This is a genomic window from Dechloromonas agitata is5 (genome assembly GCF_000519045.1).
Lineage (GTDB): Bacteria > Pseudomonadota > Gammaproteobacteria > Burkholderiales > Rhodocyclaceae > Azonexus > Azonexus agitatus.
Genome location: NZ_KI912532.1, coordinates 677,578 through 902,576, shown reverse-complemented (window position 1 = coordinate 902,576; position 224,999 = coordinate 677,578). Strand labels below are relative to the sequence as shown.

At 62.7% G+C, this 224,999-nt stretch carries 223 protein-coding genes, 1 tRNA gene and 3 riboswitches (2 of these 227 only partly in view); of the genes, 126 read left to right on the top strand and 98 right to left on the bottom strand.

The annotated features are described in order from the left end of the window. From phnF to K420_RS0104420, 14 genes are all read left to right on the top strand, one after another. A protein-coding gene (gene phnF, locus K420_RS0104485; RefSeq protein ID WP_027456997.1) for a phosphonate metabolism transcriptional regulator PhnF crosses the window boundary here: on the top strand, positions 1-7 show its final stretch. The gene continues 722 nt to the left of window position 1, outside the view; 7 of the gene's 729 nt are visible here — the last part of the coding sequence; the start codon falls outside the window, past its left edge; it ends in the stop codon at positions 5-7. 50 nt (positions 8-57) lie between these two features. After that, on the top strand, positions 58-1,005 hold the full coding sequence (locus K420_RS0104480; RefSeq protein WP_027456996.1) for a phosphate/phosphite/phosphonate ABC transporter substrate-binding protein: 948 nt from the start codon (positions 58-60) through the stop codon (positions 1,003-1,005). A 68-nt stretch (positions 1,006-1,073) separates the two neighbouring features. Beyond that, positions 1,074-1,868 carry a phosphonate ABC transporter ATP-binding protein gene (gene phnC, locus K420_RS0104475; RefSeq protein WP_027456995.1) on the top strand — a complete coding sequence of 265 codons (795 nt, stop codon included), beginning with the start codon at positions 1,074-1,076 and terminating at the stop codon, positions 1,866-1,868. Beyond that, positions 1,861-2,898: a phosphonate ABC transporter, permease protein PhnE gene (gene phnE, locus K420_RS18150; protein WP_198293794.1), complete on the top strand. Its 1,038-nt coding sequence runs from the start codon at positions 1,861-1,863 to the stop codon at positions 2,896-2,898. The genes phnC and phnE overlap by 8 nt, the downstream gene beginning before the upstream one ends. An 81-nt stretch (positions 2,899-2,979) precedes the next feature. Beyond that, the gene (gene phnG / locus K420_RS0104465) at positions 2,980-3,459 is read left to right on the top strand and encodes a phosphonate C-P lyase system protein PhnG (RefSeq protein ID WP_027456993.1); all 480 of its coding nucleotides are present in this window, start codon (positions 2,980-2,982) and stop codon (positions 3,457-3,459) included. Beyond that, positions 3,452-4,018, top strand: coding sequence for a phosphonate C-P lyase system protein PhnH (phnH, locus tag K420_RS0104460; RefSeq protein WP_198293793.1), 567 nt, complete (start codon positions 3,452-3,454; stop codon positions 4,016-4,018). Before phnG ends, phnH begins: the two co-directional genes overlap by 8 nt. Further along, positions 4,018-5,154: a carbon-phosphorus lyase complex subunit PhnI gene (locus K420_RS0104455; protein ID WP_027456991.1), complete on the top strand. Its 1,137-nt coding sequence runs from the start codon at positions 4,018-4,020 to the stop codon at positions 5,152-5,154. Before phnH ends, K420_RS0104455 begins: the two co-directional genes overlap by 1 nt. Continuing rightward, entirely contained in the window at positions 5,151-6,047 is an 897-nt protein-coding gene (locus K420_RS0104450; protein ID WP_027456990.1) for an alpha-D-ribose 1-methylphosphonate 5-phosphate C-P-lyase PhnJ, read from the top strand. The genes K420_RS0104455 and K420_RS0104450 overlap by 4 nt, the downstream gene beginning before the upstream one ends. Further along, positions 6,044-6,874, top strand: a complete 831-nt coding sequence (locus K420_RS0104445; protein WP_027456989.1) for an ATP-binding cassette domain-containing protein — start codon at positions 6,044-6,046, stop codon at positions 6,872-6,874. Before K420_RS0104450 ends, K420_RS0104445 begins: the two co-directional genes overlap by 4 nt. Positions 6,875-6,884: 10 nt before the next feature. Next, positions 6,885-7,607: a phosphonate C-P lyase system protein PhnL gene (gene phnL, locus K420_RS0104440; protein WP_027456988.1), complete on the top strand. Its 723-nt coding sequence runs from the start codon at positions 6,885-6,887 to the stop codon at positions 7,605-7,607. Further along, on the top strand, positions 7,604-8,758 hold the full coding sequence (locus K420_RS0104435; protein ID WP_027456987.1) for an alpha-D-ribose 1-methylphosphonate 5-triphosphate diphosphatase: 1,155 nt from the start codon (positions 7,604-7,606) through the stop codon (positions 8,756-8,758). Before phnL ends, K420_RS0104435 begins: the two co-directional genes overlap by 4 nt. A gap of 11 nt (positions 8,759-8,769) precedes the next feature. Continuing rightward, on the top strand, positions 8,770-9,336 hold the full coding sequence (gene phnN / locus K420_RS0104430; protein WP_027456986.1) for a phosphonate metabolism protein/1,5-bisphosphokinase (PRPP-forming) PhnN: 567 nt from the start codon (positions 8,770-8,772) through the stop codon (positions 9,334-9,336). Further along, positions 9,327-10,097 (top strand): phosphonate metabolism protein PhnP, encoded by a 771-nt coding sequence (gene phnP / locus K420_RS0104425; protein ID WP_027456985.1) that lies wholly within the window; start codon positions 9,327-9,329, stop codon positions 10,095-10,097. Before phnN ends, phnP begins: the two co-directional genes overlap by 10 nt. After that, a complete protein-coding gene (locus K420_RS0104420) occupies positions 10,090-10,947 on the top strand; it encodes an EamA family transporter (RefSeq protein WP_027456984.1) in 858 nt (285 codons plus the stop codon). The genes phnP and K420_RS0104420 overlap by 8 nt, the downstream gene beginning before the upstream one ends. Positions 10,948-11,244: 297 nt before the next feature. Here K420_RS0104420 and K420_RS0104415 read toward each other — a convergent pair whose 3' ends face one another. After that, positions 11,245-12,345: a helix-turn-helix domain-containing protein gene (locus tag K420_RS0104415; RefSeq protein ID WP_027456983.1), complete on the bottom strand. Its 1,101-nt coding sequence runs from the start codon at positions 12,343-12,345 to the stop codon at positions 11,245-11,247. A 305-nt stretch (positions 12,346-12,650) separates the two neighbouring features. Between K420_RS0104415 and K420_RS18145 the strand changes: the two genes are divergently transcribed. The 10 genes from K420_RS18145 to dtd all read left to right on the top strand — a co-directional run bounded on the left by K420_RS18145 (position 12,651) and on the right by dtd (position 22,923). Further along, positions 12,651-13,055, top strand: coding sequence for a helix-turn-helix domain-containing protein (locus tag K420_RS18145; protein WP_051452952.1), 405 nt, complete (start codon positions 12,651-12,653; stop codon positions 13,053-13,055). Positions 13,056-13,292: 237 nt separating this feature from the next. After that, on the top strand, positions 13,293-13,928 hold the full coding sequence (locus K420_RS19600) for a TnsA endonuclease N-terminal domain-containing protein (RefSeq protein WP_157275003.1): 636 nt from the start codon (positions 13,293-13,295) through the stop codon (positions 13,926-13,928). Continuing rightward, positions 13,909-15,885, top strand: coding sequence for a Mu transposase C-terminal domain-containing protein (locus K420_RS0104400; protein WP_027456982.1), 1,977 nt, complete (start codon positions 13,909-13,911; stop codon positions 15,883-15,885). The genes K420_RS19600 and K420_RS0104400 overlap by 20 nt, the downstream gene beginning before the upstream one ends. Then, positions 15,882-16,925, top strand: coding sequence for a TniB family NTP-binding protein (locus K420_RS0104395; protein ID WP_027456981.1), 1,044 nt, complete (start codon positions 15,882-15,884; stop codon positions 16,923-16,925). Before K420_RS0104400 ends, K420_RS0104395 begins: the two co-directional genes overlap by 4 nt. After that, positions 16,918-18,852, top strand: a complete 1,935-nt coding sequence (locus tag K420_RS0104385; RefSeq protein WP_084019560.1) for a TniQ family protein — start codon at positions 16,918-16,920, stop codon at positions 18,850-18,852. Before K420_RS0104395 ends, K420_RS0104385 begins: the two co-directional genes overlap by 8 nt. Positions 18,853-18,868: 16 nt before the next feature. After that, positions 18,869-19,345 carry an HIT family protein gene (locus tag K420_RS18135; RefSeq protein ID WP_051453260.1) on the top strand — a complete coding sequence of 159 codons (477 nt, stop codon included), beginning with the start codon at positions 18,869-18,871 and terminating at the stop codon, positions 19,343-19,345. 483 nt (positions 19,346-19,828) lie between these two features. Continuing rightward, complete coding sequence (locus K420_RS0104375) at positions 19,829-20,848, top strand: universal stress protein (protein WP_027456979.1); 1,020 nt, start codon at positions 19,829-19,831, stop codon at positions 20,846-20,848. A gap of 2 nt (positions 20,849-20,850) precedes the next feature. After that, complete coding sequence (locus K420_RS0104370; protein ID WP_027456978.1) at positions 20,851-21,723, top strand: hypothetical protein; 873 nt, start codon at positions 20,851-20,853, stop codon at positions 21,721-21,723. Between the two features lie 51 nt (positions 21,724-21,774). Then, positions 21,775-22,392 carry a hypothetical protein gene (locus K420_RS18130; RefSeq protein WP_051453259.1) on the top strand — a complete coding sequence of 206 codons (618 nt, stop codon included), beginning with the start codon at positions 21,775-21,777 and terminating at the stop codon, positions 22,390-22,392. A 78-nt stretch (positions 22,393-22,470) separates the two neighbouring features. Then, entirely contained in the window at positions 22,471-22,923 is a 453-nt protein-coding gene (gene dtd, locus K420_RS0104360) for a D-aminoacyl-tRNA deacylase (RefSeq protein WP_027456977.1), read from the top strand. Positions 22,924-22,929: 6 nt separating this feature from the next. On the opposite strand, the gene K420_RS0104355 is transcribed toward dtd, so the two are convergent. From K420_RS0104355 to gshA, 6 genes are all read right to left on the bottom strand, one after another. Then, positions 22,930-23,760 carry an SIR2 family NAD-dependent protein deacylase gene (locus K420_RS0104355; protein ID WP_027456976.1) on the bottom strand — a complete coding sequence of 277 codons (831 nt, stop codon included), beginning with the start codon at positions 23,758-23,760 and terminating at the stop codon, positions 22,930-22,932. Between the two features lie 14 nt (positions 23,761-23,774). After that, a complete protein-coding gene (locus K420_RS18125) occupies positions 23,775-24,911 on the bottom strand; it encodes an HD-GYP domain-containing protein (RefSeq protein ID WP_035854518.1) in 1,137 nt (378 codons plus the stop codon). Positions 24,912-24,933: 22 nt separating this feature from the next. After that, complete coding sequence (locus tag K420_RS19595) at positions 24,934-29,238, bottom strand: response regulator (protein ID WP_051452950.1); 4,305 nt, start codon at positions 29,236-29,238, stop codon at positions 24,934-24,936. Positions 29,239-29,359: 121 nt separating this feature from the next. After that, on the bottom strand, positions 29,360-30,397 hold the full coding sequence (locus tag K420_RS0104340) for an FAD:protein FMN transferase (protein WP_035854514.1): 1,038 nt from the start codon (positions 30,395-30,397) through the stop codon (positions 29,360-29,362). Further along, entirely contained in the window at positions 30,382-31,398 is a 1,017-nt protein-coding gene (gshB, locus tag K420_RS0104335; RefSeq protein WP_084019559.1) for a glutathione synthase, read from the bottom strand. Before gshB ends, K420_RS0104340 begins: the two co-directional genes overlap by 16 nt. Before the next feature lie 3 nt (positions 31,399-31,401). Next, positions 31,402-32,694 carry a glutamate--cysteine ligase gene (gene gshA, locus K420_RS0104330; protein ID WP_027456973.1) on the bottom strand — a complete coding sequence of 431 codons (1,293 nt, stop codon included), beginning with the start codon at positions 32,692-32,694 and terminating at the stop codon, positions 31,402-31,404. Between the two features lie 233 nt (positions 32,695-32,927). On the opposite strand from gshA, the gene K420_RS0104320 reads away from it, so the two are divergent. Then, positions 32,928-34,550, top strand: a complete 1,623-nt coding sequence (locus K420_RS0104320; RefSeq protein WP_027456972.1) for an ABC-F family ATPase — start codon at positions 32,928-32,930, stop codon at positions 34,548-34,550. Between the two features lie 65 nt (positions 34,551-34,615). Here the strand turns inward: K420_RS0104320 and K420_RS0104315 are convergent, their stop codons facing one another. Both K420_RS0104315 and K420_RS0104310 read right to left on the bottom strand, forming a co-directional pair. Continuing rightward, a complete protein-coding gene (locus tag K420_RS0104315; protein WP_027456971.1) occupies positions 34,616-35,293 on the bottom strand; it encodes a hypothetical protein in 678 nt (225 codons plus the stop codon). 14 nt (positions 35,294-35,307) lie between these two features. Then, positions 35,308-35,778, bottom strand: coding sequence for an SRPBCC family protein (locus K420_RS0104310; protein WP_027456970.1), 471 nt, complete (start codon positions 35,776-35,778; stop codon positions 35,308-35,310). Positions 35,779-35,801: 23 nt separating this feature from the next. Here K420_RS0104310 and K420_RS0104305 point away from each other — a divergent pair, with 23 nt between their 5' ends. Together K420_RS0104305 and K420_RS0104300 are read left to right on the top strand one after the other, a co-directional pair. After that, positions 35,802-36,509: a pseudouridine synthase gene (locus tag K420_RS0104305; protein WP_027456969.1), complete on the top strand. Its 708-nt coding sequence runs from the start codon at positions 35,802-35,804 to the stop codon at positions 36,507-36,509. Beyond that, positions 36,506-37,420, top strand: a complete 915-nt coding sequence (locus K420_RS0104300; protein ID WP_027456968.1) for a hydrogen peroxide-inducible genes activator — start codon at positions 36,506-36,508, stop codon at positions 37,418-37,420. Before K420_RS0104305 ends, K420_RS0104300 begins: the two co-directional genes overlap by 4 nt. A gap of 99 nt (positions 37,421-37,519) precedes the next feature. Here K420_RS0104300 and K420_RS18115 read toward each other — a convergent pair whose 3' ends face one another. The 3 genes from K420_RS18115 to K420_RS0104285 all read right to left on the bottom strand — a co-directional run bounded on the left by K420_RS18115 (position 37,520) and on the right by K420_RS0104285 (position 42,229). Further along, positions 37,520-40,042: a DNA topoisomerase III gene (locus K420_RS18115; protein WP_035854511.1), complete on the bottom strand. Its 2,523-nt coding sequence runs from the start codon at positions 40,040-40,042 to the stop codon at positions 37,520-37,522. A 79-nt stretch (positions 40,043-40,121) separates the two neighbouring features. After that, positions 40,122-41,198, bottom strand: a complete 1,077-nt coding sequence (gene dprA, locus K420_RS0104290; RefSeq protein ID WP_027456967.1) for a DNA-processing protein DprA — start codon at positions 41,196-41,198, stop codon at positions 40,122-40,124. After that, positions 41,195-42,229 carry a LysM peptidoglycan-binding domain-containing protein gene (locus tag K420_RS0104285; RefSeq protein WP_027456966.1) on the bottom strand — a complete coding sequence of 345 codons (1,035 nt, stop codon included), beginning with the start codon at positions 42,227-42,229 and terminating at the stop codon, positions 41,195-41,197. The genes dprA and K420_RS0104285 overlap by 4 nt, the downstream gene beginning before the upstream one ends. A gap of 144 nt (positions 42,230-42,373) precedes the next feature. Here K420_RS0104285 and def point away from each other — a divergent pair, with 144 nt between their 5' ends. The 3 genes from def to htpX are packed head-to-tail and all read left to right on the top strand — an operon-like array spanning position 42,374 to position 44,708. After that, on the top strand, positions 42,374-42,877 hold the full coding sequence (gene def / locus K420_RS0104280; RefSeq protein ID WP_027456965.1) for a peptide deformylase: 504 nt from the start codon (positions 42,374-42,376) through the stop codon (positions 42,875-42,877). After that, positions 42,874-43,797, top strand: a complete 924-nt coding sequence (fmt, locus tag K420_RS0104275; RefSeq protein ID WP_027456964.1) for a methionyl-tRNA formyltransferase — start codon at positions 42,874-42,876, stop codon at positions 43,795-43,797. The genes def and fmt overlap by 4 nt, the downstream gene beginning before the upstream one ends. A 59-nt stretch (positions 43,798-43,856) precedes the next feature. Continuing rightward, positions 43,857-44,708 carry a zinc metalloprotease HtpX gene (gene htpX, locus K420_RS0104270; protein ID WP_027456963.1) on the top strand — a complete coding sequence of 284 codons (852 nt, stop codon included), beginning with the start codon at positions 43,857-43,859 and terminating at the stop codon, positions 44,706-44,708. Here htpX and K420_RS0104265 read toward each other — a convergent pair whose 3' ends face one another. Then, positions 44,709-45,101, bottom strand: a complete 393-nt coding sequence (locus K420_RS0104265; RefSeq protein WP_027456962.1) for an S-adenosylmethionine decarboxylase family protein — start codon at positions 45,099-45,101, stop codon at positions 44,709-44,711. 9 nt (positions 45,102-45,110) lie between these two features. Then, complete coding sequence (locus K420_RS0104260) at positions 45,111-45,998, bottom strand: S1/P1 nuclease (RefSeq protein ID WP_027456961.1); 888 nt, start codon at positions 45,996-45,998, stop codon at positions 45,111-45,113. A gap of 34 nt (positions 45,999-46,032) precedes the next feature. Here K420_RS0104260 and rsmB point away from each other — a divergent pair, with 34 nt between their 5' ends. The 8 genes from rsmB to K420_RS0104220 all read left to right on the top strand — a co-directional run bounded on the left by rsmB (position 46,033) and on the right by K420_RS0104220 (position 57,676). Beyond that, positions 46,033-47,292, top strand: a complete 1,260-nt coding sequence (gene rsmB, locus K420_RS0104255) for a 16S rRNA (cytosine(967)-C(5))-methyltransferase RsmB (RefSeq protein ID WP_035854509.1) — start codon at positions 46,033-46,035, stop codon at positions 47,290-47,292. Beyond that, positions 47,255-47,878 carry a DUF4390 domain-containing protein gene (locus K420_RS0104250; protein ID WP_027456959.1) on the top strand — a complete coding sequence of 208 codons (624 nt, stop codon included), beginning with the start codon at positions 47,255-47,257 and terminating at the stop codon, positions 47,876-47,878. The genes rsmB and K420_RS0104250 overlap by 38 nt, the downstream gene beginning before the upstream one ends. Next, entirely contained in the window at positions 47,875-50,031 is a 2,157-nt protein-coding gene (locus tag K420_RS0104245) for a sensor histidine kinase (protein ID WP_027456958.1), read from the top strand. The genes K420_RS0104250 and K420_RS0104245 overlap by 4 nt, the downstream gene beginning before the upstream one ends. Then, positions 50,009-51,274 carry a sigma-54-dependent transcriptional regulator gene (locus K420_RS0104240; protein WP_027456957.1) on the top strand — a complete coding sequence of 422 codons (1,266 nt, stop codon included), beginning with the start codon at positions 50,009-50,011 and terminating at the stop codon, positions 51,272-51,274. Before K420_RS0104245 ends, K420_RS0104240 begins: the two co-directional genes overlap by 23 nt. Positions 51,275-51,333: 59 nt before the next feature. Next, positions 51,334-52,767 (top strand): Trk system potassium transporter TrkA, encoded by a 1,434-nt coding sequence (gene trkA / locus K420_RS0104235; RefSeq protein ID WP_027456956.1) that lies wholly within the window; start codon positions 51,334-51,336, stop codon positions 52,765-52,767. 9 nt (positions 52,768-52,776) lie between these two features. Then, positions 52,777-54,231 carry a TrkH family potassium uptake protein gene (locus K420_RS0104230; protein ID WP_027456955.1) on the top strand — a complete coding sequence of 485 codons (1,455 nt, stop codon included), beginning with the start codon at positions 52,777-52,779 and terminating at the stop codon, positions 54,229-54,231. 93 nt (positions 54,232-54,324) lie between these two features. After that, entirely contained in the window at positions 54,325-55,392 is a 1,068-nt protein-coding gene (gene hemE / locus K420_RS0104225) for a uroporphyrinogen decarboxylase (RefSeq protein WP_027456954.1), read from the top strand. 301 nt (positions 55,393-55,693) lie between these two features. Beyond that, entirely contained in the window at positions 55,694-57,676 is a 1,983-nt protein-coding gene (locus K420_RS0104220) for a primosomal protein N' (RefSeq protein WP_027456953.1), read from the top strand. 19 nt (positions 57,677-57,695) lie between these two features. On the opposite strand, the gene K420_RS0104215 is transcribed toward K420_RS0104220, so the two are convergent. After that, entirely contained in the window at positions 57,696-59,012 is a 1,317-nt protein-coding gene (locus K420_RS0104215; RefSeq protein WP_027456952.1) for a hemolysin family protein, read from the bottom strand. Between the two features lie 160 nt (positions 59,013-59,172). Here K420_RS0104215 and K420_RS19590 point away from each other — a divergent pair, with 160 nt between their 5' ends. Then, positions 59,173-60,156, top strand: a complete 984-nt coding sequence (locus tag K420_RS19590) for a hypothetical protein (protein WP_157275001.1) — start codon at positions 59,173-59,175, stop codon at positions 60,154-60,156. Here K420_RS19590 and K420_RS0104205 read toward each other — a convergent pair. The 4 genes from K420_RS0104205 to K420_RS20015 form a co-directional block, all read right to left on the bottom strand. Beyond that, positions 60,100-61,317 carry an MFS transporter gene (locus K420_RS0104205; protein ID WP_232422732.1) on the bottom strand — a complete coding sequence of 406 codons (1,218 nt, stop codon included), beginning with the start codon at positions 61,315-61,317 and terminating at the stop codon, positions 60,100-60,102. The two genes, K420_RS19590 and K420_RS0104205, sit on opposite strands and share 57 nt — an antisense overlap. Beyond that, entirely contained in the window at positions 61,314-62,018 is a 705-nt protein-coding gene (locus K420_RS0104200) for an MOSC domain-containing protein (protein WP_027456950.1), read from the bottom strand. The genes K420_RS0104205 and K420_RS0104200 overlap by 4 nt, the downstream gene beginning before the upstream one ends. A 64-nt stretch (positions 62,019-62,082) precedes the next feature. After that, complete coding sequence (locus tag K420_RS0104195) at positions 62,083-62,976, bottom strand: ROK family protein (RefSeq protein ID WP_084019558.1); 894 nt, start codon at positions 62,974-62,976, stop codon at positions 62,083-62,085. Then, on the bottom strand, positions 62,976-63,626 hold the full coding sequence (locus K420_RS20015; protein WP_157274999.1) for a hypothetical protein: 651 nt from the start codon (positions 63,624-63,626) through the stop codon (positions 62,976-62,978). Before K420_RS20015 ends, K420_RS0104195 begins: the two co-directional genes overlap by 1 nt. Positions 63,627-63,712: 86 nt before the next feature. On the opposite strand from K420_RS20015, the gene K420_RS0104185 reads away from it, so the two are divergent. After that, positions 63,713-64,048, top strand: a complete 336-nt coding sequence (locus K420_RS0104185) for a DUF1840 domain-containing protein (protein WP_027456947.1) — start codon at positions 63,713-63,715, stop codon at positions 64,046-64,048. A 17-nt stretch (positions 64,049-64,065) separates the two neighbouring features. On the opposite strand, the gene K420_RS0104180 is transcribed toward K420_RS0104185, so the two are convergent. Genes K420_RS0104180 through K420_RS19585 form a run of 4 tightly spaced genes read right to left on the bottom strand, consistent with a single transcriptional unit; the run spans position 64,066 to position 65,796 of the window. After that, positions 64,066-64,431, bottom strand: coding sequence for an Hpt domain-containing protein (locus K420_RS0104180; RefSeq protein ID WP_084019556.1), 366 nt, complete (start codon positions 64,429-64,431; stop codon positions 64,066-64,068). Positions 64,432-64,452: 21 nt separating this feature from the next. After that, on the bottom strand, positions 64,453-65,022 hold the full coding sequence (locus tag K420_RS0104175; RefSeq protein ID WP_051452948.1) for a hypothetical protein: 570 nt from the start codon (positions 65,020-65,022) through the stop codon (positions 64,453-64,455). 38 nt (positions 65,023-65,060) lie between these two features. Then, complete coding sequence (locus K420_RS0104170) at positions 65,061-65,423, bottom strand: cupin domain-containing protein (protein ID WP_027456944.1); 363 nt, start codon at positions 65,421-65,423, stop codon at positions 65,061-65,063. A 1-nt stretch (position 65,424) separates the two neighbouring features. Continuing rightward, positions 65,425-65,796 carry a c-type cytochrome gene (locus K420_RS19585; RefSeq protein ID WP_198293792.1) on the bottom strand — a complete coding sequence of 124 codons (372 nt, stop codon included), beginning with the start codon at positions 65,794-65,796 and terminating at the stop codon, positions 65,425-65,427. 77 nt (positions 65,797-65,873) lie between these two features. On the opposite strand from K420_RS19585, the gene K420_RS18100 reads away from it, so the two are divergent. The 3 genes from K420_RS18100 to K420_RS20010 are packed head-to-tail and all read left to right on the top strand — an operon-like array spanning position 65,874 to position 67,378. Then, a complete protein-coding gene (locus K420_RS18100; protein WP_051452946.1) occupies positions 65,874-66,587 on the top strand; it encodes an N-acetylmuramoyl-L-alanine amidase family protein in 714 nt (237 codons plus the stop codon). A 4-nt stretch (positions 66,588-66,591) separates the two neighbouring features. Beyond that, positions 66,592-66,840, top strand: a complete 249-nt coding sequence (locus tag K420_RS20400; RefSeq protein WP_157274997.1) for a hypothetical protein — start codon at positions 66,592-66,594, stop codon at positions 66,838-66,840. 25 nt (positions 66,841-66,865) lie between these two features. Continuing rightward, the gene (locus K420_RS20010; RefSeq protein ID WP_084019554.1) at positions 66,866-67,378 is read left to right on the top strand and encodes a PEP-CTERM sorting domain-containing protein; all 513 of its coding nucleotides are present in this window, start codon (positions 66,866-66,868) and stop codon (positions 67,376-67,378) included. A gap of 164 nt (positions 67,379-67,542) precedes the next feature. Here the strand turns inward: K420_RS20010 and murB are convergent, their stop codons facing one another. The 4 genes from murB to bamE all read right to left on the bottom strand — a co-directional run bounded on the left by murB (position 67,543) and on the right by bamE (position 73,146). Beyond that, a complete protein-coding gene (gene murB / locus K420_RS0104155; protein WP_027456943.1) occupies positions 67,543-68,562 on the bottom strand; it encodes a UDP-N-acetylmuramate dehydrogenase in 1,020 nt (339 codons plus the stop codon). Beyond that, a complete protein-coding gene (locus tag K420_RS20810) occupies positions 68,559-68,780 on the bottom strand; it encodes a DUF3079 domain-containing protein (RefSeq protein ID WP_027456942.1) in 222 nt (73 codons plus the stop codon). Before K420_RS20810 ends, murB begins: the two co-directional genes overlap by 4 nt. A 26-nt stretch (positions 68,781-68,806) precedes the next feature. Next, on the bottom strand, positions 68,807-72,466 hold the full coding sequence (gene metH, locus K420_RS0104145; protein ID WP_027456941.1) for a methionine synthase: 3,660 nt from the start codon (positions 72,464-72,466) through the stop codon (positions 68,807-68,809). Positions 72,467-72,534: 68 nt separating this feature from the next. Continuing rightward, positions 72,535-72,602: riboswitch (S-adenosyl-L-homocysteine riboswitch) on the bottom strand. Positions 72,603-72,651: 49 nt separating this feature from the next. Next, entirely contained in the window at positions 72,652-73,146 is a 495-nt protein-coding gene (bamE, locus tag K420_RS0104140) for an outer membrane protein assembly factor BamE domain-containing protein (RefSeq protein ID WP_027456940.1), read from the bottom strand. A gap of 89 nt (positions 73,147-73,235) precedes the next feature. On the opposite strand from bamE, the gene K420_RS0104135 reads away from it, so the two are divergent. Continuing rightward, a complete protein-coding gene (locus K420_RS0104135; RefSeq protein WP_027456939.1) occupies positions 73,236-73,628 on the top strand; it encodes a rhodanese-like domain-containing protein in 393 nt (130 codons plus the stop codon). Here K420_RS0104135 and K420_RS0104130 read toward each other — a convergent pair. The 3 genes from K420_RS0104130 to K420_RS0104120 are packed head-to-tail and all read right to left on the bottom strand — an operon-like array spanning position 73,608 to position 76,548. Further along, on the bottom strand, positions 73,608-74,810 hold the full coding sequence (locus K420_RS0104130; RefSeq protein ID WP_027456938.1) for a multidrug effflux MFS transporter: 1,203 nt from the start codon (positions 74,808-74,810) through the stop codon (positions 73,608-73,610). The genes K420_RS0104135 and K420_RS0104130 overlap by 21 nt on opposite strands. Further along, positions 74,803-76,296: a YifB family Mg chelatase-like AAA ATPase gene (locus K420_RS0104125; RefSeq protein ID WP_027456937.1), complete on the bottom strand. Its 1,494-nt coding sequence runs from the start codon at positions 76,294-76,296 to the stop codon at positions 74,803-74,805. Before K420_RS0104125 ends, K420_RS0104130 begins: the two co-directional genes overlap by 8 nt. Before the next feature lie 9 nt (positions 76,297-76,305). Further along, positions 76,306-76,548, bottom strand: a complete 243-nt coding sequence (locus K420_RS0104120) for an accessory factor UbiK family protein (RefSeq protein ID WP_027456936.1) — start codon at positions 76,546-76,548, stop codon at positions 76,306-76,308. 262 nt (positions 76,549-76,810) lie between these two features. On the opposite strand from K420_RS0104120, the gene K420_RS0104115 reads away from it, so the two are divergent. The 4 genes from K420_RS0104115 to K420_RS0104100 all read left to right on the top strand — a co-directional run bounded on the left by K420_RS0104115 (position 76,811) and on the right by K420_RS0104100 (position 80,429). Further along, positions 76,811-77,662 carry a TorF family putative porin gene (locus tag K420_RS0104115; RefSeq protein WP_027456935.1) on the top strand — a complete coding sequence of 284 codons (852 nt, stop codon included), beginning with the start codon at positions 76,811-76,813 and terminating at the stop codon, positions 77,660-77,662. A gap of 84 nt (positions 77,663-77,746) precedes the next feature. Then, complete coding sequence (gene glnK, locus K420_RS0104110; RefSeq protein WP_027456934.1) at positions 77,747-78,085, top strand: P-II family nitrogen regulator; 339 nt, start codon at positions 77,747-77,749, stop codon at positions 78,083-78,085. 10 nt (positions 78,086-78,095) lie between these two features. Further along, positions 78,096-79,595: an ammonium transporter gene (locus K420_RS0104105; protein WP_027456933.1), complete on the top strand. Its 1,500-nt coding sequence runs from the start codon at positions 78,096-78,098 to the stop codon at positions 79,593-79,595. A 63-nt stretch (positions 79,596-79,658) separates the two neighbouring features. Beyond that, positions 79,659-80,429 (top strand): metallophosphoesterase, encoded by a 771-nt coding sequence (locus tag K420_RS0104100; protein ID WP_027456932.1) that lies wholly within the window; start codon positions 79,659-79,661, stop codon positions 80,427-80,429. A gap of 86 nt (positions 80,430-80,515) precedes the next feature. Here the strand turns inward: K420_RS0104100 and K420_RS0104095 are convergent, their stop codons facing one another. The 4 genes from K420_RS0104095 to K420_RS0104080 form a co-directional block, all read right to left on the bottom strand. Beyond that, a complete protein-coding gene (locus K420_RS0104095; RefSeq protein ID WP_035854504.1) occupies positions 80,516-81,061 on the bottom strand; it encodes a hydrolase in 546 nt (181 codons plus the stop codon). After that, complete coding sequence (gene purU, locus K420_RS0104090) at positions 81,058-81,921, bottom strand: formyltetrahydrofolate deformylase (protein ID WP_027456930.1); 864 nt, start codon at positions 81,919-81,921, stop codon at positions 81,058-81,060. The genes K420_RS0104095 and purU overlap by 4 nt, the downstream gene beginning before the upstream one ends. A gap of 54 nt (positions 81,922-81,975) precedes the next feature. Then, positions 81,976-82,590 (bottom strand): bifunctional phosphoserine phosphatase/homoserine phosphotransferase ThrH, encoded by a 615-nt coding sequence (gene thrH, locus K420_RS0104085; protein ID WP_027456929.1) that lies wholly within the window; start codon positions 82,588-82,590, stop codon positions 81,976-81,978. Positions 82,591-82,695: 105 nt separating this feature from the next. Then, positions 82,696-83,862, bottom strand: a complete 1,167-nt coding sequence (locus K420_RS0104080; protein WP_035854503.1) for an MFS transporter — start codon at positions 83,860-83,862, stop codon at positions 82,696-82,698. Positions 83,863-84,261: 399 nt separating this feature from the next. Here K420_RS0104080 and K420_RS19580 point away from each other — a divergent pair, with 399 nt between their 5' ends. From K420_RS19580 to K420_RS0104065, 3 genes are read left to right on the top strand one after another with little or no spacing between them, the layout of a single operon-like run. Continuing rightward, complete coding sequence (locus K420_RS19580) at positions 84,262-86,052, top strand: CHASE2 domain-containing protein (protein ID WP_084019551.1); 1,791 nt, start codon at positions 84,262-84,264, stop codon at positions 86,050-86,052. Continuing rightward, on the top strand, positions 86,052-86,423 hold the full coding sequence (locus K420_RS0104070; protein ID WP_027456926.1) for a hypothetical protein: 372 nt from the start codon (positions 86,052-86,054) through the stop codon (positions 86,421-86,423). The genes K420_RS19580 and K420_RS0104070 overlap by 1 nt, the downstream gene beginning before the upstream one ends. Continuing rightward, on the top strand, positions 86,420-87,904 hold the full coding sequence (locus tag K420_RS0104065; protein ID WP_027456925.1) for a M48 family metallopeptidase: 1,485 nt from the start codon (positions 86,420-86,422) through the stop codon (positions 87,902-87,904). The genes K420_RS0104070 and K420_RS0104065 overlap by 4 nt, the downstream gene beginning before the upstream one ends. Before the next feature lie 126 nt (positions 87,905-88,030). Here the strand turns inward: K420_RS0104065 and K420_RS0104060 are convergent, their stop codons facing one another. Beyond that, positions 88,031-89,938, bottom strand: coding sequence for an ATP-binding cassette domain-containing protein (locus K420_RS0104060; protein ID WP_027456924.1), 1,908 nt, complete (start codon positions 89,936-89,938; stop codon positions 88,031-88,033). Between the two features lie 154 nt (positions 89,939-90,092). Between K420_RS0104060 and K420_RS0104055 the strand changes: the two genes are divergently transcribed. Genes K420_RS0104055 through K420_RS0104045 form a run of 3 tightly spaced genes read left to right on the top strand, consistent with a single transcriptional unit; the run spans position 90,093 to position 93,119 of the window. After that, positions 90,093-91,298 (top strand): HD-GYP domain-containing protein, encoded by a 1,206-nt coding sequence (locus tag K420_RS0104055; RefSeq protein WP_027456923.1) that lies wholly within the window; start codon positions 90,093-90,095, stop codon positions 91,296-91,298. Further along, on the top strand, positions 91,283-91,891 hold the full coding sequence (locus K420_RS20395; protein ID WP_027456922.1) for a hypothetical protein: 609 nt from the start codon (positions 91,283-91,285) through the stop codon (positions 91,889-91,891). The genes K420_RS0104055 and K420_RS20395 overlap by 16 nt, the downstream gene beginning before the upstream one ends. Positions 91,892-91,904: 13 nt before the next feature. Continuing rightward, positions 91,905-93,119, top strand: a complete 1,215-nt coding sequence (locus K420_RS0104045) for an HD-GYP domain-containing protein (RefSeq protein WP_027456921.1) — start codon at positions 91,905-91,907, stop codon at positions 93,117-93,119. Here K420_RS0104045 and mutY read toward each other — a convergent pair. Next, positions 93,091-94,128: an A/G-specific adenine glycosylase gene (mutY, locus tag K420_RS0104040; RefSeq protein WP_027456920.1), complete on the bottom strand. Its 1,038-nt coding sequence runs from the start codon at positions 94,126-94,128 to the stop codon at positions 93,091-93,093. The genes K420_RS0104045 and mutY overlap by 29 nt on opposite strands. A 70-nt stretch (positions 94,129-94,198) precedes the next feature. On the opposite strand from mutY, the gene K420_RS0104035 reads away from it, so the two are divergent. After that, positions 94,199-94,696, top strand: a complete 498-nt coding sequence (locus K420_RS0104035) for a flavin reductase family protein (protein ID WP_027456919.1) — start codon at positions 94,199-94,201, stop codon at positions 94,694-94,696. A 47-nt stretch (positions 94,697-94,743) separates the two neighbouring features. Then, positions 94,744-94,817: transfer RNA gene (locus tag K420_RS0104030), tRNA-Gly, on the top strand. A 94-nt stretch (positions 94,818-94,911) separates the two neighbouring features. On the opposite strand, the gene K420_RS18085 is transcribed toward K420_RS0104030, so the two are convergent. After that, positions 94,912-95,148 carry a cold shock domain-containing protein gene (locus K420_RS18085; protein ID WP_084019737.1) on the bottom strand — a complete coding sequence of 79 codons (237 nt, stop codon included), beginning with the start codon at positions 95,146-95,148 and terminating at the stop codon, positions 94,912-94,914. A 242-nt stretch (positions 95,149-95,390) separates the two neighbouring features. Between K420_RS18085 and K420_RS19575 the strand changes: the two genes are divergently transcribed. Further along, positions 95,391-98,900, top strand: a complete 3,510-nt coding sequence (locus tag K420_RS19575) for a PAS domain S-box protein (protein WP_051452945.1) — start codon at positions 95,391-95,393, stop codon at positions 98,898-98,900. An 18-nt stretch (positions 98,901-98,918) separates the two neighbouring features. Continuing rightward, on the top strand, positions 98,919-100,238 hold the full coding sequence (locus K420_RS18075; protein WP_027456918.1) for a diguanylate cyclase domain-containing protein: 1,320 nt from the start codon (positions 98,919-98,921) through the stop codon (positions 100,236-100,238). A 10-nt stretch (positions 100,239-100,248) separates the two neighbouring features. Here the strand turns inward: K420_RS18075 and K420_RS0104010 are convergent, their stop codons facing one another. The 5 genes from K420_RS0104010 to rapZ form a co-directional block, all read right to left on the bottom strand. Then, on the bottom strand, positions 100,249-100,881 hold the full coding sequence (locus tag K420_RS0104010) for an LON peptidase substrate-binding domain-containing protein (RefSeq protein ID WP_084019549.1): 633 nt from the start codon (positions 100,879-100,881) through the stop codon (positions 100,249-100,251). Then, positions 100,881-101,492 (bottom strand): flavin prenyltransferase UbiX, encoded by a 612-nt coding sequence (locus K420_RS0104005; RefSeq protein WP_027456916.1) that lies wholly within the window; start codon positions 101,490-101,492, stop codon positions 100,881-100,883. The genes K420_RS0104010 and K420_RS0104005 overlap by 1 nt, the downstream gene beginning before the upstream one ends. Next, positions 101,485-102,000 carry a Gx transporter family protein gene (locus tag K420_RS0104000; protein WP_232422818.1) on the bottom strand — a complete coding sequence of 172 codons (516 nt, stop codon included), beginning with the start codon at positions 101,998-102,000 and terminating at the stop codon, positions 101,485-101,487. The genes K420_RS0104005 and K420_RS0104000 overlap by 8 nt, the downstream gene beginning before the upstream one ends. Before the next feature lie 103 nt (positions 102,001-102,103). Beyond that, positions 102,104-102,481 (bottom strand): NusG domain II-containing protein, encoded by a 378-nt coding sequence (locus tag K420_RS0103995; RefSeq protein WP_035854491.1) that lies wholly within the window; start codon positions 102,479-102,481, stop codon positions 102,104-102,106. Further along, positions 102,478-103,323, bottom strand: coding sequence for an RNase adapter RapZ (gene rapZ / locus K420_RS0103990; RefSeq protein WP_027456913.1), 846 nt, complete (start codon positions 103,321-103,323; stop codon positions 102,478-102,480). The genes K420_RS0103995 and rapZ overlap by 4 nt, the downstream gene beginning before the upstream one ends. 71 nt (positions 103,324-103,394) lie before the next feature. On the opposite strand from rapZ, the gene K420_RS0103985 reads away from it, so the two are divergent. Then, on the top strand, positions 103,395-104,573 hold the full coding sequence (locus tag K420_RS0103985; RefSeq protein WP_027456912.1) for a M20 aminoacylase family protein: 1,179 nt from the start codon (positions 103,395-103,397) through the stop codon (positions 104,571-104,573). 56 nt (positions 104,574-104,629) lie between these two features. Here the strand turns inward: K420_RS0103985 and K420_RS0103980 are convergent, their stop codons facing one another. The 7 genes from K420_RS0103980 to K420_RS0103950 all read right to left on the bottom strand — a co-directional run bounded on the left by K420_RS0103980 (position 104,630) and on the right by K420_RS0103950 (position 108,801). Next, positions 104,630-104,938: a ribbon-helix-helix domain-containing protein gene (locus K420_RS0103980; RefSeq protein ID WP_027456911.1), complete on the bottom strand. Its 309-nt coding sequence runs from the start codon at positions 104,936-104,938 to the stop codon at positions 104,630-104,632. A 22-nt stretch (positions 104,939-104,960) separates the two neighbouring features. Next, a complete protein-coding gene (locus K420_RS0103975) occupies positions 104,961-105,542 on the bottom strand; it encodes a DJ-1/PfpI family protein (protein ID WP_027456910.1) in 582 nt (193 codons plus the stop codon). Positions 105,543-105,625: 83 nt separating this feature from the next. Beyond that, entirely contained in the window at positions 105,626-106,540 is a 915-nt protein-coding gene (locus K420_RS0103970; RefSeq protein ID WP_027456909.1) for an MBL fold metallo-hydrolase, read from the bottom strand. Then, entirely contained in the window at positions 106,537-106,716 is a 180-nt protein-coding gene (locus K420_RS0103965) for a DUF1289 domain-containing protein (RefSeq protein WP_035854488.1), read from the bottom strand. The genes K420_RS0103970 and K420_RS0103965 overlap by 4 nt, the downstream gene beginning before the upstream one ends. Then, positions 106,709-106,909: a DUF1289 domain-containing protein gene (locus tag K420_RS18070; protein WP_035854482.1), complete on the bottom strand. Its 201-nt coding sequence runs from the start codon at positions 106,907-106,909 to the stop codon at positions 106,709-106,711. Before K420_RS18070 ends, K420_RS0103965 begins: the two co-directional genes overlap by 8 nt. After that, on the bottom strand, positions 106,910-107,899 hold the full coding sequence (locus K420_RS0103955; RefSeq protein WP_157274995.1) for a hypothetical protein: 990 nt from the start codon (positions 107,897-107,899) through the stop codon (positions 106,910-106,912). Further along, on the bottom strand, positions 107,896-108,801 hold the full coding sequence (locus K420_RS0103950) for a hydroxymethylglutaryl-CoA lyase (protein ID WP_027456906.1): 906 nt from the start codon (positions 108,799-108,801) through the stop codon (positions 107,896-107,898). Before K420_RS0103950 ends, K420_RS0103955 begins: the two co-directional genes overlap by 4 nt. Before the next feature lie 107 nt (positions 108,802-108,908). On the opposite strand from K420_RS0103950, the gene K420_RS0103945 reads away from it, so the two are divergent. Further along, positions 108,909-109,112 (top strand): hypothetical protein, encoded by a 204-nt coding sequence (locus K420_RS0103945; RefSeq protein WP_027456905.1) that lies wholly within the window; start codon positions 108,909-108,911, stop codon positions 109,110-109,112. A gap of 15 nt (positions 109,113-109,127) precedes the next feature. Here K420_RS0103945 and K420_RS0103940 read toward each other — a convergent pair whose 3' ends face one another. The 12 genes from K420_RS0103940 to K420_RS0103885 all read right to left on the bottom strand — a co-directional run bounded on the left by K420_RS0103940 (position 109,128) and on the right by K420_RS0103885 (position 121,529). Beyond that, complete coding sequence (locus tag K420_RS0103940) at positions 109,128-111,128, bottom strand: acetyl/propionyl/methylcrotonyl-CoA carboxylase subunit alpha (protein ID WP_027456904.1); 2,001 nt, start codon at positions 111,126-111,128, stop codon at positions 109,128-109,130. Between the two features lie 4 nt (positions 111,129-111,132). Continuing rightward, positions 111,133-111,918, bottom strand: coding sequence for an enoyl-CoA hydratase/isomerase family protein (locus K420_RS0103935; RefSeq protein WP_027456903.1), 786 nt, complete (start codon positions 111,916-111,918; stop codon positions 111,133-111,135). A 10-nt stretch (positions 111,919-111,928) separates the two neighbouring features. Further along, positions 111,929-113,536: a carboxyl transferase domain-containing protein gene (locus K420_RS0103930; RefSeq protein WP_027456902.1), complete on the bottom strand. Its 1,608-nt coding sequence runs from the start codon at positions 113,534-113,536 to the stop codon at positions 111,929-111,931. A 56-nt stretch (positions 113,537-113,592) separates the two neighbouring features. Continuing rightward, a complete protein-coding gene (locus K420_RS0103925) occupies positions 113,593-114,192 on the bottom strand; it encodes an LOG family protein (protein WP_027456901.1) in 600 nt (199 codons plus the stop codon). Positions 114,193-114,211: 19 nt separating this feature from the next. Beyond that, on the bottom strand, positions 114,212-114,829 hold the full coding sequence (locus K420_RS0103920) for a 2-hydroxychromene-2-carboxylate isomerase (protein WP_027456900.1): 618 nt from the start codon (positions 114,827-114,829) through the stop codon (positions 114,212-114,214). Between the two features lie 76 nt (positions 114,830-114,905). Then, positions 114,906-116,042, bottom strand: coding sequence for an acyl-CoA dehydrogenase (locus K420_RS0103915; RefSeq protein ID WP_027456899.1), 1,137 nt, complete (start codon positions 116,040-116,042; stop codon positions 114,906-114,908). After that, a complete protein-coding gene (locus K420_RS0103910) occupies positions 116,039-116,944 on the bottom strand; it encodes a DMT family transporter (protein WP_027456898.1) in 906 nt (301 codons plus the stop codon). Before K420_RS0103910 ends, K420_RS0103915 begins: the two co-directional genes overlap by 4 nt. After that, on the bottom strand, positions 116,945-118,135 hold the full coding sequence (locus tag K420_RS0103905; protein WP_027456897.1) for an acetyl-CoA C-acyltransferase: 1,191 nt from the start codon (positions 118,133-118,135) through the stop codon (positions 116,945-116,947). Between the two features lie 28 nt (positions 118,136-118,163). After that, positions 118,164-119,321 carry a carbonate dehydratase gene (gene can / locus K420_RS0103900; protein ID WP_027456896.1) on the bottom strand — a complete coding sequence of 386 codons (1,158 nt, stop codon included), beginning with the start codon at positions 119,319-119,321 and terminating at the stop codon, positions 118,164-118,166. 49 nt (positions 119,322-119,370) lie between these two features. Then, positions 119,371-120,543, bottom strand: a complete 1,173-nt coding sequence (locus K420_RS0103895; protein WP_027456895.1) for an isovaleryl-CoA dehydrogenase — start codon at positions 120,541-120,543, stop codon at positions 119,371-119,373. A gap of 76 nt (positions 120,544-120,619) precedes the next feature. Next, positions 120,620-121,069, bottom strand: a complete 450-nt coding sequence (locus K420_RS0103890) for a PaaI family thioesterase (RefSeq protein ID WP_027456894.1) — start codon at positions 121,067-121,069, stop codon at positions 120,620-120,622. A gap of 67 nt (positions 121,070-121,136) precedes the next feature. Further along, positions 121,137-121,529, bottom strand: a complete 393-nt coding sequence (locus K420_RS0103885; RefSeq protein ID WP_027456893.1) for a MerR family transcriptional regulator — start codon at positions 121,527-121,529, stop codon at positions 121,137-121,139. Between the two features lie 99 nt (positions 121,530-121,628). On the opposite strand from K420_RS0103885, the gene K420_RS0103880 reads away from it, so the two are divergent. The 3 genes from K420_RS0103880 to K420_RS19570 all read left to right on the top strand — a co-directional run bounded on the left by K420_RS0103880 (position 121,629) and on the right by K420_RS19570 (position 125,876). Beyond that, the gene (locus tag K420_RS0103880; RefSeq protein WP_027456892.1) at positions 121,629-122,654 is read left to right on the top strand and encodes an MBL fold metallo-hydrolase; all 1,026 of its coding nucleotides are present in this window, start codon (positions 121,629-121,631) and stop codon (positions 122,652-122,654) included. Between the two features lie 33 nt (positions 122,655-122,687). After that, a complete protein-coding gene (locus tag K420_RS0103875) occupies positions 122,688-124,520 on the top strand; it encodes a PHA/PHB synthase family protein (RefSeq protein ID WP_027456891.1) in 1,833 nt (610 codons plus the stop codon). Positions 124,521-124,640: 120 nt separating this feature from the next. Continuing rightward, positions 124,641-125,876, top strand: coding sequence for a SpoIIE family protein phosphatase (locus K420_RS19570; RefSeq protein ID WP_198293791.1), 1,236 nt, complete (start codon positions 124,641-124,643; stop codon positions 125,874-125,876). 31 nt (positions 125,877-125,907) lie between these two features. Here K420_RS19570 and ubiT read toward each other — a convergent pair whose 3' ends face one another. The 3 genes from ubiT to ubiU are packed head-to-tail and all read right to left on the bottom strand — an operon-like array spanning position 125,908 to position 128,286. Beyond that, positions 125,908-126,363 carry a ubiquinone anaerobic biosynthesis accessory factor UbiT gene (gene ubiT / locus K420_RS0103865; RefSeq protein WP_027456890.1) on the bottom strand — a complete coding sequence of 152 codons (456 nt, stop codon included), beginning with the start codon at positions 126,361-126,363 and terminating at the stop codon, positions 125,908-125,910. Positions 126,364-126,365: 2 nt separating this feature from the next. Beyond that, positions 126,366-127,268 carry a U32 family peptidase gene (locus tag K420_RS0103860; RefSeq protein WP_027456889.1) on the bottom strand — a complete coding sequence of 301 codons (903 nt, stop codon included), beginning with the start codon at positions 127,266-127,268 and terminating at the stop codon, positions 126,366-126,368. A gap of 10 nt (positions 127,269-127,278) precedes the next feature. Next, entirely contained in the window at positions 127,279-128,286 is a 1,008-nt protein-coding gene (gene ubiU, locus K420_RS0103855) for a ubiquinone anaerobic biosynthesis protein UbiU (protein ID WP_027456888.1), read from the bottom strand. Between the two features lie 234 nt (positions 128,287-128,520). Between ubiU and K420_RS0103850 the strand changes: the two genes are divergently transcribed. Next, entirely contained in the window at positions 128,521-129,411 is an 891-nt protein-coding gene (locus K420_RS0103850; protein WP_027456887.1) for a response regulator, read from the top strand. A gap of 10 nt (positions 129,412-129,421) precedes the next feature. Here the strand turns inward: K420_RS0103850 and K420_RS0103845 are convergent, their stop codons facing one another. From K420_RS0103845 to K420_RS0103820, 6 genes are read right to left on the bottom strand one after another with little or no spacing between them, the layout of a single operon-like run. Then, entirely contained in the window at positions 129,422-130,420 is a 999-nt protein-coding gene (locus tag K420_RS0103845; protein ID WP_027456886.1) for a septal ring lytic transglycosylase RlpA family protein, read from the bottom strand. Next, a complete protein-coding gene (rodA, locus tag K420_RS0103840; protein WP_027456885.1) occupies positions 130,417-131,529 on the bottom strand; it encodes a rod shape-determining protein RodA in 1,113 nt (370 codons plus the stop codon). The genes K420_RS0103845 and rodA overlap by 4 nt, the downstream gene beginning before the upstream one ends. Beyond that, entirely contained in the window at positions 131,526-133,436 is a 1,911-nt protein-coding gene (mrdA, locus tag K420_RS0103835) for a penicillin-binding protein 2 (protein WP_027456884.1), read from the bottom strand. Before mrdA ends, rodA begins: the two co-directional genes overlap by 4 nt. 12 nt (positions 133,437-133,448) lie before the next feature. After that, positions 133,449-133,970 (bottom strand): rod shape-determining protein MreD, encoded by a 522-nt coding sequence (gene mreD, locus K420_RS0103830; protein ID WP_027456883.1) that lies wholly within the window; start codon positions 133,968-133,970, stop codon positions 133,449-133,451. After that, a complete protein-coding gene (mreC, locus tag K420_RS0103825) occupies positions 133,970-134,896 on the bottom strand; it encodes a rod shape-determining protein MreC (protein WP_027456882.1) in 927 nt (308 codons plus the stop codon). Before mreC ends, mreD begins: the two co-directional genes overlap by 1 nt. A gap of 34 nt (positions 134,897-134,930) precedes the next feature. Beyond that, positions 134,931-135,974, bottom strand: coding sequence for a rod shape-determining protein (locus K420_RS0103820; RefSeq protein WP_027456881.1), 1,044 nt, complete (start codon positions 135,972-135,974; stop codon positions 134,931-134,933). Between the two features lie 104 nt (positions 135,975-136,078). Between K420_RS0103820 and gatC the strand changes: the two genes are divergently transcribed. The 4 genes from gatC to gatB are packed head-to-tail and all read left to right on the top strand — an operon-like array spanning position 136,079 to position 139,826. Continuing rightward, positions 136,079-136,366 carry an Asp-tRNA(Asn)/Glu-tRNA(Gln) amidotransferase subunit GatC gene (gene gatC, locus K420_RS0103815; RefSeq protein ID WP_027456880.1) on the top strand — a complete coding sequence of 96 codons (288 nt, stop codon included), beginning with the start codon at positions 136,079-136,081 and terminating at the stop codon, positions 136,364-136,366. Continuing rightward, the gene (gene gatA / locus K420_RS0103810; protein ID WP_027456879.1) at positions 136,363-137,820 is read left to right on the top strand and encodes an Asp-tRNA(Asn)/Glu-tRNA(Gln) amidotransferase subunit GatA; all 1,458 of its coding nucleotides are present in this window, start codon (positions 136,363-136,365) and stop codon (positions 137,818-137,820) included. The genes gatC and gatA overlap by 4 nt, the downstream gene beginning before the upstream one ends. Next, positions 137,820-138,362, top strand: a complete 543-nt coding sequence (locus K420_RS18055) for a hypothetical protein (RefSeq protein WP_051452943.1) — start codon at positions 137,820-137,822, stop codon at positions 138,360-138,362. The genes gatA and K420_RS18055 overlap by 1 nt, the downstream gene beginning before the upstream one ends. A 12-nt stretch (positions 138,363-138,374) precedes the next feature. Further along, positions 138,375-139,826 carry an Asp-tRNA(Asn)/Glu-tRNA(Gln) amidotransferase subunit GatB gene (gene gatB, locus K420_RS0103800; RefSeq protein ID WP_027456878.1) on the top strand — a complete coding sequence of 484 codons (1,452 nt, stop codon included), beginning with the start codon at positions 138,375-138,377 and terminating at the stop codon, positions 139,824-139,826. Here the strand turns inward: gatB and K420_RS18050 are convergent, their stop codons facing one another. Further along, on the bottom strand, positions 139,827-140,465 hold the full coding sequence (locus tag K420_RS18050; RefSeq protein ID WP_051452942.1) for a hypothetical protein: 639 nt from the start codon (positions 140,463-140,465) through the stop codon (positions 139,827-139,829). Continuing rightward, entirely contained in the window at positions 140,458-141,099 is a 642-nt protein-coding gene (pyrE, locus tag K420_RS0103790) for an orotate phosphoribosyltransferase (RefSeq protein ID WP_027456877.1), read from the bottom strand. The genes K420_RS18050 and pyrE overlap by 8 nt, the downstream gene beginning before the upstream one ends. Before the next feature lie 48 nt (positions 141,100-141,147). On the opposite strand from pyrE, the gene K420_RS18045 reads away from it, so the two are divergent. Both K420_RS18045 and K420_RS20005 read left to right on the top strand, forming a co-directional pair. Further along, positions 141,148-141,819, top strand: a complete 672-nt coding sequence (locus K420_RS18045) for an exodeoxyribonuclease III (RefSeq protein ID WP_035855239.1) — start codon at positions 141,148-141,150, stop codon at positions 141,817-141,819. A gap of 34 nt (positions 141,820-141,853) precedes the next feature. Further along, a complete protein-coding gene (locus tag K420_RS20005; RefSeq protein ID WP_198293790.1) occupies positions 141,854-143,419 on the top strand; it encodes a recombinase family protein in 1,566 nt (521 codons plus the stop codon). Here K420_RS20005 and K420_RS0103775 read toward each other — a convergent pair. Next, positions 143,410-144,114: a hypothetical protein gene (locus K420_RS0103775; protein WP_027456875.1), complete on the bottom strand. Its 705-nt coding sequence runs from the start codon at positions 144,112-144,114 to the stop codon at positions 143,410-143,412. The genes K420_RS20005 and K420_RS0103775 overlap by 10 nt on opposite strands. Before the next feature lie 841 nt (positions 144,115-144,955). Between K420_RS0103775 and K420_RS0103770 the strand changes: the two genes are divergently transcribed. The 5 genes from K420_RS0103770 to K420_RS0103750 all read left to right on the top strand — a co-directional run bounded on the left by K420_RS0103770 (position 144,956) and on the right by K420_RS0103750 (position 149,852). Then, complete coding sequence (locus tag K420_RS0103770; RefSeq protein WP_027456874.1) at positions 144,956-145,645, top strand: hypothetical protein; 690 nt, start codon at positions 144,956-144,958, stop codon at positions 145,643-145,645. 44 nt (positions 145,646-145,689) lie between these two features. After that, positions 145,690-146,661, top strand: coding sequence for a hypothetical protein (locus K420_RS0103765; protein ID WP_157274992.1), 972 nt, complete (start codon positions 145,690-145,692; stop codon positions 146,659-146,661). Positions 146,662-146,717: 56 nt separating this feature from the next. Continuing rightward, a complete protein-coding gene (locus K420_RS0103760) occupies positions 146,718-146,930 on the top strand; it encodes a hypothetical protein (protein ID WP_157274990.1) in 213 nt (70 codons plus the stop codon). 226 nt (positions 146,931-147,156) lie between these two features. Next, positions 147,157-148,737, top strand: a complete 1,581-nt coding sequence (locus K420_RS0103755) for a hypothetical protein (RefSeq protein ID WP_027456871.1) — start codon at positions 147,157-147,159, stop codon at positions 148,735-148,737. Between the two features lie 323 nt (positions 148,738-149,060). Then, positions 149,061-149,852 (top strand): hypothetical protein, encoded by a 792-nt coding sequence (locus K420_RS0103750; protein WP_198293789.1) that lies wholly within the window; start codon positions 149,061-149,063, stop codon positions 149,850-149,852. 137 nt (positions 149,853-149,989) lie between these two features. On the opposite strand, the gene K420_RS0103745 is transcribed toward K420_RS0103750, so the two are convergent. Further along, positions 149,990-150,727, bottom strand: a complete 738-nt coding sequence (locus K420_RS0103745) for a hypothetical protein (protein ID WP_157274987.1) — start codon at positions 150,725-150,727, stop codon at positions 149,990-149,992. Between the two features lie 402 nt (positions 150,728-151,129). Between K420_RS0103745 and dcm the strand changes: the two genes are divergently transcribed. Further along, positions 151,130-153,289, top strand: coding sequence for a DNA (cytosine-5-)-methyltransferase (dcm, locus tag K420_RS20000; protein ID WP_198293788.1), 2,160 nt, complete (start codon positions 151,130-151,132; stop codon positions 153,287-153,289). Between the two features lie 1,044 nt (positions 153,290-154,333). Here dcm and K420_RS18035 read toward each other — a convergent pair. Both K420_RS18035 and K420_RS0103725 read right to left on the bottom strand, forming a co-directional pair. Beyond that, entirely contained in the window at positions 154,334-154,717 is a 384-nt protein-coding gene (locus K420_RS18035) for a response regulator (RefSeq protein ID WP_035854476.1), read from the bottom strand. An 8-nt stretch (positions 154,718-154,725) separates the two neighbouring features. Further along, the gene (locus K420_RS0103725) at positions 154,726-156,210 is read right to left on the bottom strand and encodes an excisionase family DNA-binding protein (protein ID WP_027456868.1); all 1,485 of its coding nucleotides are present in this window, start codon (positions 156,208-156,210) and stop codon (positions 154,726-154,728) included. 368 nt (positions 156,211-156,578) lie between these two features. On the opposite strand from K420_RS0103725, the gene K420_RS0103720 reads away from it, so the two are divergent. The 21 genes from K420_RS0103720 to K420_RS0103620 all read left to right on the top strand — a co-directional run bounded on the left by K420_RS0103720 (position 156,579) and on the right by K420_RS0103620 (position 175,869). Continuing rightward, positions 156,579-156,944 carry a response regulator gene (locus tag K420_RS0103720; RefSeq protein WP_027456867.1) on the top strand — a complete coding sequence of 122 codons (366 nt, stop codon included), beginning with the start codon at positions 156,579-156,581 and terminating at the stop codon, positions 156,942-156,944. Between the two features lie 38 nt (positions 156,945-156,982). Continuing rightward, complete coding sequence (locus K420_RS0103715) at positions 156,983-158,260, top strand: methyl-accepting chemotaxis protein (protein ID WP_027456866.1); 1,278 nt, start codon at positions 156,983-156,985, stop codon at positions 158,258-158,260. 17 nt (positions 158,261-158,277) lie between these two features. Continuing rightward, on the top strand, positions 158,278-158,652 hold the full coding sequence (locus tag K420_RS18030; protein WP_051452941.1) for an STAS domain-containing protein: 375 nt from the start codon (positions 158,278-158,280) through the stop codon (positions 158,650-158,652). Continuing rightward, positions 158,645-160,867 (top strand): chemotaxis protein CheA, encoded by a 2,223-nt coding sequence (locus K420_RS18025; RefSeq protein WP_051452940.1) that lies wholly within the window; start codon positions 158,645-158,647, stop codon positions 160,865-160,867. Before K420_RS18030 ends, K420_RS18025 begins: the two co-directional genes overlap by 8 nt. Continuing rightward, the gene (locus K420_RS0103700) at positions 160,797-162,557 is read left to right on the top strand and encodes a methyl-accepting chemotaxis protein (protein ID WP_232422816.1); all 1,761 of its coding nucleotides are present in this window, start codon (positions 160,797-160,799) and stop codon (positions 162,555-162,557) included. The genes K420_RS18025 and K420_RS0103700 overlap by 71 nt, the downstream gene beginning before the upstream one ends. A gap of 11 nt (positions 162,558-162,568) precedes the next feature. Then, positions 162,569-163,117, top strand: a complete 549-nt coding sequence (locus K420_RS18020; RefSeq protein WP_035854473.1) for a chemotaxis protein CheW — start codon at positions 162,569-162,571, stop codon at positions 163,115-163,117. Positions 163,118-163,127: 10 nt separating this feature from the next. Then, entirely contained in the window at positions 163,128-163,949 is an 822-nt protein-coding gene (locus K420_RS0103690; RefSeq protein ID WP_027456864.1) for a CheR family methyltransferase, read from the top strand. 5 nt (positions 163,950-163,954) lie between these two features. Next, entirely contained in the window at positions 163,955-165,031 is a 1,077-nt protein-coding gene (locus K420_RS18015) for a protein-glutamate methylesterase/protein-glutamine glutaminase (protein ID WP_035854472.1), read from the top strand. 44 nt (positions 165,032-165,075) lie between these two features. Beyond that, on the top strand, positions 165,076-166,695 hold the full coding sequence (locus K420_RS18010; RefSeq protein WP_084019546.1) for a methyl-accepting chemotaxis protein: 1,620 nt from the start codon (positions 165,076-165,078) through the stop codon (positions 166,693-166,695). A 2-nt stretch (positions 166,696-166,697) separates the two neighbouring features. Beyond that, positions 166,698-167,270, top strand: a complete 573-nt coding sequence (locus K420_RS0103675) for a chemotaxis protein CheD (protein ID WP_035854471.1) — start codon at positions 166,698-166,700, stop codon at positions 167,268-167,270. Between the two features lie 39 nt (positions 167,271-167,309). Next, complete coding sequence (locus K420_RS0103670) at positions 167,310-168,794, top strand: methyl-accepting chemotaxis protein (protein ID WP_027456862.1); 1,485 nt, start codon at positions 167,310-167,312, stop codon at positions 168,792-168,794. 21 nt (positions 168,795-168,815) lie between these two features. Then, a complete protein-coding gene (locus tag K420_RS0103665) occupies positions 168,816-169,175 on the top strand; it encodes a hypothetical protein (RefSeq protein ID WP_027456861.1) in 360 nt (119 codons plus the stop codon). A 12-nt stretch (positions 169,176-169,187) separates the two neighbouring features. Then, the gene (locus tag K420_RS0103660; RefSeq protein ID WP_027456860.1) at positions 169,188-170,168 is read left to right on the top strand and encodes a chemotaxis protein; all 981 of its coding nucleotides are present in this window, start codon (positions 169,188-169,190) and stop codon (positions 170,166-170,168) included. A gap of 38 nt (positions 170,169-170,206) precedes the next feature. Further along, positions 170,207-170,608: a chemotaxis response regulator CheY gene (gene cheY / locus K420_RS0103655; RefSeq protein ID WP_027456859.1), complete on the top strand. Its 402-nt coding sequence runs from the start codon at positions 170,207-170,209 to the stop codon at positions 170,606-170,608. Next, entirely contained in the window at positions 170,608-171,363 is a 756-nt protein-coding gene (cheZ, locus tag K420_RS0103650; protein ID WP_027456858.1) for a protein phosphatase CheZ, read from the top strand. Before cheY ends, cheZ begins: the two co-directional genes overlap by 1 nt. Before the next feature lie 10 nt (positions 171,364-171,373). Continuing rightward, positions 171,374-172,591, top strand: coding sequence for an HD-GYP domain-containing protein (locus tag K420_RS0103645; RefSeq protein WP_035854470.1), 1,218 nt, complete (start codon positions 171,374-171,376; stop codon positions 172,589-172,591). Positions 172,592-172,707: 116 nt separating this feature from the next. Further along, positions 172,708-173,085 carry a hypothetical protein gene (locus tag K420_RS0103640; RefSeq protein ID WP_157274985.1) on the top strand — a complete coding sequence of 126 codons (378 nt, stop codon included), beginning with the start codon at positions 172,708-172,710 and terminating at the stop codon, positions 173,083-173,085. Continuing rightward, the gene (locus K420_RS0103635) at positions 173,082-173,951 is read left to right on the top strand and encodes an HDOD domain-containing protein (RefSeq protein ID WP_157274983.1); all 870 of its coding nucleotides are present in this window, start codon (positions 173,082-173,084) and stop codon (positions 173,949-173,951) included. Before K420_RS0103640 ends, K420_RS0103635 begins: the two co-directional genes overlap by 4 nt. Before the next feature lie 77 nt (positions 173,952-174,028). After that, on the top strand, positions 174,029-174,433 hold the full coding sequence (locus K420_RS0103630; protein ID WP_027456854.1) for a hypothetical protein: 405 nt from the start codon (positions 174,029-174,031) through the stop codon (positions 174,431-174,433). A gap of 71 nt (positions 174,434-174,504) precedes the next feature. After that, the gene (locus K420_RS19565) at positions 174,505-175,161 is read left to right on the top strand and encodes a hypothetical protein (protein ID WP_051452937.1); all 657 of its coding nucleotides are present in this window, start codon (positions 174,505-174,507) and stop codon (positions 175,159-175,161) included. 144 nt (positions 175,162-175,305) lie between these two features. Further along, positions 175,306-175,869, top strand: coding sequence for a hypothetical protein (locus K420_RS0103620; RefSeq protein ID WP_027456853.1), 564 nt, complete (start codon positions 175,306-175,308; stop codon positions 175,867-175,869). A gap of 304 nt (positions 175,870-176,173) precedes the next feature. On the opposite strand, the gene K420_RS18000 is transcribed toward K420_RS0103620, so the two are convergent. The 5 genes from K420_RS18000 to K420_RS0103595 form a co-directional block, all read right to left on the bottom strand. Next, positions 176,174-177,505 (bottom strand): DNA primase family protein, encoded by a 1,332-nt coding sequence (locus K420_RS18000; RefSeq protein WP_051452936.1) that lies wholly within the window; start codon positions 177,503-177,505, stop codon positions 176,174-176,176. 821 nt (positions 177,506-178,326) lie between these two features. Next, positions 178,327-178,557, bottom strand: a complete 231-nt coding sequence (locus tag K420_RS0103610; protein WP_027456852.1) for a hypothetical protein — start codon at positions 178,555-178,557, stop codon at positions 178,327-178,329. Positions 178,558-178,667: 110 nt separating this feature from the next. After that, positions 178,668-179,051 carry a hypothetical protein gene (locus K420_RS0103605; RefSeq protein ID WP_027456851.1) on the bottom strand — a complete coding sequence of 128 codons (384 nt, stop codon included), beginning with the start codon at positions 179,049-179,051 and terminating at the stop codon, positions 178,668-178,670. Positions 179,052-179,103: 52 nt separating this feature from the next. Continuing rightward, complete coding sequence (locus tag K420_RS0103600) at positions 179,104-179,481, bottom strand: hypothetical protein (RefSeq protein WP_027456850.1); 378 nt, start codon at positions 179,479-179,481, stop codon at positions 179,104-179,106. A gap of 192 nt (positions 179,482-179,673) precedes the next feature. Then, positions 179,674-180,357, bottom strand: coding sequence for a hypothetical protein (locus tag K420_RS0103595; protein ID WP_027456849.1), 684 nt, complete (start codon positions 180,355-180,357; stop codon positions 179,674-179,676). 150 nt (positions 180,358-180,507) lie between these two features. On the opposite strand from K420_RS0103595, the gene K420_RS0103590 reads away from it, so the two are divergent. The 6 genes from K420_RS0103590 to K420_RS0103560 all read left to right on the top strand — a co-directional run bounded on the left by K420_RS0103590 (position 180,508) and on the right by K420_RS0103560 (position 183,313). After that, positions 180,508-180,924: a ribbon-helix-helix protein, CopG family gene (locus tag K420_RS0103590; RefSeq protein WP_157274979.1), complete on the top strand. Its 417-nt coding sequence runs from the start codon at positions 180,508-180,510 to the stop codon at positions 180,922-180,924. 77 nt (positions 180,925-181,001) lie between these two features. After that, positions 181,002-181,787 (top strand): exodeoxyribonuclease III, encoded by a 786-nt coding sequence (locus K420_RS0103585; RefSeq protein ID WP_027456847.1) that lies wholly within the window; start codon positions 181,002-181,004, stop codon positions 181,785-181,787. Between the two features lie 198 nt (positions 181,788-181,985). Next, positions 181,986-182,300 carry a DUF883 family protein gene (locus K420_RS0103575; protein WP_027456846.1) on the top strand — a complete coding sequence of 105 codons (315 nt, stop codon included), beginning with the start codon at positions 181,986-181,988 and terminating at the stop codon, positions 182,298-182,300. Between the two features lie 4 nt (positions 182,301-182,304). Beyond that, positions 182,305-182,712, top strand: a complete 408-nt coding sequence (locus K420_RS0103570; RefSeq protein WP_027456845.1) for a phage holin family protein — start codon at positions 182,305-182,307, stop codon at positions 182,710-182,712. Next, a complete protein-coding gene (locus K420_RS17995; RefSeq protein ID WP_035854466.1) occupies positions 182,709-183,002 on the top strand; it encodes a YqjK-like family protein in 294 nt (97 codons plus the stop codon). The genes K420_RS0103570 and K420_RS17995 overlap by 4 nt, the downstream gene beginning before the upstream one ends. 53 nt (positions 183,003-183,055) lie before the next feature. Beyond that, positions 183,056-183,313, top strand: a complete 258-nt coding sequence (locus tag K420_RS0103560) for a hypothetical protein (RefSeq protein WP_232422731.1) — start codon at positions 183,056-183,058, stop codon at positions 183,311-183,313. Here K420_RS0103560 and K420_RS0103555 read toward each other — a convergent pair. Genes K420_RS0103555 through metX form a run of 3 tightly spaced genes read right to left on the bottom strand, consistent with a single transcriptional unit; the run spans position 183,297 to position 186,303 of the window. Then, on the bottom strand, positions 183,297-184,565 hold the full coding sequence (locus K420_RS0103555; protein WP_027456843.1) for an AmpG family muropeptide MFS transporter: 1,269 nt from the start codon (positions 184,563-184,565) through the stop codon (positions 183,297-183,299). The two genes, K420_RS0103560 and K420_RS0103555, sit on opposite strands and share 17 nt — an antisense overlap. Then, positions 184,565-185,176 (bottom strand): methionine biosynthesis protein MetW, encoded by a 612-nt coding sequence (gene metW / locus K420_RS0103550; protein WP_027456842.1) that lies wholly within the window; start codon positions 185,174-185,176, stop codon positions 184,565-184,567. Before metW ends, K420_RS0103555 begins: the two co-directional genes overlap by 1 nt. Beyond that, positions 185,173-186,303: a homoserine O-succinyltransferase MetX gene (gene metX / locus K420_RS0103545; RefSeq protein WP_027456841.1), complete on the bottom strand. Its 1,131-nt coding sequence runs from the start codon at positions 186,301-186,303 to the stop codon at positions 185,173-185,175. Before metX ends, metW begins: the two co-directional genes overlap by 4 nt. Positions 186,304-186,549: 246 nt before the next feature. Here metX and K420_RS0103540 point away from each other — a divergent pair, with 246 nt between their 5' ends. Then, a complete protein-coding gene (locus K420_RS0103540; RefSeq protein ID WP_084019544.1) occupies positions 186,550-187,155 on the top strand; it encodes a PilZ domain-containing protein in 606 nt (201 codons plus the stop codon). A gap of 41 nt (positions 187,156-187,196) precedes the next feature. After that, entirely contained in the window at positions 187,197-189,215 is a 2,019-nt protein-coding gene (locus K420_RS0103535) for a TonB-dependent receptor plug domain-containing protein (RefSeq protein ID WP_232422730.1), read from the top strand. A gap of 20 nt (positions 189,216-189,235) precedes the next feature. Here the strand turns inward: K420_RS0103535 and K420_RS19560 are convergent, their stop codons facing one another. From K420_RS19560 to bluB, 9 genes are all read right to left on the bottom strand, one after another. Then, positions 189,236-191,326 (bottom strand): diguanylate cyclase, encoded by a 2,091-nt coding sequence (locus tag K420_RS19560; protein WP_051452935.1) that lies wholly within the window; start codon positions 191,324-191,326, stop codon positions 189,236-189,238. Next, on the bottom strand, positions 191,323-192,063 hold the full coding sequence (locus tag K420_RS0103525) for an ABC transporter substrate-binding protein (RefSeq protein ID WP_027456838.1): 741 nt from the start codon (positions 192,061-192,063) through the stop codon (positions 191,323-191,325). The genes K420_RS19560 and K420_RS0103525 overlap by 4 nt, the downstream gene beginning before the upstream one ends. Before the next feature lie 210 nt (positions 192,064-192,273). Beyond that, positions 192,274-192,876, bottom strand: a complete 603-nt coding sequence (locus K420_RS17985) for an SCO family protein (protein ID WP_035854462.1) — start codon at positions 192,874-192,876, stop codon at positions 192,274-192,276. Continuing rightward, entirely contained in the window at positions 192,873-193,211 is a 339-nt protein-coding gene (locus K420_RS0103515) for a hypothetical protein (protein WP_027456837.1), read from the bottom strand. Before K420_RS0103515 ends, K420_RS17985 begins: the two co-directional genes overlap by 4 nt. Before the next feature lie 57 nt (positions 193,212-193,268). Beyond that, positions 193,269-194,060 carry a cobalamin-binding protein gene (locus tag K420_RS0103510; protein ID WP_027456836.1) on the bottom strand — a complete coding sequence of 264 codons (792 nt, stop codon included), beginning with the start codon at positions 194,058-194,060 and terminating at the stop codon, positions 193,269-193,271. 4 nt (positions 194,061-194,064) lie between these two features. Beyond that, the gene (locus K420_RS0103505) at positions 194,065-194,955 is read right to left on the bottom strand and encodes a cobalamin-binding protein (RefSeq protein WP_232422729.1); all 891 of its coding nucleotides are present in this window, start codon (positions 194,953-194,955) and stop codon (positions 194,065-194,067) included. Continuing rightward, complete coding sequence (gene cobD, locus K420_RS0103500) at positions 194,952-195,944, bottom strand: threonine-phosphate decarboxylase CobD (protein WP_027456834.1); 993 nt, start codon at positions 195,942-195,944, stop codon at positions 194,952-194,954. The genes K420_RS0103505 and cobD overlap by 4 nt, the downstream gene beginning before the upstream one ends. Next, a complete protein-coding gene (gene cbiB / locus K420_RS0103495; protein ID WP_027456833.1) occupies positions 195,937-196,845 on the bottom strand; it encodes an adenosylcobinamide-phosphate synthase CbiB in 909 nt (302 codons plus the stop codon). Before cbiB ends, cobD begins: the two co-directional genes overlap by 8 nt. Then, a complete protein-coding gene (bluB, locus tag K420_RS0103490) occupies positions 196,845-197,591 on the bottom strand; it encodes a 5,6-dimethylbenzimidazole synthase (protein ID WP_027456832.1) in 747 nt (248 codons plus the stop codon). The genes cbiB and bluB overlap by 1 nt, the downstream gene beginning before the upstream one ends. Before the next feature lie 41 nt (positions 197,592-197,632). Next, a riboswitch (cobalamin riboswitch) is annotated at positions 197,633-197,818 on the bottom strand. 59 nt (positions 197,819-197,877) lie between these two features. On the opposite strand from bluB, the gene K420_RS0103485 reads away from it, so the two are divergent. Then, the gene (locus K420_RS0103485; protein ID WP_027456831.1) at positions 197,878-199,341 is read left to right on the top strand and encodes a cobyric acid synthase; all 1,464 of its coding nucleotides are present in this window, start codon (positions 197,878-197,880) and stop codon (positions 199,339-199,341) included. 3 nt (positions 199,342-199,344) lie between these two features. On the opposite strand, the gene K420_RS0103480 is transcribed toward K420_RS0103485, so the two are convergent. The 3 genes from K420_RS0103480 to cobU are packed head-to-tail and all read right to left on the bottom strand — an operon-like array spanning position 199,345 to position 201,929. After that, positions 199,345-200,691, bottom strand: coding sequence for a response regulator (locus K420_RS0103480; RefSeq protein WP_027456830.1), 1,347 nt, complete (start codon positions 200,689-200,691; stop codon positions 199,345-199,347). Next, positions 200,691-201,299 (bottom strand): ATP-binding protein, encoded by a 609-nt coding sequence (locus K420_RS19555; protein WP_051452934.1) that lies wholly within the window; start codon positions 201,297-201,299, stop codon positions 200,691-200,693. Before K420_RS19555 ends, K420_RS0103480 begins: the two co-directional genes overlap by 1 nt. 57 nt (positions 201,300-201,356) lie before the next feature. Next, positions 201,357-201,929 (bottom strand): bifunctional adenosylcobinamide kinase/adenosylcobinamide-phosphate guanylyltransferase, encoded by a 573-nt coding sequence (cobU, locus tag K420_RS0103470; RefSeq protein WP_198293787.1) that lies wholly within the window; start codon positions 201,927-201,929, stop codon positions 201,357-201,359. Positions 201,930-201,952: 23 nt separating this feature from the next. After that, positions 201,953-202,146, top strand: a riboswitch (cobalamin riboswitch). A gap of 75 nt (positions 202,147-202,221) precedes the next feature. Here cobU and cobT point away from each other — a divergent pair. Continuing rightward, complete coding sequence (gene cobT, locus K420_RS0103465) at positions 202,222-203,271, top strand: nicotinate-nucleotide--dimethylbenzimidazole phosphoribosyltransferase (RefSeq protein ID WP_027456828.1); 1,050 nt, start codon at positions 202,222-202,224, stop codon at positions 203,269-203,271. Further along, complete coding sequence (locus K420_RS0103460) at positions 203,268-204,038, top strand: adenosylcobinamide-GDP ribazoletransferase (protein ID WP_035854460.1); 771 nt, start codon at positions 203,268-203,270, stop codon at positions 204,036-204,038. Before cobT ends, K420_RS0103460 begins: the two co-directional genes overlap by 4 nt. Before the next feature lie 32 nt (positions 204,039-204,070). On the opposite strand, the gene K420_RS17975 is transcribed toward K420_RS0103460, so the two are convergent. Further along, positions 204,071-205,234: a hypothetical protein gene (locus tag K420_RS17975; protein WP_157274977.1), complete on the bottom strand. Its 1,164-nt coding sequence runs from the start codon at positions 205,232-205,234 to the stop codon at positions 204,071-204,073. Positions 205,235-205,283: 49 nt separating this feature from the next. Here K420_RS17975 and cobC point away from each other — a divergent pair, with 49 nt between their 5' ends. Genes cobC through K420_RS17960 form a run of 12 tightly spaced genes read left to right on the top strand, consistent with a single transcriptional unit; the run spans position 205,284 to position 218,665 of the window. Continuing rightward, positions 205,284-205,796, top strand: a complete 513-nt coding sequence (gene cobC, locus K420_RS0103450; RefSeq protein WP_027456826.1) for an alpha-ribazole phosphatase family protein — start codon at positions 205,284-205,286, stop codon at positions 205,794-205,796. Next, positions 205,783-206,901 (top strand): putative lipopolysaccharide heptosyltransferase III, encoded by a 1,119-nt coding sequence (gene rfaQ / locus K420_RS0103445; protein ID WP_232422728.1) that lies wholly within the window; start codon positions 205,783-205,785, stop codon positions 206,899-206,901. Before cobC ends, rfaQ begins: the two co-directional genes overlap by 14 nt. Beyond that, positions 206,898-208,040, top strand: a complete 1,143-nt coding sequence (locus tag K420_RS0103440; RefSeq protein ID WP_027456824.1) for a glycosyltransferase family 4 protein — start codon at positions 206,898-206,900, stop codon at positions 208,038-208,040. Before rfaQ ends, K420_RS0103440 begins: the two co-directional genes overlap by 4 nt. Positions 208,041-208,089: 49 nt before the next feature. Beyond that, complete coding sequence (gene msbA / locus K420_RS0103435) at positions 208,090-209,847, top strand: lipid A export permease/ATP-binding protein MsbA (RefSeq protein ID WP_027456823.1); 1,758 nt, start codon at positions 208,090-208,092, stop codon at positions 209,845-209,847. Beyond that, a complete protein-coding gene (locus tag K420_RS0103430) occupies positions 209,847-210,932 on the top strand; it encodes a glycosyltransferase (protein WP_027456822.1) in 1,086 nt (361 codons plus the stop codon). The genes msbA and K420_RS0103430 overlap by 1 nt, the downstream gene beginning before the upstream one ends. After that, complete coding sequence (locus K420_RS0103425) at positions 210,929-211,759, top strand: polysaccharide deacetylase family protein (RefSeq protein WP_027456821.1); 831 nt, start codon at positions 210,929-210,931, stop codon at positions 211,757-211,759. Before K420_RS0103430 ends, K420_RS0103425 begins: the two co-directional genes overlap by 4 nt. After that, the gene (locus K420_RS17970; RefSeq protein ID WP_051452932.1) at positions 211,759-212,907 is read left to right on the top strand and encodes a glycosyltransferase family 9 protein; all 1,149 of its coding nucleotides are present in this window, start codon (positions 211,759-211,761) and stop codon (positions 212,905-212,907) included. Before K420_RS0103425 ends, K420_RS17970 begins: the two co-directional genes overlap by 1 nt. After that, positions 212,904-214,112 carry a glycosyltransferase family 4 protein gene (locus K420_RS0103415; protein ID WP_027456820.1) on the top strand — a complete coding sequence of 403 codons (1,209 nt, stop codon included), beginning with the start codon at positions 212,904-212,906 and terminating at the stop codon, positions 214,110-214,112. Before K420_RS17970 ends, K420_RS0103415 begins: the two co-directional genes overlap by 4 nt. After that, entirely contained in the window at positions 214,109-215,254 is a 1,146-nt protein-coding gene (locus tag K420_RS0103410) for a glycosyltransferase family 9 protein (RefSeq protein WP_027456819.1), read from the top strand. Before K420_RS0103415 ends, K420_RS0103410 begins: the two co-directional genes overlap by 4 nt. Continuing rightward, the gene (locus tag K420_RS19550) at positions 215,251-216,390 is read left to right on the top strand and encodes a glycosyltransferase family 4 protein (RefSeq protein ID WP_027456818.1); all 1,140 of its coding nucleotides are present in this window, start codon (positions 215,251-215,253) and stop codon (positions 216,388-216,390) included. The genes K420_RS0103410 and K420_RS19550 overlap by 4 nt, the downstream gene beginning before the upstream one ends. Then, positions 216,387-217,709 carry an O-antigen ligase family protein gene (locus tag K420_RS0103400; RefSeq protein ID WP_084019540.1) on the top strand — a complete coding sequence of 441 codons (1,323 nt, stop codon included), beginning with the start codon at positions 216,387-216,389 and terminating at the stop codon, positions 217,707-217,709. The genes K420_RS19550 and K420_RS0103400 overlap by 4 nt, the downstream gene beginning before the upstream one ends. Beyond that, positions 217,706-218,665, top strand: coding sequence for a glycosyltransferase family 9 protein (locus K420_RS17960; RefSeq protein WP_051452931.1), 960 nt, complete (start codon positions 217,706-217,708; stop codon positions 218,663-218,665). The genes K420_RS0103400 and K420_RS17960 overlap by 4 nt, the downstream gene beginning before the upstream one ends. Here K420_RS17960 and polA read toward each other — a convergent pair. Then, positions 218,662-221,382 carry a DNA polymerase I gene (gene polA, locus K420_RS0103390; protein ID WP_027456816.1) on the bottom strand — a complete coding sequence of 907 codons (2,721 nt, stop codon included), beginning with the start codon at positions 221,380-221,382 and terminating at the stop codon, positions 218,662-218,664. The two genes, K420_RS17960 and polA, sit on opposite strands and share 4 nt — an antisense overlap. A 27-nt stretch (positions 221,383-221,409) precedes the next feature. Between polA and K420_RS0103385 the strand changes: the two genes are divergently transcribed. The 6 genes in view from K420_RS0103385 to nadD are tightly spaced (at most 30 nt apart) and all read left to right on the top strand, a layout consistent with a single transcriptional unit that may run on beyond the window. Further along, positions 221,410-222,114, top strand: a complete 705-nt coding sequence (locus K420_RS0103385; protein ID WP_051453255.1) for an LOG family protein — start codon at positions 221,410-221,412, stop codon at positions 222,112-222,114. A 30-nt stretch (positions 222,115-222,144) separates the two neighbouring features. After that, the gene (locus K420_RS0103380; protein ID WP_027456814.1) at positions 222,145-222,477 is read left to right on the top strand and encodes a DUF2782 domain-containing protein; all 333 of its coding nucleotides are present in this window, start codon (positions 222,145-222,147) and stop codon (positions 222,475-222,477) included. Continuing rightward, positions 222,478-223,404, top strand: coding sequence for a homoserine kinase (locus tag K420_RS0103375; RefSeq protein WP_027456813.1), 927 nt, complete (start codon positions 222,478-222,480; stop codon positions 223,402-223,404). Positions 223,405-223,413: 9 nt separating this feature from the next. Beyond that, the gene (locus tag K420_RS0103370) at positions 223,414-224,160 is read left to right on the top strand and encodes a BPSS1780 family membrane protein (protein ID WP_027456812.1); all 747 of its coding nucleotides are present in this window, start codon (positions 223,414-223,416) and stop codon (positions 224,158-224,160) included. 2 nt (positions 224,161-224,162) lie between these two features. Further along, entirely contained in the window at positions 224,163-224,936 is a 774-nt protein-coding gene (locus K420_RS0103365) for a BPSS1780 family membrane protein (protein WP_027456811.1), read from the top strand. Further along, a protein-coding gene (nadD, locus tag K420_RS0103360) for a nicotinate-nucleotide adenylyltransferase (protein ID WP_198293786.1) crosses the window boundary here: on the top strand, positions 224,929-224,999 show its 5' portion. It continues 595 nt past the right edge of the window; only the first 71 of its 666 coding nucleotides appear in the window; its start codon is at positions 224,929-224,931; the stop codon falls past the right edge of the window. Before K420_RS0103365 ends, nadD begins: the two co-directional genes overlap by 8 nt.

The window sequence follows — 224,999 nt, the reverse complement described above, 5'->3', positions numbered from 1 at the left end:
TCCCTGAAGGTCGCTCAAACCTCACCTTTTGTCACCCCACTTGCAGGAGCCTGAATAATGTATCTGAAATCCACCCTTCGCCGCCAGTTGCTGGCGCTTGGCATGGCCGCCGCTGCGGCACTGCCGATCACCGGCTTTGCCCAAGTCCAGCACGATGGCAGCGCCGCCAAGCCGCTGCGCGTCATCCTCATTCCAGCCGACGGTGGTACGGAAGACGGCACCAAGAAGGATTTTCAGCCGATTTTCTCGGCCATCGAGCAGGCCACCGGCCTGAAGTTCGATCTCAAGGTTGGTCAGAGCTATTCGGCTGTCGTTGAAGCCATGTGCAATGGCGCTGCCGATATTGCCTGGTATGGCCCGGCCTCTTATCTTCAGGCCAAGGGGCGAGGTTGCGCCGAGTTGTTGGCTTTGGCGGTTCGTCATGGCGACTCGGTTTACTACTCCGGCATTTTTGCCCGTACCGATAGCGGCATCAACAAGCTGTCCGACCTCAAGGGCAAGAAAGTCGCCCTGGGTGACGTGAACTCGACATCCAGCTTCAACGTACCGGTCGCGATGATGATCGAGAGTGGCCTGCAACCCGCCCGCGACCTTGGCGGCATCAACATGGCCGGCAGCCACGCCAACGTTCTCAAGGCAATGGCCGAAGGGTTGGTCGACGCTGGCGGCGCTTCTTTTGACTCCTTTGAGAAAGCGGTCAACAGCAAGGCAATCGATCCGAGCAAGGTCAAAGTCATCGTCAAGAGCTCGCCGATTCCCTATCCGCCGCTGGCTATTCACCCGAAGGTCGATGCCGGCATCAAGGGCAAGTTGAAGGACGCTTTCAACCAAGTCGACAAGCTGCCTGGCATCACCAAAGATCAGATCCGTGGCTATGGTGGTGGCAAGGTTGACGGCTATACCGCAAATGTCAGCGAAGGCGACATGGCAAAGGCCGGCAAGATGTTTGAACTGGTCACCGACCAAGTCAAGCAAGACATCATGAAGAAGGCCAGCACCCGCTGATCCGCCTTGCCTATAACAAAACTGGCACGACTCCGGTCGTGCCGGACAGGATTCTGAAAGGCGAAGCCATGATCCACTTCGACAATCTCGGCAAAGCGTGGCCAGACGGCACCAAAGCGCTGAGCGACATTTCACTGCATATTCCGCGCGGTCAGTTCTGCGTCATCCTCGGCCCCTCGGGTGCCGGCAAATCGACCCTGCTGCGTGCGGTGAATGGTCTGATGCACCCAACGCAAGGCCAGGTGCGCATCGACGGCACGGCACTGACACACGCCACCCAAAAGCAGTTACGCCGCCGCATTGCCATGATTCACCAGCATTTCAACCTAACCTCGCGATTGAGTGTTGCCGCCAATGTTCTGTCGGGCTTGCTGCCGGTAGTTTCCACACCCCGCGCCCTGACAGGCTGGTTCCGGTCGGAGCACCGCCGCAAGGCTTGCGGATTGCTGCAACGGGTCGGGCTGGCACCGACCCACCTGAAACGCCGTGCTGGCGATCTCTCTGGCGGCCAGCAACAACGGGTCGGTATTGCCCGAGCCTTCATGCTCGATCCGGAGGTCGTTCTTGCTGATGAACCGGTGGCCAGTCTCGACCCCAAGATTTCACGCGACATCCTGACGCTGATTCGCGATGCAGCACGTGAGCACAACACGACGGTGCTGTGCAGCTTGCACCAGATCGATCTGGCGCGGGAGTTCGGTGACCGCATCGTTGGCATGCGTGACGGCAAGATCGTTTTCGACGGCACGCCCGCTGAGTTCACCGATGAACGCGTATCCGCCCTGTATCACGGCGCACATTGGGAAGATCCGCCCAAAAAGGCAGAACCGGAAGCCGCCGGTTTTGAACTCGCACATGTCTAAGGTTGCCATGCAAAAACCCATTCCCGTTCCCGCGCCGGGCAGCCAGGTGCATTGGCATCTTGATGCGCCTTATTCGTTGAGACATCTCCTGATCATTGCCGCCATCTTGATCGTACTAATCCTCACGGGGCAGAGAACCGAGATGGACAAGATGGTCATGATGACGACCGAGGCCGCTGGCAAGTTGCTTGGCGTTGCCGACGATTCCCAGGTGGTAAGAGGTCTCTCCCGGGTTGCCACCTCAATGTGGCCGCCTGTGCTCGGTGAAACGGAGGAAATCTCCCGCCTGCCAGAGTTCAAACGCGATCAGCTTCCGATTCTCTCGCGCATCGAAGTTCAAGAGCGCGTTGAGCAACGCATGAACACTGAAACGCTTCAACTGGAACCACACTCAGAATCGGTCGAGGTGCTGGTCAAACCCGTCGGCTATGTAGTGTCGGTGTTCATCAAGATGATCGAAACGCTGGAAATCGCTCTCTGGGGAACGATCATCGCAGTCATCCTTTCCGCGCCGCTCGCTTACTTCGCGGCCCGCAACTATAGCCCGAACCAGGCGAGCTACACCGCAGCAAGAGGCTTCATCAGTCTGCTGCGTTCCGCTCCGGAACTGATCGTCGCACTCTTCTTGGTGCTGGCTTACGGTTTCGGGCCGATTGCCGGTGTGCTGGCCCTGGGGCTGCATGCGGCGGGTTTTCTCGGCAAGTTCTACGCCGAAGACATCGAGAACGCTGACAAGAAGCCGCAGGAGGCGCTCGAAGCGATTGGTGCCGGCAAGCTGAAAACGCTTTGGTATGGCGTCGTACCGCAAGTGCTGCCGCAGTACATAGCCTACACCGCCTACATTCTGGATCGCAATCTGCGTATGGCAACCGTCATTGGTCTGGTGGGTGCGGGTGGCATCGGGCAGGAACTAAAGGGGCGTTTCGACATGTTCCAGTACGGCCACGTCATGACCATCCTGATCGCCATCTTCATCTTCGTTTTCATCCTTGATCAACTGTCGGCGCGCATCCGCAACAAGCTGATCTAAGCATTGGCTTCATTTTTGCCAAGCACAAACAAACACGTCTAGACATCCAGATAAATCGAAGTCTATAGGAGTTCCATGGTCATGCTGACCCACACTGATTTACCGCGTAGCCAGTGGCTGCGTTTATGGACGGCTCTTCCGGCCGACCGAGTTCGAACTGCGGCCGACGAGCTGAGCAAGCGCTACGTTGTCGAAGATATCGAACTGCCGCAGTCGGGCCTCGGCTTGTTACCGCTCAACGACGGGGCGCTCGGCGAGGCGTATTACCTCGGAGAAATCCCACTGGCCCGCGCCCATGTCCGTATTGCCGACGGTGCCGGCAAGGCTGTTGAAGGTGGCGCGATCATCATGGACGACCGCGCCCGCTTGGCCCGTTCGCTGGCCATTCTCGACGGTGTTCTGGCCGCCGGTCTGCCTGGGTTCGAAACGGCCCGCACCCTGCTTAACGAGGGTGCTGAAAAAATCCGCGAAATCACCGTCGACCGCCAGAAGCTGATGGCGGCGACCCGCGTTGATTTCTCCCTGCTCGGAACAACTGATGAGGAGGATGACGATGCCTGATCACATCCGTTCCGCGGGTACCGACTGGCAACCTGTGGCGCAACAGGGCGCATTTCGCCAGATCATGAACTGCTTCGCCTATCCTGGCCGGCTGGGCCAACTAGCGACTGAAGCGAAGCATGGCCTGCCACTTCTGCTGGCAACCTTGGTCGACCGCAGCAACCGCCTGGCTGACCCGCATCGCTTACTGGACGACGACGAGCATCGCCGCCTGGGCGCCAACTCAGGGACACCGGAAATGGCGCAATTCGTCGTCCAGCCTGGCGTTCTCCCCCCTGATTTCCAGCCCATCCTGGGTAGCCTAGAAAACCCCGAACAAGGTGCCACCCTGATCGTCGTTGCTGAACGTCTCGGCACCGGTGCCAGCCTTCACCTGAGCGGGCCGGGTATCGACGGCACTGCGACGGTTGCCGTCCAGGGCGTCGATCCTGTCTGGTGGCAGAAGCGCGAGCAATGGAATGCCGGCTTTCCGCTGGGTGTGGACATGATCGTCGTGGCTGAACGCCAGGTGCTGGCGCTACCCCGAACCACACGCATCGACCTGAAAGGAGCGAACTGATGGGTTACGTTGCCATCAAGGGCGGCGGCCGTGCGATCCGTGGCGCCGAAGCAGCCCTGGAAGCCCTGCGCACCGCCGAGGGGGATACCGGCACACCGCTGTCGCTATCGACCATCGAAAACCAGTTGCGACTGCTTACCTCACGCATCGTCTCCGAGGGTGGGCTGTATCACCCACGTCTGGCGGCGCTGGCTGTCAAGCAAATGCAGGGCGACACGCTGGAGGCGGCCTTCGCATTACGCGCCTATCGTTCGACCAAACCCCGACTGCTCGAAGCCCCCATCCAGGACAGCGGGAAAATGCGCCTGATCCGGCGCATATCAAGTGCCTTCAAGGACATTCCCGGTGGCCAGATGCTTGGACCGACCAACGATTACGCCTTGCGCCTGATGCGTCTCGACCTGGCGAACGAGTCGCCGGAATCCTTCCGCGATGTGGCCCGTCACTTCATGGCGAACACCCCGGAAACCGATCTGCCCGACTGCTTTCCGAAGGTCGTCGACGCCCTGCGCGCCGAAGGGTTGCTGCCCGCCCTCAACGGTCCGGCCGGAACGCCTTTCGACATTACCCGCGATCCGCTGGTCTTTCCGGTCGCACGCTCAGCCGCGCTGGCCACGATGGCACGCGCCGAAACAGGTTCCCTGCTGGCCATCGCCTATTCCAACATGCGCGGTTATGGTGATGTGCATCCGACCATCGCCGAGTTGCGCGTCGGTTATCTGCCGATCATGTTGCCGCATCCGGTAACGGGAGAACCCATCGAAGCGGGTGAAGTCCTGATGACCGAGTGCGAGGTGGTGGCCATGTATGAAGGTACCGACACCGACGGGCCTCCTGTCTTCACGCTGGGCTACGGTGCCTGCTTCGGTCACAACGAGGTGAAGGCGATTGCCATGGCCATCCTTGATCGTGCCCTGCAAAAGGGAATGCGCGATGGGCCACGCAACCCCTCAGAAGATCCTGAGTTTGTCCTGCTGCACGTCGATGGCGTCGATTCCATGGGTTTCGCCAGCCATTACAAGATGCCGCACTACGTCACCTTCCAATCCGACATGGATCGCCTGCGGACAACCCAGGCCAAGGCTGCTCAGTGCGCGCAAGAAAGCCAGCCCCGGCGTCAAGGAGAAAACGCGTGAATCCGAACTATGAACTACCGCTCGACGAGGCCGACTACAGCTTCGGTTTTCTCGACGAGTTCGCCAAGCGCGAAGTCCGGCGCACCATCCTGAAAGCCATTGCCATTCCCGGCTACCAGACGCCTTACGCCTCGCGCGAAATGCCGATGGGGCGCGGATTTGGTACCGGCGGCCTGCAACTGACCCTATCGCTGATCGGCCAGGACGATACGCTGAAGGTGATCGACCAAGGCTCGGACGACTCGGTCAATGCGGTCAACCTGCGCCATTTCGTCGAACTGACCTGCCCGGGCGTCGATACCACGGAACGGACGTCGGAGGCGACGCTGATTCAGTCGCGTCACCGCATTCCGGAAGTTGAACTGTCCGAATCGCAAGTGCTGATCCTGCAGGTGCCTTATCCCGACCCGCTAGTTGTGATTGAACCCTCCGAAGCCAAGCGCAAGGTAATGCACGGTGAAGGCGACTATTCACGGCTGCTGACCAAACTGTACGAGGACATCGTGCAGTTTGACGAAATCACCATCTCGCACCGCTATCCGACGCGGATCAACGGCCATTACGTCATCGACCCCAGCCCGATCCCACGCTACGACATTCCACGCCTGCATCGTTCGAAGGCGCTGGTTCTGCTGGGTGCCGGCCGGGAAAAGAAGATCTATGCCGTGCCACCTTACACCGTGGCCGCGCCACTGGCCTTCGACGACGTGCCGTTCCGCACCGAGGACTTTAGTGACGAACACGGGGCTCGACGTACCTGCGGGCGCTGCGGTGCCGACGATAGTTTCCTCGACGAACTAATCGCCGACGATGGTAGCAAGGTCTGGCAGTGCTCCGATTCCGATTACTGCAACCAGCGTCTAGCTGAGCCTTCCCACGAGGTGAGCGCATGAAGAAAATACTGGAAGTCCGCAACCTGACCAAGATTCACGGCCGTGGCTGCCCGCAGTGCATTGACAGCACCGGCCCCGAGGCAGATACCAATATCTGCCCGCACTGTGGCTCCGTGGTCGCTGCCCATGGCGTGAGCTTCGACCTTCATGCGGGGGAGATTCTCGGCATCATGGGTGAATCCGGCAGCGGCAAATCGACGGTCGTCAAAACCCTGTATTTCGATGATGCGCCCAGCGCAGGCGAGGCTATCGTCTTCGACGAGGCGCGGCAGTGGAATCTGTTCTCCCTGAATGCCGCCGAACAGCGATGGTTGCGTAATCACCGGCTAGGCATGGTCTATCAGAACCCGCATCTGGGACTCAACTTCAATGTCTCCGCCGGCGGCAACATCGCCGAGCGCCTGCTGATGAGCGATCTCTCCCATTACGGGGAAATCCGTGAACGCGCCCGTCGCCTGCTGGAACGCACGGAAGTCCTGCCTGAGCGGATGGACGAATCGCCCAAGAAGTTTTCCGGCGGGATGCAGCAGCGGGTACAGATTGCCAAAGCGCTGGCGACACAACCGCCTCTGCTCTACCTGGACGAGGTGACAACCGGCCTGGATCTCTCGGTACAAGCCCGCATTCTCGACCTGATCCTCGAAATCCAGCAGGAACTGAACACGGCCATGATCGTCGTGACCCACGACCTGGGTGTTATTCGCCTACTCGCCGGACGAACCATCGTTATGAAATACGGCCGCATCATCGAGTCCGGCCTCACCGACCAGATTCTCGAAGACCCCCAGCACGCCTATACCCAGCGGCTGGTGGCTTCGGCCTTGTAAGGAGATGGCCATGGAATCCATTCTGAAAATCGAAGGGCTGAGCAAGCATTTCCTGTTGTATGACCAGAACAAGCTCATTCCCTCCTGTGCCAATGTCGACCTATCCGTTCATGCCGGCCAGCTGACCGCGTTGGTCGGCCCGACCGGCGCCGGCAAGTCCTCCGTGCTTAAATGTGTCTATCGCACCTATTTGCCCAGCGGCGGACGCATTCTCTACCGCGATGCCGGCGGCCATAGGATCGACCTGGCCCAGGCCTCTGAACACCACATGCTTCAGTTGCGCCATGCCGAGATAGGCTTCGTAACGCAGTTCCTGCATTGCCTGCCGCGTAAGTCGGCTCTCGACGTGGTGGCAGAGCCCTTGATCACCCGCGGCGAACATCGGGAAGCCGCGCAGGCCAAGGCGCGCGAACTGCTGGCCTTGCTCAACGTGCCCGAGCGCCTGTGGGCCGTGCCGCCGGCGACCTTTTCCGGTGGCGAGAAGCAGCGCGTCAATCTGGCACGCGGCCTGATCGCCCGGCCACGCCTGCTGCTGCTCGACGAACCGACGGCTAGCCTTGATCCTGCCACGACGGATCGAGTCGTGGATCTGCTGCAGTCCATCAAGCACGAAGGCGTCGCCATGCTCGCCATTTTTCACCATCCCGACCTGGTTCGCCGCTTGGGCGACCGTGTCATCGAACTGGCCCCTCCTGTGGCCGTATCCGACATTCTGGAGACCTGTGCCTCATGAAACGTATTTTGCTCACACACGCCAGCGTCGTGCTGGCCGATGAAGTCCGCGACGATCTTGCAGTGTTGATCGAAGGCGAACGGATCGTAGCCATCGACCCCGAAACAACGACCGGGGCGCTTGAAATGAACCTTGCCGGTCGCCTCCTGATGCCCGGCCTGATCGACCTGCATTGCGATGCCCTGGAAAAGGAGGTCGAACCCCGTCCTGGGGTGCATTTCCCGCTGGATTTCGCCTGCGCCCAGGCCGACAAGCGTAATGCCGCTGCCGGCATCACCACCGTGTTTCATGCGCTGTCCTTTGCCAATCACGAACTGGGGGTCAGGAATAATGCCTTTGCCGCCGAAATCGCCCGGGGGATTCACGACTGGCAACCGCACGCCCTGATCGACAACCGGGTGCACGCCCGTTACGAGATCACCGACGAGACCGCACCTCCGTATCTCTCGGGACTTTTGCGCGACGGGCTGGCCCACCTGATTTCATTCATGGATCACAGCCCGGGCCAGGGCCAGTTTCGCGATGTCGAGGCTTATCGCCAGTACCTCGCGAAGACCTATAAAACAGACGAAGCTGCCCTCGACGAGATTCTGCAGCGCAAGGCCGAGGCAGCCCAGGGCGCCCTAGCTCGCATGCAGGTGCTGGCCGACGAAGCGCGGATGCATGGCGTGGCCATTGCCAGCCACGACGATGATTCGCCGACTAAAGTCGCAGCGGTCAAGGCGCTCGGCGCCGTCGTTTCCGAGTTCCCGATCAATCTGGAAACGGCACAAGCGGCACGATCTGCCGGACTGGCGACCCTGTTCGGTGCGCCCAACATCCTGCGCGGCAAGTCGCAGTCAGGCAATATGCGCGCCCTCGACGCTGTTCTGGCCGGGGTGGCCGATTGTCTCTGTGGCGATTATTCGCCGGCGGCCCTGTTGCCGTCTGTGATGCGCCTGCCCGAGCTGGCCGGCATTACGCTGCCCCAGGCCGTCACCCTGGTCACGTGCAACCCGGCACGCGCCGCTGGCTTGCTGGATCGCGGAGAAATCGCCGTCGGAAAGCGGGCTGACCTGATCGCCGTCAAGCAGATGGGCGGTTTGCCACAGGCCGAGCGGGTGTGGTCCGGCGGCAAGCCGGCCTTGACCGCCCATTTCGACCACGCTTGAGGAGATGCCCGATGCCAGCCCCCCTGATCTATGTCGTCGGTGCCTCCGGCAGCGGTAAGGACAGCCTGATGCAATACGCCCGCGAAAGACTGGCGAAGCATCCGGGCATCTGCTTCGCACATCGCTACATCACCCGACCGGCCGATGCCGGCGGGGAAAATCACATCGCCCTGTCGACAGACGAGTTTGCCGCCAGGACTCAGGCGAACCTGTTTGCCCTGTACTGGCAAAGCCATGGACTTTCCTACGGTATCGGCATCGAGATCAATCAATGGCTGGCTAAGGGGGTAACTGTCGTGGTCAACGGTTCGCGCGAATACCTGCCCATGGCGCGTCAGCGCTATCCCGAACTGCTGCCTGTGCTGGTCGAGGTTTCCGAAACGACGTTGCGCGACCGCCTGAGCGCCCGCTCCCGCGAGACGGCTGAACAAATCGAACAACGCCTGCAACGCAATCGTGATTTGCGATTGAGTGGGAGCTTTTCTCAAATCATCCGCAACGAAGACACCCTTGAAACGGGAGGGGAAGCACTGATCAGTCTGATCCAGGCTCATAGCAAGGCATTGGCATGCGCGTGACCTTCCTCGGCACCGGTGCTGCCGGTGGCGTTCCGCTTTACGGGTGTAGATGCCCTGCGTGTGAGCGAGCTAGAACGCAGCCAGAGGCCATTCGGCGGCCCTGCTGCGCCCTGATCGAAACTGCCACGACCCGCATTCTGCTCGATGCCGGATTGATGGATCTGGATCACCGTTTTCCTTCGGGAAGCCTGGATGCAATCGCGCTGACCCATTTCCATCCGGATCATGTGCAGGGATTGTTTCACCTCCGATGGGGTGTCGGTGCGTCTATCCAAGTCTGGGGGCCTCCTGATACCGAAGGCTGCGCAGACCTCTATCGGAATCCTGGACTACTGAACTTCAAAACCGTTGAGAAGTTCACAGGGTTTCAAGTAGGCGATTGCTTCGTCACCCCTTTGCCTCTGATCCATTCCAAGCCAACCGTCGGCTATGCCATTGAAGGTTCAGACGGCTGCCGCTTCGCCTATCTCACCGACACCCTCGGCCTTCCCCCCAAAACGGAGGCATGGCTGCGTCGCTGGGGAAAATACGATCTGGCCATCGACTGCTCCTTTCCGCCGGGCGGCATACCGAAAAACCACAACGACTGGACGGCGGCACTGGAAATCATCGAACGCGTGCAGCCGGCACATGCTTGGCTGACGCATATTGGCCACACTTTCGACGCTTGGAGACTTTCTGACGAAAGCCAAGTGCCACCGATGGGAGTTTCTATCGCCTCAGATGGTGAAACCGTAGAACTGGGCACGGGAAATGAATGAGGCAATACTGGCCGTAGCAGCCTCGGTGGCGATGCATGTCGCCTGGAATCTCATCGCCCGACGGCAACCTGGCGATGCATTCCCCTTATGGTGGGTGTTGCTGACACATCTGATCCTGCTAGGCCCAATCGGATTCCCCGCCTTGATCACGAGCGTAACCTGGACCTTCAGTTTTACGCTCCTGCTCATCACGTCGGCAACGGCCAACGTCATTTATTTCTGGGGGCTTCGCAAGGCCTACGAGCATGCACCCGTTGCATTGGTTTACCCGCTGGTTCGCAGTTCCCCTCTGCTCATTGCCTTGTGGAGCGTTTTGCTAACAGGGGAATCTTTGAGCGCCAACGCCTGGCTGGGAATCGGCATCAGTGCCTTCGGGCTTTGGCTGCTTTCCTGGAGCGCGCTGCGTAACGCACATGACCGGAAAGCGCTGCCCTGGGCTGTCGTGGCGATGCTGGCAACCAGTGTTTACTCCTTGAGCGACAAGTCTGCAACCGGGAGCATTCCTGGCTTTGCTGGATTGATCGGCTTCATCTCCGTCGGCTACCTCGCCGCATGGCTCAGCATTTCGTGGGAGCTTAAACGCAAAACGGGCCGCTGGTTGCCAGAAAAACGAATCGACGTGAGAGCCATGTTCGTCGGCGGGCTTTGCATAGGCACTGCCTATGCCTTGGTGATTCAAGCAATGCGAACGCTCCCAGCCGCAGAGGTCGTCACCTACACCAATGCCGGCATCGTCATTGCCAGCATTCTCTCCGTAACCTGGTTCAAGGAGCAGCAGGACTGGAAGCGTCGGTTGATTGGAGCATCCGTCGTTGCCTTTGGTTTGGTTGTGACGGGATGCAAGTGGTAACGAAAAAATACTGGTACTCGGATCACAAAGTGCTCATTCGCTCACATTCAGCATCATCTGCTATTGGCTTCATTGGGGACTTTCTCAAATAGGCAGGAGAGGGGCCGGATTAGCCGACCCATTGCCTGTTGCTACTGGCATGAGGTCGGAGCTCGGCCAGAGCCGACCTTGTACATTGGTCCAGAATTAGGCGGCTAGCTGCCGGTCGCCGTGATGCGTGCCTCAACGGCAGCTTACTGCCAGACTGCTGACCAACATTGACCGATCAGCCAACGGCGGCAAAGGCCGAATACCAGCCTATTGATTCATTACGGTCCGCTTGCGATTCCGAAAATCCCGTCCGCTATTCAAGAGCGAAAGCGCTTCAGAAATGCTGCGCACGAGAGGTCGAGTATGGACAGAAAGCAGATCAATAGATTTTCGTCCAAAAGTCGGATACATCGGATATCCGGATTCCTTGTTATGCTCATCAAGCCAAGAGGCCAAGAGGGTTTCGCCGGCTTGAAGTGAGCTCGCTTCCTTGAGCTTCGGCAGAAGCGTTTCTTTGATTTTTTGCCTGATCACCGACAGCGCACCTTCCGACCTGCCCAAGCAGGTGCTCATCAGATATTTGTTGCTTTCCTGGTAGATCGAGATTTCACACTGATAGGCCTCCGTGAGGATCGATTCCGAGATGCTGCCGAATATGAATAGCCCTTCGGGCGACCCGCGTGGTCTGGCAAACAGTGACTGTGATTGTTTGACGAGTCTCTTCACTGACAAATAGTCCCTGGCCTTTGCCAGTATTCCGAGAACATAGAGGCTGTCGAAATCCACGGTGATAACGAGGTAGTGACCCCGTAGCGCCCGGTTTTTCTGGCCCAAGGAGACGGCTTCAATACCTATCGGATAACGAGGTCGTTCTCCCATCCGATACCAGTCAGCCAGACAGGGATTGATGTTGAACACCGATTCCAGCTCTTCGGAGTTAGGCGAAATCTCGCCTTTGATAATGGCCTGCTCAACAACCGCAACACGAGATTCGACAGTCAGTAGTCCGTGATTGGCCAGGACTCTTTCGAAAGCATAGCGACTGGTTTTTACCCCACGTTTCTGTATTTCCTTGTGCAATCTCGTACAGGACCACTGCGGATGTTCTTTGGTCAGGGCCAGAATCCCCTGGATCACCTCCGGGCTGCTTATCGCAGCGCTGTAGGGGGTACGAATGACTGGTTTTAATCCCTCCAGTCCGTCAGCCTTGTACGCCTTTTCCCACTCGTAATAGGTTTTGGGTGTGATGCCAACCCGCTTGCAGAGTGCCGTGATCGGCATCTCGGGATACAGCAACGGCTGCATGTGCAGGATGGCCAGCTTCTGCTCGGCAGAGAAAACGGGGCGGGATTTTTTTCGTTCGGCCATGGGTGGGGGTATCACTTTGTATTCGAAAAGTGCGCCAAATCAACCCTCGGTATCGTACACGGAAAATACGAAACCATTCACGATTCAAGTAAATCGACTAATCGACAGAAAGCTGGTTATTGCAAGAGAAAAATAAGAATGCTCATTACTTCAAAATCAGCAAACGTAGTTTTTCCGACCTGCCTATCGTCCCCGCTTTCAGCCAAAGCCCGTTGATTTTGTATTCACATATATATCAATAGGTTACGTTTGTTTCTTGTATCTCCGCCGATTATTATCCGGGTAGTGATTCACCGGATATCACCATGAGCCCCTTCGCGAGCTATTTGCGCGAACTTCGACAACGGCGCGGCCTGAAGCAAAAGGAGGTCGCAGAACTGCTCGGATACGAGCAGAGCTATCTGTCGTCCTTGGAAAAGGGCTTGAAGGGACTCCCCCGGCGGGCGTTCATTGATCGGCTGATCAGCCGGCTGGCCCTGAATAGCGAAGAAGTGGCTGAGCTTGATCGGGCATTGAAATGCTCTGATCGGCGTGTGCTGCTGCCCACCAATGCCTCCCCTGACGAATATGCCCTCTGGCACGAGCTCCGTGATCTAAGCGGACGCCTGGATACCCGTCAGATTCAGTCAATCCTCGGTTTACTCCAGGCCTTTGCGCCGACGCATTGCTGTTCAAGCGATGGCGATCATGAAAGGAGAGCCACCATGTAAAAAGGGCAAACCTCGCGGCTTGCCCCCATGGGTATTGCTGATACGGCTCTGGACAAGCCAAGTATCAGCATCTCTCCTCCGGGCGTCAAGCCAACTCCCCATCCTTTTCCCGACGCATCAGGCCATTTTTACGGCCTGAGAGAGAAGTTTTTTCCTCATTTCGGGTGAAGGGCACCTCAAAAAACATGAATGCCGGGCTAGCAGGGACTTCTGTTGCCTGGATTTCTGGAGATGCAGATGCTTTCGCGCAAAGTCGTGACCCGCAGCGGTCGCAAGATCAGGGGCCATTTTCCGTCCCTGAAAATGGGGCACATGGTGCCCTGGGAGTCCCTTCTGGAAAGGGATGCCATCCTTCTGTTCGAGTTTTCACCCGGGGTGAGGACATTCCGGGCGCAGCCCGAGGAGATCGGCTACGTGGATCAGGAGACCACGCGACGCTACTACCCCGATTTCGAGATCACCGGAAATAGCGGTCGAGTTATCCATCTGGAAGTTAAACCGGAAGCCATGCTGGCGAGGCCCGATGTTGCCCGGAAACTGCGCGCAGTCGCTGATCACTACCGGCGGCTGGGCTGGGATTATCGGATCTTGACTGAGTGCAGCATCCGCCGGGAACCCCTGCATCAGAATCTTGCCATTCTCGCCCGTTACCAGCGGCGTGATGACTCGGTCGAGCAGGTGCTATCCGACGTCGGGCAGTGGCTGGCCAGTGGCGGGCAGCCTCTGAGTGCGCTTTGCGAGCGGGTCGGATCTCCAGTTGCCTACCGCCTGATCGCCTGGGGTCATGTGCATTGCGACCTGACCTCGCCCCTGACACAGGAGTCTCAAATCAGCATTCCGGAGGAGGGGCATCATGATCAGGTTCTGTTTTAAAAAAGGACTACGTTTTCTGGAGAACCAGACCGTGCGCGAACTTGCACGGCGCCTGGCGACCGGGAAGTTGCAGTTCGAGCGTGATACCGGGGAAATCGAAAACTTCGATGACAGGGAAGTGCTCGCCAAATGGCAGTCAGGTCAGTGGGTGATCGACGAGGGAAGCCTCAGTTCTGCAGCGGACGTCCTCTATCTGGCAACGCCACGTGATCTCGCCACCTATCCTGCACATTGGCAGGCTGTGGCCAGGCGTCGTGAGCGCTATATCCGCTATGTTGACCCGGATAACACGCCTTTCCAGCGGCCAGTGTGGGCAGAAAGGATCCGTGAAGCGGCGACTATCATGAATGATCCGAAGCCTCCCTGCCCATCCAGCGTTCATGCCTGGTGGAAGCGCTACCGCAATACCCGGTCGATCATGACCCTGATCCCGCAGGTGTTCGGTGGAAAGCCGAAGAACATCGATCCACGCTTCCAGATCTTTGAGGAGACGATTGCCGAGTCGTATCTGACGGCCCAGCGGCTCCCAAAAACCGTGATTCACGACACTGTCCGGAAGAGGATTCTGGCGATGAATGCGAATCGCGGGCCGGATGAGCAGATCAAACCGCCTGCTAGAACGACGATTTTCAAGTGGATCGACAATCTCAGGCAGGATGTCGTGGATTCCTCCCGGCTGGGGGCCGAGGCTGCCCGGGTGAAATACCGGATGGTGACCGGAACCTTAAAGGTCGGCGCCATCCTCGAGCGCATCGAAATCGACCATACGCCGCTCGACATCATCGTGATCGACAAAAACACGACGATTCCGCTCGGGCGCCCCTGGATGACGCTGGCGATTGACCGGTATAGCCGGATGATCGTCGGTTTCTATCTGTCGTTCCATGCGCCGTCCAGCTATTCGGTGCTGCAATGCCTGCGCCAGGCGATCCTGCCCAAGGCTGAATGGCTGGCCCGTTTCCCCGACATTCAGGGGGAATGGCCGGCCTGCGGGATCATGGATCTCATCGCTCTCGACAACGGGATGGATCTGCATTCGGAGGCGCTGGAGCGCTCCTGTCAGGAACTCGGCATTCAGCAGCTGTTCTGCCCGGCGGCCCGTCCCCAGTTCAAGGGGGCTGTCGAGCGCTGTTTCCGAACGCTGGCCAAGGGACTGATCCATCGTCTGCCGGGAACGGTGTTCTCCTCCGTCGATGAGCGAGGGGATTATCCGGCTGAAGAGATAGCGGCCATTGATTTTGAAACCCTGACCCATGTCATTACCCGGTGGATCGTTGATATCTACAGCGTGACCTACCATCGCGGTCTGGGGACCACGCCGCTCCTCAAATGGCGGGAGTCAGCCATGCAGCGCGTGATTGAGTTGCCGGCCTACCCGGAACAACTGGCCGTGATCACCGGCATCCCGGCAACCCGAACCCTGTTTCACTACGGCATTGAACTTGAGGGGCTTCACTACAACTCCCGGCAGTTGCAGGAAATGCGGCGGCGGACCGGGGATAACCGCAAGGTTGCCCTGAAGTTCTACGAGGACAGTGTCGAGTATGTGCATGTCTATGATGACCATGCCAGGGAGTACATCCGTGTGCCGGCCATCAACAGCGATTACGCCTCCGGCCTGCCACGAGGGGTGCATAGGCTCGTTCGGGAGCATGCCCGGCGCACGTTTGGTGAGCAGTATTCGATTGCCCAGATAGAAGAGGCCCGGGCAGCCATCGAGGAGAAGATCCGGGCGAGCCTTGATTACAAGAAAATGGCCAGCCGCAAACTCGGGGCCTCTTTGCTCCATACTGATAGCGAGTCCGTACTTCGTAATGAGGATCCGCTGGCTGTTGCCCGCCAGCCGGTGGACTCCATGGTTTGCGAGACCCTTGAGGATCTGCCGGAAGGACTCGATGATGACCTGCCGATGCTGGAGTCCATCGAACTGGGTGCGAGCAGGAGGGGGGCATCATGAATACGCCGCTCGATGTGCTCAGGCAGTATCGCGCGGGAGGGCAGGCGCATGCCTTCGAGGGATTCTCCTTGAGAAAGCACCTGTTTCCGCATCGCCGGTTTGTATCGGCCATCAGCCGGATGGCTGAACAGCATCACTACAGCCGGACCAATGGTGTGAGTACCGGCCTTGTGGTGGTAGGCCCGAGCGGGGTCGGTAAATCAACGCTGCTCGAACATTATCAGGATCGTTTTCCGCGCCTTAGCGAGGCTGGCAGGACACGCATTCCCGTGTTGAGCGTGGGCACGCCAGCCGGCCCCACTGTCAAGAATCTGGCCCAGGCGATCCTGGTGGCGCTGGGGGATCCTGCAGCCCATCGGGGTTCGGCCGAGGAGAAAACCCAGCGGATCCACCTGTTTCTCGGTGGCTGCCAGGTGGAGGTCCTGGTTCTCGATGACTTCCAGCATTTCTTCTATGCCCAGACCCTCAAGGATTTCCGGCACATTTCCGATTGGCTGAAGGGCCTGATGGATGCGACCCGGGTAGCACTCGTTCTTGCCGGCCTGCCGGAGTGTGAGAATGTGGTGCGGGCCAATCCCCAGTTATGGCGCCGGTTCAGTTCCCGGATCACGTATTCGGCGTTCGAGTTGAACGACGCCGAGGATTTTGCGGAGTTCCGGTCGGTTCTTCGCGGATTCCAGGAGCGTCTGCCATTGCCAGTCGTGACTCCCCTTTATGAGGCGAATCTGGCCCGTCGTTTCTGGTTTGGGAGCGATGGCCGGCTGGATTTCGTGAGAAAAGTTCTGGAAGGGGCGGTTTCCGTTGCCGGCGCGACCGGCTTTGATACGCTGGATTTGCCTCTGTATGCCCGGGCATTCCGGGAAACCGTATGGGCCGATGTCACCGAGCGCCTGAATCCGTTTTCGCCGAATGCCGTTCAGCGCTCCCTGGTCAAGGCCAGGGAGCCGTTTGAAGAGGGTGGTAATTCCACGCTGATCGGTTCTCCGGTCGCCAAGCGGCTGGGCCTCATCCATGAAATGAGGAGGATTGCTCATGTCTAACCTGCCATCCCTCCTGTTTCATCCTCATCCCGGATCAATGGAAGGCCCGCAGGGCTATCTCCTGCGTCTTGCTGCCGAGAATCATCTGCTTTTGTACGATATTGGCCGACTGAACATCCATTTCGAAGCAGAAAACCTGCAAAGACATGGTTTGATGCCTGATCCGAGGGTCGAGCCGGAGCTATCTGCGCGTATTCGCCGGACTTCTGCCCTCTGGAATACGGAAAAGGGCTTATGGAACCACCGATTTTCCAGATTCTGTCCGGAATGTCTGGCTGCCGAGCCCGTTTGGCACGCAGACTGGGAGCTTTATTTTCAGGATGCCTGTCCGGAACATCGGGTTTGGCTGGTGGATCACTGTTCGTCCTGCCAGCAACCGGTTTCATGGCACCGGAAATCGATTATCCGTTGTGACTGTGGCGCCGATCTGCGCCGGGAGGTTGCGGCAGCCTGCCCGGAGGATGTTGTCAGGATGGCCGAGATTCTGAGGGCGAAGTTGTTTGGCCAGCCTGCCGAGAATGTCCCGTTGCCTTTGAAGGTCTTGAGTCTTGGCCAGATGCAGCAGTTGATCCGGTTTTTCGGGGCCGGCACGGTCAATACGGAAGGCAGGCATCCACTCAAGATTCCCGATTCGGGCGCCATGAAGATCTCCTGGGCAGTCACCTCGGCCGCCGCAGCAATCCTGATGGACTGGCCTGCGGCATTCCACCAGATCCTTGACCAGTTGCAGTCGAAGGTCGTGGATGCAGAGGGCCATGCCCTGAAAACAACCTTCGGCTGGGTTTATCAGTATCTGTTCCGGGGGCTCAAGGGCAACGGGTTCGACGTCATTCGGGATGAGTTTGGGGAGTGGGTCAGTACGCGCTGGAAAGGTGGGGTGGCAAAACGCAACCGCAGGCTGGCCACCATGATGATGAACCGGGCTGTCTGGATTCCGGCCAAGATTGCCCGCGATGAACTGGGTATCTCGCAGCCACGGCTGGAACGCCTGATCCGTGAAGGTGTGCTCGACAGCGAGTCTTTCGTCAGTGATAGCGGCCGGAAGTTCTGCATGGTGCGTCGCGATCAACTGGTCCAGGCAAAGGAAAAGCTGTCCGGTGGAATGGATATGCTTTCGGCCGCAGAACTACTTGGGTTTTCTAGGCGGCGCATGCGCAGCATGTTGAAGCTGCTGTTTCCGAATGCGTCGAAATCGTCGGATTTGCCAGGTAGTGTCTGGTTTGTGCCGCGTTCCGACGTCGAAGCGGTGCTGGCGCTTACCGAAGACCTCCCGGTTGTGAGTATTCCGGATGAGGGATGCGTATCGGTCAGTCACATCCTGCGGTACTGGACCTGGCGGAGTCTCGATATCGTGGCGGCAATAGAGTCCGCCATGGCGAAAGAACTGCGGCCGGTAGCCCGGATCGATACGGCCAGAGGTGTAGCCAGCCTGGTATTTGAGGAAGCGGCACTCAAACACTGGTTTGAGTCGAACGCCAGAGGTGTCGGGCAATGGCTGACTTGCCCCCAGTTTGCCATCGAGTATTCGCTGTCCCAGCAGGTGGCCTATGAACTCGTGACCTTTGATTTCATCAAGGCAGAGCGCTTGCCGAATATGCGCCATGGCGGCTGGTGGCTTAGCCGGAAAGCGATAGAAGCGTTTTTTCGAGACTATGTCTTTGCGAGTGAGATTGGCGCTCGCATAGGCGTGATGTCCATCGTGGCCAGGAAGCGACTGGAGGAGCAGTCGATCATGCCGGTTTCTGGTCCCGGCGTGGATGGTGCGAAAAAGCTGCTTTACCGTCGAACGCCGGAGCTCGAATCGTTCATATTAGAATCAGGCCAGTCCCAAGATTTTGTACTGACGCCGACAGGCAGTGCTGTGCGAAAAGTAGGGAAATCCGAAAAAAGACTCCTGGCTGATGACCGAGGTCCATTTCACAGCTAGATAGTCATTGATTTTGTTGAGTTCGGGTTTTCAGCGGAAACCGGAACCTACAGGTTTCGTCGATACCTCCCCGGCCGGCCAGTGCATCTTCTGTCGCCTCGTGGCCGGCGAAATTCCGGCTTCCCGGGTTTATGAAGACGAGCAGACGCTGGCCTTCATGGACCTCGGGCAAGTCAATCCGGGACACACGCTGGTCGCCGTCAAGCGCCATGCGACCGACCTGCTCGATTTGACTGCTGACGAGGCGGCGGCGGCGATGCGCACGGCGCATCGCGTTGCGCAAGCGGTCAAGAAGGCTTTCGATCCACCGGGCCTGACCCTGCTGCAGTGCAATGGCCAAGCTGGCGACCAGACGGTCTTTCATTTTCACATTCATGTCGTGCCGCGCCATGTCGACGATGGCGTCGGCCTCTCGTGGCCGCGCAAGGACCCGGCGCGCGACCAGCTGGAAGCCTACGCGGCGCAATTGCGGCAGGCGCTGGCCGCCGGCTGACTGGCGGTCCTGCCGATCCCGCCCATTGGAGGGCAGGTTTGACAGCCCTCCAACTGGCGGACTATAGTCGCCGGATGACTCAATTCCCGGTTTCCACCCTGTTTGCCTTCGCAACCTGCGCTGCTGTGCGGATGGGTGGTGCCGCGTCGCTCAGACCGGACCGAGAAGGAATCGGCGCGCTCGCCGCAGATTCCTAAGCCCGGCGATACGCTTTTCCCCTTTTAGCGCTACACAAACGATCGCCGGGCTCAACTGAAGCGCGATTGCGGCTCTCACACCGGGATGCCGCGCCTTGAGGACTTTTCCTGTTTTTCCTGCCTCGCATCGAGTTCGCGCTCGTGCGGCATTTCGGCTTTCCGTCGCCCGGTTCATCCCGCCGGCTGGAGCCGGTGCCCGCACGCCGTGCAGATCGGGCGGATTTTCTTGTTTTCCCTTTGTCTCGCGCCGGACGGTGCGGGATGACACGTGCCATCGAGGAGTTTTATGAACGTCAATTACCACAGCATCTGGCCGCCTCCGGAGCAGCCGGTTTCCACGCTTTCCCCGAATCCAGCCCGGCCGGTTGATGCGCGGCTGGCACCGGCGGCAGCAGCGAGGGAGGTCGTCAATCTCCCTTCCCCGGCGTCGTCGGCCCTCCGTTCCATCCTGGCCATCACCGATCTGCAGCAGGATGCCGACGCCGTTCTTGAAAAGGCCGCACAGTTGGCCAAGGCAAATGGCATTGCGCTGACTATCGCCTACTACAACCAGAAGGGTGGCCCGAGTGGCACCCAGGCCATCGTCCGGCTGATCAGACGGGCGCGCCATTTGCGCAATGCGTTCGAGATACCGGTCGAAGTACCGGCCTACCACCAGCTGAGCGATCGGGATCTGGCCCGATTCGCTGCCAGGCACGATCTGGTGTGCGTGCATCGCGATCAATTGCTGTACCGCAACCCGATCTGGCGCGCCAATCTGGTTCGCCTGCTGTTGGACAAGGCTCGGGCACAGGTTCTGGCCCTGACCGGCGATGGCAGTCTTCCCGCCGACCGGACCTTGCTCGCGGCCAAGACCCGCTGTGCACTCAAGACGCAATTTGCTGCCCTGTCCCGTCTCGGGCCGCAGGAGGCAGTGGAATTGCTCCATATCACACGCCACCCGGAAACCCCGCTGCCCCGGCTGGGCGATGTGCCCCCCGGTGTGATGGCCGACTACCTCAAGGAAAAATGGCAGGCCGTGCACGCCGGCTTCGAGTCGGCAGGGAGTGCTGTGCGGCCGCTGCCCGATGTCGAGGTGCGCCTGACGATGGTCCATGGCGATGTACGCAGCCGGATCCGGCAGCATCTGGCGGATAGCGGTGCATCGCTGCTGGTACTCGGCTGGCATCGGCGGTCGGGCCTGTCGGCCTGGTTGCGCGAGCGCATGGTGGTGAATCTGTTGCGGGAGTCGCTATGCGCGGCGCTGATTGTGCCGGTCGAGCGGGTGGTGGATGAAACCTTGCTGCAGCCGGAAAAGGGGCGGTGACGATGGATATCTCGCGTCAGTTCGTTCGGCAAAAGCAGCCTTGTGCCGAAGGTTTTCGCTGGTTCCTGCGGCATTTCGAAAGGGGATCGGATTACCAGCCGCTGCTCGATGCCTTGGTCGATGCCGGACGGGTATCGGATGCCTGCTGGCTGATGGATCAGTTCGGCCCGACCAAGAGCGTTCTCGAGGTCGATGCGCTGGACGTCGATGCCATGGTGTTTGCCGGCAGCCTGCATGTGCGCGGACCGATCGATATCGGCACCGTACTGCGTGTCGGTGGCAGTTTGCGGGCCGATTCCGGCTTGCGCGTCGGCCGTCGCGTCGAAATCGGCGAAAACCTCTGGGCAGCTGGCAACATCCTCGCCATGGGTAAGCTGAAGGTGGATGGCGATGTGCGCGCCGACTGGAGCCTGCTCGTCGAGGAGAGCCTGGATTGCGGCGGTGATCTGCGCGTCGGCCGGGATATCGAGGTCGGCGCCGGCTGCCGGGTTGGTGGCCAGACCGCTGTTGGCGGCGATGTTTCGGTGGGTGGCAACATGGAGTGCCTGAGCCATCTTCGTATCCGGGGCGGGCTGAAGGTTCGCGGCAATGCCTGGGCCGGGCAGGGCATCGAAGTCCGCGAAGGCATCGCTGTCCGGGATCACCTGGAAGCTTGCTGGGGAATCGTCGCGGGCGAGTCGATCACAGCAGGCGGTGCGATCAAGGCGGGCGAGAGCCTGGAGGCCGGGGAGTTCATCACGGCGGGGGAGGGCTATGGCATTTATGCCGGGCTGAACGTGCCGGTCGATGTCTGGGAGGCCAGTGCCTGGGTGCGTGCCCGGGCACTGCCCAGCCGCTTGCTCAGCGGCCACTGGCGCGGTTCGTCGGCATCCTGAGCCGCGTGCGCCTGATTACCTTTTCCCTTGCCGGAGTTTGCCATGTTGGCCATGAATATCTCTCCGTTCCCGCCATGGATCGTCGGCTGGTTGTCGGAATTGCGCATCGATGTCGCGTTGCCTGAAGACGATATCGCCCTGGAGTTGAAGAAACTGTATCGCCGCATGCAGCGGCCGGTCGATCCGATGCATGCGATGGCGGTGATCGATATCGAACATCCCCGCCTGCGTTTTCGCTACCGGGAGGCGGACGGCGAGCATTACGTCTATGCCGAGGACCCGGCCGGCGCCTGCCTGGCCGGCTATACCGTGTTCAACCGCCTGATCGAGGTGAACAAGCGAACCGATCCGCATTTGCGCGCGCCGCATTCCAAGTACGCTCCGCCTTACCGGCGGCAGGGCATCGCCTCGCTGGTCTATCGCTGGTGGCTGGATGGTGGTCGCAATCTGATCACCGGTGTGCGCCAGTCGCCGGCATCGCATGCACTGTGGCATTCGCTGGCAGCGGATTACCCGCTTTACTACGTGCAGTTGCATGACAAACGGCTGCGCGTCCTGGGCCGGCAGGTGTCACCGACGATGCGGGAGGCGTTCCATACCCGCATGCTGCTGCTTGGCAAGAACGGGTGTCTGGAGCATTTCGTGCATCAAACCGGTTGTCAGCATTAGCCGGCAGCACTAGCGTTTTTGATCTTCTGGCCAGTTCCATGCTTGAATTCGCCCTTCTCTGAGCGAAGGGGCGAATCCATGCGGGTTGTTGTGCAGCGGGCGGCGAGTGCGTCGGTGACGGTCGGGGGGAGCGTCGTCTCCAGCATCGGGCCCGGCCTGCTCGTCCTCGCCGGTTTCGAGGCGGACGATGGCGAGGCCGATCTCGACTGGATGGCCGGCAAGATCGTCCGTCTGCGCCTGATGGCCGATGAAAACGGCGTGATGAATCGCAGCGTGCAGGAAGTCGGCGGCGACATTCTTGCCGTCTCGCAGTTCACCCTCTACGCCTCGGTGAAGAAGGGCAACCGGCCGTCGTGGAGCCGGGCGGCGCGGGGCGAGGTATCGGGGCCGCTGTTCGCGCGCTTTGTCGCCAAACTGTCGGCCGAACTGGGCAAACCGGTGCCGACCGGCGTATTTGGCGCGGACATGCAGGTGGCGCTGATCAACGACGGGCCGGTGACGCTGAGCATCGATTCCCGCCAGCCGGAATAGCCCGGTTCAGCCGGCGGCGAGCGCCTGGCCGAGTTGTTCGAGCCCGGCCAGGCTGCCGAGTGGCAGGCCGATGCCGGTTTGTGGATCGGGCACCTGCGCCTCGTGGGGGTTGATGCGGATCAGCCGCCAGCCGTAGTGTTCCGAAAAGCGGCGGACGGTCGGGATGGCGCTGCCGGCGCCGATCTCGATGCACAACAGGCGCTCGGTCCCGGCCAGCCATTCGGTCAGCCGCCGGTATTGCAGGGCGGTGCGCCGCTCCTCCCAGTCGCTGTCGCCGAACATCAGGATGTTGGGCCGCGCCAGGCCGCCGCAATGCGGGCAGCGCGGTGCGTCGTTCAGCAAGCGGCAGTGCTCGGCATCGACCAGCGGTTGAAAGTCGTCGGCTGGCCAGATCCCGCCCCGGCAGTTGTCGATACATTGCAGATGATGGATGGAGCCGTGGATTTCGCACATGGTGTTGCTGGCGAACCCGGCTTTCTGGAATTGCCCGTCGACATTGCTGGTGAATACCCGGGCGCCGTGTGGCTTGTCGGCGGCCAGGCCGAGCAATTGCCGGAAGCCGGCGTGCGGCACGGTGTGCCGGTAGAGGTTCAGGCGATGCCCGTAGAAACCCCAGGCGAGTTGCGGATCGCGGGCGAAGGCAGCGGGGTTGGCGATCGACTCGAAGGCGATGCCGGCCCGGCCGAGGGCCGGATAGACCCCCCAGAAACCCGCTGGGCCACGGAAGTCGGGCAGGCCGGAATCAATGCCCAGGCCGGCTCCGGCCGTGATGAGCAGGGCGTCGGCCGCGCGCAGCCAGTCGGCGGCGCGCCGTAGCGGCAAGGCGGGGTCGGACATGCCGTTGACCTCGATCAGAGGCCGCTGTCGGTGCTGGCGATGATCTGTGGGTAGCCCAGCGGATCGTCCTTGTGGTCGTATATTTCCTTGATATGGAATTCAAGGTCGGTCAGTGCGCCGTTTTCGTCGGCGTAGATTTCCTTGATGCGCAGGATTTCCGGCAGTGCCTGGCGGAATGCCTCGACCAGCGCCGGGTCGAAATGGCGGCCGCACTGGTCGTCGAAATACTGCAGGGCCGTTTCCAGCGGCAAGGCCGGTTTGTAGGGACGAACCGAGAGCAGCGCATCGAAGACGTCGGCCACGGCGACGATGCGGCCTTCGAGCGGGATGGCTTCGCCCTTGAGGCCCTGCGGGTAGCCGGTGCCATCCCACTTTTCATGATGGGTCAGCGCGATGATGCGGGCGGTTTCGAGCAGTTCGTTGTCGTGCTTGCCGATGATCTCAGCCCCCATGATCGGGTGCTGGTACATGACCTCCCGCTCGGCCGCGTCGAGCTTGCCGGGCTTGAGCAGGATGGCGTCGGGAATGCCGATCTTGCCGATGTCGTGCATCGGCGCCGTGTTGAAGATGATGTCGGCGGCCTCCTCGCCGAGGCCGTGGGCGAGGGCGATGAGCCGGGCGTAGTGGCTCATGCGCAGCACGTGGTTGCCGGTTTCGTTGTCCTTGAACTCGGCGGCCCGGCCGAGGCGGCGGATGATCTGCTGGCGGGTGGTGAGCAGTTCCTGGGTGCGCTGCTGCACCATGCGGGCCAATTCGCGCGCCTGGTCGTAGAGGGCGAGGTGGGTGCGGACCCGGGCCTTGACGATGGGCGGACTGATCGGCTTGGTGATGTAGTCGACGGCGCCGGTTTCCAGGCCGCGCCGCTCGTCCTCCGGGCTGGTCATGGCGGTGACGAAGATGACCGGAATACGCCGGCGGTCGGGGTTGGCCTTCAGACGGCGGCAGATTTCCAGGCCGCTGATGCCGGGCATCATGATGTCGAGCAGGATGAGATCCGGCGGTTCGTCGGAATAGACGATCTTCAGTGCCTTCTCGCCCGAGGTGGCGATGCGGATGCGGTATTCGTCGCGCAGGATTTCGCTGAGCAGGTCGATGTTGTCGGGGCTGTCATCGACGACCAGGACGCATTGCTTGGGCAAGAGGGTGGACATGGCTATCGGTTCATTCGGGTGATCAGGTGGGCTGCCGTTGCGCAATCATCTGCTCGAGCAGTTCCTTGGCTTCGTCGAAATCGTACTGGCCGATGTGGCGGGCCAGTTGATCGACCGGATGCGGGCCGAAAACCTGCGTGAGCTGGCCGGACATTTCCTCGAAGCGACGGACGGCCGATGCATCGGCATTATCCAGCAGCCGATGCAGATCGGATAGCGCCTCGTTCGACATGGTGCCGGGCACGGTGGGCGGTGGTGTACTCATCTCGGCGGCCAGGTTTTCGGCCTGGGCGACGATATCCGGCAGGCAGCCCTGCAACTCGGCAAGATGACGGGCGATGGTTGTCTCCTGGGCGGCCGGTTCCTGCTTGAGCAATGCCTCCAGCTCGCCGGCCAGGCGGGCCAGGGCGGCGGCACCGATATTGCCGGCCAGGCCGCGCAGGGTGTGGGCGCGCAGGATCATGGCTGCCCTGTCCTGGCGCCGGTGGTCGGCCCGTAGCTGCTCGGCGGCATCGGCCTGATTGGTGCAGAAACGACTGAGCAGGCGGCCGTACATCGCCCGGTTGCCGGCGAATCGGGCGAGCGCTTCGCCGGCGTCGATGGCCGCTGTTCCGGCTAGCGTGGTGCGCTCCTCCGCCGGGCGCGGGGCGGGTATGTCGGGCGGCGTGCCCAACCAGCGCGCCAGGGTGGCATGCAGGACGGAGACGTCGATCGGTTTCGGGATGTGGTCGTTCATGCCGGCATCCAGGCAGCGCTGGCGGTCGGGGGCCAGCGCGTTGGCCGTCATCGCGACGATGGGTAGACCGGCCAGGGCCGGGTCGGCGCGGATCAGGCCGGTCGCGGCATAGCCGTCCATGACCGGCATCTGGCAATCCATCAGCACCAGGTCGTAGGCTGCCTGGCGGACCCTGGCGACCGCCTGCTCGCCATCCGCGGCGCAGTCCACGGTGAGGCCGATGCTGGTCAGCATCTCTTCCGCCAGTTCGCGATTGACCTCGTTGTCCTCGACGAGCAGTACCCGCTGGCCGGTGAAGCGGGCAGCCGGCCGGTTGCCGGCCGGGGATGGCGTCAGGCGTCTGCCCTGCTCGCGATGGAGAGCGAGCATGATGCTGTCGAACAGCGAGGAGGGGGTTGCCGGCTTGGCGAGGATGGCGCCGACCGGGAGATTGCCCAGCGCACTGTGCAGTTCGTCGGGATCGTTGGCCGTGGCCATGACGACGGCTGCCGCATGGCCGGGATGTTCCTGCCGGATGCGACGCAGCAGGCTGACGCCGTCCATGCCGGGCATCTTCCAGTCGATGATCAACAGGCCGTAGCGCGCGTTGTCGGCCAGTTCGCGCAGCGCTGCCTCGCCGCTGCCGACCGCCTTGGCGTCGATGCCGAGCAGGGTCAGCATGTGCAGGAAAACTTCGGCGGCGCCGGGACTGTCGTCGACCACCAGGGCGTGCAACGGCTCGGGCAGGCCGATGTGCTGCGGGGTGAGTGCCTGCTCGGACGGCAGGCCGAAGGGCAGGCGGAAGGTGAAGCGGCTGCCGACGCCGGGCTGGCTGGTGACGCCGATTTCGCCGCCCTGCAGGTCGACGATGCGCTTGCAGATCGACAGGCCCAGCCCGGTACCACCGTATTTGCGCGTCGTCGAGGTGTCGGCCTGGGTGAAGGCGGAGAAGAGCTTGTCGATTTGCTCGGCATCCATGCCGATGCCGCTGTCGATGACCTCGAAGCCGAGTTCGACCTGGCTCTCGCTGCGCGTCAGGCATTTCACCGCGACCCGGATTTCGCCCGCCTCGGTGAACTTGATGGCATTGCCGACCAGGTTGAGCAGGACCTGGCCGAGGCGCAGCGAGTCGCCGAGCAACTGGTCCGGCACCTCCGGTGCGATGTCGTAGATCAGCTCCAGGCCGCGTTCGCGGGCCTTGATGCCGCACAGGTCGCTGAGGTGGCGGAAGGCCGTGTCGAGACTGAACGGTGCCTGCTCGAAGCGCATCATGCCGGCCTCGATCTTGGACAGGTCGAGAATGTCGTTGATGATGCCGAGCAGGCTCTTGGCGGCGTTGTCGACCTTGGCCAGGTAGTTGCGCTGGCGCGGCGTCAGTTCGGTCTGCAGGGCGAGATGGGTCATGCCGACGATGGCGTTCATCGGCGTGCGGATTTCGTGGCTCATGTTGGCCAGGAAATCGGCCTTGGCGGCGGCGGCCGACTCGGCGGCCCGGCGGGCGCGTTCGGCTTCCCGCTCGGCTTCCTTGAGGGCGGAGATGTCGACGATGACGCCGATCAGGCCGCCCGGTGTGTCGTCAGGTGCCCGGAAGCCGGTGACGGAATACAGGGTGTCGTGCCAGTGGCCGTCGGCATCGGGCATCGGCATGTCGCGCGATGCCCGGCCGCACTCGGCGATGATCCGTTCATCCTCGGCCTGGTAGGCCAGCCGGGCCGCCATCGGCAGGTAGTCGAGATCAAGGACACGCTTGCCGGCCAGATCATGGCGCCGGATGCCGAAGAAGCGTTCGTAGGCGGCATTGCAGCCGAGGAAGCGGCTGTCGGCACCCTTGTAGAAGATCGGATTCGGGATGGTATCGAGCAACTCCTGCAGGAAGGCGAACTGGCGGATCAGCTCGGCTTCGATGTGGCGGCGCTCGGAAACGTCGAGCACGGTGATCAGGATCGAGTCGAGGCTGCCATCGGGACCGAATACCGGGGCGATCTGCACGTCGCCCCAGCGGCCCGCCTCGGGCGCTTCGCCGAACTGGATTTCCTGGCGCAGGCTGTGCGTCGGCACTGACCCCGATCCCTCGCCGGGCAGCAGGTCGTCGATGCGGGTGAGTAACTCGGTGGGCAGCGCGATGCGTTCCGGATGGGCCAGCAGGCGGTCGATCGGCTGGTCGATGAAGCGGGCGAAGGCCGGGTTGATCAGCACCGCCCGGCGCTGCGGATCGAGGCTGACGATGCCCACCGCCGCATTGTCGAAAATGGCACGGAAGAAGGCTTCCCGCTTTTGCAGGATGTCCTGGCTCTCGCGCAGGGCCTGGGTGCGCCGGGCGACAGTCAGTTCCAGGTTGGCGTTGGCTTGCTGGATGTCGTTGCGCGCCTGACGCAGGTGCTGCCGCATGCCGTCGAGGGCGCTGGCCAGGCGGCTCACTTCCTGCCACGTGGCGTCGCAGGAGACCGGAGTGTCGAGATCCTGGGCGCCGATCCGGGCGCTCTCCTCGGCCAGCGCCATCAGCGGCTCGCCGAAACGCCGGGCGATGCGGATGGCGACGATCAGACCGAGGGCAAGGGCTGACAGGCTGATCAGGCCGAGCAGCAACAGGTCGTTGCTGCTGATCGGGACGAAATCACGCTCCGGCGCGACGATGCCAAGCCAGATGCCGCTCGTGTTGCCCTTGATCGGCTTGAACAGGCTGAGCCAGCGCCCGTCGTCCAGGGTGTGATCGTGCAGGCCGTGTTCGGGTGCCGGGTTGTCCTGCCAGGCCTGGAAGGCGCGTGCCAGCTCGGGCAGGCCGAGGTCCTCCGGGGTCTTGAGCAAGGCGTCGTTGATCGCCTGGCGGTGGGTGAAGCGCGGATCGCGCGGCGGCGCGATCAGTCGGCCCTCCTTGAGGAAGAATGCCGCCTTGCCCTGCGGGCTGAATTCGAGGTGGCTGGTGAATTCGGCCATGTCAATCAGGCGCACGTCGTGGCCGATGACATAGTGCGAACCGTCGCTGCCCTGCCAGCGCATGGCTGCGGTGATGCCGGGTTCCTTGGTGGTGAAGAAGATGTAGGGCTCGGTCCAGAACACCGAACGGTCGTCGGGCAGGGCCATGGCACCCTTGAACCAGGGGCGTTCCCGGGCATCGTAATCGCGCTCGCGCATCTCGACGCTTTCGATCTGCCGCCGGGCATTCCAGGTGATCCAGTAGGTCTGCCGGCCCCTGTCGGCCGGATCGGATATCCGGTTGATCCAGCGGCCGTCATCGGTCATCAGCAGCAGGATTTCCCGGCCTGATTCATGGGCGAAGATGACCGAGGTGATTTCGCCGTGATTGGCGATGATGGGAAAGAAGAATTCGTTGAAGCGCAGCAGCTGGTCATGGTCGAGATCGCCAGCCTTGCCCCAGCCCTGGCTGGTGCGCAGCGTGATTTCGACGGTCTTGAGCAGGCGGCTGAAGCGCACCTCGAGTTGCTCGGCGGCGCGTTCCATCTGCGAGCGGGCCAGGCGGTCCACGGTGGGCTGGCCGATCAACAGGTAGAGCGCGGCAGCGAAGGCGGCGAGTGCGAACAGGATGAGCAGGCCGATACGCAGTATCAGACTGTTGGCAAAGCCCGGTTGTCTGAAGGAAACGCCGTGCAGCATTCCTCCTCCCTCGCTTGGTGACGGTACGCTGCCGGTTCGGTGAGATTTTTCTTATTGGGGCGCAGCGGTGTTCAGGATATACGGCTGGCGCCGGGGCGTGTCAAGCCAATATGCCGAGAAGCTATTGATGGATGGTGATTTCCGGCGTCTTGCCGAGGAATTCCAGACGCTTGTGCAGGGCTTCGCTGACCTGGATGCGTCCCTCGCCATCGATGCGCAGGACGAGGCCGACACCCATGCGGCGGGCCATGTCGCGCCAGGCCTCGGGGCCGGCGATGAAGATCGGCTTGGAGGCAGCGTCCGACAGGGTGCCGGCCTGTGCGCCGGCCGGGATGAGCACTGTCACCGCCTGCGTGTGGCTGGCCGGATAGCCGCTGCGCGGATCGAGCAGGTGCGGGTAGCGCTTGCCGTCCACCTCGAAGAAGCGCTGGTAGTCGCCGGAGGTACCGATCGCTTCGCCGTCGTCGAGCAGCACCGTGGCGAGCGGCCCGGGTTGGCGCGGATGCTGGATGCCGACCCGCCATTTCCGGCCTTCCTTGCTGCCCAGCGCCATTACGTTGCCGCCGATGTTGATCAGCGCGTTGTGGATACCCATGCCGCGCAGGATGCTGGCCGCCCGGTCGAGCGCGACGCCCTTCAGATAGCCGCCGAAATCGAGGGCAACCCGCGGGTTGCGGCTACGGACTGTGGTGTTGTCGATCGTGATGTCGGCGATGGACGGCTGGCTTGCCCGCCAGGCCTGGATGTCGGCAGCGGCCGGTAGTTCGGCCTTGAATTCGTCGGCCTGGAAGCCCCACAGCGCGATCAGCCGGCCGATGCCGGGGTCGAACAGGTTATCGCCCTGCCGGGCCAGGGCCTGCGCCTGAGCAATGAAGCCGGCCAGCTCAGGGCTGACCGGATGCGACCGGCCGGCGGCGATGGCCTCGTTCAGGGTGCTCAGTTCGGAGGGCTGCCAGGCGTGGTAGCTACGGTGCAGGCGGTCGAATTCGCGCAGCACGGCGGCGATGGCCTGCCGCCCCTGTTCCGGTTGCTCGCTGACGACGATGACCTCGACCCGGGTGCCGAAGACGTAGGCCTGCTGCTCCTGGAGCGGCGTCCGGCCGCAACCGGCGACGAGCACGAACAGGATGGCGAGGCACAGGCTCAGGCAAGTCCGCATGCGTGCTCGATCGCGGTGATGAAGGCGCCGGCCGCATCGAAACCCGATTGCTGGCGGATTTCGACCATGCAGGTCGGGCTGGTCACATTGATTTCGGTGAGATGGTCGCCGATCACGTCGAGGCCGACCAGCATCAGCCCGCGCTGGTAGAGCACGGGGCCGAGCGCCTCGGCGATCTGCCGGTCGCGGGCCGACAGCTCCTGGGCAACGCCGGTGCCACCGGCCACCAGGTTGCCGCGCGTCTCGCCGGCCTTGGGGATGCGCGCCAGGCACCAGGGCACCGGCTTGCCGGCGATGAGCAGGATGCGTTTGTCGCCGGCCGAGATTTCGGGCAGGTAACGCTGCGCCATGATGGTGCGGGCGCCGTTGTGGGTCAGCGTCTCGACGATGACGTTGCGGTTGGGGTCGTTGCGATGGACGCGGAAAATCTGGCTGCCGCCCATGCCGTCGAGCGGCTTGAGGATCACGTCGCGCTGCTCGTCGATGAAATGCTGGACTTGCGGCATGTTGCGGCTGACCTGGGTGGGCGGCACCCATTCGGCAAATTCCATCAGCGCCAGTTTTTCGGAATGCTCGCGCAGGGCACGCGGCCGGTTGAAGACGCGCACGCCATCCGCTTCGGCGCGTTCGAGCAGCCAGGTGGCGGTGAGGTATTCGAAATCGAAGGGCGGATCCCGGCGCATGATCACCGCATCGAAAGCCTTGAGCGGCATCCACTCGCGGCCGGTTTCGCGATACCAGTCATGGTCGTCCGGCCGCAGGTGGAGGTGCAGTGCCTCGCCGAAGACGCCACCGCGTGCGGCTTCCGGCTTGCGCCAGCCGAGGCTGGCGGCATCGATGGCATAGACTTCGTGGCCGTGTTTTTCGGCGGCGCGCATCATGGCCACCGACGAATCCTTCCAGGCTTTCAGGTGGTCGAGCGGATCGACGATGAAGGCAAGCTTCAGCGACTGGCTGCTGCCGCCGAGCAGGTGCTTTTCGAAATGCAGCTGTTGGGCCAAGCCCTATGCCTCGTTCGTTTCCGGCGCTGTCCGCTCCAGTTCGATGGCGGCGGCCAGGCAGGCCAGGCGGCCGACCACGCCGTAGGCGTAGAAGCGGTTGGGGGCCGAATCGGGATTGCCGCAACGGTAGTCGGGCAGGTTGCAGCCGGTTTGGAAGGCGAGCGGCTCGAAGTGCATGCCCGGCGCGTTGAGGTTCTCGTCCTTGCCGCGCCCGGTATGCACGCGGTAGAAGCCGCCGACCACGTAGCGGTCGATCATGTAGATCACCGGCTCGGCCACCGCGTCCTTCACCGTCTCGAAGGAATGGACGCCTTCCTGGATCAGTACCTCGCTGACCTCGAGGCCTTCCTTGACCACGCTCATCTTGTTGCGCTGCTTGCGGTTCAGCGCGATGACTTCATCGACGTTGCGCACGGTCATGACGCCCATGCCGTAGGTGCCGGCATCGGCTTTGACGACGACGTAAGGCGTCTCGTCGATGTCGTATTCCCGGTATTTTTCCTTGACGATGTCGAGTACGGCGGCGACGTTGGCGGCCAGGCATTCCTCGCCTTGCCGCTCGTGGAAATTGATGCTGCGGCAGACTGAGAAAGCCGGGTTGATGCGCCAGGGGTCGATGCCGATCGCCTTGGCGAAGTCGTTGGCGACCTGGTCGTAGGCGGCGAAGTGGTTGGACTTGCGGCGCACGGCCCAGCCGGCGTGCAGCGGCGGCAGCACGACCTGGTTGCGCAGGCCCTGCAGGATGGCCGGGATGCCAGCCGACAGGTCGTTGTTGAGCAGGATGGCACAGGGGTCGAAGCCGTCCAGGCCGAGCCGGTCGGCGGTGCGGACGAGCGGTTCGAGGAGCAGGCTCTGGCCGTTGGGCAGGTCGATGTTTGTCGGCTGGTTGATTTCCGGCAGCAGGGAGCCGATCCGGACAGTCAGGCCGGTTTGCTTGAGGATGGCGGCAATCTGCGCGACGTTCTGCAGGTAGAACTGGTTGCGCGTGTGGTTTTCCGGGATGAGCAGCAGGCTGCAGGCTTCCGGACAGAACTTCTCGATGGCGCTCATCGCTGCCTGCACGCAGAGCGGCAGGAAGGCCGGGTTCAGGTTATTGAAGCCGCCGGGAAACAGGTTGGTATCGACTGGTGCCAGCTTGAAGCCGGAATTGCGCAGGTCGCACGATGCGTAGAAGGGTGGCGTGTGTTCCTGCCACTGGCCGCGCAGCCAGTGTTCGATCTGCGGACTGGCCGCGAGGAAGCGGCGTTCCAGTTCGAGGAGCGGCCCGGTCAGGGCGGTGGTGAGGTGCGGAACCATGGGCTGTTTCTCAGTCGGCGGTCAGTGGGGTGGCCGCAAATCTTACACCGCAGCGCCATGGACCGGGTCACGGATGGTCGTTGGTACGGCTCGCGCCCAGCATGCGGGCGACCACCTCGGTGCCGGTTGGCGCAGCACAATCCGTCGCGCAGGCGGCTGGCATGGCGGCAAGTGCTTGAAAAAAGGTAAAATTCACCCCTTTGTTTCATCGCTAGCCAGCAGAACGGATTTTCATGCTCGTCGCCGCCAATATCACCATGCAGTTCGGGGCCAAGCCCCTGTTTGAAAACGTCAACGTCAAGTTCGGCGAAGGCTATCGCTACGGCCTGATCGGTGCCAACGGCGCCGGCAAGTCGACCTTCATGAAGATTCTGTCCGGCGTGCTGGAACCCTCGGCCGGCAACGTCTCGAAAGACGTCACCGAGCGCATGGCCTACCTGCGCCAGGATCAGTTCGCCTACGAAGACATGCGCGTCCTCGACGTGGTGATGATGGGTCACGAGGAACTGTGGGCCGCCATCCAGGAACGCGATGCCATCTATGCCAACCCGGAAGCGACCGAAGACGACTACATGCGTGCCGCCGAGCTGGAAGGCAAGGTCGGTGAATACGACGGCTACACCGCCGAGGCGCGAGCCGGCGAACTGCTGCTCGGTGTCGGCATCCCGACCGAACAGCACAATGGCCCGATGAGCCAGGTGGCGCCCGGCTGGAAGCTGCGTGTCCTGCTCTGCCAGGCGCTGTTCGCCAATCCGGACATCCTGCTCCTCGACGAACCGACCAACAACCTCGACATCAACACCATCCGCTGGCTGGAAGACGTGCTGAACAACCGTGATTCGACGATGATCATCATCTCGCACGACCGCCACTTCCTGAACCAGGTCTGCACCCACATGGCCGACCTGGACTACGGCAAGATCCAGATCTACCCGGGCAACTACGACGACTTCATGGAAGCCTCGGCGCAGGCGCGCGCCCGCCAGCAGGCCGCCAACAGCAAGGCCAAGGAGCGCATCTCCGAGCTGCAGGAATTCGTCCGCCGCTTCTCGGCCAACAAGTCCAAGGCCAAGCAGGCGACCAGCCGTTTGAAGCTGATCGACAAGCTGAAGCCGGAAGACGTCAAGCCGTCTTCCCGCCAGTACCCGTGGATCCGCTTCGACTACGACGAGAAGCAGAAGCTGCACCGCCAGGCCGTCGAGATCGAGAACCTGACCTTCGTCTACGAAGGCAGCGACCGCAAGATCTTCGACAACCTGACCATCACCATCAACGCCGGCGAGCGCATCGCCGTGATCGGCGAGAACGGCGTCGGCAAGACGACCTTCCTCAAGCTGCTGATGGGCGAGCTGCAACCGTCCTACGGCACGCTGAAGTGGGCCGAGAAGGCCAATCCGGGCTATTACGCGCAGGATCACAGTGCCGAATTCGCCGGCACCCAGAGCCTGACCGAATGGATCGTCGGTTACGCCCGCGCCTCGGTGGAAGACGGCGGCGACCTGGAAACCCTGGTTCGCGGCACCCTCGGCCGCCTGCTGTTCTCCGGCGATGAAGTCAAGAAGCCGGTCAACGTCATCTCCGGCGGCGAGCAGGGCCGCATGCTGTTCGGCAAGCTGATGCTGTCCAAGCCGAACGTGCTGGTCATGGACGAACCGACTAACCACCTCGACATGGAATCGATCGAAGCCCTGAACAGTGGCCTGGAAAAATTCCCCGGTACGCTGATCTTCGTGTCGCACGACCGCGAATTCGTTTCCTCGCTGGCGACCCGCGTCTTCGAAGTGAAGGGGGACGGCAAGATCGTCGATTACCTGGGCGGTTACGAGGATTACCTGGCTTCGCAGGGCGTCGAGTAAGACGACCGGCTTCTGCCGGTTACCGAAAAAGCCGAAGGCCAGGCCTTCGGCTTTTTTGTGCCCGCTTACCGGGCTTTCTCGAAATACGGCAGCAAGGCCTTGGCGGCTTCGATGCGCGCCAGGCTGCCGGCCTGTGGGTCGTTCATCACGGCGAGCAGAAAATCCCGGGGATGGGTGAACGGTCCGCTCAGGGAGAGTGTCTCAAGGGCCACCGGAGCGGCTGCCGGGCTGGTTTGCGCCAGCATGCGGTCGAGGGCGTAGGACAGTTCCGCCGGGCGGATGCTGCGCAGGGCTGCCAGCAGATCGGCCTGCTGGTTGCGGTTGGGGGCCATGTCGAGCCAGGGTTCGGCGGCGAACATGCTGCCGAGCCCGGGGTCGATGAAGGCCGCCCAGCGCTCGTCCGGGATCAGTTCGGCAGGTGGGGGCGAGGCGGCGAAATCGATGTGCAGTCGTGCGTCGGGCAGTTCGGCCAGATAACGCCGGATCAGGCCATCGATGAAACGTCTGGCCGTTTCATCGGCGACGCGTTCAGCCAGCGAAAACCACAGGCGATAGCCTTCACCGTCGATGGACATGGCGGGCGCCGGCAAATCGAGTTCTGCCTGTGCGGCGTGCCACAGCGCCGCGACCGATTCCCAGTCGGCGGCTCGCCGGAAGCCGAGGCACAAGGCCTGACCGCCGCTTGCGGGGGGCTCGGCCGGGGAGAGATGGAGTCGACGCAGTTCGGCGTCCAGTTTGTCCATGGAGAGCCCTGGTGTTATTGCAGGGAGCCGCCGGCAGCCAGTGTGCGGATGATGCGAACGCAATCGATGTCGGACTGGTGATAGGCGGACTTGATGTAGTCGATATACGCCCGCTCTTCCGAATTCGGGTCGCTGGCGAAAGTGGTGGCGTAGGCGAAACGCAGGAAGAGGGCGGCCGGTTCCGGCTCCTCGATGGTGATGGTCAGGCTGCCGCCGGCATGTTGCTCGCTGGGCAGGATGTCGAAGCGGACCCAGTGGTTTGCGTGCAGCGTGACGCGATCGTGGATGACGGCAGCGCCGAAATCGAGCTTGCGCAGCAGGTGGTCGGCATGGCGCTCAACAACGGTGCAGCTTTCCAGGCCGGGCAGGAAAGGGGTGGCGTCCTCGACGCGATGCAGCAGGCCTTGCCAGACCTGGTCGCGGCTGAGGGTTTCGACCAGCGGGTTCTGCAGGTCGTTGATCTGGATGAGATGTTCGAAATTCATGGCCCGATGTTAGCATCCTGCCCATGCAACTTGAACGACTCCTCCAGAAACACGGTTTCGGCACGCGCAAGGGCTGCCGGGCCTTGATCCGCAACGAACGGGTCGCGGTGAATGGCGCCATTTGCGACGATCCTTTCGCCGATATTCCGACCGACAACCTGGTCTTTTCGGTCGATGGCGTGGATTGGCCCTACCGCGAATTCGCCACGATCATCCTCAACAAGCCGGCCGGCTACGAATGTTCGCGCAAGCCACAGCATCATCCGTCCGTGCTCGAATTGCTGCCCCTGCCGCTGCGCGAGCGCGGCGTGCAGCCGATCGGTCGCCTCGATGAGGACACCACCGGCCTGCTCTTGATCACCGACGATGGCCAGCTCAATCATCAGTTGTCCTCGGCCAAACGCAAGGTGCCCAAGGTCTATCTGGCGACGACCAAGCATCCGCTCGACCAGGGACAGATCGCGCAGTTGCTCGCCGGCGTGTTGCTCAACGATGAGCCGGAACCGATTGCGGCGGCCGGCGCCGAAATCGTTGGCGATAATCTGCTGCGCCTGACGGTGACCGAGGGCAAGTATCACCAGGTCAAGCGCATGGTGGCGGCGGCCGGTAACCGAGTTGAAGCGCTGCACCGCGAGGCGGTGGGGGAACTGACCCTGCCCGGCAACCTGCAACCGGGCGAATGGTGCTGGCTGACGCCGGCCGATCTGGACCAACTGGTGAAAGCGAAATGACCCTGACGGAAATGCGGTATGTCGTGGCCCTGGCGCGCGAGCGCCATTTCGGCAAGGCGGCCGAGGCCTGCCATGTCAGCCAGCCGACCTTGTCGGTTGCCCTGAAGAAGGTCGAGGGGCAGATCGGGGCGCCGTTGTTCGAGCGCGGCACGAACGAAATCCGCATCACGCCGCTCGGCGAGCGCATCGTCGAACAGGCGCGGCGCGTCCTGGCCGAGGCGGTGAAGCTGGAGGAAATTGCCGAGGCGACCGGTGATCCGATGACCGGGCAGTTGCGCGTCGGCATCATCTACACCATCGCGCCCTACCTGCTACCGCAGCTGATTCCGGCTCTCAGCCACGAAGCACCGAAGATGCCGCTGTTCCTCAAGGAAGACTTCACCGGCAACCTGATTCCCGCACTCAAATCCGGCGAACTGGACGTCATCGTCATCGCACTGCCCTTCAGCGAGCCCGGCCTGGTCGCCCAGCCGGTGTACGACGAACCTTTCCGGGTCGTTGTGCCGGCTGGTCATCCGTGGGCGTCGCGCGACACGGTCAGCGCCGACGAGCTGGATGGCCAGAACCTGCTGCTGCTCGGCCAGGGCAACTGTTTCCGCGATCAGGTGCTCGAATCCTGCCCACGCCTGACGGGGCATGACGCGCTGGACCATTCGATCGAAGGCAGTTCGCTGGAAACCATCCGTTACATGGTGGCGAGCGGCGCCGGGGTGGCGGTGATGCCGAGCACGGCTGCCGATCCGCTGATTACCAAGGAACCGATGGTCAAGGTGCTGTCGTTTTCCGGGGTACAGCCGAAGCGCACCGTCGGCCTGGTCTGGCGGGTTACCTTCCCGCGGCCGCAGGCGATCGATGCCGTGCGCGCCGCGCTGCTCTCCTGCCAGTTGCCGGGCGCCACGGCCGTGCGCTGAGGTTTCACGTGAAACGCCGGGTTGGTAAAGCCGGCAGCCGATGAAAAAAGACCTCGCCAGTGCGAGGTCTTTTGTTTCCGGGCAATTCGAAGGGAGCGGTCAGGCTTCGGCTTTTTTCTTGGCCGGTGCCTTGGGCTTGGCGACCTTCTTCTCGAACTCGAAACCGACCTTGCCGCCCTGGTTCACCAAATAAGCCGAGAATTTGCGCCGCGTGCGGTTGGAAACGAATTCCTTGAGCAGGTCAGTCTTGCCGTCTGCCAGCAGTTTCTTCATCTGGACGGCGTCGACCGGCTGCTGCAGGATGATCTTGCCGGAGCGAAAGTCGCAGGTTTTGGCTGTGCCGACGGCCTTTTCGCAGACGTAGTTGTTGCCGTTGTCGTACACGTTGGCGCTGCACTTCGGGCAAGGACCGAGGGCTTCCTGGCCGGAGAAATCGACAGCTTCCGCCTCGCCTTCCTCGCTGGCTTTGTCCTGGCCAAAATCGAATTCCGGCTGCAGGTCGTCGTTGAGCTTGATGGCAGCAGCAAAGCTGCGGCCCATCTTGTTGCGGAAGCCGGTCAGCGGGCCGACCTGCCGTTCGGTGAGCAACTGCTCGATCTCGGCCGGTTCGTACTGGCGGCCAGCGACGATCTTCCACAGCGCATAGTCGCAGCTGCCGCACTGGAATTTCTTGTAGGTCTCGCGGATCTGGCCGCCGCACTTGGGGCAGGGCGCCTGCAGGACGCCAAAGTCGCCGGGGATGGTGTCGGCCTCGTACTGCTTGGCGCGCTCGACCATGTGGCGGGTCATTTCGGCGATTTCGCGCATGAATTCGGCGCGCGTGAATTCGCCTTTCTCGATGCGGCCGAGCTTCCATTCCCAGTCGCCGGTCAGTTCCGGCTGGGTCAGTTCGTTGATGCCGAGGCCGTTGAGCAGTGTCATCAGCGAGAAGGCCTTGGCGGTCGGGATCAGTTCGCGGCCCTCGCGGTGCATGTATTGCTCGCCGAGCAGGTTCTCGATGATCTGGGCGCGCGTGGCCGGCGTGCCGAGGCCGCGGCCGGCCATCGCCGCCTTCAGTTCCTCGTCGTCGACCATCTTGCCGGCGCCTTCCATGGCCGAGAGCAGGGTGGCTTCCGAATAGCGCGGCGGCGGCTTGGTAGCGTTGGCCTTGATGGTGACCTCGTCGGTCTTGACCTTTTCCTTGGGTTCGACGGCGACCAGATTGCCTTCCTCGCCTTCCTGACCTTCCTTGCCATAGACGGTGAGCCAACCCGGATTGACCAGTACCTTGCCCTCGGTCTTGAAGGGGTACCCTTCGACACGGGTGATGCGGGTGGTGACCAGATACTCGGCGGCCGGGAAGAAGACGGCCAGGAAGCGGCGGACGACGAAGTCGTAGAGCTTCTGTTCCAGTTCGTTCAGGTTCTTCGGGGCCTGCGGCGTCGGGATGATGGCGAAGTGGTCGCTGATCTTGGCATTGTTGAAGATGCGCTTGTTGGGCAGCACCCAGTTGCGGGCCATCACCTGATGGGCGAACGGGGCGTAGCGGGCGAGCAGCACTTCGTCGTGGCCCTTGCCGGCGCCCTCGCCGGTCAGCATGGACAGCGTTTCCTTGACCGTTGGCAGGTAATCTTCCGGCAGGTGGCGGGAATCGGTACGCGGGTAGGTCAGCACCTTGTGCTTTTCATACAGCGCCTGGGCCAGTGACAGTGTGGTCTTGGCCGAGAAGCCGAAGCGGGCGTTCGCTTCGCGCTGCAGCGTGGTCAGATCGAACAGGCCGGGCGACAGGCGGGTTTCCGGCTTGGCTTCTTCAGTCACCTCGCCAGGCTTGCCGAGCGTCGCGGCGCGGATGGCTTCGGCGCGGGCGACTTCCCACAGGCGGTCGGCGCGGGCGTGTTCGTCGTCGTTCTTGCCCTTGAAGCCCTCGTCGAACCATTTGCCGGTATAGCTGCCGGCCTTGGCGCTGAATTCAGCCTCGACTTCCCAGTAATCCCGCGGCTTGAATTCGCGGATCTTCTTCTCGCGCTCGACGACGATGGCCAGCGTCGGCGTCTGCACGCGGCCGACGGTGGTCAGATGGAAGCCGCCGGTCTTCGAGTTGAAGGCGGTCATTGCCCGTGTGCCGTTGATGCCGACCAGCCAGTCGGATTCCGAACGGCAGACGGCGGCGTCGGCCAGACCTTCCATTTCGCGGCCGGGGCGCAGGCGGGCGAAGCCGTCGCGGATGGCCCCCTGGGTCATCGACTGCAGCCATAGGCGTTGTACCGGTTTGCCGGATTTGGCGGCCTGTGCGATGTAATTGAAGATCAGTTCGCCCTCGCGTCCCGCGTCACAGGCGTTGATCAGGCCGTCGACATCCTTGCGCTTGATCAGCTTGTTGAGCACCTTGAGGCGCGATTCCGTCTTCTCGATCGGCTTCAGCGCGAAGTGCGGCGGAATGACCGGCAGGTGGGCGAAGGACCATTTGCCACGCTTGACTTCGAATTCTTCCGGACAGGCCAGTTCCAGCAGATGACCGACGGCCGACGAAAGCACGTATTCCTCGCTTTCGAAGTAATCGTCGTGTTTGGTGAAGCCGCCCAGCGCCCGCGCGATGTCGGCGGCGACAGAGGGTTTTTCGGCAATGATCAGCTTTTTGGACATGGTTTGACCTGTTGGAGTGCCGGGGCATGATAAGTGTCCCGCGAGCGGCTTGGCAAGCCGTCAATAAGTAGGGGGATCGCTAGCGCAGTCGCTGGTAGCGGTTACCGGGTAGTGTCGCGATGCGGCCGGCCAGTTCGAGGCTCAGCAACTCCGGCAGCAGTTGGTCGGCGGACTGCCCGGAGCGTTCCACCAGGTCGTCCAGGGCGCAGGGGTCGTGACCGAGCACAGCGAGCAGGGCCGGCTCGTCAGACGATTCCGGCGGAGCTGGCGGGGGCGGCGTATCGTCAAAATCAACGAGTTCGTCGAGGATGTCGTGTGCCGATTCGACCAGTTTGGCGCCCTGCTTGATCAGCAGATGGCAGCCGCGGGCGACCGGCGAATGAATCGAGCCGGGAATGGCGAATACCTCGCGACCCTGTTCGGCAGCCAGCCGGGCGGTGATCAGCGAGCCGCTCTCGGGGGCGGCTTCGACGACTAGTACGCCGCGTGCCAGGCCGGAGATGATGCGGTTGCGACGCGGGAAATTGTGGGCGACGGCCGGTGTGCCGAGCGGAAATTCGGACACGATCACGCCGCGGGCGGCGATGGCCAGCGCCAGTTCCTTGTTGCGGGCCGGGTAGATGCGGTCGGCACCGGTTCCGATCACGGCGACCGTCTCGCCATCGGCGGCAAGGGCACCACGATGGGCAGCGGCATCGATGCCGAGGGCCAGGCCGCTGATGATGCACTGGCCGCGACCGGCCAGGTGGCGGGCGAAGCTTTCCGCATTCTGGATACCTTGCGGTGTGGCGTTGCGACTGCCGACCACGGCGATGCCCCGTCGTCTGAGCAGGGCCGGATTGCCCCGCACATACAAAACAGTGGGCGGATCGGCGATTTCGAGCAGGGCGGGCGGATAGTCGTCATCGCCCAGCGTGAGGATCGTCTGCCCGGGCTGGCCGGCCCAGGCCAGCGCATGCTCGACGGCAGCCGTGGCGTCGTGGTCGAACAGCCGGTCGGCCCGCTCGCCAGCTACGCTGCGCGCCGCCAGGCGACCGGCTGCGAAAATGGCTTCGGGTAAACCGAAAGCGGCGAGAAGCTTTCGTTGCGTCTCGCCGCCGAGGCCGGGAATGAGGGTCAGCCGCAGCCAGGCGGCCAGACTGTCGCGATCGCTCACGGATTCCTTGCCGTATCCCCGACGATGACGGCCTTGGAGGATTCGACGACCAGCGCATAGCTGATGCCGTCGAAGACGCGGAAGACGAAGGCCAGGCCGTAGCGTTCGTCCGGTACCGGCGTTTCGGTGCGGCGGCCACTCTCGTCGACATCGAGCGAAACGCGCTTGCGGTAGAGAGCGACGACGTGGCCGATTTCCATGGCGTCCTTCTTGCCGACGTTGAGGGCAACGACCGAATTGGCGCCGCCTTCACGCAGGCCACCGTAGATGCCGAGGACGCGGGCGGAGATTTCCTGTTCCGGACGATGCGGCACATAGGAGATGATCTGCGGCTCGGGAGCCGGGACCAGGCGGTCGCCGCGGGCGATCTCTTCCTTGGCCAGGGAGATGCGCAACAGGGCCGGTTCGCCCGGCTTGACCAGCTTGGCGTTGCCGAGGAAGAAGGCTTCGTAGGCGAGCACCTTGCCCGTGGCCGGATCCTTCAGCGGCTTGCCCTTGCGGAAGATGTGCCACTTCTCGACCGAGGTGTCCGGGATGCCTGAGGCGTAGAAGGTATCGCCGGTGCCGACCAGCATGCGGTCTTCCTGCATGGCGACGATCTTGACGCCGGTGTCCAGTTCGCTGTCCTCGATGACCAGCGGCTGCGAGATGAAGGGCTCGATGGCGTTGGCCGGGATGCTCGGGATGACCTGCTGGACCGGTGTACTGTATACCGTCGGCTGCAGCTTGCCGGGGCCGCCGCTGCCGACCTTCTTGCCCAGCCGCAGGCGCGGAGAGCCGCTCGACATGTCGAGCAGGACGACGTCGCCCGGGTAGATGAGGTGCGGATTCTTGATCTGGTCACGGTTCATCTGCCAGATTTCCGGCCAGCGCCAGGGGTGCTTCAGAAATTTTCCCGAGATGTCCCACAGCGTGTCGCCCTTGACGACGACGTGGCGATCCGGCGGGTTGTCGACGAGCTGCAGCGGGTCGGCGGCGGATGCGCAGACGGCCGTCACGGCCAAGATGAGCGCGGATATAATGCGAACCATAGTCGTAACCTCTCGTGCCGGTGGAACGCAATGCCGCCGATGCGGTCTCAGGTGCGTCAAGCGATTTGCGTTTGCATACCTCGGAATTGCTTTAGATTCTGCACGTAATAACCTAAGCGAGCAAGCTTTTATTCCATTTGAACCATGGCCCTCCTACCCATTTTGCGTTTTCCCGATCCGCGCCTGAAAAAGGTCGCGCAACCCGTAGCCAAGATCGATGACGGCATCCGGAAACTGGTCGCCGACATGGCCGAAACCATGTACGAGGCGCCCGGCATCGGGCTGGCGGCGACGCAGGTCGACGTGCACAAGCGCGTCGTGGTGATCGACGTCTCGGAAGAGAAGAACAACCTGCTGGCCTTCATCAACCCGACCCTGTCGCATTGCGAAGGGGCGCAGATCGGCGAGGAGGGCTGCCTGTCGGTGCCTGGCATCTACGACAAGGTCGAGCGGGCCGAGCGGGTGACCATCCACTATCAGGACCTCGACGGCAAGGAGCAGAAGATGGCGGCCGAAGGCCTGCTGGCGGTGTGCATCCAGCACGAGATCGATCACCTGGATGGCATCGTCTTCGTGGACCACCTGTCGCAACTGAAGCAGGGGCGGATCAAGAGCAAGCTGGCTAAGCAGGCGCGCGTCACGGCATGAAACTGATCTTTGCCGGGACGCCGGAATTCGCCTCTCAGGCGCTGTCGGCCATTGTCGCCGCCGGCCATCAGGTCGCCCTCGTGCTCACCCAGCCGGATCGTCCGGCTGGGCGTGGCATGGCGCTGCAGCCGTCAGCCGTCAAGAACGTGGCGCTGGCGCACGGTATCGAGGTCTTCCAGCCGCTGACCCTGAAGGATGCCGAGGCACAGGCGAAGATCGCCGCCGTAGGGGCCGAGGTCATGGTCGTGGCCGCCTATGGCCTGATCCTGCCGCAGGCGGTGCTCGACATGCCGCGTTTTGGCTGCATCAATATCCACGGTTCGCTGCTGCCGCGCTGGCGCGGTGCGGCACCGATCCAGCGCGCCTTGCTGGCTGGCGATGCGGAAACCGGCGTGTGCATCATGCAGATGGAAGCCGGGCTGGATACCGGGCCGGTCTTGTTGCGCGGTGCTTTGCCGATCGCAGCGACGGATACCACTGCCAGCCTGCACGATCGTCTGGCCGAGTTGGGTGCCCGTCTGTGCGTCGAGGCATTGGGCCAGTTGCCGCTGCCGGCCGAACCGCAACCGGGCGAGGGGGTGACCTACGCGCACAAGATCGAGAAGGCCGAGGCGGTGATCGATTGGACGAAATCGGCAGCCGAGCTGGATCGCCATATCCGGGCCTTCAATCCCTTCCCGGGGGCGCAGGCTTTGTTCGGCGGGCAGACTGTCAAGCTGTGGCAGGCAACGCCAGTGGCCGGCAGCGGCCCGGTCGGCAGCGTGCTGGCGGTGGACAAGAAACGGATCGTGATCGCCTGCGGCGAGGGTGCCCTGGCGGTGAGCGAATTGCAGAAAGCCGGCGGCAAGCGTCTGCCGGTGCAGCAATTCCTGGCCGGGCATCCGCTCAAGGTAGGCGACCGGTTCGACATCCCGGCTTGATTTTGCCGCGCTACGCCACCAGTTAACAGCTCTGGATAATCACCTGGCGGAGGTCAGCCATGTTCAACTGGGTTAAAACGGCGATTCTGATGGCCGCCATCATGGCGCTGTTCGGTATCGTCGGCGGGATGATCGGCGGCACATCCGGCATGCTGATGGCGCTGGCCTTCGGCGGTGCGATGAACCTGGTCTCCTACTGGTTCTCGGACAGCATGGTGTTGAAGATGTACAACGCCCAGCCGGTCGATGAAACCAGTGCGCCGCAGTTCTATGCCATGGTGCGCGAACTGGCCCGCCAGGCCGGACTGCCGATGCCGAAGGTGTACATCATCAACGAGGCGCAGCCCAATGCCTTTGCCACGGGGCGCAATCCGGAGCATGCGGCGGTGGCGGCGACGACCGGCATCATCCAGTTGCTGTCGGCGCGTGAACTGCGCGGCGTGATGGCCCACGAGCTGGCGCACGTCAAGCACCGCGACATCCTGATCTCGACCATCTCGGCGACCATGGCCGGTGCGATTTCGGCGCTGGCCAACTTCGCCATGTTCTTTGGCGGGCGCGACGAGAACGGACGCTCGGTGAATCCCGTTGTCGGCATTCTGGTCGCGATCCTCGCCCCGCTGGCGGCCAGCCTGATCCAGATGGCGATTTCCCGGGCTCGTGAATTCGAGGCCGATGCGGGTGGGGCGCAGATCAGCGGCGACCCCAACGCCCTGGCCGATGCCCTGGGCAAGATCCAGAGGTACGCCGAGGGGCGCATTCCGCTGGGGCCGGCCGAGGCTCACCCGGAAACGGCGCAGATGATGATCATCAACCCGCTGTCCGGCGGCGGTCTGCGCAGCCTTTTTTCGACCCACCCGGCGACCGAGGAGCGCATCGCCCGGTTGCGGGCGATGGGTGGCTGGGGCTGATCAGTCAGCCAGTGGTGAAGCGAGGTGGCCGCGTGCCACCTCTTTTTTTTCCACGATATCCGGCGCGAAGCGGCCGATGACTTCGGCGAACAGGGCCAGCGCCCGGCCGCTGTTGTCGCCGCTGAAATTGCAGACATAGACATCGAGCGTGACGGCCCCGATTTCCGGCCAGGTGTGGATGGCCAGATGCGATTCGGCCAGGACGACGGTGCCGGTGACGCCGGCCGGCTGGCCCTGAACATCACGGAAGGCATGGAACAGCCGGCCGACGACGGTCAGGCCGTGGCGCTGGCAGGCATCGGCGCAATAGGCTTCCAGCCCCGGGCCGTCGAGCAAGAGGCCCGGGGGACAACGGCAGTCATGCAGGTCGGCGATCAGGTGCAGTCCGTTCATGACGGAATTCTAGGGCGTTTCACGTGAAACGGTGTGGCTGAACATGCTGTCGAGCAGGCGGCCGAGGCGGTAGCCGGCTTCGACGATGCGCCGGTTGGCGGTGTCGCGGCTGGCGCGGTGGAAGGTGTCGCTGACCACGGGTAGCAAGCTGCCCGGTTCGGTGGGGTAGGCGCTATCGAGCAGCCGGTGGCTTTCCTCCCGCCACAGGGCGACATTGCCTTGCTCCGGCGCCGGGTAGCGTTCGAGCAGGCGGCGGGCGTTTTCTGCCAGACGTTTGCCGCGCAGCCAGGGCGGCCCGGGCAGGTCGTCCCAATACAGGTGCAGGCTGGAGAAAGGCAGGCGCTTGTTGAACGGGTTTTCGATCTCGACCGCGTTGCCGCCTTCGTCGCCATGCCGGCCGACGTGCAGCGGCTGGTGGATGTCGCCGACCAGATGCAACAGCCAGGGCAGGGCGTAGGTGATCTGCTCGGGCTGGCGGCTGGTTTTCAATTGCCGGGTGAGGCGCTCGATCCGGCTGTCCAGTTCGCCCGCCCGCACCCGCTCGTCGGTGTCGAGATCGATGTAATGCCAGCGCTTGTGGCGGGCGGTATCGGGCAGGCCGGGCAGGGGCTCGGTGGCCGGCTGGCGACCCTCGTCGTAAAACCGCGGGTCGTTGCGGATGTCGTCCGGCCAGGTCGCCGCCTCGGCGAACAGGGCGATGGGATCGGAGGAGCGGGCCCTGTCAGCCCAACGGGTGTGGTCGGGATGGCGGGCCAGATGGGCTGCGATGGTGTCGCGGGCGGCCGGCGACAGTTGTTGCCAGGCAATGACCGCGACCAGCCGGTGGCCGGCGGCATTCCAGGCGTACACGGGCAGGGAAGCGAGCAGGCAGAGCAGGGCGGGCAGCAATCGGCGCATGGCCGCATTATGCCCCGTGCGATAATCGTGGCCTATGTCCCGATTGCCGCTCAATTCCCTCGCCTACGCCTTGTTGCAGGCTGCCCGCATCGATGCTGCCGTGTTTGCCGGGCAGAGTCTGGCCGACGGCCTGCTCGGCCGGGTCGATCCGGTCGCCCGGCCAGCCGTGCAGGATCTTGTCTACGGCAGCCTGCGTGCCTACGGCCGGGGCGATTTCATGCTCTCCCGCCTGCTCGAGCGGCCGCTGGTAGTGGATGAAATCCGCGCCCTGTTGCTGGTTGCCCTCTACCGCATCGAAACCCGGCCGGAGGCGGTGCATACCGTGGTCGACCAGGCGGTTTTCGCCGCCGGCGAATTGCTGGGCGGCAAGTTCCGGGGTCTGGTCAATGGCGTGCTGCGCAATTTCTTGCGCCAGCAGGACGCCTTGGTGGCTGCTGTCGCTGCCGATCCGGTCGCTGCGGCGCAGCATCCGGACTGGTGGCTGGCGCAGCTGCAGGCGGCCTATCCTGCCGACTGGCAGCGCATCGTCGCGGCTGGCAACCAGCCGCCGCCGATGGGTTTGCGGGTCAATCTTCGGCAGACGACGCGCGACGCCTATCTCGTTCGCTTGCAGGCGGCCGGCATCGAAGCGCGACCGGTCGGCGAAGCCGGTCTTGCCCTGGCCCGACCGGTGGTGGTCGAGGCATTGCCTGATTTCGCCCAAGGTGCCGTTTCGGTCCAAGACCCCGGTGCGCAGCGGGCCGCCGAGTTGCTGGCTCCATCTGCCGGCAGCCGGGTGCTCGATGCTTGCGCTGCGCCGGGCGGCAAGACGGCGCATCTGCTGGAGCGGGGCGAGATGGATTTGCTGGCGCTTGACCTGAAGGCAGCGCGCTGCCGGCGCGTCGAGGAAAACCTGGCCCGACTACAGTTGCAGGCCGAAGTCAGGGTCGCCGATTGCGCCCAGCTGGCCGGCTGGTGGGATGGCCGCCCCTTCGATGCGGTGCTGGCCGATGTGCCATGCACGGCGAGCGGTGTCGTGCGCCGCAACCCGGACGCCAAGTGGCTGCGCCGCGAGGCGGACATTGCCAGCTTTGCCGCGGCGCAGGCGCGCATCCTCGATGCGCTGTGGCAGGTCCTTCGTCCCGGCGGTAAACTGCTTTACGCGACCTGCTCGGTTTTCCCGGCCGAAAACGGCGGGCAGATCGCCCGTTTCATCGAACGCCAGCCGCAGGCCCGTCCGTGCCACGAGGAACAGCTCTTACCGACTGCCGAACATGATGGCTTCTTCTACTGCCTGCTCGAGAAGCGCGCCTGAACGCCGGCTGGCCGTGTGCCTGCGGCGCTGGCTGCTGGCTCTCCTCGTCCTGCCTTTCCTCGCTTGGGCGGCTGAAATCGAGGTCACGAATCCGCAGCTGCAGCCGGTCGACGACGGCTATGTGCTGTCGGCCGATTTCAAGTTCGATCTCAACCCGCGCCTGGAGGAAGCGGTGACCAAGGGGGTTGTGCTGCATTTCATCGCCGATTTTGAATTGACCCGCAAGCGCTGGTACTGGCTGGATGAAAAGCTGGCGGCACGCAACCAGACCTACCGCCTGTCCTACCACGCGCTGACCCGGCAGTACCGGCTGTCCACCGGCGGTCTGCACCAGTCCTTCACGACCCTGAGCGAGGCGGTGCTGGTTCTTTCCCGCCTGCGCAACTGGCTGGTCATCGAGCGCAGCGACAAGGGCGTCAAGCCGGGCGAAACCTACGATGCGGCCGTCCGCCTGCGTCTCGACGTGGCGCAGTTGCCGCGGCCGTTCCAGATCACGGCGCTGGGCAACAAGGACTGGAGCCTGTCCTCCGACTGGAAGTCCTGGCCGGCCGACCTGGCACCCTTGCCGACGGCGGAGGCCAAGTGAAACGTTTCGTCGCAGCCGGTGGCGCTTTCGCGGCGGCAGTCGGCGGCATCCTGTGGTTCTTGCTGCTGATCTCCACAGCGGCGGATACCGTGCTGTTCTCGCGCAATTATCCGCTGCTCGTCGCGCTCAACGTCGTGCTGGCGCTCGCCATGCTTGCCCTGGTTGGTTGGCAGTTGCGCACCCTGTGGCGCGACTACCAGGCCCAGGTTTTCGGCGCCCGCCTCAAGCTGCGCCTGATGCTGATGTTCGGGGTCATCGCCGTGTTGCCCGGGGCGTTGGTCTATGGCGTTTCGGTGCAGTTCGTTACCCGTTCGATCGAGAGCTGGTTCGACGTCCGCGTCGAGAAAGCGCTCGAATCCGGCCTGCAGCTCGGCCGTTCGGCCCTTGACTCCCTGCTGGCTGACCTTGGCGAGAAGGGGCGCAGCATGGCCAGCGAATTGTCCGACATCCAGGAAGCCTCGCGCCGTTCCGCCCTGCTGCGCCTGCGGGAAGAGAAAGGCGTCCAGACGGCCGCCCTGTTCTCGGTCGGCGGCCAGTTGCTGTCGAGTGCAACCGGCGAGCTCGCCAACCTGATGCCCGATCTGCCCGACCAGGCGCAGCTCAAGGCGGCGCGCAACAGCCGTTCGATCGGTAGCGTCGAAGGCGAGGGCGGCAAGCTCTACCTGCGCGTGCTGGTCCCGGTATCGGCTCGCGACATGTTTGAAGAGCCGCGCATCCTGCAGCTGACGCAACCGGTGCCGGCCGCGCTGGCGGACGATGCCGAAGCCGTGCAGGGTGTCTATCGCGATTACCAGGAGTTGCAACTGGCGCGCGAGGGTCTGACCCGTATCTACGCGCTGACCCTGACCCTGACCGTACTCGTCGCCTTGTTCAGCGCCTTTGCGCTGGCCTACCTGATGGCCCGCCGCCTCGCCGCGCCGCTCTACATCCTGGCCGAAGGCACGCAAGCCGTGGCGCAGGGCGACTTCTCGCCGCGCCAGGCGATCTACAGCGGTGACGAACTGGGCGTCCTGACCCAGTCCTTCAACCGCATGACCCGCCAGCTCGACGAGGCGCGGCGCGACACCGAGCGGCACCGGGCGGAAGTGGAGTCGGCGCGCGGCTATCTCGAGTCGATCCTGGCCAACCTGTCCACCGGCGTGCTGGTTTTCGACCGCCGTTTCGTGCTGCGCACGGTGAACGAGGGCGCGCTGACCATCCTCAACGACGATTTCGAAGGTGTGGTCAGTGTCGCGGTCGATGAATGGCCGCGCCAGCAGGTACTGGGCGCCTTCATTCGCGAACAGTTCGCGGCGACCGAGGAAAACGAGTGGCAGGCCCAGCTCGAACTGGAGCGCCCGAACGGCATGCCGCAGGTGCTGCTGCTGCGCGGCTCGCGCCTGCCGGAAAGCAGCGGGGGCGGTGATGTCGTGGTTTTTGACGACGTGACCCGGCTGATCGCCGCCCAGCGCAGTGCCGCCTGGGGCGAGGTGGCCCGCCGCCTGGCGCACGAGATCAAGAATCCGCTGACACCGATCCAGCTTTCCGCCGAACGCCTGCAACTCAAGCTGGCCGACAAGCTGGCCAATGGCGACGCCGACATGCTGGCGCGCGGCACGCAGACCATCATCAACCAGGTGCAGGCGATGAAGCGCATGGTCGACGATTTCCGCGATTACGCCCGCCTGCCGACGCCGGTGGTCGCTCCACTCGATCTCAACGAACTGATCCGCGAAGTGCTTGGCCTGTATGAAAGTTCATCAGCCGCCATCGACACCGAGCTGGCCGGCGATCTCGGCCCGGTCCTCGGCGACGCGACGCAGTTGCGGCAGATCATCCACAACCTGTTGCGCAATGCCGAGGATGCGCTGGAGGGGCGCGACGACGCCCGGATCGTCATCCGCACCGCGCGCGGGCTGCGCCATGCCTGGCTGACGATCGCCGACAACGGCCCGGGTTTTCCGGTCGAGCTGCTGCCGCGCATCTTCGAACCTTACGTCACCACCAAGGCCCGTGGCACCGGCCTTGGCCTGCCCATCGTCAAGAAGATTGTCGAGGAACACCAGGGCAGCATCGAAATCAGCAATGCACCGGAGGGCGGCGCGCGGATCGTTATCCGCCTGCCCCTGGTGAAAGAGGAGGAAGCCAAAAATGGCCATCATTCTGGTCGTTGACGACGAAGTCGGTATCCGCGAACTGCTGTCGGAAATCCTGATCGACGAGGGTTACGACGTGCGGCTGGCGGAAAACGCCACGGCCGCACGCCAGGTGCGCAATGAACTGCGCCCCGATTTGGTTCTGCTCGACATCTGGATGCCGGATACGGATGGCATTTCGCTGCTCAAGGAGTGGCACGCCGCCGGCCATCTCAACATGCCGGTGGTCATGATGTCCGGCCACGGCACCATCGATACGGCGGTCGAGGCGACGCGCTTTGGCGCCTTCGATTTCCTCGAGAAGCCGATCGCCCTGCAGAAATTGCTGTCTACCGTGCAGAAGGCTCTCAAGCACGACAAGCCGCCGGTTCGCCCGGCGCTGACGCTGGAGGCTTTCTCGCGCTCGGCCTTCGTCAAGGAATTCAGGCGCCGTCTGGAGCAGGCGGCGGCCAAGGCGCCCGTGCTGCTCATCAAGGGCGCCAATGGCGGCATGGCGGAAATCTGCGCTCGTACGCTGCAGCCGCCGCGGGCGCCCTGGCTCGACCTGTCGGCAGTGAGCAGCGCACTGACCCAGGAGATGCTCGAGAAGATCAGCGGCGGCATCCTGTTCGTGCCGGACCTCGGTGTGCTCGGCAAGATGCAGCAGATGAACCTGGCCTTCGCCGTCGACCGGCTGGAGAAGCTGCACCTGCAACTGGTGGCAGCCACTGTCGCGCCGCTCTCGGCCCTGGCCGAGGCAGGCTGGGACAGCAAGCTGCTCGCCCGCCTGGGTGAAGTCTGGGTGGCGATGCCGTCGCTCGCCGGCCACGGCGACGAGCTGCCGGAGATCGCCGGCCTGTTGCTCGGCAACTTTGTCGCGCGGGGCGAGGTGCCGCTGCGCCATTTCTCGACCGCCGCCCTCAATACGCTGCGTTCGCTACCCTGGAAGCGCCAGCCGGAATCGAGCTGGAGCGACCTTTACGCGCTCGTCCGCAATCTGGCGCTGACTGCGCTGGATGAGGAAATCAGTGCCGACGACGTGTTGCGCGTGATGCCGCAGGAGGCCGTCGACCGGCCCGAATCGCTGTCCCTGCTGCCGCTCTTCGACCAGCCCTTGCGCGAGGCCCGCGATGCCTTCGAGAAGATGTATTTCGAGCATCACCTGCGACTCGAAGGCGGCAACATGACCAAGCTGGCCGAACGCTCCGGCCTGGAGCGGACGCACCTGTATCGCAAACTGAAACAACTGGACGTCAAGCTCGGCAAGCGGGGCGAGGAATAGCCTGAGCGGTGCCCGGTCCCGTCGGGGGACGGCCGGGCGGACGATGGGAGGAGAGGGGCATGAAAGTCATCATTCTGGGGGCCGGCCAGGTCGGCGCCAGCGTGGCGGAGGGGCTGGTCTCGGAAGAGAACGACATCACCGTGGTCGATAGCGATGGTGCGCGCCTGATGCGCCTGCAGGACAAATTCGACTTGCGCGCCGTGGTCGGCAATGCCGCGACGCCCAGCGTACTGCGCCAGGCCGGGGCCGAGGATGCCGACATGATCATCGCCGTGACGCAGAGCGACCAGACCAACCTGGTCGCCTGCAAGCTGGCACAAAGCGTCTTCAACGTGCCGACCCGCATCGCCCGGTTGCGTTCGCGCGATTTCCTGGAAGACGACAGCCTACTGTCGGTAGACAATTTTGCTGTCGATTTCGCCCTGTGCCCGGAACAGGTCATCACCGACTACATCCGCCGCCTAATCGAATTTCCGGAAGCCCTGCAGGTGCTCAATTTCGCCAAGGGGCGGGTTGCCCTGGTCGCCGTGCGCGCCTACGAAGGCGGCATGCTGGTCGGCAAGGCGATCAAGGAGATGCGCGAGCATCTGCCGCCCGACATGGATGCCCGCATCGCCGCCATCTTCCGTCACGACCAGCCGGTTTTCCCGGAAGGCGACACGATCGTCGAGGCGGGCGACGAAGTCTTCCTGCTTGCCGCGGCCGAGCATATCCGGCCGGTGCTGCGCCAGTTGCGGCGGATGATGACGCCGGTCGAGCGCATCATGATCGCCGGTGGCGGCAACATCGGGCTGCGCCTGGCCAAGGTGTTGGAGGAACGCTACGAGATCAAGCTCATCGAAGGGCGCCAGGAGCGCGCCGAGTTGATCGCCAATGAACTGAACAACTGTCTGGTCCTGCACGGTGACGCCACCGACGAAGAACTCCTGGAGCAGGAAAACATCGGCGAGATGGATCTCTTCCTCGCGGTGACCAATGACGACGAAGATAACATCATGGCCGGCAGCCTGGCCAAGCGGCTGGGCAGCAAGCGCGTGGTGGCGTTGATCAATCGCCGGGCCTACGCCGACATGATCGAGGGGGGGCCGATCGACATCGGCATCTCGCCGGCCCAGGTGTCGATCGGCACCTTGCTCGCCCATGTTCGGCAGGGCGACGTGGCGGAAGTGCACTCGCTGCGCCGGGGCGCTGCCGAAGCGCTGGAACTGGTGGCGCATGGCGATGCCAAGACCTCGAAGATTGTCGGCAAACGCATCGGCGACATCGACTGGCCGCATGGCGTGACGGTCGCCGCCCTGGTCCGCAATTTCGACCAGGCCGTGGTGATCGGCCATACCGATGACTGGACGGCGATCACCCGTCATGGCGAGGTGGTCATCGCTCACCACGATACGGTGATCCAGGCCGGGGACCACGTGATCGTCTTCTGCACGCGCAAGAAGCTGGTCAAGAAGGTCGAAAAGCTGTTCCAGGTCGGCTTCCATTTCCTGTAAGGGGCAGCCATGACACGTTTTGCCCCGGTATACCGCGCGCTGGGCATGGTCGTCATGCTCTTTGGCCTGACCATGCTGGCGCCGCTGATCCTCTCCTACGTCGTCGACGATGGCGCCCAGACGGCCTATGACGAGGCTTTCGGACTGACCATGCTGAGCGGCCTTTTCCTGTGGTACCGCTACCGGCGCTGCAAGCGTGAATTGGCCATCCGCGACGGCTTCCTGATGGTTGTCCTGGTGTGGACCGTGCTGCCGGCCTTCGCCGCGCTGCCCTACATGCTGCAACTCGGTCTGACCCACACCGATGCCTATTTCGAAGCGGTTTCCGGCCTGACCGCGACCGGCGCAACCGTGCTCTCCGGGCTCGACACCCTGCCCATGTCGATCAACCTGTGGCGCCACCTGACCATGTGGTTCGGCGGCATGGGGTTGATCGTGCTGGCCGTCGCCATCCTGCCGCTGCTCGGGATCGGTGGCCGGCAGATGCTGCTGGCCGAAGTGCCCGGGCCGATGAAGGACACCCGGATGACGCCGCGCATCGCCGAAACGGCCAAGGGGCTCTGGCTGGTCTATATCGGCATCACCGTGTTGTGCATCCTGGCCTACCGCTGGGCCGGCATGGGCTGGTTCGATGCCGTCTGCCACACCTTTTCGACCGTCTCGCTGGGCGGCTTTTCGACACACGATGCGAGCATCGGGCATTTCGCATCGGCCCAGGTCGAATACGTCGCGATCGTTTTCATGCTCTTTTCCGGCATCAACTACGCCACCCATTTCCTGGCCTTGAGCGGGCGCTCCCTGCGCAGCTATCTGCACGATGTCGAAGCCGCCTGGTTCGTCGGCACCCTGTTGCTCAGTGCGATGATCATCGCAAACTACATCTGGAAGGACGGCGTTTTCCAGGACATGGACCACGCCTTCCGCAGTGCGCTGTTCCACGTCATTTCCGTGGCGACGACGACCGGTTATGCGACGACCGACTACGGCCAGTGGCCGATGTTCGCCGCACTGTGGATGCTCTTCCTGTGCAGTTTCGCGACCAGCGCCGGGTCGACCGGCGGCGGCATCAAGATGGTTCGCGCCCTGCTGCTCTACAAGCAGGTCTATCGCGAACTGTTGCGCGCCATGCATCCGGCGGCGGTCTACCACGTCCGTATCGGCGGCAAGGTGGCCACCCAGCCACTGCTGTTTGCCGTGCTCGCCTTCGGCTTCATCTACATCGTGTGCATCGTGTCGCTGACCCTGCTCATGGCCTTTACCGGGCTCGATATCGTGACGGCCTTCAGCGCCGTCGTCGCCAGCATCAACAACACCGGCCCCGGTCTGGGCCAGGTCGGTCCGGCGACCACCTACGCCGTGCTGGAGGATTTCCAGACCTGGATCTGCATTTTCGCCATGCTGCTCGGCCGCCTGGAAATCTTCACGCTGCTCGTTGTGCTGACCCCGGCCTTCTGGCGCAAGTAGGCCATATCGTTTTTTCCTGATCCAGCACAAGTGACCGCGAGGGGGTAAAGTCGGATAATGCCGGTTTCCCCATTTTTTCAGGCGGAGCCCGACGTGAGCCGACCCAAGAACGATACTTTCCTGCGTGCCCTGTTGAAGGAGCCGACCGAATACACCCCGCTCTGGCTGATGCGCCAGGCTGGCCGTTACCTGCCGGAGTACTGCGAAACCCGCAAGCGGGCCGGCAATTTCCTGAACCTGTGCAAGTCGCCGGCCATGGCCTGCGAGGTGACGCTGCAACCGCTGGCCCGTTATGACCTCGACGCCGCCATCCTGTTCTCCGACATCCTGACCGTGCCGGACGCCATGGGCCTCGGCCTCTATTTCGCCGAAGGCGAGGGGCCGCGCTTCGAGCGTCCGTTGCGCGAGGAATGGGCGATCAACAACCTGACCGCGCCGGACCCCTACGAGCATCTCGGCTATGTGATGGATGCCGTTTCCGAAATCCGCCGGGCGCTGGACAACTCGGTGCCGCTGATCGGCTTTTCCGGCAGCCCCTACACGTTGGCCTGCTACATGGTCGAGGGCCAGGGTTCGAGTGACTTCCGCCATATCAAGGGCATGCTCTACAACCGCCCGGATCTGCTGCACCGCATCCTGTCAGTGACCGCCGATGCCGTGACCAGTTACCTGAACGCCCAGATCGACTGCGGCGCCCAGGCCGTGATGATTTTCGACACCTGGGGCGGTTCGCTCTCCAACGCCGCCTACGAAGAGTTTTCGCTGCAGTACATGCAGCGCATCGTCGCCGGCCTGAAGAAGGAAAAGGACGGCCAGCGCATTCCGAGCATCGTGTTCACCAAGAACGGTGGCCTGTGGCTGGAAAAGATCGCTGCCATCGGCTGCGATGCAGTCGGCCTGGACTGGACCATCGACATTGGCGAAGCCCGCCGTCGCGTTGGCGACAAGGTGGCGCTGCAGGGCAACCTGGATCCAAATGTGCTGTTCGCGGCGCCGGAAATCGTCGCCGCCGAGGCGAAGAAGGTGCTCGACAGCTTCGGTGCGGGCAATACCGGCCATGTTTTCAACCTCGGCCACGGCATTTCTCAGTTTACGCCGCCGGAAAGCGTCACAGCGCTGGTCGAGACTGTGCACGCACACAGCCGTCTATTACGTAAGTAATATCCATAAGGGGCTGGCAAAGCTTGACTTATGCACAGAGTTTTGCCAGTTACCCCAAAAATCACGGCAAAAAGCCTTGACAGCGTTGTGATTATTTAACTTCATGATTTTATTGGGTTTTGTGCTTTGCTCAATATTTCGGCAGAGTAACAAACTCCTTACCGGACCGTGACTTAGCGCAAGCGCCCCGAAGTAATTCACAAAGTTATCCACAGTTTTTGTGGACAACTCCCAAAGCCGTCCATCGTGAATCGAACCAGCCTGTTTTTCCGGAGAAATGACGGCTTCGGCCGCTGAGTCCATGCCCGTCTTGCGCGTCGCCCTCGATTTGCCCCTGCATCGCCTGTTCGACTATGTCGTGGCGTCGGCCAGCGCACAGGATGTCGGTTTGCGCGTCCGGGTGCCGTTCGGCCGGGGCGAAAAGCTGGGGGTCATTGTCGAGGTGGCGAGCGACAGCGACTGGCCGCTCGAGCAACTCAAGCCGGCCGGCGAAATCCTGCGCGATCTGCCCCCGCTACCGGAGGATTTCTTCCGGCTTTGCCGGTTTGCCAGTGCTTACTACCAGGCGGCGCTTGGTGAAGTGATCCTGCAGGCCTTGCCGGGGGGCCTCAAACGCCTCGATCCGCCGGACCGGCGCAACGCCCGGGCCGGCAAGCTGCCGCCGCCGATCGAGCCGCCGCAGCTGACCGACGAGCAGGCGAGGGCGGTGGATGCCGTCGATCCAGCCGCCGGCTTCACCGCCAGCCTGCTGCATGGCGTGACCGGCAGCGGCAAGACCGAGGTTTATCTGCGCCTGATCGACAAGGCGCTGGCGCTCGGCAAGCAGGTCCTGCTGCTGGTGCCGGAAATCAACCTGACGCCGCAGCTCGAGGGCCGGGTCCGCGCCCGCTTTCCGGAGGCCGGCGTCGTGTCCTTGCACAGCGAACTGGCCGAGGCGGCACGCGAGCGCAACTGGCGGGCGGCCTTCTCCGGGCAGGCGAATATCGTGCTCGGCACCCGGCTGGCCATCTTCACGCCCATGCCGCGCCTCGGGCTGATCGTGGTGGATGAGGAGCACGATCCGTCCTTCAAGCAGCAGGACGGCATGCGCTATTCGGCGCGCGATGTGGCGGTTTTCCGGGCTCACCAACTGGGCATTCCGGTCCTGCTGGGTTCGGCGACGCCGTCGCTCGAATCCTGGGCCAATGCCCAAGGGAAACGCTACCGGCTGCTCAGCCTGCATGAGCGGGCCAATCCGGAGGCGACGCTGCCTACGGTCAAGATCCTCGATACGCGGCGCATCGCGCTCAAGGAAGGGGTCAGCGAGCCGCTGATCGCCGCCATCCAGGCACGCCTGGAGCGTGGTGAACAGAGCCTGGTCTTCCTGAATCGCCGCGGCTACGCGCCGGTGCTGGCCTGCCCGGCCTGCGGCTGGGTGTCGCGCTGCAAGCGCTGCGCCGCCAACCTGGTGCTGCACCTGGCCGACCGTCGCCTGCGCTGTCATCACTGCGGCTTCGAGCATGGCATTCCCAAGGCCTGCCTGACTTGCGGCAACCAGGACATCCACCCGTTTGGCCGTGGTACGCAGCGCCTGGAAAGCTGGCTTCAGGAGCAATTCCCGGAAGCCCGCATCCTGCGCGTCGACCGCGACGCCGTGAAAAGCCGCAAGCAGTGGGAGGCCGTGCTCGAACGCATCCATGGCGGCGAGGCCGACATCCTGGTCGGTACGCAAATGTTGGCCAAGGGCCACGATTTCCCCAAGCTGACCCTGGTCGGCATCCTCGGTGCCGATTCGGCGCTGTTCGCCGCTGACTGCCGCGCGCCGGAGCGTCTCTTTGCCCAGCTGATGCAGGTCGCCGGCCGCGCCGGGCGGGCCGAACTGAAGGGCGAGGTGCTGATTCAGACGCAATACCCCGATCACCCGCTGTTTGCCGCCGTAGTCGCCCACGATTACGCCGGCTTTGCCGCCGGGCAGCTCAAGGAGCGCGAGCAGGCCGGTTTCCCGCCCTATGCCTTCCAGGCCATGCTGCGGGCTGAAGCGCCCCAGATGGCCGACGCCATCGCCTTCCTGAAGGCAGCTGCGGCGCTACCGGAGGTTGCCGGGCACGCCAACGTGTTGATCTACGATCCGGTACCGATGCGCATGGCCCGCCTGGCCAATCTGGAGCGCGGCCAGTTGCTGGCGGAATCGCCGTCGCGCCCCGCCCTGCAAGCCTTCCTGCCGCAGTGGCGGGAGGCCATCGCGGGCCTCAAGGCGCCCTCGAAGCTGCGCTGGCACATCGAGGTCGATCCGCTGGAGTTCTGAGGGCAGGTTGTCCCGGCGCTCAGGAAGTGGTCGGTGTGGACTGCGCCATCGTCGACAGCAGCACCTTGTCGACCCGGTTCTTGTCCATGTCCATGACTTCGAAGCGCCATCCCGCGGCTTCGAAATGGTCGGTTGGCACCGGAATGCGTCCCAGGACATGCATGATGAAACCGCCCAGGGTATGAAAGCCGCGTTGATCCTCGCCGGGCAGTTCTTCCTCGATGTCGAGCACGGACTTCAGCCTTTCGATACCGACATCGCCATCGACCAGCCATGAGCCGTCCTCGCGCTGGAGCATGTCGCGCTCTTCCGGCGCCTCAGGTTCGGAGAGTTCGCCGACGATGGCGGACATCACGTCGGTCAGGGTCACCAGACCCTGAACATCGCCGTATTCATCGACGATGAGGGCGAACTGCAAACGGGCGCGCCGGAAGTTTTCCAGCAACTGGGTGGTCGTTACCGTTTCCGGAACGTACAGCGGTGGATGCAGAACCGACTCGATGTCCGCGCCCGAAATGCAATGCCCGGGCAGGGCTTTCTTCAACAGGTCGCCGGTTTGCAGCACGCCGAGGATATGGTCGAGCCCGTCGCGGCAAACGATGAGGCGGGAAAATTCGGTTTCGATGATGCGTTGGCGAGCCAGTTCATCGCCTTCGTCGAGGTCGATGACGAACATTTCCCGGCGCGGCGTCATGATCGCCGCGATTTTCTGCTCGTCCAGGCGCAGGACGTTGGAGACGATTTCCTGCTCGCTTTCGTGGAAGACGCCGGCTTCGGCACCTTGCTCCATCAGCACCTTGATTTCATCGTCGGTCACCGGCGGCTCTTCCTTGCGGCGCGCCCCGAGCAGGCTCAGGATGGCCGTCGAGGAACCGGACAGTACCACCACCAGGGGATGCGTCACCTTGGCCAGGAACAGCATCGGACGGGCGATCAGTGAAGCGATGCCTTCCGGCGCCAGCATGGCCAGGCGCTTGGGTACCAGTTCGCCGACCACGACGGAAAAATAGGTCAGGGCGACAACGGTGATGGTCAGCGCCACGCTCTTGGCGTAAGGCGCCAGCAGCGGCATGCCGGCCAGCCACTCAGCCAGCGGGTCGGCCAGCGCCGCTTCGCCGATGGCACCGCTGAGAATGCCGACCGAGGTGATGCCGACCTGGATGGTGGATAGAAAGCTGGATGGTTCCTGGTGCAGCGACAGCGCTGCTTCTGCCCCCAGGCTACCGTCGTCCGCCAGGTTCTGGAGCCTCGCCTTGCGCGAGGAAACGACGGCAATTTCGGACATGGCGAAGACGCCATTGATCAAGATGAGTATGACGAGAAGAAATATGTCCATGCTTGAAACCGCCCTGCGCAGCGACCGTGCGTGCGGTTTCGGTATTGAGAAGCGGCTGATTGTAGCAGGCGCTGCACAGCGGTCCGTCCGTCAGACGGATGCCAGCCACCCGGCACGTCCCTTGCACTGTTGCCTGCCCAACCACCGCAAGGAGCGCATCATGAAAATCCAGGATTCCTGTGTCCAGCTCACGGCGAGCCACGAGGAAAGCTATTCCCGGTCGAGCGAAATCACCCGCACGACAAGCTTTCGCCAGATCTTTGCCGACCTCGCCCAGCCCGCCAGTGACGAGGCGGCCGAAGCCCGCAAACGGGTCCAGCGGCTGCTGCAATCGCTGCTCGATACCATCCTGGCGGCTATCGACGGCAAGAAGTGCAAGGAAAACTTTGCCGCTGTCGAACCCTTGCCGGATGAGCCGGCGCCGCCGGCCAACCGCCGCGAAATCAGCTGGACCCATCATGTCGTCCAGAAGCAGAGCGAAAGCGAGCGGACCAACGTCTGCGGCTCGGGCTGCGTGCAGACCGCCGACGGGCGGCAGATCGCCTTCGACTTTTCGCTGCACCTGGCGCGCGACGAAACGCGCGTCTCGACCTTCGACGACAGCGGCACCCTCACCCTGCGCGACCCGCTGATGCTCAGCTTCGACGGCAAGGCCTGCGAGCTGAGTGCGGAACGTATCGCCTTCGATCTCGACGCCGACGGCAAGGCCGAGGAAATTCCCGCCTTCGGGGCGGCCAGTGGTTTCCTGGTCTTCGACCGCAACGGCAACGGCAAGGCCGACAATGGCAGCGAACTGTTCGGAGTGGCCAGTGGCAATGGCTTTGCCGACCTCAGTCGCCTGGACGAAGACCATAACGGCTGGATCGACGAGAACGACACCGCCTGGCGCCAACTTGCCGTGTGGTCGGCCGAGGGCTTCGCCTCGCTGGCCGAACGCCAGGTCGGCGCTTTGTATACCGGCGCGGTCGATGCCCCGTTTACGCTCAAGGGCGAGGGCAACGCGCTGCTCGGCCAGATCCGTGCCGCCGGCCTCTACCTCACCGAGAGCGGCGAGGTGGGCCATTTGCAGCACGTCGATCTGGCAGTGTCATCCCCGGCGAGCGGGCAGCAGCAGCCAGACGAGGGCCAGCGCCTGACCGCCTAGGAGAGTCAGGAAGGCGGTGCGGTAGGCGGCATCACTGGCCCAGCCGCCGGCCTGCAGGGTGTCGACCAGGCCGCCGATGCCCCATTGCAGGCCGAAGGCCCCGGCGAAGACGAGCAGGTTGAGCGCGGTATTGGCTCGCCCCGACAGGTTGGCCGGGAAGGACTGGGCGACCAGCGTATAGGCGATGTTGGACAACGAGAAGCAGGCACCGAGCACCGGCCACAGCAGCCCACCCGCCAGGCCTGGGTGCAGGCTGATCAGCGCGAAGGCAGCCAGGGCGAGGATCATCGCGCCGCGATAGACCCAGTCCAGCCGGATGCCGCGATGAACCAGGCGCGTGGCGAAGAAGCCCATGAACAGGAAGCCGCCCAGCATCGCCGCGCTGATCCAGGTCAGCCGGCCGGCGATGGCGGCACCGTTCATGCCCTCCAGCACGTTCATCCAGCGCGAGGCCCACAGGCCTTGGACGGCCATGAAGCCGCCGGTCATCCAGAAGCCCATCGGGGCGTAACGCCAGAAATGCCGGCTGGAAAAAACCTGGCGGACGCCGGCCAACTGGGCCCGGATGCCGTCGTGTCGCCCCTCGCCAGCGCTGTCCGGTACGCGCCACCAGATCAGCGCGGCGACGAGGAGAGTGGCGACGGCTAGGCCGAGTGCGATGATTCGCCAGCTGGTGAAGCCGATGGCGATTTCCAGCGGCTTGGCGGCGGCCAGTGCGCCGAGGCCGCCGGAGGCCATCACCCAGCCGGTCAGCGAGGCTTGCCGTTCGGGTGGGAACCACAGCGTGAAGGCCTTCAGCGAGGCCATCAGGCAGGCTGAAACGCCGAGGCCGATCAGGGCGCGGCCAACGGCCAGGCTGCCCAGGGTGTCGGACAGGGCGAAGAGCGCAACCCCGGCGCTGGCCAGCAACAGCAGTCCGGATTCGACCCGGCGCGGTCCGTAGCGGTCGAGCAGCATGCCGAGTGGCAACTGGGCGGCGCCGAAGGCCAGGAAGTAGGTGCTGGTTAACAGTCCCAGCGCATTGTCGGGCAGGCCCAGCTCGCTGGCGATGACCGGGCCGATGACCGCATTGACCGTGCGGAACAGGTAGGACAGGAAATAGCCGGCGGCAAAAGGCAGGAACAGCCTGAGCCAGGCGGCGTCGGGGCGAATCGCGTTCACGGGGCGTCCGGTTTCACGTGGAACGCGACCACCGGCGGCGGTGTCTGGTCGCGGTGGGTGCGCAGCCAGGTCAGGCGGTCGAGGATCTTTCGTCGCCAGTTGGCGGCGATGCCCGGCGAGGCAGCAAGCCGTTCCAGATCGGCCAGCGGCGGGCGGTGGGCCTGCCAGAGCTGCATCGCTTCGGCCAGGGTATAGGCTTGTGGATCGCTCGTTTCGCAATCGAGCGTATCGCCAGGCTGGACGACCCCGGGGGTCAGTACGCGCCAGTACCAGCCGGTGATGCGCTGCTCGGCGATGAACTGGGCCATGCCATCACAGCCGTAGCGTTCGTCGATCTTCCAGCACGGGCTGCGGGGCTGGCTGATTTGCAGGCGCGCCGTGCCGAGGCGCCAGATGTCGCCGAGTCGTACGTCGTTTTCGTCGAGATCCGGTGTCGACAGGTTCTCACCGTTGCTGCCGGCGACCAACAGCCCGGCCGCTGCGGGAAAACGGGCCGCCAACTGGGCATAGTGGCGGGCCGGGTAGAGATGCACCGCCTTGTCCGGTCCGCCGTGCACCCGGCGGTCGGCCTGCTGGTCGCCGATGAACCCTTCCGGTCCGAGTTCGAGCGGGCCGCTGGCTGCTTGTTTGTAGATGCCGGTCGGCCGACCGGATTCGGGGAGCGACCGGATGCCGCCGATGAAGAGGGAGATATTCGCCATGGTCACCCGATTGTGCCATTGCAGACGGCCATTGTGGGCGCTGGAAAACCCGGGGGGCGCCCGCTCAGTCCCACAACCAGGCGGCGCCGCGTACGCCGGACGAGTCGCCATAGGTCGGCGGCAGGAAGCGGGTGGCGATGCTGTCGGAAAAGACATGGGGCGCGCAGCGGGCCGGCAGGTTGCGGTAGAGCCGTGCCAGGTTGGAGAGGCCGCCGCCGAGCACGATGACCTGCGGGTCGAGGATGTTGATGACGCCGGCCAGGGCGCGGCCAAGCCGTTCTTCATAGCGCTGCAGCGTCGCCTCGCAGGCGGCGTCGCCCTGCTCGGCGCCTTGGGCGATGCGCCGCGCATCCAACTGTACACCGGTGTGGCGGGCATGGTCGGCGGCTAGCCCGGGGCCGGACAGATAGGTTTCGATGCAGCCCAGCCGTCCGCAATAGCAGGGCGGGGTGGGCAGGTCGTCCGGTTGCAAGGCGGGCAGCGGATTGTGGCCCCATTCGCCGGCAATCGAATTGGCGCCGGCCAGGACGTGCCGGCGAATGACGATGCCGCCGCCGACGCCGGTGCCGAGGATGATGCCGAAAACGGTTTCGGCATCCCGGCCGCTGCCGTCGATGGCTTCCGACAGCGCGAAGCAGTTGGCGTCATTGGCCAGCCTCACCTCCCGGCCAAGCAGGACCTGCAGGTCGGCGCGCAGCGGCTGGCCGATCAGGCAAGTCGAATTGGCGTTCTTGATCCGGCCGCCGGGCAGCGATTCTGCCCCGGGGATGCCGATTCCGACGCTGCCACGTCGGCCGAGTTCGCTTTCCGCCGTGGCAACCAGCCCGGCCACCGCCTGCAGCGTCGCGCGGTAGTCGCCCTGCGGCGTGGCTACCCGCCGGCGCAACAATTCCGAACCATCGGTGTCGAGCGCGATGATCTCGATTTTGGTCCCGCCGAGGTCAATGCCCAGGCGCATCAGACGCGGACGGCGATGCCCTTGACGTTGCCGTAGGTGGTGGTCAGGGTAAGCAACACGCTGGTGCCGGCTTCGAGCAGCAGCATGAAGAGGTTGCGTTCGGAATAGAGACAGACCGGCTGGCGGATGCCGTATTTCTCGCGCAGGGCGGGCGCCAGCTCGGCGAAGCGCTGCTCGATGGGTTGTACGGCATCGGCGTAGCCATGGCCGAGTTCGGAATGCAGGCCGAGGACCGAAAGGTAGAGCTTGCCGCCGATGCGCAGCCGCTGCTTGAGGGCATGGATCACTTCGCGGGCATCCGGGTAGCGCAGGCCGCACACGCCGCGCCGGATGTAGATGATATCGAAGGGTTGGCCGGGCAGTTCGGCGGGCAGGGTCTGCAGCGTCGTCGGCAGGTAGGCGATCTGTTCGCGACGGCCGGAGGCCAGGATACGGCCCTCGATTTCCTGGGCGAATTCGGGAAGGTCGGCGATCAGCACATCGGCCCCGAGGGCCGCAAACTTGGGTGCCGTTTCGCAGCGTTTGTCGGAAATGACCAGTACCGAAACGCGGTGATCGATGCGCTGCCGCTTGACGCATTCCTCCAGCGCGTAGCGCTCCAGCTCGTCCCCCCCGGTTTCCAGGGGATTGGCGGTAAGATGTGTTGTCATGTCCATTGTTTTGTCTCCCTGCGCTTCATTTTGCATGAAGCCTGCCCGGGGTGACAACGGAAAAGGCAGTGAGGAGGGGAATTACGATGCTGGTCCAGTTTGTCTCCAGTGAAACCGGAGAAGTGCTGATGTACGCCGATGTGGCGCGGGTATTGCTGCAGGCCATGGGCAAGGAAACCACCGCCCGCGGTGCCTTCCTGCCGGAGCAGATGCTGCCGGCGGCGCAGGCCCTGCGCGATGCGGTGCAGCGTTCCGAAGCCGCGCAGCCACCGGCCGAGGAGGACGAGGAAGAAGAAGGCAAGAAGAAGGAAATCGTGGTCGGCCTGCGCCAGCGCGCCTGGCCGCTGATCGACATGCTGGAGCGGACGGCCCGCAGCGGCCCGAAGGCCAATATCGTCTGGGAAGCTGCCGCCGATTTCTGAGCCTTGCCGGCCGCCTATTAACCGCGGTCGAGGTCGAAACCGCGGGCGATGCCGCCCATGACGCGGTTCAGTTCGCTCTCGAATTCGGCGAAAAGCCGTTCGCGTGATGGATCACCATCGCGCAGGGCCGTCTCCAGCTGTTTGGCTGCTTCCTGCAACTGCCGGGCGCTGATCGTGCCGGCCAGGCCTTTGGCGCTATGGGCGCGGCGTTCGGCGCTGATCAGGTCGCCGTTGTCGATGGCCGCGCGGATCAGCTGCGTTTCATCCACGAAACGGGTGTAGAAATCGCGTAAAACCTTTTCGTAGAGTTGCGGCTTGTTCATCATGCGCCGCAGGCCCTCGGCCTGGTCAATCCCGGGTAGCTCAGGGAGGGCTTGTGACATGGTCAGGTAGCGACGGGCCGCTCAGAACAGCTCGATGTCGTCGCTCTTTTCCTTCATGTCGGCCATGAACTTGTCGACCGCCTCTTGGACCGGCACGCCCTGCATCACGGCGTCGAACATGGCGATTTCCTCGCGGGTCGAGTACTTGGTCTTGATCCTGTTCTGCAGATCGACCCATTCCTTCGGGTTAAACAGGCGGTGCGGGTCGGCAACGAGGTCGCTGAGATCGCCCAGGCTGAGGCCGACGTGGGCCAGACGCTGAACCAGCTTGTCGTAGAACTGGAAGGCGATGATGGCCTGGTGGACCATGCTGGAGACGTGTTCGGAAACACCGGTCAGGTTCTGCTTGGCAGCGCCGACTTCGCCTTCGTCAGGCAGCGTCTGGATAGTGTCGGAGATCATCCGCATGAAGCCGGCCATGGACGTGAAGGAGTTGGTGAGCACCTCGACCGAGGCATTGCTGTCCTTCATTGCCGACTCGATCTGCACGGCAGCCAGTTCGAGCATCAATACCGTTTCTCGAACCTGGCTCCAGTTGAGATCCGGCATGTGGGCACTGGTGCCGCGTGGCTGGCTGGTTTCTTGCGTCATGGGTACCCCCTCCTCAAGCGGCAAAACTATAGCGCAATTCAGGTCTGGCGTTCTATCACCACATAATGCTTGCGCACTGCTTCAAGCACTTCGAAGGTACCGGTGAAGCCGGCCGGAATGACGCAGGCGTCGCCCGGGCCGAATTCGGCGGCATCGCCGTCGTGGTCGGTAATCCGGAGTCGCCCTTCGATGACGCAGAAGAACTCGTCCTTGCCGACAGGGAAGGCGATTTTCCAGGCGCCCGGCTCGCAGGCCCAGATGCCGGCCGAAAGGTCGCCATTGGCGGTCAGGAAGTGCTCCCAGGTCGTGCGCTGCGGATTCCCGGCGAGCAGCCGGTCGGGGCGCGGGCGGTCGAAGACGGGAGCAGGCTGGCGGGCGGAGAAAACGGTCAGTTTGGGCATGTCATTTCTTCAGGCGTTTATCGGCTTTCTGCCGCCAGCGTGCGATATCGGCCCCTGTGGGCTCGGCGAACCGGCCGCCGGCGGCGTTCGCCATGTAGATCACGGCACGGGCGATCTCTTCATCGCTCAAGCCAGGGTTGCCACCTTTCGCCGGCATTTTGCGTATGCCGGCCAGGGCACTTGGCACGAGATCATTCAGGCCCTCGCGGATCAGCTTCTTCCATTGCCGGGCATCGCCGAACAGGGGGGCCTGGAACTTGCCGCTGCCATGGCACTCGATGCAGGTCGCGGCGTAGACATCGGCCCCACTCTGGGCTGCGAGGGCGAAGCCGGGCAGGGACAGGCCGAAGAGGAGCAAGGTGCGGAGTCGCATGTTTGTCTTGTCAGGGGGGAGGCAGGCCGCCATCTTAAATTCCCCGGATAATTCGGGGAATGAAAATTCTTCTTTCCATGGCTGTGCTCTTACTGGCCTTGCCGGCGCACTCCCTGGCGGCGGCGCCTCTGGTTGCCGTCGATGTTGGCCACGGCATTCAGGATGGTGGCGCAATCAGCGCCCGGGGGCGCCATGAATTCGAGTTCAATCGGGAATTCGCCGGCCGGCTGGCCGACACTTTGCGCCAGCACGACCTGGGTGTCCGGGAAGTCAACTTTGACGGCCGTATCGCCAGCCTGCCCGCTCGTCCGGAAGCGGCAGCCGGTAGCGATTTCTTCATTTCCATCCACCACGACTCGATTGGCGAAGCCTGGCTGCTGCCGTGGGAGTGGGAAGGGCAGCCGCAGACGCATACCGAGGTCAAGCGTGGCTACGGCATTTTCGTCTCGGCCCAGAATCCCGACCTGGCGACCAGCCTGCGCTGCGCATCGACCATCGGTGCCCTGCTGCGCCGGGCCGGCTTCGAGCCCTCGACCTGGCATGCTCGCAAGCATGTGGCGGCCGATGCCCCAAATGGCGTCTGGTATTACGACAACCTCGTCGTGCTCTACCGGACCACGTTGCCGGCGGTGCTTTTCGAAGCCGGGGTGATCAAGCACAAAGAAGAGGAAATGGAACTGCGCGACCCCGAGCGCCAGGCCCGCATGGCCGATACCGTCGCCACCGGCATCGCCGCCTGCCTCTTCGTGCGGGATGTGCCGCCGACTACTGGCGTTCAGGGCGGCAAGTGAGCGCTTGGGAAACATCAAGACTGCTGCCAAGGTGCGTGCTGTTCAGTTATTTCCGGTCAACGACAGCAATGCAGCGGTTGCGGCCTTTTGGTATGACCTTGGAAGATTATCTGGGGCGGGGCCAGATACTGCGCGCCGTAATTGCAGAAATGCCGGAATTATTTACAGCCAAAAGCGCAAATTAAATTTATTCATTAATAATCAAACAAATAAAATATTGGCACAAAAAATGCTTAATTCGGCATATTCGTAGTCTATACCAATATCAGGAGAGGATCATGCAGGCACTTTTTAAAAAATCCCTTGTTGGAATTGCACTTGCTGGTTCAGTCTTGACAGCAAATGCGGCTGTCGTGGCAACGGTAGGCGTGAGCGGGGGGAATCCTTACTTTGACGATTACGATGTCGTATTTGGTCTCGGCAGTACCGCGAATCCAACGTGGAGTCAGCAAGTGGCGTGGGATCACTCCTATGGCGAGCCATTCGACGCTGCGGGTACGGCATCCATCGATATCACATCACATTGGGATAACAATGGTGGGCAGACATGGTGGGCATTGGTGGATGACAACTGGGGGGCGAATTATTCCTACCTAACCAGTTTTACAATCAACACAGGGTTCGGCACGTTAGTGGGAACGAATAGCGGTACCTATATTCCAGATTATGGGTATGTCTATTCGTTCATCAATACCCCGCAGACTTCTGTTCCGGAGCCGACTTCTCTAGCACTGGTCGGTTTGGCTTTGGCGGGTTTAGGTTCAATGCGCCGCAAGCAAAAAGCCGCTTGAGAAAATTGGACACTATCAAAAACGGGAGCTTCGGCTCCCGTTTTGCATTCGTAGAGGCCGCTATTGAGAAAATCCAAAGGCTTCAACCAGTCAGTTGGTGTAGCCCTCGGAGTTCTGAACGGAAGATGCCCGTCTTCCTTTCATGGCCTTTGCGTGGCGGCGGGCTAAAGGAAAATCGGCTCCGGGGTCAGGCTGACGCCGAATCTGGCCAGCACGTCGGCCTGCACGGCCGCCATGGTGCGCTTGACGTCGTTGCCCGTGGCACCGCCCAGGTTGACCAGGACCAATGCCTGTTTCTCGTACATGCCGACCGGCCCGAGCGCCTTGCCCTTCCAGCCGGCTTGCTCGATCAGCCAGCCGGCGGCCAGTTTGACGCGGCCGTCCGGTTGCGGGTAGGTAGGTAGTCCCGGGTGGGCGGTTTTCAGTGCCGCGGCTTGTTCGGCGGAAACGATCGGGTTGTGAAAGAAGCTGCCGGCGTTCGGTGTCACGGCCGGGTCGGGCAGCTTGCGCTGACGGACGGCGATGACGGCGTCGGCGATATCGCGCGGTGTGGGGGTGGTGATCTGACGGGTGGCCAGTTCCTGCGCCACGTCGGCATAGCGGCAGTTGGGCTGCCAGGCCTTGGGTAGGCGGAAGGTGACGGCGGTGATAGCGAGACGACCGTCCAGATGCCAGCCTTCCTGCTTGAACAGGCTGTCGCGGTAGGTGAACCGGCAGTCGTTGCGAGTCAGCTGGCAAACGGCCTGTTTCGTGAAATCCCAGGCCGTGACACGGGTGATCCGCTCGCCGGCCTCCAAACCGTAGGCGCCGATGTTCTGGATGGGGGCCGCGCCGACCGTGCCGGGGATCAGCGACAGGTTTTCCAGACCCGGCCAGCCCTCGGCCAGCGTCCATTGCACGAAGTCGTGCCAATTCTCGCCGGCGCCTGCCTCGACGTACCAGGCCGAGTCGTCCTCGCCGGCCAGGCGGCGGCCGGCAATGGCCATGTGCAGCACCCGTCGGTCCACATCGCCAGTCAGCACCAGGTTGCTGCCGCCGCCGAGCACGAAGCGCCGCTCGCTGGCCAGAGTTGGATCGGCCAGCTGGGCGGCGTCGGTGATGCGCTGGTAGCGGGCGGCCTGGCCGGGCAGGGCGAGGGTGTTGAAGGCGCCGAGATCGACATCGGTGCGGTAAGGTCCGCTCACGCCTCGGCCTTCTTGTCCGGATCGGAGGGATCGTTGGTCTCGTCTACTTCGATGCCCCAGTCTCCCCAGGTGTACCAGTCGTCGCCGAGCATTTCCGCCGGGTGCTGCGTGCGGCCGGAGCCGTTGCCGCATTGCAGGTCGGTGGCCGCGCAATATTTGTCGCAGCCCCAGCAGATACGCTCGGGGTGCTTGGGATGCAGGGGAAAACGCTTGGCCATGGCAGTCGGCGACGATTGAACGATGGTTAGAGTAGAGGAGCCAGCCAGCGTTCCGCTTCCTTGAGTGCCATGCCCTTGCGGGCGGCCCAGTCTTCCAGCTGGTCGCGGCCGATCTTCGGAATGGCGAAGTAGCTCGATGCCGGGTGGCCGATGTAGAAACCGGAGACGGCAGCGGCCGGGGTCATGGCGCAGGATTCGGTCAGGCCCATGCCGATGGCCGGCGCGTCGAGCAGCTTGAACAGCTCGCGCTTGGCGGTGTGGTCTGGGCAGGCCGGGTAGCCGGGGGCGGGGCGGATGCCCTTGTATTGCTCGGCGATCAGGCCATCGTTGTCGAGCTTTTCGCCAGCGGCGTAACCCCAGAACTCGGTGCGCACCTTCATGTGCAGCCATTCGGCGGCCGCTTCGGCCAAGCGGTCGGCCAGGGCCTTGAGCATGATCGCCGAGTAGTCGTCGTGGGCGGCCTCGAAGCGGGCGACGTGTTCGTCGATGCCGAGGCCGGCCGTGACCGCAAAGGCGCCGGCGTAGTCCTGCTCGCCGACGAAATCGGCCAGCGCCGTGTTGAAACGGCCTTGCGGCTGCTTGATCTGCTGGCGCAGGCCGACCCAGCGGGTCGCTTCCTGGCTGCGCGATTCGTCGGTGTAGAGCACGATGTCCTCGTTCTCACCCTTGGCCGCGTAGAGGCCAAACACCGCCTTGGCGGTCAGCCAGTTTTCGCTGACGATCCTGGCCAGCATGGCCTGGGCATCGTGGAACAACTGGCGGGCGGTTTCGCCGACCGTTTCGTTCTGCAGGATGGCCGGGTAGCGGCCGGCCAGGTCCCAGCTCTGGAAGAAGGGCGACCAGTCGATATAGGGCACGAGGTCGGCGAGCGGAATGGTGATTTCCTGGCGGCCGAGCTGGGCCGGTTTGACCGGGGTGTAGGTCTCGTTCCACGTGAAACGATTGGCCCGGGCGTCGTCCAGCGAAACCAGCGTGGCGCCCTTGCGGCCGGCGTGTTCGGCGCGCACGGTTTCGTATTCGGCGGCGATTTCGGCGTGGTAGGCATCGCGCTGGTCGATGGAGAGCAGCTTGGTGGCGACACCGACGGCGCGCGAGGCGTCCGGCACGTAAACCACCGGGCCTTCGGCGTTGGGCGCGATCTTGATCGCGGTGTGGGCGCGGCTGGTTGTCGCGCCGCCGATCAGCAGCGGCTGCTTCATGCCGTGGCGCTTCATCTCGGCCGCGACGTGGGCCATTTCTTCCAGTGACGGCGTGATCAGGCCGGACAGGCCGATGATGTCCACGCGATGCTCGAGCGCCGCCTTCAGGATGTTGTCGCAGCTGACCATGACGCCGAGGTCGACGACGTCGTAGCCGTTACAGCCGAGCACGACGCCGACGATGTTCTTGCCGATGTCGTGCACGTCGCCCTTGACCGTGGCCATCAGGATCTTGCCCTTGGAGCCGAGGCCGGTACGGGATTTCTCGGCTTCGATGAAGGGCAGCAGGTGGGCGACCGCCTGTTTCATGACGCGGGCCGACTTGACCACCTGCGGCAGGAACATCTTGCCGGCGCCGAAGAGGTCGCCGACGTGGTTCATGCCGGCCATCAGCGGGCCTTCGATGACGGCGAGCGGCGGCTTGCCTTCGGCCTCCAGCTTGGCGCGTACTTCTTCGGTATCGGCCACGACGAAATCGGTGATGCCCTTGATCAGCGCGTGTTCCAGGCGCTTTTCGACCGACTGTTCGCGCCACGACAAATCCGGGCCGCTATCCTTGCTCTTGCCTTCCTTGACGGTTTGGGCGAAATCGACCAGCGCCTCGCCGGCGCCCGGGTGGCGGTTCAACACCACGTCTTCGACCTTGGCGCGCAGTTCCGGCTCCAGGTCGTCGTACACGCCGAGCATGCCGGCATTGACGATGCCCATGGTCATGCCGTTCTGGATGGCGTGGTAGAGGAAGACGGTGTGGATCGCCTCGCGCACCGGGTCATTGCCGCGGAAGCTGAACGAGACGTTGGACACGCCGCCGGAAATGTGGGCGTGCGGCAGGTTCTGCTTGATCCAGCGCACCGATTCGATGAAATCGACAGCGTAGTTGTCGTGTTCGGGAATGCCGGTGGCGATGGCGAAGATGTTCGGGTCGAAGATGATGTCTTCGGCCGGGAAACCCATGCCGGTCAGCAGTTCGTAAGCCTTGCCGCAGATCTCGATCTTGCGGGCGTAGGTGTCGGCCTGGCCCTTTTCGTCAAAGGCCATGACGATGACCGCAGCACCGTAGCGGCGGGCGAGCTTGGCTTGTTCGAGGAACTTGGCTTCGCCTTCCTTCATCGAGATCGAATTGACGATGCCCTTGCCCTGAATGCACTTGAGGCCGGCTTCGATGACTTCCCACTTGGAGGAGTCGATCATGATCGGCACGCGCGAAATGTCCGGTTCCGAAGCAATCAGCTTGAGGAACTTGTCCATCGCGGCGATGGAGTCGAGCATCGCCTCGTCCATGTTGATGTCGATGACCTGCGCGCCGTTTTCCACCTGCTGGCGGGCGACGGCCAGCGCATCGTCGAAGCGGCCTTCGAGGATCATGCGGGCGAAGGCGCGCGAGCCGGTGACGTTGGTGCGTTCGCCGACGTTCACGAACAGCGAATCCTTGCCGCAATTGAACGGCTCCAGCCCGGAGAGGCGCAGCGCCGGCTCGATTTTTGGCGTTTTACGCGGGTGCACCGCAGCAACGCGCCGGGCGATGGCTGCGATGTGTTCCGGCGAGGTGCCGCAGCAGCCACCGACGATATTGACGATGCCGGCCTTGGCCCAGCTCTCGATCTCGTCGGCCAGCATGTCGGCGGTTTCGTCGTAGCCGCCGAAGGCATTCGGCAGGCCGGCGTTCGGGTGGGCCGAAACGTAGCAATCGCAGACGCGCGACAGTTCCTCGACGTACTGGCGCAATTCCTTGGCGCCGAGTGCGCAGTTCAGGCCGAAGGAAATTGGCTGGATGTGCCGCAGCGAATTCCAGAAGGCTTCGGCGGTCTGGCCGGACAGGGTGCGGCCGGAGGCATCGGTGATCGTGCCGGAAATCATGACCGGCCAGCGGCGGCCGGCGACGTCGAAGAACTGCTCGATGGCGAACAGCGCGGCCTTGGCGTTCAGCGTGTCGAAGACGGTTTCGACCAGCAGGATGTCGGCGCCGCCCTCGACCAGGCCGGTGGTGGCCTCGAAGTAGTTGGCGACCAGTTCGTCGAAAGTGACGTTGCGGTAGCCGGGGTCGTTCACATCCGGCGAGATCGACGCCGTGCGGCTGGTCGGGCCGAGCACGCCGGCGACGAAGCGCGGCTTGTCCGGGTTGGCGGCGGTGAATTCGTCGCACAGGCGGCGGGCCAGCGCGGCGCCTTCCTTGTTCAGCTCGTAGACGATGGCTTCGAGCTTGTAGTCGGCCTGCGAAACGGCAGTCGAGTTGAAGGTGCAGGTTTCCAGGATGTCGGCGCCGGCTTCCAGGTAAGCGCGGTGGATGCCGCCGATGATGTCCGGTCGGGTCAGCACCAGCAGGTCGTTGTTGCCCTTCAGGTCATGCGGGTGATCGGCAAAGCGCGCGCCGCGGTAATCGGCCTCCTGCAGCCCGTGGCGTTGGATCATCGTGCCCATCGCGCCGTCGAGGACGAGCAGGCGTTGCTGGAGCAGGGACTGGAGTTCGGACGTACGATCGGGCTGCATGGATCACCTCGGCAAAGCAGTAAAACGCCGGGGACGCCGCAAAAACGAACGGCGCCACAAACCGGCTGGGTTTGCGAGCGCCGTTGATCATTGCCGAGCCTGGCCCCGGTTAAGGGTCGCAGCGCTCCTCGGCAGAGACGTTAGTTTATCGGGGGCCGGGTGTGCTGCCAAGTGCCTTGATTTATTTAGCCTTTCGGTACAACCCGCTTCGAGGTTTTCTTGACCCCGCCGTGGCCGGTATCGAAATGCACCATGAAATAGGTTTCGTCCATCGGCGGCATGCCTTCGATGCGCCATTCCCAGATTTCCTCGCGCAGGTTGTTGAAGGTCTGTTTGGAGCCGGGGGCGCCGAGCAGGCGGCGGACGTCGTCCTTGCTCATGCCTTCGCGCACCTTGGCGTAATTGGCGTCGTTCAATACCTGCTCTACCTTGGCGACGACATGGTCCTGGCCGAAGGTGATCATGTAGCAACTGCTGCCGTTCGGCTGGCGGGCGTACTCCCAGGTCGCCGTACCGTCGTCGTTCCAGTGGATGAAGCCGGGTTCGCCCATGCGCGAGCGGACTTCCGCCTGGGTCGTGACGCCGGGCGTGATTTCCTTGAGATTGACGTAGTCGCAGGCAGGCAGCGCGGCGGCAACGATGGCCGAGGCTGCGGCGGTGATCCAGGCGGGCAGTTTCATGCGAACTCCAGGCGAAGGGCTGAGGCAAGTTTACGCCTTCGCGGACTTGCTTTCATAATATTGGACCCTCCTAATTTTCGGATATGCCGATGCAACATCTCGACCCCCAGGCCGCCTTCGATTTCCTGCAGCAGGATGCGCAGGCCGTGCTGGTCGATTGCCGGACGGAAATCGAGCACATGTATGTCGGCCATCCGGCCGGCGCCGAGCATGTCGCGTGGCAGGAGGGGCCGGATTGGGAAATCGACCCGCAATTCGCCGCCAAGGTGGCACGGTTGGTCAAGGGTGACCTGACACGGCCGGTCCTCCTCATCTGCCGCAGCGGCAACCGCTCGGTCGATGCCGGGCTGGCGCTGGAGGCCGCCGGCTTCACGCAGGTGATCAACGTGCTGGAAGGTTTCGAGGGGCCCCTCGACGACGATTACCACCGCGGTACGCTCGGTGGCTGGCGCTTCCGCGGCCTACCCTGGTATCAGACGTAGGCGCTGGTGGAGTTGCGCAAAGCCGGCACCGGCCAGCATCAAGCCGGCCATGCCGAGCGACAGGGTCAGCGTTGAACCCCACAGCGCCGGCGCGAGCAAGGCGGCGACCAGACCATTGAAACCGGACTGCAGGAAGGTCTGGCAGGAGGCCGCCAGGCCGCGCTGGTCCGGGAAGGGGTCGAGTGCGAAGAGGGTCAGGCAGGGCATGGCCAGCGCCATCCCCAGCGTGTAGATGAAAATGGGCAGCACGCTCCAGGGCAGGCCGGGCGGCAGCGCCAGGTTGAGCAACAGGTTGATGCTGGCCGCCGCCCCCATCGCCGCATAGCCCAGCGCAATGGTACGGGGCAGCGAGACCTTGCCGGCCAGCCGGCCGGATAGCCAGGAGCCGCAGACCAGGCCGCCCATGCCCGGCCCGAACAGCCACAGGAAGCCGGTTTCCGGTACACCGAGGTGCTGCATCAGGAAAACCGGGGCGGACAGGATGTACAGGAAGAAGCCGCCGAAATTGAGGCTCAAGGCGGCGCAGGCAGTCAGGAAGGCCGGCGAGGTCAGCACCTTCCAGTACGTGCTGCCGAGATAGGCCGGGCGCAGGGACTGGCGCTTCGCCGGCGCCAGCGTTTCCGGCAGCAGTTTCCAGCAGGCCAGCCACAGCGCGCTGGTGGCGAGTACCAGGAAGGCGAAGACTGAGCGCCAGCCGAACAGCGTCTGCAGCCAGCCGCCGATGACCGGCGCGATGGCCGGGGCCAGCGCGAACATCATGGTGATCTGCGACATCAGGCGCTGTGCCGCAGCCCCGTCGTACAAGTCGCGCACGATGGCCCGGCTGATGACGATGCCGGCCCCGGCGGTGACCCCCTGCATGGCGCGCCAGAACCAGAGAATCTCGATGCGCGAGGCGAGCATGCAGCCGAGCGAAGCCAGCGCGAACAGGGCGAGGGCGACGAGCAGCACCTTGCGGCGGCCGAAGCGGTCGGCAATCGCGCCGTGCCACAAGGTCATCAGCGCGAAGGAAAGAAGATAGGCCGACAGGGTCTGTTGCACCTGCAGCGGTGTGGCCTGCAGCTTTTCGCCGATGTCGTGGAAGGATGGCAGGTAGGTGTCGATCGAAAACGGGCCGAGCGCCGACATCGCGGCGAGCAGGAGGGCTATGCCCCGGGTGCTACGCGGCGTGGGCTCAGCCACGGGCGAAACGCCGGTACTGGATGGCCTCGGCGACATGCGGCGCACCGATCTCCTCGCTGCCGGCGAGGTCGGCGATGGTGCGGGCCACCTTCAGGATGCGGTGCCAGGCCCGTGCCGACAAGTCGAGTTGCGTCGTCGCCTGTTGCAGCAGCTTGCTGCCGACGGCATCCAGCTGGCAGCAGCGATCAACTTCCTGTGTGCCCAGTCGGGCATTGAGCTTGCGCTGCCGTGCCTGCTGCCGGGCATGCGCCGCCTCGACCCGGGAGCGGACGGCAGCCGACGCCTCGCCTTCCGACTTGCCGGCCAGCGCATCGGGCGGCAGGGCCGGCACTTCGATGATCAGGTCGATGCGGTCGAGGAAGGGGCCGGAGAGTTTGCCGCGATAGCGTGCAATCTGATCCGGCGTGCATCGGCACTTGCCGTCCGGTGCGCCGTGAAAGCCACAGGGACACGGATTCATCGCGGCGATCAGCTGGAACTCGGCCGGGAATTCGGCATGGCGCGCCGCCCGGGCGATATGAATACGGCCGGATTCGAGCGGTTCGCGCAGGGTTTCCAGCACCTTGCGGTCGAACTCGGGCAGTTCGTCGAGAAACAAGATACCGTGATGCGCCAGACTGATCTCGCCCGGGCGTGGCGGGTTGCCACCACCGACCAGGGCCACCGCCGAGGCGGTATGGTGCGGCTGGCGGTAGGGACGCACCCCGAAGGCCTCGGGGCGGAACTGGCCGACCAGCGACCACACGGCGGCCGACGCCCGGGCCGCTTCCCCGTCGAGATCCGGCATCAGGCCGGGCAGGCGGGCGGCGAGCATCGACTTGCCGGAACCCGGCGGGCCGATCATCAACAGGGAATGCGAACCCGCCGCGGCGATTTCCAGGACCCGCTTGGCCTGCGCCTGGCCGCGCACGTCGGACAGGTCGGCGACAGCCGGCCGGCTCTCCGCGACGGCCCCTTCGGCGGCGGGCAGGGCTTCCCGGTTGGTCAGGTGGGCGCAGACGCCGAGCAGCGAGCGGGCGGCCAGAATGTGCGTCGAGCCGGTCAGCGCCGCCTCGCGGGCGCTTTCCTCGGGCAGGATGAAGGCCTTGCCGGCGTCACCGGTCTGCAGGGCCATGGCCAGCGCGCCGCGGATCGGGCGCAGCTCGCCGGATAGCGACAACTCGCCGGCGAATTCGTAATCGGCCAGGGCCGGTGCCGGTATCTGACCACTGGCGGCGAGGATGCCGAGGGCGATCGGCAGATCGAAACGGCCGGATTCCTTAGGCAGGTCAGCGGGGGCCAGGTTGACGGTGATCCGCTTCTGCGGGAATTCGAAACCGGAATTGACGATGGCCGCCCGTACCCGGTCGCGGGCTTCCTTGACTTCGGTATCGGGCAGGCCGACCAGCGTGAAGCTGGGCAGGCCGCTCGCCAGGTGCGCCTCGACGACGACCGGCGGCGCGTTCAGGCCATCCAGTCCGCGACTGTGGGCGACGGCCAGCGCCATCGTGCTGCCTTACTGGCCCGCGCGGGCCTTTTCCAGCGCGTCGACGCGGGCTTCCAGGGCTTGCAGCTTTTCGCGGGTGCGGGCCAGAACCTGGGCCTGGATATCGAATTCCTCGCGGGTGACCAGGTCGAGTTTGCCGAAAAAGCCGCTCATCATGGCCTTGGCGTTCTTCTCGATGTCCCGGGCGGGGGTGTTGGCGAGCAGGGCGCTCATCTTGGCGCCGAAATCTTCAAGAATCTTGGGGTCGAGCATGGGTTTCCTCCGTGGGCGGGCAGTTTAACCCGGATTGTTCATCCGGGCACGATGGCGTGCGGAGCCCCCGCACGCTGATCGCTCATGCGTGGTGCGTAGCGCGGGGTGACTGCACGGTTTTGGTGCGCCAGTCGGGGGCGTGCTCCGGGTGGTGATCGTGAATCCTTTGATTCGTATCAATAATTTCCCCTGGCATGCGTTCTGCTAAAGCTGTTTCGCACAGTTTTCAATTCGCATTCGTCAATCCCACAGGAGAGAAATCATGAAGAAGTCCGTCATCGCCCTGACCCTCGCCGGCGTCTTCGCCGCACCCGCCTTTGCCGAAGAAGCCGCACCGACGCCGGAACATACCCTGACCGGCAACGTCGGCCTGTTCTCCAGCTACCGTTTCCGGGGTATCGACCAGACCTTTGGCAAGCCGGCCCTGCAGGGTGGTTTCGATTACGCGCACTCCAGCGGTGTGTATGTCGGTAACTGGAACTCCAACGTTTCGTCCGGCGCCGGTTTCCCGGATGGCAACCTGGAGATGGACTTCTACGGCGGCTACAAGACGACCTTTGGGGACTTCGGCCTCGATGTCGGCGCCATCCTTTACTACTACCCGGGCACGCAAGCCAAGGTTCTTGGCACCAATGCCGAAGAAGGTGCAGTCAATAACAAGGAAGTCTATCTGGGGGCCTCCTGGAAGTTCGTCTCCCTCAAGTATTCCTATGCATTTGACGACTACTTCTCTCTGCGCGGCTGGGATTCGACGGGCGCCTCCACCGGCAAGTCGACCAAGGGTAGCTCCTACATCGACCTGTCTGCCAACTACGATCTGGGCAATGGCTGGGGCATCAACGGTCACGTCGGTCACCTGAACCTGAAGAACGGCTACAAGGGTGACTACACCGACTGGAAGATTGGCGTGACCAAGGACATCAATGGCTGGGTACTGGGTCTGTCGTATGTCGATACCAATGCGGCCGGGCGTTGCTCGGGTGCTTCCGACTACCAGTTCTACTGCTTTACCAACTCCAACTCCGAAACGGCGGCAGGCGGTATCAATTTTGGCTCCAAATCGAAGGATGCCGGTCGTGCCATCGCTGTCTTCTCGGTTTCCAAGACCTTCTAAGCCAACCTAAAACTTCCCCCGTCGGCGTACCGGCCGGTGCCGGCGGGGGAGGACAGATATCAATCAACTGGGGAACTACACATCATGAAATTCGTTACCGCCATCATCAAGCCGTTCAAGCTTGACGAAGTGCGTGAGGCGCTGTCCGCCATCGGCGTGCAGGGCATCACGGTTACCGAAGTGAAGGGTTTCGGCCGGCAGAAAGGGCATACCGAGCTGTACCGCGGGGCCGAGTATGTCGTCGATTTCCTGCCCAAGGTGAAGATCGAGGCTGCCGTCAAGGACGAGCAACTCGACCAAGTCATCGAGGCCATCGAGAAATCCGCATCCACCGGCAAGATCGGCGACGGCAAGATCTTCGTCTTCGATGTCGAGCAGGTCATTCGCATCCGGACCGGCGAAACCGGTACCGACGCCCTCTGAGGAGCCCATCATGAAACGCGTATTTGCATTGCTCGCCCTGGTCGGCGCCGTGGCATTCGGCGCACCGGCCTGGGCCGAGGAGAAAGCCGCCGAAGCAGCCCCGGTAGTGACCGCCGTCGCGCCGGCCGGCATGGCGGCCGAAGCCCCGGCGGCAGCACCCGTCGCGGCACCGGCCGAAGCAGCCGCCCCGGCGGCGGCACCGGTCCCCAACAAGGGCGACAACGCCTGGGTCATGGTCTGCGCCGCCCTGGTCATCCTGATGTCCATCCCCGGCCTGGCGCTGTTCTACGGCGGCCTGGTCCGCTCCAAGAACATGCTGTCGGTGCTCATGCAGGTGTTCACGGTGTTCTCGCTGATCACCGTGCTCTGGGTGGTGTACGGCTACTCGGCCGCGTTCACCGAGGGTAACGCCTTCTTCGGCACGCTCGACAAGCTGTTCCTCAAGGGCATCACGCCGGAATCCGTCGGCGCCACCTTCTCCAAGGGCGTCGTCATCTCCGAGCTGATCTTCGTGATCTTCCAGGGCGCCTTCGCCGCCATCACCTGCGGCCTGATCGTCGGCGCCTTCGCCGAGCGTGCCAAGTTCGCCGCGATCCTGGTCTTCATGGTGATCTGGTTCACGCTGTCCTACATCCCGATGGCCCACATGGTCTGGTATTGGGCGGGTCCGGATGCCTACGTCGATGCCGCCGCCGCCGAGGCTGCCGGCAAGACCGCGGGCTTCCTGTTCCAGAAGGGCGCGCTCGATTTCGCCGGCGGTACCGTGGTGCATATCAACGCCGCCATCGCCGGCCTGGTCGGTGCCTACATGATCGGCAAGCGTAGTGGTTTGGGCAACGTATCGATGGCCCCGCACTCGCTGACCTTCACCATGATCGGTGCCTCGCTGCTCTGGTTCGGCTGGTTCGGCTTCAACGCCGGCTCCGCCCTCGAAGCCTCCGGCGGTGCTGCCCTGGCCATGGTCAACACCTGGGTGGCGACGGCTGCTGCCGCATTGTCCTGGATGTTTGCCGAATGGATCCTGAAGGGTAAGCCTTCCATGCTGGGTGCTGCCTCCGGCGCCGTTGCCGGCCTGGTGGCGATCACCCCGGCCGCCGGCTTTGTCGGCGTGATGGGCGCCATCATCATCGGCTTGCTGGCTGGCGTCGTCTGCCTGTGGGGCGTCAATGGCCTGAAGAAGATGCTCGGTGCCGACGATTCGCTCGACGTCTTCGGCGTGCATGGTGTCGGCGGCATCCTTGGCGCCATCCTCACCGGCGTCTTCGCCGACCCGGCCCTCGGCGGCACCGGCGTCTATGACTACGTCGCCAACGCCGTCGGTACCTACGACATGACCGCGCAGGTGATCAGCCAGTTGTGGGGTGTCGGTACCGTCATCGTCTGGTCGGGCGTCGTCTCCATCGTTGCCTACAAGCTGGTCGATATCGTGATTGGTCTGCGTGTGCCGGAAGAAGAAGAGCGTGAAGGCCTTGACCTCACCTCGCACGGCGAAAGCGCCTATCACCACTAAGCCGCAGCTTCGGTCTCTCCCTTCGGGCACCTTCGGGTGCCCATTTTTTTGCTAGGCTGCAGCATGCGCATCGTCCAGTTGTCCGATCTTCACTTGCAGCCGGCGCCGCTCTACAGCGGCGTCGATCCGTGGCTTGCGTGGCAGGCGGCGCTCGATCGCATCGCCGCCTTGGACCCGACCCCTGACATGCTGCTGCTCTCCGGTGACTTGGCCAACGACGGGGCCGCGCCGACCTATGCCCGGCTAGCCGCATCGTTGGCTGCAGCTGGCTGGCCGTTTGCACTGTTGCCCGGCAACCACGACGGACGCGCCGCATTGCGCGCCGCTTTTCCGGGCCAGGCCTGGGCCGACGGCCGCCTGCTGTGCCAGCGCGTCGACTGCGGCGAGCTGACACTGCTGCTGCTCGATACCTTGGTCGCTGGCGAGGAGTGGGGGGATTTCGGCGACGCCCACCTGGCCTGGCTGGATGCTCATTGCCCTGCCGGGCGGCGGGTGGTTGTCACCATGCACCATCCGCCGTGTGCCCTCGGGATTGCCGGGATGGACCGCATCGCCTGTCGCGGCGGCGAACGGCTGGCCGCTTGGCTGGCCGGACGGCCGCAGGTCGAGGCAGTCTGGTGCGGCCATGTGCATCGGCTGGTGGTGAGCGCTTTTGCCGGAAAAATGCTGTTGACGGCGCCGGCTACCGTGCACCAGATCGCCCTGGTGGACGGCCCGCTGGCCTGGACTGCCGAGCCACCGGGTCTGCTGGTGCATGACCTGGCGCCCGGCCGGCCATTGTCTTCGCACTACCTGCCGGTCGCCGGGGCTCCGGTCGTGCCTTACGAGGCGTGAATCCCGATTGAGACGGCCCGGGGGTCTGCACGCCCGCCCGGCCGAGCCAACGGCCCCCTTTCAACCGAGGTTTGCCGGGTGGCGGCTTACTTGATCAGCGGCAGCAGGGTGCGGAATTCTTCAGTGGCGGCGCGGTGCAGCCACTCGAAGAGGACCATCTCGGTCGTCACGATGCCGACGCCGGCCGCGCGCAGGCGGTCGATGGCAGCCTGCCGGTTTTCCGGCGTGCGGGAAGAGGCGGCATCGGCCACCAGATAGACGTCGAAGCCGGCTTCGCGCAGGCCGAGCGCCGTCTGCAGCACGCAGACGTGGGTTTCGGTGCCGGTGAGGATGACTTGCTGGCGGCCGCTGGCACGCAGCAGGTCGACGATGCCCGGCTCGGCGGCACAGGAGAAATGCGTCTTCTCGAAAAACCGGGCATGTTCTGCCGCTGCCCGGATGGCCGGCAGGCTGGGGCCGAGGCCGCGCACGTATTGCTCGGAAACGAAACTCGGCACCTGAAGCTGCGCGGCAGCCTGCAGCAGGCGGACGCTGTTGGCGGCGACCCGTTCGGTGTCGTGGATGGCCGGCGCCAGCTTTTCCTGGATGTCGACGACGAGCAGCAGCGAATCGGCGCGATGGATCAGGCTCATCGGAAGACCACGGTCTTGTTGCCGTGCACCAGCACGCGGTCTTCCAGGTGGTAGCGCAGGCCGCGGGCAAGGACGGTCTTCTCGATGTCCTTGCCGTAGCGCACCATGTCTTCCGGCGAATCGGAATGGTCGATGCGGATGACGTCCTGCTCGATGATCGGGCCGGCATCGAGCTCGGACGTCACGTAGTGGCAGGTCGCGCCGATCAGCTTGACGCCGCGCGTGTAGGCCTGGTGATAAGGCTTGGCCCCGGCGAAGCTGGGCAGGAAGCTGTGGTGGATGTTGATGATGCGGCCGGCCAGGGCGTTGCACAGATCCGGCGACAGGATCTGCATGTAGCGGGCGAGGACCATGGTGTCACCGCGCACGTCGTCAAAAATGCGCTGGATCTCGGCGTAGGCGGCCTGCTTGTTGTCCGGCGTGACCGGCACGTGGATGAAGGGGATGCCGTGCCACTCGACGAAACCCTTGAAGGTGTCGTGGTTCGAAATGACGCACGGGATCTCGATATCCAGTTCCTTCGCCTGCCAGCGGGCCAACAGGTCGTACAGGCAATGCTCCTGCTTGGAAACCAGCACCACGACGCGTTTCTTCACCGCACTGTCGTTGATCTGCCAGGTCATCGACAACGGCTCGGCCACCTCGGTGCGGAAGCGCTCGCGGAACTCGGCCAGCAGGAAGGGCAGCGAATCGGCCTTGATCTCGATGCGCATGAAATAGCGACCGGTCAGCACGTCCGAATGGAAGCTCGATTCGAGAATCCAGCCGCCGTTGCCGGCAATGAAACCGGAAACGCGGGCAATGATGCCCACCTGGTCGGGGCAGGAAGCGGACAGGGTGTAGAAACGGTCTCTATGCATGGTTGTGAGCGGCTGGTGATCAGTCGTTAGCTGGGTTTGGCTAATAACGGGCGACTACCGGCTGGCAACTGCAAACGCCTTGTCGATTTCGGCGCGCAGCTGGTCGTAGGACAGCGCAACCGGGAACTGCGGGAATTCGCGGATGACATTCTCCGGCGGGTGGAACAGGATGCCGCCGTGGGCTTCGCCGAGCATGGCGGTGTCGTTGTACGAATCGCCGGCGGCAACCACCTGGAAGTTCAGTTCCTTGAAGCGCTTGACCGCTTCGCGCTTCTGGTCCGGCATGCGCAGGTGGTAATCGACCAGCATGCCCTGCTCATCGTCTTCCAGCGAGTGACAGAACAGCGTCGGCCAGCCCAGCTGGCGCATCAGCGGATGGGCGAATTCGTAGAAGGTGTCGGACAGGATGACGACCTGGTAATCCTCGCGCAGCTGGTCGAGGAAGGCGCGGGCGCCTTCCATCGGGCCCATTTCGCCGATCACCTTCTGGATGTCCGGCAGGCCCAGCTTGTGCTGACGCAGGATGTCCAGGCGGTAGGTCATCAGCTTGTCGTAATCCGGCTCGTCGCGCGTCGTGCGCATCAGCTCGGGAATGCCCGTGCGCTTGGAGAATTCGATCCAGATTTCAGGGACGAGGACCCCTTCGAGGTCAAGACAGACGATCTTCACGGTAAAACTCCTGCGCATGATTCGGGAAAACCACGATTTTACCCGAAGCGGGTCGGGTTAACCGCGCTTTCAGCAGGGTTTTGGGCGGCAACGAAACAGCCGGAATCAGCCGGCCGGGCGCCGCCAGAGCGGGAACAGACCGAGCAGCCCGAGCATGGGACCGGGCAGCAGCAGCCACGCGATGCTCAGTCCCCAGTTGCCGATCCACTGCGTCGCCAGGTGGATCGAGGCCATGGTGATGGCGAAGCCGATGGCGTTCTGGAAGGCCAGCGCACTGCCGACGATCTCGGGGGGCGCGGCGCGGGCCGAGAGGGCGGAGAAATGCGGTGAGTCGGCGACCACGCTGAAGCCCCAGAGCAACAGCAGGCCGATGCGCAGCCAGTCCGGCCAGGCACTGGTGAACGGAAAGACGGCGCAGCACAGGGCGGAAGTCGCCAGGGCCAGTGCGGCGACACGGGCACTACCGATGCGCTGGCTCAGGAAACCGCCGGCCACGCAGCCAAGAGCGCCGATGCCGACCGTGGCGAAGGCCAGCCCAGAGAGCGATGCCGTGCCGGGGACGGCGAGGCCGCCGGCGATGATCAGGGCCGGTGCGATGGTCCAGAACGCGTAGAGCTCCCACTGGTGGCCGAAATAGCCGAAGGCCGAGGCGCGGAAGGCGGGTATCGAGAAGGTGTACAGCACGCGACCCAGGCGCAAGGGGGGCGCACCGTGCCGGCGGGCCAGATGCGGGCCGTCGCCGAGCCGGAAGATCAGTGCGGCGGCGAGCAGGGCGAGGGCCGATGAAACGAGGATGGCCAGTTGCCAGGACAGGCCGCTACCGGCCAGACGGATGCCGTGCGGCAGCGCGGTACCCAGGGTCAGCATGCCGACCAGCCAGGCCAGCGCTGCGCCGGCCCGTTCCGGTACCCAGGTGACGACCAGCTTCATGCCCAGCGGGTAGACGCCGGCCAGGCAGAACCCCACCGCGAAGCGCAAGGGAAGGCCGCTGGCCAAATCGTCGGCGAGCAGCGCGAAGGCGGCATTGCTCGCAGCACCGAGCAGGGCGCAGACGGCGAAGATGCGGCTGGCCGGAAAACGGTCGGCCAACCCGCTCAGCGAGAAGACCAGGGTGCCCAGGATGAAGCCGAGCTGGACGGCATTGGTCAGCGTGCCGATGTCGGCCGGCTGGATCTGCCAGCTGCGCACCAGGTCATCGGCCGCGCTGTTGGCGGAAAACCACAGCGAGGTGCCGAGCAGTTGGGCGAAAACGATGGTGGCGACGGGCGGCATGGTGGATTCCGGCAGGAGGTCGCCGGATTATCGAAGCAGAACGGGGTGCCTGCCAATATCGACGGCACAGTCGAATGAATAGCATTGCCTCGGACGCGAGAAATCCGCCCTGATGATCAATGCGCGAATGGGGGCTGCGCACTAGGCGATCGAAATACATCGCTATCGTTTTTGGGATTCTGCGGGTGACAGAAAACCGTTCGGAATAATTGATGCGCTTTAATTTTTTACCGCTTTAGATCAGCAAAGGTGGCTGTGGTTGAGATTTCTTTGATTGCCCTACGGCCCATTTAGAGGGGTATATCACGTCACTATCAAAATTCATAAAAACCTGAAAAAGATCACGAAATGCAGCAGAACTTGCTTCTATAATCGTCGCCAAAAAGCGACAACTTGCTCATGCCAAAATTTCTATTGCGACTACGCCGGCTTTCAGTTTCCTGGTTCTCAGAGCTGGCGCGTTGGTTTTTGCTATGCGCTATCGCTGGGGTGATGTTTTTTTCACTGAAAGGTGTCGGTGAAACACTGAGTCCGTGGTCGCAGGCCACGGTGTCGCTGCTTACTAACCTCTACTATCCAGAAAGTGGTCGCGACCAAGTAACTGTCCTGCTCTTCCGTGAGCAGGACCTGAGTTCCCTTGCCCCGCGAGATGCGCAGACCGGTTTGCCCGGAAAATTACCTTTTCCGGTACCGTACGCAACCCATGTCGAAACCTTAAACGCACTAGGAAACCGCTCACCCCGAGCCGTATTGATTGATTTTTCTTTCATAGACGTTCGCGCTGGTGACAACGTTGAGGAACTGCTTGAAGCAATCTGCGAGCTGGCTGACCAGGGGATACCCGTCTATCTGGCAACTTTCTATTTTTGGCAGCCTTATCACGGTTTGAGGCAGGATTTATTCGCCAATGCAGCTGGCAAGGCCAGGCGGAGGTGCTTTAACGTAGTCCCGGTCGCCTACAGCCCGGAAGGTAACGGCCTAGTTCAGACTTACTCCCTGCTGCAGGGCGGAGGCAAGAATTCCCTTCGGCCGTCAGCCGCCCTTAGTCTCTATGCAGACGGGCAGGCGCTAGACCCGGCTCGCTTTTCGGACAGGATGGATTTGATCTGGGGGGCTCTGCCACCGCGCCCCCAACATTCTGATTCGCCTTGCCAACCAGTCAGTCTCCTCCAGTCAGCGATGCGCCTGGCTAAGGATGGCCCGCGTGCATTAGAGCGAGATTGCCCTTACAGCAACACCCTGTCGGTCTACTCGCTATGGAATGAAAGCAGTGATGAGGTCGACGCCCTGGTTCGTGACAAGTACATCCTCTATGGCGGTGCCTTCCTCGGCACTGACGATTGGCTGCGCTCGCCAGTGCACGGCACGATACCGGGTGTCTACCTGCATGCTATGGCGCTTGATAACCTGTTGGTCTTTGCAGACGACTACAAGCGGGTAGCCGAGCATTCCTTGAGTCGTGATCGCCTCGGGGTAGTGGCTGCTGATGCCGCAATCATCGGCTTTGGTGTCGCATGGTATATGTTGATCAGTCGCTTCAGGCGCTTGCGCGGGGGGAGCGGTGGGGTCCGATACACACAGGGGACATGCTGGCAACAGAGCTGGCGCTTTGCCGGACTCACCATGCCTTACCTATTCTTGTCGATATTCGCTGGCGGGGGGCTTTGGCTTGCTGGTAGCCAAGTCTACGCTGTCGCGCAGGGTGTGCTTGTGGTATTGCTACTTGTCTTTGGCGGGCTTGCAATTGACGAGGGGCGGGAGCGATTGCCAGTGCCACTTAGAAAAATCGGGCTGATGCTTGGCGAAAAACTGGTTGAGTATGGTTGGGTCGCCCTGATGGCGCTGCTTTGCAGCGTAGTTTTCCAAGTTTGGAACTTTGGTCCGCGCAATTTTTGGGCATTTGCCGCTTTCCTCGGTTTTACCCAGTTGATTGATCGGCATCTGCTCAGGCTAGCCGGTGAAATCAAGGTCAGTCGGCTGCGCAAGAAGCTTCGCTTCTCCTGGCTGAAAGCTGGCCTGCTGCTAGCCGGCGCTGGAGTTATGCCCTACGCCTTTGGCGTTTCCTCGTTTTTTGTTGGGCTGCTGGCCGTTCACATGACGGCTGTAGGTCTGGCACTGTTGGCTGGGGCGGCATTGTTATTGCCCTGGATTTATCGCAATGAACTCAATCAAGCTCGGGGGGGATCGTGATGGGGAAAGGTATCATTTTTGGGGTGGCCATGACGATGTTGAGTGCTATGACTTCGGCAAACGCCGACGAGGCAATTAGCGTCATCGGCACACTGGCAAGGCCAGCAAAGCTGTATGAGGCGCCGGATATGGCTGCACGAGTCCTCGATACCTGGCCGGCGAATACCAGTTTCGAAGCGGCACCAAAGCTGGTAAAGGGTGTACGTGACAGCTTTGTCCAGGTCGATCACAACGGTATGTCAGTTTGGGTGCTGATACGCTCGATCAAATCCAATCGTCAGATTCGTATAGCAGAAACCTGTGGGTCGATGCCGGGCGATGCAATGCCTCGATCGGCAGCGACACGGGGGGTTGGGGAGGCGTGCAAATGAAGCGATGCTTATTGCAGGCGTGTGGCCTGGTTTTCAAGCTAGTTGTCGTCGGTGCACTACTCTCCGGTTGCCAGTCAGTTCAGAATACCGCGCAGAAGTTGGTCGAGCACGACGGCGACAATGTCCGGTTGATCAACCGCCTGACACCCGTGCAGGTCCCGAGTAAGCTGGCAGTGGGGCTTGAGCGTGACTTGATGAACAAGCGTGCAGACAGTTATGGTCTGATCGCTGTGCCGGAGATCAGCAACTACCTGAACGGTATCCGCGACCGCCTGCTAAAGGCCTCCGGGGTTGCCAACGTGGCGGGCAGAGTTTATGTCGCGGCCGACCCGACATTGAACGCAATGACCACTCCAGACGGCAACATATTTATCAACTGGAGCCTGCTGCATTACTTGGGTAACGAAGACGAGGTTGCGGCGGTCATTGCCCATGAATTAGCGCATAACCTGCTTGGCCATGCGGATTCCAATGTTTACGGTCAGTATGTACAGAAAACCCGTTGGCTCCACCGCTTCGGTTTGGAGATTGTCGTTAAGAATCGGGATCTAGCTGCCAACTACCTTCAGAAAGGTGTTCGGAAGGGGGAGGTGTCGCAGCTGAAAGACTTACAATTGGCAACGATGTTGGCCACGAAGGTCATTTCCCCCAGCTGGCAGCGCACTCAGGAGCGTGCAGCTGATCTACTTGGTGTAGACCTGCTGATTGCTGCCGGTTATAACCCCGATGGCATGTTAAATCTCTTGTCAGTACTCAAACAAAACGAAGACAACAACCGCAAGGGGCCCGATTGGAACGTGCTGGGCAAGCAATTGATGGCTATTGCCCAAGGTGATAACCGAATGAAGTTGTACGGTGGTATCGGCGTACTGGAAATGATCTGGGGGCATGACCACCCGGATGCCGAAGTACGCATCGACGAGATTCAGTCCTACCTATTCCGTCATTATGATGACAGCCAGCTTGCGACCTCGTATCAGAAGTCGAATTGGGAGAAAGTTCGCCGCAATACAACTTTCCGCAAGATGTTGGTTGCCTATGAAGGGGCGTTGGCGGCGCACAAACTGCTGGAGTTGGGGCAGGTAGAGGCAGCCTACCGGAAATCAATGGCAACCGTCGGGGCGGCGCGTAATCAAGCTTATCCAGCCTTCATCCTGGCGCTGTCCCTTGATGCGATGGGACAGCACAGGGAGGCACAGCTTGCGCTCAAGCAGGCGCTGGACCGGGGCCAGGAAGGCTCTGGCAAAGTCTATGACAAGCTGGCGCAAATCTTGGCCAATAACGGCAAGCCGAAGGAGGCAGCACAACTGATGAACACTGGTTATGAGCGGTTTGGAAGAGCGCCGCAGATGGTGCCGGCAATTGTTCGCTACCAGCGAATGAGCGGAGATGGTAAGCGGGCAGGTGAAATTGCCCGACAATGTGCGTTGAAATATCCCGATTTCTCCGACCATTGCATGGCGGAGGCGGATCAGAGCTAACTTTACCGTTCCATCGTCGGGGGCTGGCGGCGAACTACCTGCGTGCAACTCTGCCGCTATTCGATTTGGGGCAGTCCCGTGTTGGGGACATGAGGGGCTGTGCGCCTGGCAATCGCCTATCGGCCCTTAGTCCGGCGAAGGCAGTCGCTCCAGTGCCTCGTGCACTTCCAGCCAGCGCATTTCCGCCTCATCGATCTGCTCGCCGAGCAGGCCGGCCTGTTTGTGCATTTCCTCGCTCTTCGCCCGGTCGACCGTGGTGTAGAAGTCGGGATCGGCGAATTGCGCATCGAGCGCGGCCTTTTCCTCGTTCCACTTGGCCAGCTTGCGTTCCAGCTGCTCGATTTCCTTGAGCAGTGGGCGGCGCTGGGCGAGGACCGCCTGCCGGTTGGCCTTGGCTTCGGCGCGCTGGGTGAGGCGCTCGGCCTTCTCGGCGGCGACGTCGGGTTCCGGCGCCTTTGCGGCACTGCGCTGGGCGGCCAGCCAGGCGGCGTAATCATCGAGGTCACCGTCGAATTCGGTGACCTTGCCGTCGGCGACGAGCAGCAGTTCGTCGGCGCAGGTGCGCAGCAGGTGGCGGTCGTGCGACACGAAGACCATGCCGCCCTCGTAATCCTGCATGGCAAAGGTCAGCGCCTCGCGCATTTCGAGGTCGAGGTGGTTGGTCGGCTCGTCGAGCAGCAGCAGGTTGGGCCGGGTGCGGATGAGCAGGGCCAGCGCCAGGCGCGTCTTTTCACCACCGGAGAAGGGCTCGATGGCGCGCGTCGCCATGTCGCCGCGGAAATCGAAGCCGCCCAGGTAGTCGCGCAATTCCTGTTCCGGCGTCAGCGGTTCGAGGCGGCTCATGTGCTGCAGCGGCGATTCGTCCGGGCGCAGCTGTTCGAGCTGGTGTTGGGCGAAATAGCCGATGTTCAGCGCCTTGGCTTCCTTGCGTTCGCCGCCTTGCTGGGCGACGGTGCCGGCCAGCAGCTTGATCAGCGTCGATTTGCCGGCGCCGTTGCGGCCGAGCAGGCCGATGCGGCAGCCGGGACGGAGCACCATGCTGATGCGGTCGAGAATCTGCCGGTCAGCGTAGCCGGCCGAGGCGTTCTCGACGATCAGCAGCGGGTCGGGCAGGGCAGTCGGCTGGCGGAAGCTGAAATGGAAGGGCGAATCGACGTGGGCGGCGGCGACGATTTCCATGCGCTCCAGCATCTTGACCCGGCTTTGGGCCTGGCGCGCCTTGGTGGCCTTGGCCTTGAAGCGTTCGACAAAGCGCGTCAGGTGGGCGATTTCGCGCTGCTGCGCCTCGTAGCTCGCCTGCTGGGTGGCCAGGCGGGCGGCACGGGCGCGTTCGTAGTCGGAATAGCCGCCGCTGGTCAGGTTCAGGCGTTGCAGGTCGATGGCGATGATCTGGCCGACCACGGCATCGAGGAAGTCACGGTCGTGCGAGATCAGGAGCAGGGTGGCCGGCGTGTTTTTCAGCCAGTTTTCCAGCCAGAACACGGCGTCGAGGTCGAGGTGGTTGGTCGGCTCGTCGAGCAACAGCAGATCGGCCCGGCAGGACAGGGCACGGGCCAGGTTGAGGCGGACGCGCCAGCCGCCGGAAAAATCGGCCACCGGGCGCTGGAAGTCGGCATCGGAGAAGCCCAGGCCGTGCAGCACCTCGGCAACGCGCGCCTTGGCCGAGTAGCCGCCAATTTCACCGTAGCGGGCGTGCAGGTGGCCAATGGCCTCGCCGTCGCCCTTGGCTTCGGCCTCGACCAGTTCGCGTTCGATGCGGCGCAGTTCGGTATCGCCGTCGAGCACGAAATCGATGGCGGCGTCGGGCAGGGCCGGAGTTTCCTGGGCGACGCGGGCGATGTGCCAGCTGGCCGGGATCTCCACATCGCCGGCTTCGGCGTGCAGTTCGTTGGCAAGTAGCGCGAAGAGGCTGGATTTGCCGCAGCCGTTGGCGCCGACGACGCCGACTTTCCAGCCGGGGTGAATCTGGACGGAGGCATCGACCACCAGGGGGCGGCCGGCGCGGGCGAAGGTGACTTGGCGTAGGGCGATCATGAGGCGGGCGATTATAAGCCAGCGCATCGCCCCGACCCGGACTGCCGGGGGTCAATATTCCGGAAAAGTTGCCGATATTCCGGGAGTTGCACGCCGTTTCCGGATTTCTCCCGCCATTTCTCTACGTCTTTCGACAGCCTGCTAGAATCCCCCGATGATCAAGCAGATTCGCACCGACCAGCTCCAGCCGGGCATGTACATCCACGACCTCAATTGTGGCTGGCTCGATCATCCCTTCGTGTCCAACGCGTTCTATGTGCGCGACCGGGCGACCTGCGACAAGATCGTCAATCTCGGTATCCGCGAGCTGTACATCGACACGCTGAAGGGGGCCGATGTCTTCACCGCCCGGCCGCAGGCCGAGGTCAATGCCGATCTCGAGCGACGGCTGCAGGAAATTGCCCGGAAACAGCCCGACAAGGCAGTCGTCGTCGAATTGCGGGACGAAGCAGCCCGTGCCCGCCGCCTGCATGGCGAAGCCAGCAAACTGGCCCGCCTGGTCCTCGACGACGTGCGCCTCGGCCAGCCGATCCGTATCGAGCGGATTGACCCGCTGGTCGACAACATGGTCGATTCGCTCTTCCGGCACCAGGATGCCTTGTTGCCGATGGCCCGCCTCAAGGACCTGGATGACTACAACTTCGAACATTCGGTCGGCGTCGCTGCGCTGCTCATCGCCTTCGGCCGCGCCATGAAGCTGCCCAGGGACGACATCCGCCAGCTCGCTATCGGCGGGCTGTTGCACGACATCGGCAAGGGGCAGGTGCCGGAAGCCATCCTCAACAAGCCTTCCCGGCTGACCGACGACGAATACGCCCGGATGCAGTCGCACGTCAACGAAAGCCTGCGCCTGATCGATGGCGTGCCGGGGGTTGGCCCCATCGCCCGCCAGGTCGTCGCCGAGCACCACGAGCGCATCGACGGCAGCGGCTATCCCAACCGCCTGCAGGGCAAGGAGATTTCGCTCTACGGCCAGATGGCGGCCATTGTCGATGTCTACGACGCCATCACTTCCGACAAGGTCTACAACCGCGGAATGCCGCCGACCCAGGCCATGAAGAAGCTGCTCGAATGGAGCAAGCACCACTTCGATCCGCAACTGGTGCAGACCTTCATCCGTGCTGTCGGCATCTATCCGACCGGCGCGCTGGTGCGGCTGGAGAGCAACCGCATGGGCGTCGTCGTCGAGCAGAACGAAGGCAAACTGCTGGAGCCGGTGGTGCGCGTCTTCTACCACGCCGGACAGCAGCATTACGTGCCGCCGGAAATCGTCGATCTGGCCAAGGTGCAGGACCGCATTGCCAGTTGCGAGAGTTACGAAAAATGGAAAATCGATCCCCATCAATGGCTACCCGCCTGACCGTCGCGTTGTGGGCCGCGTTCTGCCTGCCCCTGGCGGCCATCGCCGAACCCATCGGCAACGCCGCGCAGGAGGCGGACTGGGCCGCCCGGCTCGACAAGGCCGCCACCCTGCAGGCCGAAAGCCGAACGATGAAGGACGCAGCCAAGCAGACGCTGGAGGAAAAAACCTCGGCGTGCGACCAGAAATTCCTGGTCAATGCCTGTCGCGAGGAAGCCCGCCGGGAATACCTCAAGGCCAGCCACGCGGCCCAGCGCCTGGAAACCGAGGGCAGGGCCATCGAGCGCGAGGTGAAGCGCGAGCAGATCGCCGAGCGGGAGAAGCGCCGGGTCGAGGAAGCCCCGCAGCAGGAGGCCGAGCTCAAGGCGCGTGCGGCGGAAACCGAGGCGGCCCGCCAGGCGACGCAGGCCAGGATCGAGGCGACCCGGGCCGACAAGGCAAAAAAGACCGAAGAGGGCGAGCGGCGCAAGGCGGCCGATGCCGAACGCCTGCGCCAGAAACAGGAAGCCCACGCCCGCAAGGTCGCCGAGAAGATGCGCGAAGCCGAACAGCGGGAACGGGAGGCAGCCAAGCAGGAGGGGGCGAAGAAATAGCCCGCACCCCGAAATGATCCGCAAGATATCCATCGACCAGTTGCTGCCCGGCATGTTTGTCGTGGATCTGCACAAACGCTGGCTGGAACACTCGATCTGGCGCCTGCATTTCAAGGTGCGCGATGAGGAACACATCTGGCGCCTGAAGGACGAGGGCATCGTCGAAGTCAGCATTGACACGGGGAAGGGCATCGACCTGCCGCCGTCGCCGATGGCGCGGATCAATACCATCGAGCAGAACTTCCGCTCGCTGGCCGAGATCAAGGCGGCCATGCCGCGCACCGTGTCGCTCGGCGAGGAACGGCGGCGGGCAACCCGCCTGTTGCGCGAGGCGAGCGATACGGTCACCGGCCTGATGCTCTCCGCCCGGGCCGGTGGCCAGGTCGATGCCGCCTGTCTCGAGCCGGTGGTCAGCAAGATGCTGGCCTCGGTGACGCGCAACCCGGATGCCCTGGTGCCGCTCGCCCGCCTCAAGCGCGAGGATGCCTACGCCAGCGAACATGCCGTCGCCACGGCGGCGCTGATCATCGCGTTTGGCCGCCAGCAGGGGCTGCCCGAGCCGGAAATCGAAAAGCTGGCGCTCGGCACCATGGTCAAGGACATCGGCCAGTCGGCCATCGACGCCCGCCTGATCGCCAAGCCCGGCATGCTGTCGCGGGCCGAGTACTCCATCGTCCAGAGCCATGTCGAGGAAGGGCTGGCGGTGCTCGACGCCCGTTCGCGCCTTTCCGACACTTCAGTCGCCGTCGTCCTCGAACACCACGAACGCTACAACGGCTGTGGCTACCCCTACCGCATGGCCGGCGACGACATTTCGACCGCCGGGCGCATGGCCGCCATCGTCGATACCTACGATGCGATGACCTCGGCCCGGCCCTACCGCGCCGCCCTGTCGCCCTCGCATGCCCTGCGCCAGCTCTATGATGAAGGGGGGGCGCAATACGATCCGGCGCTGGTCGCTGCCTTCGTCAAGACGGTCGGCATCTACCCGGTCGGTACGCTGGTCCTGCTCGAAAGCGGCCACCTCGGCGTCGTCGAGCAACTCAACCCCGAGAACATATTGGCGCCGCTCGTCCGCGTCTTCTACCACACCGGCCGCCAGCAATACCTGACCGAGCCGGCCGATATCGATCTCTCGCGCAAGATCGGCAACCACTACGGCCAGATCGTGCGCGCCGAAACCTTCGAGCGCTGGGGCATCAGCCCGTTACGCTGGCAACCTGCCTGATCAGCTTCCGGATCGGCGCCGGCACGCCGGCATCGGCGGCCCGTTCGACCGCCACCCATTCCAGCCCAGGCTCATCCCCCCGGCCTGACGGCGCCACACGGCACAGGACCGGCTGCAGGGTCAGACGGAAATGCGTGAAGGTGTGCTTGAAGGCGGGCAAGGGCTGTTCTGCCAGCAGGCTCAGGCCAAGGCGGCTGAGCACGACGGCCGGTTCACCCTCGGGCGGCACCAGCAGGCCGCCCCACAGGCCGCTCGGCGGACGGCGTTCGAGCAGCAGCCGGGCGCCGTCACTGATCAGGACAAAAGTCGAGGTGCGCTCCGGCACTGCGGTGCGCGGCTTGCTGGCCGGGAGTGCGCCCTGCCGCCCATCGCGCCGCGCGATGCAGCCGGCCGCTACGGGGCATTCGGCGCAGCGTGGCCGACTGCGTGTGCACAGCGTGGCGCCGAGGTCCATCAGGCCCTGCGTGTAGGGTTCGATGTCACCGGCCGGCAGCAGGCTTTCCGCCAGATCCCACAACTGGCGATGGATCGCTGCCTGTCCGGGAAAGCCCTCGATGCCGAACTGCCGGCACAACACCCGCTTGACGTTACCGTCGAGAATCGCCGCCCGTTGCCCGAAGGCGAAGGCCGCGACGGCCGCTGCCGTTGACCGGCCGATGCCCGGCAATTCGGCGAGCAACTCGGCACTGGCCGGAAACTGGCCACCGTACCGGCTGGCAACCTGCTGCGCGCATTTGTGCAGATTCCTCGCCCGGGCGTAATAGCCCAGCCCGGCCCAGTGCTCGATCACCGCCGCGAGAGGCGCTTCGGCCAACGCCGTCACGCTCGGAAAACGGTCGAGAAAGCGCTGGTAATACGGGATCACCGTGCCAACCTGCGTCTGCTGCAGCATGATCTCGGAAAGCCAGATGCGGTAAGGATCGCGCGTGTTCTGCCAAGGCAGGTCGTGGCGGCCGGCAACCTTCTGCCAGGCGATCAACTGTTCGGTAAAGCGGTGGGGGGCGGCCAAATTCTGTCTCGACGCGAATTGCGGGAGCCCGGATAATACGGCCTCTTTTTTTCCTGCCCAACCTTTGCCGATGACCCAGCCCACCCCTGACAGCCGCAGCCTGCGCAATGCCCTTGGCCGTTTCGCCACCGGCGTCGCCATCGTCACGGCCATCGACCCGGACGGGCAGCCCATCGGCCTGACCATCAATTCCTTCTCGGCCGTCTCGCTCGACCCGGCGCTGGTCCTCTGGTGTCTGGACAACGACTCGCACAATCTGGCGGCTTTCCAGAAGGCCAGCCATCACGCCATCAACATTCTGTCGGCCGAGCAGGAAAACATTTCCAATCGCTTCGCCACCTGGCCGGCCGACCGCTTCGCGGGTCTGCCCTGGCAAGCCGGCTGTGGCGGTGCCCCGGTTTTCCCCGGTTGCTGCGCCAGCTTCGAAGTGGCCAACGAAACCGCCCATGCCGGCGGGGATCACACCATCTTCATCGGCCGCGTCGAACGCTTTGCCGAAACCCCCGATCTTGCCCCGCTGCTCTTTCATGCCGGGCGCTACGGCCGCCTGGCTGCCGATCAGGAGTGATTGAACCGGCTGCCTTCTGCGCTTAGAATGCAGCCTTCTTGCCCAGAGCGGGCGTCGTATAATGGTAATACCTCAGCTTCCCAAGCTGATGCCGAGGGTTCGATTCCCTTCGCCCGCTCCAGAAAATCCTGAAATATCCAGTGTTTTCAATTGACTAGGCCAGCCATTCCGGTTGGCCTTTTTGCTGCCTGGAAGATTTTTGGCCGACCCTCGGCTCACTCGGCAAACGGGTTTTTGCACCACTGCGATTCGCACGGAGTTCCGTTCTTGTCGCCCCCCCTTTCCGTGTTCGGGCAGTTCGGCTGGAAAACCTTTGCTTTGGGCGGGCTACCCCGTTTCGGGTAAGCCGCGATGTGCACGAAGATATCCCGGCCGCCGTTGAGCGGTGTGATGAAACCGAAACCCCTGTCCGCGTTCCCGTTTTTCAGGTTGCCGGTGATGGTTAAGCCCATGTTCATTCGCGCTGGATTGGCCGCGTGAACTATCACCTGTCATGGGCAGCGAGCCTTTTTGCTGGCGCGGTGAATTGTTCGTGCAGCACAAAATAGCACGCACGCTAAAAATAAAATATCTGGTATAAATATGATGAATTTGTTATATTGGGTGAAAGCGCAACTTACGCTGGCGACCTGATTCGTGCCTGGAAAATTGGCTGGAGAGGGGGCTCGCGCCGGCCAGATCAGCCAAGGAAGCCATGAAGTTGTTTTCTCGCCAAATCGATCAAAGAAGCTACAACCTCGCGGCCCTGGGCTTCTTCACCGTCATGGTGGGGGTCATGGTGGTCAGCGCGTTCATTGCCCATTACCACCCGGAAACCCATCCCCTGGTGGGCAGCAGCGACTTCCATTTCCGTTTCTACGGAGTCTTGCTTGGTCTCGTGATGGCGGTGGCGCTTTTCTTGAGCTACCTGCGGGGCAATGCGCTGGCGTTGAAACTGAGCACGCTGATTGCGGTGGTGACCGTGGCGGCGGGCCTGAAAGCAGAGGCCTTCGATTCTTCGGTGCCGCAGGCGATCTGGATTCCCTTCATCCTGGCCCTGGCGGTAACCCATGTGCGCTGGGCCCTGTTCGTATTTTCCTTCACCGTCGTCCTGATCCTTTACCGCTTTCCCAATGCCTTCCAGAGCCGGCTGGGCATACACGTCACGGTGATCCTGCTGGTTCTGCTGACCATTGGTCGCCTGGTCCAGAATCTGTTGCTGAAGAATGCCGCAGATGCCGAGCAGAAGGCGCGTGACATGGCGGCTGATCTGGCCGGCAAGAATCAGCAGCTGAAGCAAAGCCAGGATGAACTCGATGCAACCCTGGCCGCTATTCCGGATACCTTGTTCGAGATGGACGAGGCGGGTACTTTCCTCGCTATCCGCTGCCATGACGAAGGCCTGCTCATCGCGCCCCGCCAGGACTTGCTCGGTCGCAAGGCGGGCGACATGCTGCCGGAGCCGGCAGCGACAATCGTGCTTCAGGCACTGGCCGAGGCTGCGGTGCAGGGCACCAGTTACGGGAAGGTGATCAAGCTGCCCTTGGTACAAGGCGATGCCTGGTTCGAGCTCTCCGTCGCACGGAAGGATGCCGCCGGGCAAGCTGGCCACCGTTTCATCGTGCTCGGTCGCGACATCACGACGCGCCATCGGGCCGAAGAGGAGGCGCGACGCCTTTCGCAGGTCATCGAGCAAAGCCCGGAGGCGATTGTGATGACGGACCGCGAGACGCGGATCGTCTATGTCAATCCGGCGTTCACGCAGACCTCGGGATACTTGGCGGCGGATGTCATGGGCCGTCATGCCGTGTTTCTCGGTTCGGGCCGGACACCGCCCGAAACGAAGCAGGCGATGTGGCAGGCGCTGGATGAGGGCCAGGTTTGGCAAGGTGAATTCATCAACCGGCGCAAGACGGGCGACGAGTATATCGAGCAGGTGTGCATCTCATCGCTGCGCAATGCCGGCGGGGAGGTGACGCACTATGTCGCCATCAAGCGGGATATCACCGCGCTGCGCCAGCAGGAGCAGGAAATCGCCCGCGACCGGAACCGGCTGATCAACGTCTTGTCCGGCACCGGGGCCGGCCCCTGGGAGTGGGATGTCGCTGCCGGGCGGTTGATACTGGACGATGCCTCCGCGCGCATGGTCGGCTGTTCGCTGAAAGCGTTCGGGGACGATCATCTGCAGGTTTGGCGAGATCGCATACACCCGGATGACCGGATGCTGTTCGAGGGCCGTCTGGCCGAGCATCTGACGGGTGACAGCGAGCGCCTCGAGATCGAATACCGTATTCGACATGCCGACGGCCACTGGGTCTGGCTACAGTTGCGCGGCAAGGTCATCGACTGGAGCGAAGCGCACCGGCCGCTCGCCATGTACGGGGTGCACCTCGATATCACGGCCCAAAAGCAGGCTGACGAGCAGCGCCGCTACCTGGAGGGGGTGCTGCATTCGGCGATCGAAGCGATCGGGGAGGGGTTCTCGGTCTATGACGCGAACGATCGTCTGACGTGGTGCAACGAGCAATATCGGCTGCTTTACCCCATTTCGGGGTCGGCTTTCGCGCCGGGTTCGACCTTCGAGGAGATCGTGCGCTACGGCGTCGCCCATGGCCAATATCCGGAGGCGGTAGACGACCCGGAGGCCTGGATTCAGCGGCGCCTTGCCGCTCACCGTCAGACCGAGGCCAATTTCATCCAGAAGCTGCCGGATGGCCGCTGGCTGGATGTGCGCGAACGGAAAACCACCGATGGTTCGACGGTCGGCTTCCGGGTCGATATCACCGAGTTCATGCAGGCCAAACAGGCGGCCGAGGCCGCCAACCGGGCCAAGAGCGAGTTTCTCGCGACGATGAGCCACGAGATTCGCACGCCGCTCAACAGCATCCTCGGCATGGCCCAGGTGCTGGCCAGTCCGGAAATGGCCGACCCCCGCTGCCGGGATTACGGCCGCGTCATCCTCGAGTCGGGCAGCGGCCTGCTGGCGATCCTCAATGACCTGCTCGACCTGGCGAAGGTCGAGGCGGGGCGCATCGAACTCGACAATCGGCCCTGGCTGCCGCAACAGCTGCTGCAGGACATCCAGGGTCTCTTCCAGGGCAATGCGCACGCCAAGGGATTGGCGATGAGCGCCGTGTGGGATGGCCCTTCGGCGCAGCACTATCTGGCGGATGCCTTCCGCTTGCAACAGATGCTCGCCAACCTGGTGGCGAATGCCCTGAAATTCACCCCGAGCGGTTCGATCGCCATTCAGATCAGCGAAATCGGACGCGATGAACGGGGTGCCAGGCTCGAATTCGCCGTGACCGATACGGGAATCGGCATTCCCCGTGACAAGCAAGCCTCGTTGTTCCAGGCCTTCACGCAAGCCGACAGTTCGACGACCCGGCGCTTCGGCGGAAGCGGGCTGGGCTTGTCCATCGTTCGCCACCTGGCGGAGCTGATGGGCGGCGAGGTCGGCTTGACGAGCGAGGAGGGCAGGGGCAGCCGCCTGTGGTTCCGCGTCTGTCTCGTTCCCGTGGCGGGCGCTGTGCCGGGGGATACAGCCGTGCCCGGCAAGTTGGAAGCAGCTGGGCTCGTTGCCAGTTTCCAGGGGCGGGTTCTGGTGGTCGAGGACAATGCCCTGGAGCGCAAGGTGCTCGGCACCGTGCTGACCCGCCTGGGCCTCGAGGTCGCTTTCGCCAGGAACGGCTACGAGGCGTTCGACGCGGCCATCGCACACCCTCGTCCCGATCTCATCATGATGGATTGCCTGATGCCGGAACTCGATGGCCACAGCGCAGCCCGAAAGATTCGGGCATGGGAGTCGTCAACCGGGCTGCCGCGCGTCCCCATCGCCGCAATCAGCGCCTCGGCTTTTGCAGAGGATCGGCAGCGCTGCCTGGAAAGTGGCATGGATCACTTTCTGCCCAAGCCGGTTGTCGTTTCCGATCTGCGCCAGATGCTGGCCGAGCGATTGAACGCGGCGCTACCGGCCGACGGAGCAACGGGCGAGGCGGTCGAAAAGTGCGGAACCTTCGATCGCGTCGCCTTGCGGACGGCGATCGAGGCACTCACCCCGCTCCTCGAATCCGGCAAGTTCGATGCCTTGCAGCATTTCGATGCCTTGCAGCGCCAGGCGGCCAACACCGATATCGCGCCCGAAATCAACGATATCGCCGATCTGGTCAAGACCTTTCAATTTGAGATTGCCCTGGGGCGCCTGCGCGCCCTTATCAATGACTGATACCGAGAAAGACCCACCATGCAGCCAATCAAGCCCCGTATCCTGGCCATTGATGACACGCCGGGCAACCTGTTTACACTGGGCACCGCGCTGGTCAGCGAATTCGATCTGGAGATCGCCACTTCGGGCAGCCAGGGGCTGGCCATGGCCCGGAAATCGGTGCCGGATTTGATCCTGCTCGACATCATGATGCCGGACATGGATGGCCTGGAAACCTGCCGCCGCTTTCGGGAAGATCCTCGCCTGGCCGCCGTGCCCGTCATTTTTCTGACCGCATTGACCGGCGTTGAATCGGAAATGGCAGGGCTCGACCTCGGCGTGGCCGACTACATCACGAAGCCCTTCAACCTCGACATCGTCAAGCTGCGCATCCGCAACACGCTCCGTTTGGTCAGTCTCAACCGGGAGGTACGCGCCAGCGAGGAGCGCATGCGCTTCGTTCTGGAAGCGACGGGTGACGGGATCTGGGACTGGCAGATCGACATTGATCAGATCAGCCACAACGAGGCCTGGTGCCACATGCTAGGCCTGGACAGCAGCTTTCTCCACCATCCGATCGCGACCTATGTCGAGCGCGTTCACCCCGAAGACCTGGCGGCGGTCGAGGAGGCGCTCGACTACAGTGCGCAGGGCAACACGAAATTCACCGTCGAATACCGTATCCGGCATGGCGACGGCCACTATCTCTGGGTTTCGGATACCGGTCAGGTGGTCGATCGTGACCGGGATGGCAAGGCAAGCCGCATGGTCGGCTGCATCAAGAACATCGATGACCGGCGGCGCAGCGAGGCGGATATCCAGCGGCTGGCCTTCTTCGATCCCCTGACCGAATTGCCGAATCGCCGCCTGCTGATGGACCGCCTGCAGCAGGCCATCATCCGCAATGTCCGGAATAATACCCGTGGGGCGCTGCTCTTTCTCGACATGGATCATTTCAAGCAACTGAATGACACCCATGGCCATGCGATGGGCGATGCCATGCTGATTCAAGTTGCCGGAAGACTGTCCGGCTGCGTGCGCGAGCAGGATACCGTAGCGCGGCTGGGGGGCGATGAGTTCGTCGTGCTCCTCGAAGCCCTGCCGGCGGACGCCGTTGCGGCAACCAACAGCGCCAAAATGGTCGGTGAGAAGCTGCTGGGAGCGCTGAATAGCCCCTACCTGCTGGGTGACGTCATCCACCACAGCAGCCCGAGTATCGGCCTGACGCTGTTCGGGCGTGACAATGAGAACATCGACGCTATCCTGCAGCGCGCCGATCAGGCCATGTATGCGGCCAAGGAAGGGGGGCGCAACACCCTGCGCCTGCTGGTTGACGGCGAGCGGCTGGGGGCGGCGTAGGCCGGACTGCTCAACCGATCAGTTTCCGCTGACTGAGGTATTTCTCCAGAATCTCCAGCCGGACGAGCGGGTCGTCCAGTTCGAGCAGTTTCTGCTTGGCCAGGTTCTGGATGGGCAGGACTTCGGTGATCCGGTAGCCGACCCATTCGGCGTCGTCGTAGCGATGAGGCTGCGGGATGCGCTCCGGGCCGAGATCGCTGACGATGCGCTGGAGCAGGGGCAACAGGCGTTCGCGTTCCTGCGGCAGCGGCACGGTCGGGATTTCGGGCAGCAGTTCGACGGTGCCGGCGAGCAGGTTACCGGGGCCGATGTGGCTGTCGATGATGCGGAAGCGCCGGCCACCCTGGGCGGTGATCATCAGGATGCCGAGCTGCTCCATTTCCCAGTTGGCGATGCTGGCCAGCGTACCGACGGCGTGCGGCGTGGCCGCCTGGCCGACTTCGCCGCCCTTGTCGATCAGGCAGATGCCGAACGGGCGGTCGTCTTTCAGGCAGGCAGCGGCCATGTCGAGGTAACGTTGCTCGAAGATCTTGAGCGGCTGCAGGCCGCCGGGGAACAGGACGGTATTGAGCGGAAAGAGCGGGATGCTCAGCGTTTCGATCGAGGTGCCGCCCGGCGAGCGCATGAAATCGAACCAGCCCATCAGCGCGCCTCGCCCCAGCGTTGCATCAGTTGGTGCGCTATGCCGACCTGGTCGAGGACGCGGGCGACGACGAAGTCGACGATGTCCTGGACGCTTTGCGGGTGGTGGTAGAAACCCGGGCTGGGTGGCAGGATGACGGCGCCGGCGCGCGAGAGGCGCAGCATGTTTTCGAGATGGATGGCCGAGAACGGCGTTTCGCGCGGCACCAGCACCAACTTGCGGCCTTCCTTGAGCACCACATCGGCGGCGCGTTCGATCAGGTTGTCGGCCAGGCCCTGGGCGATGGCGGCCAGGGTGCCCATGCTGCACGGGCAGACGATCATCGCATCCGGGGGGTTGGAGCCGGAGGCGACCGGGGCGAACCATTCCTCGCGGCCGTAGACGGCCAGCTTGGCCGGGTTGGCGTGCGGAAAGCGGGCAAGCAGGGCGGCCTTGGCCTCGGCCGGGCGGGAGGGCAGGTCGAAGTCCATTTCCTGTCGGGCGACGACCTGGGAAGCCTGCGAGTAGAGTACCTGCACCTGGCAGTCGGTGGCGAGCAGGCAGTCGAGCAGGCGTAGGCCGTAAGGCATGCCGGAGGCACCGGTCAGGGCGAGGCAGACGGATTTAGACATCGGCGGTTTCCGAAGGCGGAGTTTCAGCCAGCAGTTTAGCCGCGATCAGGCCGTTGAGGGTGCCAAAGACGAGGGCTGCTCCGGCGAAAACCGGGGTGAGCAGGAAGACGCCATCGTGCGGAATCAGCCAGGCACGGGCGAGCAGCAACTGGCCGCCGATGTGAGCGAAGGCAGCGAGGATGGACAGGCTGACCGGGCCGAACCAGCGCTTCGGCAAATGCCGGGCGGCGCCGAGGGTGAGCAGGCTGAGCGTCGTGCCGGCGAGCGACAGGAAGAATCCGGGGGCGAGGAAATAACCGAGCAGCAGGCTGCCGGCCAGCACGCGCAGGCCACTGACCCAGACTGCCGTACCCCAGCCGTAGCGCAGCAGCACGACCAAGGTCACGATGTTGGCCAGCCCCGGCTTGACGCCGGGCAGCGGTGACGGAATGGCCGCATCGACCAATGACAGGCCGACCGCCGCCGTGGCCAGCCAGGCGACGCGGCGGTCTTCTTCGGTGACCTGCAGCTGAACCACCCCGGGTTGAAGCCCGGGGCCGCCTCGCTGCGGGTTGGCTGCGCCTGTTCCGTTCAACTTGCCCTGCAGGGCGTCCGTTGCGTCAGGCGCCCGGTCAATAGCTGATCGAGTCATAGACCTTGGTGCGGCCGGTGATCTGCAGGCTGACGCGATTCGGGGCACAGATGGCGATTTCGCCAGGACGCATCAGCCAGCCCTGCCGGACGCAGTACTGGCGTGGACCGGGGTCGGCCACAACGCGGGCGCGGCCGGGTTCGATGGCAATCAGTGTGGTACCGAGCGGGCCGGGGACGGCGAGTTGCCGGCGGGCCTTGAGATCGAGCTCGGCAAACACCCTGCCCTCCTGTCGCACGATGGCGCGGTCGGCCAAGCCGCCCTGCCAGAAGTGCGGGATGCTGATCCCGACCAGCGCCGCACTGACCAGGAAGACCAGCCAGTCGCCTGGCCGGGTCAGGGCCAGCCACGCTTTCAACTGCCGGCCAGCGTGCGGTGGCGGACGAGCACCCGGGCCTGGTCGGCAAATTTCCGGGCTAGCCATTCGGCCATGTAGACGGAGCGGTGCTGGCCGCCAGTGCAGCCGATGGCCACCGTCAGGTAATTGCGGTTGTCGCGGATATAGCAGGGCAGCCAGGTATCGACGAAGCGGGCGATGTCGTCGCGCATGCGGCGGACTTCCGCCTCGGCTTCGAGGAAGGCGACGACCGGCTGGTCCTTGCCGGTCAGCGGACGCAGGTCGGGGTCGTAGTGCGGGTTGGGCAGGCAGCGTACGTCGAAGACGAGGTCGGCGTCGAGCGGGATGCCGTGCTTGAAGCCGAAGGATTCGAACATCAGGGTCAGGCCCTGGCCGGGTTCGGCTTCGATGAACTGGCGCACCCATTCGCGCAGGCCGTTGGCCTTCATGCCGCTGGTGTCGATGCGGTGGCCGAGGCCGGAAATCGGCTCCAGCATGTCGCGCTCGGCGCGGATGGCTTCGACCAGCGTCTGGTCGGCGCTGGCCAGCGGATGGCGGCGGCGCGATTCGGAATAGCGCTTGAGCAGGGTTTCCTCGTTCGAGTACAGGAAGAGGAAGGTCAGGTTGATGCCGGATTCCTGCAGGCTGGCCATCTTGGCGGCGAGCAGTTCGATGCCGTGGCCGGAACGGGCGTCGATGGCGACGGCGACCTTGCGGACGGTCTCTTCCTTCAGCATGCGGGCGAGCACCGTCAGCATGACCACCGGCAGGTTGTCGACGCAGTAATAGCCGGAGTCCTCCAGCAGGTTCAGGGCGACGGACTTGCCGGAGCCGGACAGGCCGCTAATCAGGATGAGTTCCATCGGCGGGAGCATAATCAAGGCGGCGCATGCCAGCAAGCCGCGGCATAATAGTCCGCAAAAAGGAGAGAACCATGCCCCACACCATCCCCTTGCTCGATCTGCCCTTCCTGGCCGAACTGACGGCCCTGCGCCGCGATATCCACGCCCATCCGGAACTCGCCTTCAACGAGAATCGCACCGCCGACATCGTGGCGCGCGAACTGGAACGCTACGGCCTGGAGGTGCATCGCGGCATCGCCAAGACCGGCGTCGTCGGCGTGCTGCGCGCCGGCACCTCGCCGCGCATGGTCGGCCTGCGCGCCGACATGGATGCATTGCCGGTCGCCGAACTGAATGAATTTCCGCATCACTCCAAACATCCCGGGAAAATGCACGCCTGCGGCCACGACGGCCATACCGCCATGCTGCTCGGGGCGGCCCGCTACCTGGCCGAGAAGCCGGATTTCGACGGTGTCGCGGTGTTCATTTTCCAGCCCGCCGAGGAGTCGGAAGGCGGCGCCGCGGTGATGATTGAGGACGGCTTGTTCGAGCGCTTCCCGGTCGAGGCGGTGTTCGGCCTGCACAACTGGCCGGGCATTCCGGTCGGCGAGATGATGGCCATGCCCGGCCCGGTGATGGCCGGCACCTGCGCCTTCGAGATCACCGTGCGCGGCCACGGCTGCCATGCCGCCATGCCGCACCAGGGCATCGACGCCATCGTCACCGGGGCGCAACTGGTACAGGCGCTGCAGACGGTGGTCAGCCGCACGCTGCATCCCTGCGAATCGGCCGTCGTCAGCCTGACGCAATTCCATGGCGGCGAGGCGTGGAACGTCATTCCGGAAGAGGTCGTGCTGCGCGGCACCATCCGCACCTTCAAGCCGGAGGTGCAGGAAACCGTCGAGCGGGCCATCGAGCGTCTGTGCAGCGGCGTGGCGTCGGCCAACGGCGCGCAGATCGGCGTGCGGTTCGACCACCGCTATCCGCCGACCGTGAACAGTGCTGCCGAGGCGAAGTTCTGCCAGCAGGTGGCGGCCGAGGTGTTCGGCGCCGACAAGGTGCTGACCGATATCCTGCCGTCGATGGGGGCCGAGGATTTCGCCTACATGCTGCGCGAGAAACCCGGTTGCTACGTCTGGCTGGGCAACGGGCCGGGGACTGGCGGGTGCACCCTGCACAACCCGCATTACGACTTCAACGACGAGTTGCTGACCCTGGGCGCGAGCTACTGGGTGCACCTGGTCAGGCGCTGGCTGGGCCGCCCGGCGTGACGGTGCGTGGCGTCTTACGCCACGCATTGCCTTAGGAAAACCAGGGCCGAACGGCCTTACGCCGCGCTCCGTTCAAGAATGGCCAGGGTCGGCCGTTCCGCCGGTTTGCGCAGGGTCAGGTAGCGCAGGCAGCTGACCCTCAGGAAGGACGCGAAATTGTCGATTTCGCCGCGATACTCCAGCAGTTCGTCGTACAGCTTGGCGATCAGCTGGTTGGTCGTGTAGCCGTCGCTTGCCGCGATTTCGGCGAGGATGTCCCAGAAGTGGTTTTCCAGCCGGATCTTGGTGACACAGCCATGAATGCGCAGCGAACGCGAGCGCGATTCGTAGAGCATCGGGTCGGCCTTGACGTAGATCTCGCACATGGGACACCTCGCGTTGGCTGGATCAGGCTTCGATGCGGCTGCCCAGGACTTTCAGGAATTTGGCCAGCCAGTCCGGGTGGGCCGGCCAGGCCGGCGCGGTGACCAGGTTGCCGTCGACGGTCGCCTGGTCGACCGGAATGTCGGCATAGCGGCCGCCGGCGGCGACGACTTCCGGACCACAGGCCGGGTAGGCGCTGCACGAGCGGCCGGTCAGCACGCCGGCGGCGCTCAGCAGTTGGGCACCGTGGCAGATGGCGGCAATCGGCTTGCCAGCCTCGGCAAAGTGGCGGACTGCGGCGAGCACTTCGGGGTTCAGGCGCAGGTATTCCGGGGCACGGCCGCCGGGGATGACCAGGGCGTCGTAGTCGGCCGGCTTCACGTCGGCGAACGTGGCGTTGAGCGTGAAATGGTGGCCGGGCTTCTCGCTGTAGGTCTGGTCGCCCTCGAAATCGTGCACGGCGGTCTTGACCTGCTCGCCGGCCTGCTTGCCGGGGCAGACCGCATGCACGGTGTGGCCGATCATCAGTAGCGCCTGGAAGGGCACCATGGTTTCGTAGTCTTCGGTGAAATCGCCGGTAATCATCAGGATCTTCTTGGCAGCCATCGTCGTCTCCTTCGGGTTTGGGGTGGTGCGACCGATTGTGCATGCCCGCGATGTCAGGCGGGTAGCAACCGCATGCTACACGCCTAGCCGGCGATCAGCTTGCCGTCGTCCAGACGCAGGGCGTTGACCAGCAGCAGCTCGCGCTCGACCTTGGCGACCAGTGCATCGTCGGCCAGGTTGAGGAAGCGGGCATTGACGTCTACCGCGAAGGGCAGGCCGAGCACGAAGTCGGCAAAGCCGGCCCGCGCGATCTGTTGTTTTTCCAGCATGGCGAAGGAAACGATGACCTTGATCGCATGCCAGGCGAGTTGCGGGATGTTTTGCGTGAATTGGTCGACCCGGCGGAAGGCGCGTTCGAAGGCGGCGTCCACCGTATCGAAAGGCCGGCCGTGACCCGGGATGACGAGGTCGATGGGCAGCCGGGCGAGCATTTCCAGCGTCGCACGGGTATGGCGCAGGCCGTCGGCTTCGCCGAGCAGTTCCGGGAAGATGACGCCGAAACCGTTTTCCCACAGCGCGTCGCCGGAAATCAGGATGCGCTTTTCGGGGTTGTAGTAGGCCAGCGCTTCCATGTCGTGGCCGGGTACGGCGAGGGCCTGCCAGTTGAGGCCACCCATTTCGATCTCGGCACCGGCGCCGATCAGGCTGTCGTGCTGGAAACGGGCGTTCTGCTGGCCGAGCGGGGAGAGGAGCAGGGCGTCTTCATCCCAATCGGCAATGGCTGCGTGCAGGCCGGCGGGAACGATGATCTCGCAGTTGTAGGCGGCCTTCAGCGCGGCATTGCCACCAATATGATCGGAGTGCGAGTGGGTGTTGAGCAGGCGGGTCAGCGTGCGGCCGGCGAGGGTGTGGCGGACGAGGTCGACGGTCTGCGCGGCATGGGTGACATAGCCGCTATCGACCAGCGTTGCCCGGTCGCCGTCGAAGCACAGGATGTTGTTGGCCGACAGCCAGCCGCGTTCGAGGACGAGCAGGCTGTCAGGCAGGGATGCGGTCATTCCGGGGTGTCCGGGTCAGCCGTCGGGCGGGGCGGGTCGCGTGGGGGCGGGACGAGCTCGATGGCGACATCCGGCCCGCCGAGTGGCGGCCGGCCACAGCCCATGCAGACGCCGGTTTCCGGGTCGGCCATGCAGACGCCGATGCATTGGTAGAGGTCTTCGCTGGATTCAGACATGGTGAGCCGGGTCATTACGGGATGTCGCCGCCGGCGCGCTGCGTCGCGCCGCGACGGCGGTGAGGATCGCCAGGCGCGCCGTGTCGTCGAGACGCGACCAGGCGGCGATTTCGTCGAGCGTGCGGGAGCAGCCGCGGCACAGGCCGGTGGCGGCATCCATCTGGCAGACATTGATGCAGGGAGAACGAACCATTCAGATGAGCATGAAGCGATGTTGTTGGTCGCGCACCATTTCGACCGCTTCGAGGGCTTCGTCGCGGCGGATTCTGGCGAGCATGGCCAGATGCAGACGCCGGTCGCGGGCGGTTAGTTCCGGGAAATTCAGGGTGTGCGTGCTGAAATCGGCGGCAACCGGGTCGCGAACGACGCCCAGGCGGTCTACGGTGATGCTGACCGGCGTCAGGTGCAGGGCCGGTTCGGGGGATTGCAGGTAGTCGGCGAGTGCGGCGAGCAGGTGCTCTGGCATCAGGGCCTCGGCGTGCTGGCGCAGCTTGCCGTCGAGATCGGCCAGATGGCGGGTGCCGACCTCGTAGGCACTGCCGCCCGTGCTGCCGCGCAATTCCGTCAGGTGGGCGCGCTCCTGTGCCGCATCGACGCGCAGGCCTTCCCGTTCATGGCGCAGAACTTCAACGTGGGCATGGAAGGTGCGGGCCAGGCTCTCCAGCGCCTTGCAGCGCAGGCCCTGCAAGGTGTTTTCAAGCTGGCAGTTCGGCTCGATCAGGGTCTGGCCGGAAAAATAAAGCACCCGCTGCGGCACGTCGTTGCGAATCACCTCGCCCTGCTGTTCCATGCCGAGTTGCTTCTTTTCCTGCCGGCGGGCGGCGAACATGGCGTAAAAGTGGTCGCTTTCCCAACTGCACGGCTCGGCCAGGAAATCCCGTACCGCCTGGCTGCGGCCGAGCATCTGGTCGATGTCGTCGGCCGTGGCGAACAGGGCGTGCACCAGCGGGTCGTTGGCGAAAGCGTGGCGGTTGATGTCGATCGGGCCGGGCAGCGAGGCGACGAGGCCGGCGCAGTAGCCAAGGGCATGCTGGACCGGGCCGGCCAACTGCTTCTCGAAACCCGAGGCGTGCTTGAGCATCGGGTCGACCAGTTCGCACACCCGCTCCATCGCCTGAAGGACGACGGGATCGGGCGGCGGCGGAGGTTTCAGGAAATCGGCAACGGCGGAAAAAAGGTTCACAAGGTCCTGGCGCAGAGGGCCCGGCCGGCCTTGGCGCCGTTCGGGCGGTTGATGGCACTGGAGATCCAGTCGCCGATGGCTGCCAGTTTAGCCAGATCGATGCCGGTTTCAATGCCCAGTCCGTCGAGCAGGTAGACCACGTCCTCCGTCGCCACGTTGCCGGATGCGCCCTTGGCGTAGGGGCAGCCACCGAGGCCGGCGACCGAGGCGTCGAATACCGCCATGCCTGACTGCAGGGAGGCATGAATGTTGGCGATGGCCATGCCGTAGGTGTCGTGATAATGGCCGGCCAGCTTGCCGATCGGAATGCGCCGGGCACAGGCCTCGATCATGCGCTGCACCGAGGCGGGGTTGCCGACGCCGATGGTGTCGCCGAGCGACACTTCGTAGCAGCCCATGTCGAACAGCGTCTGCGCCACGCTGGCCACCTGTTCCGGTGCGATGGCGCCTTCATAGGGGCAGCCGACGACGCAGGAAACATAACCGCGCACCGGGATTTCCAGCGCTGAAGCAGCTGAGACGACGGGTTCGAAGCGCTTCAGGCTCTCGGCAATGGAGCAATTGATGTTCTTGCGCGAAAAACTCTCCGACGCGGCAGCGAAAATCGCCACTTCGTCGGCCTGCGCCGCGGCAGCACCGTCGAAGCCCTGCAAGTTGGGGGTCAGCGCCGTGTAGGTGACGCCCGGCCGGCGCTGGATGCCGGCCAGCACGGCGCTGTTGTCGCCCATCTGCGGCACCCATTTGGGCGACACGAAGGAGGTGGCTTCGATAACCTTGAGGCCGGCATCGGCCAGGCGGTCGATCAGTTCGATCTTGATTTCGGTCGGGACGACCTGTTTTTCGTTCTGCAGCCCGTCGCGCGGGCCGACTTCGACGATCTTGACGTGGGAGGGGAGGGGCATGATCAGCGATCCGGCAGGGAAAAGCGGCAGACGGGGCGGCGCCCTTGCAGGCACCGGGCGATGGGCGTAGCGTGTTCCATAAAGCCCCGTTCAGCCAAGGAGAAAGTATGACCGACGAACAAATCCGCGATTCGATCCGGCTCGGCGTGCCGTTCTTTGGCATCACCGAACGCGGCGAAATGATGGCGCGCTACCTGCCCTATGGCCCGGTGTTCAAGTGGAGCAGCAACCAGATCGTCCCGACGCCCCTGCAGGGCAGTGACCTGCTGTGGTGGCTGAAGGCGTCGGACGAGGAGGATCATCAGGAGTAGCGCGCCGGCCGGCGTTTAGTCGGCGTTTTCGAACTCGACCAGGGCGGCGCCATCGGCCACCTGCTCGCCAGCGGCGTAGCAGAAGGCCTTGACGACACCGGCGGCCGGCGCGGTGATGGTGTGCTCCATCTTCATCGCTTCGAGGATCAGCAGCGGCGTGCCTTTTTCCACGGCCTGCCCCGGTTGGGCGAGCAGGGCGACGACCTTGCCGGGCATCGGCGCGGTCAGGCCGCCGCCGTGGCTGTCGCCGGCATCGACGCGGTGCAGCGGGTCGTCACGGAGCAGGGTGACGGTGCTGCCCTGGAGGAAGATGCTGCGCCTGTCGTCCACGGCCACGACCGAGGCGATCAGGCGGCGGTCGTCGAGTTCGACGGCGAAGCGGTCGCCTTCCAGCTTCTTGCCGCGGGCCAGCGTGGTTTCGCCGGCGACGGTGATCGCCCAATGGTCGCGGCGGTAGCGCACCTGCGCATCGACCAGCGTCTCGCCATCCTTGAAGCTGATGGTGCGGGCCGACGACAGGTTCATGCGCCAGCCGTCGCGGGCGTGCCACGGCGAATGCGGGTCGCCGCTGGTTTTCGCGGCCAGTTTGGCCGCATGCTGCTCCCATAGCAGTTCGCCAACCGTGGCGACCAGTAGTGCGTCGCGCGGCACCGGCTGGGCGGCCGGGAAGAGGAAGTCCTTCTGGCGCTCGATCAGGCCAGTGTCGAGGTCGGCCCCGGCGAAGGCCGGGCAGGCCACCAGGCGCGACAGGAAGTCGATGTTGGTGGTCAGGCCGGCCACCTGGTAGTCGGCCAGCGCCTGGCGCATGCGGGCCAGGGCGCCGTCGCGGGTTTCGTCCCAGACGATCAGCTTGGCGATCATCGGATCGTAGAAGGGGGTGATCTCGTCGCCTTCCTCGACGCCGGTATCGACCCGCACGTTGATCGATTCGGCCGGCGGGGCGAGGCGGATCAGCTGGCCGGTGGCGGGCAGGAAACCCTTGTTGGCGTCTTCGGCGTAGATGCGCGCTTCCAGCGCATGGCCGCGGATTTCCAGCTGTTCCTGCTTGAGCGGCAGCGGCTGGCCAGCGGCGACGCGCAGTTGCCATTCGACCAGATCCTGGCCGGTGATCATTTCGGTGACCGGGTGCTCGACCTGCAGGCGGGTGTTCATCTCCATGAAGTAGAAGGTGCCGTCCTGCATGGCGATGAACTCGACCGTGCCGGCGCCGACGTAACCGACCGCCTTGGCCGCGGCGACGGCCGCTTCGCCCATCTGGCGACGGCGTTCTTCCGGCATGCCGGGGGCGGGGGCTTCTTCGAGCACCTTCTGGTGGCGGCGCTGCACCGAGCAGTCGCGCTCGAACAGATAGACGCAGTTGCCCAGCGTGTCGGCGAAAACCTGGATCTCGATGTGGCGCGGCTTGGTGATGTATTTCTCGATCAGCACATGGTCGTTGCCGAAGCTGGAAATCGCCTCGCGCTTGCAGGAGGCCAGCGCGTCGGGGAAATCGGCCGATTTCTCGACCAGGCGCATGCCCTTGCCGCCACCGCCGGCAGCGGCCTTGATCAGCACCGGATAGCCGATCTGGTCGGCCTCCTTGTGCAGCAAATCCGGCGTCTGGTCATCGCCGTGGTAGCCCGGGGTGAGCGGCACGGCGGCCTTGCCCATCAGCTTCTTGGCTTCCGACTTCGAGCCCATGGCACGAATAGCCGAGGCCGGCGGGCCGATGAAGGTGATGCCGTTGGCGGCCAGCGCCTCGGCGAACTCCTCGTTCTCGGACAGGAAGCCATAGCCCGGATGTACCGCTTGCGCGCCGGTGCGCTTGCAGGCTTCGATGATCTTGTCGGCGACCAGATAGGACTCGCGCGCCGCGGCCGGGCCGAGCAGCACGGCCTCATCGGCCAGACGGACATGGCGGGCGTTGGCATCGGCCTCGGAATAGACGGCGACGGTACGGATGCCCATGCGGCGGGCGGTTTTAATCACCCGGCAAGCGATCTCGCCCCGGTTGGCAATCAGAATCTTGGTAAACATGTATTTATTCCCCCATCCAGCTGGGCTGTCGTTTGTCGAGGAAGGCGGCGATGCCTTCGCGGGCTTCCGGCGTGGCGCGCAGGTGGGCGATGCGGTGGGCGGTTTCCTCGACGAGGGTTTCGTTGATCGGCTGGTGATTGACGGCGCGGATCAGATCCTTGGCCGCCGCCTGGGCGAGCGGCCCGCCTTGCAGCAGACTGGCGACGATTTCCTGCACCTTGGCGTCGAGCGCGTCCGGTTCGACCGTTTCATGCACCAGCCCGATTTCGCGGGCGCGGGCGGCGTCGATGCGTTCTGCGCTCTGGAAATAGCGGGTGGCCTGACGCGCGCCGATGGCGCGCAGGACGTAGGGCGAGATGGCGGACGGGATGATGCCGAACTTGACCTCGGAGGTGGCGAACACCGCCTTGGTCGAGGCCACGGCAACGTCGCAGGCCGAAGCCAGGCCCATGCCGCCGCCGAGCGCCGCGCCTTGCACGCGGGCGATGGTCGGCTTCTTCATCTCGGCCAAGGTGCGCAGCATGCGGGCCAGGGTGCGGGCATCGTTGAGGTTGTCGTCGATGCCGTTGTTGGCGGCGCGCTTCATCCAGTTGAGGTCGGCACCGGCCGAGAAGCTCTTGCCGCGACCGGCGAGGACGACGACGCGCACGTCGGCATCGTCGTCCAGCGCGACGCAGGCGGCGGTCAGTTCGGCAATCAGGGTTTCATCGAAGGCATTGTGCAGGTCCGGGCGGTTCATCCAGATCGTCGCGACCGGGCCGTTCAGTTCAATTTCGAGGGCGGTAAACATGGTGGGCTCCTTACATCCGGAAGACGCCGAACTTGGTTTCTTCGGCCGGGGCGTTCATCGCGGCCGACAGGCCGAGACCGAGTACGCGGCGGGTGTCGGCTGGGTCGATGATGCCGTCGTCCCACAGGCGCGCCGAGGCGTAGTAGGGGTGGCCCTGGGTTTCGTACTGCTCGCGGATTGGCGCCTTGAAGGCGGCTTCTTCTTCGGCCGACCAGGTCTTGCCGGAGGCCTCCAGACCGTCGCGCTTGACCGTGGCCAGTACGCCGGCGGCCTGTTCGCCCCCCATCACCGAGATGCGCGCGTTCGGCCACATCCACAGGAAACGCGGCGAGTAGGCACGGCCGCACATGCCGTAGTTGCCGGCGCCGAAGCTGCCGCCGATGACCACGGTGAATTTCGGCACCTTGGCGGTGGCGACGGCGGTCACCATCTTGGCCCCGTCGCGCGCGATGCCGCCGTTTTCGTATTTCTTGCCGACCATGAAGCCGGTGATGTTCTGCAGGAAGACGAGTGGGATGCCGCGCTGGGCGCACAGCTCGATGAAGTGCGCGCCTTTCTGCGCCGATTCGCTGAACAAGATGCCGTTATTGGCGACGATGCCCACCGGATAGCCGTAGATGCGGGCAAAGCCGCAAACCAACGTGTTGCCGTAGCGGGCCTTGAATTCGTCGAAATCGGAGCCGTCGACCAGGCGGGCGATGATTTCGCGCACGTCGAAGGGCTTCTTCGAGTCGGTCGGGATCACGCCGTAGAGTTCTTCGGCGGCGTAGAGCGGCTCGGCCGGCGCGGCGAGGCTGACCGGCGGCTGTTTCTGCCAGTTCAGATCCTTGACGATGCGGCGGGCGATAGCCAGCGCGTGCGCGTCGTTTTCCGCCAGATGGTCGGCCACGCCGGAAATACGGGTATGCACATCGGCGCCGCCGAGGTCTTCGGCCGAAACGACTTCACCGGTGGCCGCCTTCACCAGCGGCGGGCCGCCGAGGAAGATGGTGCCCTGGTTCTTGACGATGATCGACTCGTCGCACATGGCGGGGACGTACGCGCCGCCCGCCGTGCACGAACCCATCACCGCGGCGATCTGCGGGATGCCCTTGGCCGACAGGTTGGCCTGATTGAAGAAGATGCGGCCGAAGTGTTCCTTGTCCGGGAAGACCTCGTCCTGCATGGGCAGGAAGGCACCGCCGGAATCGACCAGATAGACGCAGGGCAGGCGGTTTTCCAGGGCGATTTCCTGGGCGCGCAGGTGCTTCTTGACGGTCAGCGGGTAGTAGGTGCCGCCCTTCACGGTGGCGTCGTTGGCCACCACCATGCATTCGACACCCTGGACGCGGCCGATGCCGGCGATGACCGAAGCGGCCGGCACGTCGCCGCCATACATGCCGTAGGCGGCGAACTGGCCGATTTCGAGGAAGGGCGTGCCGGGGTCGAGCAGGCCGTTGACCCGCTCGCGCGGCAACAGCTTGCCGCGGGCCAGGTGCTTCTGGCGTGCCGCTTCCGGGCCACCGAGGGCGATTTTCTCGACCTTCTCGTGCAGGTCGTCGACCAGCGTGCGCATGGCCGATGCGTTGGCCTGGAAGTCCGCGCCGCGCGGGTTGAGTTGGGATTTCAGGATGGTCATGTCTCCTCGCTTCTTTTCTGTGTGCGTTGCCTGAAAAATCGGGTGAATAAATGCTGCTACAACTGCTTTTCCTCTTTCAGCCACTTGCTGACCGGCTCGGCCCGATAGGCCGCCATCTGCGCCAGCAGGTTTTCGATTTCGGTGTCGGCCAGCGCCATCGCGCGGTTCTGCGCGCGCAGGAAGCCGTCGGTCACGGCGCGGTCGAACATGGCCAGCAGCGGGTCGTAGAAACCATTGACGTTGAGCAGGCCCATCGGCTTGGTATGGAAACCGAGCTGGCCCCAGGTCAGAATTTCGCAGAACTCCTCGAAGGTGCCGAAGCCGCCGGGCAGGGCAATGAAGCCGTCGGACAGCTCGGCCATGCGCGCCTTGCGCGTGTGCATCGAATCGACCACCTCGATGCGCGTCAGCGCCCGGTGATCGACGGCGCGGCCAGCCACTTCCTTACCCATCAGCGCTTCCGGGATGACGCCGAGGACGGTGCCGCCGGCTTCCAGGCAGGCATCGGCCACCGCGCCCATCAGCCCGATGTTGCCGGCGCCATAGACCAGTTCGATGCCGCGCGCGGCGAGCAGGTGGCCGAGCCTTTCCGCCTCGTCCCGGTAGATCGGATTATTGCCGGCGTTGGAGCCGCAGAAGACGCAGATTCGTTTCATGGTGTCCTGGAAATATCGCTCAGAAGCCGCCCGTTGCCAGCCAGTGCTCGATCTGCGGCAGGCGGTCGGCACCGAAGAAAGCCTCGCCGTCGATGATCACGTGCGGCGAGCCGAAGACGCCGGCGGCCAGTGCCTTGTCGCATTCGTCCTTGAGACGGGCCTTGATCTCGGGGGCCTGCAGCGCGGCAGCCAGCTTTTCGCGGTCGATCCCGAGTCCGGCAGCGATGTCGAGCACCGTGTCGGGCGACGAGATGTCCAGATCGTTCACGAAGAAGCCGCGATAAACGGCATGCGCGAACTGGCGAGCCAGGGTGCAATCCTGGCCGTGCAGCCAGTAGTAGGCGCGGGCGGCGTTCTGAGTCGGCAGCGGGAAGCGGCTCGGCGGGTTGTAGGGGATGCCCATGTGGCGCGCCGAGCGGTGGAAGTCGTGCAGCATGTACGTCGCCTTGCTGCTCGTGCCGTCGACCGGCGGACGCGAGCCGGTGGCCTGGAAAATGACGCCGAGCAACACCGGATGCCAGCGCACCTTGCGGCCGTACTGGGCGGCCAGCGCGTCGATCTTCTCGCTCATCAGGTAGCCGTAGGGGCTGGAAAAATCGAACCAGAAATCGATCGGTGCCTTGTCGCTATCAGTCATGGTTGTCTCCTCGTTTCTCTGTTGGCAGCGGCCGCCGGAATTTCTGGGCTGTTCCGGTCGGCCGCGCGGTTGGGGCTTACTCGCTGGCGATCGTGCGGCCGATCACCAGACGCTGGATGTCGTTGGCGCCTTCGTAGATCTGGCTGATGCGCACGTCGCGGTAGATGCGCTCGACCGGGAAGTCGCTGGTGTAGCCGACGCCGCCGTGGATCTGGATGGCGTCCGAGGCGATCTTCTCGGCGGCTTCGGAGGCGAACATCTTGGCCATCGAGGCTTCCTTCAGGCAGGGCTTGCCGGCGTCCTTCAGCTGGGCGGCGCGCCAGACCATCAGGCGGGCGGCATCGAGCAGCGTGTTCATGTCGGCCAGGCGGAAATTGACGGCCTGGTGCTCGATGATCGGCTGGCCGAAGGTGACGCGTTCCTTGGCGTAGCGGACAGCGGCTTCAAACGCGGCGCGGGCCATGCCGATGCTCTGGGCGGCGATGCCGATGCGGCCGGCTTCGAGGTTGGACAGCGCGATCTTGTAGCCTTCACCTTCCTTGCCGAGCAGGGCGGAAGCCGGCACGCGGCAGTTTTCAAAAATGATCTGCACGGTGTCGGACGCATGCTGGCCCATCTTGTCTTCGGTGCGGCCAACGATGAAACCCGGGGTGTCGGTCGGCACCAGGAAGCAGGAAATGCCCTTCTTGCCGGCGGCCTTGTCGGTCACCGCGAAGACGATGGCCATGTGGGCGTGCTTGCCGGTGGTGATGAACTGCTTGACGCCGTTCAGCACGAAATGGTCACCGTCGCGGTCGGCGCGGGTGGTGATGGCGGCAGCATCGGAGCCGGTGTGCGGCTCGGTCAGGCAGAAGCAGCCGAGCTTCTCGCCGCGGGCGAGCGGCTTCAGCCATTCTTCCTTCTGCGCGTCGGTGCCGTATTTCTGCGTGATGCCGCAGGCCAGCGAATTCTGCACCGAGACGATGGTCGAGGTGGCGCCGTCACCAGCAGCGATTTCTTCCAGGGTCAGCACCAGCGACATATAGTCCATGCCGGCGCCGCCCCATTCCTCGGGCACGCACATGCCCATGGCGCCGAGTTCGCCGAGTTCCTTCAGCGCGTCGGCCGGGAAGGTGTGGTGCTTGTCCCATTCGGCAGCGAAGGGGGCGAGGCGCTCCTGCGCGAAGGCGCGCATCGCGTCACGGATCATTTCCTGTTCTTGTGTGAGGATCATGCTGTTTTTCCCTTTTGGTAACTGGTGAGCCAGACACCGGCGATGACCAGCGTGCCGCCGGCCAGCACGGCCAGCCCGAGCCGTTCGCCGAGCAGCAGGGCAGCCTGCAGCACGGCGAAGACCGGCACCAGATTGATGAAGATGGAGGCGTGGCCGGCGCCGAGGCGATGCACGGCGTCGGTAAACCAGGTGTAGGCGATGGCCGTGCCGAAGATGGCCAGGAAGCCCATGCCGCTCCAGACACGCCACGACCAGGCGGCCGGATCGATGTCGCCCTGGAGCAGTGCCGCCAGGCCGAGCAGGATGGCCCCGGAAAGGCTGGCGTAGAAGGTGGTGGCGAGTGGCGAGAAGCGGCCGGTGGCTTGCCAGCCGATGAAGGTGTAGGCCGTCCAGCTCAGTACGCAGCCGACAATCAGCCATTCGCCGAGTCCGACGGTACCCTGGAACAGTGCCAGGGGATCGCCGTTGCCGATCACCGTCAGGCAACCGGCGAGGGCGATCAGGCTGCCGACGGCCTTGCGCGGCGTCATGCGCTCCTTGCCGATCAGCCAGGCGGTAATGACGATCACTGCCGGGTTGAGGGCGACGACCAGTGCTCCGCGTCCGGCCGGAATGCGCTGCAGGCCGAAGAAGAAACACAGGCCGTAGAGGAAGATGCCGAAAAAGCCCAGGGCCCAGATCAGCCCCCAGTCGCGACTGCTCTGCGGAACCGGCAGGCGGCCTTCCGAAAGCAGCATGAAGCCGCCGACGGCCAGTCCGGAGAGCACGAAGCGCAGCGCGGCGACAGCCAGCGGCGCGCTCAGCTCCTGGGCGATGACGCGCCCGGCGATCCAGGTGCCTCCCCACATGGCCATGGCGGCGATCAACTTGACGTAGGTAACTGTCCGGGCCTGCTCGGGCACTTACAGCATCTCGACAGCCAGGGCGGTCGCTTCGCCGCCACCGATGCACAGCGAGGCGACGCCGCGCTTCAGGCCGTACTTCTTCAGCGCGCCGAGCAGCGTGACGACGATGCGGGCGCCGGAAGCGCCGATCGGGTGGCCCAGCGCACAGGCGCCGCCGTGGATGTTGACCTTGGCCGGGTCGAGCTTGAGGTCATGCAGCGCCGCCATGGTGACCACGGCGAAGGCTTCGTTGATCTCGTACAGATCGACCGATTCGGCCGTCCAGCCGGTCTTGGCGAACAGCTTCTGCATCGCGCCGACCGGGGCGGACGGGAACTGGGCAGGAATGCCGGCATGGGTGGTGTGGCCGACGATGCGGGCAACCGGGCTCAAGCCCAGCTTGGCGGCTTGCGATTCGCGCATCAAGACCATGGCGGCAGCACCGTCGGAGATCGACGAGGAATTGGCGGCGGTGACCGTGCCATCCTTCTTGAAAGCCGGCTTCAAGGTCGGGATCTTGTCGACATTGACGGCGAACGGGCCTTCGTCCTTGTCGATCACGACGTCACCCTTGCGGCCGGCGACGGTGACCGGGGTGATTTCCCAGGCGAAGCTGCCGTTGTTGCTGGCCTCGATGGCGCGGGTGGTTGAACGGACAGCGAATTCGTCCTGCGCTTCGCGGGTGAAGCCGTAGGCAGCAGCGCATTCCTCAGCGAAGGTACCCATCAGGCGGCCGCGGGTTTCCTTGCCGTAAGCGTCTTCCAGGCCGTCGAGGAACATGTGGTCCATCAGCTGGCCGTGGCCGAGGCGATAGCCGCCACGGGCCTTGGGCAGCAGGTAGGGGGCGTTGGTCATCGACTCCATGCCGCCGACCACGGCAGCGCCGTAGGAACCGGCCAGGATGCCGTCGTGGCCGAGCATGGTCGCCTTCATGGCGGAGCCGCAGACCTTGTGGATGGTGGCGCAGCCGGCGGTCAGCGGCAGGCCGGCCTGCAATGCGGCCTGGCGGGCTGGGGCCTGGCCCTGGCCGGCTTGCAGCACGCAGCCCATCAGCACTTCCTCGATCAGGTGGGTGTCGAGGCCGGCACGGGCAATGGCGGCCTTGATTGCCTCGGCACCGAGGTTGGCGGCGGTCAGGCCGGAAAACCCTCCCTGAAACGAGCCCATGGCGGTACGGGCGGCGGAAACGATAACGATGGGATCGGACATGAGGGTTCTCCTATGCGTGGTTAGTTATTCAACAGTCCCGGCATTCGAGGGCGCGCAAGGACGCCTCGTAGCGCGAGGGCAATTCTTCGAGGTGGTCGACGGTGATGCCGAGGTCGTGCACCAGGCCGTCCTTCAGGCCATAGATCCAGCCGTGGACGGTCAGCCGCTGGCCGCGCGCCCAGGCATCCTTGACGACCGGGGTATTGCACAGGCTGACGACCTGTTCCAGCACGTTCAACTCGCACAGGCGGTCATGGCGCTGTGCTTCCGGCAGGCTGTTGACCAGGGCGGAGTGTTTGGCATGTACTTGCTGGACGTTGTGCAGCCAGAAGTCGACGATGCCGACCCGCGTCTTGTGCAGGGCGGCGGCGACACCGCCGCAGTTGTAGTGGCCGACGACCATGATGTGCTTGACCTTCAGCACATCGACGGCGTACTGGATGACCGACAGGCAATTGAGGTCGGTATGCAGTACCAGGTTGGCGACGTTGCGGTGCACAAAAACCTCGCCAGGCAGCAGGCCGACGATCTGGTTGGCCGGCACGCGTGAATCGGAGCAGCCGATCCACAGGAATTCCGGTGCCTGCAAGTCGTTCAGGCGGTCGAAGTAGCCGGGGTCGACCTGGCTCATCTGGCGCGCCCAGGCGCGGTTGAAGTCGAAGAGGTGCGACAGGTTCTCGTTGCGCACTTCCTCTTCCGACCAGTTGTCGAGGTCGAGCGCCATGAACATGGTGCCCTCGACTGGCGTCGCGTAGTAATTCGGGGCCTCGGTGAAGCCCAGCTCGCGGTAGAGCTTCACGGCCATGCGCATGTTGGGCAGGGTGTCGAGCAGGATCTTGCGATAGCCAATTTCCTTGGCCGCCTTGATCGCCGCCAGCGCCAGCCGGGCGCCGATGCCCCGGCCGCGCATCTCCGGATCGACATACAGGCGCTTCATTTCGCAGACCCCCTCGCTGCCCGGCAGCGGCCGGACACCGACGCAACCCGCCGGACGGCCCGTATCCTCGGCAAAGAACAGCCGGCCCTGCGGCTCGGCGTATGTGCCGGGCAGGGAGGCCATTTCCTGGTCGAAGTTCTGGTACGACAGGTCGACGCCCAGCCAGGCCGCGTAGTTGCGGAAGTACTGGCGAACCTGTTCCAGGGCTTCGGTATCGTTGGCGGTGAGGGTGCGGATGCTTACGTTCATGCTGTTCAACTCCGGTGGCGCCCCTGGCCGGGGCGCCGGCGGGAGCGTGTTAGGCGGTTTCCGCGAAAAGTTCGCGACCGATCAGCATTCTACGGATTTCCGAGGTGCCGGCTCCAATCTCATACAGCTTGGCATCGCGCCACAGGCGGCCGGTCGGATATTCGTTGGTGTAGCCGACGCCGCCCAGCGTCTGGATCGCCTCGCCGGCCATCCAGGTCGCTTTCTCGGCGGAGTAGAGAATCGCGCCGGCCGCATCCTTGCGCAGGGTGCGGGCGTGATCGGCGGCATCGCAGGCGCGGCCCACGGCATAGACGTAGGCGCGGGTAGCCTGCCAGGTCGAGTACATGTCGGCCACCTTGCCCTGCATCAGCTGGAATTCGCCGATCGCCTGGCCGAACTGCTTGCGCTCGTGCAGGTAGGGCACGACGACATCCATGCAGGCAGCCATGATGCCGAGCGGGCCGCCGCACAGCACGGCGCGTTCGTAGTCGAGACCGGACATCAGCACCTTGGTGCCGTTGCCGACGCCGCCCAGGACGTTTTCCTCAGGGATTTCGCAATCGTCGAAGAAGAGCGGGAAGGTGTTGGAGCCGCGCATGCCCAGCTTGTCGAGGTGCGTGCCGTGGGTGAAGCCCTTGAAGCCCTTTTCGACGATGAAGGCGGTCATGCCCTTGGCGCCGGCATCCGGATCGGTCTTGGCGTAGACGACCAGGGTGTCGGCGTCGCCGCCGTTGGTGATCCACATCTTGGCGCCGTTCAGTACGTAGCGGTCGCCCTTCTTGTCGGCGCGCAGTTTCATCGACACCACGTCGGAACCGGCATTCGGCTCGGACATGGCGAGGGCACCGACGTGCTCGCCGGAAATCAGCTTGGGCAGGTATTTTTGCTTCTGGGCTTCGTTGCCGTTGCGGCGGATTTGATTGACGCACAAGTTGGAATGGGCGCCGTAGGACAGGCCGACCGAAGCCGAGGCGCGCGAGATTTCCTCCAGCGCGACGATGTGGGCCAGGTAACCCATGTTGGTCCCGCCGTATTCCTCGCCGGCGGTCATGCCAAGCAGGCCCATGTCGCCGAACTTCTTCCAGAGGTCGGCCGGGAATTCGTTGACGCGATCAATTTCCGCGGCACGCGGCGCGATCTCCGCGTCGGCAAAGGCCTTGACCGCTTCGCGCAACAGGTTGATGTCTTCACCGAGACCGAAGTCGAGGCTGGGAATATTCATGTTTGTCTCCGTCTAGTTGTTAGTTGCCAGTCCTTAGTCGCCAGCATGGTCGTTTCCGGCGACTAAGGACTGAAAACTAGCCTTTCTCAACCTTGCCGTGCATGACCATGATGGTCTGCTGCATCAGCGCACACAGGGTTTCCTTGCCATCCTTGACGGCAAACACCTCGGCCTGCGTCACGATCAAGGTGCGGCCCGGGCGCACGACCTTGCCGCGGGCAACCAGTTTTTCGCCGTCGGCCGGGGCAACCAGGTTCATCTTGTATTCGACCGTCAGCACCGAGGCGCTGGCCGAGACCAGGGTCATCGCCGCATAGCCAGCCGCCGAATCGGCGATCATGCCGACCACCCCGCCATGCACGAAGCCGTGCTGCTGCTCGACTCCGGACCAGTGGGGCAGGTGGATTTCCGTCAAGCCGGGTTCGACGACGGGCAGTGTCGCGTGGATCAGATCCATCGCGTGCTGCTTGGCGAAGCTGGCGCGAACGCGGTCGGCGAACTGCGGGTCGTGAATTTTGGGGGCCATGATCATCTCCTCGGTAGCAGGATTTTATTTACGTTTACGTAAACGTCAACTTGCTGCCGCAAGAAAATCAGCACGCGTCGCGGCGCGCCAGTTCCTGCTGGCATTGCGCCTCGAACTGGTCGATTTCGGCCAGCATGGCCTCGATGTCCTCGCGCTGCTGCTGCAGGGCGGCCCGGCGTTTTTCCATGACGCGCAGACATTCGAGGAGTTGGGGGGTTTCGTCCTCGGTCGAGTTGTACATGCCGATCAGATCCTTGATCTCGGCCAGGCTCAGCCCGAGGCGCTTGCCGCGCAGGGCCATCTTCAGGCGGGCCCGGTCGCGACGGGTGAAGATGCGCTTGTTGCCTTCACGCTGCGGCGCCAGGATGCCCTGGTCTTCCCAGAAGCGGATCGTGCGCGGGGTGATGTCGAATTCGCGGGCGAGGTCGGATATCGCGAAAGTGGGGCCGGTCTGGCTCATTTTGTCTCCTGTCGGTGCGGCAGAGTAAATCAGAAGCGGGGGGTTTTTTCAATCCGCTACCGTATGGTAAGTTGCTGATTCACCCCCTCCGAGCCCCCCATGTCCCTGCATTATCCCCACCCCCATCCGCCCGCTGCGGGCGAACTCACTGAGGTTGCGCCCGGCGTCTTCTGGCTGCGCATGCCGCTCCCCTTCCAACTCGATCACATCAATCTCTGGCTGTTGCGTGACGGCGACGGCTGGGTCATCGTCGATACCGGCTTTCCCGAGGATCACGTCCGGGAAACCTGGTCGGGCATCCTCGACCGGCTCGACGGGCCGGTGACGAAGCTGCTTGTCACCCATTTCCACCCCGACCATCTCGGCCTGGCGACCTGGCTGATGGAACGGACCGGCGCGCCGCTCTGGATGAGTACGGGCGAATTTCTGACCGCCCATGTCGTGTGGAATGAAGTCGGCGGCCATGGCGCCCGTTTCATGGTGGAACAGTTCCGCCAGCACGGGCTCGACGCCGAACGCCTGGCCAAGTTCGAGAAGCGCGGTTCCGGCTACCGCAAGGCCGTTCCGTCGCTGCCCGAACACTACAACCGCCTGATGGCAGGCGATTCCGTCTGCATCGATGGTCGGCGCTGGGAGATCGTGATCGGTCATGGTCATGCCCCGGAACATGTGGCGCTTTACTGTGCCGAACTTGGCGTGTTAATTTCTGGAGACATGCTTTTACCGAGGATTTCTACCAATATTAGCGTTTTTGCCGCTACGCCCGAGGCAGATGCATTGCGCTGGTATCTGGCATCGCTGGATGAATTGGCGACGGAAATTCCGGGTGAAACGCTCGTGCTGCCTTCGCACGGGCTGCCCTTCACTGGGGTGCAAGAGAGGGTGACGGCATTGCACGCACATCACGAAGAAAGACTGCAGGCCCTGGAGAACAGCTGTGATCAAGCGCCGAAGAGCGCAGCCGAATTGCTGGAGACTTTGTTCAACCGGCAGCTCGATACACACCAAACGATGTTCGCGATGGGGGAAGCGATTGCCCATCTGAACTACCTGGAACAAGCTGGACGGTTATCGCGCGTTTGCGGTGCCGATGGAGTGATTCGCTATTCGCGGGCCGGACACTGATCCGCCGCGCACTGACAGAGAGGGAGTCTGAAGATGTCGCAGCAAACCGAAGACCAGGGCCTGAACCTGCCCAATCCGGCCGAAATGGCCAAGACCTATGCCGAAGTCGCCCAGCGCGCCTCGCGCATCATCACCCAGTACATGGAAAAGAAGGCCAAGGACGGAGTCGAGGCGCCGAGTGACGAAATGGGTGTCGCTCGTGCCTTCATGGACCTGTCGGCCCGCCTGATGGCCAACCCGTACAAGCTGGCCCAGACCCAGATGAACATGATGTGGGACTACTTCTCGCTGTGGCAGGGTTCCATGATGAAGATGATGGGCATGCCCGGTGCCGCTCCGGTCGCTGCCCCGGCCAAGGGTGACAAGCGCTTCAAGGACGAGGACTGGGAGCAGCATTTCCTGTTCGACTTCGTCAAGCAGTCCTACCTCATCGCCGCCCGCCACATCCATGACACCGTCGCCGGCACCGAAGGCCTCGACGAGTCGACCCAGCAGAAGGTCAATTTCTTCACCCGTCAGTACATCGACGCCCTGTCGCCGTCCAATTTCGCGCTGACCAATCCGGAGGTCTTCCGCGAAACGGTCAAGAGCCACGGCAAGAACCTGATCAAGGGCCTCAACAACCTGCTGCATGACATGAACGAGGACGGTCAGCTGCGCATCCGCATGACCGATACGGCGGCCTTCGAGATGGGCAAGAACGTCGCCACCACGCCGGGCAAGGTGGTGTACCAGAACGAATTGTTCCAGCTGATCCAGTACAGCCCGACCACCACCGAGCAGTACAAGAAGCCCTTCCTGATCGTGCCGCCGTGGATCAACAAGTACTACATCCTTGACCTGCGCGACAAGAATTCGCTGGTCAAGTGGGCGACCGACCAGGGTCACACCACCTTCATCATCTCCTGGGTCAACCCGGACGAGAAGATGGCCCAGACCAGCTTCGAGGACTACATGCTGAAAGGCACGATCGAGGCGATCAGCCAGGTCTGCAACCAGACCGGCGAGGACTCGGTCAACCTCGCCGCCTACTGCATCGGCGGCACGCTGACCATGACCACCCTAGCCTACATGGCGGCCAAGAAGGACAAGCGCGTCAATTCCGCCACCTTCTTCACCACCATGCTCGATTTCTCCGAGCCGGGCGAGCTCTCCGTCTTCCTCGACGAGGGCACCATCGAGGGACTGGAGAAGAAGATGAGCAAGCGCGGCTTCCTGGAGGGCTCCGAAATGGCGGGCACCTTCAACATGCTGCGCGCCAACGACCTGATCTGGTCCTTCGTGGTCAACAACTACCTGATGGGCAAGGACCCGTTCCCGTTCGACCTGCTCTACTGGAACTCCGACTCGACCCGCATGCCGGCAGCGATGCACAGTTTCTACCTGCGCAACATGTACCTCGAGAACAAGCTGAAGGAACCGGGCGGCATCACGCTGGGCGGCGTCAAGATCGACATCACCAAGGTCAAGACCCCGTGCTACTTCATCTCGACCATCGAAGACCATATCGCCCCGTGGAAGAGCACCTACATGGGCGCTCGCCTGCCATCCGGCAAGACCAAGTTCGTGCTGGGCGGCTCTGGCCACATCGCCGGCATCGTCAATCCGCCGGCCGCCAACAAGTATGGCTACTGGACCAATGACGCCACTGACGGCAACCTGCCGGAAAGCCCGGACGACTTCCTGGCCGGCGCCACCCAGCATGCCGGTTCGTGGTGGACGCACTGGCACGAGTGGGTGACGGCCCTGCCGGGGGGCACCGCCAAGGTCAAGGCGCGCCAACCCGATGCCGGCCCGCTCAAGGCGCTTGAAGATGCGCCGGGCAGCTATGTGAAGTTCCGCCTCGACGCGCAGAAGCAGAGCTGAGGCGATTTGATACGGTTGTTCCAGGGGAGGTTTCGGCCTCCCTTTTCATTTGTCCGGGGTGGAGCGAATGGCTTGGCGTAAGCTTGCCCCATCCTAGGCGGTTACATGGAGTGCAAGCGCATGGCGCAGGATATGCAGGCCGGCAACGATCGGGAGGTGGCTCGCCCGGATAGCCATCTGGCATTTGCCATCTCGCTGATGGAACACCTGGTGGTGCCTACCTTCGTGCTCGATGCCGAGCAGAAGGTTGTAATCTGGAACCGGGCCTGCGAGCGGCTGACCGGCATTCCGTCCAGTGAAGTCGTCGGCACCCGCAACCACTGGAAGGCGTTCTACGAGGAGTCACGCCCCTGCCTGGCCGATCTCGTGGCGATGTCGGCACTGGAGCAGATGGCGACCCTGTATGCCGCCGCCGACAAACCCGGCGAGCCGAGCTACGGCGTTCATGCCGAGAACTGGTGCTGGATGCCGCGGCGCGGCCAGCACCTCTATCTGGCGATCGATGCCGGGCCGGTGTTCGATGCATCCGGCCGCCTGATCGCTGTCATCGAAATGCTGCGCGACATCACCGAAAAACATGTGGCCCAGATCAAGGTTGAGGAGCAGGCCAGCCAGCTCAAGGCGCATTTCGAGGAGCAGCAGCGCGAAACGGAACTGGCCCGTCGCATTCTCGAGCACCAGGTCCGCAGTGACCTTATGGCCCAGGCCGGCGTGCAATATGCGGTGATTCCGGCCAACAATTTCTCGGGGGACATGGTTCTCGCGGCGCGCTCGCCGGCCGGCCGGTTGTATGCCATCCTGGCCGACGCCACGGGGCACGGCCTGTCGGCGGCGGTCAGCGTGCTGCCGATGGTGCAGGAGTTCTATCGCCTGGTCGATCTGTCGACACCCTTGGCTGTGATGATCGAGTCGATCAACTTCCTGCTGGCCAATTCCCTGGCGCTTGGCCGCTTCGTCGCGGCTGCCTTTGTCGTTCTCGACGAGCCGGCAAAGCAGGGCGAAATCTGGGTGGGGGGCGTACCCAACGCCCTGATGTTCGACGCCGAAGGCAAACTGGCACGACGCTTCGAGTCGAGCAACCTGCCGTTGGGGATATCGAAAGCCAGCGAGATTGCCGGCAGCATCGAGTCATTCACGTGGGATCGGCCATCCCGCCTGATGCTGGTTTCGGACGGCATTGTCGAGGCCTGCAATACCGATGGTGTGGCCTTTGGCGAGGCGCGGTTGATTGCCACGCTGGAAGGCGCTCTGTCGGGGGAAACCATGGTTACGGCGCTGGGCCAGGCGATGCAGCGCTATTTGCAGGGCACCGTCGCCCACGACGACATGTCGATGCTGGGCATCGACTGTTCTTGAGATACCGGCCGACAACCGGCGTGGCGCAGACTCAGTGGCGGAGCAGCGGCAGCTTGGCTGACAATTGTGGCCACTCGATCGCGTCGAGCATGTTCTTGACGATCAGCCCCAGTTCCGTATCGCCGGTAATTTCCAGTTCGCGATTGAAGAACAGGGTGTCAGGATCTTCCTGGCGGGCCAGCATCTGCAGGTAGGCCGACAGGTTGGCGGCAAAAGCCAGGTCGGGCTCGCGCTCGGGACGGAAGACCGGGCGGAACAGTCCGTTGCGGTAGGTGTAGGTGGCCTCGCCGCCGGTATCCAGGATGCGGACGCGGAACAGCTTGTCCGCCAGGGCATCCAGCTCGCTTTCCGGCAGCAGCTTCATTTTCAGCGCGGCATTCAGGCCGGCAACCAGCGCCAGGGCGTGCGGCCACTGCGGCAGCTTCTGGCCGATGCTGGCGATGAATCCAGGCAGCTTGAACTTGGGAATGGTGAATTGGGCGCTCATGCTCATGCTCCGAGGGTTTCCAGGGCCTGCGTGTGGTGCTGCTTGATGCCGGCATCGCCGAACCAATAGCCGTCGACCAGGCCGCATTCGCTCCAGTTGCGGGTGTCCGCCTGTACCGGCTGGCCGCGTCGGGCGGTGTCGAAGGCAGCGATGATTTCGCCAAAATGCGCCTTCTGAGGACTGAGGCGGACGATGTCGATGCCCATCTGCAGCATGTCGGGGATTTCGTGCAGCAAATTGTAGCTCTGCGCCGACATGGTCTGGATGCCGTTGATGGTCAGGAAGTCCTGCCCCTCACGCGTCTTCAATGTCAGGCCCTCGGCGTGGTCGAGGCACTTGAACTGGCAGTCGTCCTTGTTCAGGCCGTAGTGGCGGGCGGTGAAGCAGCGGGCCGAGAAGGCGAGCGGTATTTTGCCGAACGCGAAAACCTCGGTTTCGACACCGGCCGGGCGGGTCCTGTGCAGGGTGTCGACCAGCGTACGCGTCGCTTCGAGCGGCGGCACCCAGCGCTTGAGGCCGTAGCGGGCAAAGGTGGCCAGCGTTTCCTCGTTGTAGATGTTGAGGTGCGGCCCGGCGACGAAATCCTTGCCGGCCGCCAGGTTGACGGCACCGAGGTCGTTGGCCTCGAGCTTGCAACCCGCGTCGTCGATCAGGCGGCGCAGCGCCTTGAGGTCGCTTTCCGATTCGAGCAGGGCCTGTGCCGAAACGACGACTTCCTTGCCGGCATCGGTCAGGTCACGCGCCAGGCCGATCCAGTCGGCGGTGCGCAATTGCTGGCGGCGCGAACAGACGACTTCGCCGACATAGATGATGTCGATCGCCGGGTTCTGCGCCATCTCGGCGTAGAACTCCATGACTTCGGCTTTCGGCCAGAAATAGAGCAGGGGTCCGAGGGAGAGCTTCATATCCTAGTCCTTAGCGCCACGGCCGGTTGTAGGCGCCGAGCGTCGCCTGGCTGCCTTCGGAAACCTTGGCCAGTTCGGCCTGCCAGGCCGGTTTGACGTGGAAGCGTTCGCTGCCGTTGCGCAGGCTGTCGAGTGCGGCGCGCAGCGTGCGGGTGACCTGGGCGACATAGGTCGGGCTGCGCTGGCGGCCCTCGACCTTGATCGCCTTGACGCCGATCTTGATGATCTCCGGCAGCAGTTCCAGCACGTTCAGGCTGGTCGGCTCCTCCAGCGCATAATAGGTTTCGCCCTGGACCTCGAAACGGCCCTTGCACAGGGTCGGATAGCCGGCCGGCTCGTCGTCGCCGAAGCGGTCGATCAGGATGCCGTTGAGACGGGTTTCCATGGTGCCCGGCTTCTTGTCCCACTTGACGTATTTGGCCGGCGAGCAGGCGCCGACGGTGTTCGGCGATTCGCCGCAGGCGTAGGACGACAGCCAGCAGCGCCCTTCGTTCATGACGCACAGGCTGCCGAAACCAAAGACCTCGATCTCGACCGTGGTGTTCTTGATCACATGCTCAACCTGGGCCAGCGTCAGCACGCGCGGCAGCACGGCGCGGTGCACGCCGAATTCGCGCTGGCAGAAGTTGATCGCCTCGTAGCTGGTCGCCGAACCCTGGACCGACAGGTGCAGACGCTGCTGCGGATGCTTGTTGCGGGCGTAGTCGAGCAGGCCGATGTCGGCCAGGATGATGGCGTCGACCCCCTGGTCGACCGCGCCGTCGACGGCCTTGTGCCAGTCGGCGCTGCGCCCGGCCTGCGGGAAGGTGTTGATCGCCATCAGCACTTCGCGGCCCTTGGCCTGGGCATAGCGAATCCCTTCGGCCATGGCCTTGGCGTCGAAATTGAGGCCGGCGAAGTTGCGGGCGTTGGTGTCGTTCTTGTAGCCGAGATAGACGGCATCGGCGCCGTTATCGACGGCTGCCTTGAGGGCCGGCAGGCTGCCGGCCGGACAGACGAGATCGGGCAGGGGGCTCATGGAGGGAGTCCGGAATAGCAAGAAAGGGAGTATAGCCAGCCCAGGTTGCCTGCCATTGATCCTGGTCAAACGCGGTGGCGCGCCACGCCACGCTGGCTGCCGGGCGGGTTTTGCTGCCGCTTCGCAGTAGCTTGGCCGGAGGGGCAGGCAGAGGAAATCATCGGCCGGCATTGCGGTATGATTAGTGCCCAGCCGAATGCCGGTAATGGCGCCTGGTAATGGAGAGAGCGAGCGATGAACAAGGAACGTGCCCTCGTGGTGGATGATGAGCAGTTGAACCTGTTCATCATCGAGGAGTTTCTCGCGCAGGAAGATATCGAGCTGGAGTTGCACAGCAACCCGCTTGAAGCATGGGCCAGCCTGAGCGCACCGGACAGCAATTTTTCGCTGGTCGTACTCGACCGCATGATGCCCGACCTGGACGGGATGGAACTGCTGCGTCGCATGAAGCGGGAAGCGCGTTTTGCCGATATTCCGGTCATCATGCAGACGGCGGCGTCGTCGCCGGACCAGGTGCGCGAGGGTCTCGAGGCCGGGGCCTACTATTACCTGACCAAGCCCTACGAACCGGAAGCACTGATCTCCATCGTCCGTGCCGCGCTCGAGGACCGTCGCGTACGCAGCCTGTTGCGTAGCCGGGCGGCTCACCTGGAAGAGGCCCAGGCGCTGATCCGCAGTGTCGAATACCGTTTCGAGACGCTGGAAGATGTCAGTTCCCTGGTGCCCGTACTTGCCGCCATGTGTCCGGTGCCCGACATCGTGGCGCCGGGGCTGTCCGACCTGATGGTCAACGCTGTCGAACACGGCAATCTTGGCGTCACCTATCAGGAGAAATCGCTGCTCAAGTGGGAAGGTGACTGGGAGGCGGAAATCAAGCGCCGCCTCGCCCTGCCGCAATTCCATGGCCGTTTCGCCACCGTGCGGGTCGAGCGAGGGCCAGAGGCGGTGACTTTCACCATTACCGACCAGGGCGATGGCTTCGAATGGAGCAAGTTCCTGACCTTTGATCCGGACCGCGCCTTCGATCCGAATGGCCGCGGTATCGCCATGGCGAAAATGATGAGTTTTGCGGCGCTGGAGTACCAGGGCAAGGGCAACGTCGTCGTCGCCCGCGTCGAGCGCTGAACCGAGAGGGTCAGCGCGTCACGAAAGTCGGTCGGTAGCCGAGTGCCAGGCGGATTTTTTCCGCCATCTTTTCGGCCTCGCTGCGGCTGGCGTAAGGGCCGAGGTGGAGGCGGTGGATGCCGCCACCGGCATTGACCTGCATGGGTTCGCTTAGCCAGTCCAGTTCGCGTTGCAGGTGGCTTTTCAGGTTTTCGGCATTTTCGGCGCTGGAAAAAGCCCCCAGCTGCAGGTAAACGCCCTTCTGAGTGGCAGCATCGCCGCTCATTCCTGCCATTGTCGCCGTCTGGACCGGGCGCTCTTCCTGGGCCATGCGTCGCGCCAGTTGTTCGATATCGTCGGTTTCCGTTGCGATCGGCCGGGGCGGCGGGCTGACCTGGGCGTAGGCCGTGGTGGTCGTCTCGCCCGGAATGATCGCCTCGACTTCGACCAGGCCACTACCGCCGTTGATCAAGCCCAGCTTGTAGGCAGCGGTATAGGACAGGTCGATGACGCGGTCGGCGTGGAAGGGGCCGCGATCGGTGATACGCACCACCACCGATTTGCCGGTCTGCACATTGGTCACGCGGGCATAGGACGGCAGGGCCAGCGTGGTGTGCGCCGCAGTCATCGCGAACATGTCGTAGGGCTCGCCGATCGACGTCTTCTGGCCGTGGAACTTCTTGCCGTACCAACTGGCGATGCCGCGTGTCCGATAAGGTTTGACGCTGGTGTTCGGCACGTATTCCTTGCCAAGCACGACATAGGGCCGGGTGGCCGGCTTGTGCAGGGGTTCCCATTTCGGCTCGGCGTCGGGGATGTCGTCAAGGCCGTCCGGGATGTCGTCGGCCGGGCCGTCATCCTTGTAGAAGCCGCCGCCGCGCTTGAGGACGGCGGTTGGCTTTTTGGTGGGAGTAGGGGTTCGTGCTGCCTCCCCCTTGCCGGGTTCGGCGGCCGGTTCGCGCAGCGGACCGGGGCCGCCGCAGGCAGCGAGCAGGACAGCGAACGAGGCGGCAAGGGCGAGGCGGATCATTTCTTGACCAGCATGCGGTGGGTCTGGATCGACATCAGGATACCGATGCCCAGGAACAGCGTGATCAGCGCGGTGCCGCCGTAGCTCATGAAGGGCAGCGGTACGCCGACTACGGGCAGGATACCGCTGACCATGCCCATGTTGATGAAGGCGTAGGTGAAGAAGCCGAGGGTGATGGCACCCGCCAGCAAGCGGGAGAAGGTCGTGGGCGCGGCCGAAGCGATCATCAGGCCGCGGCCGATGAGCAGGGTGTATAGCGCGACCAGTGTGGCATTGCCGAGCAGGCCCCATTCCTCGGAATAGACGGCGAAGATGAAGTCGGTGTGTTTCTCGGGGATGAATTCGAGGTGGGTTTGCGTGCCGTTCAGGAAGCCTTTGCCGAAGGCGCCGCCGGAGCCGATGGCGATGGTGGACTGGATGATGTGATAACCCGAGCCGAGCGGGTCGGTAGTCGGGTCGATCAGGGTCAGGATGCGCTTCTGCTGGTAGTCGTGCAGCATGTTCCACAGGATGGGGGCGGCCGCTGCGGCACTGGCCAGCAGGCCGATGATGATCTTCCACGGCAGGCCGGCGAAGAAGATGACGTAGAAACCGGCGCCGCCGATGAGCAGGGCCGTGCCGAGATCGGGCTGCTTGGCGACCAGGCCGAAGGGCAGCAGCAGGAGCAGCGCGGCGACGCCATAGTGCCTGAGCTTCAATGTTGCTTCATATTTGTGGAAATACCAGGCCAGCATCAGCGGCATGGCAATCTTCATGATTTCCGACGGCTGGATGCGGGTGATGCCGATCGACAGCCAGCGCCGGGCGCCATTGACCTTGATGCCGAACAGGAAGACGGCGATGAGCAGCACGACGCCGACGATGTAGAGGGGGATGGCGAAACTCATCAGTTTCTGTGGCGGAATGCGCGCAACGACCCACATCACGACGAGGGCGATCCCCATGTTGCCGGCCTGCGACATCATCCGGTGCGTGCTGTCGTAGGTCGCCGAATAGACCGTACCCAGGCCGACGGCCATGATGGCGGCGGTGATCAGCAGCAACGGGAAGTCGATGTGGGCAACGGCATTGGCCCAGGTGCGACGCAGGGTGCCGACGATATCCATCATTCCTCGTGCTCCTCCTCGATGGCTTCGCTGTCTTCCTGGGCAGCCCCGGCCGGCAGCTTGCCGAGCAGATAGTAGTCGAGCACCATGCGGGCGATCGGAGCGGCTGACTGGGCGCCGAAACCGCCGTTCTCGACCAGCACGGCGAGGGCGATTTTCGGATTCTCGACCGGTGCGTAGGCGATGAACAGGGCGTGGTCGCGCAGGTGCTTCTTGACGGCCGATTCCTTGTACTGGGCTCCCTTCAGGGAGAAGACTTGGGCCGTCCCGGTCTTGCCGCCGACGCTGTAGGGGGCACCGGCAAAGGCGCGGGTGCCGGTACCCTCCTTGTTCACGCCGATCATGGCACGGTGGATCACATCCAGATTCTTTTGCTTCCAGCCCAGGTCGCGTAACGGCTTGGGCTCGACCGGGCGCTTTTCGCCACTCTTGGTGTCGACGATGTTCTGTACCAGATGCGGACGGAACATCACGCCATTGTTGGCCAGCGTGGCAGTCGCCTGGGCCAGCTGGATCGGCGTGTAGGCGTTGTAGCCCTGGCCGATGCCGATGGAAATGGTTTCGCCGGCGTACCACTTCTGCTGCTCGGGGCGCTTGAAGCGCTGCTTCTTCCATTCCGGTGAGGGCAGCACCCCCTTCGATTCACCGGAGTCGTCCTTGCCGAGGTCGATGCCGGTGCGCTGGCCGAGGCCGAGGGAGCCCATGAACTTGGCGATGCTGTCGATCCCCAAGTCGTTGGCCAGGACATAGTAATACGTGTCGCAGGAATGGACGATGGACTTGTACATATCGACGACACCGTGGCCCCCCTTCTTGTCATCGCGGAAGGTGTGGTTGCCGAAGGTGAAATAGCCCGGGTCGCTGATTGCCTGCTGCGGCGTGCGCTTGCCCATCTCCAGCGCGGCCAGCGCCATGAAGGGCTTGAAGGTCGAGCCGGGCGGGTAGGCACCGTTGATCGTCCGGTTGATCATCGGCTTGTCGGGGTGGTCGTTCAGTTCCTTCCAGTTTTCCGGTGTGATGCCGTCCACGAACAGGTTGGGATCATAGGTCGGGGTCGATACCAAGGCGAGAACGCCCCCCGTGCTGGGGTCGATAGCGACCAGGGCGCCTTTGCGATCACCGAAGGCCTTTTCGGTGATTTCCTGCAGCTTGATGTCGAGCGTCAGCTGCAGGTTGTTGCCGGAAACCGGCGGGATGCGCTTCAGGCTGCGCAGGGCGCGGCCGCCGGCGTCGATCTCGACCTGCTCGTAGCCGGTCTCGCCGTGCAGCTCAAATTCGTAATGCTGTTCCAGGCCGGTCTTGCCGATGTGATCGGTGCCTTTGTAGTTGGCTTGTTTCTCCGAGTCTTCGATCCATTTCAGGTCGCGTTCGGTGATCCGGCCGATGTAGCCGATGGCATGGGAGGCGACGGTACCCAGCGGGTACTGGCGGAACAAGCGGGCCTTGACCTCGACGCCGGGGAAGCGATAGCGGTGGGCCGAAAACTTGGCGACTTCGGCATCGCTCAGTCGGGTGCGGATCGGGATGGATTCGAAATTCTTGGCTTCGTCGAGCAGGCGCTTGAAGCGCTTGCGGTCCTTGGGCTGGATGTCGATGATCTCGGCCAGTGTGTTGATCGTCTCTTCCAGATTGCCGGCCTGGGCGGGCGTGATTTCGAGGGTGAAGGCCGAGTAGTTGTGGGCCAGCACGATACCGTTGCGGTCGGTGATGATGCCGCGGTTGGGCACGATGGGAATCAGCGCGATGCGGTTGTCCTCGGCCCGGGTCTGGTAGAAATCGTGCTGGATGACTTGCAGCCAGACGAAGCGACCGATCAGGATGCCGAAGCAGACGATGACGAAGACGGCGGCAAAGCCGAGCCGGAAACGGAACCGGTCGAGATCGGCTTCCGGATTGTTGAAGTCACCCACGTCCGATCGACCTCAGATCGGGCGGTTGGGGTCTTGCTCGACCGGCCGGTATTGCGGCAGGAGCAGGATGAAGGTGGCCGGAATCCAGAGCAGGGTGGCCACGAAGGGACCGATGAAATAGCCCCAGCCCGGAAAATCGGCACCGACGGCCAGGCGCATCAGGGCCTGGATGAGTTGTGCGCCAATCAGCAGCGGCATGATCTGCAAGGCCTGCTGGGCGAGCGGGAACCACAGGATCCGCCGGGATAGTGAGGCGCCGGCGTAGGCGAGCAGCACGTAGGCGAAGCAGTGCTGGCCGAGTACCGCGCCGTCGGCGACATCCATCAGCAGGCCGAGCACGAAGCCCCAGCCCATGCCGACGCGGCGGAATTCGCGCACGCTCCAGAAGCACAGGACGAGCGCCACCCAGTCGGGCATGCCGGGCCAGTGGGCTGTCGGCAGGAAATTGAGCAGGGCGGCGACGATCAGGCTCAGGAAGATGAACCACGGCCGGACTGGCAAGAGGATGCGGGACGAGGTGAAGGTCGGTTGCATCAGTTCTTCGGTATCCGTTTTTTCTTGACCCGCTGGCCGTCGTTACCGGCGGCGCGGCTCGCACTCTCCGGGGGGCGTTCCGGCCTCGCCTGGCGGGGAGCGAGGATCATCACCTCGCCGAAATTTTCGACCCCGGCAATCGGCACGCAGAAAACACGGGCAAAGGAGTAGGCGCTGTCGCGCTCGATATTGACGACCTTGGCGACCGGAAAGCCGGGCAGGTAGATGTCGTCCAGACCCGAGGTGACCAGCAGGTCGCCGACCTCGATGTCGGCGTTGGCCGGCATGTAGCGCAGTTCAAGCTGGCCGTTGCCGAGGCCGAAGACGATCGAGCGCTGCCCGGTTCGCACGATCTGCACCGGCACCACCTGGTCCTTGTCGGTGATCAGCGTGATTTCCGACGAGAAGGGGAAGACACGGGTTACCTGCCCGACAACGCCGGCTTCGTCGATGGCCGGCAAGCCCGCCGCGATCTCGGCCTGCTGGCCCTTGTCGACGATGACCTTGCGCGAGAAGGGGTCGCGGGCGGTGTACAGGATCTGGGCGACCTGGCCGCTGGCCTTTTCCCGCTCCTTGACGTCGAGCAGCTTGCGCAGGCGGGTGTTTTCCACTTCCAGCTGGGCCAGGCGCTGCAGGTCGGGTGCGGAGGTCAGCTTGGCGTGCTTCAGTTCCTCGTTCTCCTGCTGCAAGGCGCGCAGGCCCTGCAGGTACTGGCCGGCATAATCGACCAGGCTGCCCGGCGTCTGCGCCACGCGCTGCACCGGGTCGACGACCAGGGCGATGCTCTGGCGCAGGAGTTCGAGACTCTTGAAACGCAGGTCGACCACGAAGATCGCCAGCGAAACGGCGATGTAGAAAGTCAGAAGGGCCAGCGGTGCTGGCCCTCGCTTGAAGAACGGAGGTGGTGCGTGGTCGATGCCGGCCATCGCTCAGTCCTGCCTGGCTGGGGTCAAGTAAGGATCAGTCCGAAGCGAAGATGCTGCCCAGTTTGTCCATCTTTTCCAGCGCCATGCCGCAGCCGCGGGCGACGCAGGTCAGCGGCTCGTCGGCAACGATGACCGGCAGACCGGTCTCTTCCATCAGCAGGCGATCTAGGTCGCGCAGCAGGGCGCCGCCGCCGGTCAGGACCATGCCCTTCTCGGCGATGTCGGCACCGAGTTCCGGCGGGGTCTTTTCCAGCGCGGACTTCACGGCGGAAACGATCTGGTTCAGCGGGTCGGTCAGCGCCTCGAGGATTTCGTTGGAGGAAATCGTGAACTTGCGCGGGATACCTTCGGCCTTGTTGATGCCGGAAACTTCCATTTCCTTGACTTCGGCCCCCGGGAAGGCGGAACCGATGGTCTTCTTGATGTTCTCGGCCGTGTTTTCACCGATCATCATGCCGTAGTTGCGGCTGATGTAATTGATGATCGCCTCGTCCAGCTTGTCGCCACCGACACGCACGGAGCCGGCATAGACCATGCCGCCGAGCGAGATGACGCCGACTTCGGTGGTGCCGCCACCGATATCGACCACCATGGAGCCAGTCGCGTCGGCCACCGGCAGGCCGGCACCGATCGCCGCGGCCATCGGTTCCTCGATCAGGTACACCTGGCTGGCGCCGGCGCCCAGGGCGGATTCACGGATGGCGCGGCGTTCGACCTGGGTCGAACCGGACGGCACGCAGATGATGATGCGCGGGCTCGGGCTGAACAGCTTGGAGTCGTGCACCTTCTTGATGAACTGCTTGAGCATCTGCTCGGTGACGGTGAAGTCGGCGATCACGCCGTCCTTCATCGGGCGGATGACGGTGATGCTGCCCGGTGCTTTGCCGAGCATCTCCTTGGCTTCCTTGCCGACAGCCTGGATGGTCTTCTTGGCATTGGGGCCGCCGTCGACGCGGATGGCAACGACCGACGGTTCGTCGAGGACGATGCCCTGGGCCCGCGCGTAAATCAGCGTATTCGCCGTGCCGAGGTCGATGGCAAGGTCGTTGGAGAAGTATTTATTGAGGAAACCGAACATCTGTAGCTCCGCGTTGGGGGGTGCGGTAGGGAAAACTTTTATGATACCTTATAACGCTTTCCATTTTAAGACTTTGTGCACTGCAAAATAAGTCTTCGGCACCCATGTCGCTTACATTAGAACAGGTCAAGCGCATCGCCCATCTCGCCCGTATCGAGGTCAGCGATGACGAGGCCCTGACCACCCAGGGCCACCTCAACGGAATCTTCCAGTTGATCGAACAAATGCAGGCGGTGGATACCGCCGGGGTCGAGCCGATGGCCCATGCCCAGGATCTCAGCCAGCGTCTGCGCGACGATGCGGTGACCGAGGCTGATCGCCGGGCCGCCTTCCAGGCCGTGGCACCGGAAACCGAAGCGGGCCTCTACCTTGTGCCGAAGGTGATCGAATGATCAACAAGAGCCTGAAAGACCTGTCGCAAGCCCTGGCTGCAAGGCAGATTTCCAGTGTCGAGTTGAGCGCCTTGTTCCTCGATCGCATCGAGCGCCTGAATCCCGAGATCAACGCCTTCGTCACGGTGGACCGAGAGAAGACCCTGGCCATGGCGCGTGCTGCCGACGCCCGTATCGCCGCCGGAACGGCCGGCCCGCTGACGGGCATCCCGGTCGCCCAGAAGGACATCTTCTGCGCCGAAGGCTGGACGACGACCTGCGGCTCGAAGATGCTGGCCAACTTCGTCTCTCCGTACGATGCGACGGTGATCCGCAAGATGCATGCCGAAGCCGGTCTCGTTTCGCTGGGCAAGACCAACATGGACGAATTCGCCATGGGGTCGTCCAACGAGACCTCGTATTTCGGCCCGGTGAAGAATCCCTGGGATCGTAGCCGCGTGCCCGGTGGTTCCTCCGGCGGTTCGGCAGCCGCTGTTGCGGCGCGCCTGGCGCCGGCGGCGACCGGCACCGATACCGGCGGCTCGATTCGGCAGCCGGCGGCGCTGTGCAACCTGACCGGCCTCAAGCCGACCTATGGTGTTGTTTCCCGCTACGGCATGATCGCCTTCGCCTCCTCGCTCGACCAAGGCGGCCCGATGGCGGCCAGTGCCGAGGACTGCGCCCTGCTGCTCAACACCATGGCCGGTTTCGACGAGCGCGATTCGACCTCACTGGAGCGTCCGACCGAGGATTACGCCCGCGATCTGGACAAGCCGCTCAACGGCCTGCGCATCGGCCTGCCTAGGGAATTCTTCGGTGAAGGTTGCGATGCGGCGGTGATGGCCGCCGTCCAGGCTGCGATCAAGGAATACGAAAAACTCGGCGCGACCTGCGTCGAGGTCTCGCTGCCCAACTCGCACCTGTCGGTGCCGGCCTACTACGTCATCGCGCCGGCCGAGGCTAGTTCCAACCTGAGCCGCTTCGATGGCGTGCGCTACGGCTATCGCGCCCCGGAATACGGCAGCCTCGACGACATGTACATGAAAACCCGGGCCCAGGGTTTTGGTGCCGAGGTCAAGCGGCGCATCCTGATCGGTGCCTACGTGCTGTCGCACGGCTATTACGACGCCTATTACCTGCAGGCGCAGCGCATCCGTCGCCTGATCGCCAACGATTTCGTCGAGGCCTTCAAGTCTTGCGACGTCATCATGGGGCCGACTTCGCCGTCCATCGCCTTCAAGCTGGGTGAAAAGGCGGCCGACCCGGTGCAAATGTACCTGTCCGACATCTACACCATCGCGGTCAATCTGGCTGGCCTGCCCGGCATGTCGATTCCCTGCGGCTTGGCCGAGGAACTGCCGGTCGGCCTGCAACTGATCGGCAACTATTTCGACGAGGCCCGTCTGCTCAATGTCGCCCATCGCTTCCAGCAGGCGACCGACTGGCACACCCGCCGCCCGGCGGCGATTGCCTGATGCAGCGCTGGCTGGCGCTGCTCGGGGGGCTGCTGCTCCTTGCCGGCTGCGCAACCGATCCGGCCCCCTCGACCGGGCGTGACGACGAGTCAGGACCGCCCAAGGCGGCCAGTCGGCCGGCCTCGCCCAGGCCTCCGCTGTCGGCCGCAGCGCAGCGTGCCCTGGCCAAGCATGGCATCAAGCCGCACGACACCTCGCCGGTGACAGTCGCCTCGCAGTGTTCGCGGGTTGACGAAATCGGCACGGCGACCAAGCTAAAACTGACCGTCGGCGATGGCGAGGTCAGCGATTTCAACGCCGACATCCTGATCAAGGGGCGCGGTCGTTGTCGCTTCAATCTGGTCGATTTCCGCCAGGAGGCAAGGGAGCCTCAGGTGCTCCTGCGCCATGCCAGGGACAGCAAGTGCACCGTCCGCATGTGGCGCGAGCAGAGTGAAAAAATTACCGTTGCCTTCAACAGCTGCCAGAAGTCGTGCGAAGGCAAGGCATTCGACTATTTGTGGCCGATTCTCGTCGAATCGAAGACCGGCCAATGTTTCTGAACGGATGAAGCTATGAACCAATGGGAAGTCGTCATCGGCATCGAAACGCATGCGCAACTGGCTACCGTCTCGAAAATCTTCTCGGGTGCCTCGACCGCCTTTGGCGCTGAGCCGAATACCCAGGCGTGTGCTGTTGACCTGGCCTTGCCGGGCGTACTGCCGGTGCTGAACCGCAAGGCCGTCGAGTGCGCCATCCGTTTCGGCCTGGCGATTGGGGCCCATGTTGCGCCGCGCTCGGTGTTCGCCCGCAAGAATTATTTCTATCCCGATCTGCCGAAGGGTTATCAGATCAGTCAGTTCGAGCTGCCGGTCGTCCAGGGCGGTGCCATCACCGTGCAGGTGGGGAGCGGTGACAAGGCCTACGAGAAGACCATCACGCTGACGCGTGCCCATCTCGAAGAGGATGCGGGCAAGTCCTTGCACGAGGATTTCCATGGCAAGTCGGGTATCGACCTGAACCGGGCCGGTACGCCGCTGCTCGAAATCGTCACCGAGCCCGACATGCGCTCGTCCGACGAAGCCGTGGCTTATGCCCGCGCGCTGCACGGCCTGGTGCGCTGGATCGGCATCTGCGACGGCAACATGCAGGAGGGGTCGTTCCGTTGCGACGCCAACGTATCGGTACGCCGTCCTGGCGCACCGTTCGGCACCCGTCGTGAAATCAAGAACCTGAATTCCTTCCGTTTCCTGAAGGAAGCCATCGACTTCGAAGTTCAGTGGCAGATCAACGAGATCGAGGAAGGCCGCGCCATCCAGCAGGCCACCGTGCTATTCGACCCGGATACCGGCGAAACCCGCACCATGCGGACCAAGGAGGACGCGCACGATTACCGCTATTTCCCGGACCCCGACCTCCTGCCCCTGGTCATATCGGCCGACTGGATGGAGCGCGTACGCGGCGAATTGCCGGAACTGCCGGGCCAGAAGCGCGAGCGCTTCATGCGCGACCTCGGCCTGTCGACTTATGATGCCGGCACCTTGACCGCCAGCCAGGAAATCGCTGCCTATTTCGAGGCAACCGTTGCCGTCGCCGGTCAGGCCAATGCCAAGCCGTGCGCCAACTGGGTCATGGTCGATCTGGCGGCCCGCCTGAACAAGGAAGGCAAGGAAATCGTCGAGTCGCCGGTTTCCGCTGTGCAACTGGGCGGCCTGATCCAGCGCATTGCCGACAACACCATTTCCAACAATATCGCCAAGAAGGTTTTCGAGGCACTGTGGAACGGTGAAGGCGCGACGGCCGACGAGGTGATCGACAAGCAGGGCCTGAAGCAGATCACCGATACCGGTGCGATCGAGAAGCTCGTGGATGAGGTGCTTGCCGCCAATGCTGCCAACGTGGCGGAGTACAAGGCGGGCAAGGAAAAGGCGTTCAATGCCCTGGTCGGTCAGGTGATGAAGGCTGCCAAGGGCAAGGCCAACCCGCAACAGGTCAACGAACTGCTGAAGGCGAAACTGGCCGGCTGATCAGCGGGGTGAGGGTACCGCCGGTGCCGAGGGTGGCCGGCGGGTCAGTTCGAAATAGCGCTTGCGATCGGCATCGTACTTTGCCTTGATCGTATCGAACTCTTTCTTCTTCAGATCGAGGAGTTCCTGCTGCAGCCGGATCTCGTGGTCGATGGCACGCAGATTCCGGTCAAGCTCGGGCGGCAGCGTCTTTTTCTTGTAGAACTCGGCCTCATCGGCCAATTTCTTGCGCTTGACCTGAGCTGCGTCGATGCGGCCGATTGCCGCCAGGATGGCGGTATTGACGTCGGCTTCCGCCTTTTTCTGCGCCAAGTCGATATCTTCCGGCGTGGCATAGGTATCGAGCAGGGCCTGGTCGCGCCGCCGCTGCTCGCGGCCGGCTTCCTCAAGCTGCTTGCGCCGCTTGTTTTCAAGGGCCTGTTCGGCCTTTTGCTCCGGGCTCAGCGGCGCGCCAACTTCCTTGATGATGTTACCCCCGCTGTCGAGTATGCGGTAGGCACGCCCCCGGCACTGCTCGGGCAGCGTGTCGCTGCAGACGCGGCGGCCGCTGGCGGGATCCTGGCAGCAATAGAACTCGTTTGCCGCCTGGGCCGAGTTGGCCAGGAGCAGGGCGAGGAGCGGTAGCGCGAGCTTACGCATCGACCCCGTACTGCACCCGGTAACGGGCGACGGCATCCCGATGCGCGGCGAAGTCGGGCCGCTCGCCGAGAAACGTCATCAAGTCCTTCAAGCCGGCCACGGCGATAACCGGGATGCCGTAGTCGCGCTGGACTTCCTGCACGGCGGACAATTCACCCTGGCCGCGCTCCTGGCGATCGAGGGCGATCAGTACACCCGCTGGCGTCGCACCGGCCGCACGAATCAGTTCGACCGATTCGCGGACCGAGGTGCCGGCCGAGATCACGTCATCGACGATCAGGACGCGGCCCTGCAAGGGCGCACCGACGATATTGCCGCCCTCGCCGTGATCCTTGGCTTCCTTGCGGTTGAAGGCGAAGGGGAAGTTCTGGCCGCGCTGCGCAAGGGCGATGGCGATCGCAGCGACGAGCGGGATGCCCTTGTAGGCCGGGCCGAACAGCATGTCGAACTGGACGCCGCCGGCTTCGGCGGCTTTGGCGTAGAATTCGGCGAGTTTGCCGAGCGAGTTGCCATCGTTGAACAGGCCGGCGTTGAAGAAATAGGGCGAAAGCCGCCCTGCCTTGGTCTTGAATTCGCCAAAGCGCAATACCTGGCAACGGACGGCGAATTCGATGAAATCCTGACGAAAATCCATAGTTCCTTAATCCACTAGGCCGCGAAAACAAGGCCAATTTTCAGCACAATGTTACGCATCATCTCCCTGAACCTCAATGGTATCCGCTCCGCATGGGGCAAAAATGTGCTGCCCTGGGTCGCCGCCCAGAATGCCGACATCGTCTGCCTGCAGGAGTTGAAAGCCCAACGCGCCGACCTGACGCCGGAGATGTTGGCGCCGGATGGCATGCAGGCCTTTTATCACTGCGCCGAGAAGAAGGGCTACAGCGGGGTCGGCATCTGGAGCCGGCAACAGCCCGACCGGGTCGTCGAAGGCTTCGATGGTGGAGAGTTCGACGCCGAGGGGCGCTACATCCGCGCCGATTTCGGCAACTTGTCGGTAATTTCGCTTTACCTGCCCTCCGGTTCATCGTCCCCGGAGCGCCAGGCAGCCAAGTTCCGCTTCCTGGATGTTTTCTTCCCGCAGATGCAGGCCTTGCGCGCCGAAGGCCGGGAGATCGTGCTGTGTGGCGACTGGAACATCGCCCATCGGGAAATCGACTTGAAGAACTGGAAGTCGAATCAGAAGAATTCCGGCTTTCTGCCCGAGGAACGGGCCTGGCTGAGCAAGGTATTTGACGAGTTGGGTTGGGCCGATGTCTATCGCCAGCTATACCCTGAGGCGACCGATGCCTGCTACACATGGTGGAGCAACCGGGGTCAGGCCTGGGCCAAGAACGTCGGGTGGCGAATCGATTAGTCAGTTGCACATTATGCCGACTATAATGCCTCCCATGACCAGACCCAAGGTATTTTCCTATCGACGATTTTCATCGGGGCGCCAAGCTTCAGGACACAGTCTAGAACGCCAGATTGCCTCCGCTCAGAGATGGTGCGAAGAACATAATCTAAAGCTAGACCAGTCATTGGTGCTGGCTGACCTTGGTGTGTCCGCTTACAAAGGACACAACATAACAAAAGGAGCCCTTGCGGGCTTTCTTGAAGCAGCTCAGTCAGGCAAGGTGCCATCTGGCTCAATACTTCTGGTAGAAAGTCTGGATCGGCTGACCAGAACTGCAATTCCTGATGCAGTTGCACTTCTGACATCAATTGTGCGCGCCGGGATTAGGGTCGTTTCCTTGATAGACGGCCTCGAATGGAATAACGAGACAATCAACGATACCGCATCATTTATGATGTCGGTGTTTTTATTTGCGCGAGCTCACGAGGAAAGCGCGACAAAATCAAAACGCGTTAGCGCAGCTTTCCAGAAAAAGCGGGAGCAAGGACTTCCTGTCGTTTCCATAATGCACGGTCCGGGCTGGGTTCGTCCGAAAAGTGACCGGAGTGGATGGGAGCTAATTCCAGAAAAGGCAGATAGCGTTAGAAAAGCATTTGCAATGGCGTCCAGTGGTGCAGGAGGCATTTCAATAGCCAAATCGGCAAATCGTGAATCTTGGGCATTCCCATGGCGAACTAAAAGCAAGAGTACAGAACAATGGGAGCATACAAGCGTCAGTAGGTTGTTACGTGATCGGCGCGTTCTCGGGGAGTGGCAGCCCATGAAAATGGTGGCCGGCAAGCTTATTCCGAACGGAGAGGTGATCAGAAATTATTTCCCAGCCGCAATTGCCGAGGAAGAATGGAGAGCGGTCCAAAAGGCACTCCAAGGCAGAAGCTCGCCAAGCAGGCTGAGGGGAATTCGAGCTGATATTTTTTCTGGCCTTTTGTTTTGCAAATGCGGAAAGCGCATGGAACGAAAGGGAAAATCTAGCGAAGGCAGAGGTAGAGTCAAGTATTACTGCGCCAATCGAATCGCAGGCATCTCACTATGCCCGAGTGTGCCTGAAGCAGCTTTAATTGGCCCATTACTAGCCAATATTGCCCAAGCTGAACAATATGCATTTAGCCCAAAGGAGAAGTCCACTAGAGCACGTAATGATTTTTCAAAAGCCGAGGAAAAAATCAGAGACTTGGAAAGTCGAGTCGCTCACATTATGAAAGCCATCGAGGAAGGCGGAAGTAATCATCTGCTTTTGTCGAGACTGATGACCTTAGATCAGGAACTTCAATCCGCGAATAACGAACTTCAAATTGCCAAGGAAGAACTTGAAAGGCTGCCAACAGAAAACCAATCCTTCGGTTACGACATGGCAAAGCAGGCGGAGTTGTACATCGATGTTAAAGGGGCCGAAAAAGAGCGCCTTAATCTCGCAGTGTCACTTGCATCTGTTGTATCAAAAATTGAATGGAATGATGGATTCTTTGTTACAACGATGAGATCCGGAAGCACTTTGATGACTAATATTCCGAAAGCAATTTTGGAACCGAAATTAGGTCGCCCGAAAATTCAACGATAACGGATATCTTTAACCAAAATAGATAGTTTCGTACCTTGAGTTTTCAAACGTTGAACGTATCGCAACCGCTTCTGCAGATGGCCCCTTTCCCCAAACCTACGAACCCACTCCACCCCGTAGAGGTGGAGTAATTTTTTCCCCTGTACCCGCACCCCTGCAAACCCTGGAAGCCGATAAAGGGTGTCCAGAACCGATTCGTATTCAAAAGAATTTTGGTGGCGAATTGCCTGGATGATGCGATGTCGAAAGTCATCATAGGCTTGCTGCCGCAGACGCCAACTCCAAGCCGGTTTCAATTGCCCCGGCCGGGCAATTTGCAGCAATTCATAGTCTCCCCAGCGTAATCGCGTTGCGCGATCACGCGCATCATGCAATTTCTCGACCGCATACGCCGGATTGTCACCGGCACTCAACAACAACACCCAACGGATTTTGCCCGTAGGCGGTGATTCGTCCGACGTATGCGGGCAATACAGAATCAGTGTCGCGCCAGCCACCCCGTGTGACCTGTCCGTGGCCCGCTGATTGCGGGTTCGGCCAATGCCATACAGACGGTCGAACTTGTACACCAGGGCCTTCGCCCTGACCATGGGGACCTCACCCGAGGTCCAAAACACGTGTCCGGAACGGACATAATCCGCAATGCGCTGCATTGCTACAGCCTGGTTCGTCAGAACCAGTGGGTCGTATCGCATGAAAAGGCTCCTTTGTGCGGCAGCACAAACAAGGACCGCCAGCATTGGCGGGCCTTTTCACCGTATAGCGACGCGCTAGCGAGTCACGAACAAAAAAGATTCCAAAGATTTTTGGGCGACTTCGCCCCACGACAGGCATCCAGCGTATCCGCATTCAGGAGGCCGAACCGATGGCCGTTGCTCGCTCGGATTTCATTCCCGGCATAGCCCCGTTCATACAGTTGCCGAAGCGCGTCCGAACGAAGGCATGTCGCCAAGGTGGAAGCATCGAGCTGAGGTGAAACGCTCCAGCGGGGGATACAGCAATCCCCCCGCTTCATCGAGTTGGACGAAAGCCTCCTGAGAGAAACGTTCATCGTGGTAGCGGTGATACAGAGGGCCAGTTTCAGCGTCAAGCAGGTTCTCTATGGAGCAGGAAATGGCGCTCATTTCAGGGTACCAAAGGATTGATGGAGTCCTGTATAAGTAGGCTTTTCTTTTTCTGCCTGCATGAGGGGAAATGTTTCCGGTATGCGGTGAGCGACTGTTCGGAGTCCCTTTGACCCTGATCACCAAGCGATTACCTTAGCGAGACCCAACTTCCGAGCGAAGGACGCGTACTTGATCACTACCACCGTAATTCGGCGGGGCAACCACTGTGGGAATTGTTGAAGCAATACCGAGCGGGAGTTGTGCGAGAGCGCGGGCTTGTTCGGTGTTTTTGATGAAGCGCCGCATTGCCGCCGGACGGAATCGGGCGTCGGTGAGATCCGGCAAATCCGGGCTAGGAATAATGGCTCGGCCGCGGAAGCACTACGTACCGCCATGCGCGTAAAATCCGGCCTTTATCGGAGGCCGGCTGATGGATTTTGGAAACTGGAAAAGGACCGGAGGGCAGATTCTGCGCGAATTCTGGATCCCATTGCTGGCCACGCCGGCATGGACGGCCTACGTCACGTGGGGGAAACCGATCGAATTCCAGAAACTGCTCGAAACCGCCGGTCCAACCTTCTTTCTCGTAAGCTGGCTCACCGGCCAGGTGTTCCGGATCCGGAAACAGGAGAACGTCCAGTTCGGCCTGGGGAACATCGAGCAGCGCGTTGAGGCGATAGTGGGCAATCTGGAAGCGGCAGCTAAGGACGTCGCCAGTTATGCGACTGGTGGCGACAGTTTCTGCTACGTGGCCGCGGGGATCGACCAGGGAAGTGACAAAGCGACACTCACCGTAGTGCACCAGGGCAAGTACCCCATTTACGCCGTCACGGCCAGGCTCGTCGATTCGGCAACGTTCCAGTCTGCCGCCCAGACCGGCGCCCTCCCATTAGGCGTCATCAAGAGCGTCGGGGACTGGCCGAGCGGCAAGCACGGCCGCTGGGTTCGATTGACCTGGGGTCAGGAAACGCCTGCGATCTGGACGTACACTTCAGCGCCAGGAACGGTTTCTCTATCCAGCAGATTCGCTTCCGGCGCGTCAACGGAGAATGGGTGCAGGCGACCTACGTTAACACGACGATGGAGCCGGATAAGAGAGGCTGTTCGAATCGGTGGATGACGACTATCCGCGGGATGCGGAAGGAAGGCCGAAGGGACTAGAACATGCATGACCAGAGGAGGCGTAACGAGTGGGGACACAGCCCGATCCGCGCCTTCCGGCATCCCGTTGGAAGGCCTTTGGGAGAAACCTCGGATGAAGGCGATCGAGCGTCGGTGAAACCGGAAAAGGCCAAAGCGTCATCGGAAGTCACCGAACGGTTCCTGAAATTCCTGGCCCTGGTCGGGGCGGTCGTTTCGCTTTTCGGATACGGGGTCGTTTTGGGCGTGTCATCCGCGATCAATCTCGACCACGGGAGCATGTTGGGGGGACCGTTCGAGCTCCTGACCCTCGTCTGGCCCGGCGTCCTGATGCTTGTGGCGGCGTTCGACAAGATCGATTTATGGGCCATCGTCGCGGACTCCAGTGGCAAGGCATTGCCAGTAGCGGCAATGGCGTTCCTGGCAGTCGTTTTCGTCTCGGTCCTGCAGCGGAACAAAGACCGGCTGCCGACGTTCGGCAGAGATTGGGTCAAGTCGCAGGTAATCCCCGAAGGGAACGAGTCGATCCGCGCGACCCTCCGGAAGGCGGCCACCCTTGCCGCTTGGTGTTTAGCCATAGCAGTTTCCGCGCCCGTCGCCGGCTTGGCCGGCATCTTCGCACTCATGCTTTGCCTGCTCATGATTCCCTTTATCGGCTACGGCGCCGGCCAGGGATATTTTGCCGAATACGTGCTGAAGCCCCAGCACTGCGTTCCCGTCGTGACGGGAAGTGACCGACGTAAAGGGGAAAAAACCGGCAAAGGAGAAACCGGCGCGACGTGTGCCTCGGTGACTTCGCCCGACCCGGTGAAACCCTACGCCAACCATGGCCGGGTGGTACTGAGCTCGAGCAGTTACATGTTGATATACCACATGGACACCGGCGAGGGGGAACGCATTCCGGTAGCTGGACTCGTAATCCGGAGCGTTGACGACGAGGGCATAGCGAAACTTGAAAAGGAAGCGGCGAAAAAGGCGGTTGGCAATAAAAACTGACGTTGTTTCCAACATACTTGCCAGCCTTGACTTATTCCGGGATGAGGATACATTTGGTGCTCTATTCGATCAACGCAAAATTCGCTGCGGTAATTGTCCGTTCGTATCTGGAGTGCGGGGCGGTAGACGCCGCCCTCATCCAGGATCTCGCTTACCGTCTGCACTACCGCGATGAAACGGCCCTCAATTTGTCCACTTTTGCCGAATACTTGGAGCGAACTGCAACATCGTATCCGACTGCGGATACGATGTTGGCCGTTACGGAATAGCCGTAGCCGCCCCCGTACCCACCCACTTCCCTGCGTGCCCGCAGGCTTGCCCGGCCCATAATGAAAACGGGGCTGCTGGCCCCAAAAAAAACCCCGTCGCTCGGACGGGGTTTCACATGAATAGGGACGTGGAGCTGATCGGATTTGGCTTTCGCCGCCTCGTCACAGGTCATTGTCCCTTAGAAGGTCGGCAACGGAATCTGCCATTACCTCCATAATACAGCACATGCTGAAATCCAACAATCAAACGGAGCGCCTGGCAGCCCTGCGTCTCCTTGAACTGTGCGACGCCAACCTTCCGTGGCACCGTTCCCTGTGGGGTATCGGAATCGAATTGGCACTCCAGGAACTGATCGAAGCCAGCGATGCGATGCAGGTTGGCACGTTGAGCGACGTCTCGGTGAGACGGCTCGCCAAATCGATACAACGCATGGCCGGTGCGGATCCTACCCTGACCACGCAGGAAAAGTCCGTCCTCAACGAGCGCTTGAAGGATGTTCCGAAGCAAGGCGGGGAAGCGTACAGCGCGATTTGCCAGCTTTCGCGGAGCATCGGCGCGAATTACCTTTCCCGATGGGGCTCCGTGGTACGCAACGGGGCGCAGTTCTCCCCCGAGCGGATGGCCAAATGCGTTGCGACGCACCTATTGGACAAAGGATTTTCGAGCGCCCACGTCCACGCGAAGCTACGGGAAATCATCGTGTCTTCCCCCCAAGAAACCACGCTCGCGGAACTTTGCGAAGAACTTCAGACCTTGGAGCGGGAGAATCCCTTGCGCGAGTGGCGCGCGCTCGTTGCGTTCGAGCATCCGCCGCGCCATCCGGGCGGATTCCCACCAGGCTGGATCCGTCCGGTCGAAATCGCGCGGTGGTTGAAAGACAGGGGGCACAGCACGCGGGACGTCAGGCCGTCCGGCGGGTTCGTCTGGACGGTGGTCGCGCGGGATGCCCAAGGCGCTGCCGAGTCGGCGCGGGACCTGCTTGACCGGTACTCGGCGCGGTTGTCCATCGGTACCGGGAAAGGACTTAGGGCCCTTCCGTTCATCTGGGTCGAGGGCGCCGACGAGGCTTTGCCGATTCAGAAAGGATCCAGGGGCGTCCGCGTCGAGGAACTCTTCCGCTCCGGAACGGTGTTCGCTGAGCCATCGGACGTCGTTTCCGAGAGCGTCGATGCAGCCTTCGAACTGCTCGCGCACCTTGAGCAGAGCTCCCCGACCGCGGCCATCGCGGGAGGATGGGCAGCCGTTGAGGGGCTGTTGGGTGAACCGAGCAACCGATCAGTCGCTGCGGACCACCTGGCCTCACTGGTAGCCTGCTCGATTCCCCGGGCGGAGCTGACGGCGCTGTCCTACAAGGTCGCCAAGGTGGCCATCGGGCCATTGGCGGAGGACTTGTCGGCCTGCGCGACCAACAAACAGCGCGCGATCCGACTGGTCAAGGCGATCGTCGCGAACGAGCCTTTGGGAATCAGCCACGGGGCGGACGAAGCCGCGGTCAGAAGGATGGGGACGTTGGTCGCCGCGCCGAACCGGGAACTGATTACTGCGAAGGACTTGGTAGCGGACGCATTCCATCGCCTGTACCGCCAGCGGAATCTGATCCTGCACGGGGGCATGACCAGCAGCGTGGCTTTGTCGGGCAGCCTGAGAACGGTCTCAAAATTGGTTGGCGCCGGAATGGACCGGATCGCCCACGGGCTGTACGTCAACCGGCTGAAGCCGATGGAATTGGTAGCCCGTGCCAACATCGCGATCGCCTTGGCGGATACGAAACCTCCCGAGCACTGCGCCGAGCTTTTGGATTATTGAGGCGGTTCTGCGCCGGATACGGTATGGTTAAAGTATCTGCAAAGGGCAAGTTGTGTGAATTGCCCTACGGCAGAATTCCGCGCACTGCCGTCATCCCAACCGACAATTGACAAAGCTGCATTGGCCACTTGCAGATTGATGTCGCTGCATTACACAACCCGATCTATCCGGTTTCAGCACTGAAACTGAATAGTATCGGTGCCCCCCTTAACGCCAGCACCTCCGGATCTTAATCAGCTTCGAATCCAACGTTCCTTCCGGCCAGCGGTAGTTACATTTCATTCACTCCCCAAAGCGGGGATGGTTGTCCCTGCAATGAGGACTTGCCAGATATCATGCCATTGGTTTCAACGCTGAAACTCAAAGCAGGAAAGTCATCACCTGATCAAACTTCGCCTTCCGACCGCAACAGCCCCCCCCTTTCATGCCGAGTTCGCTATACGCAGCACCAGGACAATCATGAAAGGAAAAAAATGGACACAAAAATGCGGCAAATGCTTCAAGGCATCGGACTGTTCTCCGGCCGGATACTAAGCGAACCGGAATATTCAGAATGTCTGGCCAGCAGCGGCATGGCACCCAATCCCGGCAAACCCAAGGGCTTCACCATCGTCGCTGGCGCCTTCCCCGACTTCATCCAGGCCATGCGGGCGAAACAACCGATGACCACCCGGGTGATGGCCTTCGAGTCCCCCTGCGCCAGGCTGTTGCTCGCCATCACCCTGCAGGTCGGTTCGATACAATCCAGAACACTCTTTGACTTGGAAGTACCGGTGACCCGCGCCATGCTGCAGGCCGCTGGAAACGCCGGGAAACTCCACTTCCTGTTCGTGACTTCGGACGCCGCCGCCCCCCAGGAAACCCATGGTGCCGAAGCGGCACTCCCCATCCATCCTGAGGCCATCACCCATCTCCTCGACCTGCCGATTGGTCATGGCACGGCCAAAGATGCCTATGAACGGACCGTCGATATGGCGATGATGGCCGTTCGCTTCCTGCAAGACCGTACGCTGGTCCTAATTGATGGGCAGCCGGTTCCCGAGCGCATCACACTGACCGACTGCACCGTCGAACATATCGAAGCCGAGGTTAATGCAGACCGCACCATCCACTAAACCGGAGATGGCGACCAGCATCATTCCAGCGCAGCCTCCGGGCTGCGCTTTTCTGTACCGCCCCATATCAGCCGGCCATCTCTATGAGAAACCAACAACCGGCGCCCCGGATCAAGAAACCCGAAACGCCGAACCGGTCAGTCGGCCAATGGGTCGCCCGGATGCATCGAGAAGACCTGCGCCCAATTCACCGCAAAACGGCGATTCCCATGCTTCAACTCATAACGCATGAAACGCCACGGCCGCTCGCTGTATTTGCTGGCCTTGTCAGCCGCCTTGGCCAACTCAGCCGGTGTCACGTTGGCCGGTACCAAGGCTGCTTGGTCGAGGGCGGTCCGGAAATCAGCTTGGCTGATGGTGAATTCCCCCAGCACGACGCGTTGCCCGGATACCAAGACAATCGGCATCAACAGACGCCCCAGGAAGACCAAATTCTCCTCGAGGTCATTTGCCAGCTTTGGCAAATCGACCCACAGCGTCACCGGTAACTTTCCGGGGGCGGCCGGCAAGGACCAGCTCAAGTATGCTTCCTGTGCCGTCATCCCGATATCGGGATGAATCATGATGGTCGGCGACTGCCGAGCCAAGGTATCCAGATGTTCCGCGTAATCCACCGGCAGAAACACCACCAGCGCCTTGCTCGAGGGATGGTCCTTGAGCAGGGGAATATCCAGGTCACAGGGAAAGACCAGGCCGGCACTGGCCGGAGGACAGATGGGGACATGCCGGGTCGGCCAGATGCGGGTGAGATGCTTGGTCAGTGCCCGTCGCATGCGTTGCAGCATCGCGCTGTCCGAGAGCCGCATCTCGTGTTCACAGGGGATGGCAGCAGGGGCGGCAGACACATGATTGTCTGCGGGAAGAACCGTATTCATAAATGACTCCAGAGAGAAAAATGACGCGGAACATCCGCGCTTTCTTCTCTAGCCAGTCGTTTTATTTCCTCGGTCGCCTTCCGCGAATGAGTTGATCGCTCATGAATACCCGGTGAAGTGGGTACCGGTCATTTATTCCCGCACGCCAGTCCCGGGAATAAAACAGCTTGGATATCACCAGCGTCGCCTGATCCGAACAATCCACGGTACTCAGGCCTCTATCTCAGCCTCTCTCCGGAGAGGTTTTTTCCATTCAGGAGGCTTGATCCCTCATTTTTTTCTGAAGGCTAAAACCACTGCCTAGACCACTCAGCCCGGCCAATGTCGCCGCTGAGTTTTCAAGGTTGTACGTGGTGTGCAGCGCTCATCGCCGTCATCGCCGGGCTTTTCCGGAGATGACGAGTGGAAGATAAAAAAAATGCAGCGCAACCGTTGCGCGTATTGGAATTGTTTGCCGGTGTCGGTGGTTTCCGGTTGGGACTGAATGCTGTCAGTGAAGAGCAAGGGCAATCGGCCTTCGAGGTTGTCTGGAGTAACCAGTGGGAACCTGCGACCAGGACACAATGGGCAGCTCAGGTTTATCAGGCCCGCTGGGGCAGCAACGACCTGGTCAATCGAGATATTTTCGAGGTCCTGGCCGACCCGGATGCCATGGCGCGCATCGATAGCGCGAATCCGGATATGTTGGTTGGCGGCTTTCCCTGTCAGGACTATTCGGTCGCGCAACCGGCCAACCGAGCCCAGGGGCTGGTCGGCAAGAAGGGCGTATTGTGGTGGGCGATCCACGCCCTGCTGGAGCACCGTCGGGATGTCGGTCAGCCCATCAAATACCTGATGCTGGAGAATGTAGACCGGCTGCTGGCCAGTCCATCCATCTGCAGGGGGCGGGACTTCGCCGTCATCCTGGCCTCGCTGCAAGCCCTGGGCTATGCCGTCGAGTGGCGCATTATCAATGCAGCCGACTACGGTTATCCGCAAAAGCGTCGGCGAGCCTTCATCTTGGCCTACCACCAGAGCACACCGGCCTATGCGGCGATTCACGCTGCGCTCGCCTGCCATCAGCCGCTAGACTGGCTGACCATGACTGGGGTCATGACCTCGGCTCTGCCTTGCCAGTTGAAGTCGGGTGCCACCTTGCGTCAATTCACGCTCGCAGGCGATGTATGGACGACCCAGAATAACTACACCCCGCTGAACGGCAAAAGCCAGTTCCAGTCGGGGGGGCTGATGCTGGCGGGTAACGTGTGGACCGGCGACCTGGCCGCCCCGGTCATCGAGGATTTCACCTCCTTCGTAGGGATGCCGACCCCGAGGACCCTCTGGGATGTGGTGGCCGGGACTAAGGTGGTGCCGGAGGACTTCTTTCTCCCGGAGTTCAGTCTCGAGCGCTGGTCCTATCTCAAAGGTGCGAAATCCATTCCGCGCAACCGCAATGGCCATGCCTATTGCTACACCGAGGGTGCCATGGCCTTCCCCGACACCCTGGATGCGCCGGCGCGGACCATCATCACCAGCGAAGGCGGCAGTTCCCCCTCCCGAACGACCCATGTCGTGCGCCATGAGGATGAACGCCTGCGCCGTCTGCTGCCCGAAGAACTGGAAGCCTTGAATGGCTTCCCGCGCGGTTTCACCGACATTTCGGGGATTTCCGCTCGTCAGCGCGCCTTCCTGATGGGCAATGCCCTAGTCACCGGCCTAGTGACGCGCCTGGGTAAGGCACTCCAATACTTCACCAATGACCCGTCATTCAAAATGAGCACGCCAGGCGCGGAGTGCGATCTCGCCGGCAGCGGGGTAACGCCACAAGATTCGCAGACCGATACGGCAACCGCTGACGTATCCATGAACATCGCCGAATTTGTCGCGCGCTGTCCAAGCCTTGCCTGGCTTCTGGGTGAAACGGCTGCTTCGGACAGACAACGTACGGGATATTGCTGCCCAGCGTATGTCATAGACTCCGGACATTTGACGGAAATGGGATTTGGCCCTATCTCTCGGTACTCGCTGATAGTCTGTCCACCGCCGGAATTGACACCTGGTCCAATTCACCTCGAAAGAACGATACAAATCGAGTTGGTTCCTCAACTGGATGAGTCACAAGCCGACACAGTTGCTTTCTACGAAGCGGCGACACCAGAAAATGGGCAGGTTCGCATTGGAATTCCCATCTACATCGTGGAGGCCTTGGTCCGTTCGGGGCGCGAGGCGGGAGTGGCTGACGGCGATATCCGAATACCGGTGGTCTTCGTCTGCGGTGAGAAGACCCACTGCGTCACGACCAACATTCCTGACGATTGGGATTGTTCGATGGAGCGTTTCGAGAAATGGCGGCATGAATATTCTTGGGGACAGTACTGCATGTCCGACGATGAGCTGCAATTGCTGGATGCGTCGTTGGTCGGTGTGAGCGACTTCACCCCCTGGGAACATGAGGTATACGAGACCGCCAATGCACGCGAGGTTGTGGCAGTCGTCATGTCCGGTTGCGACCTGGGCGCGAATCCATTCAGCCCCGGAGAGGATGTCGCTATACACGATGACACTCGTGTACTGCCAACATGAGGGGAAACAACCTGCCACTGGACCGTGTGAGGTTGCCAACCTCACACCACACGATAGCGCCGAGAGGGATCTCTCGATACATCTAGCCCCGCTAGGCTAGATCAGACTGCGGCAGCCGCGTGCGCGTAATTGCGCTGGCGCGGCAATAGGGTCATCAATTCCTCCAACGGAGTTTGGCTCTCGCAACGGAGCGCTGCCGGGGTTCAACTCCCCGGCTTCGACTCCACTCGATTAGGGCAAGGTCGGGCGACAAGGGCACGGGCCAACCGGGGAAGCCGCAAGGCGGAAACGGGCAACCCTGCCGATGGGAATGTAGGTCGAATCCTACCCGGGGGCTGCGAGCGATCGTAGAACCTGTGACCACACGCGGGCCTGCTGAGGCGTTCCGAAAGGGCGCAGGGCGTGGAGGGAGAACTGGAAACGCTGGCACCATTCCGGGCAACCGGAATGGGTCGCTGGACAGCTCAAGCGTGTAACGGCCACTCTCGAAGTGGCTGTGGGGATGTGACGGATGTGGTACCGGGAACCGGTGTCAGGCTAGCTGTGATGAAGGCACAACGGAGTAGGTGAGGGGTTTTGGAATCTTGCCCCACCGAAAGCCTGACGGCGTTGAACGCGTCGTGGGTGAGCGAGATGATCTCGCAGAAAATCGTTGTTGCCCGAGCAGGCATCCTAAGCATCAAAATCCTGTCGGAGAACTTGGGAACCGCTAAGGCCGTTGAAACGGGTGGCACCGTCGAGGCTACGCGGGGGAGACTTGGTGAGTAGCGATAGCTCGATAAATCGAGTGCGTCGGAGCACATGGGCAGACTAGCCGGATGTTCATGTTGTCGAAAGCCGGGAGCAGTTGAAATGGCTGTCTAATCGCCGTGGCAGGCGATGGGGTGTATTCAAAATCCGGGAATGGCTTGAACCCCATTCCCGACCGGGTGGCACCGGTATTCGATACGGCAGTAGAGCAGTGTCAGCAGGACATGCTGAGCCACTGTTCAGGTACCCCCGCTGGAAACGGCGGGGGTTCTTGATTGATTCCGCACCGACTAATTATCGTTGCTCACTCTTGTCTAAATCAACAATAACATCCGCGAACGCCTGTACTGAAACAGGCTTGATCAGAATCCTGTCAAAGCCTTCAGCGAGTAAACGAGGGTGATCGTCAGCATAGGCATGCGCTGTATAAGCAATGATTTTGCTTGCCCTTCCATGGGGGAGGGCACGTATTTTTTTGCAGGTCTCTTCTCCTGAGATACCTGGCATGCTCAAATCGAGAAAAATGATGTCGTAATTCCGGCTTTGGAGCAGGATCAGTGCCTGATAGCCATCTTCAACTAGGGACACCGTCCAGCCCAGTTTCTCCAAGACGCGGCCAACCAGTTCGCGGCTAACGAGGCTGTCATCGACAACCAATGCAAATTTTGCTTTTCTCATGGGATGAGTCAGTCTTTCAAGATGCTCATGCTCCAACCGAGGGAATCGACCATCTTGCCAAGCATCGTGTCATGGTCGATGCTCAAGCGCTCCATGAGCGATTGGGCTGTGGCAAAGTCCTCTTCGTCGAGCGCAATTGACAAAGACAGCAACTCTCCTAGCGACCCGCTACGGGTCAGGAGGGCCGCCTCGATTTCATCGGACAAACCGAGCTTGCTGATGACTTGTTCCAGAGGGGCGCTTAGCAAGGTATCAACATAGGACAGGATACCAACCAGAAATGCGCTTTCTTGCAGATGAGCCTGACTCCCTAATTGAGCGACGAGGCTTTCAAGAAAACGACCCCGATATGCAGCGGCCAGCAATAGCGGATTGGTAGCCCCGGGAAGTTGCTCGTTGCCGGTGAAAAGCAGCAATTGGACCCAGCGCGTGAGGTTCTTGCGCCCAAGCACCAACAGAACTTCCCGAATGTTATTGACCCGTCGTGACAAGCCGCCGGCGACCGAGTTGGCCAGTCGGAGCAGGCTGAAGCAAAGTCCGGGATTCTGTTTCAGCCGACCTTCAATTTCCTCATTCTCGGCACTGCCAGACAGAAGCAGGCGCAATAAATCCAACAGCGCTGCCTTCTCTGGCGAAATCTCACGCCCCCGAACAATGACCGGCCGGGAGAAATAAAAACCCTGAAAGTAGTCGCAACCGATGCGTTTGGCTAGGTCATACGCCTGCAGTGTCTCCAGGCGGCCCCCGATGAGCTTGACCCGGCCGGACATGGACTCCATAGCACCGCTGATCAAGAGCGAATCCAAATTCGAGCGAAAGTCGATCTTGATGAAATCAGCCAACGGAAGGAGAGCCTCCGCGCTTCTTCCCGGAACGAAATTTTCCAGCAACAACCTGAATCCCGCCCGTTTCAAAGCAACACAGCGCTCCGACAAGCTCTCGGTAACCACGCTATCCCCGGGCAATTCCAGAACGATCTTCGTGGGGTCTAGGAGTTCAATCAGGTTCTCGTCCAACATGGTCGCCTCTACATTGATAAAGCAGAGGCCGTCGCCAATCGCGCCAAGGAAACCTAGTTCGCCAAAAGCGGTGCGAATGACATGAGAGGTGGCCTGAACGGGGTCGGTAATGGGGGAGGACGCAGGGTCAGGACCGCATCGATACAACAATTCATGGCCGATAGGGTGTCCGTGCCGATCGAGTATCGGGTGATGGGCCAAATAAAGGAGGTTGTCACTGACGGGCGTCCTCTGCACGTCAGGGGCTGACTCCCTGGCGTGAAGCTGGCCGATTAGGTGCACAACCGAATCCTTGGGTATCCGGCGGTGGCCACCTGTCGTTTTCCAGGCATCCAGAAGGCCGCCGTCAACCCATAGTTGCACGGTCCGTAGTGACACCCCTAGCGAACGAGCCACCTCCTGAGTGGAACAGGTCTCAGGAAGCGCCAGGAGCCGCGCGTGATCGACGCTGGAAGTGGAAATTCGCGGATTCATGTTTTCATTTTATCAGAAATCTTATCGAATACCCCTCTTCCACCCTCCCTTTCTTCATGCTGCGCCCTTGGCGCAAAGGTACGTACTGCGGGTGCAGGCGGAGTTGCTCAACGCTAAATTTGATAACAACATTGCAGATTCCAGTTGACTTTTCATTTTTGCCTGTCACAATCTGAAACCCGGGGCGAATGATGAAAAGGCAATCTATCGGACCGGTCGAGCGATTGCAGAGGTTCGCAATGGATGCAACGGATATTTAGCAGGCTGCAGGCATGGGGTTCAGATCTCTGGGCGGACGCTTTTTGTTTCATTGTTTGCCTAAAATTTGATAACTCACCCGCCAACCGTATCTTGGAGATAGAAAAACGATGGCTACGATACTTCTGGTGGATGACTCCGCCACGGTTCTGATGTCGATTTCGGGCATTCTGGCCAAGGCCGGCTACTCGGTCGAAACAGCAGCAAGTGCAGCGGAGGGGTTGGCAAAGTTCAATTCGGGTATGAAGCCCAACCTGCTGATTACGGACCTCAACATGCCCGGCATGAACGGCATCGAATTCATTCGTGAGGTACGAAAACTGCCAGCTTGCAAGTTTATGCCGATCCTGTTCCTGACTACCGAGTCCCAGCAAGAACGCCGCACCGAGGCCAAGGCGGCAGGGGCCTCGGGTTGGCTGGTCAAGCCGGCCACCTCCGATTCGCTGCTCAATACCATCAAAGCGGTTATCCGTTGAACCGCCAAGGGTGGTCATTGCTCAGGCAGGGCTGATATATGGAATTTCTGGATTACCTGCGTCGAGAGCGAGTGGTCTTCGCTCTCATTGCTCTCGTGGCTGGGGCCGGGGTGTACATCGGTGGTGCCGAGTTCGTCCATTGGATGGAGAAAGTCGGCCTCTCGGAGTTGCTTGCATCTTCCCTTGGGGTCGTTCTGGTCGTACTGGTGAGCTATGCGGCGTCGCGACGCATCTCCTTGCTGGTTTTTCGTGATCTGGTGGTGCTTGCACAGAAAAATGCAGTGGTCAGCGATGCCCGTGCCGATGCATTGCGCAATGCGCTACGGCACGTCATTGCCGAACTGCGTTCGGTACATGCCGTGGGTAAACTGAAGAATGGTTTGCTGGAGCGGGTAGCGGTCGAAACCAACGACGCCGCCCTCAGTATTACGGCAAAGCTGCAGCAGATTGATGACACCTTGAGTGCGCTCAAGGGGCTGGTGGTGGATGTCTCGAAAAGCAGCGAAGCATTGACACTCGATACAGTTCAGCGTGGCGAACGTAATCGTACAGTTCTGGCAACGCTGGATCAGTACATCCGCGACCGCATCGACTCTGCCGAGGAGGATCGTCGGCGAGCCAGCGATATCGTAGAGGAAACAAATTCCCTGGCGGGGCTGACAGATGTCATCAAGGGGATTGCCACGCAAACCAACCTCCTAGCCCTCAACGCCGCCATTGAGGCTGCTCGTGCTGGCGAAAGCGGGCGGGGTTTCGCAGTGGTGGCAGACGAGGTGCGCAAGTTGTCGGGGGAGGTGGCTTCGGCAGCTTCCCGGATACAGGTCGGTATCAGTGGTGTGGCTGCCTCTGTCGGCGAAGAGTTTAAGAACAAGCTATCCGAAGAGCGCCTTCGGGAAGAGGGGGATGCCCTGCGGGGAATCAGCGCGCAACTCGAAACACTGGGACTGGAATTCCAGATGGCGATCGATCGGGAAGCGGATGCAGTCAGGGCTGTGCGCGATGCAACCGAGAGGCTCGACGCCATGTTCTATGAAGTCCTCTCGGCGATGCAATTCCAGGATATCGCCAGCCAGCAGATTCGGCAGGTGCAGTCCGGACTGGGCATTCTTGAAACTCATGCGGAAGCACTGGCACGGCATCTTGAGAATCCGGATGTCGGCCCCTTGGAACTGGTCCCGCTTGAAGAACAACTGAAAGCGTTCTACGACGCTTACGTCATGGCCTCTCAGCGCAAGACACACCAGGATGTCCTTGGCGGCACACATTCGTCGGAGTCAGGCGGCGGCGCCGCCGCCCCGGCGGTTGAGCTTTTCTGACTTAACGCGGAGTCACCATGATGCAAACAGACAGTCTCGCCGAGGTTGCCAACGATCTGCAGGGCGATGCGCTGCGCATCGAAACCGAAATGTCGATTTATCAAGCCGAGGCATTGAAAGCGCTGCTGCTCGCCGCCATCCGCCGGAACGGCACGCTGGCACTCGACCTTGGTGCCGTGACGGAGATCGACAGCAGCGGTATTCAACTGCTGATGCTGGCATGGCGCGAGGCTGGGCGGTTGGGGGCAAGGATCGGAATCATCGCCTGCAGCGACGCGGTGCGGCGTCTGCTCGAAGCGTTCGGTCTGCACGAAATGCTCAGGCAATGCGTAGAAACTGGGGAAAGCAGCGCCGCCCTGGCACTGCAAACGGAGGAGACAAGCCGTGGATGAAATCCTGGGCGTATTTTTTCACGAAGCCAGCGAAAAGCTGGACGAAATGGAAGCCGGCCTGATGACCCTGGAACAGGGAGGCGATGATCAGGAAACCCTGAATGCAATATTCCGGGCGGCGCACACTATCAAGGGCAGTGCCGGCGTGGTCGAAATGACGGCCATCGAAGAATTCACACATGTGCTGGAAAACCTTCTCGACCGCCTGCGCGAAGGAAAGCTCCAAGCCAACGGCGACATGATCAGCGTCATTCTGTCTGCCTGCGACCATATCCGCGCGCTACTAGCCTGCATTGCCTCACCGCAGAGCGATCTCGAAGCGGCCCTTGCGCACGAGGGCGCCCAGTTGGTCGACAGCATGCGGGCCTGGATCGACCAGGAAGGAGGGCAAAATACGGCGCAGGACGGTGAGGCGCAGGCAAGTGTCGATGCCCGACCCTTCGGTAACACTGGGACGGTAGAGGGGGTATCGAGCAATCCCTGCTGGCATATCTCGGTTCGTTTCGGCCGCGACACTTTCCGCCACGGGATGGACCCGGCAGCCTTCCTGCAGCGCCTTAGCGAATGTGGGAGGCTTCGGAACGTCGCCACCCTCGCCGATACCATGCCGCTCGCCGAGGAAATGGACCCCGAATCCTGTTACCTAGGCTATGAAATCGATCTGGAGGCGGATGTAGAACCGGTGACTCAGGCTAACCTCGAGCAGGTTTTTCAGTTCGTGCAGGATGAGTGCGCATTGTGCATCCTGCCGCCGCACAGCCCGCTAAGCGAATATGCGGCACTGATGGCGTCCCTGCCGGAATCCCTTGCGCGACTGACTGAAATTTTCGGCCAATCAGGCGCCCTGACTCCATGCGCATCGGCTGCTTCACTGCTGGATAACATACTCCTTGAAACGGCTGCCGGTACCCTGACCAAAACGGTAGAAAATGGGCCATCCTCGTCGGGAGGTGCTACGGTACCGGGTAGCCGCATTGTCGCTGCCAAGGAACGGACAGGCCAGGACACGCGACTCGTGCGCGTGCCAGCTGAGAAGCTCGACAGTCTGATCGATCTGGTCGGAGAACTGGTCATCGCCGGATCGTCGGCGCAACTGCTGGCCCGGCAGTCCGGCGATGGACTGCTCACCGAAGCTATGGCCCTCCTCAGCCGCCTACTGGAGGAAGTGCGCGATGCCTCGTTGCAGCTACGCATGGTGACCGTCGGCGAAACCTTCAAGCGCTTTCAGCGCGTGGTACGGGACACCGCCCGGGAAACCGGCAAGCAGATCGATCTCGAACTGCGCGGAGGGGAGACCGAACTGGATAAGTCGGTCGTTGAAAAACTGGCCGATCCCCTGCTACATCTGGTGCGCAACGCTATCGACCATGGCATTGAAACGGCCGAGACCCGCTTGGCCCGCGGCAAGCCCGTGACCGGGCGGGTCACCTTGAATGCCTATCATGATACCGGCTGCGTGGTCATTGAGGTGGCCGACGATGGCGGTGGCCTGAATGTCGAGCGCATCCGGGCGAAAGCCGTCGAACGCGGCCTGATCGACACCAATGCCACGCTGGGCGAAAACGACATCTACAACCTAATTTTCGAGCCGGGCTTTTCGACGGCAGAGCAGGTCAGCAATCTGTCGGGGCGGGGCGTCGGCATGGATGTGGTAAAGAAGAGCATCCTCGCACTGCGTGGCACCATTGATGTGCACTCCTCTCCTGGCCAGGGAACGCGTTTTGTGCTGCGCCTCCCGCTCACCCTGGCGATGATCGACGGCTTCCTGGTCAGCGTGGGCGGTGGCGCCTATGTCATTCCTCTGGATAGCGTCGTCGAATGCCTGGAACTCAAGGAAGGCGAAGCTCTGGGCAATGTGCTGAATCTACGGGGCCAGCCCCTGCCATTCCTGGCATTACGCGACCTGTTCGAAATCGGGGGAGCGGCGCCGCTCCGCCAGAACGTGGTGGTGGTGCAGGCGGGTGGCCAGCGTGCTGGCATTGTCGTCGATCAACTACAGGGCGAATACCACACAGTCATCAAGCCGCTGGGCAACCTGTTCCGCCATCTGCGCGGCCTGGCCGGCTCCAGCATCATGGGCTCTGGGGATGTTGCCCTAATCATCGATGTGCCGAGCCTGATCCAGCTGGCCACTCTTGCTGAGCATGACCAGAACGCTGGTTCAACGCGCCACCGACTGGAAAACGAACGGTTGGCCGCTACCTCCAATCCCTAATTCAACTGTCGAGACGAGAATCCTTATGTTTAATCACCTAACAATTCGTGCCCGCCTGCTTGGTAGTACCGTGGCCATGATCTGCGTTCTTGCCACGGTCGCAGCCTTCGCCATCCATGCGCTGTCGCGTATGAGCGATGAACTGGGTCACATGTACCGCGATGGCCTACAACAAAGCTATCGTCTAGCGCAAATCAACGAGTTGATGGCAGCCAATATATTGAATGTCGCGCTGCTCGGCAGTCACCATCCGCAATCGCCGGAAGCCAAGATGCATGACCACGGCATCGCAAAGCATGTGGACATCATCAAGGCCAATATAACCCGCATTGGCGAAATTTGGCAGGAGTACACGGCCGCGCAGGGCGACGATGCTGAGTTAAAGGAGTTGGCCCAAGAATATGTCGAAAAACGGAAGGCCTTCGTTCAGCAGGGCCTGTTGGGGGCCATCGCCCTGGCGGAAAAAGGCGACTTTGCCTCCTACCCGCAACATCGTATACAGGTTACTCAGCCGCTTTACCAGCAGGCCAAGCCGGCGGCCGAGCGCCTGTCCGAATTGAATGATCGTCGCAGTCAGCAGGCGTATGCTGATGCTAAGGCCCACTTCGAAACCATCCGCACCCTCATGGTTGCCGGCGTGGCAGTGATTGCCATACTGGCGCTGGTCGTTGGCTGGGTCATCGTGCGCGGCATCCGCGGCAGCCTACAGCAGGCGATGGCAGTAGCCGACGCCATGGCCAATGGCGACCTAACGGTGCGCATCGAATATCGCGGCAACGACGAAGTCGGGCAGTTGCTGCAATCGCAACAAAAGATGATCGGCAAGCTATCCCAGGTAATCGGCCAGGTGCGCATTTCCGCCGACACACTGGCGTCTGCTTCGCAGCAGGTGGCGTCTACTGCGCAGACCCTGTCGCAATCCTCGTCGGAGCAGGCAGCCAGCGTCGAGGAGTCGACAGCCAGCATCGAACAGATGAGCGCCTCGATCAACCAAAATACGGAAAATGCTCGCGTCACCGATGGCATGGCTTCTTCCGCGGCCAAGGAAGCGGCCGAGGGGGGCTCTGCTGTGCGAGAAACGGTCGAGGCGATGAAGGACATTGCCGGCCGGATCGGCATCATCGACGACATTGCCTATCAGACCAACCTGCTGGCGCTGAACGCTGCCATCGAGGCGGCCAGGGCCGGCGAGCACGGCAAGGGATTCGCCGTGGTCGCCGCCGAAGTGCGCAAATTGGCGGAGCGTAGCCAGGTCGCCGCGCAGGAAATCGGCGAGCGCGCCACTTCCAGCGTCCGCGTGGCCGAACTGGCCGGCCAGGTACTCGACGAGATGGTGCCGACGATCAGCAAGACCTCCGACCTAGTGCAGGAAATCGCCGCTGCCTCCGGCGAGCAGGCAACCGGCGTCAACCAGATCAACGCGGCGATGATGCAACTGAACCAGGCAACCCAGGAGAATGCCTCGGCTTCCGAAGAACTGGCGGCCACCGCCGAGGAAATGAATGCGCAGTCGCAGCAGCTTCAGGAAATTATGACGTTCTTCCGTATCCAAGGCGGCGCAGCAGTCGCACCGAGTCAGACGACGGCATTGGCCACCCGTCGCGCCCCGGCTGCGCCTAGCAGGTCTTCACGGCCGCTGACGCAATTGCGCCATGCGCCGGCTGGCGATGGCGATTTCGAACGTTTCTGACAGGAGTCGCCATGTCGACCACAGCCCTTGCCCAGCGCTATGCGGACCTTGCCGCTGGAGATGCCAATCAGTACCTGACCTTCACTTCGCGCGGAGAGATGTTTGCCATCGGCATTCTCAACGTCAAAGAAATCATCGAATTCGGCAGTGTCACCGAAATCCCAATGACGCCGCCGTTCATTCGCGGGGTCATTAATCTGCGTGGCACGGTTGTCCCGGTGATAGATTTGTCGGTGCGTTTCGGCAGCGATCACACGGAAACCCAGCGGCGCACCTGTATCGTCATCCTGGAGGTGCGCGAAGGCGACGAGATCCAGGACTTGGGCATCATCGTCGATTCGGTCAGCGAGGTCCTCGATATCCCCCCGGGAGAGATCGAGCCACCACCTTCGTTCGGCGCCAGGATTCGAACCGATTTCATTGCCGGCATGGGAAAGGTCGGCGGACGTTTTGTCGTCATCCTGGATATCCGCCATGTCCTGTCGGTCGAGGAAATGGCTGCCTTGGCCGGCATTGCACAGGGATCCTCGTCAGAGATCATCGAAGCGGACGCTACCTGAGCAAACCGCCATGCATATCAGCTCCGTCGGCATCAGCGACCAGGAATTTGCCCGCTTTCGCCAACTAATCTACCAGCTAGCCGGCATCAGCCTGTCCGACGCCAAACGCACGCTGGTCTGCGGACGCTTAGCCAAACGTTTACGGCATTACGGGATGTCCGGGTTCGGTGAATACCTGGACCTGCTCTCTGCCGATCGGCACGGTGACGAGACGCAGACCATGGTGGATTTGCTGACAACCAATGAAACCTACTTCTTTCGCGAAGAGGCGCATTTCGATTTTCTCAAGCGCCAGATTCTGCCTAGGCATTCGGGTTCTTCATCGCTGGAAATCTGGAGCGCCGCCTGTTCGACTGGCGAGGAGGTCTATTCTCTGTGCATGTTGCTTGCTGAGCATCGTGGCCTGACCAGTCCTTGGCGGGTGACCGGCTCGGACATCAGTACCCAGGTGTTGGCAACCGCGAGCAGCGGCCAATACCCGATGAGCAAAACACGCGGCTTGCCGGAGCAGCATTTGAAGAACTGGTGCCTGAAAGGTGTCCGTGCCGCTGCGGGCTCCTTCAGGATCGCCCCTGCCTTGCGCGAGCGGACGCGTTTCATGCAGGTCAACCTCAATGCGGCGTTGCCCGAGGTGGGCACCTTCGATGTGATCTTCCTGCGCAACGTCATGATTTATTTCGATGTCGATACCAAACGCAAGGTGGTGCAACGCCTCTTGGGCAAGCTTCGGCCAGGCGGCTACCTGATCATCGGACATTCGGAGTCGCTGCATGGCCTAGTGGAAGACCTGCGCTTGGTGCAACCAACGATTTACCAGCGGCCTGAAAGGTGAGTCCAATGACCAAGATCAGGGTATTTGTCGTCGATGATTCCGCCGTGGTCCGCCAAGTCACCAGCGAGGCCTTGAGCAAGGCGCCGGATATCGAGGTAATCGGCACGGCGAGCGATCCGCTGTTCGCGCTCGAAAAGATGACGAAAGCCTGGCCGGATGTCATCGTGCTGGATGTGGAAATGCCCAGGATGGATGGCATCTCCTTCCTAAAACGCATCATGAAGGAACATCCAACGCCGACTGTCATTTGCTCTTCCCTGACCGAGCAGGGGGCGCAAACCACCCTGGATGCCTTGAGCGCTGGGGCTGTCGAAATCATTACCAAACCCAAGAGCGGGGTTGGGGATTTTCTGCGCGACGCTTCCAGCGATCTGGTGCGCGCGGTGCGTGCGGCCGCGCGTGCCAATCTGCACCGCCTGGCCCGAGCAAATGCCGTCCCGCTGCCGCCCTCACCCAAGCTGACGGCCGATGCTGTGCTGGCAGCCCGACAGGCGGGGAGAGTTGCCATGCCCAAGACTACGGACCGGGTAGTGGCCATCGGCACCTCGACCGGCGGCACGCAGGCCCTGCAGGCGATTCTCACAGCGCTGCCGGCAGTCTGCCCCGGTATGGTGGTGGTCCAGCACATGCCGGAAAAATTCACTGCGCAGTTTGCACAGCGTCTCAACCAGATTTGCGCCGTCGAAGTTCGGGAGGCCAAGGCAGGAGACCGTGTCATCCATGGCCTAGTGCTTATCGCCCCCGGTGGGCGCCACATGATGCTCAAGCGCAACGGCGCCCAATATGTGGTCGATGTGATTGATGGGCCACTGGTCAATCGCCACCGGCCTTCGGTTGATGTCCTATTCCGCTCTGTGGCCCAGGCCGCTGGGCAGAATGCGCTTGGCATCATCATGACCGGCATGGGTGATGATGGCGCGCGCGGGTTGAAGGAGATGCGGGATGCCGGTGCCGAAACGGTGGCTGAGGACGAATCGACCTGCGTGGTGTTTGGTATGCCGATGGAAGCCATCCGCCTGGGCGCGGCTAAAAAAATCCTGCCGCTGGGGGCGATGGCCAGCGAAATCGAACATTTTCTGTAACAACCAAAAAGCCGACTCCTGCGAGAGCGGTAAAGGAGACAATCATGAGCAAATGGAAATTAATTTGCGCCACTCGCATCAGCCTGGCTGCGGCTGCCGCTAGTCTGCCGCTATTCGCTGGGGCCGGGTGGACAATCCTGCAGGGTAATGCCCCTGTCCTTCTAAATTACGCCGCGTCTGCCTCATTCATGATGTTCATGGCATTGCCCATCTATGCCATACGTGCGATCGAAGGAGAACTCGGTGGTCCGGGTCCGGTGATTTATCAATACCTGCGTGACCTGTCGCGTGGCGAATTCGGGACGACGTTCCCTCTCAGGAAGGGAGATCGCCGCAGTTTCATGTTCCATGTCGATTTGGTGGTTTCCCAACTGCGCCAGACGATTTTCGAAGTTCAGAGGGTCGCTGGCGAGATCGGTGACATCAGCGGCAAACTCAAGGAAGCTTCCATTGAAAGCGGGAAGAGCGTCGATGGTCAGGCAACTGTGATTACCGAAACGACGGCCCAGTTGTCCGACCTGCAGAGTTCGGCCGAAAACAACGCCCAAGGCGCTGCCGAGGCCAACCGCCTATCTGCCAGCGCGGCCGAAAAAGGCCAGGCCGGCGCCAGCGCCGTCAATGTGGCGGTCGAGGCCATGCGCGGTATCGCCGAGAAGGTCCGCGTCGTCGACGAACTGGCCTACCGGACGAATCTACTGGCCTTAAATGCCGCCATCGAAGCGGCGCGTGCCGGTGCCCATGGCAGGGGCTTTGCCGTGGTGGCTGCCGAGGTGCGCAAGCTCGCCGAACGCGCCCAAGAGGCTTCCGCCGACATCGGCCGGATTGCTACCGACGGGGTTCGCATGGCCGAGCAGGCCGGGACCGAGATCAATATGACTATGCCGGTCATTCAGCAGACCTCGACCTTGGTCGACGAGATCACCCAGGCATCAGCTGGCCAGTTGCAGGGCCTCGAACAGATTGCCTCCGCCATGCGGACCTTGAACGATGTTGCCAGCCAGTCGTCGCTGCTCGGCGAAACGTTGGGCGATGAGGCCCGGTTCATGGATGTTGCGGCGCGCCAATTACAGCAGACGGCCGTATATTTCCGGGTCCGTCAGGGAGCGGCTCTTCCGACAGATGTACGCTATATCGATATCGTTCGAGATAACGCCCGGCGCGTCTCGGAAGTCTTCGAGGAGGCAGTCAAGCGCGGCGAGATTACGCTGGCTGCCCTGTTCGACACACAATACCAGCCCATCCCAGGAACCAATCCGCAGCAGTTCATAGCGCCGTTTACTGAACTGACGGACAGAGTGCTGCCTGCCATTCAGGAAGCCGTGATTGCTGCCGACAGCAACATCGTATTCTGCGCGGCGGTGGACAGAACTGGTTATCTGCCGACCCACAATACCATTTTTTCCCGGCCACAGGGTTCCGATCCGGTTTGGAATACCGCCAACTGCCGCAATCGACGTATTTTCGACGACGAAACCGGTATCACCTCGGCCCAGAATACGCGCGCTTTCCTGCTGCAATCCTATCGTCGCGACATGGGCAATGGAAACATTGTGCTGCTGAAGGAGGTTTGCGCACCAATTGTCGTCTGCGGGCAACACTGGGGAGGCTTGCGCTTGGCCTTCCACTCTCGCCTGGATGAGGCCGTATGGAGTGAACGGGGCTAATAATGCTAATTGGAGCAAGGGAGCACAGCCTGCCGCCGCGTAACCTCAATCCAGGGGCCTGGAGCGTCGAGAAGCAGCGGCCATTGACGACGGTGCTCGGCTCCTGCGTGGCCGTCTGCCTGTATGACGGACAATTGCGCCTAGGGGGCATGAATCACTTCTTGCTACCGACCCGCCTGAATACCAGCCACGAATCGGCAGATATCGTCTTGGCCGGCGATGCAGCCATGGCCACCCTCTTCAACGCCATGCTGGCCAAGGGGGCGCGCAAGGAAAAACTGGTCGCCAAGGTATTCGGTGGCGGCACCATTGTCAGCAGCATTCGCATGGCTATCGGAGAGCGCAATGTCGCTTTCGCGACCGAATGGCTGGAGCGAGAGAGAATCCCCATCATCGCCTCGAACACGCTAGGGCATTTCTCGCGAAAGGTGTACTTCGATCCCCATACGGGCGACGCCTGGTGCCGCCGCTCCCCAGTCAACCAAGCCGGCACGCAGGAACTGGTGCATGCCGAAGCGATGTACGAACGGCGCTTACAGGCGCGCCGGCCCGCCTTTCATGTCGAGTTGTTCTGATCCCTGTTTTTAGAATTTCCTATAACGCTTCTAATCCCCATGAGAAAAAACCTTCCCGTCACCGGCCGCGAAATTCGTCTTCCCCCCGGCCAGTCCATCATTTCCACGACCGATGCGAAAGGTCGCATCGCCTACATCAACAAGACTTTCTCGGACGTCTCGAATTTTTCCTATGAGGAAATGATCGGGGAGCCGCATAACGTCGTGCGCCATCCTGACATGCCGCCGGCGGCATTCAAGGATTTGTGGGAGTGTCTGCGGAAAGGCCTGCCGTGGAACGGCATAGTGAAGAATCGCTGCAAGAACGGCGATCATTACTGGGTCGACGCTTTTGCGCTGCCGCACATGGAAGGAGGCAAGCTGGCAGGCGCGATCTCGGTGCGCCACCAAGCGACCCCCGAGCAGATTGCCGCCGCCGAATCGTTTTATGCCTTGTTGAATCAGGGCAAAGCTAGGCTGAGGTTCTCGCTCCGGCAGCGCTGGGCGAATCTGCCCGTGGCTCGGCGATTCCTTGCCGCAGCGGCCGTCGGCGTCCTGCCCGTCTTCGGCATGGCGCTGGGGAGCTTGGCCGGTGTCGTGCCGCCCCAATCTTTTGCTGCGGGTAGCGTGCTGGCAGCCATGGTGTCGGCCGCCCTAGTCACGACGATGTCCTGGCGGCTCGCAGCCGAGATCGATGGCGTTTCGGCACGCTTGGTCCAAGGCTGCTTGGGCGATTTGCGGGGGGGGGGCAAAAATCGTGCCACAAGGGATGAAATCGGCCGACTGGCCACTGCTGCGACCAATTTTACAGTCATGGTGCAAGACCTGATGACTACAGCGAACAACGCATCAGAGGTTTCATCCAGTACCGCCAGGAACCTTGCCGCCGCAACAGCGGCTTTGTCGCAAGCGACCGCCGAGCAAGCGGCAGGCAGCGAGGAAATGACGGCGGCGGTGGCCGAGGTGGCCGAAAAAGTCAAACGCAATGCCGACAATGCAGCGCAGACAGAGCAGATGGCCACGTCTTCGCTGAAGGCCGCCGAAGATGGGGTGGCGGCCATGCATCAGGCGCAGGAATCCATGCGCATCATCGCGGAAAAAGTGCAGATGGTGTCGGATATCGCCCGCCAGACCAATCTGCTGGCGTTGAATGCTGCCATCGAGGCTTCGCGGGCGGGTGAAGCCGGGCGCGGCTTCGCCGTCGTGGCGGCCGAGGTGCGCACCTTGGCCGAGCGCAGCCAGAGCGTCGCCACCGAAATCGAGGAATTTTCCGGTCGCGGACTCGCGGTGGCTGATACGGCGGCATCCCTGCTCTCCGCCATGCTGCCAGAGGTACTGCGTACTACTGAACTGGTCCAGGAAATTGCGCTCGCCTCCCAAGAGCAGGATGCCGCCATTTCCCAGGTACGCAGCGGCTTACAGCAACAGGACGGCGCAACGCAGCAGAACGCCGCCACCGCCGAGGAAATATCCGGCATGGTAGAGCAACTGGACGGACAAGCTAGCGAGCAACTCAAGGTTGTTCGCTATTTTCAGAATGGATAAGACTGTTGCTAGGAGATAGTCATGCTCGGACAAGACGGTGTCAATACCGATAACATCATTTGTCCCTTCTGCGACCATCGGGAAGGACTGCTGTTCGAAATCGATTGCGGCGATTGGGTGGCCCAATGCGCCGCTTGCGGCGCTATCGGTCCTGGCCAGGCCTCCTCACCGCAACAGGCGCTGCAGTGGTTCAAGCCTGATTGGTCGGCGGAACACAAGTCGACATCCAATCTCTGCGTCATGCCTGATGTGGTCTTGAATGGCGAGTTGCAGCGTCTCGAAGACGAGATGGCCCGGTTGCGGATGCTGGTAGCACGCATGCTCGATTATCTGCCCAGGGGCGGTGACCTCTACCATGATGCATTGCGTGTGTTGAGTTAACAGGAAATGGCCATGTCGGATTTCTTGAGTCATATCGATGCACGCACCCGGCTGGCGGGGGCCAACAAGTTGGAAATGCTGCTTTTCGGATTGGGCTTCGATCAGGCAAGGCAGCGGCGCGAGACGTACGGAATCAACGTTTTCAAGGTACGCGAAGTTATGCTGACCCCGGAGATTACAGTCGCCCCCGACATGCCATCAACCGTAGCCGGCATGGTTAGCCTGCGTGGCGCTCTGCTGCCGGTAGTCGATCTCGCCAAGTATGCCGGTGTGCAAAGCGATGCCCGGCGGGAAATCTTGATCGTCACCGAGTACAACGGGCAGATGCAAGGGTTTCTGGTCGAATCTGTGGACCACATCCTAAGGCTGGACTGGGGACAGATGCGAATTCCACCGCAAATGCTGCTCAACAATACCGGGGGGCTGGTAACGGCAGTCACTGAGCTGGAAGATGGCCGCCTCGTCATGATGTTGGATGTCGAAAAGGTGTTGTCCGATACCGCGAAGCCTGCTGATGATCGCCAATATCTTGATATCCAGCCCGTTGGCCACCAGGGAATGGCTGTGTTCTTTTGCGATGATTCCCTGGTAGCCCGAGCCCAGATCAGGCGGACGCTGGATGCACTGCAGGTCAGTTATGTCGAGACGCACAACGGGTACCAAGCTTGGGAAGCCCTTGATCTTGCCGCACGTCAGGCCGAAGCGCGAGGAATCGCCCCCCACGATGCCATCAGCCTGGTGCTTACCGATATCGAGATGCCGGAAATGGACGGCTATCTGCTGACTAGGAAGATTAAGTCCGACCCCCGTTTTGAGCGAGTGCCGGTGATCATGCACTCCTCTCTATGCGGGAACCAGAACCAGAAACTCGGTCTGTCGGTGGGTGCAGATGAATACATATCCAAGTTCGATCCGCAGCGTCTGGCTGTAGTACTGCGACGATGGCTGACGGTCGACGGCGAAGCGAAAACGGACCTAAGTCCGGATCGATAGCTGGTGTGTCGATGCAGGATGTGAGAACGGAGTAAAGCATGACTGATTCGAATATGCATTTTCTGGTGGTGGACGATTTCTCCACGATGCGGCGCATCCTGCGAAATCTCTTGAAGGAAGAGGGATTCGCCAATGTCAGCGAGGCCGAGGACGGGCGACTAGCCCTCAACCGCTTGCAGGCCGGCGATATCCAGTTTGTCGTCACCGATTGGAACATGCCGAACATGGATGGCCTAGAGCTTCTTCAGCAGATACGCGCAACACCGAAATTACGGAACTTGCCGGTTCTGATCGTCACCGCCGAGGCAAGGAAGGAAAACATCATCGCCGCCGCCCAAGCCGGTGCCGATGGTTATATCGTCAAGCCGTTCACCGGGGCTACCTTGCATGAAAAACTGAGCAAGATATTTAGCAAACGCGAACAAAGGGGGGATGTCTGATGAGTACCAATACCGATACTGCAGAACTCGAAGCCCTATTCGACAGCATCGCAACCGGTGTTGCCCGACAGGAACCGCCATCGCCATCTGGCAGACAGGCGCCATGCCAGGAAGGGCAAGTCGCATCGATCGACGGAGCTGACCCGGGAAACCACCGAGTTTTCGACCGGGTGGGCAGACTTGTCCGCCAACTGCACGATGCCCTCAAAGAACTGGGCTATGACAAGTTGCTGGAAGGTACCTTGCAGTCGATCCCCGACGCCACGGATCGCTTGGCCTACATTTCTAAGTTGACCGAACAGGCCGCCTGTCGGGTTCTGAACGCCACCGACATCGCCGTGCCGCTGCAGGCCGCCCTGGATGCCGATGTGGTCGCCTTGGGCAAGGATTGGGAAAGGCTGATGTCTGGCCAGATGGATGTCGAGGAATTCAAGCGCCTGGCGCACCGGACGCAGGGATTTTTCACAGGAAGCGCACCGGAGCGCATCGGCCAGACCCGTGCACAGCTGATGGAGATCATGATGGCACAGGATTTCCAGGATCTCACCGGACAAGTCATTCGCAAGTTGGTGATGATGGCACAGGATCTGGAGAAGGGGCTACTGCAGGTGTTGTTGGAAATCATCCCTGAGTCGGTCAGAAATGAAGAGGTCAACGGCTTGCTGAATGGTCCTGTCATTCAAACAAAGGATTGTGTCGACGTTGTCGTCAGCCAGATGCAAGTCGATGATCTGCTCGATAGCCTTGGGTTCTAAGGGAAGATTCATGGCGCTCAAAAAAATCAGGGTCGAACATTTGCGTGAGGGAATGCATATCCATGAATTCTGTGGTTCCTGGATGGAACATCCCTTCTGGCGTTCTAACTTTCTGCTGAAAGACCCGGAGGATCTCCGTCGTATTCGCCAAAGCGGTATTACCGAGATTTGGATCGACACCGGCAAAGGTTGCGACCTCGAGGTCGGCGAAAGCCCGGCGGCTATCAATGCCGCCGTCGACCAACTTCTGGGGCAGGCCATTATTTTCAGCGATATGCCGGCACCAGTAGATCTGGCCGACGAGGTGCAACGGGCGGCCAAGTTGTGCGAAAAATCCCGTCGAGCCGTCATTGCAATGTTTCATCACGTCCGCATGGGCAGGGCGGTTGACGCTAAAGCAGCAGGCGAACTGGTGGACGAGATTTCCGCCTCGGTGCACCGCAACCCGGACGCATTGGTCAGCCTCGCCCGTCTCAAATCGGCCGATGACTACACCTACATGCACTCGGTGGCCGTATGTGCCCTGATGGTGGCGCTTTCCCGACAGCTAGGCCTTGACGAGGCAGACACCCGCGAGGCAGGCCTGGCCGGACTGCTGCACGACATTGGCAAGGCACTTACCCCCAGCCATATCCTCAACAAGCCAGGGAAGCTTACCGACGAAGAATTCGAGATCATGCGCCGCCACCCACTCGACGGGCACAAACTGCTCGAAGAAGGACGAGCGGTTGGCGATGTCGTGCTTGATGTCTGTCTGCACCATCACGAGAAGGTGGACGGGAGCGGCTATCCGCACCGGATGAAGTCTGAGGAAATCAGCCTGTTTGCCCGGATGGGGGCCGTTTGCGACGTATATGATGCCATTACCTCTGACCGCCCCTACAAGGCGGGCTGGAATCCCGGGGAAGCGCTCCGAAAAATGGCTGAATGGAGTAAAGGGCACTTCGATGAAAGCATCTTCCGGGCATTTGTCAAAACTATTGGCATCTACCCTGTCGGGTCGCTAGTGCGGCTGTCTTCCGGCCGCTTGGGCGTGGTGACCGAGCAGATCTCGGATTCGCTGACCAAGCCAAAAGTCAGGGTGTTTTTCTCAACCCGATCCAAGGCTTACATTAAGCCAGAACTACTGGACCTCTCTCGCCCTCGCTGCCTGGAAAGCATCGTCGGCTGTGAGTCGGCCAACCGTTGGGGGATCGGGAATCTGGAACAGTTCTGGAGAATCGCCTGAGCAAGGCGAAGGACTCACTTCCGGCACCGACCGCGCTCGCCGAGCGGCCGGTCTGGAAAGGAGGCCCCTTCCCTGAAGGGATCCGTGAAACATTGGGAATTGGCTTGGAGGCTATCATGGCAGAAGTTCTTGATATCGCTGGGCGAGGCATCGCCTGTTCCGCGCCCAGGCATCGCTGGCTGTCAGTCGATGCACTCTTGCCAGGCATGGTTTTGGCGAAAGATGTTGTCGGGGAGGGCAGAGGAATAGCCACTATGAGGTTCGCCGAAGGTTCCACGCTGACGGCGGATACGATACGGCAAATCGTCACCAAGTCGGTGGAATGCGTTGCTATCCTTGACGAACATCCGCCAGAGGCGGACGAGTACGAATTGCTTTGCCTCGCTCACGAAGCACGGTTAAGGGAGATTTTTTGTTGCGCCGACAATGAGTCTCCGACGGGCGAATGCCAGTCGCTGTTCGAGGCCCTTGTCGTAGCGGGGCCGATCTTATGAGTACGCGGATTTCGTCTGTACACATCCCAGATCTGGCTGCACACCTGCCGGTCTTCCCGAAAGTGGTTTTGGAACTCCTTGATTACCTGCGCGAGGAATCACTTTCAGTGCATCATTTGGTCCTGATTGCCCGAAACGACCCTATCGTTTCAGCCGCGGTTCTATCCTCAGCCAATCGGCTCCGGCGCATGCACGCACTTGCCGATTCCGCTGACCTGTTTGCGGCCGCCTCGATGATCGGCCTCGACAAAATCCGCCAGATCATCATTACCGTGGGGCTTAACCGGTTTATCAGCCAGGCGCGGGGGCAGGCTTTCTACGAGCACTCGCTGGCGGTCGGGATTATCGCCCACGAACTTGCCCTCCTCAGCAAGGCAGTCTCTCCTAATGAAGCATACGTCGCCGGCATCCTCCACGACGTAGGGCAATTGGTGTTCTATGTCCATGATGCGGCAAAATACAGCGATATCAGACAACAGGCGAACTTGGCGGGGGAACTGCTGCGACTCGAAGTTGAAGCCTTTGGACTGGACCACTGCCAGGCGGGGGTACTGCTAGGGAGCTACTGGCAACTTCCGAAAGATATCATGCGGGCCACGGGAGGTCATCATGATAATGGCATCAATTGCGACAGCGGCTTGCAGGCCATTGTTATGCTCGCGGAGTCGCTTTCCCGCGCCATGGATTTGCCAGCTTCTCCACATAACCGGGTGACCTCAATCAACCACTCGGCACTAGCCCTATTACATCTGGATTGGCACAGCCCGGGGATGGCCGATTGCTTCGGGCGCAGCCGGACTCGTTTCGAATTTGCGCGACGGATGGGATCCGGAATTTCGACCAATTCGCGCAAAGGAACTCAATAGTCACATTCCGCATACAGCAAACTCCAGTTGCTATACCAGTTGGCGAATGTCCGCCGACAACCAACTGGAGACCGACCATGCAGATCCGCCAACGCGGGAACACCATTACCCTCATCCGCAACCAGTACGACAAGACCATCGGGCGAGGGCGTTCGATTACCCTGGGTTGCCTTAGTACCACCGACCGTCACGCATCCCCCGACCTCCTGGGCAAGCTGAATGAGGAAGAACTGAAGCAATTAGAAGAACTCCTGACCCAACAACGCAGGGTTCTCGATGGTGAAGCTCGAAACCGCGCCGCCAAATGGCTGGCGACCTACATCCGACTGGCCACGGAGTTCTACCTCGCCAGTCCCCCAAAGACCCCTGAGCTTTCCTCCATGGCGCGAGAAGCCCGTGACCAATGGTCGAAACTGCTCGCGGCCATGGTCACCGCCGGCGTGGGACGGACGCGCAAGCGCCGATCCAAGACCCTCAGCTAACCCACTTCATTCCTGGTGACTATACGACTTACAGGACTTCCCCTGTGACAGGTCAAACGTATGAGGCAACCATGAATGAAAACCAAGACACGCAAACCAACCCCGAACTCAGCCAATCCCCGGCCGAAGCAAATCCCGAATCGACGCCGCGTCGGCGTCGAACTGGCTGGACTGGCCTACTGGCCGATGAGTTTCATGCTCCGGGCGGGACGTTCACGGCCCTGTTACTGAAAGCGGCCAATATCCGGGGGCACCAACTCGGTGAAATGGCGAGGGAACTCGGCGTCACATATGGTTATATTGCCCAATTGCGGCACGGCCATCGTGACACCCAGCACATCAGCCGGGAATTCGCCGGTGCGGTCGCCCGTTACCTGTCGGACGCCTTCGGCAAACCCATCCCGCCGATACTCGTCATGCTGATAGCCGGGCGGATTCGCATCGCCGACTGGCTACCGGCCGGCGACGCAGGACACGAACGCATCCGGCGTGGCCTTGAGCGCCTGGCCAGCGACCCCATGGTCGGCGGCATGATGCCGCAGGCCGTGTGGGAAGCCGAACCCGGTGTCCAGCAATTCCTGCTGTCGCTGTATGAAGAAGTCGCAGTCGATGACAGCCTGGAAACCCATCGCCTGCCGGGACTGCTCGAGGAATTGCTGAACGCCGCTATCGTCCTTGACGAGGCCGAACAACGGATTGCCGAGCAACCGCTTTCCCGGGCCGCCTGAAGCACTCCAGGTATTACTGAAACAACTTCATTCCGCCGCGGTGATCTTTGATCGCCGCGGTTTCTTTGTCGGGGTCTGCTGCTCATTGGCGTCTCAGTGGGCATCGCTATACAGGGTTCCAGGCCATTGAACAAAGGAACCCCTATGACAACCCATTCTCCCCTCGCCATCGAACTGCATTCCGGAACGGTAATCTTCCCGCACAAGTTACAGAACCTGCCAAACCCGCTGGGTGAGCGCCCGTGTTTCCTGCTGACGCACAGCATGGCATTCCACGACGCCCTCGAATTGAACGGCAAAGCGGTGCGACTGGCGATGCAACCGATGGACACTCAGACCGGACAGAGCTTTCTGCTGATATTCATGCAAATTCGCGACGTCCTGGGCGTAACGATTGCCAACCTGGCCGAACCCGCCGTCCTGGCCTGCCTGGAGGCTGCTATTGACGAGCAATCGCTGACGCTGCATATCAATGCACGTTGGGGCAGTCCGACCATTTCGCTGCCGCTGGAATGCCCAAGCGAGTATCTGCACGCTTGGCTGGCTCACGGCAAATCATTGCCCAGGCTACCCTACGACGCGCGACTGGCCGACCTGATACGCAGTATCGAGTGGTTGAAGGGGCACGCAGTAGAACTCGAGTTGCCCATTGGCAAGAACGTCCCCCATCTCTCCATCTGCGGGGTCATTACTTCGAGGAAAGACTAAACACCATTCCGGCGGGCCACCTGGCCCGCTTTTTTGCCAAGTTTGGCCTGGCGTTTGTTCGCTGTGCCGGCTGTGCCCGGCACAGTGCCGGGGGCAGCGTGGCTGCCTGGCTCAGCCAACCCCAGGCACCATCAGGGTTTGGAGGAACTGTGCCAAGTGTGCTGGGGCGTTTTGTGAAAATTGGTTGGAATATCAAACCTCATAATAAAAGGTTTCGCAGTATTGATCGGCACACCCGGCACAGTGCCGTAAAAAGCCCGCCACGGCGTGATCGGCGCGTGACGGGCAGTTGGCGGCTAGGCGGTCACAAACCAAGCACACCATTCAGGGCCAGGTGACCCCGCGGCGAAGGGCTATCGGCCGCGAGCGATTCATCGTTGACATAGAGACCGGGTAGCCCCACGTTACAGTAGCGAACCTGGCGTCCCTGCTCGCGACGACGGGACTCCTCAATTGGCGCAATGCTCTTCATCCGCCCCCAGAAACGGGTCATCGCCATCGGCGACATGCCGTTACGCTTGCACCAGTCCTGGTAGTGGGCAAAGACCTCGTCCTTAGTGGTCAGCGTCGACGCGGGGGCTTCGATGTCGCAATCCTCGAACCAGGCCAGCACCGAATTGGTCTCGGCCTTGGCATCGTGCAGCAAGCGCTGCATCGGCCCCGGTAGCGCCGGGTCAAAGGCGCCACGACGCTGCAGGCGGAGCAAGCCCTCCAACGCCCAATTGAGCACGCCAGGCAATTCATGCTGGATAATCGCCTCGGCTAATAATGGGTCACGCGCCCCTTCCGGAATCGTCACGTCGAATGGCACGATATCCCAACGCCGCCAGAAACCGGCCGAGTGGTCGGTGACCGCCGGCAGGTGATTGCCCAGCACCAGCCACTTGCCGCGCACATGAATGCTGACCGGGTCCCTGTACTTCCGGTCGACCTGTACGCGCTCCCCGGCAATCATCGACTTCAACAACTGCTCGTTGATGCCTTGCCGCGGCACCTCATCGGCGTAAATCAGGCTCGCGCCAATCAGCACAGAAAGCTTGAAGCCATCCATCGCATCCAGGCTGATGGCCGCGACGTTGCCATGCAGGGCCTGGATGATGTTGGCCAGCACCCCCTTGCCATTGGCCCCGGCACCCAGCCAGAGCTGGGCTTTCTGATAACGGGCATCCGACATCAGGGTATAGCCGACATACTCCTGGACGCGCGCCCGAACCTCGGCATCCGGCAGCACCTGGCCAAGGAAGGCCAGGAAACGCTGGGGGAGGGAACCCTCCGGCTGGTAGGCACAGCCCAGGACATGGCGAATCCCCAAGTCAGGGTTCGCCGCTTGCAGATGCAGGCCGTCGGCGACATGGACATAGCCATTCTGGCAGGGAATCACGATATCCCCCGTCATCTCCGGCAAAGGCGGCAGCCACAGGGCGGCGGAACGGAAGGCCCGGCGGGCATTGTTGTCACTGGCGAAGACATCCTGGGCGGCGACAATCCAGCGATACGCCATCGCCTCGCAATCGTCTTCATCCATCATCGACCAATGGGTGTCGGTCCATTGGTAAATCAGCTTCCGGTCGGAGGCGTAGTTGCCATCGGCCGCCATGGCCTTGGCGAACTCGTGCGGTTGGAAGGAGCGACTCATGCTTGCGTCCTCCTTGAATCCATGACCTTCCTGGCCTGGCCCGACAGGTGTGCAGGTGAGGGAAGGACTGCTGGATTAGATGCCCGCTTTAGCGGGTTGGTTTCGGAATGCCTGCCGAGAGATTCGGCAAGCCCGTGGATGTTGAGCAACTTGCTCATAAACAGCTCCTTGGAAAAGGAGCACGGCGACACCAATGTCGCAACGTGCCGCCACGTGGAATGACGTGGCGAGACGTCTAGCAAGACGGTTTATCTCTCGTCAGGATCTGGGTGCGCTTATGCTGCACCGGAGAAATTGCACTACCACCGGGAAGTCACACCTTGGTCAGCAGACCGACCAATTAAACTCCGGGTCATTTACTGATGGAGGAATTTGAAACGTATTGGCCGCACCTTCAGGTTTGAGAAATCCTTCTCGGGCTGTATGGGGAAACGGGACTGATATCGCTGGTATCCGTTCGGAGTTGGCTAAAATAACGTCATGTCCAAGATGCCCTTATCCCCAACCCCGGAAGGCAACCTGCTACGTGCAGCGGTTGCCCTGATTCCGCTCATTGAAGCTAGTTTGCACGATGGCAAGCTATCAGAGGCTCGGGTCAGGCAAATGGCCGCGTTCTGCCTTGGGCGGCCAATGGTGAGGTCAGCGATCCTGATTTGCGCGAATTACAGACACAGATACAGGCCGGGTTGCAGCGACTGAACGAACAGATCAACGTATCTCGCACCCAGGCAGTGACAGCGGCCTGAGGCTTCACAAACCTCTGGCCGCTCTCTGGTCCGGGAAAGCACCGTCGCAACAGGTGCTTTTCCTTTGTGATGACCCTAGAAATCCACGCTGGCGAAATCATACGCCCATGGCTCGATGACCTGCCCAAGGTCTTCAATGGTGTACACCCGATGTCGCCAAGGCGTTGGGTCATCGGCATTTTGCGCGATGGCCAGCGCCTCCGGCGTACATTCCATTCTGGGGACATGACTTCCCGCCACCATTTCGGTCGCTTGCATCACGAAATACAAAGATTCATCTTCCCAGAATCCGCCGACCGCGACCAAGGAAATAATGCTCGTATCTAGGTTCGATTCGTTCGAACAATGGACGCTCCATGGGAAATGACCATTCAGCCCCGATCAGTAGATCGGGGCTTGCATTGGGTCAATCCAAATTAGAAGATTTCTCTGAATTCTTCGTTGGAAACTTCAATAAGTACGGAATTAAGAATGGACGCTTCACCACGTGCCCATTTTCGAAACTCGGAAGATAGGGTCAATTGCAACCGCATCTCAACCCGTTCCATATTTTCAAAAAAATCCAGTTCATCGGCGTCGTCAGAATCATCGCTGTAACCCCAGTCGGGGTTCGTCACCTCGACCACTACTGATGATGCTTGCTCTTCTGTGTCATAGGTTGCCTCACAGAAAAACTCGAAGACGCCCTCGGTGTCTTCGTGAACCTGTCCCCGAATCAGGGCATCTAGGCGGGTCTGGGATTTGGTAACGGGTGATTTTTGAAAAATAACCTGACCTGCAAAATTGTCGCTTGAATCCATTGTGTTCTCCTTGATTGGTATGCTGAGTATTGAGAGTTACGGCAATACCCGCTTAACTGGGAACGAGGGCGGATTCCACCTCGATGGCGAAACACCTTGTTAAACAAATGACCGCACCAGCCTGTTTGGCGAGTTCATAGCAATCCAGCTCGCAGTCATCGAAGAGTTCCGTGTCGCTCTCGGCGTCGAACATTTCGTACTCAAAGGCATGAAGGTATTTGATGGGAATCCTCGAATGAAACGCCCCTATGGCACAACTTGCCGCTGTGGTGTCGTCCAGGTGTTTGGGTACGGCAATGAGATAAGTCCCAGCAACGCTGAGGTCCTCGCAATACAACTCGTCTGCTTCCAGCTCGGTCGAGGCAATGAATCGAATGATGCGCATCTCAGGCATCGGTTGATAGCGGGCAATAAGTTCGTCCAACGTCATGGTTTCTCCTTCGTGGCTGCCTTGGCAGCCTAATGATTTCGGTCAGCAGCACTGGAGTCCGGCCTGCTGGTGGTCGCGAGGTGATCCCGGCCAAAGACCGGGAGATATCTGGAAGCGCGATAGATCCCCTCGGGATCGTGGGGATGGAAAGGTCAGCGGGCCGGTATCCGAGTTACCGGCAACCTGGCCGTCTTAATGGCCATCGTCATCGTCTTCCGAAGCCGCGACTTCGATAAACCCGCCAACCAAAGCAGAGGATGGCCAGACAGCGATGACCTCCGGATTCTCGAAGGGCAGGTTGTCTTGCAGGTAAGGAGAATGAGCGGCACATTCGATTAGCTGTTGCCGCTGAGGAGAAATCTCGACCGGGTGCATGCGGGCTTCCCGCATAAAATCGGTGAAGCCCGGCTCCTTGAGCAGGGGTAGGGCAATAAATACCGTTCCCGGGCGGCTATTCATCAAGCAAGGGATGAACCCTTGTCGGTTCCAAATCTGGAAAGCTTGGGCAATCTCGGGTAGTTGGGCATCGAAGGCCAGTATGTAGCCTGTCGCCCCGGTTCCTACTGTGTAAAAAAATGTGTCGACTGAATGGCCGAGGGTGACGCAATTGCGTCGCAAGAAGGGTTTCTCCGCATGTTGCAGCGTTCCCTCAAGCATTTGGTTGGAAGCGCAAATATGGATGAAGGGCGTCCGAGTCGGCTTCGGGAAGCATTCCAGCAGTTGTGGCAGGTCACCAAAGAGGCCGGTCCATTCGGGCAGGACGAGTGCCGAAGGCTGTTTGGCAATCTCCTCGCTATGGACTAGCTGAAGCAGCGCCTTATTGTCCGTGGATAGCGGCTTCGCGGACCACGGGGTTTTTGAGCAATTCGTTCGCATGATTTTTCCTTAAAAGGAGGTTAACTCCGTACCCGACGCGGGTGCGGAACGATCACGATCAAACGAATTGCGTAGTCAGTAACTAAGCGAATTAGCAACTGACAACACTTATATTGTATGATGGGTGTTGCACATATGTCAACAAATGCTATGCCAAAACTGAAATCCGGAAATGAAACGAAGAGCCAACTTGTGGCGGTGAGGGTGCCGGCCAAGTTGCGCCACGGACTGGATGTGATTGCCCGCGCCAATGGCGTCAGCACTACCGATGCGGTCTTGCTCGCCATCCGTCATTACTTGGAGTCCAAGGTGATTCGTACCGCTACGGCGACCTCCGATACCGTTGATAAACTTGATGCGGTCGCTGATATCACGTGGGCCAACACCGAGGCTGGCCGTTTTCTCAGAATGGCGAGTCGTTTCCCGATACTGCTCAATGATCGGGAGAACGAGTTGCTGTTCAAAATCCTTGAGGATTCCAGCTTGCACGAGTCCGACGGGATGCTGGTAACGGGCGTTCCTATTTCGGAGGCGAAGCTTGCTATGAGATGGGACGAATTGCAGTAATCTCCCGGTGACTTGTTGCCGCCATTGCTGCAAATGCAAGATTTTTGAATCCATCAAATATTAATTTGCCTCTCAACATGCTCCGAATAATTTCAGCAAACCTAAACGGAATCCGATCAGCCTCAAATAAGGGCTTTTTTGAATGGATGAAAACTTCGAATGCCGATGTGGTCTGTGTTCAAGAATTAAAAGCCCAAGCTGCAGACCTCACAGATGAGATGAGGAGTCCTAGTGGATATCGCGGTTTCTTCCATTGCGCAGAGAAGAAAGGATATTCAGGCGTTGGCATCTATTGCCGTCGCGAGCCAGACAGGGTCATTGAAGGAATTGGGCATGCTGGATTCGATGCCGAAGGGCGTTTTATAAGAGCCGATTTTGGTGACCTGTCTGTTGTATCAGTATATGTTCCATCTGGATCGTCATCTCCGGAGCGACAGCGGGCAAAATTTGAGTTCTTGGCAGAATTTTTGCCCGTCCTCGACTCACTCCTCTGTGAAGGACGTGAATTCATCGTCTGCGGGGACTGGAATATTGCCCACTGTCCCATCGATTTGAAAAATTGGAAGGGAAATTTAAAAAATAGCGGTTTTCTACCCGAAGAGCGTGCATGGCTGGACAAAATCTATGCAAGCGGCTGGACGGATGTCTACCGTAGCCTCTACCCCGAGGCGGGTGACGAGGGGTATACGTGGTGGAGTAATCGCGGAGCCGCGTACGCCAAAAATGTGGGATGGAGGATTGATCTCCATGTTGCGACTGCAGGGATTGCTTGTGCCGCAAAGAAATCGCAAATTTACAAGGAGCAGAAATTCTCCGATCACGCTCCGCTTACTGTGGACTACGAATGTCGGTTTTTTGATTGATTGACTACCAGATCGCCACGCCGGGGATCGCGGCGAGCGCTGTCGAGGCCAGCATCTACAAGGCCGAGCGCTTCTCCGACCATGCGCCGTTGATCATCGATTACGAGTACAAATAAGTAGCCGGGGTGAATTGCATTCGGTGCGAGCAAGGGATAACCTTGAACTGTCCCGATTAACCGACTCATGACGAGGTTCAAAATGTCTGAACAAATGACTGCTGCCAACAAGGAAAAACTGGTGTCCGATCTGAAGGTCGTCATTTCCGATACGGAAGAATTGCTGCGTGCTACGGCGGGAGCGGCCGGCGAGAAGGTGGGCGAACTGCGCGAGCGTCTCGGCGTTCGTCTGCGCGATGCCAAGGAGCGCGTGCTCGATCTGGAAGCGGCTGTTGTCGACAAGACCAAGGCGGCTGCCCGGGCGACTGACGATTTCGTGCATGAGCAGCCGTGGAAGGCCGTTGGCGTCGCCGCCGCATTGGGCCTGGCGCTGGGCGTCCTGATCGGCCGTCGCTAAGCGCATGTCGCAAGCCGGAGGCGATGAAGAAGGTCGCGAAGGCCTCTTCGCCGCCCTGAAAAACCTGGTCGCGACGCTCATCGCGATCGGCAAGACGCGTGCCGAACTTCTGGTCACCGAGCTGGAGGAGGAGAAATTCCGCCTCATGTCGCTGTGGGCCAAGGCAATCGGCGCGGCCTTCCTGCTCGCCTTGGGCGTCGTCATGCTGGTTTGCTGCGTCGCGCTCGCCTTCTGGGAACAGCGGGTTGTCGTTTTCGGCATTTTCGCTGTCTTGTTTGGCAGTGGCGGCTTTTTCCTGGTCGCCTCCCTGAAGCGCCAGGCGAGCCAGCCGAGCAAGATGTTCAAGGCCAGTCTGGCGGAGCTGGAGGCCGACATGGCCCAGTTACGTCGTCATCGCAAGCCGCCGGAATGAACCCCAAGCTGCTCGAACTCGCCACGCGCCACGGCCGATTACAGGCCCGCATCGCCGAGCAGCGACGCGAACTGGCGCGTCACGCCGGCCCTCTCGAGTCGGCGTTGGCCAAGGGCGATGCCGTACTCGATGGTGTCGACTGGTTGAAGCATCACCCGGTTGCTGTTGGCGTCGCTGTTGCGGCGGTGGCTGTCGCTCGTCCGAAGCGGGCATGGCGCTGGGCTCGGCGGGGCTTCTTCGTCTGGCGGGGTTGGCAGGCTGTCAGGAACCGGTTGGCGGGAGCCCGCTGAGGGTGGCGGGCGAGGGGAGCAAGGCGGCCACGCTGCCCGGGTGGTGGCGCCAGATGCTTTCGTCGCAGCGACGCGAGGCGAACCGGGTACTGGCCGAGCTGATGGAAACGCGGGGCATCATGCCCCTGCTGATGAAGGCGCGTAACGGCGAAACCTGGACGAGTGCCGAGAAAGCCCAGCTACTGGCCCATTTGCGCCGGGTCGCGCATCTTTCACCCTACCTGATCGCCCTGTTGTTGCCGGGCTCCGTGCTGCTTCTGCCGATCTATGCCTGGTGGCTGGACCGCCGCCGCGTCAAGCGGGGCGACTAGCGTCGGTGACGGTGTCGTTCCACGGCGCCACCTTGAGCAGCAAGACCATGCCCGGCACGGCCAGGGCGGCGCACAGCCAGAAGAAGTTCAGCCAGCCCAGTTGTTCGACCAGCCAGCCGGCCGAAGCATTGATGAAGGTGCGCGGTACGGCGGCCAGGCTGGTGAACAGGGCCATTTGCGTTGCCGTGTAGGCTGGGTGCGTGGCCCGGGCGATGAAGGCGACGAAGGCGGCCGTGCCCAGGCCGACGCCGAGCGCTTCGAGGCCGATGACGAAGGCCAGTGCGATGCGTTCGCTGGCGCCGATGCTGTCATAGTGCCCTTGCGCAGCCAGCCAGGCGAAGCCGAAGATCGATACCAGTTGAACTACTCCGAACAGCCACAGTGCCCGGTTGATCCCCAGTTTGACCATCCACAGGCCGCCGAGCAGGGCGCCGATCACCGCCGGCCACAGACCGGCATGCTTGGCGATCAGGCCGATATCGGTCTTGGTGAAACCCATGTCGAGGTAGAAGGGGGTGGCCAGCGCGGTGCACAGGCTGTCGCCAAGCTTGTAGAGGAAGATGAAACCGAGGACCAAGGCGGCGCCGCGCCAGCCCTGGCGGCCCATGAATTCGTGGAAGGGCTCGGTGACTGCCTGGCGCAGCGTCTTCGGTGCGCCCTTGACGGACGGTTCGCTGACCAGCCAGGCCATGGCCATGCCGGGCAGCATGAAGGCGCCGGTGATCCAGAACACTTCGTTCCACGGCAGGCGGTCGGCCAGGATCAGCGACAGTGAGCCGGGAATCAGACCGGCGATGCGGTAGGCGTTCACATGCACGGCGTTGCCGAGGCCGAGTTCGTTATCGCTCAGGATTTCGCGGCGGAAGGCGTCGACCGCGATGTCCTGGGTGGCCGAGAGCAGCGACAGCAACGTCGCCAGCCACAGGATGGGCCAGATGTTGTCCTTCGGGTTCAGGCCACCGAGCGAGCCGATGGCGAGGAGCAGGCCGATCTGTGTGAGCAGCATCCAGCCGCGCCGGCGGCCGAAACCTGGTATCGAGAAACGGTCGAGCAGTGGCGACCAGAGGAATTTCCAGGTGTAGGGAAACTGGATCAGGGCGAAGAAGCCGATGGTCTTCAGGTCGACGCCTTCGCTGCGCAGCCAGGCCGGCAGCAAATTGAGCAACAGGTAGAGCGGCAGCCCTGATGAAAAACCGGTGAAGATGCAGATCAGCATCTTCCGGGTGAGCAGCGCGGCGAGCCAGGCCGGCATCAGCGCTGCTGGGTCAGGCGATAGACCGCCAGGCTGCCGAGGAAATTCAGCTCGCGTTCGTCGTCGTTGTCGACCATGTTGCCGCCCTCGTCGAGCACGTGGCGCTCGCGGATGATGAGGCCCATCTGGGCGCATAGCGCCTCGAAGTCGAGCAGGGTAAAGAAGCGGACGTTGGGTGAGTCGTACCACTGGTAGGGCAGGTCTTCGGAGACCGGCATGCGGCCGGCAAGCACCGAGCGCAGGTTCTTCCAGTAGGCGAAGTTGGGGAAGGAAACGACCGCCTCGCGGCCGACGCGCAGCATTTCGCGCAGGATGCCCTCGGTATGGCGCACCGTTTGCAGCGTGCGCGACAGGATCACATGGTCGAAGGACTGGTCGGCGAATTCGTCGAGGCCTTTCTCCAGGTTGCCCTGCAGCACGTTGATGCCGTTGCGGATGGCCGCCAGGATGTTGGCATCGTCGATCTCGACGCCGACGCCACGGACGCCGCGACTGTCCACCAGGTGCCGGAGCAGGCTGCCATCGCCGCAGCCGAGGTCGAGCACGCGGTGGCCGGGCTCGATCCAGGCCGTGATGAGGTCGAAATCGGGGCGTCCCAGGGTGTTGGTCATAGCTGGATGTTCCGCAGGTAGGCGTCGACGATGCCGTGGTAATGGGCATCTTCCATCAGGAAGGAGTCGTGGCCGAAATTGAGGTCGATCTCGGCGTAGGAGACATTGCGGCCGTTGGCGAGCAGGGCGGCGACAATTTCCTTGGAGCGGGCCGGGCTGAAACGCCAGTCGGTGGTGAAGGAGGCGATCAGGAAGCCGGTATCCGGGTGGCTGCGGCCCATGGCGCGGACCAGGTCGCCGTTGTCGAGGCGGGCCGGATCGAAGTAGTCGAGCGCCTTGGTCATCAACAGGTAGGTGTTGGCGTCGAAATAGCCGGCGAACTTGTCGCCCTGGTAGCGCAAGTAGGATTCGACCTCGAACTCGACGTCGTAGTCGAAGGAGAACGAGCCATTGCGCAGCTCGCGGCCGAATTTCTCGCCCATCTGGTCGTCGGACAGGTAGGTGATGTGGCCGAGCATGCGGGCCAGGCGCAGGCCGCGCGTCGGCCGGGTGTTGTGCTCGTAGTAGTGGCCGCCGTGGAAATCGGGATCGGTCAGGATGGCCTGGCGGGCAACGTCGTTGAAGGCGATGTTCTGCGCCGTCAGCTTGGGGGCCGAGGCGATGATGATGGCGTGGCGCACGCGTTCCGGCTGGCTGATCGTCCAACGCAGCGCCTGCATGCCGCCCAGGCTGCCGCCGATGACTGCTGCCCAGGCATCGATGCCGAGCAAGTCGGCCAGGCGGGCCTGCGCCTCGACCCAGTCACTGACCGCGACGATCGGGAAGTCGGCGCCCCAGCGCTTGCCGGTGGCCGGGTTGATCGACGACGGGCCAGTCGAACCATGGCAGCCGCCGAGATTGTTCAGGCCGACGATGAAATAGCGGTCGGTGTCGAGCGGCCGGCCGGGACCGACGATGTTGTCCCACCAGCCGATGTTGTTCGGTGCGTCGGCATAGTGGCCGGCGACGTGGTGATGCCCGGAGAGCGCGTGGCAGACGAGGATGGCGTTGGATTTGGCGGCGTTGAGCGTGCCGTAGGTCTCGTAGACCAGATCGTAGGCCGGCAGAACGCCGCCGCTCCGCAGGTGGAGCGGCTGATCGAAGTGGGCGCGTTGCGACGTGACGACGCCGACGGATTGTCCTGACATGCTATTCCTGAAAAACAAAAACCCAGTTGGCCGAAAACGCGAACTGGGTGGTTCCCGTTTTAGCTGTATTTATAAGCGCCCGCAATCAGAGCTCAAATCGGCGCGGCTGAAGCACTTCAGCGTTCCGGGACGATACCGAGCGGGCATGGAAAAGTCAATGAAACGAAGACTTTAAGCGTCTGCTGAAGTGTCGTCATCTTTTGTTAAACTCGGGCGAATCCCCTCCTTGTGAAAAGAGTTTGGCCCATGTTGGAGCAAAGACGTCATCAGCGCATTCGTTTTTCCGTGCCGCAGAAAATCAGCATCGGGTTTGGCGGCCAGATCGGCGAAGGGGTGATCGAGAACCTGTCATTGTCCGGGCTGATGTTGCGTACGCCAATGCCGCTGGAGATTTCGCACAACATTGGCTGCGAGTTCAGTGTCTTCGAGTCGCCGGTCATCGATGTGCCCGCGGTGGTCGTCAGCCGGGTATGCGATTTGTACGGCGTGCGCTTCCAGCAGGGGCCGATCAGCCAGATCCTGATCGACGATGCGATCAATGCCGCGCTCAACAGCGGGAAGGCATCCATCCTGACGGTCCATGAACTCGGTGGGCGTAAGACCATGCGCATCACCGGCGGCTTGTGCGGCATCCTGCGCAGCGATTTCATGCATGCCCTGACCCGCATGGGGGTGGACGAGATCGATCTCGAAGGCGTGACGGCGGTCGAACAGGCCGGACTGGCCCTGTGCCTGGTGGCGACCAGCCGCCATGGCGTGGCGATCGGGGCGCAGTCTCCCTGCTTTGCCGAAGCCTGGGCGCAGGCGTTGAGCATTCCGGGAATGCCCGGCCTCAGGGAAGGCGGGGTTTGATCGGGATGCGTACCGGGGCAAGGCAGAAGCGCCGGCTGGTCATGTTGGCCCTGCTCGGGCCGGCGGTGGTATGGGCAGCCGACGAGGGAGCGTATTTCAGCGAATTGCCGGTCGTCGCATCGGTCAGCCGACTGCCGCAGCGCCTGGCCGATGCGCCAACTGCCGTGACAGTCATCGACCGCGACATGATCCGTGCTTCCGGCAGCCGTACCCTGAACGACCTGTTCCGGCTGGTGCCGGGCTTCCAGACCCATCCGCACACTACCGAACCGGCCCGCGTCAGCTACCATGGCTTGAACGACGAGGATTACTCTCCGCGTGTCCAGGTGCTGATCGACGGTCGCTCGATGTACTCGCCGTTGTTCGGCAACGGGGTGAACTGGGCGACGCTACCGGTCGCCCTCGACGACATCGAGCGGATCGAGGTCGTGCGCGGCACCAATGGCGTGTCCTACGGCAGCAATGCCTTCCTCGGTGTCATCAACATCATCACGATCGACCCGGCGCTGACCCGTGGTTTCTCCGTGTCGGCCAGCCATGGCAGCCAGAACGTCCGCGATCAGGGCCTGCGGCTGGGCGGCCGGATTGGCGAGGTCGGTGACTTCCGGCTGACCTACCGGCAACTGAACGACGATGCGCTGGCTGATCGCGGGGACTGGATCGACAATTTTCGCTCCCGCTTGGTCGATTTACGGGCCGACTTCACGCTCGATGAACGGAATGCGCTCCAGATCAATGCTGGACAGACAGAGGGCGTGACGGGAGTCGGGCGTATAGGCGCGGATACGATTTGCGGTCAGTCGAAGAATCCGATCCGAGGTTTGGAGCAGAGAAACACGTACGCGCAGATTGCCTTGCGACACGTTGCATCTCCGTCAAGTGATTTCCAGTTGCGGTATTCCTATACAGCTGATCGCTCCGATGACGCTTTTTCGATTGATATTCGGTGCCAGATACCGACAGCTCCGATTTATCGCGTCAATCAGACTGGTGATCATGGTCAGCGGCAGGAACTCGAGTTTCAGCACAACCTGCAATTGGAGGGGGTGGGGCGCGTGGCTTGGGGGGCAAGTTGGCGTGAGGACGCGATGCGTTCCGAATGGGTATTGCCTGGGCAGGGTACGGTAAAGCGTGAAACTGGTCGATTGTTTGGCAACTGGGAAGCCAAGCCAGCCTCCTGGTTGACGACAAACCTTGGTTTAGCTGGGGAAAGTGATTCGCTGGCCGGCTTTATGTGGTCGCCGCGGATCAGCACAAATTTTCATTTCAATACCGAGAATACTCTGCGTATCGGTTATTCCAGAGCGCATCGGACGGGGAGCATCTATGACTATCGGGCGGATTATTTTTCTGGCCCGGGTAGATATCAGTTCAGGGCAGATCCAAGCATGCCGACGGAGCGTCTGGATACCTGGGAGCTTGGTTATCTGGGTGACTGGCGGGACTGGCGGGCGAGCCTGGATGTCCGTTTGTTCCACGAGACGATCCGGGATCGCTTGTATACCCTCGACCTCAACGCCAAAAGTGATGGCGTGCCGTCGCTGACCATGCCGATTCAGGATGTCCGCATTCGTGGCATCGAGTACCAGTTCAAATGGCAGCCCTTCGAGCCGACCCGCCTGATTTTCGGTCAGACGTTCACCGACATTGATAGCGACTATCTGGCGTCGGCCCTGGCCTATCCGAACGGCACCCTCAGCCGGCCAACGGATTACAGTAACATCGAGCAACTCACCGAGCGTTCGACCCCGCGGCGGGCAACGTCACTGCTCTGGATGCAGGCCTTGCCCTACAAACTGCAGTTCTCGCTGGCCGGCTACTGGCAGGACAAGATGAAGTGGTCGCAGAATTCCTGGTCGGCCAAATACCGGCGCTTCGATGCGCGGCTGGCCTATCCCTTCCGCTTGGGGAGCGTTGGGGGCGAACTGGCCTATGTTGTGCAATCGCTGAATGGTGCGCACGGCGAATACAAGACTTTCGACGGGAGTGGCAGCGATCCGGATGGTACCGGTCGCATCGTCGACCGGCGGCAATGGCTGAGCCTGCGCCTCGATTTCTGAGGCGGCGGGTGACGGCCTGATCAGGCCGTCCGCATCACGGCGCCTTCCAGCCAGACCTCGAAGGGTTCATTGGGGGCGACGGCCTTGCCCTGGGCGAAGTCGATGCCCAGGTCGCGCAGCTGGTCGAGCGTTTCCTGGTCGTCGACATCCTCGGCAATCGTGTGGATGTGCAGGTCGGACGTGATTTCCTGGACGGCACGCAGCAGTGCGGTGGAGGCCCGGGTGCCGCCGAGATCACGGGTCAGGCTGCGGCTCAGTTTGACGTGGCTGGGCGAGATGCTGCGCAGGTGACTGAAGGAAGAGAGGCCGCCGCCGAAATCCTCGAGGCCCACGGTGCAGCCCAGCATGTGCATCTGGCGTGAGAATTCCATGGCCTGGCTGGTCAGGTGGGTCAGGATGTCTTCCGAAAACACCAGGCACAGCCTTTCGCCGGACAGGTTGTGGCTGGCCAGGCTGCGTGCGATGTAGTCGGCGGTTTCCCGACTGCTGATCGAGCTGCGCGACAGCGGCAGCAGGCAATGCAGGTTGCGACCCCGTCGCTTGGCACGGGCCAGGGCCTCGACGGCGGCATCGATCAGGCGCCGGTCGATGGCCGGGGCCAGGTCGTAGCGTTCGGCGGCATCGATCAGGGCGGCCAGGGTGACGGGCGGCAGGCCGGGCTCGTTGAGGCGGGCGGTGAGGGCGACGGTATGGCTGCCGGTGGAGATCTGCAGCGAGCGCAGCGGGATGGCTTCGACCAGCAGGCGGTCGTCGGCCAGGGCGCTGGCGATGCGGCCGGCCCAGTTGCTGGTGTCGTGACGACGTTCCTGGGTGGGCACGACCTCCTGTTCGCAGACCCGGTTACGGCCGCTTTCCTTGGCCCGGTGACAGGCGGTATCGCCGGCGGCAACAATCTCGTTGATGTTGTGCACCTTGCGGTTGACCGTGGTGACGCCGATGCTGGCGCCGATCGCGAACACCTTGTCCTGCCAGATGAAACGATAGGCTGCGGCCAGGCCGCAGATATCCTCCGCCACCTGGCGGGCGCGGGCGCCGCTGCAGTTGGCCAGCATGATGCTGAACTCGTCGCCACCCAGGCGAGCCAGGGTGTCTTCCTCGCGCAGCCGGCCCTGAAAGAGCAGGGCCATCTGGCGCAGCAGTTCGTCGCCGGCCAGGTAGCCGCAGGTGTCGTTCACCTGCTTGAAACGGTCGAGATCGATGAACAGAACGGCGAATTCGTTGTCGCCGGCCTGCACGCTGGCCAGGGCCTTTTCCAGACGGTGTTCGAATTCCCGCCGGTTGAGCAAGCCGGTCAGCGCGTCGTGGCGGGCCTGGAAGGCGAGCTGCGCGGTCGCTTCCTCGATACGCGACTGCATCGACAAATGGACTTCCTCGATGCGGGCGGCCATCTGGTTGAAGCCACTTTCCAGGATGCCGATTTCACCGCTTGAACTGGCCGTTACCCGGGTATCCAGCTTGCCGGAGGACATGCTGTTGACGGCCTGGGCCAGCCGCATCACCGGCCGGACCAGGTTGTCGGCCATGGCGATGGCCAGTGCGGCAAGGATCAGGAGTCCGAAGAGGACGATGAGCAGGCCACGCTGGACCAGTTCCCGCTGTTTGTTGGCCAGATCGGTTTTGTCGTATTCGACGAAGACGTAGCCGATGACCTCGGGCGGGCTTGCCTTGCTGGCCGCCGGTGCGGTTTCGAAGAGCAGGTCGGTATCGGCGACCGAGCGCTTGACCGGCGCACCGAAGGCGATCCACTGGCCGGTTTCGGCGACTTGCCGCGGTTCGTCGAAAGCCTGGCGGAGTTCTTCGGCCGATAGCGAGACGCGCCCGCTGACGGCGATCGTGCGGCCCTTCTGGTTGACGATGATGGCGGCCTTGACGCCGGATTCCTGAACGGTGGCCTGGGCCAGGCCGTGCAGGCTTTCGATCTGGCCGGCGATGATGCCGTATTCGCTGATCGGTGCCAGGTAGCGGACAGTGGCCAGTCCCTTGAGGCGCAGTTCGCCTTCCAGGGTACGGATGCCGCTGAAGGTGAAATAGATGACCAGCGCGATGGCGATCAGCGCACTGGGCAGCAGAGTCAGCAACAGCAGACGGTGACGGAGGGTCAGACGATTCATCGAGTTTCCCTGTCAGCGAGCAGGGCACGCCGGATGGCGGCCTCGTCGGGTAGCTTGAGCCCCAGCGCCTGGGCGACGTTGGGATTGATGGCGATGCTGAACTGCGCCGGCCCACTGGGCGGTGGCAGATTGGTACCGTGGTTGATGATCAGTTCGGCAGTCTGGCGGGCCGCTTGGGGCGGTGTGGTGTGCAGGGCGGCCAGTGCCCCGGCGGTGACGAAGGCGGGCGAGTAGCCGATGATCGGTCGTTGCAGCCGGAAGGCGGTGATCAGGATGGCCTTGATGTTGTTGCGGCGGTAGATCGTGCCGTCGGGCAGGGCGAGCAGGGCGGAGGACCGTTCGAGCACGGCATTGAGGGCCGGCAGGAGCGCCTTGTCGGTGTCGGCATCTTCGACATCGAGGATCAGTCCGGCCTTGCTGAAGGCCTGGCGGTATTGGCTGGCCAGGCTGCGGGTTTCCGCGCTGCTCAGCAGGCCGAAGCGTTTCTGGTCGGGGAATATCTGGCGGAAGAAAGCTGCCTGACGGGCCGGCGGCTGGTCGAGGTAAATGGCAGTGATGCGGCCGGCGCGCCGGTTTTCGACCAGGATGCGCTCGTAGCTCAGGCGCGGCAGCAGGGTGGCGATGATCGGCGGGCTGTCGGGCCGGCTGAGGGCTTTGCTCAGCGCCTCGCTGCCGACGGCGACGATGAGGTCGGCGGTTGGCAGGGGTTGCGGCGAACTGGCCTGGGTCGTCGCCACGACACGCCAGCTCGAACCGCTCAGCCCTTCATTGAGCTCTCTGGCAAATTCTTCATAAACGCCGCCATTCTCTCCGAGGATCAGCGCAAGACTCCCTCCCCAGGCCTGCGAGACCAGGAATATAAGGAGAAACGGAAGGATTCGTCCTAACTTGAGCACCCGCGAAATATCGCACGACGGGTATGCCAAAGCAATGACAGAATTGCCAAATCAGCGCTGATTCAGCAAGTCGCCGATTTGGGCTGAAATTTCCGTCACCGGCATCGAGAAAGCGAATTTCTTGATGAAGTTGCCATCCGGGCCGAGCAGAATCATGCCTGCTGAATGGTCGACGGCGTAACGGTCGGGAGGCGTGTCCGGTTCGCGCACCTTGGCGTAGCGGATCTTGAAGTTGTCGGCGGCCCGCCGGACCAGAGCTGGCGAGCCGGTCAGGCCGAGGATGCGCGGGTCGAAGAACTCGGTGTAGGTCTTCAACACCTTCCCGGTGTCGCGCTCCGGATCGACCGAAATGAAGATGGGCTGGAGCTTCGCCGCCTTGTCGCCGAGCAGCTTGAGGATCTCGGCCATTTCCACCAGGGTGGTCGGGCAGATGTCGGGGCAATAGGTGTAGCCGAAGGCGATGAGCTGGAAACGGCCGCGGAATTCTTCCTGGGTAACGGCCCGGCCATTCGGGTCCTGCAGCAGGTAGCGCGGGTTGATGCCCACCTCTTCGCCGCGCAGCAACTCGAGGCTGTGCATCGACTGGCCGGCGGCCGGGCCGGCAAGCAGCAGGGTGAGGCAGGGCACGGCGAGAAGGGCGGGCAGGCGGTTCATTGGGCGACCGGGAAAGCGGCTTGCAGGTTCTTTTCGGCCGCCGCGATGCGGGCTGCCAGTGTGACGGCGTCAGGGCAGGGTGTCTTGCTCTTGCCCTGCTCCAGATAGGCGGCATTGGTGGCGTTTTCGAAGACTTCACCGTAATCGCGGGTCTTGGGCGCTGTCGTCACGATGATGTTGCGGGCGCGGCTGACCAGGGCCGGCTGCTGGCAGGCCAGGGCGATGCCGTTCAATTCGCCGAGCGCGCTGACCGCGGCCTTGCCTTGATCGGCAGCCAGGGCGGCATGGCTGAGGGAAGAGAGGGCGAGGGCAAGCAGGGGGGCGATGAGTTTCATGGTCGGGTTCCTCGAGGCTGATCGAGGATTATAGTGGCTCGCCGGGGAGTGGCCTTTTCACAAATCAAAAATGCCGAGCAGGGCGGGCAAGCCCTCGCTGATGGCGACCGGGCCCGGCGTCAGGATGACGGCCGACTTGATTTCGTGCAGGCGCCCGTCGCGCACGGCAGGGATGTCCTCCCAACCCGGCCGGGCGGCGATGCGTTCCGGGCGGAAATGCTTGCCGCACCAGGAGCCGATGATGATGTCCGGCGCGGCGGCGATGACTTCCTCGGCCGTCGGCATTCGGTCCTTGGCCAGCGGCGAACGGGCGCGTTCGGCGAAGACGTCCTCGCCTCCCGCCAGTTCGATCAGTTCGGAGGCCCAGCGGATACCGGAGATCAGCGGCTCGTCCCATTCCTCGAAATAGACGCGCGGTTTCCGGCCGGTCCGGGCATGGCGTTCGGCGGCGATGGCGCGGGTTTCCGCGATCTGCGCCTCCAGTTCGTCGACCAGGGCCAAGGCCCTGGCTTCGGCGCCGACCAGCCGGCCGAGCGTTTCGATCATGCCGAGGATGTCCTCAACGCTGCGCATGTTGAAGGCGTAGACCGGCACGCCGGCCTTGATCAGGTCGCGTGAAATATCGCTTTGCAGGTCCGAGAAGGTGAGCACCAGATCGGGTTGGGTGGCGAGAATCTTGTCGATGTCGCCGCTGGTGAAGGCGAAGACCTTGGGCTTCTCCTTGCGCGCCGCGGGCGGTCGCACGGTATAGCCGGAAATGCCGACGATGCGTTGTTGTTCGCCGAGGGCGTAGAGCACTTCGACGGTTTCGGTGGTCAGGCAGACGATGCGCTGGGGCAGGCGGGGCATGGCTTTAACGGGCAGGACGGTGGCTGCGTGCGACATCGAGGTGGGCGCAAAGTTTCTCGGCACCATCGAGGATGCGCGGCGTGTGGCGCTGCATGATGTCCGGGTTGATGTGAAACAGGTTGTTGCGCTTGACGGCCGTCATCTGGGTCCATTTGTCCCAGTCCTTCAGCCATTCCGGCTTGGCGTCGCCCATGCCGGTGGCGATGATGGCCTCGGGGTCGGCTTCGAGCACGGCCTCGACGCTGACCGTCGGCGCCATCTTGCCGAGGTGGCCGAAGACGTTTTCGCCGCCGCACAGGGTGATGGCGTCGCTGATGATCTGCGGACCGCCGACCGTCATCAGCGGCGTTTTCCAGATCTGGTAGAAGGTGCGGACCTTGGGCTTGCCAGCGTTGGCCTTGCGCAGGGCTTCCAGACGCTGGCGGAAGCGCTCGGCCGCCGGCCTGGCGACAGCTTCGCTGCCGGCCAGCTGGCCGAGGCGTTCGAGCTGGTCGGCGACGTTTTCCATCTTGTTCGGTTGCGAGACATAGACGGTCAGGCCGAGCGCCTTCAGCTTGCTGACCTGCGGCATGTTGTTGCCGCTTTCCCAGGCCAGCACGAGGTCCGGCTTCAATGCGGCGACGGCTTCCAGGTCGACGCGCGAATAGCCGCCGACGCGCGGCACCTTCTTGGCTTCCGGCGGGTAGTCGCTGTACTCGACGGTGCCGACCAGCTTGTCGCCGGCCCCGGCGGCGAACAGGCTTTCGGCGATATGCGGGGCAAGGGCGACGATGCGCTTGGCTGGCGCCTTGAGGCGGACTTCCTGGCCGGTGTCGTCCTTGAGGCGGAGATCGGCCTGGGCGCTGCTGCTCAGGATGAAGGTGGCGGCCAGGAGCGCGAGGTGGCTGGGTTTCATGCAGGTTTCCATTCGTTCAGGGCGGTGGCCAGCCGTTGCCAGCCGGCCTCATCGGCGGGCAGGCCGCAGCGGAGCAGGGGCTGCTGGTCGAAGCGTCGGGTCAGGATGGCGCGGCGGGCGAGGTAGTCGAACAGTTCGTTGCTGTGTGGCGAGGAGAGCGTGGCGAAGAGGGCCGTGGCCTTGACCTCGCCGAGCGGGGCGAGCAATTGGTGCAGGCGTTCGCCGGCCGCTTGCAATTGCGGCCGGGCGGCGGCCTGCCAGGCGGTGTCGGCCAGTGCCAGGCGGGCAGCCTCGCGCGACGGGCCGCTGACTGTCCACGGCCCCATCGCTTCCTGCATCCGGCGCAACAGTTCGGGGGCGGCAAAGACGAAGCCGACGCGGACGCCGGCCAAGCCAAAGAACTTGCCGAGCGAACGGAGGACGATCAGGTTGGGTGCCTCGGGCGTGCCGGCCAGCGGGGTGACGCTCAGTTCCGGCGTCGCATCGACGAAGGCCTCGTCGACGATCAGCCAGCCGCCGCGCTTGTGCAGCTGGCGGGCGGCATCGAGTACCAGCTCGTGGGGGTGGCGGTCGGCGGTCGGATTGTTCGGATTGCAGAGCAGGACGTAGGGCGTTGCTGCGGCCAGGGCGCGTGGCAGCGTGGCGTTCTGCAGGTAGCGGACCTTGTGCCCGGCCTGCTGCCAGGCCTGCGGGTGCTCGGCGTAGAGCGGTGCGATGCAGGCGACCGCCGCCTTGGGCAGCAGGGCCGGCAGCCACTGGATGGCAGCCTGCGAGCCGGCGACCGGCAGCAGGTTCGGGTTGCCGTAATAGGCTGCCGCGGCGGCTTCCAGCCCATCGTCGCTTTCCGGCAGGCGTTGCCAGACGGCGGCCGGCAAGGTGGGAACCGGCCAGCCCTGAGGGTTGATGCCGGTGGACAGGTCGAGCCAGTCGGCGAGCGGGATGTCGTAGTGCGCCGCGGCCTGGCGCAGGCGGCCGCCGTGTTCAAGCATGCAGGAATCCAATCACGAAAAAGGCAGCCAGCCACAGCCACAGACTGTGCCGGATCAGGGCGATGGCGCGACCGAGGTCGGCGGCGACGGGGGCCGGGCCGGTGCCGAGCGGCGGGCGCTGTTCGAGCTGGCCGTGGTAGATCGCGGCGCCACCGAGTTGCACGCCGAGGCTGCCGGCGCCGGCCGACATTACCGGACCGGCATTCGGGCTGTCCCAGCCCGGTGCCTGGGTGCGCCAGCAGGCCAGGGCCTGGCGGGTGTGGCCGAGCAGGGCGTAGGTCAGGGCCGTGAGGCGGGCCGGCAGCCAGTTCAGCGCATCGTCGATGCGGGCAGCCGGGCGGCCGAACAGGTTGAAACGTTCGGTGCGGTAGCCCCACATGGCGTCCAGCGTGTTGGCCAGCCGGAAGAGCAGGGCACCGGGGCCGCCGAGCAGGGCGAACCAGAACAGGGTGCCGAAGATGGCGTCGTTACCGTTTTCGAGCACCGATTCCATGCCGGCCTTGGCGACGCCCGATTCGTCGAGGGCTGAGGTGTCGCGCGAAACGATCCACCCGACGCGCTGCCGGGCCTCTTCAAGATGCCCGTCCTGCAAGGGTTTCGCGATGGCTTCAGCGTGCTCGCAGAGGCTTTGCGCGCCAAGGGCGAAGTAGAGTAGGGCGACATCGACGGCAAAGGGGGCCAGCGGGCGCAGCGCGAAGGCGAGGATGACGAAGGGCAGGACAACCAGCGCCCAGGCGAGCAGGCCGGCCGGCAGGTGGCGCGTGTTGAGACGTTTCTCGACGGCGGCCGCCAGGTTGCCGAAGCCGACCAGCGGATGAAAACGACGCACCTCGCCGAGCAGGCGGTCGAGCAGCACGGCCGCCAGGGCGGCGGCCGGCATGGCGAACGCGCCGTCCGGCATCATGCCGGGAAGATGCCCCGCTGCTGGATGTCGTCCTGCAGGGCGGTGAGCGTCGTGGTCAGCGAATCCCGGCGTTCGCCGTCGGTCTGGCCCCACTGGTCGAAGTAGAGCAGGTCGGCGATGGGCAGCCGGGGCAGCCAGCCGGCCGTTTCCAGTTCCGGCTTGTCGTGGAAATGGCTGACGTGGCCGATGCACAGGTAGGCGATGGGCACGATGTTGGCCGGGATGCCGAGCACCTTCTGCAGCTCCGGCTGGTTGAAGATGCTCACCCAGCCGACGCCCAGGCCTTCGGCACGGGCCGCCAGCCACAGGTTCTGCACGGCGCACACGCTGCTATACAAATCCATCGTCTTGATGTGCGTACGGCCGATGACCACCGGGCCGGTGCGTTCGCGGTCGCAGGTGATGCACAGGTTGATCGGCGACTCGACGATGCCTTCCAGCTTGAGCTGGCTGTAGGTATCGCGCTTGCCTTCCGGGAACATCATCGCCGCTTCGGCATGGGCCTTGGCGAAGAGGTCGCGCACCCGCTGTTTGACTTCAGGCGAGCGGACGAGCAGGAAATTCCAAGGCTGCATGAAGCCGACCGACGGCGCATGGTGGGCGGCCAGCAGGATGCGGGCAAGCACGTCGTCGGGCACCGGATCGGGCAGGAACTGGCCGCGCACGTCGCGGCGGTTGAAGATGGTGCGATAGACGGCGGCGCGCTCGGTGTCGGAAAAAGCGTGGTCGCTCTGGTTTTCCATGAATTCCCCTTGTGGAAAAACGATGACTGCCTGTCCAAGCAGCCCGGTTTCGTCTCCCGGCCGGTCTTCTGACTTGGATTCAACCGTCGCCGCGCCTTCCCGGCCGAAACCAGTGGCATCTTGCGGCCAACGTCCTCCTCACAGCGTTGGGCACGTGGCGGATTCGCACCGCCTTCCCGATTCTCCGTTCGGCATTGCCGAACGGCACCCGGAGACACTCGCCTGATCCAAATCAGGCGGGGCCGATGGTGCCATAATTACGGCCTTTTTGACACCGGGGCCACCCATGCACCGCAATTCCCTGATGGTCCAGGGGACCACCTCCGATGCCGGCAAATCGACGCTGGTTGCCGCGCTGTGCCGCATCCTGAAACGGCGCGGGGTTAACGTGGCGCCGTTCAAACCGCAGAACATGGCGCTCAATTCGGCAGTGACCGTGGATGGCGGCGAAATCGGCCGGGCACAGGCGCTGCAGGCCCTGGCTTGCGGGCTGCTGCCGCATACCGATTTCAACCCGGTGCTGTTGAAGCCGACGACGGACAAGAAGGCGCAGGTCATCATCCACGGCCAGGTGGCGACCGACCTCGATGCCAAGGCTTATCACGCCTACAAGCCGCGAGCGATGGGCGCCGTGCTGGAATCCTGGGGGCGGCTGACGGCAGCCTACGACTGCGTCCTGGTCGAGGGGGCCGGCTCGCCGGCCGAGATCAACCTGCGCGATCGCGACATCGCCAACATGGGCTTTGCCGAGGCGGTCGATTGCCCGGTGATCCTGGTGGCCGATATCGACCGGGGGGGCGTTTTCGCGCATCTGGTCGGCACGCTGGAACTGCTGTCGCCTTCCGAGCAGCAGCGCGTGGTCGGTTTCGTGATCAACCGTTTCCGGGGCGACATCGGCCTGCTGGAACCCGGACTCGATTGGCTGGAGGAACGCACCGGCAAACCGGTGCTTGGCGTGCTGCCCTACCTGCACGGCCTGCTGCTCGATGCCGAGGATGCCATTGCCACGGCGGCGATCGGCGATAAGCGGAACACGAAACTGAAGGTGATTGCCCCGGCCTATCCGCGGACCTCGAACCACAACGACCTCGACCCGCTGCGCCTGCATCCGGAGGTCGATTTCCGCTGGATCGGGCCGGGGGAAACACCGCCGGCCGCCGACCTGATCGTGCTGCCCGGCTCCAAGGCCGTGCGTGCCGATCTCGACTGGTTGCGCAGCCAGGGTTGGGACAAGGCGATAGCCAGGCACCTGCGCTACGGTGGCAAGGTGATCGGTCTGTGCGGCGGCTACCAGATGCTCGGCCAGGCGGTGCATGACCCGCAGGGGCTGGAAGGCACCCCGGGTTCGACGCCGGGCCTCGGCTGGCTGGCAGTGGACACGACGCTGGAAGCGGAAAAGCAGTTGCGCAACGTCGCCGGGCATCTGGCCTTGCCGGGCCGACCGGCGATGACCGGCTATGAAATCCACCTCGGCGTGACGGCCGGCCCCGGTTGCGCCCGCCCTGCCGTCAACCTGGCCGGGGATCGTCCGGACGGCGCCATCTCGGCTGACGAGCAGGTGCTCGGCACCTACTGCCACGGGGTTTTCGACCATCCGGCGGCGCTCGATGCCTTGCTTCGCTGGGCGGGGGCCGAGCCGGAACAGCAGGTTGATTTCGCTGCCCGCCGCGCGGCCGACCTCGACCGCCTGGCCGATGCGGTCGAGGCGGCGCTCGATTGGGAAAAGCTGGCGCCCTGGCTGCCGGCCTGAACCTCAGCTGCTCGGCGTGTCGTGCCGGATGCGCTTGAGGGCGACCTGCTTCTGGATATTGCGGAAATCCATCTCGCGGCCGTGTAGCGCGTAGTGCTTGCGCATGGCGCCAAAGCTCTTCTTGGCTTCCTCGCCTTCCAGCAGGGCCTCGGCCTGGTGGTCGGCCAGTTCGTGGTCGCCCAGGTTGAGTGCGCTGCGCAGCACGTCGAGCCGGCTGGCGGCGGATAGTTCGGCGGACATCAGGGCCGGGCGCAGGCCGGCGAAACGCGGTTTGCCGCGTCCCGGCGAGCTGATGGCGAGTAGTGCGGCATAGCTCGCCTGGGCGTCGAGGTCGAGGTTCTGCACCTCTGATTCCTTGAGGCCGACCAGGGTTTTCTCGGCCGAGACCAGATCCTTGGCGTCGACCTGGCTGCGTGCCAGGGCCAGGCGATCGGCGGGGGTCACCGCACCGGGCATGGTGTCATTGGCGATGACGTCGGCCAGCACGTTGCGGGCCGTGTCGGCATCGCCGTTCAGCGTCGCAGCTTCGGCCAGCAGGCGCTTGCGCTGGTAGTTGCGCGGCGTTTTCTGGGCGACTTCGTCGAGCACCCGCTGCGCCTCCTCGGCTTCGCCCTGCGCCATGCAGATGTTGGCCTTGAGGTCGGCGGCATCGAAGAACTGAGGGGTGTCGGCCACGACGCGCTCGATTTCGGCCCGCGCCTCGCTCAGCTTGTTCTGGCGATGCAGGGATCGGGCGACGCCAGCGCGGGCCCAGGGGAATTCGTAGTTGTCGAGAATGGCGCGGTAAGCCGTTTCGGCCCCCTCGGCGTCGCCGCTGATCAGCTTGACTTCGGCCTGCTGGCGGAGGATTTCGAAGCGGTAGGAACGGCCGGCCTCGCTGGCCTGCTTTTGTTCGAGGATGGCCAGTGCATTGGCGTACTCCTGGCTGCGCTTTTCGCGGTAGTAGTCCTTGAAGAACTCCTTCTTGGCCATGATGCGGTCGAGGCGCAGGATCAGCTTGTCGGGCGAGAAGGGCTTGATGATGTAGTCGTCCGGCACCAGCTCGACGGCAGAGACGACCTGCTCGTAGGACTGCTCGCCGGTCACCATCATGAAGATGCATTCGTCGGGCAGCAGGTTGAAGCGGCGCAGCTCTTCGAGCAGTTGCTGGCCGGAGCGGCCGTCGCCCAGCACGTAATCGCACAGGATCACGTCCGGCGTGTTGTTGCGGATGCGATAGAGGGCGTCCTGGTAATTGGAGGCGAATTCGACGGCGAAGGCGCCAATGGTTTGCGCGATGGTGCGCAGCGCTTCGCGGGCCTGCGGCTGGTCGTCGATGACCAGGAAGCGCTTTTGGACGTAGAGGCTCATTACGGCAGGCGCAGTTCGAAGCGGGCGCCGCCGAGGCCGGCGCCATTGCGCAACTGCAGGCTGCCCTGCCGGCCTCGGCGGACGTGCAGGCCGGCCAGGCGCTCGGCGACCATCAGACCGGTGCCGTAGGGCGGCGGCAGCGTGGCGAAGCCGGGGCCGTCGTCCTCGACGCTGAGGACCAGCCAGCCATCGTTGAGGCGGGCGTCGAGGTGGACGTGGCTGCCGGCATGGCGGCCGGCGTTCTGGATGGCATTGTTGAGCATGTCAGTGACCAGATCGCGGTCGAGCGGCCATTCGTCGATCACCGAGCAGGCGGCGGTCAGGACGATGCCCTCGCTGGCCAGGTGGCGCTTCTGGTCGAGCACGACTTCGTCGCACAGGTCGCCGACGATGACCGGTGTGACAGCCGGCGTCGCCCCCTTGCGCAGTACGTGGTAGGCCGCCAGCGTGCGTGACAGCCGGCTGGCGGCGGCCTCGATGGCGTAGCGTGCTTCGCCCAGTTCGATGCCGAGCCGGGCTTCGGCGCTGGCGATCTGGGATTCGGCGATGAAGAGCTGGTTCTTGGCGTCATGGACGCCGGAAGCCAGCACATCGAGCAGCGTGTGCATATCGTCTCTCCGGTGACATCTTGGTGTCTTGGCCGGAAGGATACCCCTTTTTGCCGGCTATGCCGCCGGTGGCGGGGTTTTCAGGCTGAGCGGCAGGCCGGCGGCGACCAGCGTCACCTGGTCGCAGACCGCCGCGACGCGCTGGTTCAGGCGGCCCTGCTCGTCAGCGAACAGGCGGGAAACCGGATGCATCGGCACGATGCCCCAGCCGACTTCGTTGGAAACGAGGATGACGTGGCCGGGCAGTTGCGGCAGGGTGTCGATCAGGGCAGCGGTTTGCTCGCGGAACAGCGGACAGTCGATGGCGTCGCCGGCCTCGGCCTGCGTCGCTGCCTGGCCGGCGAAGAGCAGGTTGGACAGCCACAGGGTCAGGCAGTCGACCAGCAGGCAGGTGTCCGGCGCCGCCAGTTCGCGCAGGCGTTGCGGCAGGTGCAGGGTTTCCTCGACGCAGCCCCAGTCGGCCGGGCGGCGGGCGCGGTGGTGGGCGACGCGGCGGGCCATCTCGCCGTCCAGCGCCTGGGCGGTGGCCAAGTAGGTCACCTTCAATCCGGAGTCGCGGGCACGTTGCTCAGCCAGCAGGCTTTTGCCCGAACGCGCGCCGCCGAGGATCAGTTCTCTCATGGCCGGCATTTTGGGTGAAGGCGGGCAGGGCGGCAACCGGTATAATCGCCGGCTCCGATATCACGGAACCCGGTGCGAGCGCGGCTCAATTCCGGGGCGGGCCCGCCGCTGTAACCGGGGACTGCCGTTGCACCATGTCACTACGAGGGGAGACAAACCTTCCGGGAAGACGCAAGGGCCAGGACGATCCGGAAGCCAGAAGACCTGTCGGAAAATCAAGTGAGAAGCCTGTGGACAGGGCTTCGCGGTGGCGTTCGGAAGGCGCGGCCGCGAAGCCCTTTTTTGCTTTTTGGAGAATCGGATGCATTCGTTTGAAATTACCCCCCCCGATCGCGGCATCGCCGCGGCCCTGCAGAGCAAGATCGACCGCAAGACCAAGCCGCTCGGCGCGCTCGGCTTGCTGGAAAAGACGGCGCTGAAGATCGGCCTGCTCCAGCAGACCCTGACCCCGGCCCTGAATAACCCGCAGATGCTGGTCTTTGCCGGCGACCACGGCGCAGCCAAAGCCGGTGTGTCGGCCTTTCCGCAGGAAGTGACCTGGCAGATGGTCGAGAATTTCCTGGCCGGCGGTGCGGCGATCAACGTTTTCGCCCGTCAGAACGGCTTGGGCCTGTCGGTGGTCGATGCCGGCGTAGCGCACGACTTCGGCGGCGAACGCGACGGGTTGATCGACGTCAAGGTGGCTGCCGGGACGGCCAATTACATCGAACAGCCGGCGATGAGCGTCGCCCAGTGCGCGCAGGCTATCGAGCAGGGCGCTGGCATCGTGCTCGGGTTGGCCGCGGCCGGCTGCAATGTGGTCGGTTTTGGCGAAATGGGCATCGGCAATACCGCCTCTGCCTCGCTGCTCACCCATTGCCTGACCGGTTTGCCGCTGGCCGAATGCGTCGGCCGCGGCACCGGGCTGGACGATGCCGGCCTGGCCCGCAAGCAGGATCTGCTCGAGCAGGCGCTGGTCCGCTACCGTAACGGCGGCGGCGACAATGATCCGTTCAAGGTCCTGGCGGAGTTTGGCGGCTTCGAGATCGCCACCATGGTCGGTGCCATGCTGGCGGCGGCCGAAGCGAAGATGGTGCTGCTCATCGACGGCTTCATCGTCGGCTCGGCCGCTCTGGTTGCCTCGCGCCTGGCGCCGGCCCTGCTCGACTACTGCGTCTTCTGCCACCGCTCGGCCGAGGCCGGTCATCGCACGCAACTGCTGGCCATGGGCGCCGAGCCGCTGCTCGACCTCGGCCTACGCCTCGGTGAAGGCACCGGTGCGGCGTTGGCCTACCCGCTGGTCCAATCGGCCGTCGCCTTCCTCAACGAGATGGCCAGCTTCGAGTCGGCTGGCGTGTCGGACAAGGAATGATCCGTCGCGAACTCGGCTACTTCCTCGGCGCCGTCGGCTTCTTCACGCGGCTGCCGGTGCCCGGCTGGGTCGGCCATTCGGCGGCCGCGCTGAGCCAGTGTGCCCGTTACTTCCCGGCTGTCGGCCTGCTGGTCGGCGGCATCGGGGCGCTGGTCTATTGGCTGGCGCTGCATCTGTGGCAGCAGCCGGTGGCCGTGCTGCTGTCGATGGCGGCGACCCTCTACGCCACCGGCGCCTTCCACGAGGACGGCCTGTCGGATACGGCGGACGGCCTGGGGGGCGGCTGGGACAAGGCGCGCATCCTGGCGATCATGAAGGACTCGCGGGTCGGCAGTTATGGCGTGGTGGCGCTGGTGCTCGCGCTGCTCGGCAAATTCGCGCTGCTTTCCGGCATTGATGCCGCGCTCGTTCCGGCCGCGCTGCTCGCCGGCCATGCGGTGTCGCGCTTCGGGGCGACGTTGATCATGGCGACGCTGGACTATGCCCGCGATGACGAGAGCAGCAAGTCCCGCCCGGCCACCCACCGGCCGTCGCTCGCATCGCTGCTCCTGGCCGCCGGCTTCGCCCTGCTGCCGCTCCTCTTGCTGCCGCTGGGCAAGGCGCTGGCCGGCATTGTTCTCGCCGCGCTGGCGGCAACCTGGCTGGCCGCCAAGTTCCAGCGTTGGCTGGGGGGGTATACCGGGGATTGTCTGGGGGCGGTACAGCAGGTGACGGAAGTACTGTTTTATCTGGGGCTGATGGCGAATCTGGGCGCGCCGAGCGCGTGATGTCGGTTGAAACCGGCTGAGCTGGGATGCTGCTATTCGTCCTGGCCATCGTCGGCTTGTCCCTCGATCCCGGGTGGCCGTAAGGGGGGCGATTGTTCCGGCAAGCGTGTTTCTTCCGGCTGGGAATCGAGCCTGACCGGGGTGGTGAAGGTGGGCGGCAGGTGGTTCTCGATGTGGTCGGCGATGTGATAAATCCCTGCTGCCACCCCGCTTGCCGGGTCGTCCATCAAGGATTGCCACATGTCGGCGATTGATGCGTTGAGGGTCTCGCGCAGCGCCGTCTCGATTTCTTCCCGCCCGGCCTCATGCCAGATCACCCCCAAAACGGTCGCCCCCAGCGAAATGACCGAGCCGGTGATGCCGCCGACCAGCGTCGACGCGGCGCTCGTGCCGCTGCTGATGGCTAGCTTATTCAACACTTGCTCACTGACGTTTCGGGCGACCGGGGAAACTCGTGTCTTCGATAATCCGACCCGGTCCTCTCCGCCGCGATCGCGGATGCGGTGCAGCAAGGCGCTGTAGGCGGGCAAGTGCTCGATCCGCTCCAGGGAAACGATCTCGCCGAGGGAAGCATCGTGGGCGGATGGTGGCGCGAGTTTGATCGCCGGAATGGTTGCCAACCGGCGCTTGAACTGATCTTCAGGGATGCCGTAGCGGTGAGGAATTGGCTGCAGGTGGCCGTTGAGGGTGCGGACGTAGCGTTGTATCCCTTGTCCAACGAGGGATGTCGGGTCGATTTCCCGGGCGACCGGCGCTAGCACGCGATCAAAATATTGCTCCTGGATGTAGGCGGCCAGCCGATCGGCCGGAGGCTCCCCCCCTTCTTCGTGACTCAAGTGGTACCAGGCGACTTTGACGGTCAGCCATTGCTGGGTCGTGTAACGCGAGAACCACGGGATGAAATCCGCCTCGCCCTTTTCTGTCACCAGCCATTTCCACTGCTCCAATTGGCTGCGCACAAATCCGGTCGCCGCGCCTTTCGCGGCCAATGATCCGGCCACGATGTCGGCGTCGACTTGCTGCCACGTGTGCTCGGCAATCGGCATTGGCGCAGGGGGCGGGGTGACGCGCTCCGGCGCGGCGCACCCGGCCAGGGCTAGTATCCCCAGGAGGCCGAAAAGACGTGGAAGACTGGCTAAGGACAGGGTCAATTGATCATCAGGCTGCCGTGGCGAGCGCTTGAGACGAGTATTCAACGGTATCCTCCCTCCTTTTCACGATAGCTCATCCGTTTCAAAAAGCACTATGCGTCTCCATCTGGTCCGTCATCCCAAACCCTTGATCGAAAGCGGCATTTGTTACGGCTGGCTGGATTGCCCGGCCGAGGATGCGCGGTCGGTTGCCGGGATGCTGCTGGCCGAATTGCCCTGCGGTTTGCCGGTATGGAGCAGTCCCTTGCGCCGTTGCCGCGAATTGGCGGCGTACCTGCATGCCCGGCCGATGATTGACGATCGTCTGGCTGAGATGCATTTTGGCGCTTGGGAAGGGCAGCGCTGGGACGATATTCCGCGTGCCGAACTGGATGCCTGGGCGGCCGACATCGCCGGCTATGTGCCGCCGGGGGGCGAGTCGCCGCGCGACCTGCAGCGGCGGGCGCTTGATTTCGTGGCATCGCTCACCGTGCCGGAGGCGGTGATCGTCACCCATGCCGGCGTGATCCGCACGCTGCTGGCGCATTGGCAGGGCTTGCCGCCCGAGCGGTGGACGGCGCTGAACTTTGCCTACGGCGCCTGCACGCGGGTTGATGTCCCCCGCTAAAATGCCGGGCATGGAAAACTTCAATCCCTTGCGCGACGCGATTCCGGTCGGAGAAATCCGCCGGGCGCTGGTCATCAAGCTGCGCCATCACGGCGACGTGCTGGTCAGTTCGCCGGTGTTCTCGGTGCTCAAGGCGCATGCGCCGCAGGCCGAAATCGATGCGCTGGTCTATGCCGATACGGCCGAGATGGTGACGTTGCACCCGGCTATCGCGCAGGTGCATACCATCGACCGCAAGTGGAAGCAGCTGGGGGTGATGGGCCAGCTCAAGGCCGAGCTGGCGCTGTACAACGCGCTCAAGGCGCGGGGTTACGACCTGATCATCCACCTCACCGAGCATTGGCGCGGTGCCTGGCTGTGCCGGCTGCTGAAGCCGCGCTGGGCGGTCGGTCCGACGGTGAAGGGGCGGCCGAAGCGCTGGAAACAGAGCTTCACGCACCTCCAGACCATGCACAATCCGCTGCGCCACATGGCGGAGACCAATCTGGACTCGCTGCGTCGGCTGGGTATACAGCCGGGGCCGGATGAGCGGCGTTTGACGCTGGTGCCGGGAGCGGCTGCCGAGGCGGCGGTGGCGGCGCATCTGGCCGGTTTTGGCCTGCAGGGCAAGGATTTCATTCATGTCCATCCGGCCTCGCGCTGGTTCTTCAAGTGCTGGCCGGTCGAGCGCATGGCGGCGCTGGTCGAGCGGCTGCAGTCGGCGGGTCACACGGTGGTGCTGACGGCGGCGCCGAGCAATGACGAAAAGAGGATGCTGGAGGCCATCCAGGCGCGCTTGGTCAAGCCGGCGTTCAGCCTGTCCGGTCAGTTGTCGCTTAAGGAACTGGCGGCGCTGACCCAGGCCGCCAAGCTGTTCATCGGCGTCGATTCGGCGCCCATGCACATTGCGGCCGCAGTGGGCACGCCCACCGTGGCGCTGTTCGGGCCATCCGGCGACAAGCAGTGGGGACCGTGGAGCGCCAACAGTCGCGTCGTGGCCAGCACCGTGCATCCGTGCCGTCCCTGCGGCCACGACGGTTGTGGCGGCAGCAAGGTCAGCGACTGCCTGACTACGATTGCCGTCGACGATGTGATGGCGGCCTCCCAGGAATTCCTCGGCGCGTGAAGATCGCCATCATTCGCCAGCGCTACAACCCGTTCGGCGGTGCCGAGCGCTTCGTCGAGCGCGCGCTCGGGGCGCTGGCCGGCGAGGGGGCCGAAGTCACGCTCATCACCCGCAACTGGGACGGTGCGCCGCGCGCCGGTTTCCGGCAGATCACCTGCGATCCGGCCTATTCGCGGCTGTTCGGCGGCCGGGCGGCGCGCGACCGCAGCTTTGCCGCAGCGGCGCAAGCCGAGATGGCGAAGGGGGGCTTCGACATCACCCAGTCGCACGAGCGCATTCCCGGCTGCATGATCTTCCGGGCCGGCGACGGCGTGCATGCCGCCTGGCTCGACCATCGGGCGCGCATCCTCGGCCCGCTGCAGCGGCTGACGCAGCGTTGGTCGCCCTATCACCGCTATGTGCTGGGCGCGGAAAAGGCGATGTTCGGCGATCCGGCCCTGCAGGCGGTCATTTGCAATTCGCAGATGGTGGCTGACGAGGTGGAGCGCTACTACGGCGTTAGCCGGGACAAGTTGCAGGTGATCTACAACGGGGTCGATACCGAGGCGTTTCATCCCGGATTGGCCGACAAACACCGCTTGGCGACGAGGTCGGCGGCCGGCATTCCGAGCGATGCCCCGGTCCTGCTCTATGTCGGGAGTGGCTTCGAGCGCAAGGGCGTCCCTCAGTTGTTGCGGGCGGCGGCACGCATGAAACGGGACGATGCATGCATCGTCATCGTCGGCGCCGACCGCAAGCTGAGCGCGATGCGGAAGCTGTCCGGGCAACTCGGCTTGAGCACGCGCGTACTGTTTACCGGGCCGCTCAAGGATGTTCGCCCCTGGTACGGCGCGGCCGATGGCTTCGTGTTGCCAACGCTTTACGACCCGTGCCCCAATGCTGCGCTGGAGGCGCTGGCCAGCGGCTTGCCGGTGGTCACCTCGACGACCTGCGGCGCGCAGGAGTGGGTGCGCTCCGGTGAGAATGGCTGGGTGGTCGATGCCGTCGATATCGACGGGCTGGCCGGCCGGCTGGATGCGCTGGCCGGGTTGGCCGGCAGCCCCTCGGCTCGGGCGGCGGCACGCGCGGTGGCCGAACCGTTGACCCTGCCGGCGATGGCCGACCGTCTGCTGGCCCTGTACCGTACGCTGAGCCGCTGACGCGGGCCGGGTATAATCGCGGGTTCTACTTTTCGCTTCAAGGATTTGCATGTCTCATGACATGACCAGCCGCGAGTTGTATGTCCGGCTGTTGACCTACGTTCGGCCGTACTGGAAGGCCTTTCTTGCCGCGCTGGCGTGCATGGGCGTCTCCTCGCTGGCCGAGCCGGTCTTTCCGGCGATCATGAAATCGCTGCTCGACGACGGTTTTTCCAAGGCCAACGGTCCTTGGGACTGGCTTTTCTACCCGTTGGCCATCATGGGCATTTTTCTGGTGCGCGCCATTTTCGGTTTCCTCGGCGACTACCTGATGAGCTGGGTGTCAAACAACGTCGTCGCTGAATTGCGCCAAGCCATGTTCGCCCGCATGGTGCGCCTGCCGACCCGTTATTACAGTGACAATTTGTCCGGCCGCCTGATGTCGCGCATCGCCTATGACGTGACTGGCGTCGCTGGCGCAGCGACCAATGCGCTGACTTCGCTGATCAAGGATTCGCTGTCCATCATCGGCCTGCTGATCTGGCTGCTCTGGTTGAACTGGCAGTTGACGCTGATTACGTTGTCGGTCGTGCCTTTCATCGCCGTGGTCGTGCGGGTGTTCAGCAAACGGCTGCGCAGCGTGGCCCGCGGCCAGCAGGAATCGATGGGCAAGATCACGCAGGTGCTGCAGGAAGCCATCGAAGGGCACAAGGTGGTCAAGATTTTTGGCGGCCAGACCTACGAGGAGGATCGCTTTTACAAATCCGTCCGCGAGCAGCGCCGTCTGGCCATGCGGGCGACCATGGCCTCGGCTGCACAGTCGCCGCTGGTCCAGTTCTTTGCGGCCACCGGTGTTGCCATCATCATGGGCGTCGCCCTCAAGCAGGCGTCGAATGACCAGACGACGGTGGGCAGCTTCGTTTCCTTCGTCACCGCCATGTTGATGCTGATGGCGCCGCTGAAGCGGGTGACCGACGTCAACGCGCCGATTCAACGCGGCCTGGCGGCAGCGGAAAGCGTTTTCTCGCTGATCGACGAGGATGCCGAGCCGGATCAAGGCAAAGAGGATTTGGGACGGGCCAAGGGGCTGGTCGAGTTCGATCGGGTGACCTTCACTTATCCTGGTGCCGAGCGGCCGGCACTGGAAAACGTTTCATTGACCCTGCGTCCCGGTGAATGCGTGGCGCTGGTCGGGCCCTCCGGTAGTGGCAAGACGACGGCGGCCAATCTGTTGCCCCGTTTCTATGCCCTCGATTCCGGCGAAATCCGCGTCGACGGCCATGCCCTGCCGAACATCCGCCTGAACAGCCTGCGCGACAACATCGCACTGGTCAGCCAGGATGTCGTGCTGTTCAACGACACCATCGGTGCCAATATCGCTTATGGCGGCAAGCGCGATGCGACGGTTGACGAAATCCGCGCGGCGGCCAAGGCAGCCCATGCGCTGGAATTCATCGAGGCTTTACCCGACGGGCTGAACACCATGATCGGCGAGAACGGCGTCAAGCTGTCCGGCGGCCAGCGTCAGCGTCTGGCCATCGCTCGTGCCATCCTGAAGAACGCACCGATCCTGATCCTCGATGAAGCCACCTCGGCCCTCGATACCGAATCCGAACGCCATGTGCAGGCAGCCCTTGACGAACTGATGAAGGGGCGCAGCACGCTGGTCATCGCCCACCGCCTGTCGACTATCGAACGCGCCGACCGCATCATCGCGTTGGCCCACGGCCACAAGCAGGAAGAGGGTTCGCACGCCGAACTGCTCGCCCACGACGGCCTGTACGCCCGTCTGTACCGCATGCAGAAGGCCGAAGAGGTCGCCGTCTGATGCGCATCCTGCACACCGAGTCGTCGAAAGGCTGGGGCGGCCAGGAAAACCGCACGCTGAACGAGTTGATCACGATGCGTGATCGGGGCCATACGCTGGCTGTTGTCAGCCGGCCCGGAGCACGCATTCTCGACCGGGCGAAGGAGGCGGGTTTCGAGACCTTCGTCGTCGACATGCGCGGCGCCATCGATCTGCCGGCGATCATCCGCCTGCGCTCGGTGATGAAGCGCTTCAAGGCCGATATCGTCAATACGCATAGTGGCCGCGACACCCAACTGGCCGGCATGGCGGCCCGGACGATGATCAATCGTCCGGCGATCGTCCGCACCCGCCACCTGGCGCTGCCCATCACGTCGAAATTCACCTATAGCGTGCTGCCTGATCATGTCGTGACGGTTAGCAAGTATGTCGAGAACTATCTGGTCGAGGCTGGTGTGCCGCGCGAAGGCATTACCACCATTCCGACCGGCGTCGATTTCTCGCGCTACGACCGTTCCACCGTACAGGGCAACCTGCGCGAGGAACTGGGGTTGCCGGCCGAGACGTTGCTTGTCGGTACGGTCGCCATCCTGCGCGCCAAGAAGGGCCACGCCGACATTCTCGATGCAGCGCCGGAAGTGCTGAAGCGCTTCCCGAATGCCCATTTCGTCTTTGCCGGTGACGGCCCACAGACCGACAACCTGAAGGCACGCATCACGGCTGATGGGCTGGAAGGTCGCATCCACCTGCTCGGCCTGCGCCGCGACGTGACCAATGTGCTTGCCTCGCTCGACGTTTTCGTGCTGCCGACGCATCAGGAAGCACTGGGTACCGCCTTCATCGAGGCCGGCGCCATGGGGCTGCCGGCCGTGGCGTCCAACGTCGACGGCGTGCCCGAGGTCATCCTCAATGGTAAGACCGGCTACTTGGTGCCAGCGCACGACGGCAAGGCCTTGATCGAGCCGATCAGCCGCCTGCTGGCCGACCCGGTGCTGCGCCAGTCGATGGGCGCCAACGCCACCGAATTCGTGCGCCGCAAGTTCGCCCGCGAAGTGATGGCGCAGGGCATGGAAGCCTTGTACGAACGCCTGTTGGAGGCGAAATGAGCTTCGGGCAGCCGCTGCCCGTGCTGATGTATCACCATATCAGCCCGAAACCCGGGCTGGTGACCTGCTCGCCGGAGAACTTCCGCGCTCACATGCAGTGGCTGGCGGAAAACGGCTGGAAAACGTTGTCCTCCAACGAATTCACGCAGGTTCTGGCGACCGGTAAGGTGCCGAAGAAGAGCGTGCTGGTCACCTTCGACGACGGCTATCTCGACAACTGGGTCTACGCCCACCCGGTGCTCAAGGAATTTGGCCAGCGCGCCACGTTGTTCCTGATCACCGGCTGGATGGGCGAGGGGGCGGTTCGCCCGTATGCCGGCCAGCCCGGCGTGCCGGAGGTGCCGACCCACGGCCAGGCGATGGCTGCTGCCGCCGAGGGCAAGCTGGATGAGGCTTTCCTGCGCTGGTCCGAAGTTGAAGCGATGCGCGATGCAGGGACCTTCGATTTTCATTCGCATACCCATACCCATACCCGCTGGGACCGCCAGATCGCTGATCAGGCCGAGCGCGATCAGGCGCTGGCCGACGATCTGGCCGCCTCACGCGCCACGCTGGCGGCCCGGCTCGGCGTGGATAGTCCGCACCTGTGCTGGCCGCAGGGCTATTACGATGTCGCCTACCAGCGCGTGGCGCGGGCCGCCGGTTTCACGCACCTGTACACCACTGAGCATGGGGTCGTGCGCCGCGAAGTCGATCCGGGGCGCATCCCGCGTCTGGTCATCAAGGACAAGCCGGCCAAATGGTTCGGCGGGCGTATGGGAATCTACGGCCGGCCGCTGTTGTCGGCCCTCTATCTGGGCCTGAAGTCGGGCGGGAAGGGCCGCTGATGCGTCTGCGCCTGCGCGAACCGCTGCTTTACCGCTGGCTGCGCCTGAAGCGGGCGTTGGATCGCCGGCCGCGTCCGGCCAGCGAACTCGGCACGCCGGCCATTCGCCGCATCCTGGCCATTTCTTGTACGGCGCTGGGCGATACGCTGCTGTCCACACCGGGGCTGCGGGCCCTGCGCCAGACCTATCCGCAAGCGCACATCACGCTGCTGGTGCATCCGTCGCTACAGCAGCTTTTCACTGGTCTGGCCGACGTGGACGAGTTGATCCCCTACGACGGCAAATGGCGGGGCTTCCGCCGCGCCGCCAGTCAGCTCAAAGACTACGATCTGGCCGTCATCCTGCACGGCAACGAACCGCAGGCAACGCCGCTGGCCTACCTGTCCGGTGCCCGCCACATCTTCAAGCTGCCCAACAACAACCGCTGGAATTTCCTGCTCAGCAACCATGAGCCGGTGTTCGGTTGGGATGATCTCGGGCATGGCATCGACCAGCGCCTCGCAGTCGCCAAGCTGGCCGGGGCCGTCGGTGAATTCGATCGCCGCATGACCGTGCCGGCCCACGCCGAAGGCCGGGCGGCGCTGGACAAGGCGCTGGCCGAGCGCGGCTGGCAGGAGGCGACCATCGTCGCCTTCCAGCCCGGCGCCTCGACGATGAGCCGGCGCTGGCCGCGCTCGCGCTTCATTGCGGCGGCGGCCGAGATGGTCAAGGCAAGGCCGGATCTGCGTTTCGTCGTCACCGGTTCGCCGGCCGAAGCCGCGCTGTGCCAGGAGGTTGCCGCCGGTATCGAAGCCGCCGCACCGCTGGCCGGCGGAACGCGGGCCTGGGCCTCGGCCGGCCAGTTGCCGCTGATCGCCTTGCCCGACCTGCTGCGCCGGTCCTGCCTGCTGATCACCGGCGATACCGGGCCGATGCATTTGGCGGTAACGGTCGATACGCCAGTCGTCGCATTGTTCGCGGTGTCCGATCCGGCACGCTCTGGCCCCGGCTACGACCTCGACAAGCACGTGATCATCCGCAAATGGCGGACCTGCGACCCCTGCTATTCGAAAAACTGTCCTTACGCCGAGCCGATCTGCATGGACAATATCGCGGTCGAGGAAGTGGTGGCGGCGGTCGATACCATCCTGAGCCGGGGGGCGGCATGAACTTGCCCAAACCCGCGCCGAAACGCGTCCTGCTGCTCGACACCGGCAACGAGTGGGGCGGCGGCACCAACAGCATGTTCGAGCTGCTCAAGCGCATCGACCGCACGCGCTTCGACGTCACCTGCTGCTTCTACAAGGACTACAAGAAGGGCCAGAGTGGCCGTCTGTTGTCCGAAGAATTGGCCGACATCGGCATTCCGCTGATCCTGCTGCCAATCCGCAAACAGCCCCTATGGGCCAAGCTGGCCAAAGAAGTGGCCCGCGGCCTGCTGTCGTGGTCGGGGCGCCTGAAAAAGCGCGCGGTGCTGGCCATCGAAATGCACTGGCGGATCAAGCCGCGCGTTGCTGCCTTGAAGCTGTTGCTGGAAGAAGGGCGCTACGACCTGCTATATATGAACAACCAGCCGTCGTCGAACCTCGAGGGCTATCTGGCGGCCGAGGCAGCCGGCCTGCCAGTCGTTCAGCACTGCCGCATCGAACCGACCTTGCAGGCCAACGAGGCGGTCGTGGTCAATCGCACCGCGACGCGCATCATCTGCGTCTCACAGGGCGTGGCTGACGTACTGGCGGCCCAACACGTCGCCGAGAACCGGCTGCGTGTGGTCTATAACGCCATCGACAGCCGTATCGCCTTGCCGCCGCCGGTCGAGTTGCCCCCCTCCGCCAAAGAACTGGTCATCGGCACGGTCGGCCAGTTGACGGCGCGCAAGGGCGTTCATCATCTGCTGCAGGCGGTAGCCAACCTGAAGGCGGAAGGCCTGGCCGTGACCTGCCTGATCCTCGGCGAAGGGCCGCAACGGGCTGAGCTGGAAAGTGCCGTGAGCCGTCTTGGGTTGATCGATCAGGTCAGCTTCGTCGGCTTCCAGTCGCTGCCGCTGGCCTGGGTGCAGGTCATGGACGTTTGCGTGCTGTGTTCGAGCAAGGAAGGCCTGCCGCGCGTCGTGCTCGAAGCGATGCTGGCGGGTAGTCCGGTGGTTGGCTCCGATGTGACCGGTACCCGCGAACTGGTGGTGCATGAGCAAACCGGCTTGCTCTACACCTACGGCGATGTGGCGGCGCTGACCGCGTCGCTGCGTCGCCTGCTGACTGACGCCGAGCTGCGCCGGAGTATGGGCGAGGCCGGACGCCGGCGGGTGGCCGAGCGCTATTCGATCGAAGCCTATGTCGCCGGCGTGATGCAGGTGCTCGACGAGGCGGCACGGTGATCTACCTGCTGCTGACCTGGCTGCTGGCGCCGCTGCTGTGGCTGCGGGCAGCTTTGCGCGGTACGCAACGGACGAACCGCATCCTTGTCATTCAGACCGCCAAAATTGGCGACTTCGTGGCGACAACGCCGGTCTTCCGGGCCTTGCGCAATCGCCTGCCCGATGCCGAGATCGTCGCGCTGCTGCATCCGGTCAATGTGCCGCTGGCGCGTCAGCTGGAAAGCATCGACCGCATCGTCACGCTGCCCAAACACGGCTTCAAGGGTTGGGCCGGCAAACGCTGGCTGCTCGACCAACTGGCCGAGGGTTACGACGGAGTGCTGATCCTCAGTCCCAACCTGACCAATCTGCTGGTGCCGTTCTGGGCCGGTGTGCCGAAACGGGTGTCGGTCCTTGCCGACCGCCGGCAAGGCAGCGCCCGTCTGGCCTGGCCTTTCCTGACCCATGGCGAGCCACACCGGGCGGGGCAACTGTTCCGCGAAACCGCCTTGCGTGCCTTGGCAGGGTTCAATATTAAGGTGGATGCAGCCGTGTTTGCGCTGCCAAACGAGATCGGCAGTGCTGAGAGCGGAAAAGCCCTGCTGGATGCCTTGGCACCCCAACTACACCACCCGCTGGTCGGTCTCGGGCTGGGTGCTGGCAATCGCATGAAGGCGCTGGATGCGGCACAAATCGCGGCACTGGCCGGCCAGCTTGTCAGCCGCACCGTAGCGACGCTGGTGCTGATCGGCACTGACGCCGACCGGGAGGCGGCTGAAACCCTCTGCGCCAGTCTCCCACCTGGACGCGCCATCGATACGACCGGCCAATGGGCGCTCGACGAACTGCCTGTCCTGCTCGGTACGCTCGATTGCTTCGTCGGTGTCGATTCCGGCGCCACCTACATGGCCGACGCGCTCGGCGTGCCGGTTGTCGACTTCATGGGCCCGGCCGACGACCAGGACCAGCGGCCCATCGGTCGACAGGCGGTCGTGATCCGCAGCGCCGAACCCTGTGCTCCCTGTTCGCACGCCTTCGATGCCCCCTATGCCTGTCATCTGGGTACGCGGGCCTGCATTGCCAAACTGCCCATCCCGGCCGTCGTCGAGGCGGTCGAGGCGATTCTGGCCTCCAAAAATTCCGTTGCCGAGTGTCGACAATGAAACTTGCCGTTTTCAAGGACTATGGTGTCGGGCGTTACTTCGCCCAGCTCTTCGATTCGATTCCTGATACGACCTTCTTCCTGTCGGAAAAGAACAAGTCCGGTCTCAATATCACGCCGCACCGGGTGCATCTGCTGACCAAGAAACAGCAACTGCGCGACTACCTTAAATCGCCGCTCAAGGCCTGGCGCCGCCTGAAGGAAAACAACAACGACAAGAAGCGCGATTTCTTCTATCAGGAAGTCGAACGTTCGGCGGCCAGCGGCGAGTTCGACGTCGCGCTGACCGGTTCGGACCGCTCGCTGCATACGCTCGCATCACTGAAGGCGAAAGGGCACAAGTTCAAGCTGGTGTACTGGATTCCCTTCACCATTCCCTTCGTCGACATGTTCGACCCGCGTTCGCTGGCCATCCGCCAGGCGGCGTTTCCGCAGGTCGACCTGTTCGTGGCGATTACCGACACCTGTCGCCGCGTCCTGTTGCTCGAAGGTATTCCCGAGGAAAAGATCGTCCACGTCTATCCGGGCGTCGATACCGAAGTCTTCCAGCCACGTCCGCAACCGAAGCAGGATGACGTCTTCCGCATCCTGTTCGTCGGCAAGCTGGTCAGCTGGAAGGGGTGCTACACCTTGCTCTATGCCGCCAAAGCCTTGCTGTCGGAAATCCCGAATCTCGAACTGATGTTCGTCGGCCAGGGGGCTCAGCGCCAGGGATTGGAACAGGCGGCCGAACTGCTCGGCATCAAGGATCGGGTCAAATTCACCGGTTTCCTGAAATACGACGCACTGCCTGACATCTATGCGCAATCCGATGCCTTCGTGCTGCCCGCGCTGCCGGCCATCAACCTGGCCGAACAGTTCGGTTTTGTGGTCGCCGAGGCCATGGCCTGCGGCCTGCCGGCTGTGGTATCGCGGGTCGGTGGCTTGCCGGAGGTGGTAGGCGGGCGTGAGGAACTGATCTTCACGCCGGGAGACTTCCATGAACTGGCCGACAAGTTGCGGGCGATCCACGCGTCGAAGCAACTGGCAGCCGAACTGGGGCAGCATTGCCTGGCGCATGCGCGGGCGCACTACGATGCCAACAAGAACGGCCTGGCGCTGAAGGCGGTGCTGGAAAAGATGGAGCACGGGAAATGAGCGAGGCAGTGAGCATGGCCCCGCGGGAAACAGACCGGTTGCTGCAAGTGACCATGGGGCTGTGGTTCGGTCTGTTGTTCATCCAGCCCTTCGAAAAGTTCGTCGCGGTGAAATACCTGCTGATGGTCGGCTTGCTGATTGCATCGGTGCCGCTGGCCATGCGTGCCGACATTCGCCAGCGCCTGCGCAGCAGGAACATGGTGCTCGCTCTCGCTCTGGCTATTGCCATCTGGTGTATTGCCGTATCGGTGGCCAGTCCCTATTCGGCGGACAGCCTGCACGCCTTACCGCGCGATCTGCTGTTGCAGGCCGAGTTGCTGCTCGTTGGCTGCCTGTTGGTACGTAATCCCGGCCAGGCACGAACCGCATTGTGGGTGATCATCGCCGGTTTTGCGGCCGTCAGCGTATTGTCCTGTTTCGAGGTTGGCGCGTATCTGATGCATCACTCCCTGAGCGAGGGGCAGATTCCGCGCTCCCACAAGTCTTTCTGGGGTGGCTATGCAACCATGGCCAGTTTTTGCCTGCCGCTGATCATCGCGTTTGCCGTCTCGACGGCGGCCACGCTGCGCCAACGGGCATTGCTGGCAGCGCTTGTGATTCTCGGAGTTGTGCTGACCGGTTTGTATGGTTCGCGCAGTCCCCTGCTGGTGGTCGCCATTTCGGTCATCGTGCTGTTTGGCTTGTTGCGAGCCTGGAAGGCACTTGCTGCGGTATTTCTGGTGATCGCTTTGGGTGCGGGATGGGTGGCGTCGCAGAGTAATCTCGGCTACCTCGAGAAGTACCGTTCCCTGGCCCAGAAAGATACCTATGTCACCAATCAGGGCTTGAGCCTGCGTCTTGATGTCTGGTCGGGTGTCGTCGAGCTGATCGAGGCGCGGCCGTTGCTCGGCTACGGCTACGGCTGGAAGAAACTGGCTTGGGCGATCAACGACGGCGGTTATGCCGAGCGCTGGAAAGCCAACGATCCTGGCAAGGCGGCGTATTTCCTGGGTGAGACGGAAAAGGCGAGCTACGGCAAGGTCAACCCCCATAACTATTTCCTGCAGGTTGCCTTCGAGATCGGCATCCCCGGCCTGCTGCTGGTGCTGGCTTTCTGGCTGGCGACATTCTGGCTGGGCCTGAAGGGGCTGGTGCGCGGCGCACCGGAAAACCAGCGCCTGCGGGCGGTGCTCCTGACGACTTTGCTGGCCTACATGCTCGGCAATTTCGCCAATGGTTTCTGGGTGGGTGGTCTGGCCAACATGGCGTGCGCCCTGGTCGGCATTCTGATCGGCCTGGCTTTGAATGAACAGTCGGCTGCTGCCGTGGAGAGCAAATGAATATCCTCGTCATCCGTCGCGACAACATCGGCGATCTGGTATGCACGACGCCGATGCTGGCGGCCCTGCGTAAGGCCATGCCGAACGCCTGGATTGGTGTGCTGGTCAATCAGTACAACGTGGCTGTGATGCGCGGCAATCCCGATGTGAACGACGTCTTCGCTTATCGGAAGGCCAAGCACCGCGGGCCGGGCGAAAGCAAGATGGCGATCTGGCTGGAGACGGCGGGTTTGCTGTGGGAGCTGCGCTGCAAGGGCATCGACGTCGCCATCGTCGCGTCGCCGGGGGGCGATCGCTACGCCAGGCTTGTCGGCGCCCGCCGGATCATCGCTGACAAGCCGGGAGCGCCTTTCCATGAGGTCGAGGCGGTCGGCAAGCTGCTGGTGCCTTTGGGCATTGAGCCCGAGTTGGGGGCGCTGCAACTGACGCCTCTATCTGAGGTTGTTGCTGCCATGCGCCCGAAGCTGGCCGAATTGTCCGGTCGGAAAATCTGGGCCATTCATCTGAGTGCCCGCGAGAAAAGCCGGCGCTGGCCGGCCGAAAAATACATCGAGCTGATCGAACGCCTGGCCTCGCCGGAGCGTGGTTTTGCCCTGTTCTGGTCACCGGGGCCGGCCGATCATCCGGCGCATCCCGGCGATGACGAAAAGGCTGCACTGGTCTTGGCAGCCTGCCGCGACAAGGGCGCGGTGCCTGTGGTCACCGAACGGCTGGAGGAACTGATTGCTGCGTTGTCGCTATGCGACGGTTTCGTCGGCGCCGATGGCGGTGCCATGCACCTGGCGGCCGCACTCAACCTCAAGACAGCGGCGTTGTTCGAGAATTCCGAAGCCAAGCGCACCCGCTGGTACCCATGGGGCGCTCGGCATGTGCTGTTGCAGCCGACCACTTTTGCGGTGGCCGATATCAGTGTCGATCAGGTCGAGGCAGCGGTACGGGAACTCGAAGGCACTTAGTGCGCCGCTTCCCAGTTCGGGCCGACACCGACCTCGACGACCAGAGGTACCTTCAAGGCGGCCACCTGGCTCATCAGCGTGGGCAGGTGAGTGCGGACGTCCATCAATTCGGCATCGGGCACTTCAAGCAGCAGTTCGTCGTGCACCTGCAACACCTGTTTTGACTGCATGCCCTTGGTGCCCAGCCAATTCTGCACGGCAACCATCGCCAGCTTGATCAGGTCGGCGGCAGTACCCTGCATCGGGGCGTTGATCGCGGCGCGTTCCGCCGCCTGGCGACGCATGGCCTGGCTGGAGCGGATTTCCGGGAACCACAGTCGGCGGCCGAAGGCGGTTTCGACGTAGCCCTTGTCGCGGGCGGTCTGGCGGGCTTCTTCCATGTAGCGGGCGACACCGGGGTAGCGAGCGAAATAGCGGTCGATGTAGGTCTGCGCTGCGCCGCGCTCCAGCCCCAATTGGCGGGCCAGGCCGAAGGCGCTCATGCCGTAGATCAGACCGAAGTTGATGCTCTTGGCAACGCGGCGTTGGTCGGGGCCGACTTCAAGCGGCGTGACGCCGAAGATTTCGGCAGCGGTTGCCTTATGCACATCCTCGCCGTGCGCGAAGGCTTCGCGCAGGCGTTCGTCGTTGGAGAGGTGCGCCATGATGCGCAGTTCGATCTGCGAGTAGTCGGCCGAGACGATGCTGCTGCCTTCCGGCGCGATGAAGGCGGTACGGATTTTCCGGCCTTCCTCGCTGCGCACCGGGATGTTCTGCAGGTTCGGGTCGCTGGAAGCGAGGCGCCCGGTAACAACGGCCGCCTGGGAGAAGTGAGTATGCACTCTCCCGGTCTGCGCGTTAATCATGCGCGGCAGCTTGTCGGTGTAGGTCCCCTTGAGTTTCGACAGGCTGCGGTGTTCGAGCAGCAGCTTGGGCAGCGGGTAGTCGAGCGCCAGTTCGGTCAGCACTTCCTCGTCGGTCGAGGGGCCGCCGGAGGCGGTTTTTTTCTTGACCGGCAGGCCGAGCTTGTTGAACAGGATGTCGCCCAGCTGCTTTGGTGAGGCGAGGTTGAAGGGTTGGCCGGCCAGTTCGTAGGCCTGGGTTTCCAGCGCCATGATCTTCTGGCCCATCTCGTGGCTCTGCCGGGCGAGCACGTCGGCATCGACCAGGATGCCGTTGCGCTCGATCTGCCAGATCACCTGCCGCGCCGGCATCTCGATGTCGTGGTAGATGCGGCTCAAGCCCGGTTCGCTGGCGAATTGCGGGTGCAGCACGTGATGGACGCGCAGCGTCACGTCGGCGTCCTCGGCGGCGTAGGTCGCAGCACGCTCGATATCGACCTGGTCGAAGGTGATCTGCTTGGCGCCCTTGCCGCACAGGTCTTCGTAGGCAATGGTTTCCAGCCCGAGGTGGCGGCTGCACAGTTGGCCGAGATCGTGGCCCTTGTCGGACTCGATGACGTAGCTCTGCAGCATGGTGTCGTGCGCGATGCCGGCCAGTGCGATACCGTGATTGGCGAAGACGTGCTGGTCGTACTTGGCGTTTTGCAGCACTTTTTTCCGGTCGGCTGCTTCCAACCAGGGCTTGAGTTTCGCCAGTACTTCCTCACGCGGCAACTGCTCGGCGACCCCGGGGGCGGTGTGGGCAAGCGGGATGTAGCAGGCCTCGCCCGGCGTGACCGACAGCGAAACGCCGACGATGCGGGCCTCAAAGGAATCGAGGCTGGTCGTCTCGGTGTCGAGCGCCGTCAACTCGGCGGCCTCGATCCTGGCCAGCCAGGCATCGAACTGTTGCCAAGTCAGGACCGTTTCGTAACTCACCGCCAGCTTCGGGGGCGGCGGCGCGTCGCTGACGACGCCGATCGTTTGCGCCGGGATACCGGCGGCCGCCTCCGGGCCATCGATTTCATTGAGCCAGGAACGAAACTGGTAGCGCTTGTACAGCTCGCGCAGGGTCGGGATGTCCGGCGGCGTGGCGGTCAGCGCGGTCGGCGTCGGCAGGTCGGGCAGGTCGCAGACGACGGTGACCAGCTTCTTGCCGAGCGGCAGGAAGCCGAGGTGGTCGCGCAGGTTCTGGCCGACCACGCCGCTCACCGCATCGGCATTCGCCACCAGGTTGTCCAGCGTGCCGTACTGGGTCAGCCATTTGACGGCCGTCTTCGGGCCGCACTTCTGCACGCCTGGCACGCCGTCGACGGCGTCGCCGACCAGCGCCAGGTAATCGACGATACGCTCGGGCGGCACGCCGAACTTGGCCTCCACGCCGGCTTCGTCGAGCAATTCATTGCTCATCGTGTTGTACCAGCGGATCTTTGGGCCGACCAGCTGGGTCAAATCCTTGTCGCCGGTCGAGATCAGCGTGTCGATGTCGGTGGCGGCGGCCTGCGTGGCCAGCGTACCGATTACGTCGTCGGCCTCGACCCCGTCGATCATGATCACCGGCCAGCCGGCGGCCTTGATTGCGGCGTGGATGGGCTCGATCTGGCGGGCCAGGTCGTCCGGCATCGGCGGGCGGTGGGATTTGTATTCGGGATACCAGTCGTCGCGGAAGGTTTTGCCGCGTGGATCGAAGACAACGGCCTTGTAGTCTGCCTTGTAGTCGCTTTGCAGACGACGTAGCATGTTCAGCACGCCGTACAGCGCGCCGGTGGGCTCGCCGGCCTGGTTGCGCAGGTCGGGCAGGGCATGGAAGGCGCGGTAGAGATAGGACGAACCGTCCACCAACAACAAGAGAGGCATAACGTGACGGAAAGCGAAAAACTGGTGATGGGTGTCGAGACCGAGGCCCTGCTGAAGAACACGACGGCCCGCGAGTCGTGGCGGATTTTCGGCATTATGTCAGAGTTCGTCGAGGCGACCGAACGCCTGGCGGCGATCAAGCCGGCCGTCACGCTCTTCGGTTCGGCCCGGGTGCCGCCCGACTCGAAGTACTACACCTTGACCGAGCAACTCGCCCGCCTGCTGTCCGATTCCGGCTTCTCGGTCATCTCCGGTGGCGGCCCGGGCATCATGGAGGCAGCCAACAAAGGGGCCTTCTTCGGCAAGTCGCCGTCGGTCGGCCTCAACATCCAGTTGCCGCATGAGCAGAAGTCCAACCCCTATCAGGACATCTCGCAGACCTTCCGCCACTTTTTTGCCCGCAAGTACATGTTCGTCCGCTTTGCCAGTGCCTATGTCGTACTGCCCGGCGGCTTTGGCACGCTGGATGAGCTGATGGAGGCGCTGACCCTGATCCAGACCGGCAAGGCGCGCAAGATTCCGCTCATCCTCGTCTGCTCCGATTTCTGGGGCGGTATGATCGACTGGTTCAAGGACCGGCTGGTCGGCGAAGGCATGGTCGATCCCGAGGATATCGACCTGATCCAGGTCATCGATGATCCCGCCAAGGTGGTCGAGGCCATTTTCAAGCACTACGAGGGCAGGCCGTTCGGGCCGTTGCCCAACGAACACGAGATGCTGCTCAACCTGTAAAATCGGCTTATCGATTTCGAGGATTCCACCATGCGCCGCCTTCTTCCCCTCCTGCTTCTTGCCGCGCTGCCCGCCTGGGCGCAGCAGAAAGGCGACCTCCAGCCGCTGCCGGCCGTGCCGCCTCCGCCGCCGGGCATGGAAGCCTTCGACGAAAACCTCGAGCCGCAGGTCACCATCGTCAAGACCGAGAAGGAAACCCGCGAGGAATTCCGCGTCAAGGGCAAGCTCTACATGGTCAAGGTCACGCCGGCGGTCGGCAAACCCTACTATCTGGTCGATCGCCAGGGTGACGGCATCATGGTCGACGTCGGTCCGGACCAACATCCGACCAAGCCGCCGATGTGGGTCATCCACAGCTGGTAAGTGTCGGTCTATACCCCCGTCGGGCGGGATGCACTCGCCGCCTGGCTCCAGCCGCTCCGGCTCGGTGAGCTGATCGATCATGCCGGCATCGCCGCCGGCATGCAGAACTCCAATTACTTCGTAACGACCGCGGCCGGTCGTTTCGTGCTGACCCTGTTCGAAAACATCGACCCGGCGGCCCTCGATTTCTACCTCGCCCTGCAGGATCGCCTGGCCCGTGCCGGCCTGCCCTGTCCTCAGCCGTTGACCGATGCCGCCGGCCGGCGCTGGCGCCCACTCGCCGGCAAGCCGGCTGCCCTCCTCACCTGCCTGCCCGGCGCGGCGCTGGAGCAGCCGGACATGCACCACCTGCGCACCCTCGGCGACATGCTGGCCCGCCTGCACCTGGCCGCGGCCGGAATGCCCGATCCCTTGCCCAATCCGTGCGGCAGCGCCTGGCGGCAGCGGGTCGGCCAGGCCTTGCTGCCGCTGGTCGATGCCACCGAGCGTGAGCTGCTCGCCGATGAACTGGCCTTCCAGGCCGCCCAGGACTGGTCAGCCCTGCCGTGTGGCGTGATCCACGCCGACCTGTTCCGTGACAACGTCCTGTGGCTGGCCGACGGCCGCTTGTCCGGTCTGCTCGACTTCTACTTTGCCGGCGAAGATGCCTGGCTGTTCGATCTGGCCGTCGTCGCCAACGACTGGTGTGCCGATGAGAGGGGGCTTGCCGCTCTGCTGGCCGGCTACGGTGCGGTGCGCCCGCTGTTGCCGGCCGAAAGACAGGCCTGGCCGGCGGTACGGCGGGCGGCGGCCCTCCGTTTCTGGCTGCTGCGACTGGAAGTCCGCCACCAGCCGCGGCTGGGTGAAGTGGTAACAATCAAGAATCCCGATGAATTTCGTCGGCTTTTGGCTGCCCTGCGCCTTGCCGGGTCGGAACTCCCCCGTTAGCATCCGCGCATGAACGAAACTCCCGCATTTCCGATGGCGCCAGCCCCGTTCTCCGGCGATAGCCGCGAGGTCGATGCCGGCGCCTGCTTCGACTGGTTGCGCCAGGGTTGGGCCATGTTCCTGGTCAATCCCGGTATCTGGATCGGTGTCACGGTCCTGCTTCTGGTCATCCTGATGGCCATTTCCATCGTGCCGCTGTTCGGCCAGATTGCCGCCCACCTGCTGGTGCCGCTGTTTGGTGCCGGCATGTTCCGCGTTTGCCGGCGCATCAGTGACAACGAGGAGCCGGCCATCGCCGATCTCTTCGCCGGCTTCCACCACCAGGCCGGGCAACTGGTCATGGTCGGCGTATTCTTCGCGCTGGGCATCTTCGGCATTGCCTTCCTCGCTTTCCTGCTGGTCAGCGGCGGCGTGCTCGGCGGTGTGGTGACCGGCAAAGTAGGGGGCTTCGGCATCGCGTTGGGTGGCGTCATGCTGGCCGGCCTGCTCGTTCTCGTGTTGTCGGTGCCGGTCATCATGGCGACCTGGTTCGCGCCGGCCCTCGTCTATTTTCACGACATGAAGCCGCTCGACGCGATGAAGGCGAGCTTCACAGCCGGCGCCCGCAACTGGCTGGCGATGTGCATCTTCGGCATTTTCCTGGTCGTCGCGCTGTTCTTCGCAATGCTGCCGGTCGGCATGGGCTTGCTGCTCCTGCTGCCGGTCTTCTCCGGTGCGGTCTACGCCTCGTACCGCGACATCTTCATGGGTAGCTGACGATGCGGGCACAAACCCTGCCGCCGGCCGCGGGCTGGCAATGGATCATGGGCGGTTTCGCCATCTTCCGGCGCAATCCGGTCATGCTCGGCTTGCTGGTCGTCGCCTACTGGTTCACCGTGCTTTTCCTCAACATCGTGCCGGTCCTGGGCGTCCTGATCGCGTCGCTGGCCATCCCCGGCCTGTCGGTCGGGCTGATGCAGGCGGCGCGCAACGTCGAGCGCGGCCAGCCGGTTGGCCTGCAGACCTTGTACGGCAGCCTGAGGGAAAACGGCCGTACGCTGGCCATCCTGGGCGCACTCTACCTCTGCTGTACGCTCGGCGCCCTCGGCCTGTCTTCGCTGGTGGACGGCGGCGATCTGCTCCGCTTCATGCTGGCCGGCAACCGTACCGAGCGGGCGGTGGTCGAGGATGCCGACTTCACGTTGTCGGCCCTCTTCGTCATGTTGCTGATGACGCCGGTGCTGATGGCCTGGTGGTTCGCCCCGGTCCTCGCCGCCTGGCACCGGCTGTCGGTCGGCCGCGCGCTGTTCTTCAGCTTCGTCGCCTGCTGGATGAACTGGCGGCCCTTCCTGACCTACGGCCTGGGTCTCGTTGTCGTCGCCGGCGTCCTGCCCGGCCTGCTGCTCGGCATCCTGTTGTTGATCGTTCCGGGGGCGGCCAACCTGATCACCGCCATCGTCACGCTGCCCATGATGCTGGTCGTCGCGCCGACGGTGTTCGCCAGTTTCTACGCCAGCTATCGCGACATTTTCGGCATTTCCGAAATTGTCTGACGCCAGCCTGCTGCCGCTTGGGCTGTTCGGCGGCACCTTCGATCCCGTGCATTTCGGCCACCT

Excerpts from the sequence above, each read along its gene's own strand:
- K420_RS0104480 (WP_027456996.1), top strand. The coding sequence starts at position 58 with ATGTATCTGAAATCCACCCTTCGCCGCCAGTTGCTGGCGCTTGGCATG.
- phnC (WP_027456995.1), top strand. The coding sequence starts at position 1,074 with ATGATCCACTTCGACAATCTCGGCAAAGCGTGGCCAGACGGCACCAAA.
- phnE (WP_198293794.1), top strand. The coding sequence starts at position 1,861 with ATGTCTAAGGTTGCCATGCAAAAACCCATTCCCGTTCCCGCGCCGGGC.
- phnG (WP_027456993.1), top strand. The coding sequence starts at position 2,980 with ATGCTGACCCACACTGATTTACCGCGTAGCCAGTGGCTGCGTTTATGG.
- phnH (WP_198293793.1), top strand. The coding sequence starts at position 3,452 with ATGCCTGATCACATCCGTTCCGCGGGTACCGACTGGCAACCTGTGGCG.
- K420_RS0104455 (WP_027456991.1), top strand. The coding sequence starts at position 4,018 with ATGGGTTACGTTGCCATCAAGGGCGGCGGCCGTGCGATCCGTGGCGCC.
- K420_RS0104445 (WP_027456989.1), top strand. The coding sequence starts at position 6,044 with ATGAAGAAAATACTGGAAGTCCGCAACCTGACCAAGATTCACGGCCGT.
- phnL (WP_027456988.1), top strand. The coding sequence starts at position 6,885 with ATGGAATCCATTCTGAAAATCGAAGGGCTGAGCAAGCATTTCCTGTTG.
- K420_RS0104435 (WP_027456987.1), top strand. The coding sequence starts at position 7,604 with ATGAAACGTATTTTGCTCACACACGCCAGCGTCGTGCTGGCCGATGAA.
- phnN (WP_027456986.1), top strand. The coding sequence starts at position 8,770 with ATGCCAGCCCCCCTGATCTATGTCGTCGGTGCCTCCGGCAGCGGTAAG.
- phnP (WP_027456985.1), top strand. The coding sequence starts at position 9,327 with ATGCGCGTGACCTTCCTCGGCACCGGTGCTGCCGGTGGCGTTCCGCTT.
- K420_RS0104420 (WP_027456984.1), top strand. The coding sequence starts at position 10,090 with ATGAATGAGGCAATACTGGCCGTAGCAGCCTCGGTGGCGATGCATGTC.
- K420_RS0104415 (WP_027456983.1), bottom strand. The coding sequence starts at position 12,345 with ATGGCCGAACGAAAAAAATCCCGCCCCGTTTTCTCTGCCGAGCAGAAG.
- K420_RS18145 (WP_051452952.1), top strand. The coding sequence starts at position 12,651 with ATGAGCCCCTTCGCGAGCTATTTGCGCGAACTTCGACAACGGCGCGGC.
- K420_RS19600 (WP_157275003.1), top strand. The coding sequence starts at position 13,293 with ATGCTTTCGCGCAAAGTCGTGACCCGCAGCGGTCGCAAGATCAGGGGC.
- K420_RS0104400 (WP_027456982.1), top strand. The coding sequence starts at position 13,909 with ATGATCAGGTTCTGTTTTAAAAAAGGACTACGTTTTCTGGAGAACCAG.
- K420_RS0104395 (WP_027456981.1), top strand. The coding sequence starts at position 15,882 with ATGAATACGCCGCTCGATGTGCTCAGGCAGTATCGCGCGGGAGGGCAG.
- K420_RS0104385 (WP_084019560.1), top strand. The coding sequence starts at position 16,918 with ATGTCTAACCTGCCATCCCTCCTGTTTCATCCTCATCCCGGATCAATG.
- K420_RS0104375 (WP_027456979.1), top strand. The coding sequence starts at position 19,829 with ATGAACGTCAATTACCACAGCATCTGGCCGCCTCCGGAGCAGCCGGTT.
- K420_RS0104370 (WP_027456978.1), top strand. The coding sequence starts at position 20,851 with ATGGATATCTCGCGTCAGTTCGTTCGGCAAAAGCAGCCTTGTGCCGAA.
- K420_RS18130 (WP_051453259.1), top strand. The coding sequence starts at position 21,775 with ATGAATATCTCTCCGTTCCCGCCATGGATCGTCGGCTGGTTGTCGGAA.
- dtd (WP_027456977.1), top strand. The coding sequence starts at position 22,471 with ATGCGGGTTGTTGTGCAGCGGGCGGCGAGTGCGTCGGTGACGGTCGGG.
- K420_RS0104355 (WP_027456976.1), bottom strand. The coding sequence starts at position 23,760 with ATGTCCGACCCCGCCTTGCCGCTACGGCGCGCCGCCGACTGGCTGCGC.
- K420_RS18125 (WP_035854518.1), bottom strand. The coding sequence starts at position 24,911 with ATGTCCACCCTCTTGCCCAAGCAATGCGTCCTGGTCGTCGATGACAGC.
- K420_RS19595 (WP_051452950.1), bottom strand. The coding sequence starts at position 29,238 with ATGCTGCACGGCGTTTCCTTCAGACAACCGGGCTTTGCCAACAGTCTG.
- K420_RS0104340 (WP_035854514.1), bottom strand. The coding sequence starts at position 30,397 with ATGCGGACTTGCCTGAGCCTGTGCCTCGCCATCCTGTTCGTGCTCGTC.
- gshA (WP_027456973.1), bottom strand. The coding sequence starts at position 32,694 with ATGGTTCCGCACCTCACCACCGCCCTGACCGGGCCGCTCCTCGAACTG.
- K420_RS0104320 (WP_027456972.1), top strand. The coding sequence starts at position 32,928 with ATGCTCGTCGCCGCCAATATCACCATGCAGTTCGGGGCCAAGCCCCTG.
- K420_RS0104315 (WP_027456971.1), bottom strand. The coding sequence starts at position 35,293 with ATGGACAAACTGGACGCCGAACTGCGTCGACTCCATCTCTCCCCGGCC.
- K420_RS0104310 (WP_027456970.1), bottom strand. The coding sequence starts at position 35,778 with ATGAATTTCGAACATCTCATCCAGATCAACGACCTGCAGAACCCGCTG.
- K420_RS0104305 (WP_027456969.1), top strand. The coding sequence starts at position 35,802 with ATGCAACTTGAACGACTCCTCCAGAAACACGGTTTCGGCACGCGCAAG.
- K420_RS0104300 (WP_027456968.1), top strand. The coding sequence starts at position 36,506 with ATGACCCTGACGGAAATGCGGTATGTCGTGGCCCTGGCGCGCGAGCGC.
- K420_RS18115 (WP_035854511.1), bottom strand. The coding sequence starts at position 40,042 with ATGTCCAAAAAGCTGATCATTGCCGAAAAACCCTCTGTCGCCGCCGAC.
- K420_RS0104285 (WP_027456966.1), bottom strand. The coding sequence starts at position 42,229 with ATGGTTCGCATTATATCCGCGCTCATCTTGGCCGTGACGGCCGTCTGC.
- def (WP_027456965.1), top strand. The coding sequence starts at position 42,374 with ATGGCCCTCCTACCCATTTTGCGTTTTCCCGATCCGCGCCTGAAAAAG.
- fmt (WP_027456964.1), top strand. The coding sequence starts at position 42,874 with ATGAAACTGATCTTTGCCGGGACGCCGGAATTCGCCTCTCAGGCGCTG.
- htpX (WP_027456963.1), top strand. The coding sequence starts at position 43,857 with ATGTTCAACTGGGTTAAAACGGCGATTCTGATGGCCGCCATCATGGCG.
- K420_RS0104265 (WP_027456962.1), bottom strand. The coding sequence starts at position 45,101 with ATGAACGGACTGCACCTGATCGCCGACCTGCATGACTGCCGTTGTCCC.
- K420_RS0104260 (WP_027456961.1), bottom strand. The coding sequence starts at position 45,998 with ATGCGCCGATTGCTGCCCGCCCTGCTCTGCCTGCTCGCTTCCCTGCCC.
- rsmB (WP_035854509.1), top strand. The coding sequence starts at position 46,033 with ATGTCCCGATTGCCGCTCAATTCCCTCGCCTACGCCTTGTTGCAGGCT.
- K420_RS0104250 (WP_027456959.1), top strand. The coding sequence starts at position 47,255 with ATGGCTTCTTCTACTGCCTGCTCGAGAAGCGCGCCTGAACGCCGGCTG.
- K420_RS0104240 (WP_027456957.1), top strand. The coding sequence starts at position 50,009 with ATGGCCATCATTCTGGTCGTTGACGACGAAGTCGGTATCCGCGAACTG.
- trkA (WP_027456956.1), top strand. The coding sequence starts at position 51,334 with ATGAAAGTCATCATTCTGGGGGCCGGCCAGGTCGGCGCCAGCGTGGCG.
- K420_RS0104230 (WP_027456955.1), top strand. The coding sequence starts at position 52,777 with ATGACACGTTTTGCCCCGGTATACCGCGCGCTGGGCATGGTCGTCATG.
- K420_RS0104220 (WP_027456953.1), top strand. The coding sequence starts at position 55,694 with ATGCCCGTCTTGCGCGTCGCCCTCGATTTGCCCCTGCATCGCCTGTTC.
- K420_RS0104215 (WP_027456952.1), bottom strand. The coding sequence starts at position 59,012 with ATGGACATATTTCTTCTCGTCATACTCATCTTGATCAATGGCGTCTTC.
- K420_RS19590 (WP_157275001.1), top strand. The coding sequence starts at position 59,173 with ATGAAAATCCAGGATTCCTGTGTCCAGCTCACGGCGAGCCACGAGGAA.
- K420_RS0104200 (WP_027456950.1), bottom strand. The coding sequence starts at position 62,018 with ATGGCGAATATCTCCCTCTTCATCGGCGGCATCCGGTCGCTCCCCGAA.
- K420_RS0104195 (WP_084019558.1), bottom strand. The coding sequence starts at position 62,976 with ATGCGCCTGGGCATTGACCTCGGCGGGACCAAAATCGAGATCATCGCG.
- K420_RS20015 (WP_157274999.1), bottom strand. The coding sequence starts at position 63,626 with ATGACAACACATCTTACCGCCAATCCCCTGGAAACCGGGGGGGACGAG.
- K420_RS0104185 (WP_027456947.1), top strand. The coding sequence starts at position 63,713 with ATGCTGGTCCAGTTTGTCTCCAGTGAAACCGGAGAAGTGCTGATGTAC.
- K420_RS0104180 (WP_084019556.1), bottom strand. The coding sequence starts at position 64,431 with ATGTCACAAGCCCTCCCTGAGCTACCCGGGATTGACCAGGCCGAGGGC.
- K420_RS0104175 (WP_051452948.1), bottom strand. The coding sequence starts at position 65,022 with ATGACGCAAGAAACCAGCCAGCCACGCGGCACCAGTGCCCACATGCCG.
- K420_RS0104170 (WP_027456944.1), bottom strand. The coding sequence starts at position 65,423 with ATGCCCAAACTGACCGTTTTCTCCGCCCGCCAGCCTGCTCCCGTCTTC.
- K420_RS19585 (WP_198293792.1), bottom strand. The coding sequence starts at position 65,796 with ATGCGACTCCGCACCTTGCTCCTCTTCGGCCTGTCCCTGCCCGGCTTC.
- K420_RS18100 (WP_051452946.1), top strand. The coding sequence starts at position 65,874 with ATGGCTGTGCTCTTACTGGCCTTGCCGGCGCACTCCCTGGCGGCGGCG.
- K420_RS20010 (WP_084019554.1), top strand. The coding sequence starts at position 66,866 with ATGCAGGCACTTTTTAAAAAATCCCTTGTTGGAATTGCACTTGCTGGT.
- K420_RS20810 (WP_027456942.1), bottom strand. The coding sequence starts at position 68,780 with ATGGCCAAGCGTTTTCCCCTGCATCCCAAGCACCCCGAGCGTATCTGC.
- metH (WP_027456941.1), bottom strand. The coding sequence starts at position 72,466 with ATGCAGCCCGATCGTACGTCCGAACTCCAGTCCCTGCTCCAGCAACGC.
- bamE (WP_027456940.1), bottom strand. The coding sequence starts at position 73,146 with ATGAAACTGCCCGCCTGGATCACCGCCGCAGCCTCGGCCATCGTTGCC.
- K420_RS0104135 (WP_027456939.1), top strand. The coding sequence starts at position 73,236 with ATGCAACATCTCGACCCCCAGGCCGCCTTCGATTTCCTGCAGCAGGAT.
- K420_RS0104125 (WP_027456937.1), bottom strand. The coding sequence starts at position 76,296 with ATGGCGCTGGCCGTCGCCCACAGTCGCGGACTGGATGGCCTGAACGCG.
- K420_RS0104120 (WP_027456936.1), bottom strand. The coding sequence starts at position 76,548 with ATGCTCGACCCCAAGATTCTTGAAGATTTCGGCGCCAAGATGAGCGCC.
- K420_RS0104115 (WP_027456935.1), top strand. The coding sequence starts at position 76,811 with ATGAAGAAGTCCGTCATCGCCCTGACCCTCGCCGGCGTCTTCGCCGCA.
- glnK (WP_027456934.1), top strand. The coding sequence starts at position 77,747 with ATGAAATTCGTTACCGCCATCATCAAGCCGTTCAAGCTTGACGAAGTG.
- K420_RS0104105 (WP_027456933.1), top strand. The coding sequence starts at position 78,096 with ATGAAACGCGTATTTGCATTGCTCGCCCTGGTCGGCGCCGTGGCATTC.
- K420_RS0104100 (WP_027456932.1), top strand. The coding sequence starts at position 79,659 with ATGCGCATCGTCCAGTTGTCCGATCTTCACTTGCAGCCGGCGCCGCTC.
- K420_RS0104095 (WP_035854504.1), bottom strand. The coding sequence starts at position 81,061 with ATGAGCCTGATCCATCGCGCCGATTCGCTGCTGCTCGTCGTCGACATC.
- purU (WP_027456930.1), bottom strand. The coding sequence starts at position 81,921 with ATGCATAGAGACCGTTTCTACACCCTGTCCGCTTCCTGCCCCGACCAG.
- K420_RS0104080 (WP_035854503.1), bottom strand. The coding sequence starts at position 83,862 with ATGCCGCCCGTCGCCACCATCGTTTTCGCCCAACTGCTCGGCACCTCG.
- K420_RS19580 (WP_084019551.1), top strand. The coding sequence starts at position 84,262 with ATGCCAAAATTTCTATTGCGACTACGCCGGCTTTCAGTTTCCTGGTTC.
- K420_RS0104070 (WP_027456926.1), top strand. The coding sequence starts at position 86,052 with ATGGGGAAAGGTATCATTTTTGGGGTGGCCATGACGATGTTGAGTGCT.
- K420_RS0104065 (WP_027456925.1), top strand. The coding sequence starts at position 86,420 with ATGAAGCGATGCTTATTGCAGGCGTGTGGCCTGGTTTTCAAGCTAGTT.
- K420_RS0104060 (WP_027456924.1), bottom strand. The coding sequence starts at position 89,938 with ATGATCGCCCTACGCCAAGTCACCTTCGCCCGCGCCGGCCGCCCCCTG.
- K420_RS0104055 (WP_027456923.1), top strand. The coding sequence starts at position 90,093 with ATGATCAAGCAGATTCGCACCGACCAGCTCCAGCCGGGCATGTACATC.
- K420_RS20395 (WP_027456922.1), top strand. The coding sequence starts at position 91,283 with ATGGCTACCCGCCTGACCGTCGCGTTGTGGGCCGCGTTCTGCCTGCCC.
- K420_RS0104045 (WP_027456921.1), top strand. The coding sequence starts at position 91,905 with ATGATCCGCAAGATATCCATCGACCAGTTGCTGCCCGGCATGTTTGTC.
- K420_RS0104035 (WP_027456919.1), top strand. The coding sequence starts at position 94,199 with ATGACCCAGCCCACCCCTGACAGCCGCAGCCTGCGCAATGCCCTTGGC.
- K420_RS18085 (WP_084019737.1), bottom strand. The coding sequence starts at position 95,148 with ATGGGCTTAACCATCACCGGCAACCTGAAAAACGGGAACGCGGACAGG.
- K420_RS19575 (WP_051452945.1), top strand. The coding sequence starts at position 95,391 with ATGAAGTTGTTTTCTCGCCAAATCGATCAAAGAAGCTACAACCTCGCG.
- K420_RS18075 (WP_027456918.1), top strand. The coding sequence starts at position 98,919 with ATGCAGCCAATCAAGCCCCGTATCCTGGCCATTGATGACACGCCGGGC.
- K420_RS0104010 (WP_084019549.1), bottom strand. The coding sequence starts at position 100,881 with ATGGGCTGGTTCGATTTCATGCGCTCGCCGGGCGGCACCTCGATCGAA.
- K420_RS0104005 (WP_027456916.1), bottom strand. The coding sequence starts at position 101,492 with ATGTCTAAATCCGTCTGCCTCGCCCTGACCGGTGCCTCCGGCATGCCT.
- rapZ (WP_027456913.1), bottom strand. The coding sequence starts at position 103,323 with ATGGAACTCATCCTGATTAGCGGCCTGTCCGGCTCCGGCAAGTCCGTC.
- K420_RS0103985 (WP_027456912.1), top strand. The coding sequence starts at position 103,395 with ATGCCCCACACCATCCCCTTGCTCGATCTGCCCTTCCTGGCCGAACTG.
- K420_RS0103980 (WP_027456911.1), bottom strand. The coding sequence starts at position 104,938 with ATGTGCGAGATCTACGTCAAGGCCGACCCGATGCTCTACGAATCGCGC.
- K420_RS0103975 (WP_027456910.1), bottom strand. The coding sequence starts at position 105,542 with ATGGCTGCCAAGAAGATCCTGATGATTACCGGCGATTTCACCGAAGAC.
- K420_RS0103970 (WP_027456909.1), bottom strand. The coding sequence starts at position 106,540 with ATGACCGCATCCCTGCCTGACAGCCTGCTCGTCCTCGAACGCGGCTGG.
- K420_RS0103965 (WP_035854488.1), bottom strand. The coding sequence starts at position 106,716 with ATGTCTGAATCCAGCGAAGACCTCTACCAATGCATCGGCGTCTGCATG.
- K420_RS18070 (WP_035854482.1), bottom strand. The coding sequence starts at position 106,909 with ATGGTTCGTTCTCCCTGCATCAATGTCTGCCAGATGGATGCCGCCACC.
- K420_RS0103950 (WP_027456906.1), bottom strand. The coding sequence starts at position 108,801 with ATGCCCCTCCCCTCCCACGTCAAGATCGTCGAAGTCGGCCCGCGCGAC.
- K420_RS0103945 (WP_027456905.1), top strand. The coding sequence starts at position 108,909 with ATGACCGACGAACAAATCCGCGATTCGATCCGGCTCGGCGTGCCGTTC.
- K420_RS0103940 (WP_027456904.1), bottom strand. The coding sequence starts at position 111,128 with ATGTTTACCAAGATTCTGATTGCCAACCGGGGCGAGATCGCTTGCCGG.
- K420_RS0103935 (WP_027456903.1), bottom strand. The coding sequence starts at position 111,918 with ATGTTTACCGCCCTCGAAATTGAACTGAACGGCCCGGTCGCGACGATC.
- K420_RS0103930 (WP_027456902.1), bottom strand. The coding sequence starts at position 113,536 with ATGACCATCCTGAAATCCCAACTCAACCCGCGCGGCGCGGACTTCCAG.
- K420_RS0103925 (WP_027456901.1), bottom strand. The coding sequence starts at position 114,192 with ATGAAACGAATCTGCGTCTTCTGCGGCTCCAACGCCGGCAATAATCCG.
- K420_RS0103920 (WP_027456900.1), bottom strand. The coding sequence starts at position 114,829 with ATGACTGATAGCGACAAGGCACCGATCGATTTCTGGTTCGATTTTTCC.
- K420_RS0103915 (WP_027456899.1), bottom strand. The coding sequence starts at position 116,042 with ATGATCCTCACACAAGAACAGGAAATGATCCGTGACGCGATGCGCGCC.
- K420_RS0103905 (WP_027456897.1), bottom strand. The coding sequence starts at position 118,135 with ATGTCCGATCCCATCGTTATCGTTTCCGCCGCCCGTACCGCCATGGGC.
- can (WP_027456896.1), bottom strand. The coding sequence starts at position 119,321 with ATGAACGTAAGCATCCGCACCCTCACCGCCAACGATACCGAAGCCCTG.
- K420_RS0103895 (WP_027456895.1), bottom strand. The coding sequence starts at position 120,543 with ATGAATATTCCCAGCCTCGACTTCGGTCTCGGTGAAGACATCAACCTG.
- K420_RS0103890 (WP_027456894.1), bottom strand. The coding sequence starts at position 121,069 with ATGGCCCCCAAAATTCACGACCCGCAGTTCGCCGACCGCGTTCGCGCC.
- K420_RS0103885 (WP_027456893.1), bottom strand. The coding sequence starts at position 121,529 with ATGAGCCAGACCGGCCCCACTTTCGCGATATCCGACCTCGCCCGCGAA.
- K420_RS0103880 (WP_027456892.1), top strand. The coding sequence starts at position 121,629 with ATGTCCCTGCATTATCCCCACCCCCATCCGCCCGCTGCGGGCGAACTC.
- K420_RS0103875 (WP_027456891.1), top strand. The coding sequence starts at position 122,688 with ATGTCGCAGCAAACCGAAGACCAGGGCCTGAACCTGCCCAATCCGGCC.
- K420_RS19570 (WP_198293791.1), top strand. The coding sequence starts at position 124,641 with ATGGCGCAGGATATGCAGGCCGGCAACGATCGGGAGGTGGCTCGCCCG.
- ubiT (WP_027456890.1), bottom strand. The coding sequence starts at position 126,363 with ATGAGCGCCCAATTCACCATTCCCAAGTTCAAGCTGCCTGGATTCATC.
- K420_RS0103860 (WP_027456889.1), bottom strand. The coding sequence starts at position 127,268 with ATGAAGCTCTCCCTCGGACCCCTGCTCTATTTCTGGCCGAAAGCCGAA.
- ubiU (WP_027456888.1), bottom strand. The coding sequence starts at position 128,286 with ATGAGCCCCCTGCCCGATCTCGTCTGTCCGGCCGGCAGCCTGCCGGCC.
- K420_RS0103850 (WP_027456887.1), top strand. The coding sequence starts at position 128,521 with ATGAACAAGGAACGTGCCCTCGTGGTGGATGATGAGCAGTTGAACCTG.
- K420_RS0103845 (WP_027456886.1), bottom strand. The coding sequence starts at position 130,420 with ATGATCCGCCTCGCCCTTGCCGCCTCGTTCGCTGTCCTGCTCGCTGCC.
- rodA (WP_027456885.1), bottom strand. The coding sequence starts at position 131,529 with ATGATGGATATCGTCGGCACCCTGCGTCGCACCTGGGCCAATGCCGTT.
- mreD (WP_027456883.1), bottom strand. The coding sequence starts at position 133,970 with ATGCAACCGACCTTCACCTCGTCCCGCATCCTCTTGCCAGTCCGGCCG.
- mreC (WP_027456882.1), bottom strand. The coding sequence starts at position 134,896 with ATGGCCGGCATCGACCACGCACCACCTCCGTTCTTCAAGCGAGGGCCA.
- K420_RS0103820 (WP_027456881.1), bottom strand. The coding sequence starts at position 135,974 with ATGTTCGGTTTCCTCAATAAATACTTCTCCAACGACCTTGCCATCGAC.
- gatC (WP_027456880.1), top strand. The coding sequence starts at position 136,079 with ATGTCGCTTACATTAGAACAGGTCAAGCGCATCGCCCATCTCGCCCGT.
- gatA (WP_027456879.1), top strand. The coding sequence starts at position 136,363 with ATGATCAACAAGAGCCTGAAAGACCTGTCGCAAGCCCTGGCTGCAAGG.
- K420_RS18055 (WP_051452943.1), top strand. The coding sequence starts at position 137,820 with ATGCAGCGCTGGCTGGCGCTGCTCGGGGGGCTGCTGCTCCTTGCCGGC.
- gatB (WP_027456878.1), top strand. The coding sequence starts at position 138,375 with ATGAACCAATGGGAAGTCGTCATCGGCATCGAAACGCATGCGCAACTG.
- K420_RS18050 (WP_051452942.1), bottom strand. The coding sequence starts at position 140,465 with ATGCGTAAGCTCGCGCTACCGCTCCTCGCCCTGCTCCTGGCCAACTCG.
- pyrE (WP_027456877.1), bottom strand. The coding sequence starts at position 141,099 with ATGGATTTTCGTCAGGATTTCATCGAATTCGCCGTCCGTTGCCAGGTA.
- K420_RS18045 (WP_035855239.1), top strand. The coding sequence starts at position 141,148 with ATGTTACGCATCATCTCCCTGAACCTCAATGGTATCCGCTCCGCATGG.
- K420_RS20005 (WP_198293790.1), top strand. The coding sequence starts at position 141,854 with ATGACCAGACCCAAGGTATTTTCCTATCGACGATTTTCATCGGGGCGC.
- K420_RS0103775 (WP_027456875.1), bottom strand. The coding sequence starts at position 144,114 with ATGCGATACGACCCACTGGTTCTGACGAACCAGGCTGTAGCAATGCAG.
- K420_RS0103770 (WP_027456874.1), top strand. The coding sequence starts at position 144,956 with ATGGATTTTGGAAACTGGAAAAGGACCGGAGGGCAGATTCTGCGCGAA.
- K420_RS0103765 (WP_157274992.1), top strand. The coding sequence starts at position 145,690 with ATGCATGACCAGAGGAGGCGTAACGAGTGGGGACACAGCCCGATCCGC.
- K420_RS0103755 (WP_027456871.1), top strand. The coding sequence starts at position 147,157 with ATGCTGAAATCCAACAATCAAACGGAGCGCCTGGCAGCCCTGCGTCTC.
- K420_RS0103745 (WP_157274987.1), bottom strand. The coding sequence starts at position 150,727 with ATGAATACGGTTCTTCCCGCAGACAATCATGTGTCTGCCGCCCCTGCT.
- K420_RS18035 (WP_035854476.1), bottom strand. The coding sequence starts at position 154,717 with ATGAGAAAAGCAAAATTTGCATTGGTTGTCGATGACAGCCTCGTTAGC.
- K420_RS0103725 (WP_027456868.1), bottom strand. The coding sequence starts at position 156,210 with ATGAATCCGCGAATTTCCACTTCCAGCGTCGATCACGCGCGGCTCCTG.
- K420_RS0103720 (WP_027456867.1), top strand. The coding sequence starts at position 156,579 with ATGGCTACGATACTTCTGGTGGATGACTCCGCCACGGTTCTGATGTCG.
- K420_RS0103715 (WP_027456866.1), top strand. The coding sequence starts at position 156,983 with ATGGAATTTCTGGATTACCTGCGTCGAGAGCGAGTGGTCTTCGCTCTC.
- K420_RS18030 (WP_051452941.1), top strand. The coding sequence starts at position 158,278 with ATGATGCAAACAGACAGTCTCGCCGAGGTTGCCAACGATCTGCAGGGC.
- K420_RS0103700 (WP_232422816.1), top strand. The coding sequence starts at position 160,797 with ATGACCAGAACGCTGGTTCAACGCGCCACCGACTGGAAAACGAACGGT.
- K420_RS18020 (WP_035854473.1), top strand. The coding sequence starts at position 162,569 with ATGTCGACCACAGCCCTTGCCCAGCGCTATGCGGACCTTGCCGCTGGA.
- K420_RS0103690 (WP_027456864.1), top strand. The coding sequence starts at position 163,128 with ATGCATATCAGCTCCGTCGGCATCAGCGACCAGGAATTTGCCCGCTTT.
- K420_RS18015 (WP_035854472.1), top strand. The coding sequence starts at position 163,955 with ATGACCAAGATCAGGGTATTTGTCGTCGATGATTCCGCCGTGGTCCGC.
- K420_RS18010 (WP_084019546.1), top strand. The coding sequence starts at position 165,076 with ATGAGCAAATGGAAATTAATTTGCGCCACTCGCATCAGCCTGGCTGCG.
- K420_RS0103675 (WP_035854471.1), top strand. The coding sequence starts at position 166,698 with ATGCTAATTGGAGCAAGGGAGCACAGCCTGCCGCCGCGTAACCTCAAT.
- K420_RS0103670 (WP_027456862.1), top strand. The coding sequence starts at position 167,310 with ATGAGAAAAAACCTTCCCGTCACCGGCCGCGAAATTCGTCTTCCCCCC.
- K420_RS0103665 (WP_027456861.1), top strand. The coding sequence starts at position 168,816 with ATGCTCGGACAAGACGGTGTCAATACCGATAACATCATTTGTCCCTTC.
- K420_RS0103660 (WP_027456860.1), top strand. The coding sequence starts at position 169,188 with ATGTCGGATTTCTTGAGTCATATCGATGCACGCACCCGGCTGGCGGGG.
- cheY (WP_027456859.1), top strand. The coding sequence starts at position 170,207 with ATGACTGATTCGAATATGCATTTTCTGGTGGTGGACGATTTCTCCACG.
- cheZ (WP_027456858.1), top strand. The coding sequence starts at position 170,608 with ATGAGTACCAATACCGATACTGCAGAACTCGAAGCCCTATTCGACAGC.
- K420_RS0103645 (WP_035854470.1), top strand. The coding sequence starts at position 171,374 with ATGGCGCTCAAAAAAATCAGGGTCGAACATTTGCGTGAGGGAATGCAT.
- K420_RS0103640 (WP_157274985.1), top strand. The coding sequence starts at position 172,708 with ATGGCAGAAGTTCTTGATATCGCTGGGCGAGGCATCGCCTGTTCCGCG.
- K420_RS0103635 (WP_157274983.1), top strand. The coding sequence starts at position 173,082 with ATGAGTACGCGGATTTCGTCTGTACACATCCCAGATCTGGCTGCACAC.
- K420_RS0103630 (WP_027456854.1), top strand. The coding sequence starts at position 174,029 with ATGCAGATCCGCCAACGCGGGAACACCATTACCCTCATCCGCAACCAG.
- K420_RS19565 (WP_051452937.1), top strand. The coding sequence starts at position 174,505 with ATGAATGAAAACCAAGACACGCAAACCAACCCCGAACTCAGCCAATCC.
- K420_RS0103620 (WP_027456853.1), top strand. The coding sequence starts at position 175,306 with ATGACAACCCATTCTCCCCTCGCCATCGAACTGCATTCCGGAACGGTA.
- K420_RS18000 (WP_051452936.1), bottom strand. The coding sequence starts at position 177,505 with ATGAGTCGCTCCTTCCAACCGCACGAGTTCGCCAAGGCCATGGCGGCC.
- K420_RS0103605 (WP_027456851.1), bottom strand. The coding sequence starts at position 179,051 with ATGGATTCAAGCGACAATTTTGCAGGTCAGGTTATTTTTCAAAAATCA.
- K420_RS0103600 (WP_027456850.1), bottom strand. The coding sequence starts at position 179,481 with ATGACGTTGGACGAACTTATTGCCCGCTATCAACCGATGCCTGAGATG.
- K420_RS0103595 (WP_027456849.1), bottom strand. The coding sequence starts at position 180,357 with ATGCGAACGAATTGCTCAAAAACCCCGTGGTCCGCGAAGCCGCTATCC.
- K420_RS0103590 (WP_157274979.1), top strand. The coding sequence starts at position 180,508 with ATGCCAAAACTGAAATCCGGAAATGAAACGAAGAGCCAACTTGTGGCG.
- K420_RS0103585 (WP_027456847.1), top strand. The coding sequence starts at position 181,002 with ATGCTCCGAATAATTTCAGCAAACCTAAACGGAATCCGATCAGCCTCA.
- K420_RS0103575 (WP_027456846.1), top strand. The coding sequence starts at position 181,986 with ATGTCTGAACAAATGACTGCTGCCAACAAGGAAAAACTGGTGTCCGAT.
- K420_RS0103570 (WP_027456845.1), top strand. The coding sequence starts at position 182,305 with ATGTCGCAAGCCGGAGGCGATGAAGAAGGTCGCGAAGGCCTCTTCGCC.
- K420_RS17995 (WP_035854466.1), top strand. The coding sequence starts at position 182,709 with ATGAACCCCAAGCTGCTCGAACTCGCCACGCGCCACGGCCGATTACAG.
- K420_RS0103560 (WP_232422731.1), top strand. The coding sequence starts at position 183,056 with ATGCTTTCGTCGCAGCGACGCGAGGCGAACCGGGTACTGGCCGAGCTG.
- K420_RS0103555 (WP_027456843.1), bottom strand. The coding sequence starts at position 184,565 with ATGCCGGCCTGGCTCGCCGCGCTGCTCACCCGGAAGATGCTGATCTGC.
- metW (WP_027456842.1), bottom strand. The coding sequence starts at position 185,176 with ATGACCAACACCCTGGGACGCCCCGATTTCGACCTCATCACGGCCTGG.
- metX (WP_027456841.1), bottom strand. The coding sequence starts at position 186,303 with ATGTCAGGACAATCCGTCGGCGTCGTCACGTCGCAACGCGCCCACTTC.
- K420_RS0103540 (WP_084019544.1), top strand. The coding sequence starts at position 186,550 with ATGTTGGAGCAAAGACGTCATCAGCGCATTCGTTTTTCCGTGCCGCAG.
- K420_RS0103535 (WP_232422730.1), top strand. The coding sequence starts at position 187,197 with ATGTTGGCCCTGCTCGGGCCGGCGGTGGTATGGGCAGCCGACGAGGGA.
- K420_RS19560 (WP_051452935.1), bottom strand. The coding sequence starts at position 191,326 with ATGAATCGTCTGACCCTCCGTCACCGTCTGCTGTTGCTGACTCTGCTG.
- K420_RS17985 (WP_035854462.1), bottom strand. The coding sequence starts at position 192,876 with ATGAACCGCCTGCCCGCCCTTCTCGCCGTGCCCTGCCTCACCCTGCTG.
- K420_RS0103515 (WP_027456837.1), bottom strand. The coding sequence starts at position 193,211 with ATGAAACTCATCGCCCCCCTGCTTGCCCTCGCCCTCTCTTCCCTCAGC.
- K420_RS0103510 (WP_027456836.1), bottom strand. The coding sequence starts at position 194,060 with ATGCCCCGCCTGCCCCAGCGCATCGTCTGCCTGACCACCGAAACCGTC.
- K420_RS0103505 (WP_232422729.1), bottom strand. The coding sequence starts at position 194,955 with ATGAAACCCAGCCACCTCGCGCTCCTGGCCGCCACCTTCATCCTGAGC.
- cobD (WP_027456834.1), bottom strand. The coding sequence starts at position 195,944 with ATGCTTGAACACGGCGGCCGCCTGCGCCAGGCCGCGGCGCACTACGAC.
- cbiB (WP_027456833.1), bottom strand. The coding sequence starts at position 196,845 with ATGCCGGACGGCGCGTTCGCCATGCCGGCCGCCGCCCTGGCGGCCGTG.
- bluB (WP_027456832.1), bottom strand. The coding sequence starts at position 197,591 with ATGGAAAACCAGAGCGACCACGCTTTTTCCGACACCGAGCGCGCCGCC.
- K420_RS0103485 (WP_027456831.1), top strand. The coding sequence starts at position 197,878 with ATGCACCGCAATTCCCTGATGGTCCAGGGGACCACCTCCGATGCCGGC.
- K420_RS0103480 (WP_027456830.1), bottom strand. The coding sequence starts at position 200,691 with ATGAGCCTCTACGTCCAAAAGCGCTTCCTGGTCATCGACGACCAGCCG.
- K420_RS19555 (WP_051452934.1), bottom strand. The coding sequence starts at position 201,299 with ATGCACACGCTGCTCGATGTGCTGGCTTCCGGCGTCCATGACGCCAAG.
- cobU (WP_198293787.1), bottom strand. The coding sequence starts at position 201,929 with ATGCCGGCCATGAGAGAACTGATCCTCGGCGGCGCGCGTTCGGGCAAA.
- cobT (WP_027456828.1), top strand. The coding sequence starts at position 202,222 with ATGCATTCGTTTGAAATTACCCCCCCCGATCGCGGCATCGCCGCGGCC.
- K420_RS0103460 (WP_035854460.1), top strand. The coding sequence starts at position 203,268 with ATGATCCGTCGCGAACTCGGCTACTTCCTCGGCGCCGTCGGCTTCTTC.
- cobC (WP_027456826.1), top strand. The coding sequence starts at position 205,284 with ATGCGTCTCCATCTGGTCCGTCATCCCAAACCCTTGATCGAAAGCGGC.
- rfaQ (WP_232422728.1), top strand. The coding sequence starts at position 205,783 with ATGTCCCCCGCTAAAATGCCGGGCATGGAAAACTTCAATCCCTTGCGC.
- msbA (WP_027456823.1), top strand. The coding sequence starts at position 208,090 with ATGTCTCATGACATGACCAGCCGCGAGTTGTATGTCCGGCTGTTGACC.
- K420_RS0103430 (WP_027456822.1), top strand. The coding sequence starts at position 209,847 with ATGCGCATCCTGCACACCGAGTCGTCGAAAGGCTGGGGCGGCCAGGAA.
- K420_RS0103425 (WP_027456821.1), top strand. The coding sequence starts at position 210,929 with ATGAGCTTCGGGCAGCCGCTGCCCGTGCTGATGTATCACCATATCAGC.
- K420_RS17970 (WP_051452932.1), top strand. The coding sequence starts at position 211,759 with ATGCGTCTGCGCCTGCGCGAACCGCTGCTTTACCGCTGGCTGCGCCTG.
- K420_RS0103415 (WP_027456820.1), top strand. The coding sequence starts at position 212,904 with ATGAACTTGCCCAAACCCGCGCCGAAACGCGTCCTGCTGCTCGACACC.
- K420_RS19550 (WP_027456818.1), top strand. The coding sequence starts at position 215,251 with ATGAAACTTGCCGTTTTCAAGGACTATGGTGTCGGGCGTTACTTCGCC.
- K420_RS0103400 (WP_084019540.1), top strand. The coding sequence starts at position 216,387 with ATGAGCGAGGCAGTGAGCATGGCCCCGCGGGAAACAGACCGGTTGCTG.
- K420_RS17960 (WP_051452931.1), top strand. The coding sequence starts at position 217,706 with ATGAATATCCTCGTCATCCGTCGCGACAACATCGGCGATCTGGTATGC.
- polA (WP_027456816.1), bottom strand. The coding sequence starts at position 221,382 with ATGCCTCTCTTGTTGTTGGTGGACGGTTCGTCCTATCTCTACCGCGCC.
- K420_RS0103385 (WP_051453255.1), top strand. The coding sequence starts at position 221,410 with ATGGGTGTCGAGACCGAGGCCCTGCTGAAGAACACGACGGCCCGCGAG.
- K420_RS0103380 (WP_027456814.1), top strand. The coding sequence starts at position 222,145 with ATGCGCCGCCTTCTTCCCCTCCTGCTTCTTGCCGCGCTGCCCGCCTGG.
- K420_RS0103370 (WP_027456812.1), top strand. The coding sequence starts at position 223,414 with ATGAACGAAACTCCCGCATTTCCGATGGCGCCAGCCCCGTTCTCCGGC.
- K420_RS0103365 (WP_027456811.1), top strand. The coding sequence starts at position 224,163 with ATGCGGGCACAAACCCTGCCGCCGGCCGCGGGCTGGCAATGGATCATG.